Raw genomic sequence first — 211,193 nt, forward strand, 5'->3', positions numbered from 1 at the left:
GGCGAAATCTCCCACGGGTCTGTACTGCGTCAACAGTCAGAATCCAGCCTAGTCCCTCCTCCTCCCTTCAAGTACCAGCATACAAGCCAGCCTGCTGGCGATGGCGGTCGGTCGCGGATCGAGGCCGGATCCACCGCCTCCAGCGCGAGCAGGCCAAACATCGCAGGCATGAAAAAGCCCCGCGTCCACAGGACAGCGGGGCTTTTTTGTGGGCGAGGGGTGAGCCTCGCCGCAGGCCATCAGAAGCGGTAGGTCGCGCCGATGCCGAAGCCGTTGGCCGAGTTGTCGTACTTGGAGCTGTAGGACTGGCCACGGTCGTTGCTGTTGTTGATCTTGACGGTCTCTTCCTTCAGGTAGGAGTACGCGACGTCGATGGTCAGGTCGTCGGTCGGGCTCCAGCCGGCGCCGATGCTGAAGATGGTCCGGTCGCCGGTCGGGATGCGTGGCGAACGGTCGACGTTGTTGGTCGGCGACTGGTCGAAGGTCAAGCCGGTGCGCAGCACCCATTCCTTGTTCAGTTGGTACGAAGTACCGATGGCGTAGGCCCAGGTGTCGTGCCAGTTCTGCTCTTCGGTGATTTCGCCGAACTGGCCGGCCAGCAGCGGCTGCACGCCGGAGTTCTTGACGGTGATCTTCTCCAGCTGGCTCCAGCGGGTCCAGGTGGTGCCGGCGTAGACGTTCCACTGATCGTTGATCGCCTGGGTGACCGAGAGGTCGGCGGACTCAGGGGTGGTGATCTTCAGCGAAGCGTCGTACTTCTGGCTGGCGCCCAGGCCGATTGCGCCCAGCACGCCGTAGTTGACCTTGGTGTCGCCTTCGAGCTTGTAGTCGACCTTGGAGTGGTAGGTCAGGCCGACGCGGGTGCTGTCGGTGGCCTGCACCAGCACGCCGATGTTGTAGCCCAGCGCGGTGTCGTCGCCCTTGATCTTGACCTTGCCGTCCGGCGCAGCCTGGGTGATCGACAGGTTGGATTCCAGCGAGCCGTCGATGCGGTTGATGGTCGGGCCGAAACCGATCGACACCTTGTCGTTGAAGGCGTAGCTGACGGTCGGCTGCAGGGTGATGACCTTCACTTCCGACTTGCTGCCGAAGTAGCGGCCGGCGAAGCCGTTTTCGTAGTCGGTGATCAGGCCGAACGGCACGTACATGCCGAGGCCGAAGGCCCAATGCTCGTCGATCGGCTTGACGTAGTAGCCCATAGGTACGGAGGTGAAGGGCACCATGTCGCCTTTGTTGCTCCCGCTGTTCGGGCTGGAGCTGCCGTGGCTGATGTCGGTCGAGGCGTCGAGGAACGCAACGCCGCCGGTGACCTGTTCGCGCTTGATGCGCGACATGCCGGCAGGGTTGCCGTAAACGGTGCTTGCGTCGTCGGCAGAAGAAGATCGCCCGGCGTACCCAGTCCCCATCCCGCTGATGCTGTGTTCGTTGATGGCGAAGCCACTTGCGAAAAGCTGGGTGGATGCCAAGGAAACGGCAAGGCTAAGGGTGGTTTTGAGCATGACTTTTTTCATTATTAGAACTCCTGGTGATCACCGGGGCGAAAATTACCAACATTTTCGTCCGGGCGCCAGAGCCCGTATACCTTGAGTTAGAGCGGTTTTGTAGGACAATCCGACCAGATTGGCGTCGTGATGGACGATCTTCCGGAACCGGCGGGTCAGCAAGCGACTTGATTCAGCGGTGAAACACAGGCCTGCCAGGCGCAGGTGAAATCCCGCAGGCGACCCTGGGGCTGGAAGGTCTGGCGCCAGATGCGCGCCATGCCCAGCAGGTCGTCCGGGTCGGGGAGGGTAGGGTTCTGTTCTTCCACCAGCAGCCAGGCGATGGCGGTGGCATAGCGCAGGTTGACGGTCAGTTCCAGGTGCGGCCCGCTGAGGAAGGCATGCTGGCTGGCCAGGCCGCGCACCAGGCTGGCGCGTTCCGGATCCAGCGCCAGGTAATGATCCCAGAGGGCCTGGTGACGGTGCTCGGCGATCCGGTAGAGCCCGTGGCCCCGGCGGTCATGCAGGGCGGAGCCGAGGGCGGACTGGCTGGCGGCGATGCCCAGCAGCAGGGATTCGGCGGTGGCGCAGTGGCGTCCCAGGTAGATCAGCGTGGGACGGATCACGAAACGGCACAGTTCGCTTGCGGCGATACCCATAAAGCCCTCGGATCGTTGGAGTGGCGGCGGGCCTGACCGGGTGCTTGGCAGCTGTGGAACGAATCAGGCCCGCCGGAAGCGGTTCATGCCGCTTGAGTTGAAGTGTAGTGTCATATTCAGGGCGTAAAGGCCTGTTTTTACAATATTTCCGAACGGCCGTTATAACCGTTATGCCGGATCGGACTTAACCGGTTCGGCCCCATCGGGAAACATCGGGCAATAAAAAGCCCCGCGTTATCGGCGGGGCCTTGGCTTTTGCGGCGTTGCGGAGTTGCGGCCGTTCAGGCGGTCAGTGCCTGGCGGGTGCGGTCGATCACGGCCTGCAGCGGTTCGGCGCTGGAGTATTGATCGGGGTACAGACGCTCGCTGTGGCGGGCGATCCCGTGTTCGTTGACCAGGGTGAAACTGAAGCAGCCTTTGCGGGCGGCCAGGATCAGGCAGTTCATCGGTGCAAAAGCGTTGGTGAGGGTGCGAATGGCATCCTGAGTCTGGATATGAGACATGTTATGGGTGTTCCTGCATATGACACGGATCAGATCCGTGCAACGTTAAAACGTTCCAGTAACGACGACCGCCATCGGTCGAACGAAGAACCCGGCTGGAACAAGGCAGCCAGTTTGAAGCGCTATAAGGTTTGGCGCGCTCGGGCTGGCAGGTAGGTACTTAGGAGGACAGGCAACACAGCAAGGGCAGAGGTCCATGGCCCAGGGTGAAGATCCTGATCAATCTGCAGGTTGGTTCGGTCAGAGTAACGCTGTGTCGCGACACGCTTGGCCTTCGTTCGAGGCTGTGCCGGCGCAGGATTTACCTGGAAACCATCGAGGGGTCGATCCTGTTTTTTCGGTGGAGGCTTCTTTGGGAGAAGGCTGACCGCGAGGATGTGTTCGACCGGAATTGACTTTCAGCTTGGTACTAACGGCGCGGATGCTAACCGAACCGGTCGCGCAATGCAAACCGAAAGACACAAAAAAGTCCTTGCGCAGGTCAGCCAGCGCCCATTCCGGAAAGGCTCGCCCCGAAATCGCCCGCCTTCCGACCGGCGGTCGCGCAAAGGCGTCGCGCGAACGAGCGGGCCAGAGCGGTCGCGAAGGCCCGACTGCCGAAACGACCCGAAACGGCGCATCCATATAACCGCCCAACCGGTACTTGTGCACATTAGTTGCGCAGACTGTCACCGCGCTGTCACAACGATCCTGACCCCGGTGGCTGCCTGCGTCGAAAGTTTAAGTCAATGAAAAACATCGCTTTTTTTTGCTGGTGAAAAAATCGTCAGTTTGACTGCGAGCCCCGTTCCACAAGGCTTTGCGGGGGTTGGAGGGCGGTTGTCCACTGAGTTATCCACAGCTTCTGTGGATTGTCCCTAGCGCTTGCTCTAGCACGGGCGTGCCGGGATTTTTTCGGCTTTACCTGTGCGAAAAAAAGAGTAGAGTGGCGCGCCTTCCGATTCGTCCCACAGTGCTTTATGAAGTTTCGCTCAGTATCAGACGCCGTTCCTTCCCCATCTCCCCGTGTCACCGCTCCCAAGCGATTTTCCGTCCGTGTGGCCGAATGGCTGCTGGACAGCCCGCGCCTGAGCGACAGCCGCAACGCCAAGCACCTGGCCGGCCGCTTGCTCAAGCAGCCGGCGCGCGAAGGGGTGGTGGCCGCGCAGAGCCGGCTCGGCCAGTTGATGTGCCGCGAGTGCGGCAATGCCCGGGACCGTCGCATCGGCCAGGACCTGTTGCGCCAGGCTGCCCGCGCCGGGGATCGCCGCGCGCAGCGCGAGCTTGGCTTGCTCGAAGACTGAGCTGTCCAAGACCGGACGCCTTGGTTAACCTTCAGGCTTTATCTGATCGGCGGGAATGACGATGGCGATGGACGTGACCAGCCTGCTGCTGGGCCTTGCGGGCGCAGGCCTGCCGCTGCTGGCGCTGGCCTGGCGGCTGCAGCGCCGGGCCAGTATCGGTCAGGCGGATATCGCGCTGCTCGAGGAACGGTTGGCGATGGCGCAGATGGCCCAGGACGGCCTCAACGCGCAGCTCGATGCCTGCCGTGACGAAATCGTCGACCTCGGCCAGGCCAACACCGCCAAGCAGGTGGAACTGGCCGCGCTGCGCCGGGAAGTCGAACTGTTGCAGATCGACCGCGACGACGCTCGTGACGCCGCCCATGCCTGGAACCTCGAACGCGCCGGCAAGGACGCCGAGCTGCGCCGCCTGGACGCCCAGGCCGCCTCGCTGGGCGCCGAGCTGCGCGAACAGCAGGACAGCCACCAGCAACGCCTCAATGACCTGCAGGGTTCCCGCGACGAGCTGCGGGCGCAGTTCGCCGAACTGGCGGGCAAGATCTTCGATGAGCGCGAGCAGCGCTTCGCCGAAACCAGCCAGCAGCGCCTGGGCCAGCTGCTCGATCCTTTGAAGGAGCGCATCCAGTCCTTTGAGAAGCGCGTCGAGGAAAGCTATCAGGCCGAGGCCCGCGAGCGTTTCTCGCTGGCCAAGGAACTGGAGCGGCTGCAGCAGTTGAACCTGCGCCTGAGCGACGAAGCCACCAACCTGACCCGCGCCCTCAAGGGCCAGAAGACCCAGGGCAACTGGGGCGAGCTGATCCTGGAGCGGGTGCTGGAGCACGCGGGGCTGGAGAAGGGCCGCGAGTACCAGACCCAGGTCAACCTCAAGGGCCCCGACGGTGAACGGTTCCAGCCAGACGTGATCATCTACCTGCCGGGCGACAAGCAGGTGGTGGTCGACTCCAAGGTCAGCCTGACCGCCTATCAGCAGTCCGTCGCCGCCGACGATGAGGGCCTGCGCCAGGCCGCCATGAAACAGCACGTCCTGTCCCTGCGCAGCCATGTCAAAGGCCTGGCCGGCAAGGACTACAAGCGTCTGGAGGGCCTGCACAGCCTCGATTTCGTTTTGCTGTTCGTGCCGATCGAAGCGGCGTTCTCCGCTGCGTTGCAGGCCGAGCCTACGCTGTTCCAGGAGGCCTTCGACCGCAACATCGTGATCGTCAGCCCGACCACGCTGCTGGCCACCCTGCGGGTGATCGACAGCCTGTGGAAGCAGGAGCGCCAGAGCCAGAACGCCCGGGAAATCGCCGAGCGCGCCGGGTGGCTGTACGACAAGTTCGTGCTGTTCATCCAGGACCTGGACGAGGTCGGCAACCGCCTGCAGCAACTGGACAAGGCCTACAGCGCCGCGCGCAACAAACTGACCGAGGGCCGGGGCAACCTGGTCAGCCGCAGCGAACAGCTCAAGCTGCTCGGCGCCCGGGCAAGCAAGAGCCTGCCGGCGGACCTGCTGGAACGCGCCATGACCGACGCGGACGGCCTGGTCGAATTGCCGGAGTAGGCCCACAGGCCTTCGCCGCCGCCATCGCTGGCAAGCCAGCTCCCACAGGGATTAGGGGTGTGCAGGAACCCTGCGGCCACCCGCGGTCCCTTGTGGGAGCCAGCCTGCTGGCGATGGCGTCCGTACTGCCGCCACCTAACCCGGCTGACCGCTACAGCGGCAGGTACCGACTCAACAACGCCCGCAGCGCCGCCGGCTTCACCGGTTTGGCCAGGTAATCCAGTCCCGCCGCATGCACCTGCGCCACCGTCTCCGGATGGCCGTCGGCGCTGATCACCACGCCGGGCACCGGTTCGCCCAGGTTCGTGCGCAGCCACGCCATCAGGTCGGTGCCGGTGTCGCCGTGATCCAAGTGGTAATCCACCAACGCCAATTGCGGGCGGATGCCCTCGCGCAGCAGCGCTGCGCACTCATCGCGGTTGCGCGCCGTCCACACCTGGCAGCCCCAGCGGGTCAGCAGGCTGTTCATGCCGATCAGGATGCTGTCCTCGTTGTCGATGCACAGCACCTGCGCGCCGCCGAGCGGCTTGCCGTTGAGCTCGGGCACGACGCCCGGTTGCGCCGCTTGCGTGCGGGCCAGCGGCACGCTGACGCTGAACACGCTGCCGCGTCCAGGCCAGGAGCGCACGCGCAGCGTGTGGCCGAGCACCCGGCACAGGCCGTCGGCGATCGCCAGGCCCAGGCCCAGGCCCTTTTCGGCGCGGGTCTGGTGGCTGTCGAGGCGCTTGAATTCCTCGAAGATCACTTGCTGCTTGTCCAGCGGAATGCCCGGCCCGCGGTCCCACACCTCCAGGCATACTTCGTCCGCCTGGCGGCGCACGCCCAGCAGCACCGGGCCCTTGGCGTAGCGGAAAGCGTTGGTGAGGAAGTTCTGCAGGATCCGCCGCAGCAGCTTGCTGTCGCTGTCGATGCGCAGGCGGCTGCCGCGCACGCGGAAATTCAGGCCTTGTTCCTGGGCCAGCGCCTTGAACTCGGCGCCGAGGGTGTCGAACAGTTCGTTGACCGCAAACGGCTTGCGGTCCGGATTGATCTTGCCGTTCTCCAGGCGGGAAATGTCCAGCAGGTCGCTGATCAGGTCCTCGGCCGAGCGCAAGGAGCTGTCCAGGTGCTGCACCAGTTTCTGCGCCTCCGGGCTCAGGCCGTCGTCCTGGTGGGAGAGGGCGGCGGAGAACAGCCGTGCGGCGTTCAGCGGCTGCATCAGGTCGTGGCTGACGGCGGCCAGGAAACGGGTTTTCGACTGGTTGGCCGCCTCGGCGGTGCCCTTGGCTTCGGTCAGCGCCACGTTGAGCTGCGACAGCTCCTGGGTGCGCTCGCTGACCCGCTGCTCCAGCCATTCGTTGGATTTGGTCAGGGACTGTTCGGCTTCGCGGAACGCGGTGATGTCGGTGAAACTCATCACGAACCCGCCACCGGGCATCGGGTTGCCGATCAGTTCGATCACCCGGCCGTTGGGGAACAGGCGCTCGGAGGTGTGGGCGCGGCCCTGGCGCATCCAGTGCAGGCGCCGGGCGACGTGGACTTCCGCCTCGCCTGGGCCGCACAGGCCGCGCTCGGCGTTGTAGCGGATGATGTCGGCGATCGGCCGGCCGACGCTGATCAGCCCGTCCGGGTAGTTGAACAGTTCAAGGTAGCGACGGTTCCAGGCCACCAGTTTCAGGGACTGGTCGACCACGCTGATGCCCTGGGTGATGTTCTCGATGGCGCCTTGCAGCAGCGCACGGTTGAACTGCAGGACTTCAGAGGCTTCGTCGGCGATACGCACGACGTCCTCCAACTGCATCTCCCGGCCTTCGATGGCCGCCTTCACCACCGCCCGGGTCGATGAGGCGCCCAGCACACCGGCCAGCAGGCGCTCGGTGTGGGCGATCCATTCGCCGTCGGCGTTCTGGTTCGGGTTGAAGCCCTTGCCCTGGCGATAGGCGAAACGGATGAAGCTCTGCCGCGCCCGCTCTTCGCCGACGAACCGCGCCGCCAGTTTCAAGAGGTCGTCGATCTGCACCGCCAGCATCGAGCGGGCGCTCTGCCGTGCGCTGATTTCCTGGCCGATGAAGCGTCCGGCCTGCCAGTGTTCCGACACCCGCGTGCGGGACAGCACCGAGACCCAGGCGAACAGGGTGAAGTTGCCCGCCAGCGACAGCACCACGCCTTGGGTGAGCGGGGTGATCGGCAGGTTCAGCGGGTTGCTGGCCAGCCATGCAAGGCCCGGAAAGCTGTCCAGCGACCAGCCCAGGCTGCGGGCGGCGATGGGCAGGATCAAGGTGTAGAACCACAGGAATGTGCCGGCGGCGAGGCCGGCGAACACGCCGCGGCGGTTGGCCTGCTTCCAGTACAGCGCGCCGAGCATGGCCGGGGCCAGTTGGGTGACGGCGGCGAAGGCGATCTGGCCGATGGTGGCCAGGCTCGCGGTGGAGCCGAGCAAGCGGTAGCTGACGTAGGCCAGCAGCAGGATCGCCACGATGCTGACCCGCCGCACCGACAGCATCCATTGGCGGAACACTTCGAACGGCCGCTCGGCGTTATTGCGGCGCAGCAGCCAGGGCAGCAGCATGTCGTTGGAGACCATGGTCGACAGCGCGACGCTGGCGACGATCACCATGCCGGTGGCCGCCGACGCGCCGCCGATGAACGCCAGCAGCGCCAGCGCCGGGTGCGCCTCGGCCAGCGGAAGGCTGATGACGAACGAGTCGGGAATGACCGAGTTCGGCAGCATCATCTGACCGGCCAGGGCGATCGGCACCACAAACAGCGCCGCCAGGGCGAGGTAGGCGGGAAACACCCATTTGGCCAGGCGCAGGTCCTGCGGGTCGATGTTCTCCACCACCGTGACGTGGAACTGCCGGGGCAGGCAGATGATCGCCATCATCGCCACGCCGGTCTGCACCACCATCGACGGCCAGTTGATGGTTTCCTTCCAGTATTCCTCCAGGCGCGGGGCGAGCATGGCCTGGTTGAACAGGTCGTCGAAGCCGTCGTACAGGCCGAACGTGACGAACGCGCCCACCGCCAGGAACGCGAACAGCTTGACCAGCGACTCGAACGCGATCGCCAGCACCATGCCGCGGTGGTGCTCGGTGGCGTCGAGGTTGCGCGTGCCGAACACGATGGTGAACAGCGCCAGCACCAGCGACACGATCAGCGCGGTGTCCTGGGCGCGGGTGCCCATGGCGTCGGCACCGGCGCCGATCAGCAGGTTGACGCCCAGCACGATGCCTTTGAGTTGCAGGGCGATGTAGGGGAGGACGCCGACCAGACAGATCAGCGCCACGACCACCGCCAGGGATTGGGATTTGCCGTAGCGGGCGGCGATGAAGTCGGCGATGGAGGTGATGTTCTCCTGTTTGCTGATCATCACCATTTTTTGCAGCACCCACGGGGCGCCCAGCAACAGCAGGATCGGCCCCAGGTAGATCGGCAGGAACGACCACAGCTGTTCGGCGGCCTGGCCGACCGCGCCGAAGAACGTCCAGCTGGTGCAATAGACCGCCAGCGACAGGCTGTACACCCAGGCCCGCATCCGCGGCGGCAGCGGCGCGCTGCGGCGGTCGCCGTAGAACGCGATGGCGAACATGATGGCCATATAGGCCAGGGCGACGATGGCAATCAGCCCGGTGGACAACGACATGAGCACTCCCGACAGAACACGCCCGGACCTGTGCCCGGTCAGACAGTCTGGCACGAGTGCCGCGGTTAGTCAGTGTCGACCAAGGTCGTGGCGCGGCGGGGTGTCGCAGGCGGGGAACCGGGCGGTTCTGCGGTGAGCGCATCGACACGTGCGCGCCGCATTTCAATGTGGGAGCGAGCCTGCTCGCGATGGCGGCGGCCCATCCGGCATCGATGTGTCAGGCAGGCCGTCATCGCCGGCAGGCTGGCTCCCACAGATTCTGCGGTGTCAGTCCTGGCGCAGCGCGATGTCGATCAGCCGGTGCAGTGCTTCCACTTCCAGCGGCTGGGCCGCGAACAGGATGCGGAACACCGTCGGCGACACCACCAGGTTGATCAGGTGATCCACCGAGGGCGGCGAGTCGTCCGGATAGCGGTCGACGATGGTCTGCAACTGGTCGGCGATGATCGCGATGCAGAACCCCGGCGTGGCGCTGGCCTGCACGTCGCGCATGACGTTGCGCCCCGGCTCGGAGCTCATCTCGTCCAGATACTGCTCGGCCCACGCGCGGAGGTCGCCGCGCAGGCTGCCGGTGTCCAGCGGATCGCTTTCGGGGCGCAGGCGGGCGAGGGCGACGTCGGCCAGCAGGGCCGCCAGGTCGCCCCAGCGCCGGTAGATGGTGGAGGGCGTGACCCCGGCCCGCGCAGCGATCTGCGGGACGGTCACGGTGGAGCGCTCCTGTTCCTGGAGGAGCGCGCGCACGGCGCAGTGGATCGATTCCTGCACCCGGGCGCTTCGGCCGCCGGGGCGGCTGCTTTCTTTGATAGGCATGGCGGCGACCTTAACACAAAGAATTTGCTTTAAGCGAAAACCGGGCGCACACTCCGCAAAAGCAAAAAATTAGCTTTTAAGGAGCGTGCCCATGACCAGCCCTGTTTCGAACCGTTCCAGCCTGTGGTTTCTGGCGATCACCCTGCTCAGTTTTCTCGCCGCTTCCACGGCGCCGACGCCGCTGTACCACCTGTACCAGGATCACCTGCACTTCTCGGCGGCGGTGCTGACCCTGATCTTCGGCGTTTACGCCTTGAGCCTGCTGGCGGCGCTGCTGACCGTCGGCTCGCTGTCGGACCACCTGGGGCGCAAACCGGTGATCTTCGCCGCCGCCGTGCTCAACGCCCTGGCGATGCTGGCGTTCATCTATGCCGACAGCGTGGCCTGGCTGATCGGTGCGCGGGTCTTGCAAGGCTTCGCCACGGGCATGGCCACGGCGGTGTTGAGCGCCACGTTGCTGGACACCGACCGCGTGCAGGGGCCGCTGATCAACAGCGTGGCGCCGTTGCTGGGCATGGCGGCAGGCGCCATGGGCTGCGGCGTGCTGGTGGAGTTCGCCCCGGCGCCGTTGCAGCTGACCTACTGGCTGCTGCTGGCGCTGTTTGTGTTGCAGGCCGCGTACGTCTGGCGCCTGCCTGAGAGCGTCACCCCGCAGGCCGGGGCCTGGGCTTCGTTGCGGCCGACCCTGCATGTGCCGGTCCAGGCCCGGTCGACCTTGTGGCGGGTGCTGCCGCTGAACACCGCCACCTGGGCGCTGGGCGGCTTCTACGCCTCCTTGGCCCCGTCGCTGGTGCGCACGGCGACCGGTTCCACCTCCAACCTGATCGGCGGGGCAACCGTGGCCGCGTTGACCGTGACCGGCGCCCTGATGATCTTCACCCTGCGCAACCGGCCCGCAGGCCGGGCGCTGCAGCTGGGCGCCAGCCTGTTGCCGAGCGGTGTGGTGCTGATGCTGCTGGGGGTGCACAGCGCCAGCCTGTCGCTGTTCTTCTTCGGTACGTTGGTGGCCGGCTGCGGATTCGGCGCAGGTTTCCTCGGCGCAGTGCGCAGCCTGGTGCCGCTGGCGTTGCCCCACGAGCGGGCCGGGCTGATGTCGTCCTTTTATGTGCTCAGCTATTTGGCGTTCTGCCTGCCGGCGCTGTTGGCGGGGCACTTCACCCGCAGCCTGGGCCTGCTGGCCACCACCGACGGTTACGGCGCGGTGCTGATCGTGCTGGCGGTGGGCGCGCTGCTGGTCAGCTTCCGTCCCCAGGCGGTGAAGGCGTGCGGCGTTCCATAAGCGCGGCGGATTCGGTTAGCCTTGGCCGGCCACTTCTCTCACGGAACGACCCATGAAGATCATCCGCAGCAAGGCGTTCACCGCCGAACGCGCCTGGGGCGCCCTGGACATCGCCAGCATGAACGGCATCACCACGCGCCTGCACTGGACGGATCAGCCCTACAAATGGCACGTCAACGATGGCGAGGAAGTGTTCGTGGTGCTCGATGGCCGCGTGCAGATGCGCTACCGCGAACAGGGCCAGGAGCAGCAGGTGCTGCTGGAGGCGGGCGACATTTTCTACGCCTCGGTCGGCACCGAGCATGTCGCCCATCCTCAGGGCGAAGCGCGGATTCTGGTGATCGAAACGGAAGGCAGCGTCTGATTGCTTATCTGTATAACAGATAAAAGATAGAGAAATTACCCGTTATATAGATATTCGATCCGGATCTATCATGGTTCCAACCTCACCAGAGGACAGGAGTTCATGATGACTTGCCCCAACACCGCCAAACCCGGCATCAAACCCTTCAGCCACCTGCAGCACCCGCGTGAGGCGATCCGCCAGTTCACCCCGAACTGGTTCGCCGCCACCATGGGCACCGGCGTGCTCGCCCTGGCGCTGGCGCAACTGCCGGTGTCCGTTCCCGGCCTGCACGCCGTGGCCGAAGGGCTGTGGCTGTTCAACATCCTGTTGTTCACCTTGTTTACCGTTGCCTACGCCGCGCGCTGGGTGCTGTTCTTCGACGAGGCACGGCGGATCTTCGGGCACTCCACGGTTTCGATGTTCTTCGGCACGATTCCCATGGGGCTGGCGACGATCATCAACGGTTTCCTGGCGTTCGGCCTGCCGCGCTGGGGCGAGGGGGTGATCCACCTGGCCGAGGCGCTGTGGTGGCTGGACGTGGCGATGTCGCTGGCCTGCGGTGTGCTGATCCCGTACATGATGTTCACCCGCCAGGAACACAGTATCGATCAGATGACCGCCGTCTGGCTGCTGCCGGTGGTGGCGGCGGAAGTGGCGGCGGCCAGCGGCGGCCTGCTCGCGCCGCATCTGGCCGACGCCCACGCGCAACTGGTGGTGCTGGCGACGAGCTACGTGCTGTGGGCGTTTTCCCTGCCGGTGGCGTTCAGCATCCTCACCATCCTGCTGCTGCGCATGGCTTTGCACAAACTGCCCCACGAAAGCATGGCGGCGTCGAGCTGGCTCGCCCTCGGTCCGATCGGCACCGGCGCTTTGGGCATGCTGCTGTTGGGCGGCGATGCGCCGGCGATCTTCGCCGCCAACGGCCTGCCGGGCGTCGGCGAGGTCGCCTCGGGGCTGGGCTTGGTGGCCGGCATCACCCTATGGGGCTTCGGCCTGTGGTGGATGCTGATGGCGCTGCTGATCACCGTGCGTTACCTGCGCGACGGCATCCCGTTCAACCTCGGCTGGTGGGGTTTCACCTTCCCGCTGGGTGTGTACTCGCTGGCGACCCTGAAACTGGCCGGCACGCTGCACCTGGGCTTTTTCAGCGTGGCGGGCTGCCTGCTGGTGGCGCTGCTGGCGGTGATGTGGCTGATCGTCGGCAAACGCACCCTGCAGGGCGCCTGGCGCGGCGAGCTGTTCGTGTCGCCCTGCATTGCAGGTTTGAAGAAATGACCGGCAAAGTTTAGGTAAGGTGTGGCCTGGATCGCGGTTCGAGACTCCAATAACCGTATCCAGGCCGTTCTCTACCTACTCCCTACAAAAAAACAGGTCACACGGAAGATGAGTCACCCCTCACAGTTCAACCTGCTGCGAACCCGGCGCTTCCTGCCGTTCTTCATCACCCAGTCGTTGGGGGCCTTCAACGACAACGTGTTCAAGCAATCGCTGATCCTGGCGATCCTCTATCGGCTCACCATCGAAGGCGACCGCTCGATCTGGGTCAACCTGTGCGCGCTGCTGTTCATCCTGCCGTTTTTCCTGTTTTCGGCGCTGGCCGGGCAGTTCGGGGAGAAGTTCGCCAAGGATTCGCTGATCCGTCTGATCAAACTCGCGGAAATCGCCATCATGGCTGTGGGATCGGTCGGCTTCCTGTTCGATCACCTGTCGCTGATGCTGGTGGCGCTGTTTGCCATGGGCACCCACTCGGCGCTGTTCGGGCCGGTGAAGTACTCGATCCTGCCCCAGGCCCTGCACGAGGACGAGCTGGTGGGCGGCAACGGCCTGGTGGAGATGGGCACGTTCCTGGCGATCCTGGCCGGCACCATCGGCGCCGGGATCATGATGTCGTCGGCGCACTATGCGCCGGTGGTGTCGGCCGCGATCGTCGGCATCGCCGTGCTGGGCTATCTGGCCAGCCGCAGCATCCCCAGGGCGGCGGCCGCCGACCCGCAGCTGCGCCTGAACTGGAACATCTTCAGCCAGTCCTGGGCCACCCTCAAGCTGGGGCTGGGCCAGACGCCGGCGGTGTCGCGCTCCATCGTCGGCAACTCGTGGTTCTGGTTCGTCGGGGCGATCTACCTGACGCAGATCCCGGCCTACGCCAAGGAGTGGATGCACGGCGACGAAACCGTGGTGACCCTGATCCTCACGGTGTTCTCGGTCGGCATCGCCGTCGGTTCGATGCTGTGCGAGCGGCTTTCCGGGCGCAAGGTCGAGATCGGCCTGGTGCCGTTCGGCTCGTTCGGGCTGACCGTGTTCGGCCTGCTGCTGTGGTGGCACTCCGGCGGGATCCCGGACAGCGCGAGCGGGCACAGCTGGACCCAAGTGCTCGGCTTCGGCCACGCCTGGGCCGTGCTGATCGACATCCTCGGCCTCGGCATCTTCGGCGGTTTCTACATCGTGCCGCTGTACGCACTGATCCAGTCGCGCACCGCCGAGAACGAGCGGGCGCGAGTGATCGCCGCCAACAACATCCTCAATGCGCTGTTCATGGTGATTTCGGCCATCGTGTCCATCGTCCTGCTGAGCCTGGTGAAACTGTCGATCCCGCAGCTGTTTCTGGCGGTGTCGCTGCTGAACATCGGCGTCAACGCCTACATCTTCAAGATCGTGCCCGAGTTCAGCATGCGTTTCATGATCTGGCTGCTCAGCCACTCCATGTACCGCGTCGAGCACCGCAACCTTGAAGCGATCCCCGATGAAGGCGCGGCGCTGCTGGTGTGCAACCACGTGTCGTTCGTCGATGCCTTGCTGATCGGAGGCGCGGTGCGTCGGCCGATTCGCTTCGTCATGTACTACAAGATCTACAACCTGCCGGTGCTGAACTTCATCTTCCGCACGGCGGGGGCGATTCCCATCGCCGGCCGCCAGGAAGACATCCAGATCTACGAAAAGGCCTTCACCCGCATCGCCCGGTATCTGAAGGACGGTGAGCTGGTGTGCATCTTCCCGGAAGGCAAGCTGACGGCGGACGGCGAAATCAACGAGTTCAAGGGCGGGCTGACGCGGATTCTCGAAGAGACGCCGGTGCCGGTGATCCCGATGGCGTTGCAGGGGCTGTGGGGGAGTTTCTTCAGCCGGGATCCGGACAAAGGGTTCTTCCACCGTTTGTGGTCGCGGGTGACGCTGGTGGCGGGGGCGCCGGTGGCCGTGGAGGCGGCGCAGCCGGCGCAGTTGCAGGCGTTGGTCGGGGAGTTGCGCGGGACGGTCAGGAAGTGACGCCCGCGCCCGTCATGCGCCGGGAAGGGGCCAGTGCTTTAAGCGCTGGCCTTGAGCCCGATCAGCCCGGCCACGATCAGCGCAACGCTGATCAGGCGCACCAAGGCCATCGACTCGCCGAACAGGATGATGCCCGCGATCACCGTGCCCACGGCGCCGACCCCGGTCCAGATCGCATAGGCCGTGCCCAGCGGCAGTTCCTTCATCGCAAGGCCGAGCAGGCCCAGGCTGATGGCCATGGCGGCGACGGTGAGGGCGGTGGGGAGCGGGCGGCTGAAGCCGTCGGTGTACTTCAGGCCGACGGCCCAGCCGACCTCGAACAGGCCGGCGAAAAACAGAATGATCCAGGACATGCGGGACCTCCATCGATTGACGGGGTCGTCCCCAGAATGATGACTCGTGCGAGCCGCAGGGTCGTCCCTGCGTTGGGCGCTATAGTGCCCAGCATCGACGGGGGGATCAAGTTCGCGCTCAGTCGGGCTGCTGAACGAGTGTCTCGCGCCCGTCCTTCTCGTCCATCCGCCGGAACCAGGTGGCCAGCAGCGCCCCGGAAATGTTGTGCCACACACTGAACAACGCGCTCGGCACCGCCGCCAGCGGCGAGAAGTGCGCGCTGGCCAGGGCGGCGCCGAGGCCGGAGTTCTGCATGCCGACCTCCAGCGCCAGCGATTTGCGCTGGGCCAGCGGCAGGTTGAACAGGCGCCCGGTGAAGTAGCCCAGCAGGTAACCGAAGCTGTTGTGCAGCATCACCACCGCCATGATCAGCAGGCCGGATTCGGCGATCTTCGCCTGGCTGGCGGCCACCACCGCGGCCACGATGACCACGATGCTCACCACCGACACCAGCGGCAGCACCTCCACCGCATGACGGACCTTGTTGCCCAGCAGGCGTTGGGCAACCACGCCCAGCACAATCGGCAGCAGCACCACCTGCAGGATCGACCAGAACAGCTCCATGAACGACACCGGCAGCCAGGCCGACGCCAGCAGCCAGATCAGGGCCGGGGTCAGCAGCGGGGCGAGGAGGGTGGTCACGGCGGCGATGGCCACCGACAGCGCCAGGTCGCCGCGGGCCAGCCAGGTCATCACGTTGGAGGCCGTGCCGCTCGGGCAGCAGCCCACCAGGATCACGCCGACGGCGATTTCCGGCGGCAGGCGGAACACCTGGCACAGCAGCCACGCCATGCCTGGCATGATCACGAAATGCGCCACCACGCCCAGCGCCACCCGCCACGGATGACGGGCGACGGCGGCGAAGTCGTCGAGCTTGAGGGTCAGGCCCATGCCGAACATCACCAGGCCCAGCAGCGGCACGATCGCGCCCTTGAGGCCCAGGAACCAGGCCGGCTGCAGGAAGGCGAGCACCGCGAAAGCCAGTACCCAGTAGGCGAAGGTGTTGCCGACGAAACGACTCAGTGCTGCCAGTGCGCGCATGGCCTGATCCTTATTGTTTATGTGCACCACAAAACGACTGCAGGAGCGAGCCTGCTCGCGATGGCGGACGTTCAGTCAACCCTTTCGTTGAATGTCGATCGCCGATCGCGAGCAGGCTCGCTCCTACAGGTTGTACATCGTCCGGCCTCAGATGCCCTGCGGCGTCTCTTCACCGCCCAACGCCTCGACCAGCGCCGGCAGGAAGTCGCCGAAGGTCAGCATCATCAGGGTGAAGCTGGCGTCCAGTTGGCCCAGGGCCTCGTCGCCGCCGTCCTGTTCCGCCTGATCCTGCAGCAGGTCTTCGAACTTCAGGCGCTTGACGGTCATCTTGTCGTCGAGCATGAACGACAGCTTGTCCTGCCAGGCCAGCGACAGTTGGGTGACCACCTTGCCGGTGCTCAGGTGCAGCTGGATCTCTTCGCTGGTCAGGTCCTGACGCTTGCAGCGCACGATGCCGCCGTCTTCGTGGGTGTCGCGCAGTTCGCATTCGTCGAGGACGAAGAAGTCCGGGGCGGCCTCTTGGGTGGTGACCCATTGGGTCATCACGGCGGTCGGTGCGGTTTTCACGGTCAGCGGGCGGACCGGCAGGGTGCCCAGCACTTCACGCAGGGTGGACAGCAGGTCTTCGGCGCGTTTCGGGCTGGCGGAATTGACCAGGATCAGGCCTTGCTTCGGCGCGATGGCGGCGAAGGTCGACGAGCGGCGGATGAAGGCGCGCGGCAGGAACGCCTGGATGATCTCGTCCTTGATCTGGTCGCGTTCCTTCTTATAGACCTTGCGCATCTGCGCCGCTTCGATCTCTTCGACCTTCTCCTTCACTGCGTCGCGCACGACGCTGCCCGGCAGGATGCGTTCTTCCTTGCGGGCGGCGACCAGCATGAAATCACCGCTGACGTGCACCAGCGGCGCATCCTCGCCCTTGCCGAACGGTGCGACGAAACCGTAGGTGGTCAACTCCTGGCTTGCACATGGACGCGCCAGTTTGGTGGCCAGTGCGGTTTCCAGCGCCTCGGCATCGACAGGCAGGTCTTGGGTCAGGCGATAGATAAGCAGGTTCTTGAACCACATGGGGTGAATCTCTCCTTTATACAAAGGAGGGCATTATTGTCTTCGCCGTGCCATAGGCCAACCCTTCTCTAAGCCTTTGGAAGGCCTGAAAAAATTAATTGAAAAAGTGCTTGCCAGAGGTTGGGTCGCTCCGTAGAATGCGCGCCACACCGAAGCGAAGGGTGATTAGCTCAGCTGGGAGAGCGTCTGCCTTACAAGCAGAATGTCGGCGGTTCGATCCCGTCATCACCCACCATTCGTTTCAAGTGTTTAGCGCAGCGGTAGTTCAGTCGGTTAGAATACCGGCCTGTCACGCCGGGGGTCGCGGGTTCGAGTCCCGTCCGCTGCGCCATATTCGGTAACCTGGAACACTGAACGCCAGGTCACCACGGAAAACCCGCTGAGGCGGGTTTTTTTCTGTCTCAAGTTTGTACGTTGTTCCTCGGGTTGCATCGTTTCACGGGTTTTCAGGTTTTTTTGAAAAAAACTTCAATTAAATCAACACTTTACGAAAACTTGTGGCATAATGCGCCCCGTAACGAAGCAAGGGTGATTAGCTCAGCTGGGAGAGCGTCTGCCTTACAAGCAGAATGTCGGCGGTTCGATCCCGTCATCACCCACCATTCGTTTCAAGCGTTTCGCGCAGCGGTAGTTCAGTCGGTTAGAATACCGGCCTGTCACGCCGGGGGTCGCGGGTTCGAGTCCCGTCCGCTGCGCCATATTCGGTAGCCTGGAACACTGAACGCCAGGTCACCACACGGAAAGCCCGCCTAGTGCGGGCTTTTTGCTGTCTGCGATTTACCTTTTTGCACATCCACTGTGGCGAGGGAACTCGCCACAGTGCGTTTCATTGGCTGGCGTTGCGGCTGTGCCGGTAGTCGCTCACCGCCTCATACACCGCCTTGCGCAAACGGTTGATCCCGCCGATCGGCCGATGGGCCTCGATGCCGAACCACGGGTTGAAGGACAGGTTGTCGCATTGCAGGTTCTGCGCCGGGGTGTCGAAATCCTGGGGCGGCAGGGTAATGCGCGCCACGGTCTCGAACGGTGCATCCTGCTCGCGCCATTCGATGCTGGTGTCCTCGATGGGCATGAACGCCCGGGCGTCCTGGCGCTGGATCTGCAGCGCGAAGCAGGCGGGCACGCGATCCGTCGACAACTGCTGGTTCAACGCGCTGCGCAGGAAGTTCGGCAGGTCCCGGTTCTGCTTGGGCAAGGTGTAGGCGGGGCAGTTGTCCGGATCCGGCGTTACCCGGAACTTGGCGTTGGTGTCCCCGAACCGGTACGGCGACACCGAAAAGTACGTCGTGCGCGTCGGGCTTTCCGGCGGCGCAGACAGCGTCGCCAGGGCGATGAACAAATGACGGACCTGCCAGTTACGCGGATCCCAGCCCGGAAAGAACGCCATGACCCGCTTGCCGTCCGCCTGCGCCGCCACGTTCTGACGGTATTCGGCGACATCGCTGACAAAGAAGTTCGGGTGGCTGAACATCACGAAATCCTGTTCATGCAGATCCCGGCGGTCGTCCAGCAACTGCTTGCCCGGCACATCGTGCAGCTTGATCGCCATGCCCCGGGCGTCGCGGATGCTGTCGAACTGCGGGTAGGCGTTGCCGTTGGACAGGCGCACCGTCGCCTGCCAGACCTTGCCCGGCTCACTGAATACGCCGCGGCGCAGGTTCTCGGCCAGATCCGGCAACACCTGCACCTGCGCCTTCACGCAGCCGTGGGCCTTGGCGTGGGCATCACGCAGATACCGGGTGCTTTCCCGGTGCTGATCGACGATGCGCACGGCGGTCTGGATGACGTCCTGGGTCATGGCCGCTTCACCCGGCGGAATCTGTTCCAGCGCCGAGACCGGGCCACGGTGCTGCCAGGCGAACCAGGCGGTGGCCAAGGCCCAGCCAATCAGGCCGAGCGCCAGCAAGAGCAGCAGGGTCTTGCCCAGGATCCGCCCCAGCCACAGCCAGAGGCGCGCCAGCGCGGACGGTTTTTTGTCGGTCTTGAAGATCATGGCAGTTGCGCCTCCAGCGGGCCGCCCAGCACTTTCAGGTATTCCAGCAGGGCCCAGCGTTCCTCGGGCTGGAGCAGCCGGCCGATCACGCCGTTGCCCCGTTCGCCGGCGCGGAATTCGTGGCCGCTGTTGTGGTTGCCGGTGATTCGGGTGTCGAACAGGAAGCCGTTGGTAAAGGCCTCGGTGCGGTAGCCCAGATGCCGCGGGTCGTACTCGAACGTGCCTTTGTAGAAGGTGGTGGCGCGTTCGTCCTGCGGCGACAGCAGTTGAAAGAGGCTGGGCACCGAGCCGTTGTGCAGGAACGGCGGCGTGGCCCAGACGCCGGCCAGCGGGCGGGCCTTGTAGGCGACTTTCTCGCGTACGCCGATAGGCAGGCCGAAACCGTCGAGTTGCGGTTTTTCGGCCGGGGTGACGCCGGCCTCGCGATAGGCACGGTTTTCCACGAAGGCCGTCACGTAGGCCAACCCCTTGGCCACCGACAGCCGGCTCAAGTCCAGCGGCTCGGTGGGATCGGGGTGCAGTTTTACGTCCATCTTGGCCAGTTCCGCCGGATCCCATTGCAGGGCGGTCAGATCGAAGCGGTGGTTGGCGATGTTGGTGGCGGCGCCGGGATCGGTGCCGATGACCTCCACCGGCAGCATGGGCAGGTGCTGCACCCAGCGTCCGCCTTCCTGGGTCTGGCGCGGCACGTGGCAGCCTGCGCAGTTTTCGGCGAACAGGGCCCGGCCCTTGGCGGCCAGCGGCTTGTCGACGGCACCCAGCAGATCTTCGGGCCAGGTCGGCGGCTGCAGCTTCTGCAGCGTCTGTTCGATCGTGTGCAGGTCGCGCACGCGGACGCTGGAGGGGTAGCGCGCGTCGCCTTGCAGCGGCTGGCCGTCGGCATCGAAGAAGTTCAGCGTGGCGCCGACGCCCAGCGCCTCACCGACGTTGCGTGCCATCGGCTGCTGCGCCGAGCCGTTCCACTGCACCCAGTCGAACGTCCACATGTCCCACAGTTGCGGGTAATCGACGGGAGCGTCGGCCACGCGGTAGTTGTCGGGCGTGATGGCATCGCCGAAGGTGGCGTTGGCGATCCGGCCGAACGCATCGGTACGGCCCGGGCCTTCTTCGGTGGGGTAGAGGCCGCGGTGGGTGTCGTTCCAGGCGACGCTGAGGAAGGTGTCCAGCGATTGCTTGAAATCCTTTCTCAGCTGCCCGTGGCGGCTGTCGTAGTCGTCGCCCAGCACGGTGCGGGCGAAGCGTTCGAATTTCCACGGGTTGTAATAGGTGGACGCCAGACTTGCCACCAGCGCCTGTCCGAAACTGCCGCCACGCAATGTAGGAACGCTGGAAGGCAGCACGTGTTGGGCGGATCCGCCGTCGATGCGCACGGCCTGGCCGTTGAAGCGCAGCTCGCCGGTGTGGCAGGCGGAGCAGGTGATGTCGAGGTATTGCTCGGAACTGCCGGGGTTCTGGTGCCGGGCAAAGCCCACGGGCAGGTTGCCGGGGTTCTGCGGCGTGGCCTTCTGCTGGGGATCCACCAGGAAACCGAAACGCGCCAGGTATTCCGGTGACGCGAAGCGCTGCTGGGAGAACGGCAGTTCCAGCGCCTGGAACCACGTGTAGCGCAGGCCTTTGACTTGCGTGCCTTGGGGCGTGAAGTAATAGGCCTGGCGTTCTTCCTCCGTCCACTGCTTCAGGTAATGCACTTGCTGCACGGGGGTGTAGAAGGGCAGTTTCGGGTTGGCGACGTAGTACAGCACTAACGCGAGGGCAAGGGCTGCCAGCACGGCGATCAGGATCAACAGTCGGTAAAAGAGGCGCAAGATGTACATCCTTGTCGAATTGTTGCGTTGTTATGCCTGAGCCGGGCAGGGTGGGGCAAGTGGCCATTACGACAAGCATTGTGAGAAGCGTCGGCAGTGATCGTCAGGCCAAGATGACAGAAGCTTCATCCCGCTCTGGATCAAATGCGTTTTAATCCCTGAACTTATCGCAGGTTTCCTGCTCTCATGCCGGTAGCCATTGGTCGTGGCGGCCTGATAAGCTCGCGGCTTTACTCGATTGCCCATTCGGCGCATGAACAAGGAAATAGCATGAAACAGCATCGGTTGGCGGCGGCGGTTGCCCTGGTTAGCCTGGTACTCGCAGGTTGCGATTCGCAGACCAGCGTGGAGCTGAAAACCCCGGCGCAAAAAGCTTCCTACGGCATCGGCCTGAACATGGGCAAGAGCCTTGCCCAGGAAGGCATGGATGACCTGGACTCCAAAGCGGTGGCCCAAGGCATCGAAGACGCCGTCGGCAAGAAAGAACAGAAGCTGAAAGACGAAGAACTGGTCGAAGCCTTCGCGGCGCTGCAGAAGCGTGCCGAAGAGCGCATGGCCAAGATGAGCGAAGAGTCGGCGGCCGCCGGCAAGAAATTCCTCGAAGAGAACGGCAAGAAGGCCGGCGTGGTCACCACCGCATCCGGTCTGCAGTACGAAGTGGTCAAGAAGGCCGACGGCCCGCAGCCTAAGCCGACCGACGTGGTGACCGTTCACTACACCGGCAAGCTGACCAACGGCACCGTGTTCGACAGCTCCGTGGAGCGCGGCAGCCCGATCGACCTGCCGGTCAGCGGCGTGATCCCGGGTTGGGTCGAAGGCCTGCAACTGATGCACGTCGGCGAGAAGTACAAGCTGTACATCCCGAGCGACCTGGCCTACGGCGCGCAGAGCCCGAGCCCGGCGATCCCGGCCAACTCGGTGCTGGTGTTCGACCTGGAACTGCTGGCCATCAAGGATCCGGCCAAAGAAGACGCCGCTGCCAAGTAAGCAGCGTCGGTTTCGCCCACAACGCCTCGCTCATGCGGGGCGTTGTTGCATCTGGACGGCGGCAAGCGTAAACAGAACGAACCCCTGCCGGTGCCGGCAGTCCCAGACATTGAGCCACCGGCGGTAACTGTCCTGGCTCGCCAAGTCAATGAAATATTGGGGTTTTTTAGGTGAGTAAAAAACGCCCGATCTGAGCGCAGCCCTTGTGAAACGGGGCTCTCAGCGTCGAAATGCAGCTCTGTTCACAAGGTTATCCACAATTTGTGTGGATAACATTTCAACGGGAAAAATCAGATGAAAACGCCGTGGAACTTCGCCCGATTCCTGCCCCTGGCCGGACGCCTGCTCGCCCGCGGGCGTTTGCCGACGTTGCTGTTCGCCGTGGCCAGCAAGGGTGCCGCCCAAGGCGACCGGCTGGGCAAGCTCAAGGATGACCTGCGCCTGCTTCAGGCGTTGTGCCTGGCGTGGTGGCGCGGCGAATACCGGGCGATCAGTCCCAAGGCGATCGTATCGGTGGTGGCCGGGCTGATGTACTTCCTCAGTCCTGTCGACGCCATCCCTGACTTCATTCCGGTGTTCGGCATGCTGGATGACATCGCTGTGCTCGCCTGGCTGATGAAGACCCTCGGTGACGAACTCGATGCGTTCCGCCGGTGGCGCAACCAACAGGCTCCGGAGAAGCTTCGTGTGGTCGAGCGCCTGCCCGATACCCCCGAGCAGCTTCAGCTTCAAGGCCCGAAAAAAAAATGATCGGCGACGGTCGCTCATTCAGATAGATGCCCCCCACGACCTTGGCCGCTGTTAGGATTACACTTCAAGGGAAAAGTGCTGACTCGCTAAGTGGTGTAGTCCTACGGGGTAGTCATGGATATTCAGATCATTACACGCGAAGGCGAGCCCGAGTATGCGGTTCTGCCATGGGCTCAGTATCAGGCTCTACTGAAAGCAGCAGGCATCAACGAAACACCGTCGCGGCCGGCACCGGCGCCGGTCGCGGCCACCCCGGACCCGATTCTTCCAGGTCTGGACCAATTACGCAGTTTGCGCGAAGGGAAGGGCATCGCCATCGAGGCGCTCGCCCGCACGGTAGGCATCAGCCCGTCTTACCTGGCCATGATCGAAAACGGCGAGCGTCAGCCCGACGCCGCGATTCGCCGCAGCCTGGCCTGGGAACTGACGGTGCCAGGGTGGAGGGAACAATCGTGAGCGTACGCATCAGCCGTCAACATTGGGACGGATTGCTGGGGGAGCTGGATCAGGCGCGCAGGCAGCGCCACCTTTTGACCTATCGGGCCTTGCTCGAACGACTGCAACTGCCCACGCCGGCGATGCAGACGCTGACTGCGGCACTGGAGCACCTCGCCGCCCTGGACGCCAAGGCCGAACAACCGTTGCGCAGTTCGCTGGTGATCAGCCAGGGCGCCAGCCGCCTGCCGCGCACCGGTTTCTTTGAATGCGTCGAGCGGCTGGGGCGTTTCTCCGGGCCGTCCGACGGCGTTGCCGCCGCTTCCTGGCACGCCTCCGAAGTGGTGCGGGTGTTCGAGTACGAATACCCCGAATCGGCGGAGGCCTGAGTGTTTCTCAAGTTCAAGGCGCACGCCGGTTACTGGCTGGCGCGCAGGTTGTTCCACTGGTCATGGTTCGTCCGCCAGCCCCGAGGCTGGCATTGGCTCGAAGGGCAGTTCGCCCGGATGGCGAATCTGGGCGATGTCGGCGCGCAGAGCTTCTACGGGCACATCCTGACGTTTCGCGGCGTGGGGCTGGGGGCGCGTGAAGAGGGCGTGCGGTTGCTGCGCCTGGCCGCATTGGCCGGTGACGGCAAGGCGGCCTACCAGGTCGGGGCCATCAGCCTGGCCGGCACGCCGTCCAAGGCGCCGGATCCGGCGGAGGCCGAGCGCTGGTGGGGGATCGCCGCCAAGGCCGGGCATCCGTTGGCGGAGGTCAAGCTCAAGGAACTGGCGGCGCGCGGACGATCCGAGTGACAGGCCTGTCTCAACGAATGAGCGGGGCGTGAGGGCAACCTCCCGCCCCGTTTTTTGCGCCTGTCGTTCGAGCCTGCCCGCACCCACAGGAGACGGTCTCAGCGTTGCCCCATCAGCAACGCCGGCCCTGCGTCAGGCACGGCCCCGCAGTCGATGACGTGCACGCTGTAGCCCGGCACATTCTTGGCGTGGTGCTTGGCCTGCGACGCCATTTCCGCGAGCTGGCTGGCGTCCAGTTGCCCGCACGCCTCGGGGTGCAGGTGCACCACGCCGATGGACAGCGACAGCAGCGGGAATTCCTGGCGCACCCCCTGACGGTTCGGTGCGGTGAAGCAGCCGGCGTCGAGGTGTTCGGGGCGGTAGAAGCGCCGGCACTGGCTCTGGAAGTCGTCGAGCAACTGGTTGAGGCGCTTGCGCCAGTCTTCAGGTCCCAGCACCAGCAGGAAGTCGTCGCCGCCGATGTGGCCGACGAAGTCGCGGGTGGGGTCGACGCGCTCGTTCAGGCATTGGGCCAGGCACAGCAGCACTTCGTCGCCCCGGCCGTAGCCGTAGATGTCGTTGAAGGGCTTGAAGCTGTCGATGTCGACGTAACAGATGATCGACTCGCGGCCCTGCTGCAGCAGGCGGGTCAGGCACTGCTGGATCGGCACGTTGCCGGGCAGCAGGGTCAGGGGGTTGGCGTAGCGGGCCTGCTGGATCTTCAGCTCGGTGATCAGCTTGAGCACGTCGATCACCCGGCCCAGGCCCAGGTAGCTGCCGTTGAGGGTGATGATGAAATCCTCTTCGATGCGTTGCCGGGCGCGGCTGGTGATCAGGCGGCTGACCTGCTGCAGCGACTGGTTCATTTCCACGGCCAGGAAATCTTCGCTCATCAGGCGGCTGATCGGCTTGCGGGCGAACAGGTCGGTGGCGAACGGCTTGAGCAGCGCATCGGACAAGGAATGCCGGTGGACGATGCCGCAGGGCTGGTCCTGGGCGTCGAGCACCGCCAGCGAATTGAGGTTGGCCTGGCGGCGGAAGGCTTCCAGCACGTTGGCGGTCGGGGTGTCGCGGTTGACCGCCGGCTGGTCGTTGAGCAGGGCGCTGAGGTCGCTGCCTTCGTCGTTCAGGGCGACGGCGCTGCTGTCGTGCTTGGGCATCAGGGCCCGGGCGTCCCGGGGCGGATGTTCCTGGGGACGGCCCAGCAGGTAGCCCTGCACCAGGTCGATGCCCATCTCCGTGAGCACGGCGAGCTCTTCCGGCAGTTCGATGCCCTCGGCGATCACCTGGGCCCTGGAGGCCTTGGCGATCTGCAGGATCGAGCCGACGAACTCGCGCTTGAGCGCATCCTGATGGATGCCGTCGATGAAGTGGCGGTCGATCTTCACGTAGTCCGGACGCAGCTCGGACCAGAGCCGCAGGCTCGAATAGCCGGCGCCGAGGTCGTCCAGCGCAATCGAGAAGCCCATGGCCCGGTAGTGGTGCAGCGCCGTTTGCAGCAACTGGAAGTCGTCGGTCGGCGTCTGCTCGGTCAGTTCGATCACCACTTGGCTGGGCGGGATGCCGAAGTCCTGAAGCAGTTGCAGCGTGCGCCCCGGTTGATGCGCGGCCTCAAGCAGCGACTCCGGCGAGACGTTGAGGAACAGCTTGCCCGGCAGCCGCTGTTCGTTGAAGCGCCGGCAAGCGCTTTGCCGGCAGGCGATCTCCAGTTCGCTCAGGCGGCCGGCCTGGCGGGCCACGGCGAACAGGGCGATGGGGGAGTGCAGCGGGCTGTTGGACGGGCCCCGGGTGAGGGCCTCGTAGCCGAGGATGCGCCGTTGCGAGAGGCAGATGATCGGCTGGAACAGGCTGTGCAAACCGCTTTGAGTCAGGATCGAGCTCAAGGCACTCAGCTGTTCGGTCGTGGTCATGGCATTCTCGGGCGATAAAAAAAGGACTGGGAGCGCTCTTGTTCAAGAGTCGCTCCCAGTCCTTTATTGCACGACAGAATGATGACTGTTTGATGACGATCCGGGGATCGTCACCATTAAATTGCCATCACCTTACTTCTTGGCGACCTGGTTGCTCAGCTTCAGGTAATCCAGCAGCACCCGCCCGGTCTCGCTCAGGTAGGCGTCGTCTTCCGGCTTGACCTTGTCCGGCTCGGCGGCGGCCAGGGCGTCGTCGTCTTCTTTCTTCAGTTCCTTGAGCGGTTCTTCGCCCTTGGCCTTGCGGCGGATGTTTTCCATCGCCAGCTGCTTGGCGTCGATGTCGGCGTGCTGGGCGCGGCGGTCGGCTTCGTTGAGGCTGACGGTCTTCTCTTCCAGCAGCTTCTGCGCCAGGGCCAGCTTGTCGCGGATGAACACGAACTCCGCATCCTTGGCGGTGCGGGTGTCATGCTCGGACTTGAGCTGCGCCAGGAACGGCTTGAACGGATCCACCGCCGGCTTGATCGCCGCGCGGATGGTGTCCCACGGCATGGCTTCCGGCAGGGCGCTTTCGCCGATTTCCTTGGTGTCGATCAGCGACGGGTAGTCGATGTCCGGCAGTACGCCCTGGTGCTGGGTGCTCTGGCCGGAGACGCGGTAGAACTTGGCCAGGGTCAGTTTCAGCTCGCCGTGGTTCAGCGGCTGGATGGTCTGCACGGTGCCTTTGCCGAAGGTCTGGCCGCCGATGATCAGCGCACGGTGGTAGTCCTGCATGGCGCCGGCGAAGATCTCCGAGGCCGACGCGGACAGGCGGTTGACCAGCAGCGCCATCGGCCCTTTGTAGAAGGCGCCCGGGTTTTCGTCTTCGAGCACGTCGACACGGCCGTCGGCGTTGCGCACAAGCACGGTCGGGCCCTTGTCGATGAACAGGCTGGTCAGCTCGGTGGCTTCCTGCAGGGAGCCGCCGCCGTTGTTGCGCAGGTCGATGACCACGCCGTCGACTTTCTCTTTCTGCAGTTCGGTCAGCAGTTTCTTGACGTCGCGGGTGGTGCTCTTGTAGTCCGGGTCGCCGGCGCGGAATGCCTTGAAGTCGAGGTAGAAGGCCGGGATCTCGATCACGCCGAGCTTGTAGTCCTTGCCGTCCTGTTTCAGGCTGAGCACGGACTTCTTCACGGCCTGGTCTTCGAGCTTCACCGCTTCGCGGGTGATCGGCACGATCTTGCTGGTCTGGTCGTTAGGCGCATTGCTGGCCGGAATCACTTCCAGGCGCACCACGGTGCCTTTCGGGCCGCGGATCAGCTTGACCACTTCGTCCAGGCGCCAGCCGACCACGTCGACCATTTCCTTGTTGCCCTGGGCGACGCCGATGATCTTGTCCGCCGGGGCGACCTGCTTGGTCTTGTCGGCAGGGCCGGCCGGCACCAGGCGCACGACTTTCACCTGGTCGTTGTCGCTCTGCAGCACGGCGCCGATGCCCTCCAGGGACAGGCTCATGTTGATGTCGAAGTTTTCCGCGTTGTCCGGCGACAGGTAGTTGGTGTGCGGATCGTAAGACATCGCGAAGGTGTTGATGTACGCCTGGAAGATGTCTTCCGGGCGGGTCTGGTCCAGGCGCGCCAGCTGGTTCTTGTAGCGCTTGGTCAGGGTTTCCTGGATCTGCTTGGGCTCTTTGCCGGCGATCTTCATCCGCAGCACTTCGTCCTTGACGCGCTTGCGCCACAGGTCGTCGAGCTCGGCGGTGGATTTGAGCCAAGGCGCATCCTTGCGGTCGATCAGCAAGGTTTCCTTGGTGGTGAAGTCCATCTTGTCGACGCCCTTGCCCAGTTCGCCGAGGGCGAAGTCCAGGCGCGCCTTCACGCGGTCCAGGTAGCGCTTGTAGATGGTGAACCCGGCGTTGAGGTCGCCGCTCTTGAGGAAGTCGTCGAACTGGGTCTTCCACTTGTCGAATTCGGCGATGTCGCTGGCCATGAAGTAGCTGCGCGACGGATCCAGCAGCTTGATGTAGCTGTCGTAGATGATCACCGAACGGGCGTCGTCCAGCGGCGGCTTGCTGTAGTGGTGGCGCTTGAGCAGTTCGACGACGTTCAGGCTGGCGATCACTTCGTCACGGTCGGGCTGCAGCTTGTCCCAGCTGTTGGCTGCGAATGAGCTGCCCGAGACCGGCAACAGACCGATACCGATGATGAGGGCGAGGGCGGAGCTGGGGAGCAGATGCTTCATGCTGATTCGACGCGGGGACAATTGATAACGCATATTAGGCCGTCTTTGAAGTCGCCGGTACCTCTGCGCTCTGCCCGAACACAATCGTTCAGTGTTCGTTCAGACCCAGGGCCGGTCGCATAATGCAAAAAGCCCGGCGCTACAGCTTCGGGCTCAGTCCAGACTCACTATGGAGGCAGTGTGAAGGCATTGCAAGGCGTTGACGGTCAAGTGGCATGGGTAGATGAGCCGAGTCCTTCGTGCGATGCGGGGCAAGTGCGCATCCGGGTGGCGGCGGCGGGGCTCAACCGCGCCGATCTGTTGCAGAAAGCCGGGCTCTATCCGCCGCCGCCGGGGGTGAGCCAGGCGCTCGGCCTTGAGTGTTCGGGGGTGATCAGCGAAGTCGGCGCGGGGTCGTCCTGGCAGGTCGGCGACCGGGTGTGCGCGCTGCTGGCCGGCGGCGGGATGGCCGAAGAAGTGGTCGTCGACGGGCGGCACGTGCTGGCGGTGCCGGAGGGCCTGTCGCTGGCCGAAGCCGCCGCGCTGCCCGAGGTCTACGCCACTGTCTGGCTGAACGTGTTCCGGCTGGCGGCGCTCAAGCCGGGCGAGAAGGTCTTGCTGCATGCCGGCGCCAGCGGCATCGGTTCGGCCGCCATCCAGCTGTGCAAGGCGTTCGGCAACCCGTGCTGGGTCAGCGTCGGCTCGGCCGAGCGCCTGGCCTACTGTGAAGCGCTGGGGGCCCAGGGCGGCGCGGTGCGCACCGATGACCTGGAGAGCCTGCGGGACTTCGGCCCGTTCGATGTGATCCTGGATCCGGTGGGCGGCCATTACTCGGCGCTGAACCTCAAGCTGCTGGCGCAGGATGGCCGCTGGGTGCTGATCGGCCTGATGGGCGGGCGCGAGGCGAAGCTGGATCTGGCCCAGGTGCTGAGCAAGCGCGTGCAGTTGCTGGGCTCGACCCTGCGCAGCCGCGACGACGGGTTCAAGGCCGATCTGTTCGCCGACCTGAACCAGCATGTCTGGCCGCTCTTCGCCGAAGGACGGTTGAGCCCGCAGTTGGCGAAGACGTTCGCGGCCAAGGACGCCGAAGCGGCGTTTGCGGAGCTGGCGAGCAACACGGTGGCGGGGAAGGTGGTGCTGCTGATCGACGAAAGCCTGGCCTGACGGCCCGCACATTCTGTGGGAGCGGCGGTGCGGACCGACGCTCCCGCAGGAGGCGGTCAGGTCCAGAGGTGGATCGGCCAGCCGGCCTGTTCGGCGTGTTCGCGCAGCACCGGATCCGGGTTCACGATGTGCGGGTAGTCCACCTTCAGCAGCAGCGGCAGGTCGTTGCGCGAGTCGGAATAGAAGCTTGCGCCCTCCAGGTTCTCTTCTTCGGCGTCCAGCCACTCCAGCAGACGGGTGATCTTGCCTTCGCGGTAGGTCAGGATGCCGGTGGTCTGGCCGCTGTACACGCCATGGGCGACCTCCAGCTCGATGCCGAGGATTTCGTCGATGCCCAGGCGTTCGGCGATCGGCTTGACCAGGTGCGTGCCCGAGGCCGAGATCACCAGGATCCGGTCGCCAGCCTTGCGGTGGGCGGCGATGGCCTTGGTCGCATCGCTGAAGATGATCGGTTCGATGAAGTCTTCCACCCACGGTTCGACCAGGTGTTCCACCTCCGCCGGGGTGCGGCCGATCAGCGGCTCAAGGCTGAACGCCATGTAGTCCTCCATGCGCAGCTTGCCATGGCTGTAGGCGTCCATCAGTTCGTTGTTCCTGCGCATGAACGACTCGGGATCGACCCAGCCCAGTCGTCCCATCTGCTCGCTCCAGAGGGAGGCGCAGTCGCCGTGGATCAGGGTTTCGTCCAGATCAAAAATTGCCAGGGCCATCAGTGCGGTTCTCTCTTCAACGTCAGCAAAGTCATCAGGCTACCTCACGCAGGGCCGTCGGATCGATGGAAAGCTTGAGGCGGCGGCCGTCGGGGTGCAGATCCGCCGCCGAACGGTTGAGCACGTCCACCACCAGTTCCACGCCCCGGGCCTCGACCCGGTAGCGGATCACGTTGCCCAGCAGGCTGTGGCTGCGGATCTGCGCGTCGGGCTCGCCGTCCACGCGCAGTTCGATGGCTTCCGGGCGGATGGCGATGCGGTGGTGGACCGGGCGCTGCAGCAGCTTCGAGGCGCTGTCGGCGTCCAGCAGGTTGTAGTTGCCGATGAAGCCGGCGGCGAACACGTCCACCGGGGCGGTGTACAGGGTTTCGGCATCGCCGCTCTGTACGATCTTTCCCTGGTTCATCAGGAAAATCCGGTCGGACATGGTCAGCGCTTCTTCCTGGTCGTGGGTGACGAAGATCGTGGTCAGGCCGAGTTCGCGCTGGATCTGCCGGATCTGCTCGCGCAGGTGCTTGCGGATCCGCGCATCGAGGGCTGACAGCGGTTCGTCCAGCAACAGCAGGCGGGGCCGGGTGACCAGGGAGCGGGCGAGGGCCACGCGCTGGCACTGGCCGCCGGACAACTGATGGGGATAGCGGCCGGCGAAGTCATTGAGCTCCACCAGCTTCAGCGCTTCGGCCACGCGCTTGTGGCTGTCGTCGGCGTTGACCTTCTGCATGCGCAGGCCGAACGCCACGTTCTGCTCCACGGTCATGTTGGGGAACAGCGCGTAGCTCTGGAACACCATGCCGATCCCGCGCTTCTGCGGGCTCAGCGGCACGATGTCGACGCCGTCGAGCAGGATCTTGCCGCCGTCCACCGGCGTCAGGCCGGCGATGCAGCGCAGCAGGGTGGACTTGCCGCAGCCGGACGGGCCGAGCAGGGTGACGAACTCGCCCTTGTTGATTTCGCAGTTGATGTCGCTGAACACCGTGGTGCCCGCGTAGTGCTTCTGCAGATGTTGGACGCTGACATAGCTCATTGGCTTTTGTCCTTGTTCAAGATGTTGGCGACCCAGGTCAGGACCAGCACGAAAAAGAAGTAGGAGATCACCAGCGCACTGGTGAAGTGGCCGCTGCTGTTGCGCATGTTGTTCAGGTACACCTGCAGGGTTTCGTAGCGGGTGCCGACCAGGATGTTGGCGAACACGAACTCGCCGAACAGGAACGAGAACGACAGCAGCAACGCCACCATCAAGCCCTTGCGCAGGTTCGGCAGCACCACCAGGAACGCCGCCTGCCAGGTGCTGGCGCCGAGCAGTTGGGCGGCGTCCATCAGGTCGCGCAGGTTGATCGCCTGCAGGTTGTTGGTGATCGCCCGGTACATGAACGGCAGCGCCACGGTGAAGTAGCAGCCGATCAGGATCCACGGCGTGCCGACCATCGCCAGCGGCCCGGAGCCGTAGAGCTGCAGCAGCCCCACCGACGACACCACCGGCGGCACCGCGAAGGGCAGCAGGATCAGGATGTTCATCAGCGCGTCGAGCTTGGGGAAGTGGTAGTGCACCACGAACAGCAGCGGCAGGATCAGCACCACCGACAGCGCCAGCGCGCCCACGCACACCAGCAGCGACTGGCCGAAGGCGTGCAGGAAGCGCGGATCGCTCCACAGCTGGATGTACCACTTGAAGGTGAAGCCGCTGGGCAGCACGGTGGCCGACCAACTGCTGGCGATCGAGTAGACCAGCGTGCCCGCCAGCGGCAGCAGCAGAATGGCGAACAGCAGGCAGACCACGACGCGGTGGTAGAGGCCGGCCGGGCCGGATTCAGCGCGAGACATGGTAGCTCCTCTTGAGCAGCAGTTGATGCACGACGGTCACCAGGGTCATCAGGACGACCAGCACCACGGCCAGGGCGCTGGCCAGGTTCGGGTCGAGCGAGATGTCGCCGGAGACCATCGCCGCGATGCGGATCGGCAGCACGTTGAAGTTGCCGGTGGTCAGCGCGTAGACCGTGGCATAGGCGCCCAGGGCGTTGGCCAGCAGGATCACGAAGGTGCCCAGCAGCGCCGGGGTCAGCACCGGCAGGCCGATGTGGCGCCAGAACTGCCAGCCGCTGGCGCCGAGCAGCGCGGCGGACTCGCGCCAGTCTTCGCGCAGCGCATCGAAGGCCGGATAGAGCAGCAGCACGCCGAGGGGGATCTGGAAGTAGGTGTAGAGGATGATCAGTCCGGTCTTGGAGTACAGGTTGAAGTCCTGGATGAGCCCGGCCTGCTTCAGCATGATCGTGAAGCTGCCGTTGAAGCCCAGCAGGATGATGAACGCGAAGGCCAGGGGCACGCCGGCGAAGTTGCTGGTCATGTTGGCGAAGGCGTTGACGAAGTTGCGCAGTTTGCTGTCGACCCGGCGCAGCGAGTACGCGCCCAGCACCGCAATGAGGATGCCGAACACGCTCGACCAGAAACTGATCTCCAGGCTGTACTGGATCGCCTGCAGGTAGAACTTGGAGCTGAAGATCCTGGTGAAGTTGGCCAGGCCCCAGCCGGACTCCTCCGATTGCAGGCTGTTGATCATCACCCAGGCCAGCGGTGCGATCTCGAACACCATGAAGAACAGGGCGAAAGGCACCAGGCACAGGGCGGCCAGCCATTTGCTGCGGGTCATCGGATTCACTTGAGCAGCTCCCGGCAGACGGGTTTGTCGTGGGGCACACCGAGCAGTTCGCAGACGGTGCCGCACAGGTCGGTCTGCTTCGGCCGGGCGCCCGGATCCAGGCTGAAGGCGTCGCCCAGCACGAACAGCGGCACCCGGCGCTCCTCCGGCAGCAGGCCGTTGTGCGAGCGGTCGTTGTTCATGCCGTGGTCGGCGGTCACCAGCACCTGGTAGCCGGCGTCGAGCCAGCCTTGCAGGTAGTCGGCGAGGATGATGTCGGCGCTGCGGGCGCTGTTGCGGTACTGGGGCGAGTCGAGGCCGTGCTTGTGGCCGGCGTCGTCGATGTTCATCGGATGGATCAGCAGAAAGTTCGGGCGGTGGCGCAGGCGCAGGTGCTCGGCGTCGGCGAACAGGTGCGAGTCCGGGTAGTGGTCGTTCCAGTAGAAGTGGCCGTGCTGGATCGGCAGGGCCGGGTCGTCGGTGTGACGGTCGCGCGCCGCCACGAACGGTGAGCGGTTGTACAGCTCGCTGACCCAGTGGTAGGCCGCCGCAGCGGTGGTCAGGCCGGCGTCCCTGGCGTAGTGGTAGATGCTGCGCTGGTTGGACAGGCGCGAGACGTTGTTGTGGACGATGCCGCTGTCGATCGGCGGCACGCCGGTGAGGATGCATTCGTACAGCGGTCGGGACAGGGCCGGAAGCTCGCACTCCAGTTGATGGAGCGCGGCGCGTCCTGCGCCGACATAAGCTTGCAGATGCCCCATGGCGTGACGGGCGACCTCGTGGCTGAGGCCGTCGAGCACGACAAGGATGACGTTGTGCTTCATAGGGGCAGAAACTCCGCGAAACAATAAGAACGGGAAACTCGAAATCGATACGGATCCTGTGGGAGCGAGCAAGCCCGCTCCCACAGGGTTTTGTGCCAGACCCAGTGGGGATCTATCGGCTTACTTCATCTCGACGATGACTTCTTCGTTCCACTTCTGCGGCAGGGCCTTGGAGGTCTTCTCCCACGCATCGGCGTCCTTGATCGGGGTGACCTTCTTGTACTGCTCGTTCGGCAGCAGCTTGGCCTTCACGTCTTCCGGCAGGGTCAGGTGCTCGGCGCGGATCGGACGGGCGTTGCCGCGGGCCAGGTTGATCTGGCCGGCGTCGCTGAAGATGTATTCGCGGGTCAGCTTGGCCGCGTTCGGGTTCTTCGCGTACTTGTTGATGATGGTGGTGTAGCCGGAGATCACCGAGCCGTCGGACGGGATCAGCACCACGAAGTCATCCGGGTTGGCCATCTTGGCCTTGTAGCTCAGGCCGTTGAAGTCCCAGACCACGCCGACTTCCACTTCACCCTTCTCGATGGTGGAGATGGTCGGGTTGGACATCGACAGGCGACCCTGCTTGGCGATGTCGGCGAACAGCAGCAGCGCCGGCTGCAGGTTCTTCTCGTCGCCGCCGTTGGCCAGCGCGGCGGCCAGCACGCCGTTGGCGGCTTGCGCGGCGGTGCTCACGTCACCGATGGAGACCTTGTACTTGCCGCCCTTGAGGTCGGCCCATTTGGTCGGCACTTCGGAGCCGTGCAGCAGCTTCTTGTTGACGATGAAGGCGATGGTGCCGGTGTAGGCCAGCGCCCAGTTGCCGTCCTTGTCCTTGGCCCAGGCAGGCACCTGCTCCCAGGTGCTCGGCTTGTACGGCTGCACCACGCCTTGCTTGACCGCGATCGGGCCGAAGGCCGCGCCGACGTCGCCGATGTCGGCGGTGGCGTTGTCTTTCTCGGCGGCGAACTTGGCGATTTCCTGGGCCGAGCTCATGTCGGTGTCGACGTGCTTGAGGCCGTAGTTCTTGGCCAGGTCTTCCCAGGTGCCTTTCCAGTTGGCCCAGTCGTCGGGCATGCCCACGCTGTTGACGGCGCCTTCCGCTTTCGCAGCGGCTTCCAGGGTTTTCAGGTCGTCGGCCGCCATGGCGGCGGTGCACATTGCAATGGTCGAGCCTAACAGTGATGCCAGGAAAAACTGTTTCATTCCGAAGCTCCTTGGGTCGTGTTCAACGCTGCGATTGCGGTGTGTGTTGGTCTAGGTCAGCAATACCTGAGCCAATCTAAGGGGGCTGGATGACACTTTGATGTCGGCGACCGTCCGGCGGCGTTTTTTTCTGCGGGCCGTCGCAGGCTGCCCGATAAGCGTAGACCATGGCCGAAGCCCGGCCCGCAAGGGACTTGGCCGATGTATTGCAGGCTGTGAGCGTGACCGTCGGGCGGTTTTGTCATCTCCCGGTCATCTGCGCTGCCTAGGCTTTGTGTTCAGTGATGAGCCGGTTTTGCAGCGCGGTTCTGCCCCGAAACAGTGCTGGTCTAGTCCAGATAGGTAACGTTGATGCGCGATGAGGCAACAAAAGCGGTGACAGCCATTTGCCTGATCCTTCAGGAGCAGATGAACCACGGCCTGCTGGCGCCCGGCAGCAAGCTGCCGGCCGAGCGCAAGCTCAGCGAGCTGTTCGGCACCACCCGGATCACGGTGCGCGAGGCGTTGCTGCAGCTGGAGGCCCAAGGGCAGATCTACCGCGAGGAGCGCCGTGGCTGGTTCGTGTCACCGCCGCGCCTGGCGTACAACCTGATGCAGCGCAGCCACTTTCACGCGATGGTCAGCGCCCAGGGGCGGGTGCCGTCGACCGAGGTGATTTCGGCGCGGCTGCAGCCGGCGTCGGCGGCGGTGTGCGCCTGGTTGCAGTTGCCGGCGCTGTCGAGCGTGATCCAGATCTGCCGGTCGCGGCGCATCGACGGGCGGCTGGTGCTGTATGTGGAGCACTACCTGAACCCGCAGTATTTCCCGGGCATCCTGGACTGCGACCTGAACCAGTCGATCACCGAGCTGTACGCGCGCAACTACGACCTGCACTACGGCCGGGTGCGGTTCGAGATCGTGCCGACCTCGCTGTCGGTGGATGCCGCGGCGGCGCTGCGGGTGTCGGTGGGCAGTCCGGGCTTGCGGATCGCCCGGGTCAACTACGATCAGCACGAGCGGCTGATCGACTGCGACCTGGAGTTCTGGCGGCATGACGCGATCCATGTCGGCGTCGATGTGTTCTGAGCTGTTGGCTGGCCGTGACTGGATCGGTGCGCCTGCCGACGTCATCGACAGCAGGCTGGCTCACACAGGGATTCGGGGGGAGTGCGGGGAGTGAGCCTGCTTGCGATGACGGTCACTCCGGTTTCGGCTCTCCACCGCCGGCCGTCACCACCTGCACGCTCATGCGCGGCGTCGCCAGGTCCAGCCCGGCTTCGTCCAGGTGGCGCTTGAGCGACAGGTTGAACGCCCGCGAAACCTCCCACTGCTTGATCGGCGCGGTCTTGAAGCGCGCCCGCAGGATCGCGTTGCCGGACTCGAAACTCTCCACTCCCTGAAACTCCAGCGGCGACCAGATGTTGCGGCGCTGCAGGGGATCGGTGCGCATCTTCTGGCCGACCTCGCGCATCAGCTTCATCGCCTCGTCGATGTCCATGTTGTACGGCACCGCGACCCGGAAGATCGCGTAGCCGAACTCACGGGAGTAGTTCTTGATGCTCTTGATTTCGCTGAACGGGATGGTGTGCACGATGCCGTCGATGTCCCGCAGGCGCACGGTGCGGATGGTCAGCCCTTCGACGGTGCCCAGGTGGCCGCCGACGTCCACGTAGTCGTCGATGGCCAGCGAATCTTCGATGATGATGAACAGCCCGGTGATCAGGTCCGCCACCAGCGACTGCGCACCGAAGCCGATGGCCAGGCCGATCACGCCCGCACCGGCCAGCAGCGGCGTGACGTTCATGCCCATGTTGGCCAGGGCGACGATCAGGGCCACGATGAAGATCGCCACGAACAGCACGTTGCGGATCAGCGGCATCATCGTCTGCGCCCGGGTGTTGGCCAGGCCCTTGCGCGAGCGGGTGAGGGCGTGGTGCACGGCGGTGTCGCTGAGGATCCAGATCAGCCAGGCGAAGATCAGGGTGCCGATCAGGCTGAACAGCTTGACGCTGACGTCGTGGCCTTCGCCTTCGGTGAAGCCGATCAGCGACTTGCCCCACACCCGCAGGCCCAACTCGATGAACGCCAGCCATACCGCCAGGTGGGCGAGGGTGTAGAAAAAGGCTTTGAGGCGTTCGGAATAGAACGCGTGGCGCTTCGGCCCGCGCTGCGGCTTGAGCGCATGGCGACGCACCAGACCGTTGATGACCATGCACAGCACCAGCAGCACGGTGCAGATCAGCGACTGGCGCAACGCGGTGCTGGTGTCGCCGGCGGAAATGAACGTGGCGAACAGCGAAATGCCGACCAGCACCAGCGCCGGGACGTACCAGAACGTGCCCAGGATCTCGATGGTGTCGCTGAGGGCGCGGCGGGTCAGGCGGCGGGACAGCGGCTGGTTGCGGATCAGATGGGCGATGGGCCGCCGGAAGCGCAGGATGAACAGCGCGGTGAACAGGGCGGCGAGTACGTTGGCGACCGTGGCGGCGGTGTGCGCCAGGTGCACGCCGAGGCTGGCGATCAGGCGCGGATCGTTCAGGGCCTCGCCGAACGCGGCGAAGCTGCCGATCAGCCACAGCGGGCGGAACGCCTGGTGCCGCAGGATGTACAGCGCGCGGTGGCGGTGCGGCCCGTCGAGCAGGGAAAAGGCGATCACGCAGATCGCCGAGAAACAGGTGCCCACCACCAAGGCATAGGCCAGCACCATCGCCAGGCTCTTGCCCAGCGACGACGGCAGGGCGTAACTCATGTAGACGGTCATCACCAGCGCGATCATCCATGGCCCGAGCTTGCGCAGGGCGAAGCGCAGCATGTCGAGGGCCTTGGGGTGTTGCGGCAGTTCCTCGGTGAGGCCGAAGCGCAGGCGCACCCGGTGCCCGAGCCAGATCAGCGCGGCGGCGAGCAGGCTCCAGACCGCGAGGATCACGGCGAAGGCGAAGACGATCGGCACCCACTCGCTGGCGGGCACCATCAGGGCGGCCAGTTCGTCCTGGGCCTGGTCGAATTCGGCGAGCCAGCGGCTGAGCGGGCTGTCGGCGCCGGAAAACTGCTTTTCGAAGTTGGCCAGGGTGCCGCCGATCAGGCCCAGCACGCCTTCTTCCGGGGTGGCCTGGGCCTTTTGGGTGGCGTCGCGCAGTTTCTTCAGATCCGCCAGCAGGCGGGCGCGCTGCTGATCGTTCTCCAGCGACTTGATGACCTCGTCCAGCGACTGGCCCAGCGGTTCCTGGGCTTCGGGCTGGGCCTTGTTCGCGCCGTTGAGGATGCCCGGCAGGCCGACCGCCTCGGCCGGCGCCAGCGGCATCAGGGAAATCAGGCAGACGAGAAACAGGCAGGGCAGGGTGAAGAGACGGGCGAACACGGGGCAGTCAACCTCGCAAGGGGCGGATCGGGCGAGTGTACGAGCCCGCCGGAGCCAATGCGAGCGCAGCACGGCTCATTCGTTGAGTTTGGCCAGGATCTTGTAGACCACGGTGGCCAGGATCATCAGCATGCCGACCCACATGGCGAACACGCCGGCGTTCTTGTCGCGGAAGTTGAAGCCGATGGCGAGCAGGATCATGCCCGACAGGATCGGAATGAGCATGGCGTGGAACGATGACATCGAGATCATGGCGACTGCCTTGTCGAAGGGGATGGTTCAAGTCTAGGTGGGATTTTGCCCGGTGGGGGTGATGCGGGTCAGAACCGGGCCGCTCCGGACGGGGGCGGCGTCTGTTCGATAGCCATCGCCAGCAGGCTGGCTCCCACACTGGAACGCATTGCCCATGTGGGAGCCCGTCTGCCGGCGATGTTCTCGCAGGGTTACGGCAGTTCGCGGCTGGCGTAGAACGCGCTCAGCACCTTGACCAGGTGCGCCAGGTCATGGCTGCCGCACAGTTCGCGGATCGAGTGCATGGCGAACGTCGGCAGGCCGATGTCGACGGTGCGCACGCCCAGGTGGCTGGCGGTGATCGGGCCGATGGTCGAGCCGCAGCCCATGTCGCTGCGCACCACGAAGCTTTGCACCGGCACTTCTTCGGCCATGCACAGGTGGCGGAAGAACCCGGCGGTTTCGCTGTTGGTGGCGTAGCGCTGGTTGTTGTTGACCTTGATCACCGGGCCGGCGTTGAGTTTCGGACCGTGGTTGCCGTCGTGCTTCTCGGCGTAGTTGGGGTGCACGCCGTGGGCGTTGTCGGCCGAGACCAGCAGGGATTTCTGGATGGTGCGCACGAACTCGTCGCCTTCGGGCAGCAGGCGGCGCAGGGTCTGCTCCAGCATCGGGCCGTCGGCGCCGCAGGCCGAGCAGGAGCCGACCTCTTCGTGGTCGTTGCACACCAGCACGCAGGTCTCTTCGGTGTCGGCGTTGAGCAGGGCCTGCAGGCCGGCGTAGCACGACAGCAGGTTGTCCAGGCGGGCGCCGGCGATGAAGTCGCCGTGCAGGCCGATGACGGCGGCGCTCTGGGTGTCGTAGAAGCTCAGCTCGTAGTCGAGCACCACATCGGCGTTGAGGCCGTGCTCGCGGGCCAACTGGTCGGTGAGCACGGCGCGGAAGTCCACGCGCTCGTCGCCGGCGAACTGCGCCAGCACCGGCGGCAGCTCGGTCTGTGCGTTGATCGCCCAGCCCTGGTTGGCTTCGCGGTTGAGGTGGATCGCAAGGTTGGGGATGATCGCGATCGGTGCCTTGAAGTCGATCAGTTGGCTTTCGACCTTGCCGTCGCGGCGGAAGGTGACGCGGCCGGCCAGCGACAGGTCGCGGTCGAACCATGGCGCCAGCAGCGCGCCGCCGTAGACTTCGACGCCCAGTTGCCAGAAGCCCTGGCGCTGCAGTTCCGGTTGCGGCTTGACCCGCAGGCACGGGCTGTCGGTGTGGGCGCCGACCAGGCGGATACCGTCGTGGAGCGGCGAGTGGCGGCCCATCTTGACGGCGATGATCGAGGAGTCGTTACGGGTGACGTAGTAACGGCCGTTGGCTTCGGTGTGCCACGGCTCGCGCTCGTCGAGGCGCACATAACCGGCGGCCTCCAGGCGTTGGGCAAGGCTGGCGGTGGCGTGGAACGGGGTAGGTGAGGCCTTGAGGAAGTCGATCAGGCCTTGGTTCAACTCTTCGCGCATAGGAGGCTCCAGACAGCGATGGGCGGGAGTTTAACCCATCGGTCCGAGGCTGGGGACATGCGGGCGCTACTGTCTTGGTCCGGTCTTGCGGTGCCTGGGCCGGCGCCATCGCCAGCAGGCTGGCTCCCACAGAAGGGCGGCCGGCAGGAGGGTGTTGCCGGGGCCGGCCCTTTCGCGGGCAAGCCCGCTCCCACAGTGGTCTTCGGTGATCTGCGATAACTGTGGGGAGCTGGCCTGCCGGCGATGGCGTCAGCCAAGGCGTCGCGGAGCCGGAGAGGTGCCTCAGCGGGCCGCCGACACCCGTTTCTTCAGGTAGCTCATGATGATCTTTTCGTCTTCGGGCTTGTCCGGACGCGGCAGTTGCTGCGGCCAGCGGGGATGGTCCAGCAGCTTTTTCCGGCGGCTTTCGTCCCAGCGCAGGATCTCCCGCGAGGCGCATTCCCACCACTCATGGCGGCAAGCGGTGTAGTACGGATGGTCCGGCGCGGCGCTGCCGTACAAAAGGTCGCGGCCGACCTTGCGCAGGGTGCCGCTCTGGTTGCGCAGTTTCCATTTGATCTTCAGGCGCTGCCAGGCCGACGGGAACGGCTTGGCCCGCGGCACGTCGGTGCACAGGTCCACCAGGCGCTGGCTGAACGCTTCGCCGTGCTGGGAGAAGAAGTACGCCTGCATCGCATGGAAGAAACGCTTCTCCGCGAAGTAGTGGTAGATGTGCTTGCGCGCCTCCACCACCGGACGCTTGCGCATGGCGTACGACAAGGCGATCTGCTCGATGGTGTGGATCTCGAAGCCGCCGGCGGTCCATTCGTCGATCAGGCGGATCGACTCCTCGAACAGCGCCGAGTCGCTGTCGGTGACCCCGCACAGGCCGCTGTTGTAGAGCTTGAAGCCGTTGTCGGGCGTCACGCCGTGGGCAACGAGGTCGCGGGCGAGCTTGAGGTAGTCCTGGCGCTGGTGCACGTCTTTCCAGTCGTACTCGAAGCGGTCCATCACCGATTGGCCGGGGGTGATGTGCTGGAACAGCCGGTTGGGGTCGCTGGTGAACAGCGTGTCGGTGTCGACGAACAGGGTCTTCTGCGCCAGTTGCAGGCCGGCGGCGATCGCACAGGCCTTGCGCCGGTGGTGGTAGCCGTGGCTGCCTTGCCAGCGGGTCAGGGTCTGTTCGTCCAGCAGAATGGTGTCCACCGGCCAGCCGGCGTAGTCCTGCGGCCGGTCGGTGAGGATCCGGATCGCCGGGCGCTTGCCGTTCTTGGCCTGGGACAGGGCGGTGAGGATGCTGAACTTGGCTTCGCGCCGGTACACATCCTGGTTGCCGTAGATCAGGTAAAGCAGCTGGTGACGGGTTTTCTTGACGGGTGTTGCCAGGGAATCGATACCGCTCATCCGGAACAAAAATCCTTGTCTCAATACAGGCGACTGCCCCTCTGGGCAGTGCTCAGAACGGCGCCGGGCACTCGAAGCGCAAGCGTTCGCCGGACTGGGGGTGGGTGAAGCTGAGCATGCTGGCGTGAAGGCACAGGCGCGGCCAGGCCGCCAGGGCCTGCGGATGGGCATAGAGCCCGTCGCCCAGCAGCGGATGCCCGATGGACAGCATGTGCACGCGCAACTGGTGCGAACGGCCGGTGATCGGCGTCAGCTCGACGCGGCACCAGTCGCCGCAACGCTCCAGCACGCGCCAGAAGGTCAGGGCGTGCTTGCCGAACTCGTGGTCCACGACGTGGCGCGGCTTGGTCGGCGGGTCGTAGCGCAGGGGCAGGTCGATGCTGCCGCTGTCCAGTTCCGGTTGGCCCCAGCACAAGGCGGTGTAGGCCTTTTCGGTTTCCCGGTCGTGGAACTGGCGCGACAGTTCGCGGTGGGTGTCGGGGTCGCGGGCCAGCAGGATGATGCCGGACGTTTCCCAATCCAGCCGATGGACGATTCGCGCTTCCGGGTAGCCGTTTTCCTGCAGGCGGGTGATCAGGCAATCCTTGTTGTCCTCGGCCCGGCCGGGCACCGAGAGCAGCAGGGTGGGCTTGTCGACCACCAGAATGGCGGCGTCCTGATGGATGATGCGGATGTTGGACAGCGGCATTAAAACAGTCTCGTGACAAATGCCGACGGCGGCTTCAGGCCGTTCCATCGCTGGAAGGGCCTGAAGCCGCCGTCGTTCCCGCCAGGCCGGATCAGCGGTCTGGCAGGGTGATGTTGAGTTCCAGGATCGAGCAGCTGCCCTGGCTTTCCAGCGCCACGTGCACGTCGTCGTTGCCGATGTTGACGTACTTGCGGATCACTTCCACCAGTTCCTTCTGCAGGGACGGCAGGTAGTCGGGGGTGCTGCGCTGGCCGCGTTCATGCGCCACGATGATCTGTAGACGCTCTTTCGCTACCGAGGCGGTGCTGGGCTTCTTGTTGGCACGAAAGAAGTCAAAAAGGTTCATTACCTACCTCCAAACAGACGCTCGAAGAATCCCTTCTTCTCGACATTGAGGAACCGGTGTTCTTTTTCCTTGCCCAGCAGACGGTCGACGGTGTCGCTGTAGGCCTGGCCGGCATCGCTCTGGTCGTCGAGGATGACCGGGACGCCCTGGTTGGAGGCCTTGAGCACGGCCTGGGATTCCGGAATGACGCCCAGCAGGCGGACGGCGAGGATTTCCTTGACGTCTTCGACGCCGAGCATTTCGCCCTTCTCGACACGCTCCGGGTGGTAGCGGGTGATCAGCAGGTGTTCCTGGATCGGCTCTTCGCCTTTTTCGGCGCGGCGCGACTTGCTGGCCAGCAGGCCCAGCATGCGGTCGGAGTCGCGCACCGAGGAAACCTCAGGGTTGGTCACGACGATCGCTTCGTCAGCGAAGTACATGGCCAGGTGCGCGCCTTTCTCGATGCCCGCCGGGGAGTCGCAGACCACGAAGTCGAATTGGTCCTTGAGTTCCATCAGGACCTTTTCCACGCCTTCCTGGGTCAGCGCGTCCTTGTCACGGGTCTGGCTGGCGGCCAGCACGTACAGGTTCTCCAGGCGCTTGTCCTTGATCAGGGCTTGCTGCAGGTTGGCTTCGCCGTTGACCACGTTGACGAAGTCGTACACCACGCGACGCTCGCAACCCATGATCAGGTCGAGGTTACGCAGGCCCACGTCGAAGTCGACGATGACTGTTTTGTGCCCGCGCAGTGCGAGGCCGGTACCGATAGCGGCGCTGGTGGTGGTCTTACCCACACCACCCTTGCCGGATGTAACCACGAGAATCTTGGCCAAGGTGTTTCACCCCTAAGGAAGAAGGACTGTTCAGCCCCTGAAAAACATCTCTTGAAAACTAATGCAGTCGGACAGCCTTGGCTGGAATTCGGCTTTTGGCCTTTTTCCTACTTCGTTTGAGCCGTTTTCGCTATGTTTCAGAGATGCTTGGAAAATGCGGCAGTATCCGTTAAAGCCGAATGATGTTCAACACGTCGCCCGACAGGCTGACCTGCACGCCGGCGCCCCACAGCGGGTCGCGGCGCAAATCTTCGGAAACCTTGTAATGGCCTGCGATGGAGATCAGTTCAGCGCTCAATTGCTGACAGAAAATCCTCGCCTTGGTGTCGCCCTTGACGCCGGCCAGCGCACGTCCGCGCATCGGGCCGTATACATGGATGTTGCCGTCGGCCAGAAGTTCCGCCCCGGGGCTGACCGAGGAGACCACCACCAGATCGCCGCCCTGGGCGTAGATCTGCTGGCCACCACGTACTGGCGAGGTGATGACGCGGGTCGGCTTGACGGTCGGTTCCGGCGCCTTTTCCGGTTGTTTCTTCACCTCGGGCTCAGGTGCCTCCAGCGGCCGCTCGCGGGCGCCGGACGGCGGCAGCACCGGGATGTCGATGGCGATGGCGGCGGCGATGTCCTCGATGCGGCTGGCGCGGATCGCCAGGGTGCGCAGGCCGTGCTGGCGGCACACGCGCATCAGTCCCGGCAGGTCGACCGCGCCTTCGCCCGGCGGCAGTTTGTCCAGGGCCAGGACCAGCGGCGCGTTGCTGAAGAAGTTCGGGGCCTGGGCCACTTTGGCCGCCAGTTGCCGGTCGAGGCTGTCGAGGTCGTTGCGGGACAGCTCCAGCACGGTGATGGCCAGCATGCTGCCCTTCAACTGGAACACGGGATCCTGGTCTAGCGGTTCGGTTTGGCTCATGTCGGGATACAACGGCTTGTCACTAAAAGTGCCGAGACTTATAACGAGAACGCCGGCCAGCCGCAAGCCGGGTCGAACGATGTAGAATGCGCGGCCACTGCATTGACGGAAGCTTTAATGGAACGCCCGCGTTTTCGAACCGCCTTTCTTTCCCCGCGCTTCTGGCCGCTCTGGTGCGGCTTGGGGCTCTTGTGGCTGATCGTGCAGCTGCCGTACCCCGCCTTGCTGGCCATCGGTCGGTTTCTCGGTGCCGTGATGTATCGCCTGGCCGGCGACCGGCGGCGCATCGCCAAGCGCAACCTGGAACTGTGCTTCCCGGAGAAGTCCGCCGCCGAGCGCAAGCGCCTGCTCAAGGAGAACTTCGCCTCCACCGGCATCGCCTTCTTTGAAATGGCGATGAGCTGGTGGTGGTCGCGCCAGCGCCTGGCCAAGCTGGCCCATGTCGAGGGGCTGGAGCACCTGCAGAAGGCCCAGCGCGAGGGCAAGGGCGTGATCCTGATGGCCGCGCACTTCACCACGCTTGAGATCGGCGCGGCGCTGCTCGGCCAGCAGCACACCATCGACGGCATGTACCGCGAGCACAAGAACGCGCTGTTCGATTTCGTCCAGCGTCGCGGCCGCGAACGGCACAACCTCGATTCGCTGGCGGTGGAACGCGACGACGTGCGCGGCATGCTCAAGCTGCTGCGTTCGGGCCGGGCGATCTGGTATGCGCCGGACCAGGACTACGGCGCCAAGCAAAGCATTTTCGTGCCGCTGTTCGGCATTCAGGCGGCGACCGTTACCGCCACCACCAAATTCGCCCGGCTGGGCAAGGCGCTGGTGGTGCCGTTCACCCAGGAACGCTTGGCCGACGGCAGCGGCTACCGGCTGGTGATCCACGCCCCGCTGGAGGATTTCCCCGGCGAGACCGAAGAGGCCGACTGCATCCGCATCAACCAGTGGGTCGAAGGCGTGCTGCGCGATTGCCCCGAGCAATACCTGTGGGCCCACCGGCGCTTCAAGAGCCGTCCGCCGGGCGAGCCGAAGCTGTACGCCAAGCGCGGTTGATGTTCCCTTTCCCTTAAGGCACCACGGAGCGTTGCGATGAGCCCAGCTGAACCGGTCACAGGTTTGATTCTTTCCGGCGGCGGGGCTCGGGCGGCCTATCAGGTCGGGGTGCTGGCAGCCATCGCCGAATTGCTGCCGCCGGGGGCGGACAACCCGTTCCCGGTGATCGTCGGCACGTCCGCCGGGGCGATCAACGCGGTCAGCCTGGCCAGCGGCGCCACGGATTTTCGCGCCGCCGTCGAGCGTCTCACCCAGTTCTGGCAAGGGTTCCGCAGCCACCGGGTGCTGCGCAGCGACTGGCCGGGGGTGATCCGCCAGGCCGCCCGGTTCGTGTTCCACAGCCTGCTGGGCCTGGGCCGGCGGGTGCCGGTGGCGTTGCTCAACAGTTCGCCGCTGCGCTCGCTGCTGCACGACAAGCTGCACATGCCCGGCATCGCCGAGTCCATCGCCCGCAAACAGCTGCATGCGGTAGCGGTGACGGCGTTCGGCTACGAGTCCGGCCAGGCCGTCACGTTCTATCAGGGCGGCGGCGCCATCGATGCGTGGCTGCGTCACCGGCGCATCGGCGTGCCGACCCAACTGTCGGTGGATCATCTGCTGGCCAGTTCGGCGATCCCGCTGCTGTTCGCCCCGGTGAAGATCGGCGCCGAGTTCTTCGGCGACGGCGCGGTGCGGCAGTCGGCGCCGATCAGCCCGGCGCTGCACCTGGGGGCGAGCCGGGTGCTGGTGGTGGGCGTGAGCGGCAACCCGCGCGGCGTCGATCCGCAGCAGCCGCTGGAACGCACCTACACCGGCCAGCAGCCGACGCTGGCGCAGATCGGCGGGCACATGCTCAACAGCACGTTCATCGACAGCCTGGAAAGCGACATCGAACTGCTCCAGCGCCTGAACCAGTTCAGCCATCTGCTGCCCGACGGCACGCCGACCCGGGCGTTGGGCGCGGCGCCGGTGGAGGTGCTGGTGATTTCGCCCAGCCAGCCGATCGACGAAATCGCGGCGCGGCACCGTCAGGAGCTGCCGGCGGCGTTGCGGGTGTTCCTGCGCGGGCCGGGCGCGACCAAGACCAGCGGGGCGGGGGTGCTGAGCTATCTGTTGTTCGAGGCGGGGTACTGCAGCGAGCTGATCGACCTGGGGCGGCGCGATGCGTTGGCCAAGCGCGATGAGCTGTGCCGGTTCCTGGGGATCGGCGAGGCGGTGGTGCCGGCCTGAGGCGTTCTCGGATGCAGGGTTGAACCCAAACCCTGTGGGAGCTGGCTTGCCAGCGATGACAGTGTGTCAGGCGGTGAAGCTGTCAGCTGTGCCAGCCTCATCGCCAGCAGGCTGGCTCCCACAGGTGATCCGGGTTGAATGCAGATTCTGTTGTCTCTGCAATGCCCTGTGGGAGCGAGCTTGCTCGCGATGGCGTCCGCAAGGACGCCGCTTAGGCCTGAATCAGAAGTGGAACTTCACCAGGAAGCTGGTCACGTTCTGATTGGTGGTGAACGCACGGGTGTCGTCGATCCCGTACTTGTCTTTCCAGTAGTCGTACTCGACGCCCACGTACAGCTGCTTCTCGCCGAAGCTCAGCGCCTTGCCCAGGTCGTACTTGATCTGCGGGTTGAAGTGCAGGTTGGCGTGGTAGTCGCCCTTGGAATTGGAGTCGTTGTCGACCACCCAGTCCATGAAGCCGTCGATCAGCACGTCCGACTTGCCGACCGGAATGGTGTAGGACCAGACCGGGGTGATCTGCCAGACGTTGTCACCGGCGCGCGGGCCTTCGGTGTGGCGCTGGTAGAAGTTCAGCTGGAAGTAGTCGAAGCCTGGGATCGCCAGGTCGAAGCCCGGGCCGATCAGGTAGGACTCGACGTCGCCTTCACCGAACTCGTAGGTCATCGCCAGCAGTACGTCCTTGACCGGGCCGAACTCGATCTTCTGGTCGAGGATCTTGCCCAGCGACAGGCGCGGGCTGAACTCGCCGTAGTAGGTGTTGTTGCCGACGCCGCCATCCGGCTTGCCGTTGTAGAAGATCTTGTCGATGAACAGGAAGTTGTCCCCGTACTTCCACGCATCGGCGTGCTCGAAGGTGACGGTCTGCTGAATGGCCGGGTTGACCTTGAAGTCTTTGCCGTACAGGTAGGTCAGGCTGTTGTTCTGCCATTGCAGCAGGTCGCCGGCCATGGCCTGGCCGCCGGCCAGCAAGGATCCCGCGAGCATCAGGCTGGTGCAGGTGCGTTTCATTCGGTTGCTCCCAAAGTAGGTGTTCCACGTTATTTTTCTAAGGTCGGCGCTCTGGTGTGGCGCCTTTTCTCGTTACTGCGAAAATCGTCCGTCCGGTCAGCTCCGCCGCTTGTGGCAGGTGCGTTCAGCAAGAGCTGCGCCAAGGCTTTCGGAAAGCAAAAAAACGCCCGTCCGGCTGCTGAAAAACAGTCGGATGAACGTGTTTTCGGAATGCCTCGGCACTGACCGCGGCCTGGATAAGTTGGCTTTTCGGTCAGGAATTAAATTCGGGCTTTTTTTTAGACCGAATTCAGGAGGCCGCGGAGAATACTGACTCGACGGCCAGGCCTCAAGTGCCCCGCAACAGAGCACCGACGACAGGTAAGGGGCGCGGTTGCGGGCCATCTCAGAAGTGCACCTTCACCAGCAGGCTGGCGGTGTTCTGGTTGGTGTCGAAACTGTGGCTGCTTTCGACGCCGTACTTGTTCTTCCAGTAGCTGTACTCGGTGCCCACGTACAGTTGCTTTTCGCGCCAGCCGAGGGCCTTGCCCAGGTCGTACTTGATCTGCGGGTTGATGTGCAGGTTGGCGTGGTAGGTGCCGCGCGCGTTCTCGTCGTTGTCCACCACCCAGTCGAGGTAGCCGTCGATCAGCACGTCGGAGTTGCCCACGGGAATGCTGTACGACCAGCCCGGCGTGATCTGCCAGACGCCGTCGCCGGGGCGCGGGCCTTCGGTCTGGCGGCGGTAGAAGTTGAGGGTGAAATAGTTGAAGCCCGGCACCTTGAGGTCGAAGCCGGGGCCGATCAGGTAGGCCTCGCTGTCGCCTTCGCCGTATTCGTAGGTCATCGCCAGCAGCACGTCCTTGACCGGGCCGAATTCGATCCGCTTGTCGAAGATCTTGCCGAACGACAGGCGCGGGCTGAATTCGCCGTAGAACGCGTGAGGGCCTTTGTTGCGGTCTTCCTGGCCGTTGTAGAAGATCTTGTCGACGAACAGGAAGTTGTCGCCGTACTTCCATTTGTCGGCGTGCTCGAACGTCACCGTCTGCTGGATCGACGGGTTGATCGCGAAGTTCTTGCCGTACAGGTAGCTCAGGCTGTTGGTCTGCCACAGCAGCAGGTCGCCGGCCATGGCCTGGGTGGCGGCCATCAGGCCACCGCTCAACAGCAATCCGGATTGCGTGCGAATCATCTGGTGCTCCCTCTTGTTATTGTTTTTCAGGCGCAGGGTTGCCCATCCCCTGTAGGCGCGAGCCTGCTCGCGAAGAGGGCGTGTCAGTCGCCGTCACTGTTGAATGACACACCGCTATCGCGAGCAGGCTCGCTCCCACAAGGGAGCTTCGTGTTGCCGTCAATGCGGGTGAGCGTGGCAGTCGTTGATCGTTGCGCGTTCGGCGCCGCCGAGGATGTTGAACAGCAGGTTCAGCACCAGGGCGCTGAGGGTGGCCATGGCGATGCCGCTGTGGGTGATCGGGCTCATCCACACCGGCAGGTGGGCGAAGAACTCCGGACGCACCACCGGGATCAGGCCCATGCCGATGCTCACCGCCACCAGCAGTTGGTTGCGCCGGTCGCCGATGTCGGCCTCCTGCAGGATCTTGATCCCGGTGGCCGCCACCATGCCGAACATCGCGATGGCCGCGCCGCCCAGCACCGCCGGCGGAATCGACGCCACCAGGAACGCTGCCTTGGGCAACAGGCTCAGCACGATCAGCAGGCCGCCGGCGACGATGGTCACCGAGCGGCAGCGCACGCCGGTCATCTGCACCAGGCCGATGTTCTGGGCGAACGAGGAATGGGTGAACGTGTTGAAGAAACCGGCGAAGAACGAGGCGGCGGCGTCGCACATCAGGCCGCGCCGCAGCCGGCGCGGGCAGACGTCTTCGCCGGTGATCTTGCCCAGCGCCAGGAACATGCCGGTGGACTCGACGAAGATGATCACCACCACCAGGCACATGGACAGGATCGGCGCCAGCTCGAACTTCGGCAGACCGAAATGCAGCGGGGTGACGAACTGCACCCAGGGCGCATTGGCCATGCCGCTCAGGTCGACCATGCCGAGGGCGCCGCAGAGCACATACCCCAGGCACATGCCGATCAGCACGGAGATGTTGACCCAGAAGCCGCGCATGAAGCGGTGGATCAGCAAAATGGTGGCCAGCACCAGGGCGGCGATGGCCAGGTAGACGGGGGAGCCGAACTGCGCGGCGGCGGCACCGCCGCCGGCCCAGTTCACGGCCACGGGGAACAGCGAAAGGCCGATCGAGGTGATGACCGTGCCGGTCACCAGCGGCGGGAAGAAGCGCACGACCTTGGACATGAACGGCGCGATGAGCATGCCGAAGAACCCGGCGGCGATGGTCGCGCCGAAGATCCCCTGCAGGCCGATGCCGGGCATGCCGGCCATGGCGACCATGCTGCCGACGGCGGCGAAGCTGGCGCCCATCATCACCGGCATGCGGATGCCCATCGGGCCGATGCCCAGGGACTGGACGATGGTGGCGATGCCGGCGACCAGCAGGTCGGCGTTGATCAGGAAGGCGATTTCCTCGCGACTCAGGCCTGCGGCCTGTCCGATGATCAGCGGAACCGCGATGGCGCCGCCGTACATCAGCAGAACATGTTGCAGACCGACCAGGATCAGTTGCAAAAGGGGCAAACGCTGAATGGCGGGTGCGTCGGGGATGCGCGCTTTGGACAGCTCGGACATGCAACACCTCGGATCTTTTTATTCTTGTGATTGAACAGCGGTGGTGGTGCGCACCGCTGTCATTTGCATCAGGCTGACCGCGTTGCGGTCAATCGCGAGCAGGCTCGCTCCTACAGGTTTTGTATGACCTGTGTAGGAGCGAGCCTGCTCGCGATGCTTTTACTGCTTAGTTGGTCTGCGCTCCCTGGGCGATCCATGCACCGATCAGGTCACGTTCCTGCTGGGTCATCTGGGTGATGTTGCCCAGCGGCATGATCTGCGTGGTGATGGCCTGGGCCTGGATCCGCGCCGCGTTCTGGCGGATCTGCTCGGGGGTGTCGAACATCACGCCGGCAGGGGCTGCGCTGAACAGCGGGCTGGTCGGCTTGGCCGAGTGGCAGACCGCGCAACGTTCCTGGATCACGCTGTGCACCTTGTCGAACGCAGGGCCTGCGCTGGACGCCTGGGCCGGTGCGGCGGCAGGGGCTGCGGGTGCGGCCGGCTGCGCGGCCTCGGCCGGTTTGGCGCCGCCGCCCAACGCCGTTTCCGGCAGGGGCTGGTACTCGATCTTCGCCGGAGCCTTGGCCACGTCCGGGGCGGTCGGGGCGGTGGCGGGGCCGGTCACGTAGGCCAGGCTGATCATGCCCACCGCTGCCACCGGCAAGGTCCAGGCGAACTTGTGGCTGTCGTGGCGGGTGTTGAAGTAGTGGCGCACCAGCACCGCCAGCACCGCGATCCCGGCCAGGATCAGCCAGTTGTACTGGCTGCCGTAGGTGCTCGGGAAGTGGTTGCTGATCATGATGAACAGCACCGGCAGGGTGAAGTAGTTGTTGTGGCGCGAGCGCAGCAGGCCTTTGGCCGGCAGGGCCGGATCCGGCGTGCGGTTCTCGGCGATCGCGGCCACCAGGGCGCGCTGGGCCGGCATGATGATGCGGAACACGTTGCCGACCATGATGGTGCCGATGATCGCGCCGACGTGCAGGTACGCGCCGCGGCCGCTGAACACTTTGCTGAAGCCGTAGGCCGCGCCGATGATCAGCACGAACAGGATGAAGCCGAGCAGGGCGGGTTTCTTGCCCAGCGGCGAATCGCACAGGAAGTCGTAGATGAACCAGCCTGCGATCAGCGCGCCGACGCCGATGGCCACGCCTTCAGGGCCGCTCAGGCCGCTGCCGGGCGCCACGAGGTAGAGCACGGGGTTGGAGTAGAACACCACGCACAGCAGCGCGATCCCCGACATCCAGGTGAAGTAGGCTTCCCACTTGAACCAGTGCAGGTTCTCCGGCATCGACGGCGGGGCCAGCTTGTACTTTTCCAGGTGATAGATGCCGCCGCCGTGGATCGCCCACAGATCGCCCGCAAGACCGGTTTTCGGGTTGACGCGGTTGAGGTTGTTCTCCAGCCAGACGAAGTAGAACGACGCGCCGATCCAGGCCACGCCGGTGATCATGTGAACCCAGCGCACGCTCAGGTTCAGCCATTCCAACAGATGTGCTTCCACAGTCGTTACCTCTCGCCCGTCACGCTTGTCGTCGCGTGATCGGACCTTCTCTTATTGGTGGGGGGCGAGGATCAGACGCTCATCCTCTTTGAAGAAATGCTCATCGCAGTTGTTGCCTGAGCCACTGCGATCAACCACCAGGAAGTCATCCCGCTTTTCGATCGTCAGCACCGGGTGGTGCCAGACGCCGCGATGGTAATTGATGCCCTGCCTGCCGTTGGTGACGAAGGCGCGGACCAAGCCTGATACAGGTGCATCGCCAAGTGGCGCGACCACGATCAGAAAGGGGTTGCCGAGCAGCGGAATGAAAGCCTGGCTGCCCAGCGGATGGCGTTCCAGCATGCTCACGGTCAGCGGCATGTCCAGCGCGTCGGCGCGGAAGATGCTGATGATCGCGTTGTCCTCTGGCGTGGCGGTCTCGACCGTGGCCAGTTTGTGAAAGCGCATGGTCGAACCGTTGTTGATCATGAAGTGATCGCTGCCGTCGGTTTCGATGACGTCACCGAAAGGGGCGAAGGCTTCTTTGGTCAGCGGTTCAATCGTCAGTGTGCGCATGCTGTTCTTCTTATCCAAGATTCTGTGTTGTTAGAACTGTCGCCATCGTCGGAACGCCGCCCGGGGCAAGCCCGCTCCCACAGTGAGCTGTGGCGTTCACAAGACCTGTGGGAGCTGGCTTGCCAGCGATGGGGTTCAGCCTTGTTTAGCGACCTTGCCGAACAGGCGCAGACGGCTCACGCCACCGTCCGGGAACACGTTCAGGCGGATGTGGGTGATCGGGCCCAGTGCCTTGATCTGCTCGACGAAGGTGTGTTCGGCGTGCATCTCCAGCTTCTGGCTCGGCAACAGTTCACGCCAGAACAGCGACTGGGTCTCGATCTGGCTGTCGGTGCCGCCCTTCACGAAGGCGCCCTGGATCGAGCAGCTGTCGGGGTAGTTGCCCTTGAAGTGCAGGGTGTCGACGACGATCTTCTCGATCTCGCCCGGATGGCCCAGGGCGACGATGACCCAGTCGTTGCCTGGCGTGCGGCGGCGTGCGGTTTCCCAGCCGTCGCCCATGTTGATGCCGCGGCCCGGGTTGAGGATGTTGCTCATGCGGCCGAAGTGTTCGTCGGAGCAGGCGAGGGCGCGACCGCCGTTGAGGGCGGCGGCCAGGTCCACTTGCTCGTTGTCGCCGACGGCGGACCAGTCACGGAACGGAATGCCGTACACGCGCAGACGGGCCACGCCGCCGTCCGGGTAGATGTTGAAGCGCAGGTGGCTGAACGCCTGGTCGTTGCTGATTTCATGGTAGTGGTGGCTGTTGCCTTGCAGCTCGACGGCCGACAGCACTTCGGTCCACTGGGTGTTCTCGTCCGGCTCGCCGGAGGCCAGGAAGCAGGCTTCCAGGGAGGCCGACGGCGGGAAGTTGCCGGTGAAGAATGAGGTGTCGATGTCCACGCCCTTGATCGAGCCCGGCACGCCCAGGCGGATCACTGCGCTGTCGTAGCCTTCGAAGCGCTTGCGGCGGGATTCCCAGCCGTCCATCCACTTGCCGTTGTCATCGAACACGCCCTCCTTCCAGACGGCCGGGGTCGGTTGGAACAGACGGTTGGCGTCTGCGAACCAGTCATCGGTGACCGAGATGATCTTGGTGCCCAGGCGGGCATCAGCCAGGTTGACGAACTTCTCGAAAGGTACGGCGTAAGCTTTCATTCTTCTTGTCTGCCTTTAAATATGTGGCTGGGGATGCTTGCGGGGCCCTGGGAAACACAAGCGTTCTAGAGGTTTCTCGGGCCAGGCTCGCTCAAAGAGTCAGTAAACGGAACAGGGCGATCTTGTTGATCTCCGCCAGCGCGCACTTGAACTCGGTGTCCACCGGGTTGTGGATGCGCGTTTCGAACGCCGCGAGGATCTGATGCCGGTTGCTCCCCTTTACCGCCATGATGAAGGGAAACTTGAACTTGGCCTTGTAGGCGTCGTTCAGCTCGGTGAAGCGCTGGAACTCTTCGGCCGTGCATTGGTGGATACCGGCGCCGGCTTGTTCGTTGGTGCTGGCTTCGGTCAGTTGGCCCTGGACGGCGGCTTTGCCGGCCAGGTCCGGGTGGGCGTTGATCAGGGCAAGCTGGCTTGCGTGATCGGCGCTCAACAGGATATCGCTCATGCGCTGGTGCAGGGTCTCGATCTCGTCGAGCGAAGCGTCCTGGCCCAGGTCGAAGGCCTTTTCGGCCACCCATGGCGAATGTTCGTAGATGTCGGCGAAGGCCTTGACGAAGGCGTCGCGGCCCAGGGCCGACGGCTTGACGGTCTGGAAGGTACTCATTTGGCGGCCCCTTGGTACGGGTGGGTCGCGTGCCAGTGGCGTGCGATGTCGACGCGGCGGCTGAACCACACCTGCTCATGGCTCTTGGCGTATTCGAGGAAGCGCTTGAGTGAGGCCAGGCGCGCCGGACGGCCCACCAGGCGGCAGTGCAGGCCGATCGAGAGCATCTTCGGCGCCTCGGCGCCTTCGGCGTAGAGCACGTCGAACGCGTCCTTGAGGTATTCGAAGAAGTCGTCGCCCTTGTTGAAGCCCTGCACCTGGGTGAAGCGCATGTCGTTGGTGTCGAGGGTGTATGGGATCACCAGGTGCGGCTTGCCGGTCGGGTTGTTCGGTTCCCAGTAGGGCAGGTCGTCGTCGTAGGTGTCGCTGTCGTAGAGGAAACCGCCTTCTTCCATCACCAGCCGGCGGGTGTTCGGGCCGGTGCGGCCGGTGTACCAGCCCAGCGGGCGTTCGCCGGTAATTTCGGTGAGGATGCGGATCGCTTCGAGCATGTGCTCGCGCTCCTGGGCCTCGTCCATGTACTGGTAGTCGATCCAGCGGTAGCCGTGGCTGCAGATCTCGTGGCCGGCCTGGGCCATCGCGCGGATCACGTCCGGGTGGCGCTGGGCGGCCATGGCGACGGCGAACACGGTCAGGGGAATGTCGAATGCCTTGAACAGTTTCAGGATCCGCCACACGCCGGCGCGGCTGCCATACTCGTAAAGGGATTCCATGCTCATGTTGCGCACGCCCTGCAGAGGCTGCGCCGCGACCATCTCGGAAAGGAAGGCTTCGGATTCCTTGTCGCCGTGCAGGACGTTGCGCTCGCCGCCTTCTTCGTAGTTGAGCACGAAGGACAGGGCGATCCGGGCATTGCCCGGCCAGTGTGGGTGAGGAGGGTTACTGCCGTAACCGATCAGGTCGCGTGGATAGTCAGCGCTCACTGCAGTCTTCCTTCTTATTCGTTGACAGGTGGTGTGGCGCCCTGGCGTGAGGTGGCAGGCTGGCGTCACAGCGATGGGCTGATTGTATACAACTTTATTCTCAGTTTGTAAGCCTGAATTTTCGCATTTTTCGCCGGCCGTCATCTTTTCCTGATAAAGGCGTGAGCCTGCAAGAAATCTGCCTGACCGGTCAGCTAATGGATCAGGGGTTCAATGAAAGCAGGGATTGCCGGCGAATCGGCGGCAAATCGGCGGATGGCGGGGGTGGACGGAAAAATGTCGTTTTTATTGTGTACAATTTTTCTTAGAAGTGTCTTAATCAGTCGCTCGCCGCAGCTTTTCGGGCTCCGAATCGGTGCGGCCTCCTTTCAACTGACTTCGGGAGGCGCGAGGCCTGACTGCTTCCGGCAGGCAGGCGCGCAGAATCAATGGGACGTTTGACGACACACGTTTTGGACGCTGCACACGGTTGCCCGGGCAGCTCGATCAAGGTCGAGCTGTACCGCGTTGAGGGTTCGCACCTGGAATTGGTCGCCAGTGCGCTCACCAACAGCGACGGCCGGGTCGATGCGCCGCTGCTGCAGGGCGATGACTACCGCACCGGGGTCTATCAGGTGCAGTTCCATGCCGGCGACTACTACCGCGCCCGTGGCGTCCAGCTGCCGGAGCCGGCGTTTCTGGACGTGGTGGTGCTGCGCTTCGGCATCTCTGCCGAGCAAGACCATTACCACGTGCCGCTGCTGATCTCGCCGTACAGCTATTCCACCTATCGGGGCAGCTGACCCCCAAGCAACTGCCCCCGCCGGGAAGCGACTGCGCATATAGCTTCTTTGGTCTTTCGCCCGCTCACACTGCGGGCTTTTTTTTGCCTGCAGAAAAGTTGTGCCTGTGCTGATGCCATCGCTGGCAAGCCAGCTCCCACAGTGTCCAGGTCGTGCGCAATAAATCTGAACACCCCGAGCCTGTGGGAGCTGGCTTGCCAGCGATGCTTTTACCGGCTAAGCAGAGACGCCGCCCCTGCGCCGCTGAACAGCCCGGCGCTGACCCGGTTGAACCAGCTCTGGCCCTTGCCGCTGCGCAGGTAACGCGCCGCGCCGTGGGCCCCGAGGCCGTAGGCCAGCTTGCAGCACAGGTCGAGCACCACCCAGGTCGCGATCATGATCAGCAGCTGCGGCAGGAACGGCTGCTGGGCGCTGAGGAACTGCGGCAGGAAGGCGGCGAAGAACAGGATGTCCTTGGGGTTGCTGGCGCCCAGCACGAAAGCGCGCCCGAACAGCGTGCGAAAGCGCGGAACCGGCGCGGCCTGGGGCACTTCGGCGCCGACCGACGGCAGGCGCGATTGCTGCCAGCTCTGCCATGCGAGGTAGAACAGGTACAGCGCACCGACGATCTTCAAGGCGCTGAACAGTTGCTCCGAGGCCAGCAGCAACGCGCCGAGCCCCAGCGCCGAGGCGCTGAGCAGGCAGATCGAGGCGATCACGCCACCGAGAAACGCCGGGTAAGAGCGGCGCAGCCCATAGTTCAGGCTGTTGCTGATCATGAGCAGCGACAGCGGCCCGGGAATGAGGATCACCACCAATGCAGCGCCGCTGAACAGCAACCAGGTTTCCAGACTCATCACTTTCCTCCATTTGCGCAAAAGCCTCACCCGAAGGGGTGAGGCCGGTTCGTAGCCAGATCCGCGTGACGCTTACAAGAAGATGAACTTGGCGATGAAGATCGCGCAGAGCACCCACAGACTGACGGAAATTTCCTTGTACTTGCCGGTGCCGGCCTTCAGCGCCACGTAGGTGATGAAGCCCAGCGCGATGCCGTCGGCCACCGAGAAGGTCAGCGGCATCATGATCGCGGTGACGATCGCCGGAATGCTGTCGGTCGCCTCGTCCCATTCGATGTGGGCCATGCCGCCCATCATCAGCATCGCGACATAGATCAGCGCGCCGGCGGTGGCGTAGGCGGGAATCATGCCGGCCAGCGGGGCGAAGAACATGGCGGCAATAAATAGCACACCCACGGTGACGGCGGTAAGACCGGTCCGACCGCCAGCGGCCACGCCGGCGGCGCTTTCCACGTAACTGGTGACCGGCGGTACGCCGACTACGGCACCGAACACGCTGGAGGCGCTGTCGGCTTTCATGGCGCGGGACAGGTTTTCGATGCGCCCGTCAGCCCCCACCAGGTTGGCCCGCTGGGCAACGCCCATCAGGGTGCCGGCGGTGTCGAACATGTGCACGAACAGGAAAGCGAGCACGACGCTGATCATGCTGACGTTGAACACGCCGGCCACGTTCATGGCCATCCAGGTCGGGGCCAGGCTCGGCGGGGCCGACAGGATCCCTTCGTAGTGCACCAGGCCCAGGCCCCAGCCGGCGAGGGTCACGGTGATGATGCTGATGAGGATCGCGCCGAACACCTTGTGGTAGCTGAGGATCGCGATCATCAGGAAGCACAGGGCGGCGAGCAGCGGGCCCGGCTCGCGCAGGGAGCCGAGCTTGATCAGGGTGGCCGGGCTGTCGACCACGATGCCGGCGGTCTTCAGGCCGATCAGCCCCAGGAACAGGCCGACGCCGGCGCCCATCGCAAAGCGCAGGCTGACCGGAATGCTGTTGAGCAGCCATTCGCGGATGCGCGAGAAGGTCAGGATCATGAACAGCACGCCGGAGACGAACACCGCACCGAGCGCGGTCTCCCAGTTGTAGCCCATGGTGCCGACCACGGTGTAGGTGAAGAACGCATTGAGGCCCATCCCCGGCGCCAGGCCCACCGGCCAGTTGGCGTACAGGCCCATCAGCAGGCAGCCCAGCGCCGCCGCGATGCAGGTGGCGACGAACGCCGCACCGTGGTCGATGCCGGCGTCGGCCATGATGTTCGGGTTGACGAAAATGATGTAGGCCATGGTGATGAAGGTTGTCAGACCGGCAATCAGCTCGGTCTTCACCGTGGTGCCGTGCAAGCTGAGTTTGAAGATGCGCTCCAACAGGCCGTTGCGTAACGGCGGCGAGAGATCCAGCGTCGATGCTTCGGATTTGCGGCTTTCCACAGCGGTACTCCTCAAGAGTTTTATTGTTATTTCCAGGGCCGGACCCAGGAGGGGTGGCAGCGGCCCTTTGAGGCTTACGCGAATTTGTTGACCGTTAGGTCAGGAACTCGCACGCAGTGGATTATGCTTTTGTATACAAATAAAGCAAATAATGTTTTTGGCTTTGTCGACGAAAGATCTGGCGATAGGGCTATATCGCCATTGCCGAGCCTGCGGGCGCTGCCGACATCTTTGTTGTCTGGCCCACCGTCATCGCCGGCAGGCCGGCTCCCACAGGTATCCCAGCCGTGTGCAAGATGCAGGTACACCATAAAACTGTGGGCGCTGGGGTGCGAGGATTCGACTGGCCAGCGATGGGGCCGGTCGGATCAGTCGGGATGAGCCTGACTGTTCCCCAATGCCAGGTTCACCGCCAGCCAGCCGTTCACCGCTGCCTCTCCGGCTTCGCCGAACACCCGCTCCAGCAGTTTCACTTGCTCGCGCCGCAGCGCCTGTTCGAACTTCGCGCCTTCGGCCGTGAGTTCCAGCAGGCGCTTACGCTTGTCGGTCTGCGACGCCACGCTGTCCACCAGGTGCATTTCCTGCAACTGCCGCAGCGGCATGTTCAGCGCCTGCTTGCTGACGCCGAGCAAGGCCAGCAGCTCCTTGACGCTCAGGTTGGGGTAGCGGGCGATGAAAAACACGATGCGCTGATGCACCCGGGACAGACCCCGCCGTTCAAGCATTTCGTCAGCCTTGGCGGTGAACGCCTGATAGCCGAAGAAAAACGCTTCCATGGCCTGTTGCTGGCTGACGGGGCTTTTAAGGTCAATCATGTTGACGTACTCGCTCGGACTGTCGTAGTTTCGGTCAAGCAGTTTGACTCAACTCCCTCAACCCTCGCCAGCGGTGATTCCATGGCTTTTTCCGAACGTGTCTCGCGCCTCAAAAGTTCTCTGATCCGTGAAATCCTCGCCGCCGCCCAACGGCCGGAAGTGATGTCGTTCGCCGGTGGCCTGCCGGCCGAAGCCATGCTGCCGAACGTCGAATGGAGCGACATGCCGGTGACCCTCGGCCAATACGGCATGAGCGAAGGCGAACCGGCCTTGCGCGAAAGGCTCGCGGCCGAGGCGAGGGCGCTGGGCCTGCCGTGCGCGGCGAGCCAGGTGCTGGTGGTCAGCGGCTCGCAGCAGACCCTCGATCTGGCGGCCAAGCTGTACATCGACAAGGGCACGCCAATCCTGCTCGAAGCACCGACCTACCTGGCGGCGCTGCAGATTTTCCAGCTGTTCGGCGCTGACTGCCTGACCGTTCCGCTGGAGGCGGACGGCCCGGATCTTGGGCAACTGCGTCAGCGCCTTGAACGGCATCGTCCGGCGTTCGTCTACTTGATCCCGACCTTCCAGAACCCGTCGGCCGTGCGTTACAGCGAAGCCAAGCGCGAAGCCGTCGCTGCGCTGCTGGACGAATTCGGCGTCACGCTGATCGAGGACGAGCCCTACCGCGAGCTGACCTTTGACGGCGGCAGCGCCCGGCCGATCGCCGGACGCTTGAAGAAATCCAGCTGGATCTACACCGGCACGGTGTCCAAGACGCTGCTGCCGGGCTTGCGCGTCGGTTACCTGATCGCGAGTCCCGACCTGTTTCCCCACCTGCTCAAGCTCAAGCAGTCGGCGGACCTGCACACCAACCGCATCGGCCAGTGGCAAGCCCTGCAATGGATCGGCAGCGAGCACTACCGGGCGCACCTGGCCCGGTTGCGCGATTTCTACCGTGAGCGCCGCGACGCGTTCCAGTCGGCGCTGGAGAGGCACTTTTCAGACCTGGCGGACTGGAACGCGCCCCAGGGCGGGCTGTTTTTCTGGCTGACCCTCAAGCGACCGCTGGACACCCGCACCTTGCTCGACGCTGCGCTGGCCGATGACGTGGCGTTCATGCCGGGGGAACCGTTCTTTCCGGAGCCAGAGCGCAACCTCGGTCATTTGCGGCTGAACTTCAGCCACATCGATCCGCAGCGGCTGGATGAAGGGATCAAGCGATTGGCGGCGGTGGTTCGGCGGGCGCAGGCGGACGAGGCGGCCTGAAAACGAACAAACCGGCTCAGGGGCCGGTTTGTTTTTTCTGGAACATGTGGCGATCCGGCAGGCCTCATCGCCAGCCTGCTGGCGATGGCCAAACCGCGGTCAGGCTGCGGCAAACCGCTTGTCCAGATATTCGATGATCACCTTGGACTCATACATCCAGGTGGTCTGGCCGTTCTCTTCGATGCGCAGGCACGGCACCTTGATCTTGCCGCCCTGTTCCAGCAGGGCCTGGCGGTGCTGCTCGTCGTTCTTCGCATCGCGCAGGGCCACCGGCACGTTCAGGCGGCGCAGGGTGCGGCGGGTCTTCACGCAGAACGGGCAGGCGTGGAACTGGTACAGGGTCAGCTCTTTGGCGGCGGCATCCACCTGGGCCTGGGCGGCGGCGGGGCGCTGTTTCTTGCTTGGGCGGGTCAGGAAGTCGATGAAGATGATCAGTTGGCCGAGGCCGACACGAAGCGCTTTGACGAACACGTTACAAGCCTCACAGGGACATTGGAGAAGGCGCGCAGCTTACCCGATTTTTCGCGCACGAAAAAAAACCGGCGATCAACGCCGGTTTTCCTGAATCGCGGATCACTTGATCAGGCTGAGGAACTCGCTGCGGGTCGCCGCGTTCTCGCGGAACTCACCCAGCATCACCGAGGTGATCATCGACGAATTCTGCTTCTCCACACCGCGCATCATCATGCACATGTGCTTGGCCTCGATCACCACCGCCACGCCCAGGGCGCCAGTGACTTGCTGCACCGCGTCGGCGATCTGGCGGCTGAGGTTCTCCTGGATCTGCAGGCGGCGGGCGTACATGTCGACGATCCGCGCCACCTTGGACAGGCCCAGCACCTTGCCGCTCGGGATGTAGGCGACGTGGGCCTTGCCGATGAACGGCAGCAGGTGGTGTTCGCACAACGAGTACAGCTCGATGTCCTTGACCAGCACCATTTCGCTGTTGTCGGAGCTGAACAGGGCACCGTTGGTGACCTCTTCGAGCGTCTGTTGGTAACCGCGGCAGAGGTACTGCATGGCCTTGGCTGCACGTTTTGGGGTGTCGAGCAGGCCCTCGCGGGACACGTCTTCGCCCAGTTGGCCGAGGATCGCGGTGTAGTTCTGTTCCAGTGTCACAGAGGCTGATTCCATAAGGGTTTCAGTGGGGTACTGTTTCTGTCCGTACCGATTGTGTGCCGCTCAAGCCACTGTCGGGCCGTCCGGGTCTCCTCGACCAGGGCTCAGGTCAAAGGCTACGTCTGGACGTGACCGGGCTGAGTGGCGATAAACGCAGGGTTCATACCCGCCATGCGGCACATGGTAGCGTAAGTGGGTGGGCGTTTGTATGGCCGACGGGCGTGAATCCCCAATTCGATTGGCTGCGCCGGGCGGTGTCCGACGTTCAGGCCACCCTGCGTAGGGGGCGGAAGCCTTGACCGACCGAAGGTGCTCTTTCTGGGTGAAGGCGGCTGGCGGTGCGCGGGTGAAAGGTTTGGAATGCCGTGTGCAGCCGCAGGAACCGGAACGTCAGGCCCTGCGGCCGCAGGTCGGTCAGCCGATCTGGACGATAGGCCCGGGAGACGTCTTGCTCGGATCCAATTTGATTGGGCCGAAGGTGAGCGACACCATGCTCACGCTGTTGGAGAACGAAGCGGTGCCGTGGCCGTTGTTCGCCATGGTCGCCCAACGGATGCGCGAGTACCCGATCGTGGAAGGCGTACTGGTGACCTTGTTCCCGTTACTGACCGGTCCGCACACGAACTCCATGGTCTGTTGACCCTCCAGAAGGTCCATGTTCCACCACCGGACGTTTGCGATGACGTTGGTTGCATCCAATACGTCGTTGAGAACGACGCTGAACGTCGCCGAAACAATGTCGAAGCCCGTTTCATTCACCAGAACCGGGGCGACAGATAGAACAGAGCCTGAGAGGGGAGGGTAGATTTCCTGGCTGTTCTGGTTGAACTGCAGGGTGCCGGGCAGATCCAGCGTGAGGGAAATGCCGTTCTGTTTGAAGATGGTGAAGGTCTTGACCTGTCCTTGATATTTTTCCGACGCTTGTTCCTTGAGTGCTTGTGACATTTTAATTTCCTTTTTTTATTTGCCTTGAAGTTCGGTAGTTGAACTTCTCCCTGTTGCGCGCATCCGGCCTTGGAAACGCGCTCGGCAATTTTTGTAGGACAATTCCACTCTGTCAATGTTTGCCATGGTCTTTTTGTTTAAGGTTAGTTGCTGCGGTTTTATATTTCGAAGTTAACTAAAAAAGTGTGTCTCTTTAACTATTGGCTATTTGTGGAATGGAGCGGAAGGGCCTTTCGCGCAGGCCAGGTGGATAGAGGGCACCCGTGGATGTGCCTTTGGCAATGTGTAGGTGCGAAACATATATCGCGATTGGCTATATATAAGAAGTGGGTTTGGCGAGAGAGGTGTTTGCGTTTAATGCCACCGACAGATCAATACATTGATGGTCAAAGTATTGACTGGTGCGCAGACAGGAAAGGTAAAAGACTGAGTGTCCTACAGATAATGAAGTTTGCGCAGACGTGTTTGGCGTGCAGAAGAGCCAAGAGTTGCGCAGCAATGGATGAAAGGGCGTTCGCCGCACTTCCTTGGCAATCGTCTGTTTCGAAATGGACGGGGCGGCGGCTTGCACCGCTCCCGCCGCATCGGCCGGACGACGCTATTCGTCGCGGCCTTCCATCATGGTGCGTTTGAGCATCACGTACACCGAGCCTGCGCCGCCGTGCCGGGGCTGGCACGAGGTGAAGCCGAGCACCTGCGGATGCTGGCGCAGCCAGGTGTTGACGTGGCTCTTGATCATCGGCCGCTTGCCGTCCAGCCGCACGGCCTTGCCGTGGGTGACGCGCACGCAGCGGATCTCGAGCTTCGTGGCTTCGGCCAGGAACGCCCACAGGGTCTCCCGGGCCTTTTCGACAGTCATGCCATGCAGGTCGAGGCTGCCCTCGAACGGGATCTGGCCGGCCTTGAGCTTGCGCACCTGGCTTTCCTGGACGCCGTCGCGGGCCCACATCAGCTCGTCTTCCGGGCCGACGTCGATCACGAACTGATCCGACAGACCGTCGACGGTGGTGGCATCGGTGCGCACGGTCGCGGACTGGCGCAGCTTGGCGATCTGTGCACGGTCGGCCTTGGGTTTGCCGGTGTCGGCGCGGTCGTGCTTGATCGGCTTGACGCCTTGGATCGCACTTTTGAACAGGGAAAAATCGTCGTCTTGCATGTCAGCCTCCGCGAAGGGCGGCCAGTTTACCCAAGTCGACGCAAAACGGCCCGGCAAAAAGCCGGGCCGTGGGGTCAGTCGTGTTTTTTCATCAGGTGCGGGGACATGTTCAGTTCCCGCGATTGCCGGGCACGGCGTCGGCAGCGGCGCCACAGGGCCACGCCGAAGTACAGGAACAGCAGACCGAGCGCCAGGACGATCGCCGAAGCGGCGGGCGTGGCGTTCAGGTCGCCGAGCGCCGGCGGGCGCCCCAGCAGGCTGGCGGCCCCGGCCATCGCCAGCAGCACCCCGAACGTCGCCAGGATGGCGGCGAACGCAGCGCCGAACCGAAAACGCCAGTTGCGTTGGCCCTTGGGCCGCAAGCGGCGTGCGTCAAATCCATCGGATAACTTCATTCCGACCTTCCTCAATGGTATCGGCCCTTCGACCGGGAGTTGACCGGGTTGTTCCTGAGGCTAGGGTAATTGAAGCGAATGCGAGGCTTTTGCGGATGAGCGGCGCGGCGGGCCGCTCACCGAAGGGGTTTTCAGATCAGGTCCTGGGTCAGCGCGAGGGTGGCGAAGTTGTCGGCCATGATCGCCATTTCCGCCTCCTGCACCTGTTCGGCGCTGAGCACGCGGCCCTTGAACGGCAGGTCGCGGGTGGCGCAGGCGTCTTCGACCAGGGTGCAGCGGAAGCCCAGGTTCTTCGCCGCGCGCACGGTGGTGCTGACGCTGGAGTGGCTCATGAAGCCGCAGACGATCAGATCCAGCGAACCGAGGGTCTGCAGGCGATCGTAGAGTTCGGTGCCGTGGAAGGCGCTCGGCAGCAGTTTGCCGATGATGGTCTCATCGCCCTGGGGTTCCAGGCCGGGGATGAACTCGCCGCGTTCGCCCTGCGGGTCGAACAGGCCGCCGACGGTGCCGAGGTGGCGCACATGCACGATCGGACGACCGGCCGCACGGGCGGCGGCGACCAGTTGCTTGATGTTCGCGACAGCCGCGTCCATGCCGCTCAGGGCCAGCGGGCCGCTGAGGTATTCCTTCTGGGCATCGATGATGACCACGGTGGCATGGCTCAACGTGGCCGCTGCGTAACCGCGGCCGCTGAGTTGAAACATCGTTTTTGGAACGGACATTCTGGGGCTCCTTGGGAGGGGGCTTTTGCGACATTGTCCTCTGGCTGAGCGGTTCTGTGAATCGCTACCATCGTAGGCACCGTCGTTACTGGGCTGCAGCCTTGTCAAGTGACACGTTCTGTTCAATAGCTGGCGTGAAAAATAGAAAAGTCCTACCGATGAGCCAGAGTTTTTCCTGCGTCGTCGTGGCGCGTTTTGGCTGGTAGAATCGCCAGTCGTTTTTTCTGGAGTTCTGCCCCGTGATCACTTCCCGACTTCGTACCCTGCGTGACCATATCCGTTGGGCCGTCAGCCGCTTCCATGGGGAGGATCTGTTTTTCGGCCATGGCACCGACAACGCCTGGGACGAAGCCCGGCAACTGGTGTTGGGTGCGCTGCACCTGCCGTGGGAAATCGCCGACAGCTACCTCGACTGCGCACTTGAAGACGATGAGCTGGTCCATCTTCAGCATCTGCTCAAGCGCCGCATCGTCGAGCGCATCCCGACCGCCTACCTGCTGGGCGAGGCCTGGTTCTGCGGGCTGTCGTTCATCGTCGATTCCCGGGTGCTGATCCCGCGTTCGCCGATCGGCGAGCTGATCGAAAACCGCTTCGCACCATGGATCGGCAACGCGCCTGCGCGGATCCTCGACCTGTGCACCGGTTCCGGCTGCATCGGCATCGCCTGCGCCTACGAGTTCCAGGACGCCGAAGTGGTGCTGGCGGATCTGTCGTTCGAGGCGTTGGAGGTGGCGAACCGGAACATCGAGCGCCATGGCGTCGAAGAGCGCGTGTACACGGTGCAGGGCGACGGCTTCGACGGTCTGCCGGGGCAACGCTTCGACCTGATCGTGTCGAATCCGCCCTACGTCGACGCGGAAGATTTCGCTGACATGCCGGACGAGTACCAGCACGAACCGGAACTGGGCCTGGCCTGCGGTGACGACGGCCTGAATCTGGTGCGGCGGATGCTCGCCGAGGCGGCGGACCATCTGACCGAGAAAGGCTTGCTGATCGTCGAGGTGGGCAACAGCCAGGTGCACGTCGAGGCGCTGTACCCGGAAGTCGATTTCGCCTGGCTGGAGTTCGAGCGCGGCGGGCACGGTGTGTTCATGCTCACCGCCGAACAGTGCCGCGCCCATCAGGCGCTGTTCGCTTCGCGCGTCTGACCTGACGGCGCAGCGTGTGGCGGGGGCGTGAGTGCCCTCGCCACGACACCTGTCAGCGGTGGGTGGCGATCCAGATCAGCAGGCCGGCCTGGAACACCGCGAACGCCACCAGGCACGTGATGGTGAAGCGCAGCCCGGCGTCTTCGCGCTTGAACTTGCTGACCTTTTCTTCCTGTTTCTTCAGTTTGACTTCCTGCTCGGCCAGGTTCTGCTCGGCCTGCTGCAGCATCTGCGCGGCCTCCAGAATCTCGACGATCTGCAGCTTTTCCGTGTTCCAGTCGCCGCGCAGGTCGCCGACCTCGACGTCCTTGACGCTGCCCTTGAGGTGCTGGGCGTCGGCGTAGGCCACCTCAAAGCCGTGTCCGCGCAGGAAATGGTCGCGGCGCAGGCGGGTGTCTTCGTTCAGCGCGTCCTTGTTGTTCAGGTCGGTGCCGTCGACGGTGTAGCCGGGCCAGCGCTTTTTCGCCCACGTAATGCCCTGGGCGGCCATGAAGCGGCCGATGCCGCGGTTCACCGGCTCGATCTGCAGGCCGGTGTCCGGGCCGAAATGCACGCGTTTGGCCGTGTGGTCGACCCACACGTCCAGATGGTTCTGTTCCTTGCGCACGCGCTGGCCGGGCAGCTTGATGGCCATGCGCATCAGGCTCTTGTCCTTGCCGTGGCGTTCGGCGTAACCGAACTCGACAAAGCGCAGCGGCCTTGCGCCGGTGTTACGGTCGGTCTGCTGGGGGGCCAGGCGGAGCATCTTGTGGTGCTCGACGTGGACATCCGCCCATGGCAGCTCGACCGCTGGCGGTGCGTCTTTTTCAGCGGTGGTGTCGGGTGAAGTCTGGGTTTCAGTCATAACGGCGAGATCCTGTCCAAGCGCTGCTTGCCGCCAGCCGATACGCGGGCGACAAACGCTTATCGGCCGTTTTTCCGAGGACTGGAGGGCAAACGCCGCTTAATCAGGTGCGAAGCCCGTCAATGAATTCGAGCAGCCGCGCGCCGAGCTCGGCCGCCAGCGGCAGATTCGGGTCCTTGTAGGAGGCCAATTGCCGCTTCACGTCGTTGGGAACGATGCGCAGCACATGGTTCATGCCTTCGATCAGCGCCAGTTGCGCATCCGGTTTGGCGGCCTTGAGCAGACGGGCGTCATCGACCTGCACCTGGATGTCGTGGCTGCCCTGGACGATCAGCGCCGGCATCTTCAGCGCCGCGAAGGCCGCCGCCGGATCCTGGCGGAACAGGGAAATCAGGTAGGGCTGCACGCTCGGCCGGAAAATCACCTGCAACGGCGCCGGCACGCGGTCGTCGGTGTGACCGGCCTTGAGGCTGTCGAGCAGTTCGTTGCTGCGCAGCATCAAGGCCGGCGGCAGGCTGCGGGCCAGTTGCTGGCGCAGCACCTGATCGATGGGGCGGGCGCTGCCGGACAGGGAAATCACCGCCGCCGCATCGACTTTCGGCGCAGCGAGGCTGGCGATCAGCGCGCCTTCACTGTGGCCGAGCAGGATCAACGGGCCGAAGCGCGGGTCAGCCTTGAGCTGGCGGCCCCAGGCCACGGCATCTGAAACGTAGGCCTCCACGGTCAGGTTGCGCTCGTCCGGCGTGGCCGCCAGGCTCGCGGCCACGCCGCGCTTGTCGAACCGGACGCTGGCGACATTGTGCTTGGCCAGCACCCACGCCAGCCGCTTGAGGCTGTCGTTGCGCCCGCCGTCGGGGTTGTTTCCGTCACGGTCCGTAGGCCCCGAGCCAGAAAGGATCAAGACGACAGGCACAGGCTTGTCGGACTTTGGCAGCAACAGCGAGCCGAAAAGTTCGCCGCTGTCGGTGGTCAAAGTGACCGGGCGTTGCAGGACGGTCGCCTGGGCAAAGCCGGTCAGAAGGGTCAGGCTCAAGATCAAAACTCGCAGCATCATCACGCCATCATTTGCAAAGGTGCCGGTTGGACTCGGCATCACCCGTAAGGTTCGAGGATGAACTAGTCGGTTAGCCTGCGTATACTGGCGCGCATCACGAATTTGGGTTCGATTTCACGGAGCGTCCTGCATGTCCGGCAATACCTACGGCAAGCTGTTCACTGTCACCACCGCAGGCGAGAGCCATGGACCGGCGTTGGTCGCCATTGTCGACGGCTGCCCGCCGGGCCTGGAGATCTCCCTGGACGACCTGCAGCGCGACCTCGACCGGCGCAAGCCGGGCACCAGCCGCCACACCACCCAGCGCCAGGAGGCCGACGAGGTCGAGATCCTGTCCGGCGTGTTCGAGGGCCGCACCACCGGTTGCGCCATCGGCCTGCTGATCCGCAACACCGACCAGAAGTCCAAGGACTACTCGGCGATCAAGGACCTGTTCCGCCCGGCCCACGCCGACTACACCTACCACCACAAGTACGGCGAGCGCGACTACCGCGGCGGCGGCCGCAGCTCGGCGCGGGAAACCGCGATGCGCGTGGCCGCTGGCGCCATCGCCAAGAAGTACCTGGCCAGCCAGGGCATCGTCGTGCGCGGCTACATGAGCCAGCTCGGCCCGATCGAAATCCCGTTCAAGACCTGGGACTCGGTGGAGCAGAACGCCTTCTTCAGCCCGGATCCGGACAAGGTGCCTGAGCTGGAGGCCTACATGGACCAGCTGCGTCGCGACCAGGATTCGGTCGGCGCCAAGATCACCGTCGTGGCCGAAGGCGTGATGCCGGGCCTGGGCGAGCCGATCTTCGACCGCCTCGACGCCGAACTGGCCCACGCGCTGATGAGCATCAACGCGGTGAAGGGTGTGGAGATCGGCGCCGGGTTCGCCTGCGTGGCCCAGCGCGGCACCGAGCACCGCGACGAGCTGACCCCGGAAGGCTTCCTGAGCAACAACGCCGGCGGCATCCTGGGCGGCATCTCCTCCGGCCAGCCGATCGTGGCGCACCTGGCGCTCAAGCCGACGTCCAGCATCACCACGCCGGGCCGCTCCATCGACATCCACGGCAACCCGGTGGACGTGATCACCAAGGGCCGCCACGACCCGTGCGTCGGCATCCGAGCCACGCCGATCGCCGAGGCGATGATGGCCATCGTGCTGATGGACCACCTGCTGCGCCACCGCGGGCAGAACGCCGACGTGAAGGTGAGCACCCCGGTGCTGGGCCAGCTCTGATGGGCCGCCTGACAGCCGCCGTGGCCTGACGGCATGGCGGCGCTCCCGTACTGGCGGCTGTCCAGTTTCTATCTGTTCTATTTCGCCTTGCTCGGCTCGACGGCGCCGTTCCTGGCGCTGTACTTCGATCATCTGGGGTTCAGCGCCGCACGCATCGGCGAGCTGGTGGCGATCCCGATGCTGATGCGTTGCGTGGCGCCGAACCTCTGGGGCTGGCTGGGCGACCACACCGGCAGGCGCCTGGCCATCGTGCGCTTCGGCGCGGTGTGCACGCTGCTGACGTTCTCGCTGATCTTCGTCAGCAAGAGCTACGCGTGGCTGGCGATGGTCATGGCGCTGCACGCGTTCTTCTGGCACGCGGTGCTGCCGCAGTTCGAGGTCATCACCCTGGCGCACCTGCAAGGCCAGACCTCCCGCTACAGCCAGATCCGCCTGTGGGGCTCCATCGGCTTCATCATCACCGTGGTCGCGCTGGGCCGGCTGTTCGAATGGCTGAGCCTGGACATCTATCCGGCGGCGCTGGTGCTGATCATGGCGGGCATCGTCCTCAGCAGCCTGTGGGTGCCGAACGCGCAGCCCGCCCAGGGCGACCGGCCGACGGGGGAGGGCTTTCTCAAGCAATTGCGCCGCCCCGGCGTGCTGGCGTTCTACGCGTGCGTGGCGCTGATGCAGATGAGCCACGGGCCGTACTACACGTTCCTGACCCTGCACCTGGAACGCCTGGGCTACAGCCGCGGCGTGATCGGCATGCTGTGGGCGCTGGGCGTGGTCGCCGAGGTGCTGATGTTCATGGCCATGAGCCGGATCCTGGCGCGCTTCTCCCTGCGTCGGGTGCTGATGGCCAGTTTCCTGCTGGCGGCGCTGCGCTGGCTGCTCTTGGGTTCGTTCGCCGAATTCCTCGGGGCGCTGCTGTTCGCCCAGGTGCTGCACGCGGCCACGTTCGGCAGCTTTCACGCCGCTGCCATCCAATTCGTGCAACGTAGCTTCGGCGCCCGCCAGCAAGGCCAGGGCCAGGCGCTGTACGCGGCGCTGGCCGGCACCGGCGGCGCGCTCGGCGCGCTGTACGCCGGGTACAGCTGGAACGCCCTCGGCGCGACATTGACCTTTAGTATCGCAAGCCTCGCAGCGTTCGCCGCTGCCGTTATCATTGCCACTCGCATGCAAGAGGACAGGCCATGAGCCTTACCCGTGAACAGCTCGCCCAGCAGATCATCGACGCCGGGCGCTTCCTTTATGGCCGCGGCTGGTCGCCGGCCACCAGCAGCAACTACTCGGTGCGCCTGTCGCCGAGCGAGGCGTTGCTGACCGTGTCCGGCAAGCACAAGGGTCAACTGGGCCAGGACGACGTGCTCGCCACCGACCTTTCCGGCAATAGCCTGGAGCCGGGCAAGAAACCGTCCGCCGAAACCTTGCTGCACACCCAGCTCTACACCTGGCGCCCCGAAGTCGGCGCGGTGCTGCACACCCATTCGGTCAACGCCACGGTGCTGTCGCGCCTGACGCCGGGCGACTTCATCGATTTCGAAGACTACGAACTGCAGAAGGCCTTCAGCGGCGTTTCGACCCACGAGTCCCGGGTGCGGGTGCCGATCTTCGATAACGACCAGGACATTGCACGCCTGGCCGCCAAGGTGCAGCCTTGGCTGGACGCCCACCCCGACTGCGTCGGGTATCTGATCCGCGGCCACGGCCTCTACACCTGGGGCGCGCAGATGAGCGACGCGCTGCGCCAGATCGAGGCCTTCGAATTCCTGTTTGAATGCGAGCTCAAGACCCGCAGCGTATTGAACCGTTAACGGCAGACGCCGACGTCGCCGACCGCCTGATGCAGCGCTGCGCCCACCGGTGTCCACAAGCCGGACGGCGTGGCCGAAACCGAGGAATTGCCCCATGAGCAGCCTGTCCGTCTACCACGTTTCCAGCCCTGAGATTCCGAACAAGGTGCTGACCCATTTCGAAGACATCGCCGCGACTCTGGCCGAGCAGGGCGTGCGCTTCGACCGCTGGCAGGCCGCCACGAAGATCGAGCCCGGCGCCAGCCAGGACGAAGTCATCGGCGCCTACCGCGAGCAGATCGACAAACTGATGACCGAACGCGGTTACATCACCGTCGATGTGGTCAGCCTCAACAGCGACCACCCGCAGAAGGCCGAACTGCGCGCCAAGTTCCTTGACGAGCACCGCCACGGCGAGGACGAAGTGCGTTTCTTCGTCGCCGGCCGAGGCTTGTTCACCCTGCACATCGACGACTACGTGTACGCGGTGCTGTGCGAAAAGAACGACCTGATCTCGGTGCCCGCCGGCACCAAACACTGGTTCGACATGGGCGAGCACCCGCATTTCGTCGCGATCCGCCTGTTCAACAACCCCGAAGGCTGGGTCGCCAACTTCACCGGCGAAGACATCGCCGGCCGCTTCCCGCGCCTGGAGGACTGAGCCGATGTCGATCAAAGTCATCCTCACCGACATCGAAGGCACCACCAGCGCGGTGAGCTTCGTGTTCGACGTGCTGTTCCCGTATGCGGCCGAACATTTGCCGGATTTCGTCCGGCGCAACGCCGCACGGGCGGACGTCGCCGAACAGCTCGACGCCGTGCGCCGTGACAGCGGCGAGCCGCAGGCCGATGTCGAGCGCGCCATCGCGATCCTGCTGGGCTGGATCGCCGAAGACCGCAAGGCCACGCCGCTCAAGGCGTTGCAGGGCATGGTCTGGGAGCAGGGCTATCAGGCCGGGCAACTGAAGGGCCATGTCTATCCGGATGCCGTCGAGGCGCTCAAGCGCTGGCATCAGGCGGGCCATCAACTGTTCGTTTATTCCTCCGGCTCGATCCAGGCGCAGAAACTGATCTTCGGCTGCTCGGAGGCGGGGGATCTGACGCCGCTGTTCGACGGCTACTTCGACACCACGTCGGGGCCCAAGCGTGAAGAACAGTCCTACCGCAACATTCAACAGGCCATTGGCGCCCGGCCGGAGCAGATCCTGTTCCTGTCGGACATCGTCCAGGAACTCGATGCCGCCCAGGCCGCCGGCCTCAAGACCTGCGGCCTGGCCCGCGACGGCGGCGAACTGGAAGGGCACGTGACCGTCGACAGCTTCACCGGCATCGAACCGGAAGCGTTCTGACCTTTAGTTAGTCCGCGCAAAAGCAAACAGGCCGTGAAGCGAACCTTCACGGCCTGTTTGCTTTTGCGGTCGGGTTACAGCGAGTGATACGTCGGCAGGGCAAAGCGCTGCTGGCTCTGCAGCATGGAGATCTGCGGAAGTTCGCTGGCCTGTTCGGCCAGGTCGCGGCGGATCGCGCTGATCGCCCACGACAGTTGGTCGCCGTTGTGCAGTTGCTGATACGTGAGCGCCCGTTTGAACACTTTGCCTTCACCATCGCGCAGCGTCAGCAGGATGCCGCCGTCGGGGCGTGCCTGGGTGGTGACGTTGTACTGGGAGAACAGGGAGGAGAATTTTTCTTGGATCAGGCTCATGTCGTTCAGCTCCGTATGCACATGAATGGCAAGCATGCACAGAGGGTTGCAGCGATTGTGCCAGCATTTCTTTTTTGTAAAATTACTTATAAATCAATAACTTAAAAAATCTCTGTGATTCGGTTGTCGTGCAATCTGCATGAATGGCCATCGTGCATCCTGCATTTTGCGGGATCGCGACCGATGGGAAGGAACCTTTGCGCCGCCACCGTGATCGCGTCCCGGCCGGGGCGGACGACGGATACAAAACATTGCAAAAACCGCGTGTACAGCCCGAGAAGCGCTGACGTATTTTCGGTCTCGGCCCTCGCTGCCCAAGCGCCGGTCGCCGCACAGGATTGCCCGACAATAAAAAAGCCGGCCTGCACGCCAAGGCCGAACGGGAGCTGCCATGAGTCACGCGCCAAGCGACACGATCACCTGGAGCATGATGCTCCGCAAACTGCCGGCCATCGCCAAAGCCCTCCCGCGGGTGGTGAAGGGCATGAAGGCGGCCAACGTCAAGGATCCGACCCAGACGTGTGGCTTGGGCTGGACGTTCGAGCAAGCGGCCCTGCGCAACCCCGACGGCCCCGCGCTGCTGTGCGGCGACGTCGTGCTCAGTTATGCCCAGACCAACCGCTGGGCCAACCGCATCGCCCACTACCTGATCGGGCAGGGCATCGGCAAGGGCGACGTGGTGGCGGTGTTCATCGAGAACCGTCCGGAGCTGCTGGTGACCATTCTGGCGCTGGCCAAGGTGGGCGCCGTCAGCGCGCTGCTCAACACCTCCCAGACCCGCGACACGCTGATCCACAGCGTGAACCTGGTGGCGCCGGTGGCGATCGTCGTCGGCGCGGAACTGTTGCCGGCCTATGCGGCGGTGCGCGAACAGGTGTCGATCCCTGCGCCGCGCACCTGGTTCGTGGCCGACCAGGACACCTCCCGCCATCCGGGCATCGCGCCCGACGGCTACGTCAACCTCATCAGCGCCAGCGCCGATGCCTGCAGCGACAACCCGGCCAGCAGCCGCGACATCCATTTCGACGACCCGTGCTTCTATATCTACACCTCCGGCACCACCGGCCTGCCCAAGGCCGGGGTGTTCAAGCACGGCCGCTGGATGCGCAGCTCGGCCAGCTTCGGCATGATCGCCCTGAACATGGGCCCCGACGACGTCGTCTACTGCACCTTGCCGCTGTACCACGCCACCGGCCTGTGCGTGTGCTGGGGGTCGGCGGTCAACGGCGCCTCGGGCTTCGCCATCCGCCGCAAGTTCAGCGCCAGCCAGTTCTGGGGGGACGTGCGCCGCTACCGGGCGACCACCATCGGCTACGTCGGCGAGCTGTGCCGCTATCTGGTGGACCAGCCGGCCAGCGCCGACGACGGCCGCCACGAGGTGCGCAAGATGATCGGCAACGGTCTGCGCCCAGGTGCCTGGGCCGAGTTCAAGACTCGGTTCGCGGTGGAGCACATCTGCGAACTGTACGCGGCGAGCGACGGCAACATCGGCTTCAGCAACATCCTCAATTTCGACAACACCATCGGGTTCTCGCTGATGGCCTGGGAGCTGGTCGCCTACGATCACGACAGCGGCCAGCCGGTGCGCGGCGGCGACGGCTTCATGCGCAAGGTCGGCAAGGGCGAGCAGGGCCTGCTGCTGGCGCGGATCGACGACAAGGCGCCGCTGGACGGCTACACCGACCCGCAGAAGACCGCCAAGGTGGTGCTGCAGGATGTGTTCGCCCGCGGCGACCGCTTCTTCAACACCGGCGACCTGCTGCGCAACATCGGTTTCGGCCATGCGCAGTTCGTCGACCGGCTCGGCGACACCTACCGCTGGAAGGGCGAGAACGTCTCGACCACCGAGGTGGAGAACCTGCTGCTGCAGCACCCGAACATTTCCGAGGCGGTGGCCTACGGCGTGGAGATCCCCAACACCAACGGCCGTGCCGGCATGGCGGCGATCACCCCGGCCGAATCGCTGGCCACCCTGGATTTCGCCGAACTGCTGGCCTTCGCCCGCCAGCGCATGCCGGCCTATGCGGTGCCGCTGTTCTTGCGGGTGAAGGTGAAGATGGAAACCACCGGCACGTTCAAGTACCAGAAGACCCGCCTCAAGAGCGAGGGCTTCGACCCGGGCCTGACGGGGGACGATCCGGTGTACGCGTGGCTGCCCGGCAGCCAGACGTATGTGCAGGTCAGCGGGCAGGTATTGGCCGACATCGGCGCCGGGAAATACCGTTATTGAGTTTGGCTATTGGCTGGCTTGGAAAAAAGAGGGTGACAGCTATCGTTCGGCTCGGGAAACTGTCGCCATTCCGATCGACCGAAAGTGGAGTTTCCCATGTCCGACCAAAACCGCCAGATGACCCCGGAAGAGGCCGCCGCCTTCACCGAGCAGGTGTTCAACAAGGCCCGCGAGGGCGACGCGGTGATGCTCGACCGGCTGATCGGCGCGGGGCTGCCGGTGAACCTGCGCAACGGCAAGGGCGACACGCTGCTGATGCTGGCCAGCTATTACGGGCACCTGGACGCGGTGCAGGTGCTGCTCAAGCACAAGGCCGACCCGGAGCAACGTAACGGCAACGGTCAGAGCCCGATCGCCGGCGCGGCGTTCAAGGGTGACCTGGCGGTGGTCAAGGCCTTGGTCGACGGCGGCGCCGACATCGACGGCGCCTCGTTCGACGGCCGTACGGCGCTGATGATGGCGGCCATGTTCAACCGGGTGGAAATCGTCGAGTACCTGATCGGCAAGGGCGCCGACCCGAAAGCCAAGGACGCCAACGGCGTCACCGCCCTCGACGCGGCCCGCACCATGGGCGCGGCCGACACCACGGCGCTGCTGGAAAAGCTTCTGGGCTGAAACCGGCCTCAGGTCGGAACCGGGCCTGTGGCGCAGGCGAGAATGCGCTATCCTGCGCGCCCTCGAAAAACCTTCGCCACAGGATCCGCCCCCCATGAAAGCCGCACTCGCCGAACTCATCAGCAAAATCAGCTCCGGCTGCATGGCCGAGGACGAAATCCTGAAGGTCGCCGATGAAGCGGCGCAGGCCTACGCCGATGCTGACGCCTTCCTGGCCGCCAACACCGACATCAACTACGACGACACCTTCCCGATCCCCCTGGGCGAGTGGGTGGTGGTCGGCAGCCTGCCGGACACCGTGCTGTTCCAGGCCGACACCTATGCGGACCTGTTCGCGCAGATCGTCGCGTCGTTCGGCCCCGGCGTGGAATTCAACCTCAAGCCCAAGCAACTGGCCAAGACCGAAGCCCTGACCGCGCTCAACCGCATCCAGATCCAGATGAGCAGCCTGAACAAGGAAAACGGCGGCTACACGCTGATGAACTTCAGCCAGCTGCTCGATGACGAGCTGCAAGTGGTGCTGGTGTACGGCAACGACGTGCCGCGGGTGCTGGAACTGTGCGCCGAAACCGGCATCGCCGCCGCGCCGGCGCTGGAGGCCCTGAAGGTCGCGGTGCACGTCTGAGGCAATAAAAAGGAACCCCGGCCGGCGCCGTCTATCCTAAGGGTGCATGCCACCACTTCGGAGCGACGCCATGGGTTCCACGTTCAACGGCCTGGTCGGGCTGATCATCCTTGCCCTGGACATCTGGGCGATCATCAATGTGCTGAAAAGCGGCGCCGAGACCGGGATGAAGATCCTCTGGGTGCTGCTGATCATCCTCCTGCCGGTGCTGGGCCTGATCATCTGGGCGATCGCGGGCCCCAGGGGCAATGTGCGGCTTTGACCCGAACCTGCGGGAGCGTTTGACTGATCCGGCCCTCAGGTGCCTGGGCGGACGCCATCGCCAGCCGGGGCGCCTCCCGGCCGGATCGATGCCGTCTCTCGCGCAAGGATCGCGCCCGGCCGATGAACCGGGGTTCGACCTGTCATCTTGCGCAACGTAGAATGCGCGCCTTTCCCGGGCAGTCGTCACTGCGACCGTCGCCCCAGCATTCACCGGAGCACGTCCCATGAGCACCACCAAGACCAGCGAGTACCTGGAAACCCTCTACGAAGGCTACGGCCAGCGTTTTCGCATGGAAAAAATGCTGCACGAAGTGCGCACCGAACATCAGCACCTGGTGATCTTCCAGAACCCGCGCATGGGCCGGGTGATGGCGCTGGACGGCGTGATCCAGACCACCGAGGCGGATGAGTTCATCTACCACGAGATGCTCACCCACGTGCCGATCCTCGCCCACGGCACCGCCAAGCGCGTGCTGATCATCGGCGGCGGCGACGGCGGCATGCTGCGCGAAGTGACCAAGCACGCCAGCGTCGAGCACATCACCATGGTCGAGATCGACGGCACCGTGGTTGACATGTGCAAGGAATTTTTGCCGAACCACTCCAAGGGCGCCTACGATGACCCGCGCCTGAACCTGGTGATCGACGACGGCATGCGTTTCGTCGCCACCACCACCGAGAAGTTCGACGTGATCATTTCCGACTCCACCGACCCGATCGGCCCGGGCGAGGTGCTGTTCTCGGAAAACTTCTACCAGGCCTGCCACCGTTGCCTGAACGAGGGCGGCATCCTCGTGACCCAGAACGGCACGCCGTTCATGCAGATCGACGAAGTGAAGACCACCGCCGGCCGCCTGCGCAGCCTGTTCCCGGACTGGCACTTCTATCAGGCGGCCGTGCCGACCTACATCGGCGGCTCGATGACCTTCGCCTGGGGTTCGACCGACCCGGCCTACCGCAAGCTGAGCCGCGAGACCCTGCAGCAGCGCTTCATCGGCAGCGGCATCGTCACCCGCTACTACAACCCGGAAATCCACATCGGCGCCTTCGCCCTGCCGCAATACGTGCTGCAGGCGGTGAACAAGCCGGCCAACGACTGAGCCTGTGCGCAAGCGGCGGGCCGCACCGCCGCTTGCGCATGCCAGACCGCCCTCCGAACCTGTAGGAGCCAGCCTGCTGGCGATGGCGCCCGCCAAGGCGCCGCCTACCGGCCCCCGCATGAAAGGTTTTTCATCTGCGTCGGCGACAATCCTCGGGAACGATCAAATCGGCTAAAAGTCGAGATAGGTGTAGGCCCATTTGCGGGCTTGACCGAGGAGGCTCCGATGTCAAAGTGGAAAGTCACTTTCGTGGATGATCATGGCGAAACCGTCGACGAAGTCTTCGAGTGCGAGGAGTGCCCGAGCCACGAGCACGCCGCCCGTCTCATCAAGGAACGATTCCTTCCCGTGGCCGCCGAGCTGGATCTGAACGATCTGGAGGGGCGCACCGCCGATGCCGGCGTCAAGAGCCTCAAGGCTCAGCACAGCATCGAAATCCGCAGCATCACCCTAGTCTGAATCTTTCTGACAGCTGACCGCCAGGCCTTGGCAGCGGGTCTGTCATGGGGCTAATCTGCAGGCGAGATCAGCGAACGGATCGCTAAGGTCTGGTCTTGTCAGCTCCATGCTTGTTTCCCGTGGGCAACCCGGTTGCCGCAACGCTTGAGTGCAGGGAATACGGAAAGTCTATCCATCTGTCAGAGGGGGACGTTTCATGAGCACAGCCTATCAAGAAGACATCAGCAGCAACGTGCTGCGCCGCATGAAAGAAGGCGGTTTCGATTTCTCCAGGATCCATCCCATCGAGTTCTACGCCATTTTCCCGAACGAGGAGCGGGCGCGCAGGGCGGCAGGTCATTTTCGCGGTGAATCCTTCAATGCCCAGGTCAGCGTGCGCGACGACGGCGCGTGGTACCTGGAACTGAGCAAGGTCATGCACGCGACCTACGGTGGCATCGGCGATTTCGAGCAGCGTTTCTCCGCCGTGGTGGAGCCGTTGGGCGGCGTCATCGAAGGCTGGGGTGTGAAGCACGAGCTGCGCAACCGGCGGCGCCTGCACTGATCTTTCGCAACAGCGTCGGGCAACGGCTGACCTTCGGGTCGGCCGTTGTCGTTTCCGGGGCCCGGAAACGCCGTGGCAAAACCCTGAAACAAGAATCCGAGGCAAAAAAAAGCCACCGTCGAAGGTGGCTCAAAGGGAAGACCGGAAGGAGAGGGAACCGGTCAGGGTTACGGCTGGGCGGGCTGCGGTCGCGGCCATCGATCGGTTGGGCTGCACACTTGGCGGGGGAACTCGTGCAGCGGATGCGCGGATTATCCGCAGCCGCTGCCGGGCAGTGAAATCAACTCTGACTATGCTGGTGATAGGCGACGGCGTTGCGTCGCCATGGAGCGGGGGCGATCGGGTAGGGGCGTTTGTCGCACAGCAATGGTGCGGTGTTCGCGGCGCGATTATCCAACCGATTGAAATCAAAGCGTTTCTGCCGATGGCACGGGCCTTGCGAAGGTTCGGATGTCCGGAGCGACAAGGAGTACGGCATGAACCGCACCAGTTTTGACGAGATGTACGATGCCGGCGGCCAGGTCCGCCCGCATTACCGGGAATTCGCCCGCTGGCTGGCCGAGACGCCCGACGAACTGCTGGCCCAGCGGCGACGCGAGGCCGATCTGCTGTTCCACCGTGCCGGCATCACCTTCACCCTCTACGGGGACGAGCAGGGCACCGAGCGCCTGATCCCCTTCGACACCATTCCGCGCAGCATCCCCGCCAGCGAATGGCGGACCGTCGAGCGCGGCTGCATCCAGCGGGTCAAGGCGCTGAACCTGTTCCTCGCCGACCTCTACCACGGCCAGCGCATCATCAAGGCCGGGATCATTCCCGCCGAGCAGGTGCTGGCCAACGAACAGTACCAGTTGGCGATGCAGGGGCTGGATCTGCACCGCGACATCTATTCGCACATCTCCGGCGTCGACCTGGTGCGCGACGGCGACGGCACCTACTACGTGCTGGAGGACAACCTGCGCACCCCCAGCGGCGTGAGCTACATGCTCGAAGACCGCAAGATGATGATGCGCCTGTTCCCCGAACTGTTCGCCGCGCAGCGCATCGCCCCCATCGACCATTACCCGAACCTGCTGCTCGACACGCTCAAGAGCTCCAGCCCCCTGGACGACCCGAGCGTAGTGGTACTGACGCCGGGGCGGTTCAACAGCGCGTTTTTCGAGCATGCGTTCCTCGCCCGGGAAATGGGCGTCGAGCTGGTGGAGGGCGCGGATCTTTTCGTGCGCGACGACAAGGTCTACATGCGCACCACCGACGGCCCGAAGGCCGTGGACGTGATCTACCGCCGTCTCGACGACGCCTTCCTCGACCCGCTGGCGTTCCGCCCGGACTCGATGCTGGGCGTGCCGGGGCTGCTGTCGTCGTACCGCTCCGGCAACGTGGTGCTCGCCAATGCGATCGGCACCGGCGTGGCCGACGACAAGTCGGTGTATCCGTACGTCACTGAAATGATCCGCTTCTACCTCGACGAGGAGCCGATCCTCAAGAACGTGCCGACGTGGCAATGCCGCAATCCGTCGGAACTGTCCCACGTGCTGGCCCATCTGCCGGATCTGGTGGTCAAGGAGACCCAGGGCTCCGGCGGCTACGGCATGCTGGTGGGGCCGGCGGCGACGGGCGCGGAGATCGACGCGTTCCGCGAGCGGATCAAGGCCAGGCCGCATGCATACATCGCGCAGCCGACGCTGTCGCTGTCGACTTGTCCGACCTTTGTCGAGAACGGCATCGCGCCGCGCCACATCGACCTGCGCCCGTTCGTGCTGTCCGGCCGGGAAACCCGGGTGGTGCCCGGTGGCCTGACCCGTGTCGCCTTGCGTGAAGGCTCCCTGGTGGTGAATTCCTCCCAGGGCGGCGGCACCAAGGACACCTGGGTGGTCGAGGATTGAAGGAAACCTGCCATGTTAAGTAGAACTGCCTCGGATCTGTACTGGATGTCGCGTTACCTGGAGCGTGCGGAAAACCTCGCGCGGATGCTCGACGTCAGCTATTCGCTGTCGCTGATGCCGCAGGACGGCCGCGGCGACGGCCTGCACGAACTCGCCATGCCGCTGATGATCACCGGCACCCTGGACGACTACCTGGAGCGCCACGGCGAGCTGCACGCCGAGCGGCTGCTGCACTTCTTCGCCCTCGATGCGGCCAACCCGGCCAGCATCTACAGCTGCCTCGGCGCGGCCCGGGCCAGCGCCCATGCGGTGCGCGGGCGGATCACCGCCGACATGTGGGAAAACATCAACGCCACGTGGCTTGAGATCCGCGGGATCGCCGACCAGGGCCTGAGCCGCTACGGCATGAGCCGGTTCTGCGAATGGATCAAGGAGCGCTCGCACCTGTTCCGCGGCGCCTCCTACGGCACCATCATGCGCAACGACGCGTTCCGCTTCATCCGCCTGGGCACGTTCATCGAACGGGCGGACAACACCCTGCGCCTGCTCGACGCCCGCTACGAGATGGCCGGCGACCAGGCCGAAGCGGTCAGCGACGGCACCGCGCACGCCTATTACCAGTGGAGCGCGCTGCTGCGGGCCTTGTCGTCGTTCGAGGCCTACACCGAAATCTACCGCGATGCGCCCGGCGCCCGGCATGTCGCCGAGCTTTTGCTGTTGCGCGCCGACGTGCCGCGTTCGCTGCGGGCCTGCACCGAGGAGATCGACCAGATCCTCGCCCAGTTGCCGGGGGCCAACGGCCGGCCTGCGCAACGGCTGGCGGCGGAAATGGACGCGCGCCTGCGCTACACCGGCATCCACGAAATCCTCGAGGAGGGCCTGCACGCCTGGCTCACCGAATTCATCCCGCTGGTGCGCCAGTTGGGCAACGCCATTCACAGTTCCTACCTGGAGGCCGCATGAGACTTTCCGTCAGCCACGAGACCACCTATCACTACGACGATCAGGTGCGGGCGAGCATTCAGTACCTGCGCCTGACCCCGCACGACAGCGAGCGCCAGCAAGTGCTGAACTGGCAACTGAACCTGCCGCGCCCGGTGCGCGCGCAGCTCGACCCGTTCGGCAACATCCTGCATGTGCTGACCCTCGACGAACCCCACGAAGCGATCGTCATCGGCGCCCGGGGGGTAGTGGACATCGACGAACGGCGCGAGGCGGAACACGAGAGCCAGTCGGCGCTGCCGTTCCTGCGCTTCACCCGCCTGACCGAGGCCGACGAAGCGTTGCGCGCATTCGCCGGCCAAGCCTGCAAGCAGCGCCGCGACCGCACCGCGCTGATCGACCTGATGCACGGCCTGAACCAGCACATGGCCTACCTGCCGGGCTCGACCGAAGTCGACACCTGCGCCGCCGAGGCGTTCGCGGCACGGACCGGCGTCTGTCAGGACCACACCCACGCGTTTCTCGCCTGCGCGCGCAGCCTGGGGGTGCCGGCGCGTTATGTGTCGGGTTACCTGTACAGCGAGGACTGCGAGCACCTGGCCAGCCACGCCTGGGCCGAGGCCTGGCTGGATGACGCCTGGTACAGCTTCGACGTGACCAACCGGCTGGCCCGTCCGGAGCGTCACCTGAAGCTGGCGGTGGGCCTGGACTACCTCGACGCCTGCCCGGTGCGCGGCATGCGCCGGGGCGGCGGGCACGAACAGATGCACGCCAAGGTGGTGGTGGCGCCGACGCCGGTGATCTCCGTCCAGCAACAGTGATGAGGCCCCTGTAGGAGCGAGCCTGCTCGCGAAGGCGGATCGGCCACCTTTGCAGTGGCTGACGGATCGCTTCGCGAGCAGGCTCGCTCCTACAGGGATGGTGTGGTCTCAGGGCTTAACTTTGCGTCCGGCCATGTGCTTGAGGTAGCCCACCAGGTTCTGCAGCTCCGCGTCCGGCAGCACCTGGGCGGAGAAACCCGGCATCTTCGCCTGCGGCCATTGGCGCAGGCTCTGCGGGTCGCGAATGTAGCGCTTGAGGAAGTCCGCACCGAAGTACTCGGTCGGGTTGTACGGAATGTTCAGGTCCGGCCCGAACTGCGCATCCCCGGCACCGTTAAGGCGGTGGCAGGCCAGGCAGTTCTTCTGGAACAGCGCGAAGCCCTTGTTCACCGGGTCATCGGCCTTCAGCGCGGGATCCGGCAGCAGGGCGGGGAAGCGCTCGGCCACCGGCGCCATGCGCTTGATGCTGGCGACTTCGAACGGCCACTGCTCGGGGCTGATGTGGCCGGCCTCGGGGTCGGTCCAAACCAGATAGAACGGCCCGGCGCTGGGCTTGCCTTCCGACAGTGGCGGCCACGGCTGCGCCGGATCCTCGATGGCCAGCCAGGCCCGTGCGCCTTGGGTCTGGAGCAACGGCGCGGCGGCCAGTTCCGCGGCGAAGCCGTCCAGCGCCACCGCTTGCAGGTGGTCGCCCGGCTGGATGCCCGTCAACAGAGCAGCCACCGGCACGGCGCGGTAGGTCATGTCGCGCTTGTAGGAAACATCGTTCTTGATCGTGAGGGTCTGCACCTGAGGATGCTTGAGCAGTTCCTCGGTCTGCCAGGTGCGGCCGTTCGCGCCCAGCTCCAGGTTCAGCTGTGCGGCGTAGAGGGGTGTGCTCAGCAGCAGGGCCCCGAACAGTGTGAGCGCTTTCAAATGATCGCCGTCCATGTCGTGGAAGTGCGCAAAGAGTGGCACAGCCACGCTGGCCCGGATAGCGGGCCAGTCACAGGATAAGTGGCGATGAGCGAAACCTGCCGCTTGAGTCAGCCGAGCACCTTGGTCAGGTTGGGCAGAATCAACAACAGCGTCGTGGCAAAAAGAATGAGCCCCGCTTGACGAACTTTCGGTTGTTTGAACATGGCTTGACCGCCTTTTTTGTTATTTCCTGAGGCTTGCCTGATCTCCATGACGGCAAGCGTTGCACTTCCTGTAACGAACGGGTGCCTCGGCAAAACCCGACGACAACGACGTACTTGTTCACATTAGGGCCCGCGTCACGCTTGGCTTAGATCCATTTCGTATGGAATTGCTGCCAGTCGCGATAAAAACGGCATGAGGCCCATTGCCAGCTTCTTTGCCGCCCTTTTGCTAGACAGCTCGGTGGCCTGAACCGGTTAACCTGGCCGGGGATGACCGTCCGTCTGAGCGTGCGCGTCAACGCCATTGAGCGCTGCGGTCATTGAATCCGGGGCGGCGCGAGCCAACAGTGAGCGCACGAAATTCACTCACCGCACAGGTTCGAGACGTCATGACCCAAGCTTTGATTTTCGACGCGTTACGCACGCCCCGCGGCAAGGGCAAGGCCGATGGATCGCTGCACAGCGTCAAGCCGGTGAACCTGGTGGCCGGGCTGCTCACCGCACTGCAGCAGCGCACGGCGCTGGACACCAGCCAGGTCGATGACGTGGTGCTCGGTTGCGTCACGCCCATCGGCGATCAAGGCTCGGACATCGCCAAGACCGCCGTGCAGGTGGCCGACTGGGACATCAGTGTGGCGGGCGTGCAGATCAACCGCTTCTGCGCCTCGGGCCTGGAGGCGGTGAACCTCGGGGCCATGAAGGTGCGCTCGGGGTTCGAAGAGTTGGTGGTGGTCGGCGGCGTCGAATCCATGTCGCGGGTGCCGATGGGCAGCGACGGCGGTGCCTGGGCACTGGATCCGCAGACCAACCTGCACAGCCATTTCACGCCGCAGGGCGTGGGCGCCGACCTGATCGCCACCCTTGAGGGGTTCAGCCGCCAGGACGTCGACGCCTACGCTTTGCATTCGCAGCAAAAGGCCGCGCGGGCGCGGGCCGACGGATCGTTCAGCAAATCCCTGGTGCCGGTGCAGGACCAGAACGGCATCGTCCTGCTGGATCACGATGAATTCATCCGCGCCGAGTCCACCCTCGAAGGCCTGGGCAAGCTCAAGCCGAGCTTCGAAATGATCGGCCAGATGGGCTTCGACGCGACGGCGCTGCGGGTCTACAGCCATGTCGAGCGGATCAACCATGTGCACACGCCGGGCAACAGCTCCGGCATCGTCGATGGCGCGGCGCTGATGCTGATCGGCTCCGAAGCCCGCGGCAAGGCGCTGGGCCTCACGCCCCGGGCGCGGATCGTCGCCACGGCGGTCACCAGCACCGACCCGACCATCATGCTCACCGGCCCCGCGCCGGCCACCCGCAAGGCGCTGGCCAAGGCCGGGCTGCGGGTCGAGGACATCGACCTGTTCGAAGTCAACGAAGCCTTCGCTTCCGTGGTGCTGAAGTTCATCAAGGACATGGCCGTCGACCCGGACAAGGTCAACGTCAACGGCGGCTCCATCGCCATGGGCCATCCGTTGGGCGCCACCGGCTGCGCGATCCTCGGCACCCTGCTCGATGAACTGGAAGCCCGGCGCCTGCGCTATGGCCTGGCGACGCTGTGCGTCGGCGGCGGCATGGGCATCGCCACCATCATCGAACGCCTCTGAGCCCGGACTTCAAGGAATCCACCCCCCATGAACCAAGCCATCCGTTACGAACTGGGCCAGGACAACATCGTCACCCTGACCATCGACATGCCGGGCCAGAGCGCCAACACCATGAACGCGGTGTACCGCGAGGCCATGGCCGATTGCGTCGCCCGCCTGGCGGCGGAAAAGGACACGATCGCCGGCGTCATCGTCACCTCCGCCAAGAAGACCTTCTTCGCCGGCGGCGACCTCAACGAGCTGATCAAAGTCGGCAAGCCCGAAGCCCGGGCCTTCTACGACATGGTGCTGACCCTCAAGGGCCAGTTGCGCACCCTGGAGACCCTCGGCAAACCGGTGGTCGCCGCCATCAACGGCGCGGCGCTGGGGGGCGGCTGGGAAATCTGCCTGGCCTGCCATCACCGGGTGGCGCTGGACGACGCGTCGGTGCAGCTCGGTCTGCCCGAAGTGACCTTGGGCCTGTTGCCGGGCGGCGGCGGGGTGGTGCGCATGGTGCGCATGCTCGGCCTGGAAAAGGCGCTGCCATATCTGCTTGAAGGCAAGAAAGTCCGCCCGCAGCAAGCCTTGCAGGCCGGCCTGGTCGACGAACTGGCGGCCGACCGCGACGAACTGCTGGCCAAGTCCCGGGCCTGGATCCTGGCCAACCCGAACGCGGTGCAGCGTTGGGACGTGAAGGGCTACCAGATCCCCGGCGGCACGCCGTCGAACCCGAAGGTCGCGCAGATGCTGGCCATCGCCCCGTCGATCCTGCGCGCGAAAACCCAAGGCACCTTGCCTGCCCCGGAGAAGATCCTCTGCGCGGCGGTGGAAGGCGCGCAGGTGGATTTCGACACGGCGCACCTGATCGAGACCCGCTACTTCACCGAACTGACCACCGGCCAGGTCGCGAAGAACCTGATCGGCACGTTCTGGTTCCAGCTCAACGAAATCAATGCCGGCGGCTCGCGGCCGCAGGGTCATGCGCCTTACGTGACACGCCGGGTGGGCGTGCTCGGGGCCGGGATGATGGGGGCGGGGATCGCCTACGTCAGCGCGGCGGCTGGCATCGAGGTGGTGCTCAAGGACGTGAACCTGGCCGCCGCCGAGAAGGGCAAGGCCCATTCGGCGGCGTTGCTGGACAAGAAAGTCGCCCGTGGCCACATGAGCGCCGAGCAGCGCGATACGGTGCTGGCGCGGATCCGTCCCACCGAAAGCGATGCTGACCTTGCCGGCTGCGACCTGATCATCGAGGCGGTGTTCGAGGATCGGGAGCTCAAGGCCAAGGTATCGGCGGCCGCGCAACAGGTGGTCGGCGCCGACGCGGTGATCGCGTCCAACACCTCGACCCTGCCGATCACCGGCCTGGCGACGGCGGTGCCGGATCCGGGCAAGTTCATCGGGCTGCATTTCTTCAGCCCTGTGGACAAGATGCCGCTGGTGGAGATCATCAAGGGCGCGCAAACCCGCGACGAGACCCTGGCCCGTGGTTTCGACTTCGTCCTGCAGATCAAGAAGACCCCGATTGTCGTCAACGACAGCCGTGGCTTCTTCACCTCGCGGGTGTTCGGCACGTTCACCAACGAAGGCATCGCCATGCTCGGCGAAGGCGTCAGCGCGCCGATGATCGAGACCGAAGCGCGCAAGGCCGGGATGCCGGTGGGGCCGCTGGCGATCTCCGACGAAGTTTCCCTCAGCCTGATGAGCCATATCCGTCTGCAAACGGCCAAAGACCTGCAAGCGGAAGGGAAACCGCTGATTGAGCACCCGGCGTTCGCCGTGATTGACTTGCTGCTCAACGAATTCAAGCGGCCGGGCAAGGCCGCGGGAGGCGGTTTCTATGACTATCCGGCCGGCGGCCAGAAACACCTCTGGCCCGAGCTCAAGACCCGTTTCGAAAGGCCAGACGGGCAGATTCCGCCGAAGGACGTACGTGATCGCCTGCTGTTCGTGCAGGCCCTGGAAACCGTCCGTTGCGTGGAGGAGGGCGTGTTGATGTCCACGGCCGACGCCAACGTCGGCTCGGTCTTCGGCATCGGTTTCGCGGCGTGGACGGGCGGTGCCTTGCAGTTCATCAACCAGTACGGCGTGCAGGACTTCGTCGCCCGCGCGCAATACCTGGCCGAACAGTACGGCGAGCGTTTCGCGCCACCGGCCCTGCTGCTCGAAAAGGCGGCGAAGGGGGAACTGTTCTGACGGTGTCCTGACGGGGATCGGGCGCATTTCGGGGCTTGCCTTGCCGGGTGGTTTCAAGGCAGGCTCTGGGGTGTGCATTATTCCCATCACGTGTCAGGAATTTTTTATGTCGCTACGCATCTGCATTCTGGAAACCGACATCCTGCGTCCGGAACTGGTCGATCAGTATCAGGGTTACGGGCAGATGTTCCAGCGCCTGTTCTCGCAGCAGCCGATCGCCGCTGAGTTCACCGTCTACAACGTGATGCAGGGCGATTATCCGAGCGATGACCTGACCTTCGATGCTTACCTGGTCACCGGCAGCAAAGCCGATTCGTTCGGCACCGACCCGTGGATCCAGACCCTCAAGCAATACCTGCTGACCCGCTACGAGCGCGGCGACAAGCTGCTGGGCGTGTGCTTCGGCCATCAGTTGCTGGCGCTGCTGCTGGGCGGCAAGAGCGAGCGCGCCACCCAAGGCTGGGGCGTCGGCATCCACAACTACAAGATGGCCGCCAAGGCCCCGTGGATGAACCCGGTGCGTGAAGAGCTGACGCTTTTGATCAGCCACCAGGACCAGGTCACTGCACTGCCGGAGAACGCCACGGTGATCGCCTCCAGCGATTTCTGCCCGTTCGCGGCGTACCACATCAACGATCAGGTGCTGTGCTTCCAGGGCCATCCGGAATTCATTCACGACTATTCGCGTGCGCTGCTGGACCTGCGCCAGGAAGCCCTGGGCGAACAGGTCTACAGCAAAGGCGTGGCCAGCCTTGAGCATCAGCACCATGGCACCACGGTGGCGGAGTGGATGATGCGTTTCGTGGCACACAAACCGGCAACCGCCTGACCCGCGCCTGTAGCGAGGGAGTTTGCGTCCACCGGGCCGCGAAGCGGCCCCAGCCCTGGGTTCCCCTACAGCCACCCCGACTTCTTGAAGCTCGCCCACAGCCCCACGCAGCCCACGGTGATGAACCCCAGCACGCCGAAATAGCCGTAGTGCCAACTCAGCTCAGGCATGTTCTGGAAGTTCATCCCGTAGATCCCGGCCACCGCCGTGGGGAACGCCAGGATCGCCGCCCACGCGGCGAACTTGCGCTGCACCACGCTCTGGCGTGACGCCTCCAGCAACACACCGATCTCGATGGTCTGGCTGGCGATGTCCGCCAGGGTCGTCAGATCCTCCATCTGCCGCGTCACGTGGATCTGCACATCCCGGAAGTAGGGGCGCATGTTCTTGTCGATGAACGGGAAGCTCAGCTTCTGCAGTTCCTCGCCGATCTCCACCATGGGCGCCGCATAACGCCGCAGGCGCAGGACGTCCCGGCGCAGGCCGTGAAGCTTCTGGATGTCATGTTCGTTCAAGGCGCTGCACAGCACGTTGCGCTCCAGCTCGTCGATTTCGGCATGGATCGCTTCGCCCACCGGCTGATAGTTCTCGATCACGAAATCCAGGATTGCATACAGTACGAAATCTTCCCCGTGCTCAAGCAGCAGCGGACGCGCCTCACAACGTTGGCGGACGTGGGCGTAGGACGCCGAGTGGCCGTTGCGGGCGGTGATGATGTAGCCCTTGCCGGCGAAGATATGGGTTTCGATGAATTGCAGGATGCCGTGCTGGCGCACCGGCGAGTAGGTGACGATGAACAGCGCGTCGCCGAAGGTTTCCAGCTTCGGCCGGCTGTGCTTTTCCAGGGCGTCTTCGATGGCCAGTTCGTGCAGGTTGAACTGGCGTTGCAGGTTGGCCAGCTCCTGGGCGTTCGGCTCTTCCAGGCCGATCCAAACGAAGTGCCCGGTTTTCGCGGCCCAGGCCGCGCCTTCGTCGAGGGTGATGTTGGTGACTTTCTTACCGGCACTGTAAACCGCAGCAGCGACAACTCGACCCATGGTGGTGATTCACTTCTTCTTGGCAGATGACAGGGGTTTCAGGCTTCAGCTTAGCCGTGTGGCTGCTTCAGAGTGCGTGCAATCTGCATCGTTCACCGGCAAAAGAAAACCCGCACGGGGCGGGTTTCATCTTCAGGCGGCCTGCAGCTGCCGATCCATGGCATCGATGCATTCGCGCATCTGCTCCTGGCACTGGGCCATGAGCCGAGGCATGTCGTCCATCGTCAGTCCTGCTGTAGGAATCGCCGGCAACGAACGGATGAGCACGTTGCCGCTGCGCCAGCGGTTCAGGCGCATATGGTTGATGTAGTTGCTGACGCACACCGGAACGATCGGCACGCCGGCGGCGATCGCCATCTGGAACGCGCCTTTCTTGAACGGCAGCAGTTCCTTGCCCAGGTTGCGGGTGCCTTCCGGAAACACCCAGATCGAGGTGTCCTCATGCTGCAGGGTATGGGTGGTGGTCAGCATCGACTTGCGCGCCTTGTGTGCGTTCCCACGGTCGATCAACACGTTGCCGGCCAGCCAGAACAGCTGGCCGAACAGCGGCACCCACTTCAGGCTCTTCTTGCCGATGCACACGGTGCGGTAAGGCACCACGTTGCCGAACACGAACAGGTCGTAGTTGGACTGATGGTTGGCGATGATCACGCAACTGGCAGGCTTGTTCATCAACCCGCTGACCTCGGCCTTGATTTTCAGCCGCAGGATGCACATGGCCGGCAGCGCATAGAGGCGGGCACACAGACGGCTGTTGTCCGGATTGAACGGACGGCACAGGCCGAGGATCACACCCAGCACACCGGCAAGAATAAAGTGCAGCCCCATCAACAACATACGTAACGCAAACAGCATTTTCACGCCCACCGGGACAAAAAGGTGGCGCAGTGTACGGATGTGCACTGTTTTCGGCAATTGCCGCTCAAGTGTCCGGAGATGGGCGATGTTTAAGCGCATGTTTCCGACTCGGTGGTCAGATGCGACCTAGAGCGTTGTCGGAGGATTCAAATGCCCGCGTAAGAAAAAGCCCGACACGACGGCCGGGCTCTCGGTTTGCTGCGCGATGGCAGGGGCAGGGGGTTATCCCAGATGCTCCTGATCCTGAATGATCGCGTTGTCCAGGGTTTCCAGCAGGGCCTTGCGCACCTTGAGCTTGGTGTTCTTGTGCGCGGTCATGTTGATCTTCTTCAACTGACGTGCAGCGGCGAGGGCGGCGCCCTGCAGTTCTTCGGCCGACACCACCTTATCCAGGAAGCCGGCGTCCACGGCGGATTGCGGATCGAACATCTCACCGTTGATCACCGAACGGTGGAAAGCCGAGCGGCGCAGGCGGTCACGGGCCAGCTCGATGCCGGCGTGGTGCATGGTCATGCCGATCTGCACTTCGTTCAAACCGATGCTGAACGGGCCGTCGACGCCGATGCGGTAGTCGGCGGACAACAGAATGAACGCCCCTTTGGCGACCGCATGGCCCGGGCAGGCCACGATCACCGGGAACGGGTGCGACAGCAGGCGACGGGCCAGGGTCGAACCGGCGGTCACCAGCGACACCGCCTCTTTAGGGCCGGCCGTCATTACCTTGAGGTCATAGCCGCCCGACAGGATGCCCGGCTGACCGGTGATGATCACCACGGCGCGATCGGTCACGGCCCGGTCCAGCGCTGCGTTGAACGCGGCGATCACGTCCGGGGAAATGGCATTGACCTTGCCGTTGCTCAGGGTCAGGGTCGCGATGCCGTCTTCGAGGTGATAGGCAACCAGGTCGCTCATGACGCTATTCCTTATAAGAAAGTTGAGGCAGACGTTACCCAGCGATGCAGGTCAGGTAAAGCACTGTGACTGACCCGCCGGTCACCGCATTCCGTTTGCCGATCCCTATGGAAGGCATTCCCGGTGCCGAAGATGGCCTGGCGCCGACCGGAGAATGGCCGGTTTGCCATGGGCCGGAACCCGCAGAAAAGGGTAAATGCCTTAACCGCATGAAAATTCTGAAAAAAACCTTTGCCATCGGAAAAGCTTTCGACTACATTAGCGCGCCTCGACAGACGCAACGCGAATGACGAGATACGGTGAAGTGTCCGAGTGGCTTAAGGAGCACGCCTGGAAAGTGTGTATACAGGAAACTGTATCGAGAGTTCGAATCTCTCCTTCACCGCCAAATTCGATGTAGACAAAACCCCTGGTTTCGAAAGGAACCAGGGGTTTTTGCGTTTAGGCGCCTCAATATGCATCCCGGCGCATTTGTATCGAAACCGTGACGCAATGGGCACGCTCAATCGTCGAGATCGATTGATTAATTGAATTGGGTAGTTAAACTTGCCGACCGGTGGCTCTGCACGTGACAAGGATGTATCGGAGTCGAGTTGAGTAGTCACGCTGAGGTCCGATGCGTTGGAATCTTTATTTGCAGTTGTCGCTACAACGGGATACTTGCTTCTGGTGGATCTGCACACCAGAAAAGTCACTCCGATCGAGAACGAACGCCCTGAATACTATGGTGTGTCATGGTTTCCGGGCGGCAAGGATCTCGTGTTGTCCCACTCGGGGCTGGATAATCTCACGCTGACCGACATTCAGGGGTATGCGAACTCCGAAGTCGGCTATCTTTCCCACGGCGCCCACTCCACCCAGCCGTTCCTGTCACAACCCCACCAGATTCTTTGCGCTTCCGATGGCCGGGTCGTCTGCACCAATACCGGCAGGAACGCCATCTCGGTCATCGACCTGAACAAGCCCGGGCACTTCCAGGAGAAGCGACTGACCAGCGTCCGTTGGGATCGGTTGTCGCTCAAGGAAATCACTGGCGATCACCTCAATTCCGTCTTCGAAAAAGACGGACGTCTCTATGTGATTGCCCACGGGCACCATAACGGTTCGGTGCTGGCCGTTCTGACCTATCCCGAACTGGAAGTGGTCAGCCTTGATCCCGTGGAGCAGCGAACGGGGCTGCACAACATATGGGTGTCGGACGAAGGCCAGAAGATCGCCTGCCACAGTTCCATCGGCTCCTTGGTCGATCTGGATTCCAATGAGGTCATCTGGCAGGCGGGCAGCCCGATCTACGCCCGGGGGCTGGCGGTGTCTTCCGATGTGATGCTCGTGGGCGAAAGCCAGATGACGGGGCGCGAATCGCGCCGCAGTTCCATGAGCGGCCTATGGGTGCTGGAGCGCAGCACGCTCAAACCGCTGGACTACCTCTCCCTGGGGCCCTACGGCGCGGTCAACGAAGTCAGGTTGCTGAACGTCAAAGACTTCGCGCACCACGGTCACGTCTTTTCGTCGGTCTCCGAACTGCTCGAAAAAGACCTGTACACCCGCCATTCGCAAGAGCGCCTGGACAGTTTCCATCGTCACCGCAAGATTCAGGATGCCTGGAAGGATTGGGAACTTGTGTTCGGTGCTCCGAACGCTCTCGAGTCGGGCGAAAGAGAGGCGAAGCCCGGTCAGTTGTGCTTGCTGAAACAACGTGAGGTCGCAGACGCTGCCGAACGTCGGATGTCCTTCAGTTATTCGATGGATCAGTCTTCTTCGGATGCGCATGTGGCGGTGGTCACCTATAAGGGCACCGGTGACGACACCGATATGAACGCTCTGCTGATTCAGCCTTCGAGCGCCACCGAAGCGCGTCTGGTGCTGTGGACCCAAGATGGAACGCAATGGGCGCCGGAGCCGGACATCGCGGTGCCGGGGCTTCCGCTCAGCGGAGACCTGAACGTGGTGGCCAATGCCCGTGGACTTGAGATTTACCTGAACACGAAACTGCTGCTCAGCATCGAGGCGGACAGACTGCCTTACCTGAGCGGTTCCCTGGGCGTGCGCTGGATCGGTTCGACCATCAGTCGTTCCGCTGAGTGAGGCTATCTTGTAGACGGGCTCAGACTCTTCTCGAGATGAGGAAACGGTATGAATAGAACAACAACGGATGCCATCGAAAATCTAGTGCTGCATCCGACCCGTGTGACACCGGCCGATCGTGAGCGACTTTTCTCGCAGCGACCGCTGACCCTTTGGTTCACGGGCTTGAGTGGTGCAGGCAAGTCGACATTGGCCTTTGCCCTGGAAAAACTGTTGGTCGACAGCGGCAGGCCGGCGTTTGTGCTGGATGGCGACAACGTCCGCCATGGATTGTGCAAGGGGTTGGGCTTTTCCACCGAGGATCGGTCGGAAAACATTCGTCGCATCGCAGAAGTGGCGCGTTTGATGAACGAGGCAGGATTGATCGCCATCGTTGCCTGCATTTCTCCCTGCCGGCTGCAGAGGGAACAGGCCCGAGAGATCATCGGCAACGAGCGATTCCTGGAAATCTATCTGAATACCCCGTTGAGCGTCTGCGAAGGCCTCGACCCGAAGGGGCTGTACCGTAAGGCCAGGGCAGGGCTGATCCCTGACTTCACAGGCGTCAGCGCGACCTATGAAGCGCCTGAGGCGCCGGCGTTGATGCTGGATGCCAGCGAGAAGTCCATTTCCGTGTGCCTGAGCGAGATCCTGGACAAGGTCGAAGGCTGGGGCGCTATGTCTTCCCCTCGCTGAGGGCGACAGGCCGTGAGTGATGGGCGACCCTGGGTCGCCCATTTTTTTGCCTGTTTCCATTGTGATGGCGCGCTCGCCTACAATCACCGCTTTCGTACTGACGCAAGGATCGCCTACATGATCATCACGACCACTCAAACGATCGAGGGGCGGCAAGTCGTGACCTATCTCGATATCGTCAGCGCCGAATCGGTGCAGGGCGTCAACGTGATCCGGGACATGTTCGCAGGCATGCGCGATTTTTTTGGCGGACGCTCGCAGACACTGGAGAGGGCCTTGAAAGAAGCGCGGATCCAGGCGACGGATGAAATCAAGGAAAGGGCGCGCGCGTTGCAGGCCGATGCGGTGATCGGACTGGACTTCGAAATCAGCATGCCGGCCGGCAAGGGCGGGATGGTCGTGGTGTTCGCCACCGGAACCGCGGTGAAATTGCGCTGATTCCAGGTGCGGTGATTTTTCTCAGGGGGCGCCCAGGCGCTGTTTAACCGGTGTAGGCCATTCGTCGGCTCCAGGCAATCTGAACCACGAGTCCAGTAATGACCGGCTAGTCTCAAAAGCCTTGGGGTCGTTATTTTTCAGGCAAAAGGCTTGCCGGTATCGACCCCGTTTTTGATAAGGGGCGATGAGATGACTGATCCGTATATCGAAGACGATGGTGCCGAGTTTCCGTTCAACAATTGCGTGCGTTGCGGCCAGACCGAGTATCAGGCTGGCTTTGGCGAAGATCCGGTGCAGACCGGCAAGATCAAGTCGATTGCACCCAAGGGGCCGAAAACGAAGTTTTTGCCCAAGGTGACGACACGTTCCAGGAAGTAAACCGCCGTAGCGAAACCCCGTCGATGAGCGGGGTTTTTTGACTGAGGTTGATTGTTTAAATGTCCTACAGGGTATGGCGATACGCCTGACAGTTTTCACAAACTTTTCACAGCTGCCGACGTAGGGTGAAGCCATCCGTTAGAAAGCAAGTCTCCAGCCCGTCTCCCCAGCGGGCTTTTTTTTGTCCGGCGTAAAACCTTTTCCAGAATGGTTGTCCAATCGGCGCGAAGTCCGCCTTGTCGTCGGATTTTGTCTGGACTTTAACGCCGCGTCGGCATTCAATCTCCGCCCTTTCGTCATCCCTAATTGTTGAGGTTTTCGTCATGCGTTTAACACTGCCTGCTCTGGTTCTGGGGCTTCTGGTCGCTCAAGGTGCAATGGCCGGCGACGGCACCGCCGCACTGGGTGGCGGCCTGGGTGGCGCGCTGGGTAATGTGGTCGGCCAGAAAATGGGCGGCAGCACAGGTGCCGCGATCGGCGCCGGCGTTGCGGGCGCTGCCGGCAGCGCCATGGCGGCAGGCAAGGGCAGCCGCACCAAGGCGGCCATCGGCGGCGGCATCGGCGCCGCTGGCGGTTCAGTGATCGGCAACAGCCTCGGCGGCAAGAACGGCGCGACCATCGGCGCCGGCCTCGGCGGTGCCGCCGGTGGCGCAGTGGGCAGCAACCTGTCCAAGCACAAGCGTCACTGATCGCGACTGCAGATCAAAAGGCCCGGCTCGATGCCGGGCTTTTTTGTGCCTGAACGTTTTGCCCGAACATGCCTCCAACGTCATACGGCCCGTCATTCGATCACTATCGGGCGAACCGTCCCGTTTCGGGAACTGTGAGGTGTGTATGCGCTTGACATTATCCGCACTGGTTTTGGGGTTGTTGGTGGCTCAGGGCGCCATGGCGGCGGGCGACGGCTCGGCAGCGGTGGGGGGCGGTCTGGGCGGTGTGCTGGGCAACGTGGTCGGCGGCCAGCTCGGCGGCAGCACCGGAGCGGCGGTAGGTGCCGGCGTCGGTGGAGCAGCCGGTAGCGCTGTCGGTGCACGCAAAGGCAATCGTACCGAAGCGGCCATCGGCGGCGGCTTGGGCTCGGCCGGCGGTTCGGTGATCGGCAACAGCCTCGGAGGCTCGACCGGATCCGCCATCGGCGCCGGCCTGGGCGGCGCAGCAGGTGGCGCCGTGGGCAGCAGCCTGGGTGACGACGGCGGCAAATCCCACTCAGGCGGTGGCCATAAGCACAAACACAAAAACCGGCACCGGTGACCCTGTGCCGCGTCAGCGAAAACCCGGCGAGATGCCGGGTTTTTTGCTTCTGCAGGGCCGCGGGAGGAACATGGGGTTGCAGAGGCCTTCGAATTTCATGCGTGACTGAACAGGGTGAGGTGTGCCGTGGATACCGACCGAGATGACCGTGAAGGGCAGGAGCCTGAGGAACTGCCGCTCATCAATGACCCGGGGAATGAGGATCCGGGGTCATTGATGGATGATGTGTTGGTGCCGCTTTGGGAGGAGGATGATGCGGTGGATGTTGACTATGACGAGTATGAAGATGATCAGTGAAAGTTATTTTTGTAATGCAAGTTTTGGGAGGTGCTTTAGGGCATTTTAATGAAAGCCATTAAAGCACTGTGTTTTTTATGGTTGGCGGTTTATTTTATTGTAGATGTTGAGTTTTTTTTCTAGGTGATTTAGCCAATCTTTACCGGATTCCCATTCGTTCCAGTAGCAGTAGTAGCAACTTAGTTCTCTTAATAGGTAGTTTCTAAGGGATTTTTCATCGTCGTCCCACTCTAGGAGGCTCTGCAAATCACCTATTACCAGAGCTATCGTTTCGTTGTTGGAGTCTGCTATGAACGCATCTATGACCTTTTCCGCGGTATCGTGCTCCTCTAGCCAGTCTTGGTGGAAGTATGCACCAAAAAAATCGTATAGCTCAGAGAACTTTATGCTCATGGCTTGATGGTTCCTGAAACTTGCTCAAGATGTGCTCCAGCCAACCCTTAGCTGAAGGCCATGCATAGGGATAGTAGTAAGCGCATCCTGTATGGTTAAACAAAAAAATCTTCCAGTTCCCCTTCGATTCTAAAAAGGCGAAGGATTGTCAGTAACTCTTTACTAACTTTCTGCTTAGTTTCTTTGGTTGAGTGTTTGAGAAACTGTTGGATCGCTTCGTCCTCGGTTTTGTGATCATGCTTCCAATCTTCATGAAAGTATCCTCCAAGTAGTTGAAGGAGAGCAGGGAATTTTGTCTTCATTAAGTTGGATGTTCTGTAGGTGTTTGGAGGGGCGTTTTTATGTAAGTTGAAATTGGAGTGGGTCAAGAGTGAAAGTGTTTCCATAAGCTAGAATGGGGTCTGTCTGGATGGGTGTGTTTTGATAATGGAATAGCGTGGTTCAGTGTTTGTTAATAGGTTTGTAGGAGTTGGTTTTTGGGGTCGTGTCCAAGAGAGATGAGCCAATTCTTGTAGTGCTCTTGTTGCTCTGATAGGTTGCGACAAATGTTTTTGTCATCGAAGTCGAATATGTTCACAGTGTCCTCAAAGGTTGCCACTGTTCCAAATGTTAACTCATACGCGATAACCCCTCCGCTCATTTGAGAACTCATTCGCGACGGAAAGACGTTAAGTTTTGCTCCTTTGCACAGAAACTCAATGTCAGGATGATCGCGTCGAGCTTCCGCTAAGCATAGAAAAAGATCGTCTCCAACGTACTTTTTTCTAGATCCATTGCTTCTAATGAAAGTGAGAGATTCTCTTCGACATATTTTGAATATGGCTTTCTCAGTGATGCCTGCAACTTTTAAAGCTATGTTGATTTTTTGCATGGTGTTTTATGGTTGTTCATTAGTTAGCCACTTGTAGTAAAACTCGCGCTGCACTATGGGTTCGTTTGTGAGGTCTTTATCTTCGTAATCAAATATGAAAACTAGATTGTCCAAGCTTGGCTCTTTACCTAATGACAGTTCATATGCGTTTAAGCCAAGAGACATCTGTGAGGACATGCTTGATGGGTGGACATTGATTTTTGAACCTTTGCAAAGGAACTGAATATGTTTGTTGTCGCTGCGTAGTTTCCCAAAGCATTTGTAGAAATCGCTGCCTTTATAGGTTTTTTCTTTTTGTTGTTTTTGTTTTAATGTTATCGAGATGTTTTCATCGTTGCAGATTAATTCGGCGCTTTGCTTTTTGTTGTCTGAGATGATGGTGATTTCTGTTCTGCTGATCATTTGTTTATTTTTTTTTGAGAGGGTGTTGATGTCAAGCAAATAAGTTTATTGTCACGCCTTTCGCTAAGGTGGATCTCTAAAGCCTATTACCAAGTGGTGCGATCCTCTGCAGCCGCTTTCTCTAAATCTGATGCCCAAACAATTTGGGCAAGGTTGTAAATTTCCTGAAAAAAGCGCGAGCTGACTCTAGTCCATACCATTCTTCGCGTGGCCAGGAGGCAGCTTCATCTTCATTAATTTCAAAGACTGTTCTGAAGTTGTAATCCTTAATGTCAAGTTTTTTCCGTAGGTTGTGAATTAGCATAAATTTGTGTCTGTAAGACAGGTAGCTCATGTTTAGGCTGTATTTTGTTATTAGTATCTCTCTGTCTGATTCGTCATTTGGGTTGTAAATTTCCAGCTCTTGGCCAAGTGTTTCTTCTCTGTCGTAGATGTCAAAGACACCAATGAACCACATTAGGCTGGGTTCGAATATTTCGTTAAGGAAAGGATCTCTAAGTTTCATCTTTTCTCATATGGCACCTTCAAAGGGGCTATCAATTTTTGCTATGCCTTTAGCCTCAGTACTGACGCTTTACCGCTCCTAGCGGCTACCAGTGTAAAGGCAGGATGTGTGAACGGCTTATCTAGCCGTTAGGGCTAAGTGACTTTATCCAAAGTAAATAGTGCTCCTGCTGTATTTTTATGTCGTTTGTTAAGTCTTTTTCTTCGTAGTCAAAAATTCTAACTATGTCATCCTCTTCAGTTGGAAGTCCTATTTTCAGCTCGTAGGCTACTAGTCCTGATGACATCTGTGATGTCATTCGGGAAGGGTGGACATTTATTCTGGCTCCTTTGCATAGGAAGATGATGTCTGGGAAGTATGCTCTAATGGTTCCGAAGCATACGTATAGATCGTCTCCGGTGCAGGTCTTTGATGAGCCATCAGACATTGTAAATATTAGAGTTCTGCTTCTTCGATCAAATTTTATCTGTGCGGTTTCCTTTTTGTTATTTTTGATAATGTGAATTTCAATTTCTTTCATGGCTTTCTCCTGTGTGGGTTTGGAATTGAGAAACCTTTGTAGCTGCCGTCCTCATAGACGGGCGTAGCTCCCACAATGTCTCTATTGTCTATGCCGCCGGGGAAGGCTACTTCTCGCTCTCGTCTATGCGGAGACATAATTCCTAGCTCTTTATTTACATCTATCCCCTGGATGTTCTTTAGAACGTAAACGTATCCCTCATCGGCCCCATGGCCAGTTGCAAATTTTTTTGCTTGTTTTTTTGATTTTGAGCTGCTTACGAACCAGCTGGGAGGGCTTTTATTGTCCAGTGCATGTAAATACAAGTCTGTACTTGTACCCCATGGTTCAAATCCGGCTTCGAAAATTTCCCATGGTTCTCGCTCATCTCCACGATAAAGATAGTAGTTTTCTTGTTTGGGAGCCGGAGTCTCAGGGATGCCTTCATCTACTCTAGAGTCACCCACCCCATCCGGCACCGCACAACCCGGCCCATTTGGCGTCGGGCAGTTGGAGCTCAACCCCAATGGATCAACCCACCCCGTCGGATTCGGCACGTACCGGTATTGGTTCAACCCGCCCGCCAGCTTCACCGGATCCGGCGTCAGGTAGCGGCCTGTTTCCGGGTCGTAGTAGCGGTGTCGGTTGTAGTGCAGTCCGCTTTCCGCGTCGAAGTACTGCCCTTGGAAGCGCAGCGGTTGGTCGAGGCGTTCGTCGGGGCTTTGGCTCAGGCGGGTGGTTTTGCCGTAGGCGTCGTATTTCGCCGACCAGACGATTTCGCCGCTGTAGTCGGTGAGTTCCTGCGGGGTGCCGAGGTGGTCGAGTTGGTAGTAGAACGGGCAGGCCCTTTTCGGGCCGGGGCCGTCGAGCAGCGCCAGCGGGCGGAAGCTGCCGGGCTCATAGACGTAGCTGCGGTGGTGCGCCGGGCCGCTTTCGGCGACGAGGGTGTCGCCCTGCCAGAAGAACTCGGTGGTCTGGCCGTCGACGGTCTTGGCGATGCGCCGGCCGAAGGCGTCGTAGCGGTAGCTGGCGGTTTGGCCGTCGGGACGGGTGAGGCCGATCAGGCGGTGTTGGCTGTCGTAGCGGTACAGCGTGACGAGCGGCAGTCCCTGGCCGTGACGCTCGCGGATCAGGTTGCCGAACGCATCGTAGTCGTAGAGCCGGTCGCCGTCGCTGAGCAGGCGGTTGCCCTTGATGCTCGCGGGGCCGGGCCGGTTCTGCATCAGCAGGTTGCCGGCCGGATCGTGGGCGTAGCGCTCCGGCGCCTCGTCCCGGGAGTGGCGCACGCGGATCAGCCGGTCGAGGGCGTCGTACTGGTAGCTGCGTTGGCCGTGGCGCGTGTCGGCGATGTGGTCGAGGTTGCCGTTGGCGCTGTAGGCGTAGTCGCGCCGGTACAGCGGATGGTGCTGTTGGCCGATGGCATGGGCCTTCAGCCGGCCCTGTTCGTCGTAGACGTATTCGCTCAGGAGCAGGCCTTGCTGGCGCTGCTGTTCGCGACCTGAGCGATAGACATGGCGGGTCAGGGGAGCCCCGTTGAGGTCGATCCCCTCCAGCGCGCCGCCTTTGGCATGGCGGTAATCGAGCTTGCTGTTGTCCGGCAGGCGCATGCGCGTGAGCCGGCCGCAGGCGTCGTAGGCGTAGCGCAGCGTGCCCCAGCCCTGGTGCTCGACGGTCAGGCGATCCTGGGTGTCGTATTCGAACGCCAGCGGATGATCCTGGCTGTCGTCCACCCCGACCAGCCGGCCGAGCAGGTCGTAGCGGTAGCTGATCTCCACCCCGTCGGGCAGCGTCTTGCGCAGAAGGCGCCCGGCCGTATCCCGCCGGTAGAGGGTGACGAGCGTTGAGCCGTCGTCGCCGAACTCGGTCTTCTCCAGCAGATGACCGTTGCGGTCGTAGGCGTAACCGGTGCGTCGGCCGTCGAAGCCGGTCTCCTGGCGGATCAGCCCGGTGGGCGTGTAGTCCAGCGAATACGTTTCGCCGGACTCGTTCTCGATCTCCGTCAGCAGCAGTTGCGCATGGTCGTACCGGTACTGCACCCGTGTGCCGTCGGGATTGATCCGGCGGCTGACCCGGTGCAGGTCGTCGTCATACTCGTAGCGGGTGATGCGGCCCAGTTCGTCGCGTTCGGCGGTGACCTGGCCGTAGGCGCTGTAGCTGTAGTCGCGGCTTGCGCCGCCGGGGTGCGTGACCTGCACCAACCTGCCCACCGGATCCCATTGTCGGCGGGTGACGGCGCCATGCTCGTTCCGGGCGCTGACCTGCCGCCCCAGGGCATCGTAGGCGTACTGCCGCACGCCGCCGTCGGGCAGGGCCTCCTCCAGCAATTGGCCGAGGTCGTTCCAGGTGAAGGTGTGGCGGCCATTGTCCGGATAGCGAACCGACAGCAGGCGGCCTTGCGGGTCGTAATGGCAGTGGGTGACCTGGCCGTCAGGATCGACTGCCTCGGTAACGTCGCCCTGGGCGTTGCGCCGGTAAGTCCAGACCGCCTCGCCCCGGCGTCGCCTGTGCAGGAAACCGTCGCGGTACTCGTAGGAGGTCGGGGCATCCTGGGGCGGAATCAGCGCCACCAACCGTCCGGCGTCGTCGTAGCGATACTCGGTGACGGCACCCAGCGCATCCTGCTCGGCGGTCAGGCGGCCGGCCCCGTCGTAGGTCATGAGTCGTTCGCCGCCGTCCGCCGCGACCTGGCGCACCAGCCGCGCGCGTTCGTCGTGGACGTAGGCTTCCTCGCGGCCATCGGCGTAGCGCACCGTCACCTGGCCTGCGTCGTCCCAGACGTAGCGGGTGTCCATTTGCGCGAACGAGGCCCAGTGGCGCACGCAGCGCGCCGCCTTGCCGACGCGCTCCCAGGCCCAATAGAAGCTGGCGCCGCCGGCCAACTGACGCTGGAGGATGACGTGGGCGTCGTCGTAGTCGTAGCGTTCGCTTTCGCCGGCGGCGTTGGTGGCTTCGGTGAGGCGGTGGCGGGCGTCGTAGCGGTAGCTGGCGAGGGTCTGTCCGGTGTGCCAGGCGTCGTCGCGGAACACCTGGTATTCGAGGGCCGTCACGTGCCGGCGCTCGTAGCGCAGCAGCAGGGAGCGTCCGGCGCCGTTGTCGAGGCGCCGGATCCGACCTGACGTGTCGCGCTGCACGCTCAGCCGGTTGCCGTAGGCATCGCTGATGGCGGTCAGGCACCCGTCCCGGAAGTGGTGGAACCGCACCGTTTCGCCCGCTGGCGCGACGATCAGTTCCTCCGGGTCTTCGCCGAGGTAGATCGCCGCCCGCGACAGGCTGTTGTGGATCGCCGGGCGCTTGCGGTCCGGCAGGGGAAAGCGGGTGCGTCGGTTTTCGTCGTCGATCCAGACGACCCCGTCGCCGTCGGGCTCCAGCCGGTGGGCCAGCGAATGACTCCAGCCGAACCCGAGGCCCAGGTCGATCTCGGCGGCGCTGTTGCGGTAGAGCCGGGTGAACGCAAACGGCAGCAGGCCGTCGAGGGTACCGTCGGTGAGGGTAAGCAGTTCTTCGCCGGTGACCATCGACACCGGGCAGCCGTTGGTGCAGGTGCGGGCGGCGCAGTCGGCGCTGTCGCCATTGGGGTTCTTTGCCTGGTCCGGGGCGTCGTGGTGGGGTTCGTGCCGCTCCAGCAGCGTCATGTCCCGGGATTTGCCACGGGCCACCGCGGCCGGATTGGGCACCCTCAAGACCAGCGGGCCGGCCGTGCGGATTTCCAGTGGAACGGCAGGCGTCGGCTTCAGCGGCGCCGGTCGCGCGTTGACCATCAAAGGTTTCAGTGCGTTCGCGTGCCGGGCCAGACCGGGAGCCGCCGCCTGTTCGGACAGCCGCAAGGCCGCAGCCGCCAGCCATTGCCGGGCCCGGGGCGACTTGACCTTGTCCAGCACCTTGTCGCTCAACCGCAAGGGCAGGCCCACGCCGCCGGAGATGCTCGTCAGCAGGAAACCGACCAGCAGTTCGGCCCGAACCTCCGCCACCACTTCGGCCAGGCACTGCGGCGGCAGCATCTTCAGCCAACTGGTGAAGGCGGCGAGATGGATGAACAGCAAAGGCTCATCGCCGAGCACCAGCAAACCGTTGGCGATGGCCTCGGAGGAAGCCTTCAGCAAAGCCTCCAGTTCGACCTCGGTCAGGTACTGCAGCAGTTTTTCGCTGTTGGCCTGCAGGTCGGCGAGCAGGCCGAACACCTGCTTGATGTCGTCCCAGACGCTTTGCAGCGCGCGCTCGAAGCCACGCCAGTCCGCCCGTTGCAGCTGGCCGTAGCGTTCACGGAAGCCGGCGTCGGAAAACTCCGTCCACAAGGGCTGGAACCCCGTCCATTCCTCACGCAGCCAGGCTTCCAGGCCGTTGACGACGTCCTGATAGGAGGCATGCAGCGCCTTGACATGGTCGGAGGAAACATCGGGAAAGAAGGTGATGCGATAACGCTGGCCCCGTTCGCAGTCGTCGACTTCCAGAATGCCGCTCGGACCGATGGTGCGGTGCAGCGGCTCGCCGTATGTCAGGACTCCGCCCTTTTCGGCCAGCACCGGTTCCAGCATGACCGGCGTGTCGCCGATCGGCACGAAGCGTGCGGCTTCGAACAGATGGACCAGGGTCAGCGGCCCGGTGGCCGGGCACATGACCACCGAGGAGCTGACGGGTTGGGTGGGGCTGACCGGCGCGCTGAGGCGCACGTCGTTGCCGACCTTGAACACCTGCCCGACATCCAGCGCGGTGCCGTCCCAGAACTGCTCGGCCCAGCTGTCGTAGTCGTTGAGGCACAGGCGGAACTCGGCGATCAGCGATTCGAAGTCGGGACGGTCGGGGTTCAGGGCGGCGACCACCAGCAGGCCGATGCTGTTGTTCAAGGCCAGGAGGCGGTCGGATGGAAGCATGGGCAGTCACTCGCGCAGATCAATGGATAGGCGCGGAACTTTGCTGGGGATCGAAAAGTAAATAAGCCGGGAAAGGAGGCAATGCTTGTAGGGCAATTCCTTAAATGTTCCGGGTGCCCGCAGACCGGCGGCGAGTTTGCCCGTTGCCCAATCCGCGCGGCTCTCGTTATGCTGCTGAACCCTTTAATCAGATCCGAGCAGCGGCCCGTTCGAGCCGCCTGGGATGTCTTTGATAACGGATCCTGTGATGAATGCACCGATGAAGGCGTTCGGCCCGGTCAAGGCCGTGATTTTCGATATGGACGGTTTGCTGCTGGACACCGAGGGCATCTACACCGAGGTCACGTCCATCATCGCCGGGCGGTACGGGCGGACCTTCGACTGGAGCGTCAAGCAGAACATCATCGGCCGCGGGGCGGAGGATCTGGCGCGGTATGTGGTCGAGGCGCTTGACCTGCCGATCACCGCCGAGGAATTCCTGGTCATCCGCGAGCCGCTGATGCGCGAGCGTTTCCCGACCGCCCAGGCCATGCCCGGCGCCGAGGAGCTGATCCGCCACCTCAAGGCGCACGATGTGCCGATCGCGGTGGGCACCAGTTCCTCGCGCCAGTCGTTCGGCCAGAAAACCACCCTGCACCGTGACTGGTTCGCGCTGTTCGATTTCATCGTCACCGCCGACGACCCGGAAGTCGGTGCGGCCAAACCTGCGCCGGACATTTTCCTCACCGCCGCCCGACGCCTGGGCGTGGCGCCCGAGGATTGCCTGGTGTTCGAGGACTCGCCGTTCGGCGTGACGGCGGCGAAGGCGGCCGGCATGACGGCCATCGCGATTCCCGACGCGGCCATGGCCGATGAGAAGTACGCCCATGCCGACGGGATTCTCCGTTCGTTGAAAGCGTTCACTCCGGGCGCCTGCGGTTTGCCGGCGCTGGACTGGGCCTGACCGGCCCGTAAAGCCCGGGCACGAAAAAACGCCGCCCCTCCTGGCCAGGAGGGGCGGCGTTTTTCGTTCTGGGCGGAAGAGGGCGGATCAGGCGCCGAAACCGCCGTCGATGGTCAGGCTGGCCCCGGTGATGTAACCGGCTTCGGGGCCTGCGAGGTAGGCGACGAAACTGGCGATCTCATCGGCGGTGCCGTAACGGCCGACGGCCATCAGCGGGATCAGGCTGTCTGCGAAGTCGCCGTGGGCCGGGTTCATGTCGGTGTCGACCGGGCCCGGCTGCACGTTGTTGACGGTGATGCCGCGGGGGCCAAGATCCCGTGCCAGGCCTTTGGTCAGGCCCACCAGCGCGGATTTGCTCATGGCGTACACACCGCCGCCGGCGAAGGGCATGCGGTCGGCGTTGGTGCTGCCGATGTTGATGACGCGGGCGCCTTCGCCCATGTGCCGGGCCGCTTCCTGGGTGGCGATGAACACGCTGCGCACGTTGATGGCCAGGGTCTGGTCGAAGTCTTCCAGTTTGAAGTCTTCCAGCGGGGCGACCGCGAGGACGCCGGCGTTGTTGACCAGGATGTCGAGGCGGCCAAAGGTTTCGACGGTGGCGCTCACCGCGTGGCGGATGGCATCGGCGTCGGCGCTGTCGGCCTTGATCGCCAGGGCTTTGCCGCCGGTGGCGGTGATGCTGTTCTGCAGTTCCTCGGCCTTGGCGGCGGAGCTGACGTAGGTGAAGGCCACGGCGGCGCCTTCGGCGGCCAGGCGTTTGACGATGGCGGCGCCGATGCCACGGGATCCGCCTTGAATCAGAGCGACTTTGCCGCTGAGGGTTTGAGTGGTCATGTTCGATCTCCGGAAAATTCAAGGCGGGATGCCTTGTTGTTGGAGCCGAGTATCGGCTTCGGGCCCAGAGCAGGGTAGACCATGGTTGCTATAGTCTGTGTAAACCAAAAGTTTATAGTGATGCCCATGGAAACCTTCAGCAGTATCGAATGCTTTGTCCGCAGCGCCGAGGTCGGCAGCTTCGCCGAGGCTGCCCGGCGCCTGAGCCTGACGCCGGCGGCGGTCGGCAAGAGTGTGGCGAAACTGGAAGCGCGCCTGGGGGTACGGCTGTTCCAGCGCAGCACCCGCAGTCTGACGCTGACCGAGGCGGGGCAGCTGTTCCTGAGTGAAGTCAGCGCCAGCCTCACCACCATCCAGAACGCCGTCGCCAACCTGGCCAGCGCCGGCGGGCAGCCGGCCGGCACGCTGAAGGTCAGCATGGGCACGGTGTTCGGGCGGCTGTACATCGTGCCGTTGCTGGGGGAGTTCCTGCGGCGGTTTCCGGCGATCAGTCCGGACTGGCATTTCGATAACCGCCAGGTCGATCTGATCGGACAGGGGTTCGATGCGGCGATCGGCGGCGGCTTCGAGCTGCCGCAAGGTGTGGTCGTCCGCCGGTTGACCCCGGCGCACCGGGTGCTGGTGGCGGCGGAGGACTATCTGGACAGGCGCGCCATGATCCAAGGGCCGGAGGATCTGACGGACCACGACGGGATCCTGATCCGCTCGCCGCAGACCGGCCGGGTGCGCTCCTGGCAACTGACCCACCGCAACCGTCAGCACAGCCCGTTGACCCTCAAGGCATGCATGACCATGAGCGATTCCGAAGCGGCCTGCGCCACGGCGGTGCAGGGGTTGGGAATCGCCTTGGTGAGCATGCCGTTCGCCGTGCCTTACCTTGAGGCCGGCACGTTGCGGCGGGTACTGCCGGACTGGTACGTCGACGACGGCAACATCTCCATCTATTACGCCGAGCACAGGCTGCTGCCGGGCAAGACCCGGGCGTTCGTCGATTTCATCATCGAGCAGTTCGCCGGGCAGGGGCTGGCGCAGCGGTTCAGTGCGGTCTGAGTCTGGTTCGGAGGCGAGGCGCGGCCGATCGCCAGCAGGCTGGCTCCCACAGTGGTTCCCGACGGCCCGCAAGATTTCTGCCCATCACAAAACCTGTAGGAGCTTGCCTGCAAGCGATGAGGCCGGCACATCCAGCATCACCAGTGCCTGACCCACCGCCATCGCCAGCTGCTGGTTCCCACAGGGTGAGAGGCGATTCGAATGCGGGAGCCCGCCTGCCGGCGATGAACGATGACGCGGCCTAGCGGCCGAACCGCCCGCCCCAGCCGATGATGGTCTTCGGCCGCGGCGTCGCATAGGTGCGCACCTTGGACGTCGACAGCCCCAGCCGCACCAGCGATTCGGCGACTGTCACCGCGGCGGTCACGCCGTCCACCACCGGCACGCCGGTGCGCTGGCGGATCTGTTCGTCGAGCCCGGCCATGCCGCCGCAGCCCAGGCAGATGACTTCGGCCTTGTCCTGGGTCACCGCCAGCTCGGACTGGCGGACAATGGCCTCCACTGCGCGCTGCGGCTCGTGCTCCAGCTCCAGCACCGCCAGGCCGCTGGCTCGCACCGAGGCGCAACGGTCCCACAGGCCCGACAGCTTGAGCCGGTCTTCGATCAGCGGCACGGTGCGGTCCAGGGTGGTGACCACCGAATAGGCGTGGCCCAGGTACATCGCGGTGCTGGCGGCGGCGTCGGTGATGTCCACCACCGGCACGTTGAGCAGCTCCTGCAGGCCTTCGCGGCCGTGCTCGCCGTAGCCGGCCTGGATCACGGCGTCGAACGGTTGGTCGTAGGCCATCACCCGGTCCATCACGGCGAGGGCGGCCAGGTAGCTTTCGAAATTGCCTTCGACCGAGTCGGCGCCGAAGTACGGGGTCAGGCCGACGATTTCGGTGCCGGGGGCCGCGACCGCCTGGGCGGAACGGGCGATGGCCTGGGTGATGGATTCGGTGGTGTTGACGTTGACCACGAGAATGCGCATGGAAAGTCCTTATTGCGGTGGGTGCTGCGGCCCGTCGGCGGGCCGCCGGAAGGTTCAGTGGCTGACGTTGTCGACGGCGATGGCCTCGCCGCTGACGTCGGCGTAGTGCGACTGGCGCTGGGCGATGATCAGGTAGAGCAGTGCGGCGATGCCGGCGCCGGTCAGCCAGGAGAACGGCGAAACGCTGTGGAAGCCCGGCACCAGCGCCAGGACGATGGCGATCAGCGCCGCAGGAATGAACGCCGCCACGGCGCGCAGATTGACCCCGCGGCTGTAGTAATAGGCGCCGGCAGGGTGTTCGCTGTAGAGCTGCGGCACGTGGATCCGGCCTTTGCGGATCAGCCAGTAGTCGACCATGATCACCCCGTACAGCGGACCGAGCAGGGCGCCCAGGCCCGACAGGAAATACACGATCACCAACGGGCTGTTGTAGAGGTTCCACGGCAGGATCAGCACGGCGAGGGTGGCGCTGATCAGGCCGGCGCGGCGGAAGGTCAGGTATTTCGGTGCCAGGTTGCTGAGCACGAAGGCCGGGGCGACGAAGTTGGCCATGATGTTCACCGCTACGGTGACGATCAGGAACGCCAGGCAGCCGAGCACCAGAAAGAAGGTGTTCGGGATCGAGGCGATGATTTCGGTCGGGCTTTCGATGATCTTCCCGTTGATCTGGAACTGCGCGCCGCACAGCAGCACGGTGATGCCGGCGAACACCAGGATGTTCACCGGCAGCCCCCAGAAATTGCCGATCTTGATGGTCTTGCGGCACGGCGAGGAACGGGCGAAGTCACAGAAGTTGAGGATCAGCGTGCCGTAGATCGCCAGCCACAGCGCGCCGCCGGCGAAGATGTTGCGCCACATCTCGGCGCCGGTCAGCGGTTCGCGGATCGACCAGGCGATGGTCGCGTCGGCCTGGGTGTACATCCACGCGGCGAGGCAGGCGACGGTCAGCAGGATGACCGGGCCGGCGAAGGCTTCGTAGCGCCGCACCATTTCCATGCCGTAGGCCAGGATCGTCAGTTGCACCAGCCAGATCGCCACGAAACACACCCAGCCCAGGCTCGACAGGCCGAGGATCGAGTTGTGGTCGTAGTCGGCGAAGCCCGGATGGATCGCCGTGAGCAGCACGCGGAACACCACCGAGGCGAGGTAGGTCTGGATGCCGAACCAGGCGATGGCGATCACCGCCCGGATCAGGGCCGGAATCTGCGCTCCGTGGATGCCGAAGCTGATCCGGCTGATGACCGGGAACGGCACGCCGGTCTTCTGCCCCATATAGCCGGACAGGTTCATGAAGAAGTACACCAGCGTCGCGCCGATGCCCAGCGACAGCAGGATCTGCCAGCCGCCCAGGCCCATGGCGTACAGGCCGATGGCGAACGAGTAGTTGGCGATGTTGTGCACATCGTTGGTCCACAGGGCGAAGATGCTGTAGCGGCCCCAGCGCCGGCCTTCGGCCTTGGTCGGCGCGAGGTCGCGGTTGTGCAGGCGCGGGCTCAGTTGCAGCGGTTCAGCGGCATCGTCGCCGGTCACGGTTCGGTCGGGGGAAGCGGCGGGCAGATTCAGCGCGATGTTGTTGGAGAGACTTGTACGCATTCCGGCAGGCTCCTGATGTCCGGGCCGCGATGACTGTGCATGAGCGTTGGGGCTCGACAAATCTTCGTCGCGGCCAGTGAGGCATCACTGGTGATGGGGCGTCTGCAGCCTGTACGGGATAGGGCGCTTCAGGCGTGCGGATCGAAAGTGTGTGTATGTCTTGAATAGTTTTGTATACAAAACATGCATGCACTTAAGCCAGATGCGTGCCAGTCGGCGATCTATGGAAAGCGTCGCTCATTTCGAAAAGTTATCGATATCCGATAAGTGTCTGAATTGGAGGCGATATAAATTGACCGGTTGAACAGGTATTTATTTTTCGCCGCGGATTTCGAGGAGGAATGAGAGTAGGGCGGGGGAGCGTCGGGTGTAACTTTTCAGGGCGCGGAAACGAAAAGTGCACACATAAATGGCACGGATGGTGACATTCATGTGTACACATTTTTGAGACGGGTGAAATCTGTGTAGGAGCTTGCCTGCAAGCGATGAGGCCGGCACTGCCGACATCTATGTTGCGTGACGTAGCGTTATCGCCAGCCTGCTGGCGAAGGGCGTTACGCCTTGCTGATGATGTTCCCCGCGTGCAGCCCGCATTCCTTCTGGGTCGCTTCCTCCCACCACCAGCGGCCTTCGCGCTCGTGCTGGTTCGGCAGCACGGGGCGGGTGCAGGGCTCGCAGCCGATGCTGATGAAGCCGCGCTCGTGCAGGCTGTTGTAAGGCAGTTCCAGCATGCGGATGTAGCCCCAGATCTCTTCGCTGGTCATCTGCGCCAGCGGGTTGAACTTGTACAGGGTGCGCTCCGGTGTGGAGAACGCCGAGTCGATCTCCATGACCGCCACCGCGCTGCGGGTGCCGGGGCTCTGGTCGCGGCGCTGGCCGGTGGCCCAGGCCTTGACGTCGGACAGCTTGCGCCGCAGCGGCTCGATCTTGCGGATGCCGCAGCATTCGCCATGGCCGTCCTTGTAGAAGCTGAACAGGCCCTTTTCCTTCACGAACGGTTCCAGTTTCGTGTGGTCCGGCGAGACGATGTCGATGTCGATCTTGTAGAAGTCGCGCACCTGATCGATGAAGCGGTAGGTTTCCGGGTGCAGGCGGCCGGTGTCGAGGCTGAACACCTTGACGTTCTTGTTCAGCTTCCAGGCCATGTCCACCAGCACCACGTCCTCGGCGCCGCTGAAGGATATCCACAGGTCGTCGCCGAACTCGGCGAAGGCGAGCTTCAGGATGTCCTGCGGGGATTTGCTGGCATAGGTCGTGGCGAGTTCCACGATGTCGAACGTTGCACTCATCAGGGCGGCTTCCTACAGGTCGGTGGCGCTGGGCGCTCTATGTGGCGCCGATGGTAACAAAAAGCGCGGCCCGCCGGGGCGCCCTCTGCGTTGCGCGGCCGGGGGCGAGCGGCTAGAGTTCGGGCTCGCTCGGCCCGATAAACATTAAAAAACGGAGTGTCGTTGTGGAAATTGCCTGTCTTGATCTTGAAGGGGTGCTGGTGCCGGAAATCTGGATCGCCTTCGCCGAAAAAACCGGAATCGAATCGCTCAAGGCCACCACCCGGGACATTCCCGACTACGACGTGCTGATGAAACAGCGCCTGCGGATCCTCGACGAGCACGGCCTCAAGCTTTCGGACATCCAGGAAGTGATCGCCACCCTCAAGCCGCTGGACGGCGCGGCGGAATTCGTCGACTGGCTGCGCGAGCGCTTCCAGGTGGTGATCCTGTCGGACACCTTCTATGAGTTTTCCCAGCCGCTGATGCGTCAGCTGGGCTTTCCGACCTTGCTCTGCCACCGTCTGGTCACCGATGACAGCGGGCGGGTGACCGGCTACCAACTGCGTCAGAAAGATCCCAAGCGTCAGTCGGTCCTGTCCTTCAAGAGTTTGTATTACCGGGTGATCGCCGCCGGCGATTCCTACAACGACACCAGCATGCTGGGCGAGGCGGACGCCGGGATCCTGTTCCACGCGCCGGACAACGTGATCCGTGAGTTCCCGCAGTTCCCGGCGGTGCACAGCTTTGCCGAACTGAAGCAGGAGTTCCTCAAGGCGTCGAACCGGGACTTGAGCCTGTAAGGCTTGTTGTGGCGAGGGCCCCAGGGCCCTCGCCACACCGCTCAGAGGTTCTGCAAGGTCTCGAGCAGGACCTTCACCTTGGTGATCGATTCCTGGTATTCCGCCTGCCAGTCCGAGTCGGCGACGATCCCACCCCCGCCCCAGCAGCACACCTGCCCGTCCTTGACCAACAGGCTGCGGATGGCGATGGAGCTGTCCATCTCGCCGCGCACGTCCAGATACAGCAACGAGCCGCAGTACAGGCCGCGCCGGGTCGGCTCCAGTTCGTCGATGATCTGCATCGAGCGGATCTTCGGCGCGCCGGTGATCGAACCGCCGGGGAAGCTGCCGGCGATCAGGTCCAGCGCGTCGCGGCCGTCCGCCAGTTCGCCGGTCACGCTGCTGACCAGGTGATGCACGTTCGGATAGCTTTCCAGGCTGAACAGCTCCGGCACCCGCACCGACCCGGTGCGGCAGGTGCGGCCCAGGTCGTTGCGCAGCAGGTCGACGATCATCAGGTTTTCCGCGCGATCCTTGGGGCTGGCCAGCAGTTCGGCGGCGTTGGCGGCATCTTCGGCCGCCGTTGCGCCGCGGGGGCGGGTGCCCTTGATCGGCCGGGTCTCCACCTGGCGCCGGCTGACCTTGACGAAACGCTCCGGCGACAGGCTCAGCACCGCGCCGCCGTCGGGCAGGCGCTGGAAGCCGGAAAACGGCGTCGGGCAGGCTGCGCGCAACGCCTTGTACGCCAGCCATGGATCGCCTTCGCACGGGGCGCGGAAGCGCTGGGCGAAGTTGACCTGATAGCAGTCGCCGGCCTGAATGTACTGTTGGATGCGCTCGAAGGCCTGACGGTAGTCATCGGCCGAGAGGTCGGCCGCCATCGGCGACTTCAGGCCAAAAGGCGCGTCTGCCGCGTTCGCGGGCCGGCTGAACAGCTCGATCAGGCGCTGCCTTTCGTTGTCGTTCACTGACGGATGGAACACCAGCTGACTGGTGGCCGCCAGGTGATCGCTGATCAGGGCCCAGTCGTACAGGCCGAAGCGTGCGTCGGGCAATTGCAGGTCATCCAGGGCCTGGCTCGGCAGGTTCTCCAGGTGCCGGCCGAAGTCGTAGCTCAGGTAGCCGATCAGGCCGCCGGCGAACGGCAGTTCGCTGCCGTCGGGCAGTGCGGCGTCGCCCAGGCGCGCCAGTTGGCTGCGCAGGCGTTGCAAGAAGCGCTCGCCGCTTTCGTCCGGCAACACCGCCAGTTGCTCCAGCGGCCAGGCGCTGAGCAGGTCGAAGCGGCCGCGGTCGGCGCTCGGGCGGCCGCTGTCGAGCAGCACGGCGCCGGGGGCGTGACGGACAGCCGCGAAGTAGTCGGCGGGATCGGCGCGGTAGGGCAGCGGGTGTACGGAACAAGTCGGCATGGGCGGGGCAAATCGGCCATCGAGGCGGGGTGGGGATTGTAGTCCCCTCAGGGGTTCGCTCCTAGAGGGGATGTCGGGGATTGGCAGATCGGGGGCCGTTCCACAGGGCGCGCCAATGCACATGAGCCCTGTGGGAGCGAGCCTGCTCGAAGGTCGCGACGCGGCGCCGGATCAGCCCTCGATCGTCGGGATGTGCCCGAACATTTCCTGGGTGAACGCCACGCGCTCCGCCGCCGTCTCGGTGATGCCCCGGGCCTTGAGCTGCTCCAGGTGCGCCTCGACCGCATGGGTGCGCGACGTCAGCCCGCAGTCGTTGGCGATCTGGATGTTCAGCCCCGGCCGGGCGTTGAGTTCGAGGATCAGCGGGCCCTTGTCCTGGTCCAGCACCATGTCCACGCCGATGTAGCCCAGGCCGCACAGTTCGTAGCAGCCGGCGGCCAGCTTCATGAAGCCGTCCCAGTAGGGCAGCTGCACGCCGTCCACCGCGTTGGTGGTGTCCGGGTGCTTGCTGATGAAGTTGTTCAGCCAGGTGCCGCGCAGGGTCAGGCCGGTGGCCAGGTCGACGCCGACGCCGATGGCGCCCTGGTGCAGGTTGGCCTTGCCGTTGGACTGGCGGGTCGGCAGGCGCAGCATGGCCATCACCGGGTAGCCCATCAGCACGATGATGCGGATGTCCGGCACGCCTTCGTAGCTGATGCTGCGGAAGATCTGGTCCGGGGTCACCCGGTACTCGATCAGCGCCCGGTCGCGGTGCCCGCCCAGGGAATACAGGCCGGTGAGGATGCTTGAGATGTGGTGCTCGATCTCCTCGTGGCTGATGATCTTGCCCGACACCGTGCGGTAGCGGCCCTCGAAGCGGTCGGCGACCACGATGATGCCGTCGCCGCCGGCGCCCTGGGCCGGCTTGATCACGAAATCGTTGCGCCCGCCGATGATCTCGCCGAGCTTGTCGATTTCCTTCTCGGTGGAGATCACGCCATACAGTTCCGGCACATGGATGCCGGCCTGGAGCGCGCGCTCCTTGGTGATGATCTTGTCGTCGACGATCGGGTACAGGCTGCGCTTGTTGTACTTGAGCACGTAGTCCGCGTTGCGCCGGTTGATGCCCATGATGCCGCGGGCTTCCAGGGCCTTCCAGGTCTTCCAGAAACCGAACATCAGACGTCAGCCTTCTTCAGGAAAGCCTTGAAGCGCACCAGTTCGGTCAGGCGGTAGCCGCGGTAGCGACCCATGGCCAGCATGAAGCCCACCAGGATCAGCAGCACCGCCGGGAAGGTGAACACGAAGTACACCAGCTCCGGCACGGTCATGATCAGGTGCGCCAGGGACGCGGCGAACAGCGTGCCGATGGCCACTTTCATCGCATGGCTGGCGCCGCGCTCTTCCCAGGTGATCGACAGGCGTTCGATGGTCATGGTCAGGATCACCATCGGGAACAGCGCCACCGACAGCCCGCGCTCAAGCCCCAGCTTGTGGCTGAACAGGCTGATGGCGGCGATCAGCACGACCACGAAGGTCAGCACCACCGACAGGCGCGGCAGCATCTGCAGCTTCAGGTGTTCCAGGTACGAGCGCAGCGAAAGGCCCAGCGCCGTGATCACGGTGAACAGCAAGATGCCGAAGCCCAGTTGCGTCTCGCGAAAGGCCAGGGCGATCAGCACCGGGGTGAACGTGCCCAGGGTCTGCAGGCCGATCAGGTTGCGCAGGATGAGGATCACCAGCACGCCGATCGGGATCATCACCATGATCATGAAGGTCTGCTGGGTCTGCAGCGGCAGGCCGTACAGCGAGTATTCGAGGAAGTTGGCGTCGGTGTTCTCGTCGGTCAGCTTGGCCAGGCGGATGGCGTTCATTTCGCTGTTGTTCAGGCTGAAGGTCACGTTGGCCTTCTTGCCGCCGTCGACGGTGATCAGGTTTTCGTCGCCGATCCACCACAGCAGACGGTCGGTCGGCAGGCCCTGTTCGCCGGTTTCCGGGTTGAAGTACAGCCAGTCGGTGCCGTTGAAGCTGCGCAGCCACAGTTCAGGCATCTGCGGCTGGTCGGCCACCAGGCGGATGGTGTGCACCTTTTCCACCGGCACGTGGGCGATGGACAGCAGCAGCTCGACGATCTTGGCCTTGTGCGCGGTGGACGGATCGCCCGCCAGCAGCAGTTTCACGTTGTCGTCGTTGACGTTGTTGACCCGCTTGATCGCCTCGCCGATGAAGGTCTCGACGTCGGCCGAGTGCTGGCGGATCGGCGCGAGCAGGGCTTCGGCGGCGATCTTTTCGGGGCCTTCGATGGCCATGCTGTCGCGGAAGGTCGGGCCTTTGACCTTGGATTTCTCGGCGGTGTAGCGCTTGGTCAGCACCAGGCGGTAGTAGAGGGTCTGGTTGCCCTTGGCCCGGCGCGCCGACCAGGTGACCTTGCGGTTGCCGTCGATGCGGTTGACCGCCACCCCGTAGTTGTTGGAGATGAAGCTCTCGTTGAGGCTGACGTAGTCGCGGCTCAGGGGCGGCACGAACATCTGGATCTTGACCGGGTCCTTGGTGCTGGCGACGAACTCGACCTTGGCGTCGATGTTCCACAGGTCGTCGGTGGCGTCTTCGGTGACCGGGATGCCGAGCACGAAAATCTGATAGGCCGTGACCGAGACGCCCAGCAGCACGAGGACGGCGATCAGGATTTTCAGGTGGAAGGTAAGAGAACGCATTGAAATTACTCGGCGGTATGAGCGGCGATGGCGCAGGCAGGCTTGCCGGCAGCGTATTTAAGACTGGGGTCGACCAGCGCATCGAAGCGCTTGAGCGCTTCGGAGCCGATCAGAAGCGGGTATTGGAACGCACTGCGGTCGGTCAGGTTCACTTCGATGCTGCGCATCGCCGCGCCCATGCAGATGTCGAGCTCGATCACCGGGCGGGCGGTGTACTGCTTGCCCTCTTCGGGGTCGTAGTCGCCGGCGCGGCGCTTGATCTTGCTGACCCGGGCCAGCGGCCGCTCGATCGGGTGCGAATGCGCCTTGTCGATGGCCAGGTAGAAGCGCACCCACGACTCACCGTTGCGCTTGAAGCGCTTGATGTCGCGGGCGCTCAGCGAGGCGGTCTTGGCGCCGGTGTCGAGCTTGGCCGCGACTTCCAGGTTGATGCCGTCCAGCGCCGCGTACTCGTTGAGGCCGTACACGGTCTTCTCCCCGGCGGCGGCAAGGGCGGGCAAGCAGAACAGCGCGAAGAATGTGGGGAAGGGCTTGAGTCTCATAAATCCTGGCGAGCAGCGTTCCGTTCTCGGTTCAGGGCCACGGCATCAGGAGGTCCTGTCTGCCCGTGTGCCTTCGTGTGCCTATCAGCTTTTTATGACAAGCCGTGCAAATGACCCGCAAATGCGGGCGGCATTCTAGCACGACGCATTTATGGCGCCAGCGCCGGGGGCGGTCTATAACCCATGGGGTTGGAATCGCGGGTTATTAGACGATTGTCGACAATATCTATTTATCCTTTGACTGATGCGGGCTAATTGGCTAGTTTTTGCCGCATTGGAATTCAAGGTGTCGACAATATGCTGGATCAACTCGATCCTCCGGTCGCCAGCGGCGACGATTCGGAAACGCTCTCGGAAAACGTCTTCCGGCGCATCCAGGCCGCCATCGTCAAGGGGGAGATCGCCCCGGGCAGCAAGATCTCCGAACCTGAGCTGGCGCGCACCTACGGCATCAGCCGCGGCCCGCTGCGCGAGGCCATTCATCGCCTGGAAGGCCAGCGCCTGCTGGTGCGGGTGCCGCACGTCGGGGCGCGGGTGGTGTCGCTGAGCCACGCCGAACTGCTGGAGCTCTACGAGATCCGCGAATCCCTCGAAGGCATGGCCTGCCGCCTGGCGGCCGAACGCATGAGCAGCGAAGAAATCGACGAGCTGCGCCAGGTGCTGGAGACCCACGAGCGCGACGCGGCGTTCCAGGCCGGGCTCGGCTACTACCAGCAGGAAGGCGATTTCGACTTCCATTACCGGATCATCCAGGGCAGCGGCAACCGCACCCTGACCCAGATGCTCTGCGGCGAGCTCTACCAATTGGTGCGCATGTACCGCATCCAGTTCTCCACCACGCCCAACCGTCCGCGCCAGGCCTTTGCCGAACACCACCGGATCCTCGACGCCATCGCCGACCGTGACGGCGAACTGGCCGAACTTCTGATGCGCCGCCACATCGGCGCCTCCAAACGCAACATCGCCCGTCACTACCAGGACGGCGCCAACCCGACAGCCACTGAACGAGGTGAGTCATGAGTTCCAACCAGAACACTCCAGGCCAGCGTTTTCGCGACGCGGTCGCCAGCGAGCATCCGCTGCAAGTGGTCGGCGCGATCAACGCCAACCATGCGCTGCTGGCCAAGCGCGCCGGCTTCAAGGCGATCTACCTGTCCGGCGGCGGGGTGGCCGCCGGCTCCCTCGGCGTGCCGGACCTGGGCATCACCGGCCTGGATGACGTGCTGACCGACGTGCGCCGCATCACCGACGTCTGCGACCTGCCGCTGCTGGTGGACGTGGACACCGGCTTCGGCGCCTCGGCGTTCAACGTCGCGCGCACCGTCAAGTCGATGATCAAGTTCGGCGCCGCCGCCATCCACATCGAAGACCAGGTCGGCGCCAAGCGCTGCGGCCACCGTCCGAACAAAGAGATCGTCACCCAGCAGGAGATGGTCGACCGCATCAAGGCCGCCGTCGATGCCCGCACCGACGACAGCTTCGTGATCATGGCCCGCACCGACGCCTTGGCCGTCGAAGGCCTGGAGTCCGCCCTGGACCGCGCTGCGGCGTGCATCGAGGCCGGCGCCGACATGATCTTCCCGGAAGCCATCACCGAACTTGAGATGTACAAACTGTTCGCCAGCCGCGTGAAGGCGCCGATCCTGGCCAACATCACCGAATTCGGCTCGACGCCGCTCTACACCACCGAGCAACTGGCCGGCGCCGACGTGTCGTTGGTGCTGTACCCGCTGTCGGCGTTCCGCGCCATGAACAAGGCGGCCGAAAACGTCTACACGGCGATCCGCCGCGACGGCACCCAGCAGAACGTCATCGACACCATGCAGACGCGCATGGAGCTCTATGACCGCATCGACTACCACACCTTCGAGCAGAAGCTCGATGCGCTGTTCGCGCAGAAGAAAGGCTGAACCAGATCCTGTGGGGCGGGCAGGCCCGCTCCCGCAAGTTTCCCAAACAAATTCAAGAAGATTGGAGACAGCAATGGCCGAAGCAAAAGTACTCAGCGGCGCCGGGCTCCGGGGCCAGGTCGCCGGGCAGACCGCCCTGTCCACCGTGGGCCAGGCCGGTGCCGGCCTGACCTACCGCGGCTACGACGTGCGCGAACTGGCGGCGGATGCGCAATTCGAAGAGGTGGCGTACCTGCTGCTCTACGGAGAACTGCCGACCCAGGCCCAGCTCGCCGCCTACCAAGGCAAGCTGAGCAAGCTGCGCGACCTGCCGCAGGCGCTCAAGGAAGTGTTGGAGCGCATTCCCGCCGACGCCCACCCGATGGACGTGATGCGCACCGGTTGCTCGTTCCTGGGCAACATCGAGCCGGAGAAGGACTTTTCCGAGCAGCGCGACAAGACCGACCGCCTGCTGGCCGCGTTCCCGGCGATCATGTGCTACTGGTACCGCTACAGCCACGACGGCAAACGCATCGATTGCGTCAGCGACGAGCCGTCCATCGGCGGCCACTTCCTGCACCTGCTGCACGGCAAGAAGCCGAGCGAGCTGCACGTCAAGGTGATGAACGTCTCGCTGATCCTCTACGCCGAGCACGAGTTCAACGCCTCGACCTTCACCGCCCGCGTGTGCGCCTCGACCCTGTCGGACCTGTATTCCTGCGTGACGGCGGCCATCGGCTCCCTGCGCGGCCCGCTGCACGGCGGCGCCAACGAAGCGGCGATGGAAATGATCGAGCGTTTCTCGTCGCCGGAAGAGGCGATCAAAGGCACCCTCGGCATGCTCGAGCGCAAGGACAAGATCATGGGCTTCGGCCACGCGATCTATAAGGACAGCGACCCGCGCAACGAGGTGATCAAGGGCTGGTCGAAGAAGCTCGCCGACGAAGTGGGCGACAAGGTGCTGTTCCCGGTCTCCGAGGCCATCGACAAGACCATGTGGGAGCAGAAGAAGCTGTTCCCCAACGCCGACTTCTACCATGCATCGGCGTATCACTTCATGGGCATCCCGACCAAGCTGTTCACCCCGATTTTCGTCTGCTCGCGCCTGACCGGCTGGGCGGCGCACGTGTTCGAGCAGCGGGCCAACAACCGCATCATCCGTCCGAGCGCCGAGTACACCGGCGTCGAGCAGCGCAAGTTCGTGCCAATCGAACGTCGCTGAATGGTGGAGGCCAGGCACCGATACCGACGTTCACCGAAGTCCTTGTGGGAGCTGGCTTGCCAGCGATGACGGAGTCATATCCAGCATCGATGGCGGCTGACCCGCCGCAATCGCTGGCAAGCCAGCTCCCACAGGGTTCGTGTGAATTTCGAGGTTGATGCCAGGCCTCGCCCTTTGAAACTACCGTGCCCCGAGTCCTGACCGATGAACACACAATTTCGTAAACCGCTCCCCGGCACCGCCCTGGACTACTTCGATGCCCGCGCCGCGGTCGAGGCGATCCAGCCCGGCAGCTTCGACACCCTGCCGTACACCTCGCGGGTGCTGGCGGAAAACCTGGTGCGCCGCTGCGACCCGGCCACGCTCACCGATTCGCTCAAGCAACTGATCGAGCGTAAGCGCGACCTCGACTTCCCGTGGTTCCCGGCCCGGGTGGTGTGCCACGACATCCTCGGCCAGACCGCGCTGGTGGACCTGGCCGGCCTGCGCGACGCGATCGCCCGGCAGGGCGGCGACCCGGCGCAGGTCAACCCGGTGGTGCCGACCCAACTGATCGTCGACCACTCGCTGGCGGTGGAGGCGGGCGGGTTCGATGCGCAGGCGTTCGAGAAGAACCGCGCCATCGAGGACCGTCGCAACGAGGACCGTTTCCATTTCATCAACTGGACCAAGAAAGCGTTCAAGAACGTCGACGTGATCCCGCCGGGCAACGGCATCATGCACCAGATCAACCTGGAGAAAATGTCCCCGGTGATTCAGGTGCGCCCCGATGAAAACGGAAAGCGCGTGGCGTTCCCCGACACCTGCGTGGGCACCGACAGCCACACCCCGCACGTCGATGCGCTGGGCGTGATCGCCATCGGCGTCGGCGGCCTTGAGGCCGAAAGCGTGATGCTCGGCCGCGCCTCGTGGATGCGCCTGCCGGAAAGCGTCGGCGTCGAACTGACCGGCAAGCTGCAGCCGGGCATCACCGCCACCGACATGGTGCTGGCGCTGACCGAATACCTGCGCAAGCAGAAGGTCGTCGGCGCGTGGCTGGAGTTCTTCGGCGAGGGCGCCTCGGCCCTGACCCTGGGCGACCGCGCGACCATCTCCAACATGGCCCCGGAATACGGCGCCACGGCGGCGATGTTCTACATCGACCGGCAGACCATCGACTACCTCAAGCTCACCGGCCGCGACGACGAGCAGGTGCAGTTGGTCGAGAACTACGCCCGCACCACCGGCCTGTGGGCCGACAGCCTCACAGGCGCGCAGTACGAGCGCAGCCTGAGCTTCGACCTGTCCTCGGTGGTGCGCAACATGGCCGGCCCGAGCAACCCCCACGCCCGCGTGGCGGTGGCGGATCTGGCCGCCAAGGGCATCTCCGGACAGTGGGACGACGTGCCGGGGCAAATGCCCGACGGCGCGGTGATCATCGCCGCCATCACCAGTTGCACCAACACCAGCAACCCGCGCAACGTGATCGCCGCCGGCCTGCTGGCGCGCAACGCCAACAAGCTGGGGCTGACCCGCAAGCCGTGGGTCAAGTCGTCGCTGGCGCCGGGCTCCAAGACCGTGGCGCTGTACCTGGACGAAGCGGGGCTGGGCAAGGAGCTGGAGCAGCTCGGCTTCGGCGTCGTGGCGTTCGCCTGCACCACCTGCAACGGCATGTCCGGCGCGCTGGATCCGGTGATCCAGCGGGAAATCATCGACCGTGACCTGTACGCCACCGCCGTGCTCTCGGGCAACCGCAACTTCGACGGGCGGATCCACCCGTACGCCAAGCAGGCGTTCCTTGCTTCGCCGCCGCTGGTGGTCGCCTACGCCATCGCCGGCACCATCCGTTTCGACATCGAGAAAGACGTGCTGGGCGTGGCCGACGGCAAGGAAATCCGCCTGAAGGACATCTGGCCGAGCGACGAAGAGATCGAAGCGGTGGTCAAGGCGGCGGTGAAGCCTGAGCAGTTCCGCCAGGTCTACATCCCGATGTTCGCGATCCACGAAGACACCGGCCCCAAGGTCGCGCCGCTGTACGACTGGCGCGAGATGAGCACCTACATCCGCCGTCCGCCGTACTGGGAAGGCGCGCTGGCCGGGGCCCGTCCGCTCAAGGGCATGCGCCCGCTGGCGGTGCTGCCGGACAACATCACCACCGACCACCTGTCGCCGTCCAACGCGATCATGCTCGACAGCGCCGCCGGCGAATACCTGGCGAAAATGGGCCTGCCGGAGGAAGACTTCAACTCCTACGCGACCCACCGCGGCGACCACCTCACCGCCCAGCGCGCGACCTTCGCCAATCCGAAACTGTTCAACGAAATGGTGCAGGAGAACGGCAAGGTCAAGCAGGGCTCGCTGGCCCGGGTGGAGCCGGAAGGCAAGGTGATGCGCATGTGGGAAGCCATCGAGACCTACATGGACCGCAAGCAGCCGCTGATCATCATCGCCGGCGCCGACTACGGCCAGGGTTCGTCCCGTGACTGGGCGGCCAAGGGCGTGCGGCTGGCCGGGGTCGAGGCGATCGTCGCCGAAGGCTTCGAGCGCATCCACCGCACCAACCTCGTGGGCATGGGCGTGCTGCCGCTGGAGTTCAAGCCGGGCACCGACCGCAAGACCCTGGGCATCGACGGCAGCGAGACCTACGACGTGATCGGCGACCGCACGCCGCGCGCCGACCTGACGCTGGTGATCCACCGCAAGAACGGCGAACGCGTCGAGGTGCCGGTGACCTGCCGCCTCGACACCGCCGAAGAAGTGTCGATCTACGAGGCCGGCGGCGTGCTGCAGCGCTTTGCCCAGGACTTCCTCGAAGAGTCGGCGGCCGCCGTCTAATCCACGCTGTGCCGGCGCAGGCCTCAAGGTCCGCGCCGGCGATTAAGGAGCACCATGGCTCACGCACCACAGATCAAGATCCCCGCCACCTACATGCGCGGCGGCACCAGCAAGGGCGTGTTCTTCAGCCTGCAGGACCTGCCCGAAGCGGCGCAGGTGCCGGGCCCGGCCCGCGATGCGTTGCTGCTGCGGGTGATCGGCAGCCCCGACCCTTACGAGAAACAGATCGACGGCATGGGCGGCGCCACGTCCAGCACCAGCAAGACCGTGATCCTGTCCAAGAGCATCAAGGCCGACCACGACGTCGACTACCTGTTCGGCCAGGTCGCCATCGACAAGCCGTTCGTGGACTGGAGCGGCAACTGCGGCAACCTCTCGGCGGCGGTCGGTTCGTTCGCCGTCAGCAACGGCCTGGTCGACCCCGACCGCATTCCCCGCAACGGCGTGGCGGTGGTGCGGGTGTGGCAGGCCAACATCGGCAAGACCATCATCGCCCACGTGCCGATCACCAACGGCGAAGTCCAGGAGACCGGTGACTTCGAGCTCGACGGCGTGACCTTTCCGGCGGCCGAAGTGCAGCTGGAATTCATGGATCCGGCGGCGGAAGAAGAGGGCGGCGGCGGTTCGATGTTCCCCACCGGCAACCTGGTCGACGACCTGGAAGTGCCCGGCGTCGGCACCTTCAAGGCGACGATGATCAACGCCGGCATTCCGACGATCTTCGTCAACGCCGAGGACATCGGCTACAAGGGCACCGAGCTGCAAGGCGCGATCAACGGCGACCCGAAGGCGCTGGCGATGTTCGAGACCATCCGCGCACACGGCGCGCTGCGCATGGGCCTGATTTCCCGTCTGGAAGAGGCGGCCCAGCGCCAGCACACGCCGAAGGTGGCGTTCGTCGCGCGGCCTGCGGATTACCTGGCGTCCAGCGGCAAGGCGGTGGCCGCCGAGGATGTCGACCTGCTGGTGCGCGCCCTGTCCATGGGCAAGCTGCACCACGCGATGATGGGCACGGCGGCGGTGGCCATCGGCACGGCGGCGGCGATCTCCGGGACGCTGGTGAACCTGGCGGCCGGCGGCACCGAGCGCAATTCCGTGCGCTTCGGCCATCCGTCCGGGACGCTGCGGGTCGGCGCCGAGGCGAGCCTGGAGAACGGCGAGTGGGTCGTGAAGAAAGCCATCATGAGCCGCAGCGCGCGGGTGCTGATGGAAGGTTTCGTCCGGGTGCCCGGCGACGCTTTCTGACCTGACCGGAACACGGTGTGGGAGCCTGTCGCGCGGTGCTTTCGCTGGCGTCATCGCCAGCAGGCTGGCTCCCACCTTGTTTTGCGGCGACCGCAGATTCTGTGTTCAACAGGAACCCTGTGGGAGCCAGCCTGCTGGCGATAGCGTCAGCCCAGACGCCACAGCAAAATCGATACAGTCGCATTTCCACAATAAGAACGCGTTAGCCCTGAACCGAGGTCCCCTCAACGAACCACTTCACGGAGTGAATCGACCATGAGCGCCAACGTCGACCAGAACAACCGCCCCGACTACGACCGTGTCCTGCAGGACATCGCCGACTACGTCCTCACCTTCAAGACCGAATCCGCCGAAGCCCTCGACACAGCCCGCCACTGCCTGATGGACACCCTGGGCTGTGGCCTGCTGGCCTTGCGCTTTCCGGAGTGCACCAAGCATCTGGGCCCGCTCGTGGAGGGCACCGTCGTGCCGTTCGGTGCGCGGGTGCCGGGCACGCCGTACCGGCTCGATCCGGTGAAGGCCGCGTGGGACATCGGCTGCGCCGTGCGCTGGCTGGACTACAACGACACCTGGTTGGCCGCCGAGTGGGGGCATCCGTCCGACAACCTCGGCGCGATTTTGGCGGTGGCCGATCACCTGTCGCAGCAGCGCGTGGCCCGGGGCGAGGCGCCGCTGGACATGCGTGCGGTGCTCGAAGCGATGATCATGGCCCATGAGATCCAGGGCGTGATCGCCCTGGAAAACTCGTTCAACCGCGTAGGGCTCGATCACGTCATCCTGGTGAAAGTCGCCTCCACCGCCGTCAGCGCCAAACTGATGGGCGCCAACCGCGAGCAATTGCTGTCGGCGCTGTCCCATGCCTTCGCCGACGGCCAGGCGCTGCGCACGTACCGCCATGCGCCGAACGCCGGCTCGCGCAAGTCTTGGGCGGCGGGGGACGCGTCGAGCCGGGGCGTCAGGCTGGCCGACATCGCGATGCGCGGCGAGATGGGCATCCCCGGCGTGCTGAGCGCCCGGCAGTGGGGCTTCTACGACGTGTCGTTCAGCCACACCAACAGCGATCTGGCGCTCAAGCCTGAAGACCGGCGCTCCTTCAGCCTCTCACGGCCGTTCGGCAGTTATGTGATGGAGAACGTGCTGTTCAAGGTCAGCTTCCCCGCCGAGTTCCATGCGCAGACCGCCTGCGAAGCCGCCGTGGCCCTGCATCCGCAGGTGCGCGACCGTCTGCGCGAGATCGACCGGATCGTCATCACCACCCACGAATCGGCGATCCGCATCATTTCCAAGGCCGGCCCTTTGGCCAATGCCGCCGACCGCGACCATTGCCTGCAATACATGACCGCCGTGCCGCTGGCGTTCGGCGACCTGGTGGCCGAGCACTACGAGGACGGCTTCCACGCGGCGCATCCGATCATCGATGAGCTGCGAGACAAGATGATCATCGTCGAGGATCCGCGCTTCACCCGCGAGTACCTGGAGGCGGACAAGCGTTCCATCGCCAATGCGGTGCAAGTGTTCTTCAAGGACGGCACCCACACCGACAATGTACGGGTGGAGTACCCGATCGGCCACCGCCGGCGCCGGGCCGAGGGGATTCCCCTGCTGGAGGACAAGTTCAGGGCCAACCTGGCGACGCGTTTTGGCGGGCAGCGGTGCGGGGAGATTGTGGCGTTGTGCAGGGATCAGGCGCGGCTGGAGGGGACGGCGGTGAACCGGTTTGTCGATCTGTTCGTCATCTGAGCGACTGCGTCATCGTTCAATCGCGAGCGGGCTCGCTCCCACATGTCGTGCGTGGCACAGAAACTGTGGGAGCGAGCCTGCTCGCGATGGCGCCGGTGCGGGCGCCGCAGTACTACTTGAAGCGCCGCTCGACGCCTTTCTCCACCAGGATCTTGGCCGAGATCTCTTCCACCGAGAAATGCGTGGAGTTGATGTGCGGGATGTTCTCGCGGCGGAACAGGTTCTCCACTTCGCGCACTTCGAACTCGCACTGGGCGTAGCTCGAATAGCGGCTGTTGGGCTTGCGTTCGTTGCGGATCGCGGTGAGGCGGTCCGGGTCGATGGTCAGGCCGAACAGCTTGTGCTGGTGGGCGCGCAGGGCGGCCGGCAACTGCAGGCGCTCCATGTCGTCTTCGGTCAGCGGATAGTTGGCGGCGCGGATGCCGAACTGCATGGCCATGTACAGACACGTCGGCGTCTTGCCGCAGCGCGACACGCCCACTAGGATCAGGTCCGCCTTGTCGTAATAATGCGTGCGGGCGCCGTCGTCGTTGTCCAGGGCGAAGTTCACCGCCTCGATGCGCTCCATGTAGTTGGAGTTGTGGCCGATGGAGTGGGACTTGCCGACGGTGTAGGAGGAATGCTCGGTCAGTTCCTGTTCGAGCGGCGCCAGGAAGGTCGAGAAGATGTCGATCATGAAACCATTGGACGTGGCCAGGATCTCACGGATGTCCTGGTTGACGATGGTGTCGAAGATGATCGGCCGCAGGCCGTCCGCTTCGGCGGCCTTGTTGATTTGCTGTACCATGGCCCGCGCCTTTTCGACGGTGTCGATGTAGGGCCGCGTGAGTTTGCTGAAGGTAATGTTCTCGAACTGCGCCAGAAGGCTTTGACCCAGGGTTTCGGCGGTGATGCCGGTGCCATCGGAGATGAAGAAAGCGGATCGTTTCATGTGCACCCTGGACCTTAAGTGAGTGTCCTGCGTCATTCGCCACACAGGACGCTTGATTCTTGGATATGATAGGCGCGGTTTGCCGGCCGCCATCGGCCCGCATTCTCACTTATTTTCCAGGTCCAGGCCATACAGCCGGCCGACGCTCCCCCGAGCCGCCGGTTTCTGAGCTTTTCCAACACAGTTAGTGGAGAGATCACCTTGGTAGAGTACGTAGTTTCCCTCGATAAGCTCGGCAAACACGATGTTGAGCATGTGGGGGGCAAGAACGCATCCCTGGGCGAGATGATCAGCAACCTGGCAGGCGCCGGCGTTTCCGTTCCCGGCGGCTTCGCCACCACCGCCCAGGCCTATCGCGATTTCCTGGAACTGAGCGGTCTGAACGACCGGATCCACGAAGCCCTCGACGCGCTCGACGTCGACGACGTCAATGCGCTGGCCAAGACCGGCGCCCAGATCCGCCAATGGATCATGGAAGCCGAATTCCCCGAAAAGCTGAACGCCGAAATCCGCACCGCGTTCGCCGCGTTGTCGGCCGGCAACCCTGACGTGGCCGTGGCCGTGCGTTCCTCCGCCACCGCCGAAGACCTGCCGGACGCTTCCTTCGCCGGCCAGCAGGAAACCTTCCTGAACATCCGTGGCGTGGACAACGTGATCCGCGCCGCCAAAGAGGTGTTCGCTTCGCTGTTCAACGACCGTGCGATCTCCTACCGCGTGCACCAGGGCTTCGACCACAAACTGGTCGCCCTGTCGGCCGGCGTGCAGCGCATGGTGCGTTCGGAGACCGGCACCGCCGGCGTGATGTTCACCCTCGACACCGAATCCGGTTTCCGTGACGTGGTGTTCATCACCGGCGCCTACGGCCTGGGCGAAACCGTCGTGCAGGGCGCGGTGAACCCGGACGAGTTCTACGTCCACAAGGGCACGCTCTCGGCCGGCCGTCCGGCGATCCTGCGCCGCAACCTGGGCAGCAAGGCGATCAAGATGATCTACGGCGACGAGGCCAAGGCCGGTCGTTCGGTCAAGACCGTCGATGTCGACAAGGCCGACCGCGCGCGTTTCTGCCTGACCGACGCCGAAGTCAGCGAACTGGCCAAGCAGGCGATGATCATCGAGAAGCACTACGGCTGCCCGATGGACATCGAGTGGGCCAAGGACGGTGACGACGGCAAGCTGTACATCGTGCAGGCCCGTCCGGAAACCGTGAAGAGCCGCACCCAGGCCAACGTCATGGAACGTTACCTGCTCAAGGAAACCGGCACCGTGCTGGTGGAAGGCCGCGCCATCGGCCAGCGCATCGGCGCCGGCAAGGTGCGGATCATCAAGGACGTGTCCGAGATGGACAAGGTTCAGGTCGGCGACGTGCTGGTCTCCGACATGACCGACCCGGACTGGGAACCGGTCATGAAGCGCGCCAGCGCCATCGTCACCAACCGTGGCGGCCGTACCTGCCACGCGGCGATCATCGCCCGTGAGCTGGGCATTCCGGCGGTGGTGGGCTGCGGCAACGCCACCCAGCTGCTCAAGGACGGCCAGGGCGTGACCGTGTCCTGCGCCGAAGGCGACACCGGCTACATCTTCGAAGGCGAGCTGGGCTTCGACGTCAAGAAGAACTCCGTGGACGCCATGCCGGAGCTGCCGTTCAAGATCATGATGAACGTCGGCAACCCGGACCGCGCCTTCGACTTCGCGCAGCTGCCGAACGCCGGCGTGGGCCTGGCCCGCCTGGAGTTCATCATCAACCGCATGATCGGCGTGCACCCCAAGGCGCTGCTGAACTACGACGGCCTGCCGCAGGACATCAAGGAAAGCGTCGACAAGCGCATCGCCGGCTACAGCGACCCGGTCGGCTTCTACGTCGAGAAACTGGTCGAGGGCATCAGCACCCTGGCCGCGGCGTTCTACCCGAAGAAGGTCATCGTGCGTCTGTCGGACTTCAAGTCCAACGAATACGCCAACCTGATCGGCGGCAAGCTGTACGAGCCGGAAGAAGAGAACCCGATGCTGGGCTTCCGCGGCGCCTCGCGCTACATCAGCGAATCGTTCCGCGACTGCTTCGAGCTCGAGTGCCGTGCGCTCAAGCGTGTGCGCAACGAGATGGGCCTGACCAACGTCGAGATCATGGTGCCGTTCGTGCGCACCCTGGGCGAAGCCTCTCAAGTCGTCGAGCTGTTGGCCGAAAACGGTCTGGCCCGCGGCGACAACGGCCTGCGCGTGATCATGATGTGCGAGCTGCCGTCCAACGCCATCCTGGCCGAAGAGTTCCTCGAATTCTTCGACGGCTTCTCGATCGGTTCCAACGACCTGACCCAGCTCACCCTGGGCCTGGACCGGGACTCGGGCATCATCGCCCACCTGTTCGACGAGCGTAACCCGGCGGTCAAGAAGCTGCTGGCCAACGCCATTGCCGCATGCAACAAGGCCGGCAAGTACATCGGCATCTGCGGTCAGGGCCCGTCGGACCACCCGGACCTGGCCAAGTGGCTGATGGAGCAGGGCATCGAAAGCGTGTCGCTGAACCCGGACACCGTGCTGGAAACCTGGTTCTTCCTCGCCGAAGGCCAGGCTTGATAACGATGTGAACGGACCGCTCCCTCCGGGGGGCGGTCTTACAGTGATTGAAACAGGGCGAGCGCCTTCGGATGCCGCCCTTTTTTGTGCAAGAGCATTATGCAAAGCAGCAGCAACCTGTTTCCCGTCGCCCTGATCAGCGCCGAGCGGCGCGGCGATCTGAGCGAAGACATCTATCGGCTGAAACCGGGCAACAGCCCGGACTCGACCGTCGAACTGGCCGTCACCCGCCTGGGCATGGCCGACGAACCGGCCGCGCGCGGCGTGCCGGTGATCCTGCTGCACGGCAGCTTTTCCAACCGGCGGTTCTGGTTCTCCCCCAAGGGCCTGGGGCTGGGCGCCCACCTGACGCGCCTGGGCTTCGACGTGTGGATCCCGGAGATGCGCGGCCATGGCCTGTCCCGGCGCAACGAGGAGTACCGCCGTAACCGCGTCGCCGACTACGCCCGCTACGACCTGCCGGCCATCGCTGCGTTCGTGCGTGAGCAGAGCGGGCAGGTCCCGCACTGGATCGGCCATTCCCTGGGCGGCATCACCTTGGCGGCGGCGCTGGGCGGCGAGTACCTCGGCGAACCGGCGGTGGCGTCGGCGGCGTTCTTCGGCACCCAGGTCAGCCGCACCTATTGGCCGCTGAAGATTCCGCCGGTGGAGTGGAGCGGGCGTTTCATCCTCAAGCGCTTTGCCCAGCTGTCCGGCTCGCGGCTCAAGCGCGGCCCGGAGGACGAGCCGATCGGCCTGGCCCTGGAAAGCATGCGCTGGTACGGCCTGTTCGGGCGTTTCGGCGACAAGGACAAGGACTGGTGGGCCGGCCTTGCCGACGTGAAGGTGCCGGTGTTGGCGGTGAGCGCGGCGGGGGACCATCAAGATCCGGCGTGGGCCTGCCGCAAGCTGTACGAGCAGATCGGTTCCGAAACCAAGCAATTCATCAATCTGGGGCGCGAGCAGGGCTTCAGCGAGAATTTCGGCCATGTCGAGATGCTGGTGAGCAAAGCCGCGCAGGCCGACGTGTGGCCGTTGGTGGCGCGTTGGCTGGCGGATCAGCAGACGCCGTTGCTGGGCGAGAAACCGGATCTGGCTGCGGCGGTATGAGCGCAAGGCTCTGACAAGGGCATTTCGTTCAGGGCCGCTTGCGGCTAAGATATGACGCATTGCGTGGTTCTGGTCACAAATGGTGACTGTTTAGCTATTACGTTTCAGCGTTTGTTCAGGTTCGGTCGGCGACCATGGCGCAAGCCAAGGTAAACGGCGGCCACCGGAACTCGTTTCAACAGCATGCGGCATCCCTGATCGTTTTCCTCTTTACAGGAGTTTTTCGATGATCCATTACCTCACCCCTGACCTGTGCGACGCCTACCCGGAGCTGGTGCAAGTGCTGGAGCCGATGTTCAGCAATTTCGGCGGCCGCGATTCGTTCGGCGGCGAAATCGTGACCATCAAGTGCTTCGAAGACAACTCGCTGGTCAAGGAGCAGGTCGAGCTCAAGGGCAACGGCAAGGTGCTGGTGGTCGATGGCGGCGGTTCCCTGCGCCGCGCGCTGCTGGGCGACATGCTGGCCGAGAAGGCGTCGAAGAACGGTTGGGAAGGGCTGGTGATCTACGGCTGCATCCGTGACGTCGACGTCATCGCCCAGACCGACCTGGGTGTCCAGGCGCTCGCCAGCCACCCGATGAAGACCGACAAGCGCGGCATCGGCGACCTCAACGTTGCGGTGACCTTCGCCGGCGTCACGTTCCATCCGGGCCAGTACATCTATGCGGACAACAACGGCGTGATCATCTCGCCGAGCCCGCTGAAGATGCCGGAATAAGTCGCCGTACGCACAGGGGTGAGGATGTTCGAGGAAGACAACGCGCAGTGGGGGCTGGTGCATGCCCTGGTGCTGGACGGCAAGGGCGGTGCGCGTTCGATAGCCCGGACGGACCTGGACGACCTGCAGCTGCAGGCCCATGAAAGCCTATGGCTGCACTGGGACCGCAGCCATCCGCAGACCCAGACCTGGCTGCGCAAGTCCAGCGGACTCAACGAATTCGCCTGCGACCTGCTGCTGGAAGAGAACACCCGGCCCCGCCTGCTGCCGCTGGCGGATTCCGAATTGCTGCTGTTCCTGCGCGGGGTCAACCTCAACCCGGGGGCCGAACCCGAGGACATGGTGTCGGTGCGCATCTTCGCGTCGGCCCAGCGGGTGATCTCCCTGCGCCTGCGTCCGTTGCGCGCCACCGATGAACTGCTGGCGCAGTTGGCGGAAGGCAAGGGGCCGAAAACGTCTTCCGAGCTCATCCTCTACCTGGCGCAGTACCTCACCAACAAGGTGCAGGATCTGGTCACCTGCCTCTCGGAAATGGTCGATGACGAGGAAGAAAAGCTGGATGCCGACGAACGGTATACCCCCGAGCATGGCGCCAATCTGCACATCCGTCGACGCGCGGCGGGACTGAAGCGTTTTCTGGCCCCGCAGCGGGATATTTTCGGACAGTTGTCCCGGATAAGGCTGCCATGGTTCGTCGATGACGACGGCGATTACTGGAACGAACTGAACAACAGCCTGACCCGCTATCTCGAAGAGCTCGAATTGACCCGAGAGCGCGTGGGGCTTGTGCTGGAGGCCGAAGACCGGCGCCTGAGCGTGCGGATGAACCGCACCATGTACCGCTTCGGCATCATCACCGGGATCTTCCTGCCGATGAGTTTCCTCACCGGCCTGTTGGGGATCAACGTCGGCGGGATTCCGTTCTCCACCAGCCCCTACGGCTTCCTGATCGCCTGCCTGACCGTGGTCGCCGTGGCGCTCGGGCAGTGGTGGCTGTTCCGCCGTTTGCGCTGGGTGTGAACATGGCGCATGTGACCCGACCAAATTTGCCCGCGTCTTTCACAGACATCACGAGAGGTGCGTATGCACGATCCGTTTGAACAGTCTTTGCGCGACATGCTCAACGCCTCGCCGTCCAGCCGTGACGACGACGCCTGCCTTGGCCGCGTGCTCAAAACCGCCAACCGCCAGGTCGGCGCCGGCGACCTGTTCAGCCTGCTGGGCCGCTGGCTGCCCGCGCTGATGATCGCCCTGAACAACGGCTCGGCCCATGTCGCGCCGGTCTCCCGTCTTCGTAAACCCACCGCCCGCACCGCTGATAAGGCTGATTGAATATGGAACTTGACCTCTGGACCCAGAGCCTCGTCACTGCAATGACTGCGTTGTGGACAAAAGTCGCCAACTTCATCCCGAACCTGTTCGGCGCGCTGGTCGTGCTGCTGCTCGGTTTCGTAGTGGCCAAGCTGCTGGACACCTTGCTGTCCAAATTGCTGGCCAAACTGGGCCTGGATCGCCTGATGGCCGGCACCGGCCTGACCAAGCTGATGTCCCGCGCGGGGCTGCAAGTGCCGATCTCTACCCTGATCGGCAAGATCGTGTATTGGTTCGTCCTGCTGATTTTCCTGGTTTCTGCGGCAGAATCCCTTGGCCTTGAGCGGGTTTCGGCTACGCTGGACATGCTGGCGCTGTATGTGCCGAAGGTGTTCGGTGCAGCGCTGGTGCTGCTCGTCGGCGTCCTCTTGGCCCAACTGGCCAACGGATTGGTGCGCGGGGCGGCGGAAGGCGTCGGTCTGGACTACGCTTCAGGACTTGGGCGCATCGCACAGGGGCTGGTGATCATCATCAGCATCTCGGTCGCGATCAGCCAGCTTGAGGTCAAGACCGACCTGCTGAACCATGTGATCGTCATCGTATTGATTACCGTTGGTCTGGCGGTTGCGCTGGCCATGGGCCTGGGAAGCCGGGAAATCGCCGGTCAGATCCTGGCGGGCATCTATGTGCGTGAGTTGTATCAGGTAGGGCAACAAGTGCGTGTTGGCGAGGTCGAAGGGCAGATCGAGGAGATCGGCACGGTTAAAACCACATTGCTGACCGATGAGGGTGAGCTAGTCTCTCTCTCCAATCGGATCCTTTTGGAGCAGCATGTGAGTAGCCGCTAACCCGGCAAACCCTGCTAATGTATGCCGCCGCAAAATGCCAGCCGTCGCTGGCGGCGGTGGACATTGACCTGACTGTCGGCCCGACCTGTTTTGAATAAAGCCCAAACGCTATCCACGCGCTACGACCCCCGCGAGCTCTCTGACGAGGAGTTGGTCGCGCGCTCGCACACCGAGCTGTTTCACGTGACGCGCGCGTATGAAGAACTGATGCGGCGTTACCAGCGGACATTATTTAACGTTTGTGCGCGGTATCTCGGGAACGATCGCGACGCAGACGATGTCTGTCAGGAAGTGATGCTCAAGGTGCTGTACGGCCTGAAGAATTTCGAGGGCAAGTCGAAGTTCAAGACATGGCTATACAGCATCACCTACAACGAATGCATCACGCAGTATCGCAAGGAACGGCGAAAGCGTCGCTTGATGGACGCACTGAGTCTTGACCCCCTCGAAGAAGCGTCGGAAGAGAAGGCGCCGAAACCCGAGGAGAAGGGTGGACTGGATCGCTGGCTGGTGTATGTGAACCCGATCGACCGTGAAATCCTGGTGCTACGATTTGTCGCAGAGCTGGAGTTTCAGGAGATCGCAGACATCATGCACATGGGCCTGAGCGCGACCAAAATGCGGTACAAGCGCGCTCTTGATAAATTGCGTGAGAAATTTGCAGGCATTGCTGAAACTTAGTTCGGCGCAAATATCTCTTACGTGTAGGCAAGTTCTGATAGACTTGCCGCCGAGTTGTCCCCCGGTTTGCGGGACTGCTTCACAATCACCAGATGGGGATTTAACGGATGAAACTGAAAAACACCTTGGGCTTGGCCATTGGTTCTTTGATTGCCGCCACTTCGTTCGGCGCTCTGGCACAAGGCCAAGGCGCAGTTGAAATCGAAGGCTTCGCAAAGAAAGAGCAATTCGACAGCGCTCGTGACTACAAGAACAACGGCAACCTGTTCGGCGGTTCCGTTGGTTACTTCCTGACCGACGACGTTGAGCTGCGTCTGGCCTACGACGAAGTGCACAACGTGCGTTCCGACGACGGTCGTAACATCAAGGGCGCAAACACCGCCCTGGACGCTCTGTACCACTTCAACAACCCGGGCGACATGCTGCGTCCGTACGTATCGGCTGGCTTCTCCGACCAGAGCATCGGTCAGAACGGCACCGGCGGTCGTGACCGCTCCACCTTCGCCAACGTTGGCGGCGGCGCCAAGCTGTACTTCACTGACAACTTCTACGCCCGTGCCGGCGTTGAAGCTCAGTACAACATCGACAAAGGCGACACCGAGTGGGCTCCAAGCATCGGTATCGGCGTGAACTTCGGTGGCGGCTCCAAGCCAGCAGCCGCTCCGGTTCCAGCTCCTGCTGAAGTCTGCTCCGACAGCGACAACGACGGCGTTTGCGACAACGTCGACAAGTGCCCGGACACCCCAGCCAACGTAACCGTTGACGCTGATGGCTGCCCAGCAGTTGCTGAAGTCGTACGTGTTGAGCTGGACGTGAAGTTCGACTTCGACAAGTCGGTTGTTAAGCCAAACAGCTACGGCGACATCAAGAACCTGGCTGACTTCATGAAGCAGTACCCTTCGACCACCACCACCGTTGAAGGTCACACTGACTCCGTAGGTCCAGACGCTTACAACCAAAAACTGTCCGAGCGTCGTGCAAACGCCGTTAAGCAAGTTCTGGTTAACCAGTACGGCGTTGGCGCTAACCGCGTTCAGTCCGTTGGCTACGGCGAATCCCGCCCAGTGGCTGACAACAAAACCGAAGCTGGCCGCGCCGTTAACCGTCGCGTAGAAGCTCAGGTTGAAGCCCAAGCTAAGTAATTAGCTCGCCGCTTTGAGAAAAGCCCGGCTCAGGCCGGGCTTTTCTTTGCCTGCGATTTGCTGAGGCGGGGCGCCTCAGGCCGACTGATGCGCCGCCGCTGCCGGCGAACCGCGTTCCCACACGAGTTGGGCCGAATGGCCGGCCACCGCGCCAATCACCAGGATCGCAGGGCTTTTCAGCCCGAACGCCCGGGCCGCTTCCTCCATGGCCGCCAGATCGCTGCGGCATTCCCGCTGCTGCGCCAAGGAGGCGTTCTCGATCATGGCCACCGGCGTATCCGCCGCCATACCGCCTGCCAGCAGCTGTTCCCGAATCTCGCCGAGTTTGGCCACCCCCATGTAGATCACCAGGGTCGTCCCGCCCTGCGCCAGAGCCTGCCAGTTCAGTCGGCTGTCGTCCTGGGTGTGCGCCGTGACCAACGTCACGCCCCGCGCCACGCCGCGCAGCGTCAGCGGTATGTCGCAGCGCGTCGCCCCGGCCAGCCCGGCGGTGATGCCATTGACCAGTTCCACCTCGACGCCGCGCTCACGCAGCCACTGCGCCTCCTCGCCGCCGCGCCCGAATATGCACGGATCGCCGCCCTTGAGCCGCACCGTGCATTTGCCTTGGCGGGCGTAGCGCAGCATCAGCCGGTGGATGAAGGCCTGGGGCGTGGAACGGCAACCGCCGCGCTTGCCCACGGCGATGACCCGCGCGGCGGGGCAATGCTCCAGCACCGCCGGATTGACCAGGTCGTCGATCAGCACAACGGCCGCTTCACGCAGGGCGCGGACGGCCTTGAGGGTCAGCAGTTCCGGGTCGCCGGGGCCGGCACCCACCAGCCAGACTTTTGCGTTCATGGTGTTTTCCTCATCAGATGACCGCGACCGGCTGGCTGCGGGAAGCCAGCAGGCGCTTGATTTCAGGGACGCAGGAGCCGCATTGCGTGCCGCAGCCCAGCTCTTTTTTCAACCCCGGCAGATCCAGCCCTTGATCGATGCCGGCGCAGACCGCGCTGTGGCTGACGTTCTTGCAGTTGCACAGGGTCTTGTCTTGCGTGGCGTGCGCCGGGGCGCTGCCCGGCGGCGCGCTCATCGGCGCCAGCAGCCAACGGCGCAGCTGTTCGTCCGTGCGGCCCTCCAACCACAGCCCCTGTAGCCAATGCTGAGCGAGCGTCTCGCCGGCCAGGCGGATCGCGGTGATCCGGCCGTGTTCGATGCGCACCCGTTTGCCGATGGCGCGGCGCGGGTCGTCATAGGCCAGCACGGGGCCCTCGATCAGGGCCAGGCACACGTCGATTTCACGCAGCAAGCGTGGATCCGGTGCGCCGGAACTGGCGGCACGGATCAGCAATGCCGGACGTTCGCGTCCGATCAAGCTGAAACTTGCGTAGGAAAATGCCTCACAAAGGGAGCGCAGCGCATCGAAATGTCGCTGTACATCGCCTTCGATGAGTGCGAACAGTTGCCACGGCAGTTCCACCGGTTCCAGGCGTACGCCGCTGTGCTTGAGTTCCGGCTGCTTGGACAGGGGATCGAAGGCGGGCAGGGTCAGGCTGTTAACGCCGCCCTTGAGGAAACGGTCGCCCCAGTGCATCGGCAGAAAGGCCTGGCCGGGCCGCACGCTGTCGTCGCTCTCGACGGCGACGATCACCGCACCCCGGCGGCTTTTCAGGTTGACCAGGCTCCCCGGTTGCAGGCGGTGCCGACGCAGTTCGTCCGGGTGCAGGCTCAGAACGGCCTCGCCGACATGGCCGAACAGCTGCGCAGCGGTGCCGGTGCGGCTCATGCCGTGCCATTGGTCACGCAGGCGCCCGGTGATCAGGGTCAGGGGGAAGCGTGCGTCGCGCTGTTCCTTGGCGGCGCGGTACGGGTCGGCCACGAACTGCGCCCGGCCGCTGGCGGTAGGAAAAATGCCGTCTTCGTACAGTCGGGGTGTGCCCTGGCGGGCGTCGGTGGGGAAGGGCCATTGCTGCGGGCCGATCCGGTCGATCAACGCGTGGCTGATGCCGGACAGATCCAGGTCGCGGCCACGGGTCAGTTGTTTGTATTCGTCGAACAGCTGGGCCGGCTGCTCGAAGGCAAACAGGCTCGGTTGCCGGGGGCGCAGACGTTTCTCCAGGCGTTGTGCGAAATCCACGGTGATCGCCCAGTCCGGACGCGCTTCGCCGGGTGCGGAAATGGCTTTGCGCACGTGGGAAATCCGCCGCTCGGAGTTGGTCACCGAGCCTTCCTTCTCACCCCAACTGGCCGCCGGCAGCAGCAAGTCGGCAAAGGCGGCGGTTTCCGTGGTGCGAAAGGCTTCCTGCAACACCACGAACGGACACGCCTCCAGCGCCGCCCGGACAGCTTTCTGGTCGGGCATCGACTGTGCGGGGTTGGTGCAGGCGATCCACAGCGCCTTGATCTTGCCGCTGCGCACCTGCTCGAACAGTTCGACGGCGCTCAGGCCGGGGGCGTCCGGCAGGCGCTCCACCCCCCAGTATTCGGCGACCTGGGCGCGGTGTTGCGCATTGGCCGCGTCCCGGTGGCCGGGCAGCAGGTTGGACAGGCTGCCGGTTTCCCGCCCGCCCATGGCATTCGGCTGACCGGTCAGGGAGAAAGGGCCTGCACCGGGACGGCCGATCTGCCCGGTGGCCAGGTGCAGGTTGATCAATGCGCTGTTCTTGGCGCTGCCGGCGGTGGATTGGTTCAGACCCATGCACCACAGCGACAGGAAGCTGGGCGACGTGCCGATCCATTGAGCACATTGCTGCAATTGCTCGACGCTGATGCCGCACAGTTGCGACACCATCGCCGGGGTGTAGTCGCGCACCAGGTTTTTCAGTTCGGCGAGGCCGTCGGTGTGGGCCTGGATGAAGTCCCGGTCGATCCAGTCTTCCCACACCAGCAGGTGCAAAATCCCATGGAACAAGGCGACGTCGGTACCCGGCAGGATCGCCAGATGCAGGTCCGCCAGGTCGCAGGTGTCGGTGCGCCGGGGGTCGATGACGATGACTTTCATCTGCGGGCGGCGGGATTTGGCGTCTTCCAGGCGACGAAACAGCACCGGGTGGGCGTAGGCCATGTTGCTGCCGACGATCATCACGCAATCGCTCAGCTCCAGATCCTCGTAGCTGCACGGCGGCGCGTCGGCGCCGAGGCTGCGCTTGTAGCCCACCACCGCCGACGACATGCACAGCCGCGAGTTGCTGTCGATGTTGTTGGTGCCGACCAGCGCTCGCGCCAGTTTGTTGAAGGCGTAGTAGTCCTCGGTGAGCAATTGCCCGGAGATGTAGAACGCCACGCTGTCGGGGCCGTGTTCGGCGACGGTGTCGGCGAACACGTTGGCGGCGTGTTCCAGCGCGGTGTCCCAGTCGCAGCGGCTGCGCGCCAGGCCTTTGCCCAGGCGCAGTTCCGGGTGCAGCGCCCGTGCCGCGAGGTCGCCGGTCAGGTGCAGGGTCGAGCCCTTGCTGCACAGCTTGCCGAAGTTGGCCGGATGCGCCGGATCGCCGCTGACGCCGAGGATCCGCTCGCCGTCATGCTCGATCAGCACGCCGCAGCCGACCCCGCAGTAGCAGCAGGTCGAGGCGGTCGTCTGGCGGTCCATCAGACGGCGTCCCGCAGGGCCAGCAGCACCCGGCCGTTCTCGACCCGGGCCGGATGGTGGTGGGCGCAGCCGACGTCCGGGGCCAGGGCCTCGCCGGACTCAAGGTCGATCTGCCAGTTGTGCAGCGGGCAGGCCACGCGCTTGCCGTAGATCAACCCTTGGGACAGCGGCCCGCCCTTGTGCGGGCAGCGGTCGTCGAGGGCGAACACGTCATCGTCGCTGGTGCGGAAGATCGCGATGTCGCCTTTGGGCCCGGCGATGATCCGCGAACCGAGGGCGTTGATCTCTTCCAGGGCACAGATATCGAGCCAGTTCATGCCGGCACCTCCAGGTTTTTCACGGGGATCACGTCGAATTCTTTCTTCAGCTGCGGCTGCGCCAGGCGTTCCTTCCACGGATCCTGTTCGAACGACAGGGAGAACTGCAGGCGTTCGTTCAACGCCCTGCGGCGTTCCGGATCCTCCAGCACGGCCTTCTTGATGTGCTCCATGCCGACCCGTTGCAGGTAATGCACGGTGCGTTCGAGGTAGAAGGCCTCTTCCCGGTACAGCTGCAGGAACGCGCCGTTGTATTCGCGCACTTCCTCGGCGGTCTTGAGCTTGACGAAGAACTCGGCGACTTCGGTCTTGATTCCGCCGTTGCCGCCGATGTACATCTCCCAGCCGGAATCGACGCCGATGATGCCGACGTCCTTGATCCCCGCTTCCGAACAGTTGCGCGGGCAGCCGGAGACCGCCAGCTTCACCTTGTGCGGCGACCACATGTTGAACAGGTCGTGTTCGAGGTCGATGCCCAGTTGCGTCGAGTTCTGGGTGCCGAAGCGGCAGAACTCGCTGCCGACGCAGGTCTTCACGGTGCGGATGGACTTGCCGTAGGCGTGGCCGGACGGCATGTCGAGGTCTTTCCACACCCCCGGCAGATCCTGTTTCCTGATCCCCAGCAGGTCGATGCGCTGGCCGCCGGTGACCTTGACCATCGGCACGTTGTACTTGTCGGCCACGTCGGCGATCCGGCGCAGTTCCGACGGGTTGGTCACGCCGCCCCACATCCGCGGCACCACCGAGTAGGTGCCGTCCTTCTGGATGTTGGCGTGGGCCCGCTCGTTGATCAGGCGCGACTGCGGATCGTCCTTGGCTTCGCCGGGCCAGGTGGAGATCAGGTAATAGTTGAGGGCCGGGCGGCAGGTGGCGCAGCCGTTGGGGGTGCGCCAGTTGAGGTAGCTCATGGTGCCGGCGATGGTCAGCAGGTGCTCCTGGCGGATGGCCTGGCGGATCTGGCCGTGGTTGAGGTCGCTGCAGCCGCAGATGGCCTTTTCGCTTTTCGGCTTGACGTCCGCCGCGCCGCCGACGGTGTTGATCAGGATCTGCTCCACTAGGCCGGCGCAGGAGCCACAGGAACTGGCGGCCTTGGTGTGCTTCTTCACCTCATCGACGCTGAACAGCCCGTGCTCCTGGATCGCCTTGACGATGGTGCCTTTGCACACGCCGTTGCAGCCGCAGACTTCGGCGTTGTCGGCCATGCTCATGGCTTTGTCCTGGCCTTGGTGTCCTACGTCGCCGAGGGCGTTTTCGCCGAACATCAGGTGGTCGCGGATCTCGCCGATGGCATGGTTCTCACGAATCTGCCGGAAATACCAACCGCCATCTGCCGTATCGCCGTACAGACAGGCCCCGACCAGCACGTCATCCTTGATCACCAGTTTCTTGTACACCCCGCCGATCGGGTCGGAGAGGGTGATGGTCTCGGTGCCTTCGCCGCCCATGAAGTTGCCGGCGGAAAACAGGTCGATGCCGGTGACCTTCAGTTTGGTGGACGTGACCGAACCCTGATAGCGGGCAAAACCCAGTTGCGCCAGGTGGTTGGCGCACACCTTGGCCTGTTCGAACAGCGGCGCGACCAGGCCGTAGGCGATGCCGCGGTGGCTGGCGCACTCGCCGATGGCATAGATGCGCGGATCGTAGGTCTGCAGGGTGTCGTTGACCAGGATGCCGCGGTTGCACGGGATGCCGGCCTTTTCCGCCAGTTCGGTGTTGGGGCGGATGCCGGCGGCCATCACCACCAGGTCGGCGGGGATGATGTCGCCGTTCTTGAACTGCACGGAGCCGACCCGGCCGTTGCCGGCGTCGTGCAGGGCCTGGGTCTGCTCGCACAGGCGAAAGTGCAGGCCGCGAGCCTCCAGGGCGGTCTGCAGGAGCTGGCCGCTGGTCTTGTCCAGTTGCCGTTCCAGCAGCCACTCGCCCAGGTGCACCACGGTGACGTGCATGCCGCGCAGCATCAGGCCGTTGGCGGCCTCCAGCCCCAGCAGGCCGCCGCCGATGACCACGGCGTGCTTGTGGGTCTTGGCAGTGTCGATCATCGCCTGGGTGTCGGCGATGTCGCGGTAGCCGATCACGCCCTGCAAGGTGTTGCCGGGAATCGGCAGGATGAACGGCGTGGAGCCGGTGGCGATCAGCAGGCGGTCGTATTCGGCTTCGGTGCCGTCTTCGGCGATCACCCGGCGCTTGACCCGGTCGATTTCCACCACCTTGCGGTTGAGGAGCAGTTGGATGCCGTTTTCCAGGTACCAGTCCAGGTCGTTCAGCACGATCTCTTCGAAGGTCTGCTCGCCGGCCAGCACCGGCGACAACAGGATGCGGTTGTAGTTGGTGTGCGGTTCGGCGCCGAAGACCGTGATGTCGTAGAGCTCGTCGCTCAGCTTGAGCAGTTCCTCCAGGGTGCGGACCCCGGCCATGCCATTGCCGATCATCACCAGTTTGAGTTTTTTCATCAGGTTCTCCGGGAGCGTGGGGCTTGCCTCTTGTGGGCAGTCGGGCCGTGCTCGGCAAATGTGGCGCAAACAAAAAAGGCGTCCCGTCAGTGGCCTGACGAGGACGCCTTTGTCCTGATCCCGTTCGCTCGGGAAGCGCGGCCTTCGTCGTTGAAGGCTGCGCTTTATGTGTGTTGCAAACGGTAATGCAGCGGTTGTGCCAACTGGCTGCATCCGGCGGTTTTCAAGGGGTGGGCCGTGATCGGGGTGGCGGGAGGCCCGTGGTTTCGCACTGAATCGAAGCGGGTTGCCCGCAAATGGGGCGCACGTCCGCGAAAGAAGCGCCCCGGTGTCAGCCATGGAACAACAGGAACAGCAGCGCCAGGTTGCCCAGCAACCCCACCAGCGCCAACGTCCGCCAGACCTTCAGCGGTTCCCGCTCCAGCAAAGGCCGGGGCCGGACGCTCAGGCTGCGGCGTTCGCCGTGCTCCAGCACCAGCAACCATTCTTCGGCGGTCTCGTAGCGTTGCGCGGGATCGGCCTCCACCCCGCGCGCAAGGCACTGCGCCAGCCATTCCGGCACGTCCGGCCGGTAGCGGGCGGCGCTGACCGGCACCCCGAAGCGCGGGCGCTGGAACGCTTCGACCTCGCCGAAGGGGTAATGCCCGGTGAGCAGAAAGTACAGGGTCACGCCCACCGCATAGAGATCTTGCGACGGTGCGGGCGCTTCTCCGCGAAAGGCCTCGGGGGCGATGTAGCTGGGCGTGCCCGGCAGCGTGTCGGTGCTGTCCCGCGACAGCCCCGGGCAGTGGGCAAGGCCGAAATCCAGCAGGCGCAGCTCGCCGTCGTCACCCAGCAGCAGGTTCTCCGGCTTGATGTCGCGGTGCAGGATCTGCCGCCGGTGCAGCAGGCCCACCGCACGCAGCAGGCGTTCGGCCAACTCGCGCCATTGCGCCAGCGGCAACGGTCCGTGCTGTTCGAACAGCCGGGCGAGGGTCGTCCCGGCGTATTCGCGCATCACGTAGTACAGATGCTGACGCTGGGTTGCCGCATGGACTTCGGGAAAGTGCCGCCCGGCGACCCGTTTCAGGAACCATTCCTCGGACAGCAGGGCTTGGCCTGCGTGGGAATCGTCCGTCAAGTGTGTCGGCAGGGTCTTGAGCAGCCAAGCCTGACCCTGTGGGTCGAGCACGCGGTACAGCATCGATTGCTGGCTGTGGCCGATGAGGCCTTGCACCTGCCAGCCTTCGAAGGCCTGTCCGGGTTTCAGCGGCGGCGGCAGCGGCCACTGCTGCAGATGGATCAGCGCATCGCCGATGTTCGCTTCGCCCAGTGCGTCCACCCGCACCAGCAAGGCGCTGGCGTTGTCCTGGCTGCCGGCCAGGTGGGCGGCGGCGACCAGCGTGCGGGCGGCCACGGCCAGGTCCGGCTGGTCGCGCAATGTCGCCGCAATCGCCGTGTCGCCTAGCGTGGACCACACGCCGTCGCTGAGCAGCACGAAGCACTCGCCGGCACGCAGTTCGCCGTCGAGAAAATCCAGCACCAGATGCTGATCCAGGCCCAGGGCGCGCTTGAGCACGTGCTGCATGCCCGGTTGCTCCCAGACGTGGTCCTCGGTGACCCGTTGCAAGGTGTCGGCGTGCCAGCGGTACACCCGGCAATCGCCGACGTGGGCGAGGGTGAAACGCTGGCCGCGCATGACCAGCGCGCTGACGGTGGTGAGCAGCGGCTGACCGCCGCCGTTGGCCTGCAGCCAGCGGTTCTGCGCCAGCAGCAGGCGGTCCAGGGCCTGGGCCGCGCTCCAGGTCTCCGGGGTGGCGTAGTAGTCCAGCGCCAACGCCTGCAAGGTCGAACGGGCGGCCAGGCCGCCGTCGGCGCACTGGCTGACGCCGTCGGCGATGGCGAACAGAAAGCCTTTGCTCGCCGCCAGCGCCGGGGCCGGGGTGACCAGGCGCAAGGCGTCCTGGTTCTCCGGGCGCGGGCCGGTGGCGGTGGCTTCGGCGAAACTCAGTTGCAGCGCCATGGTCGGCTCAGACCCGCGCGGCGGTCACGGCGGCCGAACCCCATGTGGTTCTCCAGCGGCGCTTGACGCCGTGCAGGCCGAACCAGGCCAGTACGCCCAGGCTCGCGAACAGCCACAGCGCCAGTTGATAACTGCCGGTGCTCTGCTTGATGGCGCCCATGCCCGCCGCCAGGGCGAAGCCGCCGATGCCGCCGGCCATGCCGATCAGCCCGGTCATCACACCGATCTCCCGGCGAAAGCGCTGCGGCACCAGTTGGAACACCGCGCCGTTGCCCGCGCCCAGGCCCAGCATGGTGCAGACGAACAGCGCCAGCGCCGCGTAGGAGTTCGGCAGGTTGAAGCCGACCACCGCGATGCAGATCGCTGCCACGGTGTACATCGCCAGCAAGGTGCGGATGCCGCCGAAGCGGTCGGCCAGCGCACCGCCCAAGGGCCGCATCAGGCTGCCGCCGAACACGCAGGCGGCGGTGTAGTAGCCGGCGGTCACCGGGTTCAGGCCGTATTGATCGTTGAAGTAGCCGGGCAGGGCGCTGGCCAGGCCGATGAAGCCGCCGAAGGTGACGCTGTAGAAAAACATGAACCACCAGCTGTCGCGATCGCCCAGCGCCTTGAAGTAGTCGGCCATGGCCTTGGCCTTCGGGCGTTCCGGCGCGTTCTTCGCCAGCCAGGCGAACACCGCGAGCGTCAGCAGCAGCGGGATCAGGGCGAAGCCGAACACGTTGTTCCAGCCGAACGAGGCGGCCAGCACCGGGGCGATCAGCGCGGCGAACACCGTGCCGGAGTTGCCGGCCCCGGCGATGCCCATCGCCTTGCCCTGGTGCTGCGGCGGATACCACTGCGAGGCCAGCGGCAGGGCCACGGCGAAGGAGGCGCCGGCCATGCCGAGGAACAGGCCCAGCAGCAACGCCTGTTCGTAGCTGTGGATGCCCAGTTTCCAGGCACCGAACAATGCGCCGATCACGATCACCTGGCCGATCAGCCCGGCGGTCTTGGGCGACAACCGGTCGGCGAGCATGCCCATCAGAAAGCGCAGCACCGCGCCGGCCAGGATCGGCGTCGCCACCATGAGGCCGCGCTGCTGAGTGGTCAGGTGCAGGTCGGCGGCGATCTGCACCGCCAGCGGGCCGAGCAGGTACCAGACCATGAAGCTCAGGTCGAAATAGAGGAAGGCCGCGAACAGGGTCGGGGCATGGCCGGATTTCCAGAAGCTTGAATTCATCGCGCACCTCAGCTGTGAATGGCTCGGGAGCCGTCGTCCCGAGAAGGGGTCATGCCAGCCGGTGGCGCGCCGCCACGGCCGCACCACCGGCCCCGGTCAGTGGGGCCAAAACGCAAAGACGCCGCTATCCGGATCGCCGCAGGGGCGAGGCAGATGAGCGACGTCTTTGTCGTAGGGTGGGGCAACCGCCGTTGGTTACCTGTGTGGAGTGCTTAGCCAGATTTGTGCCAACCGCAGGCAACCCGTAGCGGCTCGCAGGGTGGTTTCAGCCCAGCAGCTCGCTCATGGCAATGATCTGCTCCGCCACCTGGATCAGTTTCTGCTGGCGGCTCATGGCCTGGCGGCGCATCAGGGTGTAGGCGTCTTCCTCATTGCAGTCCTTCATTTTCATCAGCAGTCCTTTGGCCAGTTCGATGCGCTTGCGCTCGGCCAACTGTTGGTCGCGGGCCAGCAATTGGGCGCGCAGGGCCTGGTCGCTTTCGAAGCGGGCCATGGCCACATCGAGAATCGGCTGCAGGCGCTGTGCGTGAATGCCTTCGACGATGTAGGCACTGACCCCGGACTTGATTGCCTGGCGCATCACGCCGGGGTCGTGCTCGTCGGTGAACATCACGATCGGCCGGGGCCGGTCCCGGGTGACCAGCACCACTTGCTCCATCACATCGCGGCCCGGTGACTCGGTATCGATCAGGATCACGTCGGGGCGCACCGTTTCGACGCGTGCGGGCAGGTCGATGGTCAGGCCGGATTCGTCGATGACGTCGAAGCCGGCTTCGGTCAGCGCGGCCTTCAGGCGTCCGACTTTTTTTGCGGTGTCGTTGATCAGCAGAATGCGCAGCATGTTCGCGGTCTCCTGTCAGCGGCGGGCCAGCGACGGCGCGCTGTCGCAGAGGGCGTGCAGCCGGAAGCTGCGGGCATAGCCGGCCGGGTCGCTGCCGTCCCAGACCTTGCCGTCGATCAGTTGGCTGCTGCGCATGTCGGCGAAGCCTGCCGGTACGCCCACGGCAGCGGCGGCGTCGCGGTACAGCGCCAGTTGCTGCACCTGACGGGCGACGCCGAGGTAGTCCGGGTCGTCGCGCAGCAGACCCCAGCGACGGAACTGGGTCATGAACCACATGCCGTCGGAGAGGTACGGCAGGTTGACGGCGCCTTCGCGGTGGAAACTCAATGCATGCGGATCCTGCCAGCGGTGGCCGAGGCCGTCGGCGTAGTCGCCGAGAAAGCGCGGCTCGATGCACGAGGCCGGCGCGTCCAGGTAGGGCGGCGCGCTCAGGAGTTGCGCGGTGCTGCGCCGGTTTTCCGTACTGGCCTCGATGAAGCGGCTGGCTTCCAACACGGCCATCACCAGGGCCCGGGCGGTGTTGGGGTATTGCTCGACGAACGCTTGGGTGCAGCCCAGCACTTTCTCGGGGTGATCGGGCCACAGGGCCTGGGTGGTCGCCATCGTGAAGCCGAGGTCCTGCTGCACGGCTGCGGCGGCCCAAGGCTCGCCGGCACAGAAGCCGTCGATGCGCCCGGCCTGCAGGTGGGCGACCATCTGCGGCGGCGGCACCACCACGCTGTCGACGTCCCGCAACGGGTGAATGCCCTGGCTCGCCAGCCAGTAATAGAGCCACAGGGCGTGGGTGCCGGTGGGGAAGGTCTGGGCGAAGGTCAGTTTTGCCCGGGATTGGTGCACATGGGCCACCAGCGCTTCAGGAGCGGTCACCCCCAGGCGTTGCAGACCGTGGGACAGGTTCAGGCTCTGGCCGTTCTGGTTCAGGCCCATCAGTACCGCCATGTCGGTGGGCGCCACGCCGCCGATGCCCAGGTGCACGGCATAGATCAGGCCGTACAGGCTGTGGGCGGCGTCCAGTTCGCCGCTGACCAGCCTGTCGCGCAGGTTGGCCCAGGAGCTCTGGCGCTTGAGGTTCAGGGTCAGGCCATAGGGCTGGGCGAAGCCCTGGGTGGCGGCGACCACCACCGAGGCGCAGTCGCTCAGGGCCATGAAGCCGAGGTCGATCGCGTTCTTTTCCGGAGCGTCGCTGCCGTTGACCCAGGCCAAGGGCCCGGCGGAGGGTTCATTCATCGCAAGCACCTGCCAAAGCGGCTTCAAAAAAAACGTCGCCCCCGGCCTTGTCCGCGCACTGCCGGGTGACGACGCCCTTGTCTTTGCCCGCCGGCCGACGTTGGCTCGCGGGCGGATGGAATGGTGGGTGCAAGGCATATGCCAGCGCGGGCCGATTTGCGCGTGCGCCTCGCGCGCCAGGCGGATGCCCGGCTATAATCGCCGCCTCTTTTCGCCGCCCGAGTCATCGCCGACCATGTACACCCTGGCCCGTCAGCTGTTGTTCAAACTTTCCCCGGAAACCTCCCACGATCTGTCGCTGGACCTGATCGGCGCGGGCGGGCGTTTGGGCCTCAACGGCTTGCTGTGCAAGGCCCCGGCGCAGGTGCCGGTGAATGTCATGGGCCTGGACTTCCCCAACCCGGTGGGCCTGGCGGCCGGCCTGGACAAGAACGGCGCGGCCATCGACGGTTTCTCGCAGCTGGGCTTCGGCTTCGTCGAGATCGGCACCGTCACCCCGCGCGCGCAGCCGGGCAACCCCAAGCCCCGGCTGTTCCGCCTGCCGGAGGCCGAGGCGATCATCAACCGCATGGGCTTCAACAACCTCGGCGTGGACAACCTGCTGGCGCGGGTCGCGGCGGCCAAGTACAAGGGCGTGCTGGGGATCAACATCGGCAAGAACTTCGACACCCCGGTCGAGCGCGCGGTGGACGACTACCTGATCTGCCTGGAGAAGGTCTACGCCCACGCCAGTTACGTCACGGTCAACGTCAGTTCGCCGAACACCCCGGGCCTGCGCAGCCTGCAGTTCGGCGATTCGCTCAAGCAATTGCTGGCGGATCTGGCGACGCGCCGCGCCGAACTGGCCCTGCAGCACGGCAAGCATGTGCCGCTGGCGATCAAGATCGCGCCGGACATGAGCGATGAGGAAACCGCCCAGGTGGCGCAGGCGCTGATCGAGACCGGGATGGACGCGGTGATCGCCACCAACACCACCCTGAGCCGCGCGGGCGTCGAAGGCATGGAGCACGGCGACGAGGCGGGCGGCCTCTCCGGCGCCCCGGTCCGCGACAAGAGCACCCACACCGTCAAGGTGCTGGCTGCCGAGCTGGGCGGGCGTCTGCCGATCATTGCGGCCGGCGGCATCACTGAAGGCAAGCACGCGGCGGAGAAGATCACCGCGGGCGCGAGCCTGGTGCAGATCTATTCCGGCTTCATCTACAAAGGCCCGGCGCTGATCCGCGAGTCCGTGGACGCGATCGCCGCCCTGCGCTGAAGCCTAGGACGCCATCGCCGGCGGGCTGGCTCCCACAGGGATTTTTGGCGACCGCCGGATTCTGTAGGAGCCAGCCTGCTGGCGATGGCATCGGCGGGAGCGCTGCCGGGATACGGTCAGGCATAAAAAAGGGCTCCTCGAAGGAGCCCCTGGGCCGTAGCCCGCCGTCCGGGAAGGACGTGCGTGGTTAAATCGTTGCGAATTCAGATTGTCGTGTCGGAATTAGTGCCCTGTGTCAGCCGACGGCGTGAAGTTCGTTGAGTCTGTGGATTCCCGCAGTGCCGGTCATACCGTCCCAGTTGTCGCCGCGTCCTTCCCGCCAGCCGTTGATCCAGGCTTGGCGTACCGACGGTAGAGTAAATGGGCAAAGCTCACGGGATTTGCCACCAACGCCATATTGATATCCGCGCAAAAATGCTCTTTCCAACGGATCACGCTTAAGTCTTCTCATAGGGTGTTTCCCTCACTTGTTGACTGTTTGTGTCGCGTCGACCCCCATCGGGGTCAGGCAGAAAAACTCTGCCGTTGGCGGCTCGCTGCCGGCGTGGCGAGCCAAGGTGTTGACGCCGTTGCGACGTCAACCTGGAGTCAGTTCTAACCAATGAGTCACATCGAGGGAATGACCGTTTTGTCATAAGGACGTAACGAAAAGCGTGCTATGGCGATAAGTAACAGCGTATTTTTCCAATGTTTATTGGCTAAACCCCGGTATGATCGGCGCTGCGTCGGATGATGGGGTTAATCCATTAGTGAGAATGACCCACGCTTGCAGTCAGGTACTATTCGACGAAGGGTTGCTTTGAGTCATTTTGTTGCATCAACTTTTTTATCTGTCCCGGCATCTAAGCTCTTTTGACCCGAGCAGCGGGGGATGGAACGGCACACCTTCGTGCCACGCGGGCGCTCTTGCAGAAAAGCGCCTGATTGAAAACCGGGTCGGCGATGCGTTGCCGGCCCACACAGCCAAAGGCTCTGGAAATACCATGTCCGATCGTTTCGAACTCTTCCTCACCTGCCCAAAAGGCCTTGAAGGCCTGCTCATCGAGGAAGCCGTCGGGCTTGGCCTTGAAGAGGCCCGCGAACACACCTCCGCGGTGCGTGGCATGGCCACCATGGAAACCGCCTACCGCCTGTGCCTCTGGTCGCGCCTGGCCAACCGCGTGCTGCTGGTGCTCAAACGCTTTTCGATGAAGAACGCCGACGACCTGTACGACGGCGTGCACGACATCGACTGGCAGGATCACATGCTCAGCGACGGCACCCTGGCCGTCGAGTTCAGCGGCCACGGCTCGGGCATCGACAACACCCATTTCGGCGCCCTGAAAGTCAAGGACGCCATCGTCGACAAGCTGCGCACGCCGCAGGGCGACCGTCCTTCCATCGACAAGCTGAACCCGGACCTGCGCATCCACCTGCGCCTGGACCGCGGCGAAGCGATCCTGTCCCTCGACCTTTCCGGCCACAGCCTGCACCAGCGCGGCTACCGTCTGCAGCAGGGCGCGGCGCCGCTCAAGGAAAACCTGGCGGCCGCGGTGCTGATCCGCGCCGGCTGGCCGCGCATCGCCGCCGAGGGCGGCGCGCTGGCCGACCCGATGTGCGGCGTCGGCACGTTCCTGGTCGAGGCCGGGATGATCGCCGCGGACATGGCGCCCAACCTGCGCCGCGAGCACTGGGGCTTCACCCACTGGCTGGGCCATGTGCCGGCGCTGTGGCGCAAGCTCCATGACGAAGCCCAGGAACGCGCCGCCGCCGGCCTGGCCAAGCCGCCGCTGTGGATCCGCGGCTACGAGGCCGATCCGCGGCTGATCCAGCCGGGCCGCAACAACGTCGAGCGCGCCGGCCTGAGCGAGTGGATCAAGATCTACCAGGGCGAAGTGGCGACCTTCGAGCCGCGCCCGGATCAGAACCAGAAAGGCCTGGTGATCTGCAACCCGCCGTACGGCGAGCGTCTGGGCGACGAAGCCAGCCTGCTGTACCTCTACCAGAACCTTGGCGAGCGTCTGCGCCAGGCCTGCCTGAACTGGGAGGCGGCGGTGTTCACCGGCGCGCCGGACCTGGGCAAGCGCATGGGCATCCGCAGCCACAAGCAATATTCCTTCTGGAACGGTGCGCTGCCGTGCAAGCTGCTGCTGATCAAGGTGCGCCCTGACCAGTTCGTCACCGGCGAGCGCCGCACCCCGGAGCAGCGCCAGGCCGAGCGCGAGCAGGCGGCCTACGACCAACTGCCGGACGCGCCGCAGGAACGCCAGTTCAACAAGAACGGCAACCCGATCAAGCCGGCGCCGGCCCCGGCGGTCGAGCAGCCGCGCCTGAGCGAAGGCGGGCAGATGTTCGCCAACCGCCTGCAGAAGAACCTCAAGGCGCTGGGCAAGTGGGTCAAGCGCGAGGGCATCGATTGCTACCGGGTCTACGATGCGGACATGCCGGAATACGCCATGGCCATCGACCTGTACCAGGACTGGGTGCACGTCCAGGAATACGCCGCGCCGAAATCGGTCGATCCGGAAAAGGCCTCGGTGCGCATGTTCGACGCCCTGGCGGCCATTCCCCAGGCGCTGAACATCGACAAGAGCCGCGTGGTGGTCAAGCGCCGCGAGCGTCAGAGCGGCACCAAGCAGTACGAACGCCAGAGCGCCCAGGGCAAGTTCAATGAAGTGACCGAGGGCGGCGTGAAGCTGCTGGTCAACCTCACCGACTACCTCGACACCGGGCTGTTCCTCGACCACCGTCCGATCCGCATGCGCATCCAGAAGGAGGCCGCCGGCAAGCGGTTCCTCAACCTGTTCTGCTACACCGCGACCGCCAGCGTGCACGCGGCCAAGGGCGGGGCGCGCAGCACCACCAGCGTCGACCTGTCCAAGACCTACCTCGACTGGGCGCGGCGCAACCTGTCGCTCAACGGGTTCTCCGACAAGAACCGCCTGGAGCAGGGCGACGTGATGGCGTGGCTGGAGAACAGCCGTGACGAGTACGACCTGATCTTCATCGACCCGCCGACCTTCTCCAACTCCAAGCGCATGGAAGGGGTGTTCGACGTGCAGCGCGACCAGGTGCAACTGATCGACCTGGCCATGGCCCGCCTGGCGCCGGGGGGCGTGCTGTACTTCTCCAACAACTTCCGCAAGTTCCAGCTGGAGGACAACCTGGCCGAGCGGTATGCGGTCGAGGAGATCACCGCCAGCACCATCGATCCGGATTTCGCCCGTAACGGCAAAATCCACCGCGCCTGGAAAATCACGGCCCGTTGACGCCCGGCCTGATTGGATCCACAGAGCCTTGATTTTTAAAGGCTCCTGGATCCGATCAGTGCTAGCCAAATTAGTGGCTAATAGCTATAACTCAACTCACGGCCAATGAGGGTTTCCAAGGAAACACTGGCGTAGTGAGTGGCCTCTATGTCGTTGCACCCCGTGCGCCCAAAGATCCTGGGTTTCATCAGCGAAGAAGTCTCGGCCTGGCTGGTCGCGCTGCTGGTTCTGCTCGCCGGTGCGATTCTCACGGGGTTGCTGGCCTGGGCCACCGTCAATCAGTTCCACAACCAGTTGCGCCAGCGCTTTCAGTTGCTGGCCAGCGAACGCTACAGCCGCATCGAAGAACGCTTTCAGGACCAGGAGCAGCGCCTGGACGGCCTGCGCCGGTTCTTCACCAATTCCGATTCCGTGTCCCGCGCCGAATTCGACGGCTATGCCAAGCCGCTTCTGCTGCGCACCCAAGCCTATTCCTACGCGCCCCGGGTGAGCCGTGCGCAACGTCCGGCGCTGGAGCAAGCGGTGCGCGACGAGGGCCTGCCGACGTTCACGTTCCGTGAGCTTAACGCCGACGGTCAATTGCAGGTGGCCGGGGATCGCGACGTCTATGTGCCGGTGCTCTACACGCAGACCCAAAGCCGCCTGCCCACGCCGCTGGGCTACGACCTGCTGGCCCAGCCGCTGCGCCGCACCACCCTGGAGCGCGCCGACCGCAGCGGGCGCATGGCGGTGTCGCAGCCGCTGCACCTGGTGGGCATCGAGCCGGCCTATGCCCGGGGCGTGCTGCTGCTGGCGCCGGTCATCCGCGCGGGGGCGGCGGATCGCCAGCCGCAGGGGTACGTGATGGCGGTGATCAGCATGCGCCAGTTGCTGGCGGACGGCTTGCCGGCCGAAGACCATGACTTCCTGACGGTGCGCATCCTCGACCTGTCCACCGACGACCAGCATGAGGTGCTGTACGAATCCTCCAACAAACCGGGGGACAGCGATCTGTCGTCCACCCAGTTGCTGCGCTTGGCCGACCACGACTACCAGGTGGACATCCAGCCCAGCGCCGCCTTCATGCAGGCCAACCATTCCTCGGTGAGCAGCCAGATCGTCCTGGGGATTTTGCTCAGCGTGCTGTTGAGCGCCTTGCTGTACGTGCTGGTCAGCCAGCGTCAGCGCGCCCTGCGCATGGTTGAGCAGCGGACTCAGGAACTGCACGCCAGCGAGCGGGAACTGCGCGGCACCCACGGCCAGTTGCGCGGCGTGCTCAACGCGGCGACCCAGGTGGCGATCATCGCCACCGACCTGCGCGGGGTGATCAACACCTTCAACCCCGGCGCCGAACAGATGCTCGGCTACCGCAGCAGCGAAGTCATCGGCCACATGACCCTGGAGAACCTGCACTTTCCCCGGGAACTGAGCGCACGGGCCGCGGAGTTGAGCGCCCGCTACGGCAAGACCATCCCGGCCTGCCAGGCGATGCTGGTGGAGGGCGGCGAGGTCGGCGGCCACGAGGCCCGGGAGTGGACGCTGGTGCGCAAGGACGGCAGCCACATCCCGGTGAACATGCTGGCCACGCCGGTGCTCGACGAGCAGGGGCTGTGGGTCGGGCATCTGGCGATCTGCATCGACATCACCGAACGCAAGCGCGTGCACGAAGCCCTGGCGGCGCGGGACGTGCTGCTCAAGAAGCTCAGCGCCCACGTTCCCGGCGGCATCTATCAGTTCAAGATGGAGTTCGACGGCCGCTTCAGCGTGATCTACGCCAGCGACGGGATCCGCGAGATCTACGAACTGGAGCCGGACGTGCTGCTGCTCAACGCCGAGGCGATCTTCACCCGCATCCACCCCCAGGACACCACGCGCGTGCGCTCATCGATCCGCGCCTCGGCCGACAACCTCAGCCCGTGGCGCGAGGAATACCGCGTGCAATTGCCCGAGCGCGGCCTGCGCTGGGTGCGCGGCGAAGCGACCCCGGAAGAGCTGCCGGGCGGCGGGGTGCTGTGGCACGGCTACATTTCCGACATTTCCGACCTCAAGCGGGTGGAAGAGGAACTGCGCGCCCTGTCGGTGACCGACGCCCTGACCGGCATCCACAACCGGCGCTACTTCCAGGAGCGGCTGACCACTGAGATGGCCCGGGTCGAGCGGGGCGGCGGGGAGCTGTCGGTGATCATGCTCGACATCGACCATTTCAAGCGGATCAACGACCAGTACGGGCATGCGGTGGGCGACAGGGTCCTGCAGGCCGTGTGCGAGCGCATCGGCCATCGCCTGCGGCGCACCGACGTGTTCTGCCGTCTGGGCGGCGAGGAGTTCATGGTGCTGTGCCCGGACATCGACGGCGACCACGCCTACATGCTGGCGGTGGAGCTGTGGCAGGGCCTGCGCAGTGCGCCGGTGGACGTGGTCGGCACGGTGACCGCCAGTTTCGGCATCGCCAGCTGGCGTCCGGGAGAGGGCGCCGACGCCTTGCTGCTGCGGGCAGACTCCGGGGTGTATGCGGCGAAGCAGGGCGGCCGCGACCGGGTCGAGCGGCAGACGAACTGAGCACCGATCCCTGATAGGCGCGAGCCTGCTCGCGATGGCGTCACCCGTCCACCGCTGGCACACGGCTGTGCGGCGACCACGGATTCTGGCGTCGCCGATGTCCCGGTGGGAGCCAGCCCGCTGGCGATGGCGTCAGCCAAGGCGCCGCCCGGCAGGCGCCCCCACAGAGAAAACGCTTAAAGAACCGACGCGGTCTGCGGCGCCTTCGGCTGGCGGTACAGGTCCAGCAGCACCTGGTCGAGCACCGACGAGGCGCCGAACGGGGCCTTGTCGTTGAGGATCGCCACCACCGCCCAGGTGTTGCCGTTGTTGTCGCGGCTGAAGCCGGCGATCGCCCGCACGGTGTTCAGAGTGCCGGTCTTGATGTGGGCCTCGCCGCGCATCGCGGTGTTCTTCAGGCGCTTGCGCATGGTGCCGTCGGTGCCGACGATCGGCATCGAGCTGATGTACTCGGCGGCATACGGGCTGTGCCACGCGGCCTGCAGCATGCTGGCCATCTCACGGGCGCTGACGCGCTCGGCGCGGGACAGGCCGGAGCCGTTCTCCATCACCAGGTGCGGCGCGGTGATGCCTTTCTTCGCCAGCCACTGGCGCACCACGCGCTGGGCCGCCTTGGCGTCGTCGCCGTCGGCCTCGTTGCGAAAGCGCTGGCCCAGGCTCAGGAACAACTGCTGGGCCATGGTGTTGTTGCTGTACTTGTTGATGTCGCGGATGACTTCCGCCAGGTCCGGCGAGAAGGCACGGGCCAGCACCTTGGCGTTGCCCGGCGTCGCACCCTGGCGGTCCTTGCCCTGGATGCTGCCGCCCAGTTCCTTCCAGATCGCCCGCACGGCGCCGGCGGTGTAGGTGGCGTGGTCGAGCAGCGACAGGTAGGTCTGCGAGCTGCAGCCTTCGCCCAACTGGCCGCCGACGGTCACGGTCACGCTGCCGTCGGCCTGAGGCACCGGGTTGTAGCGCACGCCGCCGGTGCATTGCTTGGAATTGAGCGCCTTGACCTGGTTGTCGATGCGGATGCTGGCGATCGGCGGCTCCACGGACACCAGCACCCGGCCGTCGTCATTGCGGGCCACGAAGCGCAGGGCCTTGAGGTTGACCAGCAGGGCGTCCGGCTTGACCAGGAACGGTTTGTTCTCGTCGTTGCCGTCGTCGTTGAATTCCGGTAACTGCGGCTGGACGAAGAAGTTGCGGTCCAGCACCAGGTCGCCGGTGATCTGGGTCACGCCGTTGGCGCGCAGGTCGCGCATCAGCAGCCAGAGCTTCTCCATGTTCAGCTTCGGATCGCCGCCGCCCTTGAGGTAGAGGTTGCCGTTGAGGATGCCGCCGCTCAGGTCGCCGTCGGTGTAGAACTCGGTTTTCCACTGGTGGTTGGGGCCGAGCATTTCCAGGGCCGCGTAGGTGGTCACCAGTTTCATGGTCGAGGCCGGGTTGACCGAAACGTCGGCGTTGTACACGGTCGGGGTGCCGGGGCCTTCCAGCGGCACCATCACCAGCGACAGCGCGCTGGGCGGCAGCTTGCTGGCCTTGAGGGCCTTTTCGACGTTGGGGGTCAGGGACGTGTTGATGGCGGCGGCGGAAACGGGCAGGGCCAAGGGCAGGAGAAGGCTGGCCAACAGCAGGGGACGCAACGATTTGATCATGTGAAAAAAAACCCTACAGCCGAGGGGAAAAAAGAAGGAGGCATGGATGAAAAGGCCCCCGATGGTCATGAAAGTGTCGGCATTATGCCCCAAGGTGTAACAGCTTGTGCCTTTCGCAGGCGGGCCATTTCATGATTTTTTTTACAGGTGGCCGTGTGCTCGCGCCAGAGAGTCGGGCAATCGGCGCCTTAAACTGCTAAAGTGCCGCCGGTATTTACTCAAGAGGATTGTTCCAATGGCGACTAACCGTTCCCGGCGTCTGCGCAAAAAACTGTGCGTCGATGAATTTCAAGAGCTGGGATGCGAGCTGAACCTGGAGTTCAAAGAAGACCTGTCCGAAGAGGCCATTGATGCGTTCCTCGACGCTTTCCTCAAGGAAGGCATGGAAGCCAACGGTCTGGGCTACGTCGGCGGCGACGACTACGGTCTGATCTGCTCGATCAAGCGCGGTTCGGTCAGCGAAGAGCAGCGCGCCAAGGTTGAAGCCTGGCTGAAGGCCCGCTCGGAACTGACCAGCGTCGAAGTCAGCCCGCTGCTGGACGTGTGGTACCCGGAAAAGCCGATCAATCAGGCTTGATTCCATGAAAGACGGCGACCTGAGGGTCGCCGTTTTTTTATGCCCGTTCTTTCGCGCTCACGCCTTGCGGCCGTTGAGGATCAGCAGGGTCAGCACGCCGGCGACGATGCCCCAGAAGGCCGAACCGATGGAAAACAGCGTCAGCCCCGATGCCGTGACCATGAAGGTGATCAGCGCCGCTTCCCGTTCCTTGACCTCGCTCATGGCGATGCTCAGGCCGTTGATGATCGAGCCGAACAGCGCCAGCGCGGCGATCGACAGCACCAGTTCCTTGGGCAGCGCGGCGAACAGCGCCGCCAGCGTGGCGCCGAACACCCCGGCGATGCCGTAGAACACCCCGCACCACACCGCGGCGGTGTAGCGCTTGTTGCGGTCTTCATGGGCGTGGGGGCCGGTGCAGATCGCTGCGCTGATGGCCGCCAGGTTGATGCCGTGGGAGCCGAACGGCGCCAGCAGCAGCGACGCCACCCCGGTGGCGGTGATGAGCGGCGAGGCCGGCACGTTGTAGCCGTCGGCGCGCAGCACGGCGACGCCGGGCATGTTCTGCGAGGTCATGGCCACCACGAACAGCGGGATGCCGATGCTGATGGTGGCGGCGAGGGAGAAGTGCGGGGTGGTCCAGACCGGCGTCGCCACTTCCAGGCGGAAACCGCTGAAATCGAGCAGGCCCAGGACTCCCGACAGCGCGGTGCCCACCAGCAGCGCGGCCAGCACCGCATAGCGCGGCGACAGGCGCTTGACCGCCAGATAGGTGAAGAACATCCCCAGCACCAGCCCGGTGCGGTGCTGCGCGGCGACGAAGATTTCGCTGCCGATCTTGAACAGGATCCCCGCCAGCAGCGCCGCCGCCAGCGATGCCGGGATCTTTTTCACCAGCCGCTCGAAGCTGCCGGTCAGGCCGCAGACCGTCACCAGCGCGGCGCAGGTGATGTAGGCGCCGATGGCCTCGCCGTAGCTGACGCCGCCCAGGCTTGTGATCAGCAGCGCCGCGCCCGGCGTGGACCAGGCGATGGTGATCGGTGTGCGGTAGCGCAGGGACAGGCCGATGGAGCACACCGCCATGCCGATGGAAATCGCCCAGATCCACGAGGAGATCTGCCCGCTGGTCAGGCCCGCCGCTTGCCCGGCCTGGAACATCAGCACCAGCGAGCTGGTGTAGCCGGTCATCATCGCGATGAACCCGGCGACGATGGCCGAAGGGGAGGTGTCGGCCAGCGGGCGCAGCCGGGCGTGGGTGACGTCGTTCATGACGGCGGTGTTCCTTGTACTGATGAAGAGGCCCGCCATCGCCGGCAGGCTGGCGCCCACGGGGGACGGGGACAGGGGCGGGCGGCGGATTCTGCGAACAAGCCTAAACTCAAACGTAACGAAGCGTTGCGATACAGCCGAAGCCGCAAACAGCCGTACAGTCGTGTTGCCACCTTCCATTGTGTACAATCGCGCTGTTTTTTACGCGATACTTGCCAGCGACCCACTGCGCCGTATTACAGTTTCCGCTAATCCGCCGCCGTTCTCCCGACCCGAGTGCCCATGAACGATCAGTTGCAACCCCTCAAGAAACAACCGCGAGCAGGCAAAGCCGGCCGCAGCGGAACCCAGGACGACATCGTCTATGCGCATATCTTCGAGGCCATCCTCGAACAGCGCCTGGCGCCCGGCACCAAGTTGAGCGAAGAAGCGCTGGGGGAAATCTTCGGGGTCAGCCGCACCATCATCCGCCGCGCGCTGTCGCGCCTGGCCCATGAAGGCGTGGTGCTGTTGCGGCCGAACCGTGGCGCGGTGGTGGCCAGCCCGAGCGTCGAAGAGGCGCGGCAAGTGTTCCTGGCCCGTCGCCTGGTGGAGCGGGCGATCACCGAGCTCGCCGTGCAGCACGCGACCGCCGAGCAGATCGCCGAATTGCGCCAGATGGTCAACGACGAACGCGACAGCTTCTCCCGCGGCGACCGCGGCGCCGGCATCCGGCTGTCGGGCGAGTTCCACCTGAAACTGGCCGAAGCGGCGAAGAACGCGCCGTTGATCAGCTTCCAGCGCAGCCTGGTCTCGCAGACCTCGCTGATCATCGCCCAGTACGAAAGCGGCAACCGTTCCCACTGTTCCTACGACGAACACACCCAACTGATCGACGCCATCGAAAAGCGCGACGGCGAGCTGGCGGTGAACCTGATGATGCACCACATGGATCACATCGACAGCAAGCTCAACCTCGATGAGGAAAGCGCGTCGGACGACCTGCACGCGGTGTTCTCGCACCTGTTGCAGACCAAGAAGCCGGGGCGTCCTGCGGCCAAGCTCTGAGCCGCAAGCATCCTCAGCCCGCTGCGGTGCCCTGACTGACGCCATCGCCAGCAGGCTGGCTCCCACGGTGTCATGCAGTGGCGACAGATTCTGCAAACACCCCAACTCCTGTGGGGTCCAGCCTGCTGGCGATGGCGGCACGCACAAGCCCTGTGGGAGCCAGCCTGCTGGCGATGGCTGCATGCACAATCCTGTGGGAGCTGGCTTGCCAGCGATGAGGCCCTGACCGGCAACAAAAATCCCCCGGACCGAAAAGGCCCGGGGGATTTTTCATGCCTCAACGACTCAGCGCTGATGCACCAGCGCACCGGCGGCGTAGGTCTGCGCCACAGTGCGGTCATCCCCCAGCGTCATCAGCACGAACAGCGTCTCGGCGATGTTGTTCGCCTGCTTCAGGCGATAGCCCAGCAGCGGCGTGGCGTTGTAGTCCAGCACCAGGAAGTCGGCGTCGGTGCCCGGCTGCAGGTTGCCGATCTTGTCTTCCAGGCGCAGCGCCCGGGCACCGCCGAGGGTGGCCAGGTACAGCGACTTGAACGGGCTCAGGCGGGCGCCTTGCAGCTGCATCACCTTGTAGGCTTCGTTCAGGGTCTGCAGCAGCGAGAAACTGGTGCCGCCGCCCACGTCCGTGCCCAGGCCGACGTTGAGCTTGTGCTTCTCGGCCATCGGCAGGTTGAACAGGCCGCTGCCGAGGAAGAAGTTCGAGGTCGGGCAGAACGAAATCGCCGAGCCGGTCTCCGCCAGCCGCGCGCATTCCTCGTCGCACAGGTGCACGCCGTGGGCGAACACCGAGCGCTCGCCGAGCAGCCGGTAGTGGTCGTAGACGTCCAGGTAGCCCTTGCGCTCCGGGAACAGTGCCTTGACCCACTCGATTTCCTTGAGGTTTTCGCTGATGTGGGTCTGCATGTACAGATCCGGGTATTCGGTGAGCAACTGGCCGGCGAGGGTGAGCTGTTCCGGAGTGCTGGTGGGGGCGAAGCGCGGGGTGACCGCGTAGTGCAGGCGGCCCTTGCCGTGCCAGCGCTCGATCAGCGCCTTGCTGTCCAGGTAGCTGGATTCGGCGGTGTCGGTCAGGTAGTCCGGCGCGTTGCGATCCATCATCACCTTGCCGGCGATCATGCGCAGGTCCAGCTTCTCGGCGGCCTCGAAGAATGAGTTCACCGACTGCGGGTGCACGCTGCCGAACACCAGCGCGGTGGTGGTGCCGTTACGCAGCAGTTCCTTGATGAAGATGTCGGCCACCTCGTCGGCGTGGGCCTTGTCGCCGAACTGGCTTTCGCATGGGAAGGTGTAGGTGTTCAGCCAGTCCAGCAGTTGCTCGCCGTAGGCGCCGACCATGCCGGTCTGCGGCAGGTGGATGTGGGTGTCGATGAAGCCCGGGGTGATCAGCGCGTCCTGGTAGTGGGTGATCTCGATGTCCGCCGCCAGGGTCGGCAGCAGTTCGCTGGCGTGGCCCAGGGCGCTGATCTTGCCGTCGTCGACCACCAGCAGGCCGTCCTCGAAGTATTCGTAGGAGGCTTCGATGCCGACCTCGGCGGGGTCGGCGATGCTGTGCAGGATGGCGGCGCGGTAGGCTTTGCGGGTCAAAGGCATGACGGTTCTCAATTTGAGGCTTTAAGGTGGGCGGCCTGGCTGCGGCGGGAAACCGGCAGCAGCTTGGCGATCGGTTCGGCGCCGGCGGTGTGCTGGCCGAAGTTGGCGTTGTAGGTGGCGATGATCTCGCCGGCGATGGAGATGGCGATTTCCGCAGGCAGCTTGCCTTTGACTTCGCCGATGCCCATCGGGCAGCGCATGCGTTGCACGACGCCGGCGTCGAAGCCGCGGTCACGCAGGCGGTGTTCGAACTTGGCGCGCTTGGTCTTGGAGCCGATCAGGCCGAAGTAGGCGAAGTCGTTGCGCTTGAGGATCGCGGCGGTGAGCTCCAGGTCCAGCTGATGGTTGTGGGTCATGACGATGCAGTAGCTGCCGGCGGGCAGGTCGTCGATTTCATCCACAGGCTCTTCGGCGACGATCTTGCGCACGCCGTGGGGGATCTGTCCGGGGAATTCCTCTTCCCGCGAATCGATCCAGCGCACCCGGCACGGCAGGCCGGCGAGCAGCGGCACCAGCGCCCGGCCGACATGGCCGGCGCCGAACACGGCGACCTGCGCCTGCACCTGGCCCATCGGCTCGAACAGCAGCACGGTGGCGCCGCCGCAGCACTGGCCGAGGCTGGCGCCGAGGCTGAAGCGCTCCAGGTGGGTGTCCTGCCGGCCGCTGGCGAGCATGTCGCGGGCGATCTGCATGGCCTTGTATTCCAGGTGCCCGCCGCCGATGGTGTCGAACGCCTGACGGGCGCTGACGACCATTTTCGAGCCGGCGTTGCGCGGCGTCGAGCCGAGCTCTTCGATGATGGTCACCAGCACGCAGGGCTCGCCCTGGTTCTGCAGGTCGGCGAGGGCGTCGATCCAGTTGTACATGTTCACCTCGACATCGTCGTTGTCTGTTCGGGCCTTATCGCTGGCAAGCCAGCTCCCACAGTGTTTGGTGGTGCTCACAGAATCCGAAATCTATTCGGACCTGTCGGAGCTGGCTCCACAGTGTTTGGTGGTGCTCACAGAATCCGGAATCTATCCGGACCTGTCGGAGCTGGCTCCACAGTGTTTGGTGGTGCTCACAGAGTCCGGAATCTATCCGGACCTGTCGGAGCTGGCTCCCACAGTGTTTTGTGGTGTCCACAGAAACCGGATTCCACCCGGATCCTGTGGGAGCTGGCTTGCCAGCGATCGGCGCGCCTCGGTCTCAGAGCGGAGCCAGCTCGGTTTCGGCCTCGACCGCTTTCGCGACCTTCAGCCGGCGCATCTGCTCGCAGCCCCACAGCACCCGCTCCGGCGTCGCCGGGGCGTCGATCTTGGGCTGGTGCCTGTAGTCGCCGAGGCTCGCCACGGCATCCTTGATCGCGCACCAGGCCGCGATGCCGAGCATGAACGGCGGCTCGCCCACGGCCTTGGAATGGAACACGGTGTCTTCCGGGTTCTTGCGGTTCTCCACCAGCTTCACCCGCAGGTCCACTGGCATGTCCGCCACGGCCGGGATCTTGTAGCTGGCCGGGCCGTTGGTCATCAGCTTGCCCTTGTTGTTCCACACCAGCTCTTCGGTGGTCAGCCAACCCATGCCCTGGACGAAGCCGCCCTCGACCTGGCCGATGTCGATGGCCGGGTTCAGCGAGGCGCCGACGTCGTGGAGGATGTCGGTGCGCAGCATCTTGTACTCGCCGGTCAGGGTGTCGACGATCACCTCGCAGCACGCCGCGCCGAAGGCGAAGTAGTAGAACGGCCGGCCGCGGGCCTGGCTGCGGTCGTAGTAGATCTTCGGGGTCTTGTAGAACCCGGTGCTCGACAGCGACACCTGATTGAAATACGCCTGCTGGATCAGCGCCTCGAAGGTCAGGATGTGATCGCGGATGCGCACATGGCCGTTGTGGAACACCACGTCCTCTTCGCTGACCTTGTACTGGCGGGCGGCGAATTCGATCAGGCGTTTCTTGATGGTCTCGGCAGCGTTCTGCGCGGCCTTGCCGTTGAGGTCGGCGCCGCTGGAGGCGGCGGTCGGCGAGGTGTTCGGCACCTTGTCGGTGTTGGTCGCGGTGATCTGCACCCGGTCGATCTCGACCTGGAACACTTCGGCCACCACCTGGGCGACTTTGGTGTTCAGGCCCTGGCCCATTTCCGTGCCGCCGTGGTTCAGGTGGATGCTGCCGTCGGTGTAGACGTGCACCAAGGCCCCGGCCTGGTTGAGAAAACTGGCGGTGAAGGAAATGCCGAACTTCACCGGGGTCAGCGCCAGGCCTTTCTTCAGGATCGGGCTGTTGGCGTTGTAGCGGCGGATCGCTTCGCGGCGCTCGGCGTACTGGCTGCTCTCTTCCAGCTCGGCGGTCATTTCCTCGAGCATGTTGTGCTCGACCGTCTGGTAGTAGTGGGTGACGTTGCGCTCGGTCTTGCCGTAGTAGTTGGCTTTGCGCACCGCCAGCGGATCGAGGTTCAGGTGGCGGGCGATGGCGTCCATCACCTCTTCGATGGCGACCATCCCCTGCGGGCCGCCGAAGCCGCGGTAGGCGGTGTTCGAGGCGGTGTTGGTCTTGCAGCGGTGACCGTTGATGGTTGCGTCGCCCAGGTAGTACGAGTTGTCGGAGTGGAACATCGCCCGGTCGACGATGGACGCCGACAGATCCGGTGAGCAGCCGCAGTTGCCGGCCAGTTCCATGGCGATGCCGTGCAGGCGCCCGGTGCTGTCGAAGCCGACGTCGTACTCGACGTAGAAGGGGTGGCGCTTGCCGGTCATCAGCATGTCCTCGACCCGCGGCAGGCGCATCTTGGTCGGCTGGCCGGTGAGGTGCGCGACCACCGCGCACAGGCACGCGGGGCTGGCGGCCTGGGTTTCCTTGCCGCCGAAGCCGCCGCCCATGCGGCGCATGTCGACCACCACCTTGTTCATCGACACGTCCAGCACTTCGGCCACCAGCTTCTGCACTTCGGTCGGGTTCTGCGTGGAGCAGTAGACGATCATGCCGCCGTCTTCGGTGGGCATCACCGAGGAAATCTGCGTCTCCAGGTAGAAATGCTCCTGGCCGCCGATGTGCAAGGTGCCCTGGATGCGGTGTTCGGCGGTGGCCAGCGCGTTGGCCGAGTCGCCGCGTTGGTGGGTGTGGCTGTCCAGGACGAAATGGCGTTTGCGCAGGGCTTCGACCACGTCCAGCACCGGCTCCAGGTCTTCGTATTCGACGATCGCCGCCATGGCGGCCTTGCGAGCGGTCTCAAGGTCCCGGGCGGCCACGGCCAGCACCGGCTGACCGACGAACTGCACGTCATCGATGGCCAGCAGCGGGTCGCCCGGCAGCAGCGGGCCGATGTCCTTCAGGCCCGGCACGTCCTCGTGGGTGATGGCGATGCGCACGCCTTCGAAGGCGTAGCAGGGGCTGGTGTCGATGCGCAGGATCTTCGCGTGGGCGCGGTCCGACAGCCGCGCGTAGACGTGCAGCTGGTTGGGGAATTCCAGGCGGTCGTCGATGTACTGCGCTTCACCGGACACATGCTTGGCGGCGCTGTCGTGCTTGACGCTGCGGCCGACACCGGTGGTCAGGTCCTGGGCGAACAGTTGCGCCAGCTCGGCCTGGGACTTCTCTGCGGCGTGATGGTTAGACATAAGCGGTCACCCGGGTCTCGATGTGCGGTGTTTGCAGTTCGATGAAGTACTTGCGCAGCAGGTTCTGCGCGCTGAGCAGGCGGTATTCCTTGCTGGCGCGGAAGTCCGAGAGCGGCGTGAAGTCATCGGCCAGGGCGGCGCAGGCGCGTTCGATCACGGCGTTGCCGAACGGCTGGCCCAAAAGGACGGCTTCGCAGTGGGCGGCGCGTTTGGGGATCGCGGCCATGCCGCCGAAGGCGACGCGGGCGTCGGCGATCACGCCGTTGTCGATGCGCAGGTTGAACGCGGCGCAGACGGCGGAGATGTCATCGTCCAGGCGCTTGGACACCTTGTACGCACGGAAAAGCTGCTCGGCGCTGGCGCGGGGCACGATGATCTTCTCGATGAACTCGCTTTCCTGGCGGGCGGTCACCCGGTAATCGATGAAGTAATCCTCCAGGGCCAGGGTGCGCCGGGTGTCGCCCTTGCACAGCACGATCTGCGCGCCGAGGGCGATCAGCAGGGGCGGGGAGTCGCCGATCGGCGAGGCGTTGCCGATGTTGCCGCCCAGGGTGCCCTGGTTGCGGATCTGCAGGGAGGCGAAGCGGTGCAGCAGTTCGCCGAAGTCCGGGTATTCGGCGTTCAGGGCGTCGTAGCAGTCGGAGAGGGCGGCGGCCGCGCCGATCTCCAGGCGGTCGTCGAAGCGCTCGATGCGCTTCATTTCGGCGACATTGCCCACGTAGATCATCACCGGCAGCGGCCGGTGGAACTGGGTGACCTCCAGCGCCAGGTCAGTGCCGCCGGCCAGCAGGCGGGCCTGTGGATAAGCGTCGTAGAGGTCGGCCAGGTCGGCGACGGTCAGCGGCACCAGGCAACGCTTGTCGCCGCTGTTGAGTTCGCCGATGTCGGTGGGGGCGATGGCCTTGAGGCGGGCGATGGTCTCGGCTTCGCGGGCGTCGAACTGGTCCGCCTGCTTGCCGCAGCACGACTGCTCGGCGGCGGCCAGGATCGGCCGGTAGCCGGTGCAGCGGCAGAGGTTGCCGGCCAGCGCTTCGTGGGCCTTGTGGGTGTCCGGCGCGTCGCTGTTCTTTTGCAGGGCGAACAGCGACATCACGAAACCGGGGGTGCAGAAGCCGCACTGCGAACCGTGGCACTCGACCATGGCCTTCTGCACGCTGTGCAGTTCGCCCTTGTGCTTGAGGTCTTCGACGCTGATCAACTGCTTGCCGTGCAGGGACGAAACGAACGTCAGGCACGAGTTGAGGCTGCGGTAGCGGATGCGTTCGCGGCCATCGTCATCCGTCTGCAGTTCGCCGACCACCACGGTGCACGCGCCGCAGTCGCCGCTGGCGCAGCCTTCTTTGGTGCCGGTCTTGCCCACGTGTTCGCGCAGGTAGTTGAGCACCGTCAGGTTCGGGTCCAGGGCGTGCTCGCTTCGGAGTTCCTGGTTGAGTAAAAACTGGATCACGGATGGCCTCGCAGACTCATTATTGTTGTTGACCGATGGGAACCGAATTTAGCAGGTCTGACTTTTCGGTCAATGGTTTTCTGACTTAAAGGTCAGGAAAACTGCTTTTGTCGATCGGCAACGTGTCTCTTCAGTATTGACCCTTGCCGGGATACCCGCTTTTTTGCGGGATTCGTGCCAAAAACCGCCGAGTGGGCACTCCGCCACACCCCCTCAATTGCGCTACACTGCGCCGCTTGTGCAGATCGAAGAGTTTGAAGGACAACCATGACGTTCAAGGCGCCGGACAGCCTCGCCGAGCAAATCGCTCACCACCTCGCCGAACGGATCATCCGCGGCGAAATGAAGCCGGGAGAGCGCATCCAGGAACAGAAGGTCACGCAGGCGCTCAACGTCAGCCGCGGTTCGGTCCGCGAAGCCTTGCTGATCCTCGAACGCCGCCACCTGATCGCGATCCTGCCGCGCCGCGGCGCCCACGTGACCGAGCTGACCGCGCACAAGGTGCGCAGCCTGTGCACGCTGATGAGCGAGCTGTACATCCTGCTCGGCAACTCGGTGGCCAACGGCTGGCAGGTGCAGGCCGACATGGCGCCGTTCGTGCAGATCCAGCAGCGCCTGGCCGCCAGCTACGCGCGCCAGGACATCCGCTCCTTCGTCGACGACAGCTTCAGCGTGATGCGCGCCGCCTACCCGTTCGCCGACAACCCGTACCTGCAGGAAACCGTCGAGAACCTGCAGCCGGCCATGAGCCGCGCCTACTTCCTGGCGCTGGAGCAGCGCAAGGCCGAGATGAGCGAGTTCCTCGAACTGTTCGAACGCCTGCTGGCCGCGGTGCTCGCCCGTGACCTGCCGCAGATCCGCATCGTGCTGACGGCGTACGCCCAGCGCAGCTGCGATCTGGTGGTGTCTGCCCTGACGGCGGCCTGACCTTGCGGCTCAAGTGCATCAAACTGGCGGGGTTCAAGTCCTTCGTCGACCCGACCACGGTCAACTTCCCCAGCAACATGGCGGCGGTGGTCGGGCCGAACGGCTGCGGCAAGTCGAACATCATCGACGCCGTGCGCTGGGTCATGGGCGAGAGCTCGGCCAAGAACCTGCGCGGCGAGTCGATGACCGACGTCATCTTCAACGGTTCGACCAGCCGCAAGCCGGTGAGCCAGGCCAGCATCGAACTGGTGTTCGACAACGCCGACGGCACGCTGGTCGGCGAGTACGCGGCCTACGCCGAGATCTCGATCCGCCGCAAAGTCACCCGCGACAGCCAGAACAGCTATTACCTCAACGGCGCCAAGTGCCGCCGCAAGGACATCACCGACATTTTCCTCGGCACCGGCCTCGGCCCGCGCAGCTACTCGATCATCGAGCAGGGGATGATCTCCAAGCTGATCGAGGCCAAGCCGGAAGACCTGCGCAACTTCATCGAAGAGGCGGCGGGGATCTCCAAGTACAAGGAGCGCCGGCGCGAGACGGAAAACCGCATCCGCCGCACCCACGAGAACCTCGCCCGCCTGACCGACCTGCGCGAAGAGCTCGAGCGCCAGCTCGAACGCCTGCACCGCCAGGCCCAGTCCGCCGAGAAGTATCAGGAATACAAGGCCGAAGAGCGTCAGCTCAAGGCGCAACTGTCGGCCCTGCGCTGGCAGGACCTGAACGATCAGGTCGGCCAGCGCGAATCGGTGATCGGCAGCCAGGAAGTCAGCTTCGAGGCGCTGGTCGCCGAGCAGCGCAACGCCGATGCGGCCATCGAACGCCTGCGCGACGGTCACCATGACCTGTCCGAGCGCTTCAATCTGGTGCAGGGGCGCTTCTATTCGGTCGGCGGCGACATCGCCCGGGTCGAGCAGAGCATCCAGCACGGCCAGCAGCGCCTGCGCCAGTTGCAGGACGACCTGAAAGAGGCCGAGCGCGCAAGGCTTGAAACCGAATCGCACCTGGGCCACGACCGCACGCTGCTGCTGACCCTGGCCGAAGAGCTGGACATGCTCACCCCCGAGCAGGAAGTCACCAGCGCCGCCGCCGAGGAATCCGCCGCGGCCCTGGAAGAAGCCGAGCTGACCATGCACGGCTGGCAGGAGCAGTGGGACACCTTCAACCTGGCGTCCGCCGAGCCCCGGCGTCAGGCCGAGGTGCAGCAGGCGCGGATCCAGCAGCTCGAAACCAGCCTGGAACGTCTGGCCGACCGTCAGAAGCGTCTTGGCGAGGAGCGGGCGCTGCTGTCGGCCGATCCGGAAGACGCGGCGATCATGGAATTGAGCGAGCAGCTCGCCGAATCCGAAGCGACCCTCGAGGATCTGCAGACCAGCGAAGAGGCGCAGGTCGAGAAGCTCGAACAGCTGCGCCAGGACCTGCAACAGGCGTTGACCGCCCAGCAGCAGGCCCAGGGCGACCTGCAACGGCTCAACGGCCGTCTGGCGTCGCTGGAGGCCTTGCAGCAGGCGGCGCTCGATCCGGGCACCGGCACCGCCGAGTGGCTGCGCGAGCACCACTTGGCCGAGCGTCCGCGTCTGGCCGAAGGGCTGAAGGTGGAAGCCGGTTGGGAGCTGGCGGTGGAAACCGTGCTTGGCGCCGACCTGCAAGCGGTGCTGGTGGATGATTTCGCCGGTTTGGACCTGTCCGGGTTCGAGCAGGGCGACCTGCGGCTGCTCACCCTGGCCGGCGACGGCGCGCGGATGCCGGGCAGCCTGCTGGACAAGGTCGAGGCGCAGGCCGATCTGTCGCCGTGGCTGGGCCAGGTCAAGCCGGTGGACAGCCTGGAGCAGGCCCTGGCCCTGCGCGCTCAGTTGGGCGCCGGGCAAAGCGCGATCAGCCGCGACGGCTACTGGGTCGGTCGGCATTTCCTGCGGGTGCGCCGTGCCAGCGAGGCCGAAAGTGGCGTGTTGGCGCGGGGGCAGGAAATCGACAACCTGCAGCTCGAACGCGAAGAGCGCGAAGCCACGGTCGAGGCCATGGAAACCCGCCTGCAGAACCTGCGTGCGCAACAGCGCCAGCAGGAGAACGGCCGTGAGCACCTGCGCCGGCTGCTGCAGGACGAGGCCCGTCAGCAAGGCGAGCTCAAGGCTCAGCTATCCGCCGGCAAGGCCAAGATCGAACAATTGACCCTGCGCCGCACCCGCCTGGACGAAGAGCTGATCGAGCTCGACGAGCAGCGGGCGCTGGAGCACGAACACATCGGCGAATCGCGGATGCAGCTGCAGGACGCCCTCGATGCCATGGCCCTGGACACCGAGCAGCGCGAACTGCTGCTGGCCCAGCGCGACAGCCTGCGCGAGCGGCTCGACCGGGTGCGCCAGGAGGCCCGCCAGCACAAGGATCACGCCCATCAACTGGCGGTGCGCCTGGGGTCGTTGCGCGCCCAGCATGATTCCACCCGGCAGGCGCTGGAGCGCCTGGAGATGCAGGCCGAGCGCCTCACGGAAAAGCGTGAGCAGCTGAACCTGAACCTGGAGGAGGGCGAGGCGCCGCTGGAGGAGCTGCGCCTCAAGCTGGAAGAGTTGCTCGAAAAGCGCATGAGCGTCGACGAAGAGCTCAAGACCGCCCAGATCGCCCTGGAAGACGCCGACCGCGAACTGCGCGACGCGGAAAAGCGCCGCACCCAGGCCGAGCAGCAATCGCACCTGATCCGCGGCCAGCTCGAACAGCAGCGCATGGAATGGCAAGCCCTGACCGTGCGCCGCACGGCCCTGCAGGACCAACTGCTGGCCGACGGCTACGACCTGCACGGCGTGCTCAATACCCTGAGCGCCGAAGCCAACGAGAAGGACGCCGAAGAGGAACTGGAACGCATCGCCGCGCGCATTCAGCGCCTGGGTGCGATCAACCTCGCGGCGATCGACGAATATCAGCAACAATCCGAGCGTAAACGTTATCTGGATGCCCAGGACGCCGATCTGGTGGAAGCGCTGGAGACCCTGGAAAACGTCATCCGCAAGATCGACAAGGAGACCCGCAACCGCTTCAAGGATACCTTTGATCAGATCAACGGCGGTTTGCAGGCCCTTTTCCCGAAAGTTTTCGGTGGCGGCAGCGCGTATTTGGAACTGACGGGCGAAGATCTACTCGATACAGGGGTGACGATCATGGCGCGGCCGCCAGGAAAGAAGAACAGCACCATCCATTTGCTCTCCGGCGGCGAAAAGGCCCTGACCGCGTTGGCACTGGTCTTTGCGATCTTCAAGTTGAATCCGGCGCCGTTCTGCATGCTCGATGAAGTTGACGCGCCACTGGATGACGCTAACGTTGGACGCTACGCACGATTGGTCAAAGAGATGTCGCAGACGGTGCAGTTCATCTATATCACCCACAACAAGATCGCCATGGAAATGGCCGATCAGCTGATGGGGGTGACGATGCACGAGCCCGGTTGCTCGCGGTTGGTGGCGGTGGATGTCGAGGAGGCGATGGCGATGGTGGATGCCTGAGCCGGTGGGTTGTCGGAAAGGTGTTTTCGGTCTGTAGGACTTCATAACCGGTTCCGACTTGCTGGCCAATCGACATAAACGCGCAAGCCAATGTGACAGACGGTGTAAAGTTGCCTTTGGTCGTGCTAGTTTAATGTCAATTTTTCGTATACGTGGGCAAAACGCCTGTCAGAACATAGAGTTGGCGCCACGTTTTAAAGCGGTTTGCACAATGTAAACCCCTTATTTTTCAGCATTTTTCATAGAGGCACGGGATTACATGGAAATCGGTCTGCGCGAGTGGCTGATCGTCATCGGCATCATTGTGATAGCCGGTATTCTTTTCGATGGCTGGCGCCGCATGCGCGGCGGCAAGGGAAAACTGAAATTCCGTCTTGACCGCAATCTGTCCAACCTGCCGGACGAGGACAGCAATGCCGAGTTGCTGGGCCCGGCCCGCGTGCTGGAAACCCACAAGGAACCGCAGCTGGACGAGCATGATTTGCCGTCGGTGAGCATGCCCGCCCGTGAGCCGCGCGAGCCGCGTGAGTCCGGCTCCAAGCGCAGCAAGCGCGGCAGCAACAGCCCGGCCCAGGGCGACCTCGACCTGGACGTGGACGCCGGCCCGAGCTTCAGCAGCCGTGACGACGACTTCATCGCCGACACCAAGCCGTCGCCGGCGGTGGGCGACAAGGATCAGCCGCAGGCCGAGGAAGTGCTGGTGATCAGCGTGATCTGCCGCGACCCGGCCGGCTTCAAGGGCCCTGCGCTGTTGCAGAACATCCTGGAAAGCGGCCTGCGCTTCGGCGAGATGGACATCTTCCACCGCCACGAAAGCATGGCCGGCAACGGCGAAGTGCTGTTCTCCATGGCCAACGCGGTCAAGCCGGGCATCTTCGATCTGGACGACATCGACCATTTCAGCACCCCGGCCGTGAGCTTCTTCCTCGGCCTGCCGGGCCCGCGTCATCCGAAACAGGCCTTCGACGTGATGGTGGCCGCCGCCCGCAAGCTGTCCCAGGAACTGAACGGCGAGCTCAAAGACGACCAGCGCAGCGTCCTGACCGCGCAGACCATCGAGCACTACCGTCAGCGCATCGTCGAGTTCGAACGTCGCGCCCTGACCCAGAAACGTTGATCCAAAAGGTTGCCCTGCGATGCACCGGGCAATCGGCAAAACAGATTGAGCAGCTTCGGCTGCTCTTTTGCTTTATGAGAGAACACCCATGACTGCCGTCGAAACCCGCATTCTAGAGCTGCGCGCCGAGCTCGATCAGCACAACTACCGTTACCACGTCCTCGACGAGCCGAGCATTCCGGACGCCGAGTACGACCGGCTGTTCCACGAGCTCAAGGCCCTGGAAGCGGCCCACCCGGAACTGGTCACCCGCGACTCGCCGACCCAGCGCGTCGGCAGCGTGGCGCTGACGGCATTCACCCAGGTGCGCCATGAAGTGCCGATGCTCAGCCTCGGCAACGCCTTCGAAGAGACCGACATGCGCGAGTTCGACCGACGGGTGACCGAAGGCCTGGACCTGCCGGCCGGCGACCTGTTCGGCGGCGGTGCGGCGGTGGAGTACAGCTGCGAGCCGAAGCTCGACGGCCTGGCCGTCAGCCTGCTGTACCAGGACGGCCTGCTGGTGCGCGGCGCCACCCGTGGCGACGGCACCACCGGCGAAGACATCAGCGTCAACGTGCGCACCGTGCGCAACATCCCGCTGAAGCTGCACGGCAGCGGCTGGCCGGCGACCCTGGAAGTGCGCGGCGAAGTGTTCATGTCCAAGGCCGGTTTCGAGCGCCTCAACGAGTCTCAGCTGGAGAGCGGCGGCAAGACCTTCGCCAACCCGCGCAACGCCGCCGCCGGCAGCCTGCGTCAGCTCGACTCGAAGATCACCGCCAACCGCCCGCTGGAATTCTGCTGCTACGGCATCGGCCAGGTGTCCCACGACATCGCCGACACCCACATCGGCAATCTCAAGCAGCTCCAGGCCTGGGGCATGCCGATCAGCCACGAGCTGAAACTGGCCAAGGGCATCGACCAGTGCCTGGACTACTACCGCGACATCGGCGAGCGGCGCAACGGGCTGGCCTACGAGATCGACGGCGTGGTGTTCAAGGTCAACAGCATCGCCGACCAGCGCGAGCTGGGTTTCCGCGCACGGGAGCCGCGCTGGGCCATCGCACACAAGTTTCCGGCCATGGAAGAGCTCACCGAACTGCTCGACGTGGAATTCCAGGTCGGCCGCACCGGCGCCGTCACGCCGGTGGCGCGCCTCAAACCGGTCAAGGTCGCCGGCGTCACCGTGGCCAACGCCACGCTGCACAACATGGACGAAGTGGCGCGCCTGGGCCTGATGATCGGCGACACCGTGATCATCCGCCGCGCCGGCGACGTGATCCCGCAGGTGGTGCAGGTCGTCGCCGAGCGCCGGCCCCACGATGCGCGTCCGGTGCAGATCCCCGAGAACTGTCCGGTCTGCGGCTCCCATGTCGAGCGCACGCAACTGGTCAAGCGCAGCAAGGGCCGCGAAACCGTCAGCGAGGGCGCGGTGTACCGCTGCGTCGGCCGTCTGGCCTGCGGGGCGCAGCTCAAGCAGGCGATCATCCACTTCGTGTCCCGTCGGGCCATGGACATCGAAGGGCTGGGCGACAAGAGCGTCGAGCAGTTGGTGGATGAAGGGCTGGTGAATTCGCCGGCCGATCTTTACGCGCTCAAGTTCGACGACATCGTCGATCTGGAAGGCTTCGCCGAGGTGTCGAGCAACAAGCTGCTGGCCGCCATCGACGACAGCAAGAAGCCGGGGCTGGCGCGCTTCATCTATGCGCTCGGCATCCCTGACGTCGGCGAGGAGACGGCCAAGGTGCTGGCGCGTTCGCTGGGTTCCCTTGAGCGCGTGCAGCAGGCCTTGCCGCAGGTGCTGACCTACCTGCCGGACATCGGCCTGGAGGTGGCGCACGAAATCCACAGCTTCTTCGAAGACGACCACAACCGTCAGGTGATCGGCGAACTGCTGGGCCATGGCCTGCAGATTCAGGATCAAGGCGAGCTGGGGGCGGAATTCGCCGCCAGCACCACGCTGGGCGGTTTGCTCGACAAACTGCACATTCCGTCGGTCGGCCCGGGCGGAGCGCAGAAGCTGGCGGACAAGTTCGGTTCGCTCGAAGGGGTGATGAACGCCGACTGGCTGGACATGCGTCAGGCATTGCCGGAAAAGCAGGCCAATTCGGTTCGCGAGTTCTTCGCGTTGCCGGAGCACCGCCGGTTGGCCGAGTCCGCCGAGCGGCAATTGCGCGATTTCGGCATGCACTGGCAGAGCGAAAAGAAAGTCGTCGAAGGCCTGCCGCTGGCCGGTCAGACCTGGGTGCTGACCGGCACGCTGGAGCTGATGAGCCGCGACATCGCCAAGGAAAAGCTCGAAAGCCTCGGCGCCAAGGTGGCCGGTTCCGTGTCGGCCAAGACCCACTGCGTGGTCGCCGGCCCCGGCGCAGGCTCGAAGCTGGCCAAGGCCAATGAGCTGGGGCTCAAGGTGCTGGACGAAGAGGCGTTCGTGGCGTTCCTGAAGGGGCACGGTATCGCTGTTTGATCGAATGCCCTGCGGGAACGGTCAAGGCGCCGCAATGATCTAGTCTTGGCTAACCCCAGGGAGAGATCGCCATGTATCGCTTTTTCGAGCAGCTCGGTTCCCGCCTCATCGCGCCGTTCGCGGGCGAACCTTCGCGCAGCAGCAAAGTCTGGCCGTGCCGTTGCGGCCAGTCGCTGTTCTTCCGCAACAGCCAATGTCTGGCCTGCAATGCGGTGCTCGGCTACCAGCCGGGCCGGGCGCTGCTGACCTCGCTGCAGCCGGGGCCGGAGCAGGGCACCTGGACGCTGGATGCGGCCCCGGACGCCGGCCTGTTCCGCCGCTGCGCCAACCTCGACACGCCCGCCGCCTGCAACTGGCTGCTGCCGGCCATCGGCGATGATGTCCTTTGCGCTGCCTGCCGGCTCAACCGCACCGTTCCGGACTTGTCCGATGCGCAGAACCCCGAGCGCTGGCGCAAGGTGGAGATCGCCAAACGACGGCTGGTGGCGCAACTGATCAGCCTCGGCCTGCCGGTGATCCCCAAGACCGTGGATGAGGACACCGGCCTGGCCTTCGACTTCATCGGCATCGACCGCGAGGGCAACGCGCCCGTCACCGGCCATGCCAACGGCCTGATCACCCTCGACATCAAAGAAGCCGACGACGCCCACCGCGAGCAGGTGCGGGCGGCGATGCACGAACCCTACCGCACGCTGCTCGGGCACTTCCGTCATGAGGTCGGGCACTATTACTGGGATCGGCTGATCGCCGACGGGCCCTGGCTGGGGGCGTTCCGCAACCTGTTCGGCGACGAGCGGGCCAGCTACGCCGAAGCATTGGAGCGGCACTATCGGGAAGGCGCCCCGGCGGACTGGCAGCAGAGCCACGTCAGCGCCTACGCCACCATGCACCCTTGGGAAGACTGGGCGGAAACCTGGGCGCACTACCTGCACATGATGGACGCCGTCGACACCGCGCTGGGCTTCGGCATGAGTGCGCGGGAGGTGGAGCTGGACTATCCGCCGTTCCCGGCCAGCGTGCTGTATGACCCGGAGCATCCCGAGGGGCCGGCGTTCCTTTCGTTCGTCAACGCCTGGATCGAGCTGGCGGGGATGCTCAACGAACTGTCGCGCAGCATGGGCCAACCGGATTTCTATCCCTTCGCGCTGCCGGCGGCGGTCATCGCCAAGCTGCATTTCATCCACCTGGTGACCCAGCAGGCGGGCGGCAGGGCGGACGAAGTGCTTCAGGCGCAATAGCAAGTGCTTGAACCTCTTCATGTTTTTATTCTGCAACCAGCGGTTGTAACTTCGCCTCAGATAGGTACAATGGCGCGGCTCGCCGACAGGTGAGCGTCGTTATGGTGACCCTATCGGTCCCCCCGCAACGATTACCCGTGAACCTGGTCAGAGCCGGAAGGCAGCAGCCACAGCGGGAACATTGTGTGCCGGGGTGTGGCTGGTAGGGTTGCCACCTTAACGAACACCGAACGCGTCAACACCGAACTGCATGGGTTTCGCCCACTGCGGTTTTTTTGTGTCTGCGATTTGCCTGTTTGGCCTCGATCCTTTGCGCAGGCGGGCCTGCCCGCGGTGGCGCCATCGTGGCGTTAATATTTCCAATCAGGTTCCCGTGCCTGCGTCGAGGACGGGGGTGGCATACTCCAGCACCTGTCATCGAGAAAGTGGAGCGGACGAAATGGATGACTTGATCCGAGAACGGATCCGCGACTGGCAGTTCAGGCGCCTGGAGATCAAGGAGCGGATGCAGTCGCACCCCGAGGAGACCCTGGAGCTGGCGCAGGTGCTGGACCTGATGGATGAAGAGCATGCCGCGATCCTCAGCGGCGCGGCCGGCCATGACGCGGACGCCGGCGTCGCAGCCGACGAGGCGCCGCAGGTCGGTTCGCCGCAGCCGGCTGCCGGTGCGTTCAGCCTGCAACTGCATGTCGCTGCGCACAGCGGCGAGGACTTGAGCCGCCTGCTCGACCTGGCCGTCCACGAGCTGCAGAAGCGCATCCAGGCCAACGAGGCACCGGGAGGCTGCCCCGGCAACATGTCGGGCACCCTCGGCGACTATCGTTTCGAGCTTCACCTCAACGACGGGGTCGCCGATGAATGACCCTGTGACCCGTTTTCTGCCGGCGACGAGGGCGTATGCACCCGGAACACGTTGATCTGTCCAGCCCCGTGTACTTGCCGGTCACCGATGACACCTGCACAGGGCTGCTGCAGGCGGACGGCGCCACCCTGCTCGGCACCCTGACGGATCCGGAGCTGGCGGCGGTGCTGGTCATCCAGAACCTGGCGCAAGCGGCGCAGCAGGCGCTGACCGCCAGTGCGGCGGAAGCGGTGCTGACCAGGCTGATCGCCTGGTCCGTCGAGGCGCGGCCCGGTGGCGGGGCGGGCTTGCTGTCGGAGGCGCAACGGCTGTTCGACCCGCGCAAGCTGTACTTCGGCCTGAACGTCATCAAAGGCTTGGGACTGCGCCTCCTGCCGGCCGACGAGGTGGCGGCGAAGCGTTACCTGCTGCCCGACGGCCAATGGGATACCGGGTTCAAGATCCGCCATTTCACCGCCAACAATCCGTTCAGCCAGCAGATGGTGACGCCCCGGCACCGCGAGCGCTGGCTGAGCCCTGCGCAAGACAAGCTGATTCGAACCTTCCGCGCCAACCTGGACGAAGACCTGCACGTGCAGGGCTACGCCGGCATCGGCAAAAGCCACGTGCTGGGCGCCCTGATGGAGTGCCTGCGGCCGGGCGCCACGCTGGTGCTGGCGCGCACCGCCGAAAAGCTGGCGACCCTGCGCGAGCGGGCTGGCCAGGGGCGGATGGGCAGCGCGTGCGCCACCTTCGAGGGGTTTGCGCGCAACCTGTTGCACGAGCCGGTTTCCCGATCGGCGGGTAAGCGCTCGGCAGGGCCGGGCCGGCAAGCGCTGTGCGAAGCGTTGAACATCCTCGGTTTTCAGGCTCGTGACGTTCAGGCGACTCTGGATCTTTGCCTCAAGGTGGTTGAAACCTACTGCGGCTCACGGGACCGCAGCCTGTCGAGCAGGCATTTCCCCGTGTTCAGGACGCCGTTGACCGGTCTGGAGGCCAACGTGCTGCTCGAGTATTCGAGTCGGCTGTGGGGCTATCTGCAGGCCGATCCGGCGTGGGCCGGCCAGACCGGCTTCGAGGCGCTGCTGCTGATCAAGCGGGCGAGCCTCGCAGGCTGCCGGGTGCCCGACCGTTACACGCATGTGCTGATCGACGAAAGCCAGGACGTTCCAGCCTCCCTGCTGCAGATGCTGGAGCGGGGCCGGCAGGTGCTGATCACTTTGGGGGATGAGTACCAGCACGCCAGCCGCGACATCGTCAAAAGAAAGCGTGAAGTGCGCCGCAGTGACATCAACTGCTCCGTGCGTTCTGGCCGCAGCGTCGAGCGCCTGGTCAACCCGTTGATCTTGCTGCACTCGCAAAAGAGCAAGGTGCCCTTTGAAGGCGCCCGCGACGCCGATGTCGGCATCGAGCATTACCCGCAAGGCTTTGTGCCGCCTGAAGGCTGCGTAGTGTTGACGGCCTCCCGCTGGGACACCATGAAGTGGGCCCTGGAGCTGCTCGACGCCAACTGCCCGTTCAGCTTTGCGGACGCGGCGGCGCAGGCGGGCTTCATGACGTCGGCCATCGAGCTGTTCAGGTCGGAGCGCTACGGCGGCGGATTGCGCGAAGGCGCGCTGCATCCGGCGTTCAGCGATCTGCCCGACTGGCGGCAGGTGCGTGAGGCCAACCGGTTCGACGGGTCGTTCCTGTGGGTCGAGGCCAGACTGGAAAAGGGCCTGACGGTAGCCGACCTGAACCGCATTCACCTGATGGCCGGCGTCCCGGGCAAGCGCTGCCTGCTGATGCGGGCGGAGGAGGCGGGTGGCATGGAGTTCGACCGGGTTCTGCTGACGCCCGAGCTGCTCACCACCGAGCCATTCAGGGACGCCAACGAATTCGACCACCGGATCTGCGCGGTGTACATCGCCGTGTCCCGCGCCAGGCAGCAGCTTTACCTGCCGTTCGATGCCGTCGAATGGGTCGAGTACCACAAGGACCGGCCGTTCCGGGAACGGCAGGGTTACTGACCGGGATCGCCACAAGGCCCCTGTGGGAGCCTGTTGGCGATGGCGGTGGGTCAGGCGCCGGGGATGTCGGCCGTGATGGCCCAATCGCTGGCAAGCCAGCTCCCACAGGTTTTTGTGGCGTACCTAGATCCTGCAAACACCCGGGATACCTGCGGGAGTCAGCCTGCTGGCGATGGCGGCGGGGCAGGCACTGGTGATGCCGGATGTGCCGGCCTCATCGCTTGCAGGCAAGCTCCTACAGGTTTTGCGGTGGCCGCTGATCTGGCTTTCATAGGGTCATTTGGAGCTTTCGGGCGTGCCGGTGTAGAGCCGGATGATGTCATCGATCTCCCCCGACATTTTCATCCTCAGCAGCGTGCGCAGGATCCGCTGCGCCGGCACCTGCGGATCGTTCCTCACGTAGCAGCCGACATGCTGCTCCTGCAGCACCGCCACCCCTTGCAGTTGCTGCCCCGGCAGCAGGCGTTGGTTGAACCAGTCCAGGGTCCATTGATTGCTCACGGCGTAGCGGTAGCGCCCGGCGATGAGCTTCTCCAGCACCTGTTCCTGGTTGCGTGCGTCTTCGCGTTGCAGGCGGCCGCTGTCGAACAGCGGTTGCAGGGTGGGGTAGGCGTAACCCAGCACCGTGCCGACGGGTTGGTGCGCAAGGTCAGCGGGGTCGATGCCGGCGGGCGGGCCCTGAAGGCTGATCAGCAGGTCGCGCTGGAACAGCAGCGGCACGCTCCAGAGGTAGTCGCCGGACTGGTTGGGCAGCCAGGACTGCGCGGCATAGCAGCGCACGTCGACCTCGCCGTGCTCCATGGCGTTCTGCACCCGGGTGCGGGGCAGCACATGAAATTGCGCCGGCACGCCGACCTGGGTCGCGAGGCTGAGCATCATGTCGTACAGGATGCCCTGGGTCGGGCGGCCGCGTTCGAACTGCACCATCGGCATCGCCCAGCTGTCGGCGACGACGAAGCGCAGCGGCGCGTCCGACGCCGCCACATTCAGGCTGATCCCCAGCATTGTCCCCAAGGCCCACCGCATAAACGCTCCGGCAATTCCCGATCCCGAACCGATAAACGCCTCTGAGCATGCAGCTTAGCCAGATTAGGCGAGGACACCGGATGCAATTTTGCCCTTGCTCCGCTAGCATTAGCCGCTTCTGCTTCCTTTGCCGCGACGGTTTTCGATGAGTTATCAGGTTCTTGCACGTAAATGGCGTCCGCGCTCGTTCCGCGAAATGGTCGGCCAGACCCATGTGCTCAAGGCTCTGATCAATGCCTTGGACAGCCAGCGGCTGCACCACGCCTACCTGTTCACCGGCACCCGCGGGGTCGGCAAGACCACCATTGCGCGGATCATCGCCAAATGCCTGAACTGTGAGACAGGCATCACTTCCAGCCCCTGCGGCGAGTGTTCGGTGTGCCGCGAGATCGACGAAGGCCGTTTCGTCGACCTGATCGAGATCGACGCCGCGAGCCGCACCAAGGTCGAAGACACCCGCGAGCTGCTCGACAACGTGCAGTACGCCCCGAGCCGCGGACGCTTCAAGGTCTACCTGATCGACGAAGTGCACATGCTCTCCAGCCACTCGTTCAACGCGTTGCTCAAGACGCTCGAAGAGCCGCCGCCCTACGTCAAGTTCATCCTGGCGACCACCGATCCGCAGAAACTTCCGGCAACGATTCTGTCGCGCTGCCTGCAGTTCTCCCTGAAGAACATGACCCCGGAGCGGGTGGTCGAGCACCTGACCCACGTGCTCGGCGCCGAAAACGTGCCGTTCGAGGACGACGCCCTGTGGCTGCTGGGCCGCGCGGCGGACGGCTCGATGCGCGACGCCATGAGCCTGACCGACCAGGCCATCGCGTTCGGTGAAGGCAAGGTGCTGGCCGCCGATGTGCGGGCGATGCTCGGCACCCTGGATCACGGCCAGGTCTACGACGTGCTGCATGCGTTGATCGAAGGCGATGCCAAGGCCTTGCTCGAAGCCGTGCGCCATCTGGCCGAGCAAGGGCCTGACTGGAACGGCGTGCTCTCGGAGATGCTCAACGTGCTGCACCGCGTGGCCATCGCCCAGGCGCTGCCGGACGGCGTCGACAACGGCCACGGCGACCGTGACCGCGTGCTGGCGCTGGCACAGGCGCTGCCTGCCGAAGACGTGCAGTTCTATTACCAGATGGGCCTGATCGGCCGCCGCGACCTGCCGCTGGCGCCGGATCCGCGCGGCGGCTTCGAGATGGTGCTGTTGCGGATGCTGGCCTTCCGGCCCGCCGACGCGACGGACGCCCCGAGGCAAACGCTAAAGCCGGTGGGGATCAGCCAGGCCACAGTTGATTCCGCGAACGCAGTGGCTGCCGCGCCGAAGGCTGCTTCGGTGGCGGCGGTTGCTCCCGATCCTGAGCCGGCCCCCGCGCCGGCGGCCGTTGCGCCGGTGCCCGCACCTGCGCCTGCCCCGGAACCGGCCCCGGAGCCTGTCCAGGCCGCTCCAGCAGCGGAGCCCGAGCCGGAACCCGTCGCCGAGCCCGAGCCGGTCGTCGACCTGCCGTGGAACGATCCGGTGGACGCGGTTCCGGTGCAGCAGCCGGCCGTCGAGCCGGTGCTGGACACCGTCGCCGAGCAGCCGGACCTGCCGCCGGTGCTGTCGCCGACCCCGGACAGCGTGGTGCCGGACGCGCCGGAGTGGGCCTCGGCGGCGATTCCCGAGCCGTCCATGGCCGATGTCGATGCCGCGACCCCCGGCATGGACGCCGACGACGAACCGCCGCTGGACGAGGACTACATCGAGCCGGACATGGATTCGGCCTACAGTTACCTCGATGACCTGGCCAGCGAACACGCCGCCGAACCTGCGCCGGAGCCCGAGCCTGAACCTGCTGCGGCGCCGGCCACCGGCCTGGCCCTGCAATGGCTGGAGCTGTTCCCGAAACTGCCGGTCTCCGGCATGACCGGCAGCATCGCCGCCAACTGCACGCTGATCGCGGTCGACGGCGACCATTGGCTGCTGCACCTGGATCCGGCCCACAGCGCGCTGTTCAACGCCACCCAGCAACGCCGGCTCAACGATGCGCTGAACCAGTACCACGGGCGCACGCTGAGCCTGTCCATCGAGCTGATCAAGCCTGAGCAGGAAACGCCGGCCCAGGCCGCGTCCCGCCGACGCGCCGACCGTCAGCGCGAGGCGGAGGAGTCGATCCACGGCGATCCGTTCATCCAGCAGATGGTGCAGCAGTTCGGCGCGGTCGTGCGGCACGATACTATTGAACCTGTCGATGCCCTGGTCGCCCAGGGCTAACCAATGAAGGCGCCGGGCCGCGAACGCCGGGCGCCGTTTTGATCCAAGTACTTTTTGAGGTGATTCCCATGATGAAAGGTGGCATGGCCGGCCTGATGAAGCAGGCGCAGCAGATGCAGGAAAAAATGGCCAAGATGCAGGAAGAGCTGGCCAACGCCGAAGTCACCGGCAAGGCGGGCGGCGACATGGTGAGCGTGGTCATGACCGGCCGTCACGACCTCAAGCGCGTCAGCATCGACCCGAGCCTGCTGCCGGGCCTGGACGATGACGACCGCGAAGTGATCGAAGACCTGGTGGCCGCCGCCGTCAACGACGCCGTGCGCAAGATCGAAGCCAACAGCCAGGAGAAAATGGGCAGCATGACCGCCGGCATGCAACTGCCGCCGGGCATGAAACTGCCGTTCTGATCGGCTTCGCGCATCGCACGCAACACGAAAATGCCAGGCGTTTGCCTGGCATTTTTGCAGGTGCCGCCTTCAAGAGGCGTCCCGGGCCCGTAGGGCCGGACAATTGACGCTGTCCGGAGGCGCGGGTATAAACCGCGTCTCGTTGTTTTGTCGGACTTTTCCCCATGAGCTTCAGCCCTTTGATTCGCCAACTGATCGACGCCCTGCGAACCTTGCCGGGAGTGGGTCAGAAAACTGCCCAGCGCATGGCGTTGCAGTTGCTCGAACGCGACCGCAGCGGCGGTACGCGTCTGGCCCAGGCGCTGAGCCAGGCCATGGAGGGGGTCGGGCATTGCCGCCAGTGCCGCACGCTGACCGAAGACGACCTGTGCCCGCAATGCGCTGATCCGCGCCGCGACGACACGCTGCTGTGCGTGGTGGAAGGGCCGATGGATGTCTACGCGGTCGAGCAGACCGGGTTCCGCGGGCGCTACTTCGTGCTCAAGGGGCACCTGTCGCCGCTGGACGGCCTGGGTCCTGAGGCCATCGGCATTCCCCAGCTGATGGCGCGCATCGAAGAGGCGGGCACCTTCACCGAAGTCATTCTCGCCACCAACCCGACGGTGGAAGGCGAGGCCACGGCGCACTACATCGCCCAACTGCTGCACAACAAAGGCCTGGTCGCCTCGCGCATCGCCCATGGCGTACCGCTGGGCGGCGAGCTGGAGCTGGTGGACGGCGGGACGCTGGCCCACTCGTTCGCCGGGCGCAAGCCGATTTCCCTCTGAAGGTCGGCTGCCGGTTTCGGCCCCATCGCCAGCAGGCTGGCTCCCACACTATTTCAATGTGGGAGCCAGCCTGCTGGCGATAGAATCCCCTCGATCCCCTCGATCCCCCTGATACCCACACAATCCTGTTGAAAACCAAGCAAGCGCTCGGTTAACGTCGGCGAACCTTTCCGTGGAGTTCGCCGATGCCCGCCTTCCAGGAATACTTCGACCCCAGCCACCAGATGATCCGCGACAGCGTCAGACGTTTCGTCGAGCGCGAGATCCTGCCTGACATCGATGCGTGGGAAGAAGCCGAAAGCTTCCCCCGTGAGCTGTACCTGAAGGCCGGCGCCGCCGGCATCCTCGGCATCGGCTATCCAGAGGCGCTGGGCGGCAGCCACGAAGGCGACCTGTTCGCCAAGGTCGCCGCCAGCGAAGAATTGATGCGCTGCGGCTCCGGCGGCCTGGTGGCGGGCCTCGGCTCGCTGGACATCGGTTTGCCGCCGATCCTCAAGTGGGCCAGGCCCCACGTGCGTGACCGCGTGGTGCCGGCGGTGCTGCGCGGCGAGAAAATCTGTGCCTTGGCCGTCACCGAGCCCGGCGGCGGATCCGACGTCGCCAACCTGCAGACCCGTGCCGTGCGCGACGGGGACGTCTACCGGGTCAGCGGCAGCAAGACCTTCATCACCAGCGGCGTGCGCGCGGACGTCTACACCGTCGCGGTGCGCACCGGCGCGCCCGGGTTCGGCGGCATCAGCCTGCTGATGATCGAGAAGGGCACGCCGGGGTTCACCGTGGGCCGGCAACTGAAGAAGATGGGCTGGTGGGCGTCGGATACGGCCGAGTTGTTCTTCGACGATTGCCCCGTGCCGGCGGGCAACCTGATCGGGGCCGAAAACATGGGCTTCGCCTGCATCATGGGCAACTTCCAGAGCGAGCGCCTGGCCCTGGCGCTGATGGCCAACATGACCTCGCAGATGGCCCTGGAGGACAGCCTGGCCTGGGCCCGGGAGCGTGAGGCGTTCGGCAAGCCCATCGGCAAGTTCCAGGTGATCCGGCACAAGCTGGCCGAAATGGCCACGGCGCTGGAGGTGTCGCGGGAGTTCACTTACCGGCAGGCGGCGAAGATGGCGGCGGGGCAGAGCGTGATCAAGGAGATCTCCATGGCCAAGAACTTCGCCACGGACACCTCGGAGCGCATCACCACCGAAGCCGTGCAGATCCTCGGCGGCCTGGGCTACATGCGCGAGAGCCGGGTGGAGCGGCTGTACCGGGACAACCGGATCCTGTCCATCGGCGGCGGGACGCGGGAAGTGATGAACGAGATCATCGGCAAGCAGATGGGGCTTTGAGGCTGCGGTGCTGCAACAAGGGGGGAACACGATCCCCCCCTGTGGGAGCCAGCCTGCTGGCGCTGACGGCCGAAAAGGCGCCGCTTACTTGTCGGTCAGGGCGAACCGGGTCAGGCAGAACGTAGGAATCCCCATGTCCTGCAGACGCTGGGAACCGCCCAGTTCCGGCAGGTCGATGATCGCGGCCGCCTCGTGCACCCGGGCGCCCATGCGGCGGATCAGGTTGGCGGCTGCGATCAGGGTGCCGCCGGTGGCGATCAGGTCATCGAACATCACCACCGAATCGCCTTCGCACAGGCTGTCGGCATGCACTTCCAGGAAGGCTTCGCCGTACTCGGTCGCGTAACCCTCGGCCAGCACGTCGGCCGGCAGCTTGCCCTGTTTGCGGAACAGCACCAGCGGCTTGTTCAGCTGGTAGGCCAGCACCGAACCGATCAGGAACCCGCGCGCGTCCATTGCCCCGATGTGGGTGAAGTCGGCTTCCACGTAGCGGTGGGCGAAACTGTCCATCACCTGGCGCAGGGCGGTCGGGGACTGGAACAGCGGGGTGATGTCGCGAAAGATCACGCCCGGTTTCGGAAAGTCGATCACAGGGCGGATCAGGGATTTGATGTCGAAGGAATCGAAGGGCATCGTCGAGGTGTCCTGGCAGGGCTGCAAACGGCGCAGTATACCCGCGGCTGAAACGGTTCGCTCGGCCGCGGGTCGAGATCAGCCTTCGATGGAGCCGCCGGCCAGCGCGCACAGCTGGATCGGGTCGAGGATGTGGATTTCCTTGCCTTCGGCGGCGATCAGCTCGTTCTGCTGGAAGCGGGTGAAGACCCGGGACACGGTTTCCACCGCCAGGCCCAGGTAGTTGCCGATCTCGTTGCGCGACATGCTCAGGCGGAACTGGTTGGCCGAGAAGCCGCGGGCGCGGAAGCGGGCGGACAGGTTGACCAGGAACGTGGCGATGCGCTCGTCGGCGGTCTTCTTCGACAGCAGCAGCATCATCTGCTGGTCGTCGCGGATCTCGCGGCTCATCACCCGCATCAGTTGGCGGCGCAGCTGCGGCAGTTGCAGGGCCAGTTCGTCGAGGCGCTCGAACGGGATCTCGCAGACCGACGTGGTCTCCAGGGCCTGGGCGGACACCGGGTGCTTCTCGGTGTCCATGCCGGACAGGCCGACCAGTTCGCTGGGCAGATGGAAGCCGGTCAGTTGCTCCTCGCCGGTGTCGCTCAGGCTGAAGGTCTTGAGGGCGCCGGAGCGTACTGCAAAGACGGAATCGAACACGTCGCCCTGGCGGAACAGGAACTCGCCCTTTTTCAGCGGACGGCCGCGTTTGACGATTTCGTCCAGCGCATCCATGTCTTCCAGATTCAGAGAAAGTGGCAGGCAGAGAGGGGCCAGGCTGCAGTCCTTGCAATGGGCCTGGTTGTGAGCGCGCAGTTTAACTGGCTCGGACATTTCTTTGATCCTTGTGGGAAAACACACATAAGGCGTAAGGGTAACTCAGCACAGGACATTCAGGCCAGTCTGTGGCGAGACGGCCCCAGGGATGTAAAGCCCACGGGGCTGTGGCCGATAACCTGCTATCAGAAGGCATGCAAGGAACCGTTCCGATGGCCGCCATTGGCACGTTGAACCCCGGCAGCAGCGGTGTTGTGCCGTTGCCGGAAGGTGTTAGAGACTCCGCCGGCGCCGAGCCGGAAACCGTATCGGCGCTGTCGGCAACCCCGACCTTGGTCGAGAGCGTCAAAGTGTCGCTGTCCGGCGAGGCCTTGGAGAAGTCCGCCGGTTTCGGCGGCGACAACCATGACATCGAAGGCAGCGACTTGCCGGAGAACGTCCAGCAGTTGCTCAAGATGATCCGCAAGTTTCGGCAGCAGATCACCGAGAAGAACGCGCGCATCAACGCCGTGATGGCCGACAAGACCCTCTCCAACGAAGAGCGGACGGCCAAGATCGCCGCACTCAAGAGCGCCATCTCCGCCCTCAACACTGGCCTGATCACGGCCAACCTGTCCCTCGCCAAGGTTGTGGATCAATCGGGCCTGACCTCGGAGCAGAACATGAAGACCGCCTCGCTGCTGACGAAGGACTAGATCACCCGGGAAAAGCGCTGGCGGTTCTGCTGCTCAAGGTAGGCGTCGAACACCATGCACACCGAGCGCACCAGCAAGCGTCCTGCAGGCAGTACGTTGATCCGTTCGCTGTCCAACTCGATCAGGCCGTCCCGGGCCATGTCCTGCAGTTGCGGCCAGAGCGCGCCGAAGTAGCCTTGGAAGTCGATGTTGAAGGCGCGTTCGATGTCGGCGAAGTCCAGGCTGAAATTGCAGATCAACTGCTGGATCACCGCCCGGCGCAGGCGGTCGTCGGCGTTGCAGACCAGGCCGCGGCTGGTGGCCAGCTGGGCCCCGGCCAGGGTGTTCTGGTACTGGTTCAGGTCGCTGCTGTTCTGGCAGTACAGATCGCCCACCTGGCTGATCGCCGACACGCCAAGGCCGATCAGGTCGCAATGGCCGTGGGTGGTGTAGCCCTGAAAGTTGCGTTGCAGGGTCGACTCTTCCTGGGCCACCGCCAGTTCGTCGTCGGGCAGGGCGAAATGGTCCATGCCGATGTAGCGGTAACCGGCGGCGGTCAGTTGCTCGATGCTGCGTTGCAGCATCTCCAGCTTCTGCGCCGGGCTCGGCAGCTCGTTGCCGTTGATCCGCCGCTGCGGCATGAAGCGTTCCGGCAGGTGCGCGTAGTTGAACACCGAGAGCCGGTCCGGTTGCAGGTGGATGACTTCCTCGACGGTGCGGGCGAAGTTGTCCGGGGTCTGCTTCGGCAGGCCGTAGATCAGGTCGATGTTGATCGAGCGAAATTGCAGGGTGCGTGCCGCATCGATCACCGCACGGGTTTCCTCCAGGCTCTGCAGGCGGTTGACCGCCCGCTGCACGGCGGGGTCGAGGTCCTGCAACCCGATGCTGACCCGGTTGAAGCCCAGTTCGCGCAGAAGGCCCATGGTCGACCAGTCGGCTTCGCGGGGATCGATCTCGATGCCGTAGTCGCCGGAATCGTCGTCCAGCAGGTTGAAGTGCTTGCGCAGGTGCGCCATCAGTTGGCGCAGCTCGTCATGGCTGAGGAAGGTCGGGGTGCCGCCGCCGAAGTGCAGCTGCTCGACCTTCTGCGCAGGATCCAGGTGGCAGGCGATCAGCTGGATTTCCTGCTCCAGGCGTTGCAGGTAGGGCAGCGCGCGGCCGCGGTCCTTGGTGATGACTTTGTTGCAGGCGCAGTAGTAGCAGATGTTCGCGCAGAACGGCACGTGCACATACAGCGACAACGGGCGCAGGGCCTTGCGGCTGTCGCGCAGGGCGTGGAACAGGTCGAAGGTGCCGACCTGGCTGTTGAATTGCACGGCCGTCGGGTACGAGGTGTAGCGCGGCCCCGCCAGGTCGTAGCGGCGGATCAAATCGGTGTCCCAACGAATGGCGTCGAGCATGCGGGCATTCCCCCGGATAGGCTGGCAGTGTCGGCGAGTCTAGGGGAGACGGCGAGGGGGCATCTTGATTTGCATCAAGGCCGGTCGGCGGGCCGGCCTGGAACCTGTGGCGAGGGGGCAAGCCCCTTGCCACTCAGTGGCCCATCAGCCAATGCTGATGCGGTCCGGGCAGGGTCCACAGGCCGAACAGCAGCACCAGCACACCGCCCGCCACACGTACGCTGCGCTGGCGCAGCAGCGCCGTGACCCGCTCGGCGGCCAGCCCGGTGGCCAGCAGCACGGGCCAGGTGCCGAGCCCGAAGGCGAGCATCAGCAGCGCGCTGTCCAGCGCATTGCCTTGGCTAGCCGACCACAGCAGGGTGCTGTAGACCAGCCCGCAGGGCAGCCAGCCCCACAGCGCCCCGAGCAGCAGGGCGCGGGGCAGGCTCGACACCGGCAGCAACCGGTTGGCCACAGGCTGGATATGGCGCCACAGCCCGCGGCCGAGGCTTTCGATGCGGGTCAGGCCGCTCCACCACCCGGCCAGGTACAGCCCCATGGCGATCAGCAGCAGCCCGGCCAGCACCCGCATGAACAGCGCGGCGGGGCTGTTGGCCACGGCCCAGCCCGCGAGGCCGATCAGCAGGCCGGCGGCGGCGTAGCTCAGGATGCGCCCCAGGTTATAGGCCAGCAGCAGGCGAAAGCGCCGGCTGCGTTGTTCCTTGGGGATCGCCAGGGTCAAGGCGCCCATCAGGCCGCCGCACATCCCCAGGCAATGCCCGCCGCCCAACAGGCCGAGGATCAGCGCAGACACCAGCAGCGGCGCAAGCTCAAGCATGGGGCGGCGCCTTGTCGTCCGGCGGGGTCGCCTTGGCTTCGTCCACCGCGGCGGTGTGGTTCGGGTCCTGGTCGTCGAACAGGATGCTGTGGGCCGGGCCGTCGAGGTCGTCGTACTGGCCGCTGTCCACCGCCCAGAAGAAGATGTACACGGCGATGGCCACGATCAGCAGCGCGGCCGGGATCATTACGTAAAGAGCTGGCATCTGTACTCCATGCCCGCGCGGCTCAGGCCGGCAGCGGGCGGGTTTCTGACGTGGCGTGGACGGCCGGCGCGCCCGGCAGGCGGGTCAGGCGCAGGGCGTTGAGCACCACGGTCAGCGAACTGATCGACATGCCGACCGCCGCCCACACCGGGGTGATCCAGCCGAGGGCGGCGAACGGCAACATGAGGCCATTGTACAGCGCGGCCCACAGCAGGTTCTCGATGATCACCCGGCGTGTGCGGCGGGCCAGGGTGAAGGCCTGCACCAAGGCGTCCAGACGGTTGGAGAGCAGCACCGCGTCGGCGCTGGTCTTGGCCAAGTCCGTGGCCGAGCCCATGGCCACGCTGATGTCGGCGGCGGCCAGCACCGGCACGTCGTTGACCCCGTCGCCGAGCATCAGCACCTTGCGGCCTTCCTTGTGCAACTGCTGCAGCACCTGCAGCTTGTCGTCCGGGCGCAGGCCGCCGCGGGCCTCGTCGATGCCCAGCTCGGCGGCGACGCCGGCGACCATCGGCGAACTGTCGCCGGACAGCAGCAGCGTGCGCCAGCCCCGCGCCTTGCACGCGGCCAGCAAGGCCGGCGCATCGGCGCGCAGGCGGTCGTCGAGGACAAACCAGGCCAGCGGGCCTTGGGTGTCGCCCAGCAGCAGCCATTGGCCGGGCTCGTCCGGCATCGGCGGCACGCCGGCGCCGCTCAGGCCGCAGACGAAACCGGCCTGGCCGATCCGCAGCCGCTGTTCGCCGACCCGGCCTTCAAGGCCCAGCCCCGGCAGGCTGTGGACTTCCTCGGCGGCCAGCGGGGCGCGGCCGAAGGCCCGGGCGATCGGGTGTTCCGAGCGGTTCTCCAGGGCAGCGGCGAGGCTCAGGCAACGGTCGCCGTCCAGCGCGCCGAGAGGACGCACCGCGCGCAGCATCAGGCGTCCCTCGGTGAGGGTGCCGGTCTTGTCGAAGATCACCGTGTCGATCTGGTTGAGGCCTTCGAGCACATGGCCGCGGGTCAGCAGCAGGCCGAGCTTGTGCAGGGTGCCGGTGGCGGCGGTGAGCGCGGTCGGCGTGGCCAGGGACAGCGCGCAGGGGCAGGTGGCGACGAGCATCGCCAGCACGATCCAGAAGGCCCGCGACGCGTCCAGTTCCCACCACAGCAAGCCGATGGCGGCTGCGGCGATCAACGACAGCAGCAGGAACCATTGGGCGGCGCGGTCGGCGATTTCCGCCAGCCGGGGCTTTTCGGCCTGGGCGCGGTCGAGCAGGCGGACGATGGCCGACAGCCGGGTGTCCTGGCCCAGGGCCTGCACCTGCACGGTCAGCGCGCCTTCGACATTGAGGGTGCCGGCGGTGACCGCGTCGCCCACGCTGCGCGCCTGCGGCAGGTATTCGCCGGTCAGCAGCGACTCGTCGACGCTGGAGCGGCCGTCCAGGATCCTGCCGTCCGCCGGCAGGACTGCGCCGGGCGGCACCAGCACATGGTCGCCCAGGCACAGTTCGCTGAGCAGGATGCGCTCGCTCTGCCCGGCGGCGTCGAGCCGCAGGCACGAGGCCGGCAGCAGGTTCACCAGCTGCGCGGTGGCGGCGGCGGTGCGTTCCCGGGCGCGGCGCTCCAGGTAGCGTCCGGCGAGCAGGAACAGGGCGAACATGCCCACCGCATCGAAATACAGTTCGCCGACCCCGGTGATCGAGGTCCAGATCCCGGCGACGTAGGCCGCGCCGATGGCCAGCGACACCGAGACGTCCATGGTCAGGTGGCGGGTGCGCAGGTCGCGCATGGCGCCCTTGAAGAACGGCGCGCAGCTGTAGAACACGATGGGCGTGGTGAGGAACAGCGCGACCCAGCGCAGGATGGTGTGCAGTTCGGGGCTGAGGTCGATGTTGAACTCCGGCCAGGTGGCCATCGTCGCCATCATCGCCTGGAACCACAGCAGGCCGGCGACGCCGAGCTGACGCAGGGCCCGGCGGTTTTCGCCGGCCAACTGCTCGCTGGCGCGATCGGGCTGGTACGGGTGCGCGGCGTAACCGATCTGGCGCAGTTCGGCGAGGATCCGGCTCAGCGGCAGTTGCGCATCGGCCCAGCGAACATGCAGGCGATGGTTGGACAGGTTCAGGCGTGCCTCGGCCACGGCCGGCAGCGTGCGCAGGTGTTTCTCGATCAGCCAGCCGCAGGCGGCGCAACTGATGCCTTCCATCAGCAGCGTGGTTTCGGCCAGCTCGCCTTCGTGGCGCACGAACGGTTGCTGCACGTCGGCGCGGTCGTACAGCGCCAGTTCGTCCACCAGTTGCACCGGCAGCGCTTCGGGGTTGGCCGAGGCTTCGCTGCGGTGCCGGTAGTAGCTGTCCAGGCCGCCGGCGACGATGGCTTCGGCCACGGCCTGGCAGCCGGGGCAGCAGAACTCGCGGGGCTCCCCGAGCACGACGGCGGTGAAGCGGCTGCCGGGCGGGACGGGCAGGGCGCAGTGGTAGCAGGGGAGTGGGGTGGTCATCAGGTGGAGTCTTTCATGTCCGGGAGGGCCTCATCGCGAGCAGGCCCGCTCCCACAGGTTCTGTGAACGCCGCAGATCCGGTGTGGGAGCGGGGCTGCCCGCGAATGCACTTCGTGCAGCCTTTTACTTGTCCAGGTCTTCCGCGCCTTGCAGCGGCTCGTCGCCCAGCAGCAGGTCCTTGTCGTGGCTGACCAGCTCTTCTTCGAACATGCGCCAGACGTGGTCGTCCTGGCTGCCGAGCAGTTCGACGAACCGGCGTCCTTCGATCTTGTCCGCCAGTTGGCCGATGTAGCGGCCGTTCTCGGCCTCGCTGCGGGTCAGGACGATCTTGCGGTCCTTTTCCGGTTGGGTCGGCGAGATCAGGTTCAGCTCCAGGGTCTTGGGTTGGCTGTTGCCGCTCAGGCGCAGGTCGACCTCGCCGGTGACGCCGTCCAGGTGCACGCTGGCGCGCAGGTTCAGGGTCTGGGCCAGCAGTTCGCGGTCCAGCGAACGGTTGATGCCTTTGCCGGCCTCGTAGTAGTTGTCGTTGACCAGGTTGTCCGGGTGATTCACCGCAATGGTCACCATGGACAGGGTCAGGGTCACCGAGCAGGCCAGGATCCCGATGATGATCCAGGGCCAGAGGTGCTTGTACCATGGGTTTGCGGCAGTGGCTGCGGGCATGTTCACTTCTCTCAACGGTTTTGTGGGCCGATGAATCGGCTCTTGGCTTCAACGTGGACGCTGTCGTCATCGGCGTCCTTGAGGATGAATTTCACCTCGTTGGTGCTCGACGGCAGTTGCTCCGGTGCGCTCGACAGCTCGACCGGCATGCTGAAGATTTCGCCGGCAGGCACCTTGATCTCGCGCTTGCCCTGCAGGCGCAGATCCGGTAAGCCGGCCGCCTCCAGCACGTAGGTGTGGTCGCGCTGGTCCTTGTTCATGATCTTCAGGCTGTAGACGTTCTCGATCCGGCCTTCGGCGTTCTCGCGGTACAGCACGCGGTCCTTGCTGACGTCGAACCCGACCAGCGAGCGCATCAAGAACGCGGTCACCAGCAGGCTGATCATGGCCAGCAGCACCACGGCGTAGCCGATCAGGCGCGGACGCAGCTTGTGGGTCTTCTGTCCGGACAGGTTGTGCTCGGTGGTGTAGCTGATCAGGCCGCGCGGATAGTCCATCTTGTCCATGATGCTGTCGCAGGCGTCGATGCACGCGGCGCAGCCGATGCATTCGATCTGCAGGCCGTCGCGGATGTCGATGCCGGTCGGGCAGACCTGGACGCACATGGTGCAGTCGATGCAGTCGCCCAGGCCCTGGGCCTTGTAGTCCGTGCCTTTCTTGCGCGGGCCGCGGGTTTCGCCCCGGCGCGGGTCGTAGGAGACGATCAGGGTGTCCTTGTCGAACATCACGCTCTGGAAGCGGGCGTACGGGCACATGTAGATGCACACCTGCTCGCGCAGCCAGCCGGCGTTGCCGTAGGTGGCGAGGGTGAAGAACCCCACCCAGAAGTACGACCAGCCGTCGGCCTGGCCGGTGAAGAACTCGAACACCAGTTCGCGGATCGGCGAGAAGTAGCCGACGAAGGTCATGCCGGTGACGAAGCCGATCAGCAGCCACAGCGAATGCTTGGCGAACTTGCGCAGGAACTTGTTGGCGCTCATGGGCGCCTTGTCCAGTTTGATGCGCTGGTTGCGGTCGCCTTCGGTGACCTTCTCGCACCACATGAAGATCCACGTCCACACGCTTTGCGGGCAGGTGTAGCCGCACCAGACGCGGCCGGCGTACACGGTGATGAAGAACAGGCCGAACGCGGCGATGATCAGCATGCCCGACAGCAGGATGAAGTCCTGGGGCCAGAAGGTCGCGCCGAAGATGAAGAACTTGCGCTCCGGCAGGTTCCACCACACGGCCTGATGGCCGCCCCAGTCGAGCCAGACCGTGCCGAAGTACAGCAGGAACAGCACGGTGCCGCCCATCATCCGCAGGTTGCGGAACAGGCCGGTGAAGGCGCGGGTGTAGATCTTTTCTCGTGAGGCGTAAAGGTCGACGCTGGTGCTTGCGTTCTTGTTGGGGGGCGTGACGTCGTGTACCGGAATCTGGTTGCTCATCATTGCATCCCACGGCAGTGGAAAAATGCCTCGGTCGATGCGTGCCGACCGGGGTCAGAAAGGGGTGTTGCAGTGGCGCAATGATACGCCTGTCGCTCTGGCTCAAGGGTGCGACCTTTGGTCGCGTTGGGGAAAAATCTTGAATGGTGTAGCGAATGCAGCAAAGCATGATGCAGGTCAATTGACTATAGACGATTACGTCTGTCGACCTGGCGGTTGCCGGTGGAGCGCAGCACAGGTGCCGCGCTCCGTTGATCCCTGGAGTGATCAAGGAAGGTGACCGCCTCCCAGGCTGTCGAGCCCGCTGTTGCGGGGTTTCTTGCGGGGAGGCTTTCGGGGTTCGTCACTGTGTGCCCGGAAGGAAAGGGCGCCGAACTCCACCTTCGCCTCGATCAGGGGCGCAGGCCCTGGGTTCGGGATGTCGGTGTCTGCCATTGAGGGTGTCTTGCGTCGGGTCATCGAGTTGCTTCCTTGCAGCTTGATTGGTGGGTGTCGAATGTGGGTGCCGGCCCGCCATACGGGGACGGAAACTATCGTCTTAGCCGGTTCGGGCCCAATCAATTTGGGTTGCGAAATGTAAGGGGATTGCAGGCTGGCGAGCGCGCCACCCAGCGGTGACGGCCGCCTGGAACGAAAAAGCCCCGCCAGGGATCTGGCGGGGCTTTTTGTTGCAGCATGCGTCGGGATTACTCGGCCTGAGTTTCCGGCGCCTTTTCACCGTGGGAGAGGCTGTAGACGTAGGCGGCCAGCAGGTGCACCTTGTCGTTGCCTTGCAGCTGTTCCTGGGCAGGCATCTGGCCCTGGCGGCCGTAGCGGATGGTCTGCTGCAGCTGGGCGAAGCTCGAACCGTAGATGAACGCAGCCGGGTGGGTCAGGTTGGGCGCGCCCATGGCAGGGGTGCCTTTGCCTTCCGGACCGTGGCAGGCCACGCAGTTGGCGGCGAACAGCTTCTGGCCGTTGGCCGGGTCGGCCTTGGTGCCTTCAGGCAGCTTGCGCCCGTCGAGGTTGGTCAGCACGAACGCGGCCACGTCGGCCACGCCTTGCTCGCCGATCACGTCGGCCCAGGCCGGCATCACCGCGTGGCGACCGCCCATGATGGTGGTCTTGATGGTTTCCGGCTCGCCGCCCCAGCGCCAGTCGGCGTCGGTCAGGTTCGGGAAGCCGTAGGCGCCCTTGGCGTCGGAGCCGTGGCAGACCGAGCAGTTGGAGGCGAACAGGCGGCCGCCCATCTTCAGGGCCTGGGGATCCTTGGCCACTTCTTCGATCGGCATGGCGGCGAACTTGGCGAAGATCGGACCGAACTTGGCGTCCGAACGGGCCATTTCCTTCTCCCATTCGTGCACGCCGGTCCAGCCGGTCTGGCCGTTGGCGAACGCGGTCTGCTTCTCGGTGTCGAGGTAGTTGTAGCCCGGCAGCAGGCCTTTCCAGTTGCCCAGGCCCGGGTACAGCACCAGGTAGCCCAGGGCGAAGACGATGGTGCCCACGAACAGCATGAACCACCATTTGGGCAGGGGGTTGTCGTACTCTTCGATCCCGTCGAAAGAGTGGCCGACGGTCTCGTCGGTCTGCTCGGCGCGCTGGCCCTTGCGGGTCGACAGCAACAGCCAGGTCAGGGAAAAGATCGTACCGAGACTGAGGACTGTGACGTACAGACTCCAGAATGTAGTCATTCTTTGTTACTCCTAGAAGCTTGCTCGACGTGCTTGATGGCTTCGGGATCATCCGCAAAAGGCAGCAAGGTCGCGTCTTCGAACTCTGACTTGCGCTTGGGGCTGAACACCCACAGCGCCAGACCGATGAAAGCCACCATTACGACAACGGTGCCCAGGCCGCGAATCATCCCGATATCCATGAAGAATCACCGTTTGCTTTTGATGATGGTGCCCAGGCCTTGCAGATAGGCCACCAGCGCGTCCATTTCGGTCTTGCCTTTTACGGCATCCTTCGCACCGGCGATGTCTTCGTCGGTGTAAGGGACGCCGAGCGAGCGCAGGACCTCCATTTTCTTGGCAGTGTCTTTGCCGTCGAGCTTGTTTTCCACGAGGAACGGGTAAGCCGGCATCTTCGACTCGGGGACGACGTTGCGCGGGTTGTACAGGTGCGCACGCTGCCAGTCGTCGGAGTAGCGGCCGCCGACGCGGGCCAGGTCCGGGCCGGTGCGCTTGGAGCCCCACAGGAACGGGTGGTCCCAGACGCTTTCGCCGGCGACGGAGTAGTGGCCGTAACGTTCGGTTTCGGCGCGGAACGGACGGATCATCTGCGAGTGGCAGCCGACGCATCCGTTGGCGATGTAGACGTCGCGGCCTTCCAGTTCAAGGGCGGTGCGCGGCTTCATGCCTTCGACCGGCTTGTTGGTGACATCCTGGAAAAACAGCGGGACGATCTGGGTCAGGCCGCCGACGCTGACGGCGATGACCATGAAGAAGGCCAGCAGGCCAATGTTCTTCTCAACGGCTTCATGCTTCATCAGTGAGCTCCAACGACAGCGATCTTGGCGGCGGCTTCGGCTTCAGCCGGGTTCGAGGCGCGCACGGTGCGCCATACGTTGTACGCCATCAGCAGCATGCCGCTGGCGAAGAACGCACCGCCCAGGGCGCGGACGATGAAGCCCGGATGGCTGGCCTGCAGCGCTTCGACGAACGAGTAGGTGAGGGTGCCGTCGTCGTTGATCGCACGCCACATCAGGCCTTGGGTGATGCCGTTGACCCACATCGAGGCGATGTACAGCACGGTGCCGATGGTGGCGAGCCAGAAGTGCGCGTTGATCAGGCCGGTGCTGTGCATCTGCGCGCGGCCGAACAGTTTCGGGATCATGTGGTAGATCGCGCCGATGGAGATCATCGCCACCCAGCCGAGGGCGCCGGCGTGCACGTGGCCGATGGTCCAGTCGGTGTAGTGGGAGAGCGAGTTGACGGTCTTGATGGCCATCATCGGGCCTTCGAAGGTCGACATGCCGTAGAACGCCAGGGAGACCACGAGGAAGCGCAGGATCGGGTCGGTGCGCAGCTTATGCCAGGCGCCCGACAGGGTCATCATGCCGTTGATCATGCCGCCCCAGCTCGGGGCCAGCAGGATGATCGACATCGCCATGCCCAGCGATTGTGCCCAATCCGGCAGCGCGGTGTAGTGCAGGTGGTGGGGACCTGCCCAGATATACAGGGTGATCAGGGCCCAGAAGTGCACGATGGACAGGCGATAGGAGTAGATCGGACGCTCGGCCTGCTTCGGCACGAAGTAGTACATCATCCCCAGGAAGCCGGTGGTCAGGAAGAAGCCCACGGCGTTGTGGCCGTACCACCACTGGATCATCGCGTCGGTCGCGCCGGAGTAGGCGGAGTAGGACTTGAACAGGCTGACCGGCAGCGACATGTGGTTGACGATGTGCAGCATCGCGGTCACGACGATGAATGCGCCGTAGAACCAGTTGCCCACGTAGATGTGCTTGGTCTTGCGCTTGGTGATGGTGCCGAAGAACACCAGACCGTAGGTGACCCAGACAATGGCCAGCAGAATGGCCAGCGGCCACTCCAGTTCAGCGTATTCCTTGGTGGTGGTGAAACCCATCGGCAAGGTAAGGATCGCGCCGACGATCACCGCTTGCCAGCCCCAGAAGGTGAAGGCCGCGAGGCTGTCGGAAATCAGTCGCGTCTGGCAGGTTCGCTGCACGACATAGTAGGAAGTGGCAAACAGTGCACATCCGCCGAAGGCAAAAATCACCAGGTTTGTGTGCAACGGGCGAAGGCGTCCAAAGCTCGTCCATGGCAGACCGAAGTTCAGTTCCGGCCAGACCAGTTGCGAGGCGATGAAGACACCGAGCCCCATGCCAAGGATCCCCCAGACCACCGTCATGATGGCGAACTGGCGGACTACCTTATAGTTATAAGCAGTCGGACTGATTGCTGTGCTCATTCTAAGGTTCCACGGTTTGGGTGTTTTATTAGGATTGAAATCGGCCGCAAGTATGGAGAAAGCAGGGGGTCAATGCAACGCGCCATGACCTGGGTCAATGCTTTCCAACGCTGATTCTGCGGCCTTTCCATGTTCCGCGTAGGGACAAAATCACCCTCGGGAAAAATGTCCCGGCGGAGCGGAAAAGTGATCGGTCCAGAGCACCTGTAACGGGGTGTGTTCAAAAGCCCGGTTCGGGCGACGGACGGCATTCGGCACGACAGCCGGTATTCACCGGCGCTTGCGGCCATCCCGTCAGCCGATTCGTCGAACACATCCGTTGGGGTCGACCTGGAACCGGCACGGACCGGTCCGCATCGAGCAAGCGTAGTCGTGAATCCGGGGATTCGAAAGGCAGGCGCCAGACAGGGTGCGACAATGGGTCGCAAAGGGGAAGGGAACTGCCGCATCCGGACGGAGGCGGCAGTGGAGGGGCAGGGACTACTCTTTTTTGCCTTCGGCTTGCAGGTTATCTGTATTCAGTTTGTGTGACAGGCTGTACACATAAGCGGCCACTAACTGCACTTTATCGTTGCCGAGCAGTTCGCTCTGTGCCGGCATGTGGCCCTGGCGGCCATGGCGGATGGTCTGCTCCAGTTGGGTCAGGCCGGTGCCGTAGATGAAACCGGCCGGGTGCGTCAGGTTCGGCGCGCCCATGGCTTCGGTGCCCTGGCCGTTGGCCCCGTGGCAGGCGACACAGGTGGTGCTGAACGCTTGCTGCCCGGCCTGCAGGTCGGCCTTGCTGTCCGCCGGCAGCGGCAGGCCGGCCAGGCTATGGCGCACGTACGCAGCGACGTTCTTCACGCCGGCCTCGCCCAGCACTTCGCCCCAGGCCGGCATCGCCGCCATCCGCCCGCCCATGATGGTGGCCTTGATGGTGTCGGCGGTGCCGCCCCAGCGCCAGTCGCTGTCGGTCAGGTTGGGGAAGCCGAAAGCGCCCTTGGCGTCGGAGCCGTGGCACACCGAGCAGTTGGAGGCGAACAGGCGGCCGCCCATCTTCAGCGCCTGGGGATCCTTCGCCACTTCTTCCACCGGCATCGCCGCGAACTTGGCGAAGATCGGCCCGAACTTGGCGTCGGCCTTGGCCATTTCCTTTTCCCACTCATGCTCGCCGGTCCAGCCGTTCTCGTAGCCGGGCAGGATGCCTTTCCAGTTGCCCAGGCCCGGATACAGGATCAGGTAGCCCACGGAAAACACCAGGGTGCCGGCGAACAGCATGAACCACCACTGCGGCAGCGGGTTGTCATACTCCTCGATGCCGTCGAAGCTGTGGCCCATGGTCTGGTCGACGCTGCCTTTGGTCTCGCCCCGGCGGGTGCCGACCAGCAGCCAGGTCAGGCCGATCAGGCTGCCGATGGTCAGTACGCAGATCCACGTACTCCAGAAGGTGGTCATGGCCGGGTACTCCTTGTTGGTGCAGATTCTTGGGGGGTGTCGGGTTGCGGCTCGTCGGCGAACGGCAGCAGGCGCGCTTCGGCGAATTCCGGCTGGCGCTTGCCGTTGAACACCCACAGGGTCAGGCCGACGAAGGCCACGAACACGACAACGGTGCCCAGGCCGCGGATCAGCCCTGTGCTCATTTCAATGACCATGGCTCACCTCTTGCTCTTGATCGCAGTGCCGAGCACTTGCAGGTAGGAGACGAGGGCGTCCATTTCGGTCTTGCCCTTGAGGCTGGCCACCGCGCCGCCGATGTCGTCGTCGGTGTACGGCACGCCGAGGGTGCGCATGGCCTTGAGCTTGGTTTCGGTGTGGCTGCTGTCGACCGCCTGGGTCACCAGCCACGGGTAGGCCGGCATCTTCGACTCCGGCACCACGTTGCGCGGGTTGTACAGGTGCGCGCGGTGCCAGTCGTCGGAGTAGCGGCCGCCGACGCGGGCCAGGTCCGGGCCGGTGCGCTTGGAGCCCCACAGGAACGGGTGGTCCCACACGCTTTCGCCGGCCACCGAGTAGTGGCCGTAGCGTTCGGTCTCGGCGCGGAACGGACGAACCATCTGCGAGTGGCAGCCCACGCACCCTTCGCGGATGTAGATGTCGCGGCCTTCCAGCTGCAGCGCGGTGTAGGGCTTCATGCCTTCGACCGGCTTGTTGGTCACGTCCTGGAAGAACAGCGGGACGATCTGGGTCAGGCCGCCGATGCTCACGGCGAACACCATCAGCAGCATCAGGAGGCCGACGTTCTTTTCAATCGTTTCGTGTTTCATGGCGGACTCCTCAGGCCATCTGCGCGGCGGCAACGACGTCTGCAGGCTGCGAGGCCCGCACGGTGCGCCAGGTGTTGTAAGCCATCAGCAGCATGCCGCTGAGGAAGATCGCGCCGCCGACCAGCCGCACGACGAAGCCTGGGTGGCTGGCCACCAGGGTCTCGACGAAGGAGTAGGTCAGGGTGCCGTCCTCGTTCACCGCACGCCACATCAGGCCCTGGGCGATGCCGTTGACCCACATCGAGGCGATGTACAGCACGGTGCCGATGGTGGCGAGCCAGAAGTGCGCGTTGATCAGGCCGATGCTGTGCATCTGCTCCTTGCCGAAGACTTTCGGGATCATGTGGTACAGCGCGCCGATGGAGATCATCGCCACCCAGCCGAGGGCGCCGGCGTGCACGTGGCCGATGGTCCAGTCGGTGTAGTGGGAGAGGGCGTTGACGGTCTTGATGGCCATCATCGGGCCTTCGAAGGTCGACATGCCGTAGAACGCCAGGGAGACCACGAGGAAGCGCAGGATCGGGTCGCTGCGCAGCTTATGCCAGGCGCCCGAGAGGGTCATCATGCCGTTGATCATGCCGCCCCAGCTCGGGGCCAGCAGCACCAGCGACATCACCATGCCCAGCGACTGCGCCCAGTCCGGCAGCGCGGTGTAGTGCAGGTGGTGGGGGCCTGCCCAGATGTACAGGGTGATCAGCGCCCAGAAGTGCACGATCGACAGGCGATACGAGTACACCGGACGTTCGGCCTGTTTCGGCACGAAGTAGTACATCATCCCCAGGAAGCCCGCGGTGAGGAAGAAGCCCACGGCGTTGTGGCCGTACCACCATTGCACCATGGCGTCGGTGGCGCCGGCGTACACCGAATAGGACTTGGTCAGGCTCACCGGCAACTCAAGGTTGTTGACGATGTGCAGGATCGCCACGGTGATGATGAAGCCGCCGAAGAACCAGTTGCCCACATAGATGTGCTTGGTGTTGCGCTTCATCACCGTGCCGAAGAACACGATGGCGTAGGCGACCCAGACGATGGTGATCAGGATGTCGATCGGCCATTCCAGCTCGGCGTATTCCTTGGAGCTGGTGTAGCCCAGCGGCAGGCTGATGGCCGCCAGCAGGATCACCAGTTGCCAGCCCCAGAAGCAGAACGCGGCGATCTTCGGCGCGAACAGTTGGGTCTGGCAGGTGCGCTGGACCGAGTAGAACGAACTGGCGAACAAGGCACAGCCGCCGAACGCGAAGATCACCGCGTTGGTGTGCAGCGGGCGCAGGCGGCCGAAGCTGGTCCACGGCAGGTTGAAGTTGAGTTCGGGCCAGACCAATTGGGCCGCGAGAAAAACCCCGAGGCCCATGCCGACGATGCCCCACACCACCGTCATAATGGCGAATTGGCGGACCACCTTGTAGTTGTAGGCGGTACTGATAGAAGTGTTCATGGTTCCCCATCCACGGTTCAGCCGAAGAGCACGCGCGTGCAGAAAAGCCGCGCGCCCTTCGCCTGGAGTTATAGGCAGACTAAAAGCGAGGCAAGCATGGACAAACAGCACAAGGCCAGTATTGACGGGGATCAATGGGCGCAGTGCGTGCGGGATCATGGATGGCTGTGGGACGCGGCTGCGGGCGAGGCTCACGCGACGTTGATCCTCGCCCATGGCGCCGGCGCGCCGATGGACAGCGACTGGATGACCGACATGGCCCGGCGCCTCGCCGCGCATGGCGTCAACGTGCTGCGTTTCGAATTCCCCTACATGGCCCAGCGCCGCGTCGACGGCGGCAAACGCCCGCCGAACCCGGCGGCAAAACTGCTGGAATGCTGGCGCGGGGTGTACGCCGACGTGCGACGACATGTCGCCGGCCCGCTGGCCATCGGCGGCAAGTCCATGGGCGGGCGCATGGCCAGCTTGCTGGCCGATGAGCTGGGCGCGGATGCGCTGGTGTGCCTGGGGTATCCGTTCTATGCGGCGGGCAAGCCGGAGAAGCCGCGGGTCGAGCATCTGACGTCTTTGCAGACACGGACGTTGATTGTTCAGGGTGAGCGCGATGCGCTTGGCAATCGCGAGGCGGTCGAAGGGTATGCGTTATCACCGGCCATCGAAGTGATGTGGCTGGCGGCGGGGGATCATGATTTGAAGCCGCTCAAGGTTTCGGGATTTACCCATGAACAGCATTTGGCCAGTGCTGCGCAGAGGGTTGCCGAATGTCTGCGGTGAAGCTTGCGTAACAACGGGGGAGATCGCCAGCAGACTGACACCCACCGAAGAAGGCATTGGGGTGGTCTGCATGCTGGCGAATACGGGCTCACTGAGTCTCAGTGGCCTTTTGGGCAGGAAGCTGATTTGTCAGCCCGGAATTTGCTTGATAGTGAAGGTGCCCGAGGGAGCCATGCGATAGAGGGGTTCTTTGAATTCTGCTTCGAACGTTCCTTTGACGATGCCTGTCTTGAAGTCGTACTCGATGATGTTCAAAGTTGCGGTCTCGGCAGTCACCGTTTGCAGGCCTTCGAAACCGGGCGCCGCCTCGAACCAGTGTCCGTGGCTGAATGACAAGCCGTCCTTCAGGTGATAAACACCGACAAGTTTCTCATTGCCTTCGAAGGGCAGACTCATGGAGAACCCATAGTAGTCGTGGTTGTCCAGTGTTCCCAGTGAGCCGCCGATGTGCCAGTGGATCACCCCTTGGTAGTTGGACCTCGTAAACAAGGTATATTTGGCGGAAACTTTATGATTGTCACCGAACTGCCAGTCGAAACTGTTGCCGGCATCAATGTGTTGATCACCTTTTTTTGGAAGCCAGATTGTTTGTGCACTCATGATCGGTACCTGCTATTGCAACGTGGAAGTTAAGGTTCAACCGACTGCGTAACGGTTTCTCTTGATATCCCTGATGCAGATAAACGTCTACTGTCATATCTGACAGGTGCACCCGCGCAAGGCTCTGGATCAGGAGCCTGATGGCGATGGCAGGTGTAGGTTGTCCGTTGGGAGGGCCTCATCGCGAGCAGGCTCGCTCCTGCATTCGATCCGCATTGATCACAGAAGACGGGCACGACGACGGTGCCAGCAAGTCTTCTCCGTGGGGCATTCTGATGGTTGCAATCCATCAATTTTAAAAAAACGGATCAAAGACAATGCCCGAAACTCTTAGGCTGACAAGTCTTCAAAGTCTGGAAACACCATCCTGCCAATGATCCAGGGTTCAACGATTTCACAATGCACGGTGCGCAAAAATGCCCCCCCACTCGCTTCGGTTATGGGCATCCGGGCCGGTGATTGTCAGTAGCAAATACTCATCCCGAAAGGCGTCATAGGCATAAATCAGCCAAAAGTCATTGTCAGCATCATCAACGAATACTGTTCGGTAATACTGACGATTGGTCGTTGGCCACCGAGCTTGGATTCTCTGTGTGCTGGCAAGGTGGATATGGTACATATCGCTCAGATCGAGTCGTTCATCTCGCCCGAAAATAGCAGGTAATTCATCGCAGATTTTGTAGTTGTAGAAGTAAGTAGCAAAACTTTGCCAATTATTGATTTGTTCAAAAAGTGCGGAAATCTTGATGGCTGGCATTCAGGCCTACTTTGTAATCGGTAGCCTGCCAGTGATCACAAATTTATCGAATGCTTTCTGCCCATCACGTGCGGCTTGCCGAACATCAAGGAATGTCAGTTCTTCACGAACTTCCTTTTTATGGGGCTTGTCGGTTTTTCGTGTGGTGGCCATTGGAGCCTCCGAAGGATGTGGATTCATGCTGACCAGCTTATGTGAATAAGTTTTGACCAGCAAACGATAGAACGGGGTCTTAAGGAGCACCAGCCGGCGCATTCTCTCGTGCCTGTAGGCAGTGTCTGCATTGTCAGTGAGATCTTCGCTGACGGAAAAGGCCTCATCGCGAGCAGGCTCGCTCCTACAGTGGATTTGTGTACGACGCATATCCCCTGTAGGAGCGAGCCTGCTCGCGATGGCGATTCACCCGTCAGCCTTGATTCCAGATTGGCAATAAAAAACCCGGAAGCGTTCGCTGTCCGGGTTTTCTTGTTGCCAGTCCAATCAGCGGTTGAACCGCTCCACCAACGAGTACTGCGTGTTGGCCGTCTTCGTCAGCTCTTCACTCAGCAGCGCCGAGTTGTGCGCCTGTTCCGAGGTCTGGTCCGCCAGTTCCGAGATGTTGCTGATGTTGCGGCTGATTTCTTCAGCCACGGCACTTTGCTCTTCGGTCGCGGCGGCGATCTGGGTGGTCATGTCGGTGATGTTGGCCACCGCTTCGCTGATGCCCACCAGGGCCTGGTCCGCTTCCAGCACCCTTGCCACGCCTTCTTCGGCCTGGCGGTGCCCGGCTTCCATGGTCTGTACGGCGCTGGTGGCGGTCTGTTGCAGCTTGGCGATCAGGGCGTGGATCTGCCCGGTGGATTCGCTGGTGCGCTGCGCCAGTTGACGGACCTCGTCGGCCACCACGGCGAAGCCGCGGCCCATCTCGCCGGCGCGGGCCGCTTCGATGGCTGCGTTGAGCGCCAGCAGGTTGGTCTGGTCGGCGATGCCTTTGATCACGTCTACCACGCCGCCGATCTCGTCGCTGTCCCGGGCCAGTTGGGTCACGGTCAGGCCGGTTTCGCCCACCACCACCGACAGGCGCTGGATGGCTTCGCGGGTTTCGCCGGCGATGTCGCGGCCGCGGCCGGTCAGGCGATTGGCTTCCTGGGTGGCGTCGGCGGTACGCTGCACGTGGCTGGCCACTTCCTGGGTGGTGGCGGCCATCTGGTTGACGGCGGTGGCGACCTGTTCGGTCTCCACGCGCTGGCGTTCCAGGCCGCTGGAGCTGTTGTGCGCCAGGGCGTCGGACTGCTTGGCCTGATCGGTCAGGTGCTCGGCGGTGTCCTGCAGGCGGGTCAGGCAGGTCTTCAGGCGCGCTTCCTGGCTGAGGATCGACATCTCCAGGCGCGCCTGGGCGCCGCGGCTGTCGGTGTACATCTGCGCGATCAGCGGGTCGGAGGTGGTCTGCTCGGCCAGGCGCAGCAGGCGCTTGAGGCCGCGCTGCTGCCATTGCAGGCCCATCAGGCCCAGCGGCACCGAGAGGCCGGCGGCGAGGGCGAAGCCCCACTGGGAGTTGAGCGTGGCGCCGATCATGAAGCTCAGCTGGCTGACCAGGATGAACGGCAGCCAGTCCTGGAGCACCGGCAGCCATTTGTCCGCTTTGGGAATCGCCGACTTGCCCTGGTTGATGCGTTGGTAGAGCGCTTCGGCACGGCGGATCTGCTCGGCGGTGGGTTTGACCCGCACCGACTCGTAGCCGACCACCTGACTGCCTTCGAACACCGGTGTCACATAGGCGTTGACCCAATAGTGGTCACCGGTCTTGCAGCGGTTCTTGACAATGCCCATCCATGGCAAGCCTTGTTTCAGTGTGCCCCACATGTGCGAAAACACCGCGGCCGGGACGTCGGGGTGACGGACCAGGTTGTGCGGCGCACGGATCAGTTCCTCGCGCGAGAACCCGCTGATTTCGACGAAAGCGTCGTTGCAGTAGGTGATCACGCCCTTGGCGTCGGTTGTGGAGATCAACCGTTGCTGAGCCGGGAAAGTCCGTTCGCGCTGTGTAATGGGCTGGTTATTACGCATGGTTTTTCAATCCGCAAGGCTTTGAAAGGTTGTCGGCGGGCTTGGCCGTTTATTGAAGTTTTTTTTCATTAATCAGTACGGCGTCGCAAAACGGGGCTTGCCTCACCCGGCGAGCATCGGGTAGGTGAACAGTCCGAAATGCAGCAGGTTCAGCGCAAAATGCGTGGAGATCGCCGCGCCCAGGCCGCCGAAACGGTAGGCCAGACCATAGCCGACCCCCGCCAGGCTCGCCAGCAGCACCCACGTCCAGCCGGCGCCGATGTGCGCCAGGCCGAACAGCAGCGACGCCAGCAGCAGCGCGAGGTTGTCGCCGTAGGGCACGGACTTGAAGCGCTGGCTCAGGCCGCCCTGTATATAGCCGCGAAACAGCGCTTCCTCCACCAGCGTCACCAGCAGCAGGTTGTTCAGCACCCACAGCCAGGCCTGGTCCGGCCACTTCGGCGCCCAGGCGATGATGCCGAGCGCCAGCGCGCCGCCCAGAGCCAGCACCACGGTCAGCACCAAGGCCAGCGCGGCGGCGTACACTTGCAGGCGCAGCGGCCTGCGCGCGACGATCCACGGGCAGGCCAGCAGCAGCCAGAAGCCGATCAGGGGTTTGTCCAGGTTCAGGTACATCGAGAACGGCACGGCGTCGTCGGTGAAGCGTTGCGGCTCGATGGCCCGACCGTTGTGAAAGCCCGGCAGCCAGTGCAGGGCCAACGCCAGCGCCAGCACGACAAACAGCCCGTGGCCGAGGTAACGGGCCACCGGCAGGTGCTGCTGGCGGACGGCGAAACCGGCGGCCAGCAACAGGCCCACGGAAATGAGCGCCAGCCAACCGAGGGCGCCGACGCTCAGCGCCCATCCGTAACCGAGGCCGAGAAGGCCGAGATAGAGCCATGGCAAGGCAGGCATGGGAAGTCCTTGTGCGCAGAATGTGGGGTTGCTTTCTACACGGCAAGGCACGGGGGGACAAGTGAAGATGCGCAGAGTCCCGGTATGCAGGTTGTACCTCTGGGACAGGGATTGCCCGCGTGGGTGGCATGTCAGCATCCATGTTGGAGGCTGACAGACCGTCATCGCGGGCAAGCCCGCTCCCACAGGGTTTTGCGGTGCCTCCTCACTTTGCATTCAATCGAGAACTCTGTGGGAGCTGGCTTGCCAGCGATGGCGGCAGTCCAGGCGCCGCAGGGCAGAAGCAAGACAGTTGCTCCCACAGGGTTTTGCGGTGGCCGCAGATTTTTCAGTCAAACGGGATAACTGCGGGAGCCAGCCTGCTGGCGATGGCGTCCGCCAAGGCGCCGCAGGGCTGGGGCAGATAATGAATCCTGGTGGTTCAGCGCAAGCCAAGCTTCGCTGCAGCGCGTTCGGTGATTTCCCGCCGCTTGCTCAGCGACGGAGCGGCGAGCCGCACGGCTTCTTCGACAATGTGGCCGGGCGCATGCTCCGGGCTGCCCGAATCGAACGGCGGCGCCGGCGCGTATTCCAGCTGCAGCTGCACTCGCTGCGCCGTGTCGGCGCCCACCAGCTCAGCCGCCAGCACCAGCGCAAAATCGATCCCGGCCGTGATGCCGCCACCGGTGAACAGGTTGCCGTCGCGCACCACGCGATCCTTTACCGGGATCGCCCCCAGCGTTTCCAGCAGGTCGTGATAGGCCCAATGGGTGGTCGCCCGTTTGCCCTTGAGCAGGCCGGCCGCCCCGAGCACCAGGGAGCCGGTGCACACCGAGGTCACGTACCGGGCCTGAGCGGCCTGCCGCTTGAGGAAACCCAATGTCTGATCGTCCTCCATCAACGGCCCGACGCCTGCGCCGCCGGGCACACACAGCACATCGAGCACCGGGCAGTCGTCGAAGGTCACGGTCGGCTTGAGCACCAGGCCGGTGCTGGCGGTGACCGGAATCAGATCCTTCCACACCAGGTGCACCTGTACGCCCGGCAGCGAGGCCAGCACATCGTAGGGGCCGGTCAGGTCCAGTTGCTGCACCTGGGGAAACAACAGAAAGCCGATCTGCACGGTCATGGCGTTTTACTCCTGTAGTGGGGGTGGACGGCTTCACTGTAGGCGCGTAGCGTTTGGCGCATACGCCAATCAACCCACGAATCTCGCCAAATGCCCAAATCCATCCATGTCCTCGCGTTCGCCGATGTCCAGGTGCTCGATGTCACAGGTCCCTTGCAGGTGTTCGCCTCGGCCAACGACATCTTCCGTCGGCGCGGCCAGCCGCTGCCCTATGCGCCGTCGGTGGTCGCTAGCGGCGGCGGGGCGGTGAATTCGTCGGCCGGTCTGGCGCTGCTGGCCGAGCCGTTGCCGCAGGCGCCCAGCGACACGTTGATCATCGCCGGCGGCTGGGGCATCTACGCGGCCGCCGACCATGCGCCGCTGGTGGACTGGGTGCGCGTGCACGCCGCCACGTGCCGGCGCGTGGCGTCGGTGTGCACCGGCGCCTTCCTGCTGGCCGCCAGCGGCTGGCTGGACGGACGCCGGGTGGTCACCCATTGGACGCGCTGCGAGCAACTGGCCCGCCAGCACCCCAAGCTTCGGGTCGAAGCCAATCCGATCTTCATCAACGACGGCCCGGTCTGGACCTCGGCGGGCGTCACCGCCGGCATCGACCTGGCGCTGGCCATGGTGGAGGAGGATCTGGGCCGCGACATCGCCCTGGAGGTCGCCCGCCATCTGGTGGTGTTCCTCAAGCGGCCCGGCGGGCAGTCGCAGTTCAGCGTGATGCTGTCGCTGCAGAACCAGTCGCTGCACCGGCAAGGCAACCGGTTCGACAACCTGCATGTGTGGATCACCGAAAACCTCACCCGTGACCTGGGCATCGCCGCCCTGGCCGAGCAGGCCGGCATGAGCGAGCGCAGCTTCGTGCGCCACTACCGCGCCGACACCGGCCAGACCCCGGCCCGGGCCATCGAGCAAATCCGCGTCGAAACCGCCCGGCGGCTGCTGAGCGACACTGGACTTGCGGTCAAGCGGATCGCCGCCAACTGCGGCTTCGGCAGCGAAGAGACCCTGCGCCGCAGTTTCCTGAGGGCCATGGGGGTGACGCCGCAGGCGTACCGGGAGCGGTTTTCGGTGGGGTTGGCGCAGGCTTGATGACAGCAGGCGTCCCGCTCACACTGCCGTGCTCATGCTGGAGGGAGTGGCGGTCATGACATTGGGTGTTTCTTATTCCATCCATCAGCAACCTGTGGTGCTGGGGGATCTGTTGTTGTCGGGTGACGAACGGGAGCACGACGTGTTCGTCCCGTCGGTGGGCAACGTCGAGGAAGTGTTCTGCAAGGGGGCGGGCTATTCGATCACGGGCATGACCCAGAAAGTCATCGTGATCAGCAAGGACATGGCGATCACTTGGGCGGGCAACGAAGTGGCGGCCAGGCTGGCCATCGCAGAACTCAGGGCGCTGGCCGCCAAGGGGCTTGATCCGGATCGGGTTCAAGCATTGCTCGATGGATTGCCCGCGGTACTGATGACGCTGGACCTGGAATTGACGGGTTGGTACGTTTACGAGAACTGCGGTTATCCCATCGAGTTCAGGTCGAGCGAAGGCCACTCCTGCGACTGTGATCACCTACGTCTGGTCGGCAACGGCGCGCCGCTGTTCCAGGCGCTGCTGGACGGCCATCAATGGGTCACGGGCGCGAACCGTGGCATGGACGCCGAAGGGGGAAAGTGCCTGAGCACCACCTACGCGTTTGCCGGCATGCTGCTGGAGTTGGAACTGAAGAAAAGCCCCACCTCATTGTTGAATTTCTTCGGTGGAGGTTATGAAGTGGCGCTGTTCGACGAGGGTAGCTTTCGCAAGCTGGATGATGTGACCCACGTCTACTGGAATGTTCAGGTGTCCGAAAAGGGTGTCGGAATCACCCAGCCCTTTCATATCCGCAAGCAGTTCTACCGCGACGCAAACCTGATGATCATGCCTGTGCGGTTCGTGCGGGACGGGGCGAAGACGGGCATCGTCCATCAGGAACTGTATGTGGTTCAGGAACCGGGAGGCACGCTCAAGCGTGAGGACGTGAGCGTCGACGATCTGCCTTCGCTCAACTCGCGGCACACCTGCCATTACTTCATTCAAGGCGAGGCTGCGCAGGTCTTCACGCGGGTGCAGTACCGCGAACGTCCGGAAGACAATGACTTGACGATCAAGGAGACCGCAACGGGGCTGCAATTGAAGATCCGCAAGCGCTTCTTCAACGAGATCGGCGCAATCCTACAAAGCGACCCCCGCTGGCATCCCGAAACCTGAACCTCAGGCGCGCAACAGATCCCGCAATGCCCTGAGCGTCTCCTGCGGCGCCTCTTCGGGAATGTTGTGCCCCACGCCCGCCAGCACCCGGCGCTCGTAGGGGCCGGTGAAGCGGTCGGCGTCTTCGTCTTCCTCCGGCGCGGGGCCGACGCCGTCGTCGGCGCCACACAGGGAAACGGTCGGCACGCTGATCGCCGGCTGTTGCTCCAGGGCCTTTTCCATCCACTCCAGCGCGGGGTCACCCGGTGCGTACATGAAGCGGTGACGGTAGGAGTGGATCACGACCTCGACGAAGTCCGGATTGTCGAAGGCCGGGGCGGTCAGGGGATAGCGCTCGGCATTGCGGGCCCAGGTGGGCGACCACAGGCGCCAGAGCAGTTCGCACAGCGCCCGCCGGTTCTGCGTCAGGCCTTCGACGCCGCGGGGTGTGTGGAAATAGTATTGATACCAGTACAGGTGCTCGGTGGCCGGATCCAGCGGCCGGACGGAGGCCGGAATGTTCTGCAGGTTGTAGCCGTCGCCGGTGACCAGCCCGCGCACCCGCTCGGGAAACAGCGCCGCCACGATGCACGCGGCCCGGCCGCCCCAGTCGTAGCCGCACAGCGTCGCCCGGTCGATACCCAGCGCATCCATCAGATCCAGCAGGTCCTGGGCCAGCGCCGCCTGTTGGCCGGAGCGCAATGTGTCCGCACGGTTGAACCGGGTCGGGCCGTAGCCGCGCAGGTATGGCACGATCACCCGGCAGCCCTCGGCGGCGAGGGCCGGGGCGACCTCGTCGTAGGCGCGGGGGGAGTAGGGGAAGCCGTGGAGGAGAATCACCGCAGGGCCGTCGCTCGGGCCGTGCTGCTCATAGGCGATGGTCAGGGTGGGCGTTGTGCTGAACAGGATCGCGTCACGGCTCATGCGGCACTCCTCGTTGTCAGGCCTCTTCCGCCACCTGATTGAAATACTTGCTCCGGTCCGGCGTGAACGTCACCACCATGCGGGTGCGTGAGCAGGTCAGCGCCCGTTCCTCACCCAGGTCGATGTCCAGAGGCTCGCCGCGCAGGCCCTGCCATTCGGCCAGGTATTTGAGGGAGCCGTACTTTTCGTTCTTCTTCAGGCTGCGGCTGACCCCGCCTTTCCAGCCCAGCACCGGCAGTTCGTCGGCCAGGCAGCGTTTGGCCAGATCGGGAAAGCGCACGGCGCGCTGGCGGCCGATCTCCCAGCATTTGATCAGGCCTTTGTCGTGGGCTTCCCACAACTGGCTGCGGGTCAGGCCCGTGCGAAGGGGAACGTCGATCTGACGGTGGATGCGCTGGCTCATTCTGGTTCCTTGAAATCGGGTTTTATTGGACAGCTCCGCTGTGCCCGTTGCGGTGGATGGTAGGGGCGGGCGACACGGCTGGCAACAAGGTATTTCAGGGTGTAAGTGCAAGTTACGGGGGGAGGCATTGCGCGACTTTTGTTGAACATTTGTAGGCCTTCACTTGTGCGCTTATGGCGAGGGCGCTGGCTCCCGCTCGACCGCGAAATAGCCGCAGATCAGGGCCCTGCGCTGTTCCAGTAAAAATCCGGTGGCACAAAGAGGGGGCCGCTTCGCCCACCTGCCGGAGCCAGAGTCTTCGCCGCAGAGGGGGTGAAATGTTTAATTGTTGTAGGAATTCATTCCGCTAACCGGGATTGATGCGGGAGATGTCTGACAGTCTCTGGCGAAAAACGATGACGCCTTACGGTTGCCAACAGTTCTTCGCCCCGCTCAGTTTGCGGTCGAGGAAGCACGCCGCGCTGATCAGCGCCAGGTGCGTCAGGGCCTGGGGCGTGTTGCCCAGGTGGCGGCCGCGGCTGTCGAACTCTTCGGCGTACAGGCCCAGCGGATTGGCGTAGCGCAGCAACTGTTCGAACTCCAGGTGGGCCTTGTCCACTCGGCCTGCGCGGGCCAGGCATTCGACGTACCAGAACGAGCAGGCGGCGAACGCGCCTTCGGTGCCGGGCAGGCCGTCGATGCCGGTGTCGTCGTTGCGGTAGCGGTAGACCATGCCGTCGCGCACCAGGTGCCGTTCGATGGCGTCCAGGGTCGAGAGCCAGCGCGGATCCTTGGCGCTGACGAAGCGCACCAGGGGCATCAGCAGCATCGAGCCGTCGAGGGCGGTGCCGCCCAGGTACTGCACGAAATGGCCGCGCTCTTCGTTCCAGAAGTTGTCCCAGATGTCGCTGTGGATCGCCTGGCGCGTTTGGTCCCAGCGGGCGAACGGCGCCGGCAGCGAACGCTTCGAGGCCAGGCGGATGGCCCGGTCCAGCGCCACCCAGCCCATCAGCCGCGAGTGCAGGAAGTGATGCTGCTCACCGCGCATTTCCCAGATGCCCACGTCTTCGTTCTGCCAGGTCTCACAGACCTGATCGACCACTTCCTGCACGTGCTTCCAGCCCTCGTGGGAAATGGCGTCGCCGTACTTGTTGACCAGGTACACCGCGTCCATCAGTTCGCCGAAGATGTCCAGCTGGATCTGTTCATAGGCCTGGTTGCCGATGCGCACCGGCCGGGCCCCGCCGTGGCCGGACAAATGGGTGAGTTCGGTCTCCGGCAGTTCCTGACGCCCGTCGACGGCGTACAGGATGTTGAGTTTCATCGGCTGGCCCCGGCAGTCGCTGACCCGGCCGCGCAGCCAGCGCATGTAGTCGTTGGCCTCGTCGACGAAGCCCAGGCGCATGAAGGCGTACACGGTGAAGGAGGCGTCGCGGATCCAGGTGTAGCGGTAGTCCCAGTTGCGTGTGCCGGCGGGCGTTTCCGGCAGGCCGAACGTGGCGGCGGCGAGGATCGCGCCGTGCTCGCGGGAGGTCAGCAGTTTCATCGCCAGGGCCGAGCGGTTGACCATTTCCCGCCAGCGTCCGCGGTAGGTGGACTGGCGGAGCCAGTCGCGCCAGAACTTCAGCGTGCGCTCCAGGTAGAGGTCGCCGTGGTCTTCGCCCAGGCGCGGGTCGTCGCCGGCGCCGAGCATGAAGGCGGCGCGCTGATCCTGCTTGAGGGTGAATTCGGCGACGGCGGCCTGCGCCTCGATGCGCATCGGCTGATCCGAGGTCAGGCGCAGGGTCGGCTGGCCGTCGGCGCTGAAGGTCACGTCCTGTTTGTCCACTTGGGCGCGGGTGGCGGCGCGGCCATAGTCGTGGCGCACCGCGCAGCGCAACCGGAACGTCGCCTGGCCGCTGACCACCCGCACCCGGCGCATCAGCAGCGGCAAGGTGTCGCTGCGGTCGCCGACCGGCAGCAGGTCGGTGATCTCGACCACGGCGCGCTCACTGAGCCAGCGCGTCTGCAGGACGTTGGTGTCCGGCAGGTAGATCTGTTCCCGGCGTGCCTCGGGCAGGTCCGGCGCCAGCTGGAAGATCCCCGCGTCGGGGGTGTCCAGCAGCGAGCAGAAGATCGACGGGCTGTCGAACTCGGGCCAGCAGAAGAAATCCACGCTGCCCTGGTCGTTGACCAGCGCGGCGCTGCGCATGTCGCCGATGATGCCGTGGGCATCGATGGCGCTCTGGCGTTCCGGTTGATGCTCGGCCATGGCGTGGGGGCTCCGGGGCAGGGGATGTATTCAGCTGACCGGAGCGTGGCGGTCAGAGTTCATCCCCGAACATGAAAACCCAGACCGCTCCAGAGCCGTTCGCGGCCGCTGTGGCGGTGCCGGTCGAGGCTGCCCGCCCCCCCAGCGTTTGACCGCTCTCAGGTGGCGGGCCGGCAGCGGGCCGTTTCGGCCCAGCGTGCGACGGTGTCGACGCCGAACGTCTCGACGATGCGTCGCAGCCAAACGGTGAAACGCTGCGGATCCGCTTGCAGTTGCTGCGTCAGCGTCTCCAGCGTCAGCCATTGCCAGTCCTGGGCCTCTTCGGGATTGGCCTGCGGGTCGGCCGTGCCGAGCCCGATCAGGATGTGGTCGTATTCATGTTCGATGAGCTGATCGGTCACCTGTTCGCGATAGAGCATCGCGGTGACTTCTTGCAGTTCGCAGTCGAGCCCCATCTCCTCCCGGAGGCGCCGTCGGGCGGCCGCCGAGGTGCGTTCGCCCGGCCGGGGATGGCCGCAGCAGGTGTTGGTCCACAGGCCGGCGGAATGGTATTTGCCGGCCGCGCGCCGCTGCAGCAGCAAGCGCCCGTGCAGGTCGAAAATGAAGATGGAAAAGGCGCGGTGGCGCAGGCCTTGGCGGTGCACCTGCATCTTGGGCGCGCTGCCCGTGGGGCGGTCTTGGGGGGAGACCAGGATCAGCATCTCTTCCATGGCTTTGGCTCGCATGAAGGCCTTCGCGGCTGGGCGTGACGGCTGACCCGACTGGCGGGTGAACAACAGGCGCGGGTGATCGGTACCGTTGAAAAAATAGCCCGACGCCACCGGTTTCGCCAAACGGCCCGACGGACGCGGGCTTCACACTCCACCAACAAATCGGCGCTTTTGCGCCCACGGGCCTTTGTGGCAAGTTGCAGGCCCCTGACGAGACCGCACCCGATGGCCAACCCTTACCGCGAACTGTTCAACGCCCCCGGCGCCCGCAATTTTGTGATCGCCGGGATGATCGCGCGCATGCCGATCTCCATGACCGGCATCGGCGTGATCACCATGCTGTCCCAGCTCAAGGGCGGCTACAGCCTGGCCGGTGGGGTGGCGGCGACGTTCGCGCTCGCCACGGCGTTTTGTGCGCCGCAGGTGTCGCGGCTGGTGGACCGGTTCGGCCAGGGCCGGGTGCTGCCGGTGTCGGCGCTGATCGGCGGCGGGGCGCTGCTGATGTTGCTGCTGTGCACCCGCTTGCAGATGCCGTACTGGACGCTGTTCGTCTGCGCCGCGTTGGCCGGCTGCATGCCGAGCATGTCGGCGATGGTGCGGGCGCGCTGGACCGAGATCTACCGCGGCCAGCCGCAGTTGCAGACCGCCTATGCGCTGGAGTCGGTGCTCGACGAGGTCTGCTTCATCGTCGGCCCGCCGCTGTCGGTGGGCCTGTGCGTGGCGGTGTTCCCCGAGGCCGGGCCGCTGGCGGCGCTGCTGATGCTGGCGGTGGGCGTCACCGCGTTCGTGGCCCAGCGCGGCACCGAGCCGCCGGTGCATCCTCATGAAGAACACCATCGGGGCTCGATCATCCGTTCGCCGGACATCCGCCTGCTGTTGCTGCTGATGGTCGCCATGGGCGTCATCGTCGGCGTGGTGGATGTGGTCAGCGTGGCCTTCGCCCAGCAGCAGGGCCAGCCGGCGGCGGCGAGCATCGTGCTGTCGGTGTACGCCATCGGCTCGTGCCTGGCCGGCATCGCGTTCGGGGCGATGCGCTCGCGGCTGCCGCTGCCGCAACTGTTCATGTACGGCGGGATAGCGACGGCAGTGACCACGCTGCCGCTGTTGCTGGCGGGCAACATCGTCGGGCTGTCGGTGGCGGTGTTCATCGCCGGGCTGTTCTTCTCGCCGACCCTGATCGTCGCCATGGCGCTGGTCGAGCGCATCGTGCCGCCGGCCAAGCTCACCGAAGGGCTGACCTGGCTGGTCACGGGCCTGAGCATCGGCGTGGCGGTGGGCGCGGCCGGTTCCGGCGCGCTGGTGGATGCCTTCGGCGCCCGCAGCGGGTTCTGGCTGGCGATCGCGGCGGGGGCGGTGGTGCTGGGTTCTGCGATCCAGAGCTACCGACACCTCAAGTAACGCCCGATCTTCTGTGGAAGTCGCTGTCCGGCGGTGCCCATACTGACGTCATCGCTGGCAAGCCAGCTCCCACAGGTTAGCCTGCACGACACAGATCCGATGTGGGAGATTCTATGGTTGAGGCAAAGCCCTCAGCCTGCTTTTGGTTCATATTCGCTTTGCCCTTTGAGCAGGGCGAATACGATCCGGGCCAGTTTGC

The 211,193-nt window shown here is 64.2% G+C and carries 189 protein-coding genes, 5 tRNA genes and 1 other RNA gene; 88 read left to right on the forward strand and 107 right to left on the reverse strand.

Annotated elements, in window-relative coordinates:
- Positions 1–239: 239 nt before the first annotated feature.
- From CAG41_RS15490 to CAG41_RS15500, 3 genes are all read right to left on the reverse strand, one after another.
- Entirely contained in the window at positions 240–1,511 is a 1,272-nt protein-coding gene (locus CAG41_RS15490; RefSeq protein ID WP_085577710.1) for an OmpP1/FadL family transporter, read from the reverse strand.
- Between the two features lie 146 nt (positions 1,512–1,657).
- The gene (locus tag CAG41_RS15495; protein ID WP_085577709.1) at positions 1,658–2,140 is read right to left on the reverse strand and encodes a hypothetical protein; all 483 of its coding nucleotides are present in this window, start codon (positions 2,138–2,140) and stop codon (positions 1,658–1,660) included.
- Between the two features lie 281 nt (positions 2,141–2,421).
- Complete coding sequence (locus tag CAG41_RS15500) at positions 2,422–2,643, reverse strand: hypothetical protein (RefSeq protein ID WP_085577708.1); 222 nt, start codon at positions 2,641–2,643, stop codon at positions 2,422–2,424.
- 959 nt (positions 2,644–3,602) lie between these two features.
- On the opposite strand from CAG41_RS15500, the gene CAG41_RS15510 reads away from it, so the two are divergent.
- On the forward strand, positions 3,603–3,926 hold the full coding sequence (locus CAG41_RS15510; RefSeq protein WP_085577707.1) for a hypothetical protein: 324 nt from the start codon (positions 3,603–3,605) through the stop codon (positions 3,924–3,926).
- 175 nt (positions 3,927–4,101) lie between these two features.
- On the forward strand, positions 4,102–5,466 hold the full coding sequence (gene rmuC, locus CAG41_RS15515; protein ID WP_170930046.1) for a DNA recombination protein RmuC: 1,365 nt from the start codon (positions 4,102–4,104) through the stop codon (positions 5,464–5,466).
- 151 nt (positions 5,467–5,617) lie between these two features.
- On the opposite strand, the gene CAG41_RS15520 is transcribed toward rmuC, so the two are convergent.
- On the reverse strand, positions 5,618–9,088 hold the full coding sequence (locus CAG41_RS15520; protein WP_085577705.1) for a hybrid sensor histidine kinase/response regulator: 3,471 nt from the start codon (positions 9,086–9,088) through the stop codon (positions 5,618–5,620).
- Between the two features lie 267 nt (positions 9,089–9,355).
- On the reverse strand, positions 9,356–9,898 hold the full coding sequence (locus tag CAG41_RS15525; protein ID WP_085577704.1) for a TetR/AcrR family transcriptional regulator: 543 nt from the start codon (positions 9,896–9,898) through the stop codon (positions 9,356–9,358).
- Between the two features lie 91 nt (positions 9,899–9,989).
- Here CAG41_RS15525 and CAG41_RS15530 point away from each other — a divergent pair, with 91 nt between their 5' ends.
- The 4 genes from CAG41_RS15530 (at position 9,990) to CAG41_RS15545 (ending at position 14,784) form a co-directional block, all read left to right on the forward strand.
- Positions 9,990–11,177 carry an MFS transporter gene (locus CAG41_RS15530; RefSeq protein ID WP_085577703.1) on the forward strand — a complete coding sequence of 396 codons (1,188 nt, stop codon included), beginning with the start codon at positions 9,990–9,992 and terminating at the stop codon, positions 11,175–11,177.
- Positions 11,178–11,229: 52 nt separating this feature from the next.
- Positions 11,230–11,541 (forward strand): cupin domain-containing protein, encoded by a 312-nt coding sequence (locus CAG41_RS15535; protein WP_085577702.1) that lies wholly within the window; start codon positions 11,230–11,232, stop codon positions 11,539–11,541.
- Positions 11,542–11,646: 105 nt separating this feature from the next.
- A complete protein-coding gene (locus CAG41_RS15540; protein WP_085577701.1) occupies positions 11,647–12,798 on the forward strand; it encodes a TDT family transporter in 1,152 nt (383 codons plus the stop codon).
- Positions 12,799–12,906: 108 nt separating this feature from the next.
- A complete protein-coding gene (locus CAG41_RS15545; protein ID WP_085577700.1) occupies positions 12,907–14,784 on the forward strand; it encodes an MFS transporter in 1,878 nt (625 codons plus the stop codon).
- A gap of 38 nt (positions 14,785–14,822) precedes the next feature.
- On the opposite strand, the gene sugE is transcribed toward CAG41_RS15545, so the two are convergent.
- From sugE to rdgC, 3 genes are all read right to left on the reverse strand, one after another.
- Positions 14,823–15,137 (reverse strand): quaternary ammonium compound efflux SMR transporter SugE, encoded by a 315-nt coding sequence (gene sugE / locus CAG41_RS15550; protein WP_085577699.1) that lies wholly within the window; start codon positions 15,135–15,137, stop codon positions 14,823–14,825.
- 118 nt (positions 15,138–15,255) lie between these two features.
- Positions 15,256–16,218 (reverse strand): bile acid:sodium symporter family protein, encoded by a 963-nt coding sequence (locus tag CAG41_RS15555; RefSeq protein WP_085577698.1) that lies wholly within the window; start codon positions 16,216–16,218, stop codon positions 15,256–15,258.
- A 147-nt stretch (positions 16,219–16,365) separates the two neighbouring features.
- Positions 16,366–17,286: a recombination-associated protein RdgC gene (rdgC, locus tag CAG41_RS15560; RefSeq protein ID WP_085631205.1), complete on the reverse strand. Its 921-nt coding sequence runs from the start codon at positions 17,284–17,286 to the stop codon at positions 16,366–16,368.
- Between the two features lie 159 nt (positions 17,287–17,445).
- Here rdgC and CAG41_RS15565 point away from each other — a divergent pair.
- The 4 genes from CAG41_RS15565 to CAG41_RS15580 all read left to right on the forward strand — a co-directional run bounded on the left by CAG41_RS15565 (position 17,446) and on the right by CAG41_RS15580 (position 17,984).
- A tRNA-Val gene (locus tag CAG41_RS15565) sits at positions 17,446–17,521 on the forward strand.
- Positions 17,522–17,540: 19 nt separating this feature from the next.
- A tRNA-Asp gene (locus CAG41_RS15570) sits at positions 17,541–17,617 on the forward strand.
- A 195-nt stretch (positions 17,618–17,812) separates the two neighbouring features.
- Positions 17,813–17,888: transfer RNA gene (locus CAG41_RS15575), tRNA-Val, on the forward strand.
- Positions 17,889–17,907: 19 nt separating this feature from the next.
- A tRNA-Asp gene (locus CAG41_RS15580) sits at positions 17,908–17,984 on the forward strand.
- A 128-nt stretch (positions 17,985–18,112) separates the two neighbouring features.
- Here the strand turns inward: CAG41_RS15580 and CAG41_RS15585 are convergent.
- Together CAG41_RS15585 and CAG41_RS15590 are read right to left on the reverse strand one after the other, a co-directional pair.
- The gene (locus CAG41_RS15585) at positions 18,113–19,279 is read right to left on the reverse strand and encodes a catalase family protein (RefSeq protein WP_085707172.1); all 1,167 of its coding nucleotides are present in this window, start codon (positions 19,277–19,279) and stop codon (positions 18,113–18,115) included.
- On the reverse strand, positions 19,276–21,084 hold the full coding sequence (locus tag CAG41_RS15590) for a di-heme-cytochrome C peroxidase (protein WP_085577695.1): 1,809 nt from the start codon (positions 21,082–21,084) through the stop codon (positions 19,276–19,278). The genes CAG41_RS15585 and CAG41_RS15590 overlap by 4 nt, the downstream gene beginning before the upstream one ends.
- Before the next feature lie 270 nt (positions 21,085–21,354).
- On the opposite strand from CAG41_RS15590, the gene CAG41_RS15595 reads away from it, so the two are divergent.
- From CAG41_RS15595 to CAG41_RS15615, 5 genes are all read left to right on the forward strand, one after another.
- The gene (locus CAG41_RS15595; RefSeq protein ID WP_085577694.1) at positions 21,355–22,071 is read left to right on the forward strand and encodes an FKBP-type peptidyl-prolyl cis-trans isomerase; all 717 of its coding nucleotides are present in this window, start codon (positions 21,355–21,357) and stop codon (positions 22,069–22,071) included.
- Between the two features lie 294 nt (positions 22,072–22,365).
- On the forward strand, positions 22,366–22,821 hold the full coding sequence (locus tag CAG41_RS15600) for a YkvA family protein (RefSeq protein ID WP_085694584.1): 456 nt from the start codon (positions 22,366–22,368) through the stop codon (positions 22,819–22,821).
- A 114-nt stretch (positions 22,822–22,935) separates the two neighbouring features.
- Complete coding sequence (locus CAG41_RS15605) at positions 22,936–23,277, forward strand: helix-turn-helix domain-containing protein (protein ID WP_085577692.1); 342 nt, start codon at positions 22,936–22,938, stop codon at positions 23,275–23,277.
- Positions 23,274–23,645 (forward strand): hypothetical protein, encoded by a 372-nt coding sequence (locus tag CAG41_RS15610; RefSeq protein WP_003223109.1) that lies wholly within the window; start codon positions 23,274–23,276, stop codon positions 23,643–23,645. The genes CAG41_RS15605 and CAG41_RS15610 overlap by 4 nt, the downstream gene beginning before the upstream one ends.
- Positions 23,646–24,053 (forward strand): sel1 repeat family protein, encoded by a 408-nt coding sequence (locus CAG41_RS15615; RefSeq protein ID WP_085577691.1) that lies wholly within the window; start codon positions 23,646–23,648, stop codon positions 24,051–24,053. It begins immediately after the preceding gene.
- A gap of 98 nt (positions 24,054–24,151) precedes the next feature.
- On the opposite strand, the gene CAG41_RS15620 is transcribed toward CAG41_RS15615, so the two are convergent.
- Positions 24,152–25,942 carry a bifunctional diguanylate cyclase/phosphodiesterase gene (locus CAG41_RS15620; RefSeq protein ID WP_085656319.1) on the reverse strand — a complete coding sequence of 597 codons (1,791 nt, stop codon included), beginning with the start codon at positions 25,940–25,942 and terminating at the stop codon, positions 24,152–24,154.
- A 132-nt stretch (positions 25,943–26,074) separates the two neighbouring features.
- Positions 26,075–28,159 carry a carboxy terminal-processing peptidase gene (locus CAG41_RS15625; protein ID WP_170929972.1) on the reverse strand — a complete coding sequence of 695 codons (2,085 nt, stop codon included), beginning with the start codon at positions 28,157–28,159 and terminating at the stop codon, positions 26,075–26,077.
- A gap of 180 nt (positions 28,160–28,339) precedes the next feature.
- On the opposite strand from CAG41_RS15625, the gene CAG41_RS15630 reads away from it, so the two are divergent.
- A complete protein-coding gene (locus CAG41_RS15630) occupies positions 28,340–29,302 on the forward strand; it encodes a zinc-binding dehydrogenase (RefSeq protein ID WP_085707173.1) in 963 nt (320 codons plus the stop codon).
- A gap of 56 nt (positions 29,303–29,358) precedes the next feature.
- On the opposite strand, the gene CAG41_RS15635 is transcribed toward CAG41_RS15630, so the two are convergent.
- The 6 genes from CAG41_RS15635 to CAG41_RS15660 form a co-directional block, all read right to left on the reverse strand.
- On the reverse strand, positions 29,359–30,012 hold the full coding sequence (locus CAG41_RS15635; protein WP_085577687.1) for an HAD family phosphatase: 654 nt from the start codon (positions 30,010–30,012) through the stop codon (positions 29,359–29,361).
- Between the two features lie 34 nt (positions 30,013–30,046).
- Positions 30,047–31,036: an ABC transporter ATP-binding protein gene (locus CAG41_RS15640; RefSeq protein WP_085694580.1), complete on the reverse strand. Its 990-nt coding sequence runs from the start codon at positions 31,034–31,036 to the stop codon at positions 30,047–30,049.
- The gene (locus CAG41_RS15645) at positions 31,033–31,833 is read right to left on the reverse strand and encodes an ABC transporter permease (protein ID WP_085577685.1); all 801 of its coding nucleotides are present in this window, start codon (positions 31,831–31,833) and stop codon (positions 31,033–31,035) included. The genes CAG41_RS15640 and CAG41_RS15645 overlap by 4 nt, the downstream gene beginning before the upstream one ends.
- Complete coding sequence (locus CAG41_RS15650) at positions 31,820–32,656, reverse strand: ABC transporter permease subunit (RefSeq protein ID WP_170929971.1); 837 nt, start codon at positions 32,654–32,656, stop codon at positions 31,820–31,822. The genes CAG41_RS15645 and CAG41_RS15650 overlap by 14 nt, the downstream gene beginning before the upstream one ends.
- Before the next feature lie 5 nt (positions 32,657–32,661).
- Positions 32,662–33,468 carry an alkaline phosphatase family protein gene (locus CAG41_RS15655; RefSeq protein ID WP_085577683.1) on the reverse strand — a complete coding sequence of 269 codons (807 nt, stop codon included), beginning with the start codon at positions 33,466–33,468 and terminating at the stop codon, positions 32,662–32,664.
- Positions 33,469–33,588: 120 nt separating this feature from the next.
- Positions 33,589–34,653, reverse strand: coding sequence for an ABC transporter substrate-binding protein (locus CAG41_RS15660; protein ID WP_085577682.1), 1,065 nt, complete (start codon positions 34,651–34,653; stop codon positions 33,589–33,591).
- 351 nt (positions 34,654–35,004) lie between these two features.
- On the opposite strand from CAG41_RS15660, the gene CAG41_RS15665 reads away from it, so the two are divergent.
- Positions 35,005–35,718, forward strand: coding sequence for a UTRA domain-containing protein (locus CAG41_RS15665; RefSeq protein WP_085577681.1), 714 nt, complete (start codon positions 35,005–35,007; stop codon positions 35,716–35,718).
- A 112-nt stretch (positions 35,719–35,830) separates the two neighbouring features.
- Here CAG41_RS15665 and CAG41_RS15670 read toward each other — a convergent pair whose 3' ends face one another.
- From CAG41_RS15670 to minC, 8 genes are all read right to left on the reverse strand, one after another.
- Positions 35,831–37,990 (reverse strand): mechanosensitive ion channel family protein, encoded by a 2,160-nt coding sequence (locus tag CAG41_RS15670; protein WP_085577680.1) that lies wholly within the window; start codon positions 37,988–37,990, stop codon positions 35,831–35,833.
- A gap of 75 nt (positions 37,991–38,065) precedes the next feature.
- On the reverse strand, positions 38,066–38,242 hold the full coding sequence (locus CAG41_RS28605) for a hypothetical protein (protein WP_007965354.1): 177 nt from the start codon (positions 38,240–38,242) through the stop codon (positions 38,066–38,068).
- Between the two features lie 191 nt (positions 38,243–38,433).
- Positions 38,434–39,723 (reverse strand): M18 family aminopeptidase, encoded by a 1,290-nt coding sequence (locus tag CAG41_RS15675; protein WP_085707174.1) that lies wholly within the window; start codon positions 39,721–39,723, stop codon positions 38,434–38,436.
- A gap of 282 nt (positions 39,724–40,005) precedes the next feature.
- Positions 40,006–41,106, reverse strand: coding sequence for a hypothetical protein (locus tag CAG41_RS15680; protein WP_085577678.1), 1,101 nt, complete (start codon positions 41,104–41,106; stop codon positions 40,006–40,008).
- 52 nt (positions 41,107–41,158) lie between these two features.
- Positions 41,159–41,794 carry an RluA family pseudouridine synthase gene (locus tag CAG41_RS15685; RefSeq protein WP_085577677.1) on the reverse strand — a complete coding sequence of 212 codons (636 nt, stop codon included), beginning with the start codon at positions 41,792–41,794 and terminating at the stop codon, positions 41,159–41,161.
- Between the two features lie 91 nt (positions 41,795–41,885).
- The gene (gene minE, locus CAG41_RS15690) at positions 41,886–42,140 is read right to left on the reverse strand and encodes a cell division topological specificity factor MinE (RefSeq protein ID WP_007960071.1); all 255 of its coding nucleotides are present in this window, start codon (positions 42,138–42,140) and stop codon (positions 41,886–41,888) included.
- On the reverse strand, positions 42,140–42,952 hold the full coding sequence (gene minD / locus CAG41_RS15695; RefSeq protein ID WP_085577676.1) for a septum site-determining protein MinD: 813 nt from the start codon (positions 42,950–42,952) through the stop codon (positions 42,140–42,142). The genes minE and minD overlap by 1 nt, the downstream gene beginning before the upstream one ends.
- Positions 42,953–43,121: 169 nt before the next feature.
- Positions 43,122–43,859: a septum site-determining protein MinC gene (gene minC / locus CAG41_RS15700; protein WP_085577885.1), complete on the reverse strand. Its 738-nt coding sequence runs from the start codon at positions 43,857–43,859 to the stop codon at positions 43,122–43,124.
- Between the two features lie 117 nt (positions 43,860–43,976).
- Between minC and CAG41_RS15705 the strand changes: the two genes are divergently transcribed.
- Complete coding sequence (locus CAG41_RS15705) at positions 43,977–44,909, forward strand: lipid A biosynthesis lauroyl acyltransferase (RefSeq protein ID WP_085577675.1); 933 nt, start codon at positions 43,977–43,979, stop codon at positions 44,907–44,909.
- Positions 44,910–44,945: 36 nt separating this feature from the next.
- The gene (locus CAG41_RS15710) at positions 44,946–46,118 is read left to right on the forward strand and encodes a patatin-like phospholipase family protein (RefSeq protein WP_085577674.1); all 1,173 of its coding nucleotides are present in this window, start codon (positions 44,946–44,948) and stop codon (positions 46,116–46,118) included.
- Between the two features lie 222 nt (positions 46,119–46,340).
- On the opposite strand, the gene CAG41_RS15715 is transcribed toward CAG41_RS15710, so the two are convergent.
- From CAG41_RS15715 to puuE, 8 genes are all read right to left on the reverse strand, one after another.
- Positions 46,341–47,126 (reverse strand): outer membrane protein OmpK, encoded by a 786-nt coding sequence (locus CAG41_RS15715; RefSeq protein WP_085577673.1) that lies wholly within the window; start codon positions 47,124–47,126, stop codon positions 46,341–46,343.
- Between the two features lie 385 nt (positions 47,127–47,511).
- Positions 47,512–48,297: an outer membrane protein OmpK gene (locus tag CAG41_RS15720; protein ID WP_085707175.1), complete on the reverse strand. Its 786-nt coding sequence runs from the start codon at positions 48,295–48,297 to the stop codon at positions 47,512–47,514.
- Between the two features lie 159 nt (positions 48,298–48,456).
- On the reverse strand, positions 48,457–49,815 hold the full coding sequence (locus CAG41_RS15725) for a nucleobase:cation symporter-2 family protein (RefSeq protein ID WP_085577671.1): 1,359 nt from the start codon (positions 49,813–49,815) through the stop codon (positions 48,457–48,459).
- Positions 49,816–49,981: 166 nt separating this feature from the next.
- Positions 49,982–51,295, reverse strand: coding sequence for a urate hydroxylase PuuD (locus CAG41_RS15730; RefSeq protein ID WP_085656318.1), 1,314 nt, complete (start codon positions 51,293–51,295; stop codon positions 49,982–49,984).
- 51 nt (positions 51,296–51,346) lie between these two features.
- Complete coding sequence (locus CAG41_RS15735; protein WP_085577669.1) at positions 51,347–51,850, reverse strand: ureidoglycolate lyase; 504 nt, start codon at positions 51,848–51,850, stop codon at positions 51,347–51,349.
- A 135-nt stretch (positions 51,851–51,985) separates the two neighbouring features.
- Entirely contained in the window at positions 51,986–52,987 is a 1,002-nt protein-coding gene (gene alc, locus CAG41_RS15740) for an allantoicase (RefSeq protein ID WP_085577668.1), read from the reverse strand.
- 91 nt (positions 52,988–53,078) lie between these two features.
- Positions 53,079–53,594: a 2-oxo-4-hydroxy-4-carboxy-5-ureidoimidazoline decarboxylase gene (gene uraD / locus CAG41_RS15745; RefSeq protein WP_085577667.1), complete on the reverse strand. Its 516-nt coding sequence runs from the start codon at positions 53,592–53,594 to the stop codon at positions 53,079–53,081.
- Positions 53,591–54,517 (reverse strand): allantoinase PuuE, encoded by a 927-nt coding sequence (gene puuE, locus CAG41_RS15750; RefSeq protein WP_085577666.1) that lies wholly within the window; start codon positions 54,515–54,517, stop codon positions 53,591–53,593. The genes uraD and puuE overlap by 4 nt, the downstream gene beginning before the upstream one ends.
- A 428-nt stretch (positions 54,518–54,945) precedes the next feature.
- Here puuE and uraH point away from each other — a divergent pair, with 428 nt between their 5' ends.
- A complete protein-coding gene (gene uraH, locus CAG41_RS15755; protein WP_011333195.1) occupies positions 54,946–55,299 on the forward strand; it encodes a hydroxyisourate hydrolase in 354 nt (117 codons plus the stop codon).
- Between the two features lie 209 nt (positions 55,300–55,508).
- On the opposite strand, the gene CAG41_RS15760 is transcribed toward uraH, so the two are convergent.
- From CAG41_RS15760 to CAG41_RS15770, 3 genes are all read right to left on the reverse strand, one after another.
- Positions 55,509–56,135 (reverse strand): LysE family translocator, encoded by a 627-nt coding sequence (locus CAG41_RS15760; protein WP_085577665.1) that lies wholly within the window; start codon positions 56,133–56,135, stop codon positions 55,509–55,511.
- A gap of 72 nt (positions 56,136–56,207) precedes the next feature.
- Positions 56,208–57,557 carry an NCS2 family permease gene (locus tag CAG41_RS15765; protein WP_085577664.1) on the reverse strand — a complete coding sequence of 450 codons (1,350 nt, stop codon included), beginning with the start codon at positions 57,555–57,557 and terminating at the stop codon, positions 56,208–56,210.
- 368 nt (positions 57,558–57,925) lie between these two features.
- Positions 57,926–58,372 (reverse strand): MarR family winged helix-turn-helix transcriptional regulator, encoded by a 447-nt coding sequence (locus CAG41_RS15770; RefSeq protein ID WP_085577663.1) that lies wholly within the window; start codon positions 58,370–58,372, stop codon positions 57,926–57,928.
- A gap of 81 nt (positions 58,373–58,453) precedes the next feature.
- On the opposite strand from CAG41_RS15770, the gene CAG41_RS15775 reads away from it, so the two are divergent.
- Positions 58,454–59,620: a PLP-dependent aminotransferase family protein gene (locus tag CAG41_RS15775; protein WP_085577662.1), complete on the forward strand. Its 1,167-nt coding sequence runs from the start codon at positions 58,454–58,456 to the stop codon at positions 59,618–59,620.
- A gap of 99 nt (positions 59,621–59,719) precedes the next feature.
- Here CAG41_RS15775 and CAG41_RS15780 read toward each other — a convergent pair whose 3' ends face one another.
- From CAG41_RS15780 to CAG41_RS15810, 6 genes are all read right to left on the reverse strand, one after another.
- Complete coding sequence (locus CAG41_RS15780) at positions 59,720–60,091, reverse strand: glutathione S-transferase N-terminal domain-containing protein (protein WP_085577661.1); 372 nt, start codon at positions 60,089–60,091, stop codon at positions 59,720–59,722.
- 102 nt (positions 60,092–60,193) lie between these two features.
- Complete coding sequence (gene folE, locus CAG41_RS15785) at positions 60,194–60,739, reverse strand: GTP cyclohydrolase I FolE (protein WP_218189694.1); 546 nt, start codon at positions 60,737–60,739, stop codon at positions 60,194–60,196.
- Between the two features lie 414 nt (positions 60,740–61,153).
- Entirely contained in the window at positions 61,154–61,684 is a 531-nt protein-coding gene (locus tag CAG41_RS15795) for a hypothetical protein (protein ID WP_085656316.1), read from the reverse strand.
- A gap of 598 nt (positions 61,685–62,282) precedes the next feature.
- On the reverse strand, positions 62,283–62,840 hold the full coding sequence (locus CAG41_RS15800) for a Smr/MutS family protein (RefSeq protein ID WP_085577658.1): 558 nt from the start codon (positions 62,838–62,840) through the stop codon (positions 62,283–62,285).
- 74 nt (positions 62,841–62,914) lie between these two features.
- On the reverse strand, positions 62,915–63,235 hold the full coding sequence (locus CAG41_RS15805; protein WP_085577657.1) for a hypothetical protein: 321 nt from the start codon (positions 63,233–63,235) through the stop codon (positions 62,915–62,917).
- A 131-nt stretch (positions 63,236–63,366) separates the two neighbouring features.
- On the reverse strand, positions 63,367–63,957 hold the full coding sequence (locus tag CAG41_RS15810) for a cysteine hydrolase family protein (protein WP_085577656.1): 591 nt from the start codon (positions 63,955–63,957) through the stop codon (positions 63,367–63,369).
- Positions 63,958–64,196: 239 nt separating this feature from the next.
- On the opposite strand from CAG41_RS15810, the gene prmB reads away from it, so the two are divergent.
- Positions 64,197–65,105 carry a 50S ribosomal protein L3 N(5)-glutamine methyltransferase gene (prmB, locus tag CAG41_RS15815; RefSeq protein ID WP_085631228.1) on the forward strand — a complete coding sequence of 303 codons (909 nt, stop codon included), beginning with the start codon at positions 64,197–64,199 and terminating at the stop codon, positions 65,103–65,105.
- A 52-nt stretch (positions 65,106–65,157) separates the two neighbouring features.
- Here prmB and CAG41_RS15820 read toward each other — a convergent pair whose 3' ends face one another.
- The gene (locus CAG41_RS15820; RefSeq protein WP_085577654.1) at positions 65,158–65,949 is read right to left on the reverse strand and encodes a hypothetical protein; all 792 of its coding nucleotides are present in this window, start codon (positions 65,947–65,949) and stop codon (positions 65,158–65,160) included.
- Between the two features lie 103 nt (positions 65,950–66,052).
- Positions 66,053–67,003 (reverse strand): alpha/beta hydrolase, encoded by a 951-nt coding sequence (locus CAG41_RS15825; protein WP_085577653.1) that lies wholly within the window; start codon positions 67,001–67,003, stop codon positions 66,053–66,055.
- Between the two features lie 130 nt (positions 67,004–67,133).
- Between CAG41_RS15825 and aroC the strand changes: the two genes are divergently transcribed.
- The 5 genes from aroC (at position 67,134) to mtnC (ending at position 71,349) form a co-directional block, all read left to right on the forward strand.
- Positions 67,134–68,225, forward strand: coding sequence for a chorismate synthase (gene aroC, locus CAG41_RS15830; RefSeq protein ID WP_085577652.1), 1,092 nt, complete (start codon positions 67,134–67,136; stop codon positions 68,223–68,225).
- Between the two features lie 33 nt (positions 68,226–68,258).
- Positions 68,259–69,404: an MFS transporter gene (locus CAG41_RS15835; protein ID WP_085577651.1), complete on the forward strand. Its 1,146-nt coding sequence runs from the start codon at positions 68,259–68,261 to the stop codon at positions 69,402–69,404.
- The gene (locus CAG41_RS15840) at positions 69,401–70,021 is read left to right on the forward strand and encodes a methylthioribulose 1-phosphate dehydratase (RefSeq protein ID WP_085577650.1); all 621 of its coding nucleotides are present in this window, start codon (positions 69,401–69,403) and stop codon (positions 70,019–70,021) included. Before CAG41_RS15835 ends, CAG41_RS15840 begins: the two co-directional genes overlap by 4 nt.
- 94 nt (positions 70,022–70,115) lie before the next feature.
- A complete protein-coding gene (locus tag CAG41_RS15845; RefSeq protein WP_085638259.1) occupies positions 70,116–70,661 on the forward strand; it encodes an acireductone dioxygenase in 546 nt (181 codons plus the stop codon).
- 4 nt (positions 70,662–70,665) lie between these two features.
- On the forward strand, positions 70,666–71,349 hold the full coding sequence (gene mtnC, locus CAG41_RS15850) for an acireductone synthase (RefSeq protein WP_085577648.1): 684 nt from the start codon (positions 70,666–70,668) through the stop codon (positions 71,347–71,349).
- Positions 71,350–71,423: 74 nt separating this feature from the next.
- Here the strand turns inward: mtnC and CAG41_RS15855 are convergent, their stop codons facing one another.
- Positions 71,424–71,702, reverse strand: a complete 279-nt coding sequence (locus CAG41_RS15855) for a DUF3509 domain-containing protein (RefSeq protein ID WP_085577884.1) — start codon at positions 71,700–71,702, stop codon at positions 71,424–71,426.
- Positions 71,703–72,093: 391 nt separating this feature from the next.
- Between CAG41_RS15855 and CAG41_RS15860 the strand changes: the two genes are divergently transcribed.
- From CAG41_RS15860 to CAG41_RS15905, 10 genes are all read left to right on the forward strand, one after another.
- Positions 72,094–73,932, forward strand: coding sequence for a long-chain-acyl-CoA synthetase (locus CAG41_RS15860; RefSeq protein WP_085577647.1), 1,839 nt, complete (start codon positions 72,094–72,096; stop codon positions 73,930–73,932).
- 96 nt (positions 73,933–74,028) lie between these two features.
- Positions 74,029–74,547, forward strand: a complete 519-nt coding sequence (locus tag CAG41_RS15865; protein WP_085577646.1) for an ankyrin repeat domain-containing protein — start codon at positions 74,029–74,031, stop codon at positions 74,545–74,547.
- Positions 74,548–74,641: 94 nt separating this feature from the next.
- The gene (locus tag CAG41_RS15870; RefSeq protein ID WP_085577645.1) at positions 74,642–75,172 is read left to right on the forward strand and encodes a hypothetical protein; all 531 of its coding nucleotides are present in this window, start codon (positions 74,642–74,644) and stop codon (positions 75,170–75,172) included.
- A gap of 70 nt (positions 75,173–75,242) precedes the next feature.
- On the forward strand, positions 75,243–75,434 hold the full coding sequence (locus CAG41_RS15875; protein WP_011062611.1) for a PLDc N-terminal domain-containing protein: 192 nt from the start codon (positions 75,243–75,245) through the stop codon (positions 75,432–75,434).
- A gap of 226 nt (positions 75,435–75,660) precedes the next feature.
- Positions 75,661–76,536: a polyamine aminopropyltransferase gene (gene speE / locus CAG41_RS15880; RefSeq protein ID WP_085577644.1), complete on the forward strand. Its 876-nt coding sequence runs from the start codon at positions 75,661–75,663 to the stop codon at positions 76,534–76,536.
- A 225-nt stretch (positions 76,537–76,761) separates the two neighbouring features.
- The gene (locus CAG41_RS15885) at positions 76,762–76,995 is read left to right on the forward strand and encodes a hypothetical protein (protein ID WP_085577643.1); all 234 of its coding nucleotides are present in this window, start codon (positions 76,762–76,764) and stop codon (positions 76,993–76,995) included.
- A 196-nt stretch (positions 76,996–77,191) separates the two neighbouring features.
- Positions 77,192–77,539, forward strand: a complete 348-nt coding sequence (locus CAG41_RS15890; protein WP_085577642.1) for a ribonuclease E inhibitor RraB — start codon at positions 77,192–77,194, stop codon at positions 77,537–77,539.
- Between the two features lie 476 nt (positions 77,540–78,015).
- Entirely contained in the window at positions 78,016–79,425 is a 1,410-nt protein-coding gene (locus tag CAG41_RS15895; RefSeq protein WP_085577641.1) for a circularly permuted type 2 ATP-grasp protein, read from the forward strand.
- Between the two features lie 12 nt (positions 79,426–79,437).
- The gene (locus CAG41_RS15900) at positions 79,438–80,388 is read left to right on the forward strand and encodes an alpha-E domain-containing protein (protein ID WP_085577640.1); all 951 of its coding nucleotides are present in this window, start codon (positions 79,438–79,440) and stop codon (positions 80,386–80,388) included.
- Complete coding sequence (locus CAG41_RS15905) at positions 80,385–81,188, forward strand: transglutaminase family protein (protein ID WP_085707176.1); 804 nt, start codon at positions 80,385–80,387, stop codon at positions 81,186–81,188. The genes CAG41_RS15900 and CAG41_RS15905 overlap by 4 nt, the downstream gene beginning before the upstream one ends.
- Before the next feature lie 108 nt (positions 81,189–81,296).
- On the opposite strand, the gene CAG41_RS15910 is transcribed toward CAG41_RS15905, so the two are convergent.
- Together CAG41_RS15910 and CAG41_RS28610 are read right to left on the reverse strand one after the other, a co-directional pair.
- Complete coding sequence (locus tag CAG41_RS15910) at positions 81,297–82,118, reverse strand: cytochrome c (protein WP_085694570.1); 822 nt, start codon at positions 82,116–82,118, stop codon at positions 81,297–81,299.
- Positions 82,119–82,213: 95 nt separating this feature from the next.
- On the reverse strand, positions 82,214–82,357 hold the full coding sequence (locus tag CAG41_RS28610; protein WP_170929964.1) for a hypothetical protein: 144 nt from the start codon (positions 82,355–82,357) through the stop codon (positions 82,214–82,216).
- A 341-nt stretch (positions 82,358–82,698) separates the two neighbouring features.
- On the opposite strand from CAG41_RS28610, the gene CAG41_RS15915 reads away from it, so the two are divergent.
- The 3 genes from CAG41_RS15915 (at position 82,699) to CAG41_RS15925 (ending at position 86,905) form a co-directional block, all read left to right on the forward strand.
- A complete protein-coding gene (locus tag CAG41_RS15915) occupies positions 82,699–83,904 on the forward strand; it encodes an acetyl-CoA C-acetyltransferase (RefSeq protein WP_085577637.1) in 1,206 nt (401 codons plus the stop codon).
- 27 nt (positions 83,905–83,931) lie between these two features.
- Positions 83,932–86,076 (forward strand): 3-hydroxyacyl-CoA dehydrogenase NAD-binding domain-containing protein, encoded by a 2,145-nt coding sequence (locus CAG41_RS15920; RefSeq protein ID WP_085707177.1) that lies wholly within the window; start codon positions 83,932–83,934, stop codon positions 86,074–86,076.
- 106 nt (positions 86,077–86,182) lie between these two features.
- Positions 86,183–86,905, forward strand: coding sequence for an amidotransferase (locus tag CAG41_RS15925; RefSeq protein ID WP_085577635.1), 723 nt, complete (start codon positions 86,183–86,185; stop codon positions 86,903–86,905).
- A gap of 65 nt (positions 86,906–86,970) precedes the next feature.
- Here the strand turns inward: CAG41_RS15925 and CAG41_RS15930 are convergent, their stop codons facing one another.
- From CAG41_RS15930 to CAG41_RS15940, 3 genes are all read right to left on the reverse strand, one after another.
- Positions 86,971–87,942 carry a magnesium and cobalt transport protein CorA gene (locus tag CAG41_RS15930; RefSeq protein WP_085577634.1) on the reverse strand — a complete coding sequence of 324 codons (972 nt, stop codon included), beginning with the start codon at positions 87,940–87,942 and terminating at the stop codon, positions 86,971–86,973.
- Between the two features lie 132 nt (positions 87,943–88,074).
- Positions 88,075–88,797: a 1-acylglycerol-3-phosphate O-acyltransferase gene (locus CAG41_RS15935; RefSeq protein WP_085577633.1), complete on the reverse strand. Its 723-nt coding sequence runs from the start codon at positions 88,795–88,797 to the stop codon at positions 88,075–88,077.
- Positions 88,798–89,022: 225 nt separating this feature from the next.
- On the reverse strand, positions 89,023–89,712 hold the full coding sequence (locus tag CAG41_RS15940) for a crotonase/enoyl-CoA hydratase family protein (RefSeq protein WP_085577632.1): 690 nt from the start codon (positions 89,710–89,712) through the stop codon (positions 89,023–89,025).
- Between the two features lie 65 nt (positions 89,713–89,777).
- On the opposite strand from CAG41_RS15940, the gene CAG41_RS28340 reads away from it, so the two are divergent.
- The 9 genes from CAG41_RS28340 (at position 89,778) to CAG41_RS28615 (ending at position 94,836) form a co-directional block, all read left to right on the forward strand.
- The gene (locus CAG41_RS28340) at positions 89,778–90,002 is read left to right on the forward strand and encodes a hypothetical protein (RefSeq protein ID WP_139831322.1); all 225 of its coding nucleotides are present in this window, start codon (positions 89,778–89,780) and stop codon (positions 90,000–90,002) included.
- An 8-nt stretch (positions 90,003–90,010) separates the two neighbouring features.
- A tRNA-Ser gene (locus CAG41_RS15945) sits at positions 90,011–90,100 on the forward strand.
- A gap of 281 nt (positions 90,101–90,381) precedes the next feature.
- Entirely contained in the window at positions 90,382–91,797 is a 1,416-nt protein-coding gene (locus tag CAG41_RS15950; protein WP_139831321.1) for a hypothetical protein, read from the forward strand.
- Between the two features lie 48 nt (positions 91,798–91,845).
- Positions 91,846–92,472, forward strand: coding sequence for an adenylyl-sulfate kinase (cysC, locus tag CAG41_RS15955; protein WP_085577630.1), 627 nt, complete (start codon positions 91,846–91,848; stop codon positions 92,470–92,472).
- A gap of 117 nt (positions 92,473–92,589) precedes the next feature.
- A complete protein-coding gene (locus tag CAG41_RS15960; protein WP_085577629.1) occupies positions 92,590–92,910 on the forward strand; it encodes a YbjQ family protein in 321 nt (106 codons plus the stop codon).
- Positions 92,911–93,099: 189 nt separating this feature from the next.
- Positions 93,100–93,288 carry a hypothetical protein gene (locus CAG41_RS15965; protein WP_085577628.1) on the forward strand — a complete coding sequence of 63 codons (189 nt, stop codon included), beginning with the start codon at positions 93,100–93,102 and terminating at the stop codon, positions 93,286–93,288.
- Between the two features lie 323 nt (positions 93,289–93,611).
- Complete coding sequence (locus CAG41_RS15970; RefSeq protein WP_085577627.1) at positions 93,612–93,977, forward strand: glycine zipper domain-containing protein; 366 nt, start codon at positions 93,612–93,614, stop codon at positions 93,975–93,977.
- 145 nt (positions 93,978–94,122) lie between these two features.
- Positions 94,123–94,539: a glycine zipper domain-containing protein gene (locus CAG41_RS15975; protein WP_085577626.1), complete on the forward strand. Its 417-nt coding sequence runs from the start codon at positions 94,123–94,125 to the stop codon at positions 94,537–94,539.
- A gap of 126 nt (positions 94,540–94,665) precedes the next feature.
- Positions 94,666–94,836, forward strand: a complete 171-nt coding sequence (locus CAG41_RS28615) for a hypothetical protein (protein ID WP_170929970.1) — start codon at positions 94,666–94,668, stop codon at positions 94,834–94,836.
- Between the two features lie 75 nt (positions 94,837–94,911).
- Here the strand turns inward: CAG41_RS28615 and CAG41_RS15980 are convergent, their stop codons facing one another.
- The 5 genes from CAG41_RS15980 to CAG41_RS29185 form a co-directional block, all read right to left on the reverse strand.
- Complete coding sequence (locus CAG41_RS15980) at positions 94,912–95,229, reverse strand: contact-dependent growth inhibition system immunity protein (protein ID WP_085631322.1); 318 nt, start codon at positions 95,227–95,229, stop codon at positions 94,912–94,914.
- Positions 95,230–95,324: 95 nt separating this feature from the next.
- Entirely contained in the window at positions 95,325–95,615 is a 291-nt protein-coding gene (locus CAG41_RS29180; protein WP_368665195.1) for a contact-dependent growth inhibition system immunity protein, read from the reverse strand.
- A 491-nt stretch (positions 95,616–96,106) separates the two neighbouring features.
- Positions 96,107–96,502 (reverse strand): hypothetical protein, encoded by a 396-nt coding sequence (locus CAG41_RS15990; RefSeq protein ID WP_085707179.1) that lies wholly within the window; start codon positions 96,500–96,502, stop codon positions 96,107–96,109.
- A 626-nt stretch (positions 96,503–97,128) separates the two neighbouring features.
- Positions 97,129–97,527, reverse strand: coding sequence for a hypothetical protein (locus CAG41_RS16000; protein WP_085707180.1), 399 nt, complete (start codon positions 97,525–97,527; stop codon positions 97,129–97,131).
- Positions 97,524–102,374 (reverse strand): RHS repeat-associated core domain-containing protein, encoded by a 4,851-nt coding sequence (locus tag CAG41_RS29185; protein ID WP_085707181.1) that lies wholly within the window; start codon positions 102,372–102,374, stop codon positions 97,524–97,526. Before CAG41_RS29185 ends, CAG41_RS16000 begins: the two co-directional genes overlap by 4 nt.
- 247 nt (positions 102,375–102,621) lie before the next feature.
- On the opposite strand from CAG41_RS29185, the gene CAG41_RS16010 reads away from it, so the two are divergent.
- Positions 102,622–103,317 carry an HAD-IA family hydrolase gene (locus tag CAG41_RS16010; protein WP_085577623.1) on the forward strand — a complete coding sequence of 232 codons (696 nt, stop codon included), beginning with the start codon at positions 102,622–102,624 and terminating at the stop codon, positions 103,315–103,317.
- Positions 103,318–103,404: 87 nt separating this feature from the next.
- Here CAG41_RS16010 and CAG41_RS16015 read toward each other — a convergent pair whose 3' ends face one another.
- Positions 103,405–104,151: a 3-oxoacyl-ACP reductase family protein gene (locus CAG41_RS16015; protein ID WP_085577622.1), complete on the reverse strand. Its 747-nt coding sequence runs from the start codon at positions 104,149–104,151 to the stop codon at positions 103,405–103,407.
- Between the two features lie 126 nt (positions 104,152–104,277).
- Between CAG41_RS16015 and CAG41_RS16020 the strand changes: the two genes are divergently transcribed.
- Positions 104,278–105,201 carry a LysR family transcriptional regulator gene (locus tag CAG41_RS16020; RefSeq protein WP_085707182.1) on the forward strand — a complete coding sequence of 308 codons (924 nt, stop codon included), beginning with the start codon at positions 104,278–104,280 and terminating at the stop codon, positions 105,199–105,201.
- 241 nt (positions 105,202–105,442) lie between these two features.
- Here CAG41_RS16020 and CAG41_RS16025 read toward each other — a convergent pair whose 3' ends face one another.
- The 3 genes from CAG41_RS16025 to CAG41_RS16035 all read right to left on the reverse strand — a co-directional run bounded on the left by CAG41_RS16025 (position 105,443) and on the right by CAG41_RS16035 (position 109,053).
- On the reverse strand, positions 105,443–106,171 hold the full coding sequence (locus tag CAG41_RS16025) for an aspartate/glutamate racemase family protein (protein ID WP_085707183.1): 729 nt from the start codon (positions 106,169–106,171) through the stop codon (positions 105,443–105,445).
- A gap of 54 nt (positions 106,172–106,225) precedes the next feature.
- On the reverse strand, positions 106,226–107,764 hold the full coding sequence (locus CAG41_RS16030) for an NCS1 family nucleobase:cation symporter-1 (protein ID WP_085707184.1): 1,539 nt from the start codon (positions 107,762–107,764) through the stop codon (positions 106,226–106,228).
- 554 nt (positions 107,765–108,318) lie between these two features.
- A complete protein-coding gene (locus tag CAG41_RS16035; RefSeq protein ID WP_085577618.1) occupies positions 108,319–109,053 on the reverse strand; it encodes a phosphoadenylyl-sulfate reductase in 735 nt (244 codons plus the stop codon).
- 164 nt (positions 109,054–109,217) lie between these two features.
- On the opposite strand from CAG41_RS16035, the gene thrH reads away from it, so the two are divergent.
- Complete coding sequence (thrH, locus tag CAG41_RS16040) at positions 109,218–109,835, forward strand: bifunctional phosphoserine phosphatase/homoserine phosphotransferase ThrH (RefSeq protein WP_085631336.1); 618 nt, start codon at positions 109,218–109,220, stop codon at positions 109,833–109,835.
- A 41-nt stretch (positions 109,836–109,876) separates the two neighbouring features.
- On the opposite strand, the gene pabB is transcribed toward thrH, so the two are convergent.
- The 4 genes from pabB to CAG41_RS16060 all read right to left on the reverse strand — a co-directional run bounded on the left by pabB (position 109,877) and on the right by CAG41_RS16060 (position 114,455).
- A complete protein-coding gene (pabB, locus tag CAG41_RS16045; RefSeq protein ID WP_085631338.1) occupies positions 109,877–111,220 on the reverse strand; it encodes an aminodeoxychorismate synthase component I in 1,344 nt (447 codons plus the stop codon).
- Positions 111,221–111,391: 171 nt separating this feature from the next.
- Positions 111,392–112,378, reverse strand: a complete 987-nt coding sequence (locus CAG41_RS16050) for an alpha-L-glutamate ligase-like protein (RefSeq protein ID WP_085656305.1) — start codon at positions 112,376–112,378, stop codon at positions 111,392–111,394.
- Positions 112,378–113,913 (reverse strand): inactive transglutaminase family protein, encoded by a 1,536-nt coding sequence (locus CAG41_RS16055; RefSeq protein WP_085707185.1) that lies wholly within the window; start codon positions 113,911–113,913, stop codon positions 112,378–112,380. Before CAG41_RS16055 ends, CAG41_RS16050 begins: the two co-directional genes overlap by 1 nt.
- 5 nt (positions 113,914–113,918) lie before the next feature.
- Complete coding sequence (locus CAG41_RS16060; RefSeq protein WP_085577613.1) at positions 113,919–114,455, reverse strand: ATP-dependent zinc protease; 537 nt, start codon at positions 114,453–114,455, stop codon at positions 113,919–113,921.
- A 297-nt stretch (positions 114,456–114,752) separates the two neighbouring features.
- On the opposite strand from CAG41_RS16060, the gene CAG41_RS16065 reads away from it, so the two are divergent.
- From CAG41_RS16065 to prpD, 6 genes are all read left to right on the forward strand, one after another.
- Positions 114,753–115,475: a GntR family transcriptional regulator gene (locus CAG41_RS16065; protein WP_085631342.1), complete on the forward strand. Its 723-nt coding sequence runs from the start codon at positions 114,753–114,755 to the stop codon at positions 115,473–115,475.
- Positions 115,472–116,365, forward strand: a complete 894-nt coding sequence (prpB, locus tag CAG41_RS16070) for a methylisocitrate lyase (RefSeq protein WP_085577611.1) — start codon at positions 115,472–115,474, stop codon at positions 116,363–116,365. Before CAG41_RS16065 ends, prpB begins: the two co-directional genes overlap by 4 nt.
- A gap of 73 nt (positions 116,366–116,438) precedes the next feature.
- Positions 116,439–117,566 carry a 2-methylcitrate synthase gene (prpC, locus tag CAG41_RS16075; RefSeq protein WP_085577610.1) on the forward strand — a complete coding sequence of 376 codons (1,128 nt, stop codon included), beginning with the start codon at positions 116,439–116,441 and terminating at the stop codon, positions 117,564–117,566.
- Positions 117,567–117,770: 204 nt separating this feature from the next.
- Positions 117,771–120,380, forward strand: a complete 2,610-nt coding sequence (gene acnD / locus CAG41_RS16080) for a Fe/S-dependent 2-methylisocitrate dehydratase AcnD (protein ID WP_085707186.1) — start codon at positions 117,771–117,773, stop codon at positions 120,378–120,380.
- Between the two features lie 54 nt (positions 120,381–120,434).
- Complete coding sequence (prpF, locus tag CAG41_RS16085) at positions 120,435–121,625, forward strand: 2-methylaconitate cis-trans isomerase PrpF (protein WP_085631346.1); 1,191 nt, start codon at positions 120,435–120,437, stop codon at positions 121,623–121,625.
- A 255-nt stretch (positions 121,626–121,880) separates the two neighbouring features.
- The gene (prpD, locus tag CAG41_RS16090) at positions 121,881–123,365 is read left to right on the forward strand and encodes a 2-methylcitrate dehydratase (protein WP_085707187.1); all 1,485 of its coding nucleotides are present in this window, start codon (positions 121,881–121,883) and stop codon (positions 123,363–123,365) included.
- Between the two features lie 112 nt (positions 123,366–123,477).
- Here prpD and CAG41_RS16095 read toward each other — a convergent pair whose 3' ends face one another.
- Entirely contained in the window at positions 123,478–124,296 is an 819-nt protein-coding gene (locus tag CAG41_RS16095; RefSeq protein WP_085577606.1) for a pyruvate, water dikinase regulatory protein, read from the reverse strand.
- 201 nt (positions 124,297–124,497) lie between these two features.
- Here CAG41_RS16095 and ppsA point away from each other — a divergent pair, with 201 nt between their 5' ends.
- From ppsA to CAG41_RS16135, 8 genes are all read left to right on the forward strand, one after another.
- A complete protein-coding gene (gene ppsA, locus CAG41_RS16100; protein WP_085577605.1) occupies positions 124,498–126,867 on the forward strand; it encodes a phosphoenolpyruvate synthase in 2,370 nt (789 codons plus the stop codon).
- Positions 126,868–126,966: 99 nt separating this feature from the next.
- Positions 126,967–127,956 carry an alpha/beta fold hydrolase gene (locus CAG41_RS16105; RefSeq protein WP_085707188.1) on the forward strand — a complete coding sequence of 330 codons (990 nt, stop codon included), beginning with the start codon at positions 126,967–126,969 and terminating at the stop codon, positions 127,954–127,956.
- Positions 127,957–128,185: 229 nt separating this feature from the next.
- Positions 128,186–128,674, forward strand: a complete 489-nt coding sequence (gene rraA, locus CAG41_RS16110; protein WP_170929976.1) for a ribonuclease E activity regulator RraA — start codon at positions 128,186–128,188, stop codon at positions 128,672–128,674.
- Positions 128,675–128,698: 24 nt separating this feature from the next.
- Positions 128,699–129,694, forward strand: a complete 996-nt coding sequence (locus CAG41_RS16115; RefSeq protein WP_085577602.1) for a zinc transporter ZntB — start codon at positions 128,699–128,701, stop codon at positions 129,692–129,694.
- Between the two features lie 63 nt (positions 129,695–129,757).
- Positions 129,758–130,006, forward strand: a complete 249-nt coding sequence (locus tag CAG41_RS16120) for a hypothetical protein (RefSeq protein ID WP_007951986.1) — start codon at positions 129,758–129,760, stop codon at positions 130,004–130,006.
- 2 nt (positions 130,007–130,008) lie between these two features.
- Entirely contained in the window at positions 130,009–130,833 is an 825-nt protein-coding gene (locus tag CAG41_RS16125) for a mechanosensitive ion channel domain-containing protein (RefSeq protein WP_085577601.1), read from the forward strand.
- A 90-nt stretch (positions 130,834–130,923) separates the two neighbouring features.
- A complete protein-coding gene (gene sigX, locus CAG41_RS16130; RefSeq protein ID WP_011333251.1) occupies positions 130,924–131,514 on the forward strand; it encodes an RNA polymerase sigma factor SigX in 591 nt (196 codons plus the stop codon).
- 107 nt (positions 131,515–131,621) lie between these two features.
- On the forward strand, positions 131,622–132,656 hold the full coding sequence (locus CAG41_RS16135) for an OmpA family protein (RefSeq protein ID WP_085577600.1): 1,035 nt from the start codon (positions 131,622–131,624) through the stop codon (positions 132,654–132,656).
- Positions 132,657–132,731: 75 nt separating this feature from the next.
- Here CAG41_RS16135 and cobA read toward each other — a convergent pair whose 3' ends face one another.
- From cobA to CAG41_RS16175, 8 genes are all read right to left on the reverse strand, one after another.
- Entirely contained in the window at positions 132,732–133,496 is a 765-nt protein-coding gene (cobA, locus tag CAG41_RS16140) for a uroporphyrinogen-III C-methyltransferase (RefSeq protein WP_085577599.1), read from the reverse strand.
- 13 nt (positions 133,497–133,509) lie between these two features.
- Complete coding sequence (locus CAG41_RS16145) at positions 133,510–136,224, reverse strand: nitrate reductase (protein WP_085707189.1); 2,715 nt, start codon at positions 136,222–136,224, stop codon at positions 133,510–133,512.
- On the reverse strand, positions 136,224–136,541 hold the full coding sequence (gene nirD / locus CAG41_RS16150) for a nitrite reductase small subunit NirD (RefSeq protein WP_085577597.1): 318 nt from the start codon (positions 136,539–136,541) through the stop codon (positions 136,224–136,226). The genes CAG41_RS16145 and nirD overlap by 1 nt, the downstream gene beginning before the upstream one ends.
- Complete coding sequence (gene nirB / locus CAG41_RS16155; RefSeq protein ID WP_085707190.1) at positions 136,538–138,991, reverse strand: nitrite reductase large subunit NirB; 2,454 nt, start codon at positions 138,989–138,991, stop codon at positions 136,538–136,540. Before nirB ends, nirD begins: the two co-directional genes overlap by 4 nt.
- Before the next feature lie 331 nt (positions 138,992–139,322).
- Entirely contained in the window at positions 139,323–140,993 is a 1,671-nt protein-coding gene (locus CAG41_RS16160; protein WP_085631355.1) for a bifunctional protein-serine/threonine kinase/phosphatase, read from the reverse strand.
- 7 nt (positions 140,994–141,000) lie between these two features.
- On the reverse strand, positions 141,001–142,212 hold the full coding sequence (locus CAG41_RS16165) for a NarK/NasA family nitrate transporter (RefSeq protein WP_085577594.1): 1,212 nt from the start codon (positions 142,210–142,212) through the stop codon (positions 141,001–141,003).
- Positions 142,213–142,477: 265 nt separating this feature from the next.
- Complete coding sequence (locus CAG41_RS16170; protein WP_085577593.1) at positions 142,478–143,053, reverse strand: ANTAR domain-containing response regulator; 576 nt, start codon at positions 143,051–143,053, stop codon at positions 142,478–142,480.
- 15 nt (positions 143,054–143,068) lie between these two features.
- Positions 143,069–144,280 carry a CmpA/NrtA family ABC transporter substrate-binding protein gene (locus CAG41_RS16175; RefSeq protein ID WP_085656301.1) on the reverse strand — a complete coding sequence of 404 codons (1,212 nt, stop codon included), beginning with the start codon at positions 144,278–144,280 and terminating at the stop codon, positions 143,069–143,071.
- A gap of 235 nt (positions 144,281–144,515) precedes the next feature.
- Between CAG41_RS16175 and CAG41_RS16180 the strand changes: the two genes are divergently transcribed.
- The gene (locus CAG41_RS16180) at positions 144,516–145,535 is read left to right on the forward strand and encodes a quinone-dependent dihydroorotate dehydrogenase (RefSeq protein WP_085631359.1); all 1,020 of its coding nucleotides are present in this window, start codon (positions 144,516–144,518) and stop codon (positions 145,533–145,535) included.
- A 235-nt stretch (positions 145,536–145,770) separates the two neighbouring features.
- Here the strand turns inward: CAG41_RS16180 and rmf are convergent, their stop codons facing one another.
- On the reverse strand, positions 145,771–145,986 hold the full coding sequence (gene rmf / locus CAG41_RS16185) for a ribosome modulation factor (RefSeq protein ID WP_003223300.1): 216 nt from the start codon (positions 145,984–145,986) through the stop codon (positions 145,771–145,773).
- A gap of 532 nt (positions 145,987–146,518) precedes the next feature.
- Between rmf and rlmKL the strand changes: the two genes are divergently transcribed.
- Positions 146,519–148,783, forward strand: coding sequence for a bifunctional 23S rRNA (guanine(2069)-N(7))-methyltransferase RlmK/23S rRNA (guanine(2445)-N(2))-methyltransferase RlmL (gene rlmKL, locus CAG41_RS16190; protein ID WP_085577590.1), 2,265 nt, complete (start codon positions 146,519–146,521; stop codon positions 148,781–148,783).
- 147 nt (positions 148,784–148,930) lie between these two features.
- Positions 148,931–151,321, forward strand: coding sequence for a diguanylate cyclase (locus CAG41_RS16195; RefSeq protein WP_085577589.1), 2,391 nt, complete (start codon positions 148,931–148,933; stop codon positions 151,319–151,321).
- A gap of 176 nt (positions 151,322–151,497) precedes the next feature.
- Here the strand turns inward: CAG41_RS16195 and dacB are convergent, their stop codons facing one another.
- Positions 151,498–152,958, reverse strand: a complete 1,461-nt coding sequence (dacB, locus tag CAG41_RS16200; protein ID WP_085577588.1) for a D-alanyl-D-alanine carboxypeptidase/D-alanyl-D-alanine-endopeptidase — start codon at positions 152,956–152,958, stop codon at positions 151,498–151,500.
- A 235-nt stretch (positions 152,959–153,193) separates the two neighbouring features.
- On the opposite strand from dacB, the gene CAG41_RS16205 reads away from it, so the two are divergent.
- Positions 153,194–153,535, forward strand: coding sequence for a YggL family protein (locus CAG41_RS16205; RefSeq protein WP_085577587.1), 342 nt, complete (start codon positions 153,194–153,196; stop codon positions 153,533–153,535).
- A 57-nt stretch (positions 153,536–153,592) separates the two neighbouring features.
- On the opposite strand, the gene CAG41_RS16210 is transcribed toward CAG41_RS16205, so the two are convergent.
- On the reverse strand, positions 153,593–154,783 hold the full coding sequence (locus CAG41_RS16210; protein ID WP_085707191.1) for a benzoate/H(+) symporter BenE family transporter: 1,191 nt from the start codon (positions 154,781–154,783) through the stop codon (positions 153,593–153,595).
- A gap of 282 nt (positions 154,784–155,065) precedes the next feature.
- Between CAG41_RS16210 and CAG41_RS16215 the strand changes: the two genes are divergently transcribed.
- Positions 155,066–155,830 carry a GntR family transcriptional regulator gene (locus tag CAG41_RS16215; RefSeq protein ID WP_085577585.1) on the forward strand — a complete coding sequence of 255 codons (765 nt, stop codon included), beginning with the start codon at positions 155,066–155,068 and terminating at the stop codon, positions 155,828–155,830.
- A 285-nt stretch (positions 155,831–156,115) separates the two neighbouring features.
- On the opposite strand, the gene guaD is transcribed toward CAG41_RS16215, so the two are convergent.
- From guaD to xdhA, 4 genes are all read right to left on the reverse strand, one after another.
- Positions 156,116–157,420, reverse strand: coding sequence for a guanine deaminase (gene guaD / locus CAG41_RS16220; RefSeq protein ID WP_085577584.1), 1,305 nt, complete (start codon positions 157,418–157,420; stop codon positions 156,116–156,118).
- Positions 157,421–157,428: 8 nt separating this feature from the next.
- On the reverse strand, positions 157,429–158,286 hold the full coding sequence (gene xdhC / locus CAG41_RS16225) for a xanthine dehydrogenase accessory protein XdhC (RefSeq protein ID WP_085577583.1): 858 nt from the start codon (positions 158,284–158,286) through the stop codon (positions 157,429–157,431).
- Positions 158,287–158,608: 322 nt separating this feature from the next.
- Positions 158,609–161,008, reverse strand: coding sequence for a xanthine dehydrogenase molybdopterin binding subunit (gene xdhB / locus CAG41_RS16230; RefSeq protein WP_085577582.1), 2,400 nt, complete (start codon positions 161,006–161,008; stop codon positions 158,609–158,611).
- Positions 161,001–162,455 carry a xanthine dehydrogenase small subunit gene (gene xdhA / locus CAG41_RS16235; RefSeq protein ID WP_085707192.1) on the reverse strand — a complete coding sequence of 485 codons (1,455 nt, stop codon included), beginning with the start codon at positions 162,453–162,455 and terminating at the stop codon, positions 161,001–161,003. The genes xdhB and xdhA overlap by 8 nt, the downstream gene beginning before the upstream one ends.
- A 267-nt stretch (positions 162,456–162,722) precedes the next feature.
- Between xdhA and CAG41_RS16240 the strand changes: the two genes are divergently transcribed.
- The 8 genes from CAG41_RS16240 to CAG41_RS16275 all read left to right on the forward strand — a co-directional run bounded on the left by CAG41_RS16240 (position 162,723) and on the right by CAG41_RS16275 (position 174,524).
- Positions 162,723–163,382 carry a GntR family transcriptional regulator gene (locus CAG41_RS16240; RefSeq protein WP_085577580.1) on the forward strand — a complete coding sequence of 220 codons (660 nt, stop codon included), beginning with the start codon at positions 162,723–162,725 and terminating at the stop codon, positions 163,380–163,382.
- 2 nt (positions 163,383–163,384) lie between these two features.
- Complete coding sequence (smc, locus tag CAG41_RS16245) at positions 163,385–166,873, forward strand: chromosome segregation protein SMC (protein ID WP_085638194.1); 3,489 nt, start codon at positions 163,385–163,387, stop codon at positions 166,871–166,873.
- 259 nt (positions 166,874–167,132) lie between these two features.
- On the forward strand, positions 167,133–167,990 hold the full coding sequence (zipA, locus tag CAG41_RS16250; RefSeq protein WP_085577578.1) for a cell division protein ZipA: 858 nt from the start codon (positions 167,133–167,135) through the stop codon (positions 167,988–167,990).
- An 88-nt stretch (positions 167,991–168,078) separates the two neighbouring features.
- Positions 168,079–170,436: an NAD-dependent DNA ligase LigA gene (gene ligA, locus CAG41_RS16255; protein ID WP_085656298.1), complete on the forward strand. Its 2,358-nt coding sequence runs from the start codon at positions 168,079–168,081 to the stop codon at positions 170,434–170,436.
- A gap of 71 nt (positions 170,437–170,507) precedes the next feature.
- Positions 170,508–171,674: a putative zinc-binding metallopeptidase gene (locus CAG41_RS16260; RefSeq protein WP_085577576.1), complete on the forward strand. Its 1,167-nt coding sequence runs from the start codon at positions 170,508–170,510 to the stop codon at positions 171,672–171,674.
- Positions 171,675–171,785: 111 nt separating this feature from the next.
- An RNA gene (gene ffs / locus CAG41_RS16265) (signal recognition particle sRNA small type) lies at positions 171,786–171,882 on the forward strand.
- Positions 171,883–172,113: 231 nt separating this feature from the next.
- On the forward strand, positions 172,114–172,536 hold the full coding sequence (locus CAG41_RS16270; RefSeq protein WP_085707193.1) for a hypothetical protein: 423 nt from the start codon (positions 172,114–172,116) through the stop codon (positions 172,534–172,536).
- A 35-nt stretch (positions 172,537–172,571) separates the two neighbouring features.
- On the forward strand, positions 172,572–174,524 hold the full coding sequence (locus tag CAG41_RS16275; protein WP_085707194.1) for a hypothetical protein: 1,953 nt from the start codon (positions 172,572–172,574) through the stop codon (positions 174,522–174,524).
- A 276-nt stretch (positions 174,525–174,800) separates the two neighbouring features.
- Here CAG41_RS16275 and CAG41_RS16280 read toward each other — a convergent pair whose 3' ends face one another.
- Positions 174,801–175,550, reverse strand: a complete 750-nt coding sequence (locus CAG41_RS16280; protein WP_085707195.1) for an ABC transporter substrate-binding protein — start codon at positions 175,548–175,550, stop codon at positions 174,801–174,803.
- 145 nt (positions 175,551–175,695) lie between these two features.
- Between CAG41_RS16280 and dnaX the strand changes: the two genes are divergently transcribed.
- From dnaX to CAG41_RS16300, 4 genes are all read left to right on the forward strand, one after another.
- Positions 175,696–177,798: a DNA polymerase III subunit gamma/tau gene (dnaX, locus tag CAG41_RS16285; protein WP_085707196.1), complete on the forward strand. Its 2,103-nt coding sequence runs from the start codon at positions 175,696–175,698 to the stop codon at positions 177,796–177,798.
- Between the two features lie 68 nt (positions 177,799–177,866).
- Entirely contained in the window at positions 177,867–178,205 is a 339-nt protein-coding gene (locus tag CAG41_RS16290) for a YbaB/EbfC family nucleoid-associated protein (protein WP_085577571.1), read from the forward strand.
- Positions 178,206–178,369: 164 nt separating this feature from the next.
- Entirely contained in the window at positions 178,370–178,972 is a 603-nt protein-coding gene (recR, locus tag CAG41_RS16295; RefSeq protein WP_085577570.1) for a recombination mediator RecR, read from the forward strand.
- Between the two features lie 185 nt (positions 178,973–179,157).
- Entirely contained in the window at positions 179,158–180,306 is a 1,149-nt protein-coding gene (locus CAG41_RS16300) for an acyl-CoA dehydrogenase family protein (protein ID WP_085631373.1), read from the forward strand.
- 84 nt (positions 180,307–180,390) lie between these two features.
- Here CAG41_RS16300 and CAG41_RS16305 read toward each other — a convergent pair whose 3' ends face one another.
- Positions 180,391–180,939, reverse strand: a complete 549-nt coding sequence (locus tag CAG41_RS16305) for an adenine phosphoribosyltransferase (RefSeq protein WP_085577568.1) — start codon at positions 180,937–180,939, stop codon at positions 180,391–180,393.
- Positions 180,940–181,017: 78 nt separating this feature from the next.
- Positions 181,018–181,752, reverse strand: coding sequence for a fumarate/nitrate reduction transcriptional regulator Fnr (gene fnr / locus CAG41_RS16310; protein WP_085577567.1), 735 nt, complete (start codon positions 181,750–181,752; stop codon positions 181,018–181,020).
- A 155-nt stretch (positions 181,753–181,907) separates the two neighbouring features.
- On the opposite strand from fnr, the gene CAG41_RS16315 reads away from it, so the two are divergent.
- Positions 181,908–182,390 (forward strand): hypothetical protein, encoded by a 483-nt coding sequence (locus CAG41_RS16315; protein WP_085577566.1) that lies wholly within the window; start codon positions 181,908–181,910, stop codon positions 182,388–182,390.
- Here CAG41_RS16315 and hemN read toward each other — a convergent pair.
- The 14 genes from hemN to ccoN (CAG41_RS16385) form a co-directional block, all read right to left on the reverse strand.
- Complete coding sequence (hemN, locus tag CAG41_RS16320) at positions 182,387–183,769, reverse strand: oxygen-independent coproporphyrinogen III oxidase (RefSeq protein WP_085577565.1); 1,383 nt, start codon at positions 183,767–183,769, stop codon at positions 182,387–182,389. The two genes, CAG41_RS16315 and hemN, sit on opposite strands and share 4 nt — an antisense overlap.
- A 133-nt stretch (positions 183,770–183,902) precedes the next feature.
- Positions 183,903–184,586 carry a sulfite exporter TauE/SafE family protein gene (locus CAG41_RS16325; RefSeq protein WP_085631375.1) on the reverse strand — a complete coding sequence of 228 codons (684 nt, stop codon included), beginning with the start codon at positions 184,584–184,586 and terminating at the stop codon, positions 183,903–183,905.
- Positions 184,579–184,791, reverse strand: coding sequence for a cbb3-type cytochrome oxidase assembly protein CcoS (gene ccoS / locus CAG41_RS16330; RefSeq protein ID WP_085631377.1), 213 nt, complete (start codon positions 184,789–184,791; stop codon positions 184,579–184,581). Before ccoS ends, CAG41_RS16325 begins: the two co-directional genes overlap by 8 nt.
- Before the next feature lie 22 nt (positions 184,792–184,813).
- Positions 184,814–187,264, reverse strand: coding sequence for a heavy metal translocating P-type ATPase (locus tag CAG41_RS16335; RefSeq protein ID WP_085577562.1), 2,451 nt, complete (start codon positions 187,262–187,264; stop codon positions 184,814–184,816).
- Between the two features lie 123 nt (positions 187,265–187,387).
- Entirely contained in the window at positions 187,388–187,927 is a 540-nt protein-coding gene (locus tag CAG41_RS16340) for a FixH family protein (protein WP_085577883.1), read from the reverse strand.
- Positions 187,928–187,938: 11 nt separating this feature from the next.
- Positions 187,939–189,354, reverse strand: coding sequence for a cytochrome c oxidase accessory protein CcoG (gene ccoG / locus CAG41_RS16345; RefSeq protein ID WP_085707205.1), 1,416 nt, complete (start codon positions 189,352–189,354; stop codon positions 187,939–187,941).
- A 686-nt stretch (positions 189,355–190,040) separates the two neighbouring features.
- A complete protein-coding gene (gene ccoP, locus CAG41_RS16350; RefSeq protein ID WP_085577561.1) occupies positions 190,041–191,024 on the reverse strand; it encodes a cytochrome-c oxidase, cbb3-type subunit III in 984 nt (327 codons plus the stop codon).
- Complete coding sequence (locus tag CAG41_RS16355; protein WP_003175465.1) at positions 191,021–191,206, reverse strand: CcoQ/FixQ family Cbb3-type cytochrome c oxidase assembly chaperone; 186 nt, start codon at positions 191,204–191,206, stop codon at positions 191,021–191,023. Before CAG41_RS16355 ends, ccoP (CAG41_RS16350) begins: the two co-directional genes overlap by 4 nt.
- 6 nt (positions 191,207–191,212) lie before the next feature.
- Positions 191,213–191,821: a cytochrome-c oxidase, cbb3-type subunit II gene (gene ccoO / locus CAG41_RS16360; RefSeq protein WP_085577560.1), complete on the reverse strand. Its 609-nt coding sequence runs from the start codon at positions 191,819–191,821 to the stop codon at positions 191,213–191,215.
- Complete coding sequence (gene ccoN / locus CAG41_RS16365) at positions 191,821–193,263, reverse strand: cytochrome-c oxidase, cbb3-type subunit I (protein ID WP_085707197.1); 1,443 nt, start codon at positions 193,261–193,263, stop codon at positions 191,821–191,823. The genes ccoO (CAG41_RS16360) and ccoN (CAG41_RS16365) overlap by 1 nt, the downstream gene beginning before the upstream one ends.
- A gap of 480 nt (positions 193,264–193,743) precedes the next feature.
- Entirely contained in the window at positions 193,744–194,697 is a 954-nt protein-coding gene (gene ccoP, locus CAG41_RS16370; RefSeq protein WP_085656291.1) for a cytochrome-c oxidase, cbb3-type subunit III, read from the reverse strand.
- Entirely contained in the window at positions 194,694–194,894 is a 201-nt protein-coding gene (locus CAG41_RS16375; protein WP_085577557.1) for a cbb3-type cytochrome c oxidase subunit 3, read from the reverse strand. The genes ccoP (CAG41_RS16370) and CAG41_RS16375 overlap by 4 nt, the downstream gene beginning before the upstream one ends.
- Before the next feature lie 3 nt (positions 194,895–194,897).
- Positions 194,898–195,506 (reverse strand): cytochrome-c oxidase, cbb3-type subunit II, encoded by a 609-nt coding sequence (ccoO, locus tag CAG41_RS16380; RefSeq protein ID WP_085577556.1) that lies wholly within the window; start codon positions 195,504–195,506, stop codon positions 194,898–194,900.
- A 10-nt stretch (positions 195,507–195,516) separates the two neighbouring features.
- A complete protein-coding gene (ccoN, locus tag CAG41_RS16385; protein WP_085577555.1) occupies positions 195,517–196,941 on the reverse strand; it encodes a cytochrome-c oxidase, cbb3-type subunit I in 1,425 nt (474 codons plus the stop codon).
- Positions 196,942–197,037: 96 nt separating this feature from the next.
- On the opposite strand from ccoN (CAG41_RS16385), the gene CAG41_RS16390 reads away from it, so the two are divergent.
- The gene (locus CAG41_RS16390) at positions 197,038–197,715 is read left to right on the forward strand and encodes an alpha/beta family hydrolase (protein WP_085707198.1); all 678 of its coding nucleotides are present in this window, start codon (positions 197,038–197,040) and stop codon (positions 197,713–197,715) included.
- A 129-nt stretch (positions 197,716–197,844) separates the two neighbouring features.
- On the opposite strand, the gene CAG41_RS16395 is transcribed toward CAG41_RS16390, so the two are convergent.
- The 6 genes from CAG41_RS16395 to inhA form a co-directional block, all read right to left on the reverse strand.
- Positions 197,845–198,315, reverse strand: coding sequence for a hypothetical protein (locus tag CAG41_RS16395; protein ID WP_085707199.1), 471 nt, complete (start codon positions 198,313–198,315; stop codon positions 197,845–197,847).
- Between the two features lie 394 nt (positions 198,316–198,709).
- Complete coding sequence (locus CAG41_RS16400; RefSeq protein WP_256582596.1) at positions 198,710–199,072, reverse strand: type II toxin-antitoxin system YafO family toxin; 363 nt, start codon at positions 199,070–199,072, stop codon at positions 198,710–198,712.
- Between the two features lie 6 nt (positions 199,073–199,078).
- On the reverse strand, positions 199,079–199,327 hold the full coding sequence (locus tag CAG41_RS28345) for a hypothetical protein (protein WP_139834974.1): 249 nt from the start codon (positions 199,325–199,327) through the stop codon (positions 199,079–199,081).
- Positions 199,328–199,552: 225 nt separating this feature from the next.
- The gene (locus tag CAG41_RS16405; RefSeq protein WP_085577551.1) at positions 199,553–201,118 is read right to left on the reverse strand and encodes a PAS domain-containing methyl-accepting chemotaxis protein; all 1,566 of its coding nucleotides are present in this window, start codon (positions 201,116–201,118) and stop codon (positions 199,553–199,555) included.
- 102 nt (positions 201,119–201,220) lie between these two features.
- Positions 201,221–202,012, reverse strand: a complete 792-nt coding sequence (locus CAG41_RS16410; protein ID WP_085707200.1) for a CPBP family intramembrane glutamic endopeptidase — start codon at positions 202,010–202,012, stop codon at positions 201,221–201,223.
- Positions 202,013–202,433: 421 nt separating this feature from the next.
- On the reverse strand, positions 202,434–203,120 hold the full coding sequence (gene inhA / locus CAG41_RS16415) for an isonitrile hydratase (protein ID WP_085707201.1): 687 nt from the start codon (positions 203,118–203,120) through the stop codon (positions 202,434–202,436).
- Between the two features lie 90 nt (positions 203,121–203,210).
- Between inhA and CAG41_RS16420 the strand changes: the two genes are divergently transcribed.
- The gene (locus CAG41_RS16420; RefSeq protein WP_085631391.1) at positions 203,211–204,197 is read left to right on the forward strand and encodes a GlxA family transcriptional regulator; all 987 of its coding nucleotides are present in this window, start codon (positions 203,211–203,213) and stop codon (positions 204,195–204,197) included.
- A 55-nt stretch (positions 204,198–204,252) separates the two neighbouring features.
- Entirely contained in the window at positions 204,253–205,350 is a 1,098-nt protein-coding gene (locus CAG41_RS16425) for a hypothetical protein (protein WP_139834975.1), read from the forward strand.
- Between the two features lie 3 nt (positions 205,351–205,353).
- Here the strand turns inward: CAG41_RS16425 and CAG41_RS16430 are convergent, their stop codons facing one another.
- The 4 genes from CAG41_RS16430 to idi form a co-directional block, all read right to left on the reverse strand.
- Positions 205,354–206,253: an alpha/beta fold hydrolase gene (locus tag CAG41_RS16430; RefSeq protein ID WP_085694453.1), complete on the reverse strand. Its 900-nt coding sequence runs from the start codon at positions 206,251–206,253 to the stop codon at positions 205,354–205,356.
- Between the two features lie 16 nt (positions 206,254–206,269).
- Entirely contained in the window at positions 206,270–206,656 is a 387-nt protein-coding gene (locus CAG41_RS16435) for a hypothetical protein (RefSeq protein WP_085577545.1), read from the reverse strand.
- Between the two features lie 403 nt (positions 206,657–207,059).
- Complete coding sequence (locus CAG41_RS16440) at positions 207,060–208,886, reverse strand: glycoside hydrolase family 15 protein (protein ID WP_085707203.1); 1,827 nt, start codon at positions 208,884–208,886, stop codon at positions 207,060–207,062.
- 158 nt (positions 208,887–209,044) lie between these two features.
- Entirely contained in the window at positions 209,045–209,611 is a 567-nt protein-coding gene (gene idi / locus CAG41_RS16445; RefSeq protein ID WP_256576728.1) for an isopentenyl-diphosphate Delta-isomerase, read from the reverse strand.
- Positions 209,612–209,821: 210 nt separating this feature from the next.
- On the opposite strand from idi, the gene CAG41_RS16450 reads away from it, so the two are divergent.
- A complete protein-coding gene (locus CAG41_RS16450) occupies positions 209,822–210,994 on the forward strand; it encodes an MFS transporter (RefSeq protein WP_085707204.1) in 1,173 nt (390 codons plus the stop codon).
- Positions 210,995–211,193: the final 199 nt, after the last annotated feature.

Origin of the sequence: Pseudomonas sp. B35(2017), assembly GCF_002113645.1 — a bacterium.
In the GTDB taxonomy this organism is placed as follows: Bacteria; Pseudomonadota; Gammaproteobacteria; order Pseudomonadales; family Pseudomonadaceae; genus Aquipseudomonas; species Aquipseudomonas ekonensis.

Coding starts and splice junctions, on each gene's coding strand:
- ccoO (WP_085577556.1), bottom strand. CDS start 195,506: ATGAAACACGAAACGATTGAAAAGAACGTCGGCCTCCTGATGCTGCTG.
- CAG41_RS16390 (WP_085707198.1), top strand. CDS start 197,038: ATGGACAAACAGCACAAGGCCAGTATTGACGGGGATCAATGGGCGCAG.
- CAG41_RS15595 (WP_085577694.1), top strand. CDS start 21,355: ATGAAACAGCATCGGTTGGCGGCGGCGGTTGCCCTGGTTAGCCTGGTA.
- CAG41_RS15825 (WP_085577653.1), bottom strand. CDS start 67,003: ATGATGCTGCGAGTTTTGATCTTGAGCCTGACCCTTCTGACCGGCTTT.
- CAG41_RS15800 (WP_085577658.1), bottom strand. CDS start 62,840: ATGCAAGACGACGATTTTTCCCTGTTCAAAAGTGCGATCCAAGGCGTC.
- prpC (WP_085577610.1), top strand. CDS start 116,439: ATGGCCGAAGCAAAAGTACTCAGCGGCGCCGGGCTCCGGGGCCAGGTC.
- CAG41_RS16280 (WP_085707195.1), bottom strand. CDS start 175,550: ATGCGGTGGGCCTTGGGGACAATGCTGGGGATCAGCCTGAATGTGGCG.
- CAG41_RS15510 (WP_085577707.1), top strand. CDS start 3,603: ATGAAGTTTCGCTCAGTATCAGACGCCGTTCCTTCCCCATCTCCCCGT.
- CAG41_RS15650 (WP_170929971.1), bottom strand. CDS start 32,656: ATGACCCGCAGCAAATGGCTGGCCGCCCTGTGCCTGGTGCCTTTCGCC.
- xdhB (WP_085577582.1), bottom strand. CDS start 161,008: ATGTCTAACCATCACGCCGCAGAGAAGTCCCAGGCCGAGCTGGCGCAA.
- alc (WP_085577668.1), bottom strand. CDS start 52,987: ATGAAAGCTTACGCCGTACCTTTCGAGAAGTTCGTCAACCTGGCTGAT.
- sugE (WP_085577699.1), bottom strand. CDS start 15,137: ATGTCCTGGATCATTCTGTTTTTCGCCGGCCTGTTCGAGGTCGGCTGG.
- CAG41_RS15525 (WP_085577704.1), bottom strand. CDS start 9,898: ATGCCTATCAAAGAAAGCAGCCGCCCCGGCGGCCGAAGCGCCCGGGTG.
- uraH (WP_011333195.1), top strand. CDS start 54,946: ATGGGACGTTTGACGACACACGTTTTGGACGCTGCACACGGTTGCCCG.
- speE (WP_085577644.1), top strand. CDS start 75,661: ATGAGCACCACCAAGACCAGCGAGTACCTGGAAACCCTCTACGAAGGC.
- CAG41_RS15635 (WP_085577687.1), bottom strand. CDS start 30,012: ATGGCCCTGGCAATTTTTGATCTGGACGAAACCCTGATCCACGGCGAC.
- CAG41_RS15900 (WP_085577640.1), top strand. CDS start 79,438: ATGTTAAGTAGAACTGCCTCGGATCTGTACTGGATGTCGCGTTACCTG.
- CAG41_RS15935 (WP_085577633.1), bottom strand. CDS start 88,797: ATGCTGTTTGCGTTACGTATGTTGTTGATGGGGCTGCACTTTATTCTT.
- CAG41_RS16010 (WP_085577623.1), top strand. CDS start 102,622: ATGAATGCACCGATGAAGGCGTTCGGCCCGGTCAAGGCCGTGATTTTC.
- idi (WP_256576728.1), bottom strand. CDS start 209,611: ATGCGAGCCAAAGCCATGGAAGAGATGCTGATCCTGGTCTCCCCCCAA.
- CAG41_RS15625 (WP_170929972.1), bottom strand. CDS start 28,159: ATGAAGCATCTGCTCCCCAGCTCCGCCCTCGCCCTCATCATCGGTATC.
- CAG41_RS15820 (WP_085577654.1), bottom strand. CDS start 65,949: ATGACTGAAACCCAGACTTCACCCGACACCACCGCTGAAAAAGACGCA.
- CAG41_RS15645 (WP_085577685.1), bottom strand. CDS start 31,833: ATGTCTCGCGCTGAATCCGGCCCGGCCGGCCTCTACCACCGCGTCGTG.
- CAG41_RS29180 (WP_368665195.1), bottom strand. CDS start 95,615: ATGGAAACACTTTCACTCTTGACCCACTCCAATTTCAACTTACATAAA.
- minE (WP_007960071.1), bottom strand. CDS start 42,140: ATGAACCTTTTTGACTTCTTTCGTGCCAACAAGAAGCCCAGCACCGCC.
- CAG41_RS16440 (WP_085707203.1), bottom strand. CDS start 208,886: ATGGCCGAGCATCAACCGGAACGCCAGAGCGCCATCGATGCCCACGGC.
- CAG41_RS16215 (WP_085577585.1), top strand. CDS start 155,066: ATGAACGATCAGTTGCAACCCCTCAAGAAACAACCGCGAGCAGGCAAA.
- CAG41_RS15605 (WP_085577692.1), top strand. CDS start 22,936: ATGGATATTCAGATCATTACACGCGAAGGCGAGCCCGAGTATGCGGTT.
- CAG41_RS16315 (WP_085577566.1), top strand. CDS start 181,908: ATGGCCGCCATTGGCACGTTGAACCCCGGCAGCAGCGGTGTTGTGCCG.
- rdgC (WP_085631205.1), bottom strand. CDS start 17,286: ATGTGGTTCAAGAACCTGCTTATCTATCGCCTGACCCAAGACCTGCCT.
- CAG41_RS16165 (WP_085577594.1), bottom strand. CDS start 142,212: ATGAATTCAAGCTTCTGGAAATCCGGCCATGCCCCGACCCTGTTCGCG.
- CAG41_RS15655 (WP_085577683.1), bottom strand. CDS start 33,468: ATGAAGCACAACGTCATCCTTGTCGTGCTCGACGGCCTCAGCCACGAG.
- minC (WP_085577885.1), bottom strand. CDS start 43,859: ATGAGCCAAACCGAACCGCTAGACCAGGATCCCGTGTTCCAGTTGAAG.
- CAG41_RS15980 (WP_085631322.1), bottom strand. CDS start 95,229: ATGAGCATAAAGTTCTCTGAGCTATACGATTTTTTTGGTGCATACTTC.
- CAG41_RS15920 (WP_085707177.1), top strand. CDS start 83,932: ATGAACCAAGCCATCCGTTACGAACTGGGCCAGGACAACATCGTCACC.
- CAG41_RS16000 (WP_085707180.1), bottom strand. CDS start 97,527: ATGAAAGAAATTGAAATTCACATTATCAAAAATAACAAAAAGGAAACC.
- aroC (WP_085577652.1), top strand. CDS start 67,134: ATGTCCGGCAATACCTACGGCAAGCTGTTCACTGTCACCACCGCAGGC.
- CAG41_RS15495 (WP_085577709.1), bottom strand. CDS start 2,140: ATGGGTATCGCCGCAAGCGAACTGTGCCGTTTCGTGATCCGTCCCACG.
- pabB (WP_085631338.1), bottom strand. CDS start 111,220: ATGCCGACTTGTTCCGTACACCCGCTGCCCTACCGCGCCGATCCCGCC.
- CAG41_RS15975 (WP_085577626.1), top strand. CDS start 94,123: ATGCGCTTGACATTATCCGCACTGGTTTTGGGGTTGTTGGTGGCTCAG.
- CAG41_RS16420 (WP_085631391.1), top strand. CDS start 203,211: ATGCCCAAATCCATCCATGTCCTCGCGTTCGCCGATGTCCAGGTGCTC.
- CAG41_RS15845 (WP_085638259.1), top strand. CDS start 70,116: ATGAGCAGCCTGTCCGTCTACCACGTTTCCAGCCCTGAGATTCCGAAC.
- uraD (WP_085577667.1), bottom strand. CDS start 53,594: ATGAGTACCTTCCAGACCGTCAAGCCGTCGGCCCTGGGCCGCGACGCC.
- cobA (WP_085577599.1), bottom strand. CDS start 133,496: ATGAACGCAAAAGTCTGGCTGGTGGGTGCCGGCCCCGGCGACCCGGAA.
- CAG41_RS16425 (WP_139834975.1), top strand. CDS start 204,253: ATGACATTGGGTGTTTCTTATTCCATCCATCAGCAACCTGTGGTGCTG.
- CAG41_RS16050 (WP_085656305.1), bottom strand. CDS start 112,378: ATGTTCGGTTTCTGGAAGACCTGGAAGGCCCTGGAAGCCCGCGGCATC.
- CAG41_RS15775 (WP_085577662.1), top strand. CDS start 58,454: ATGGCTTTTTCCGAACGTGTCTCGCGCCTCAAAAGTTCTCTGATCCGT.
- CAG41_RS15990 (WP_085707179.1), bottom strand. CDS start 96,502: ATGATCAGCAGAACAGAAATCACCATCATCTCAGACAACAAAAAGCAA.
- CAG41_RS15865 (WP_085577646.1), top strand. CDS start 74,029: ATGTCCGACCAAAACCGCCAGATGACCCCGGAAGAGGCCGCCGCCTTC.
- CAG41_RS16305 (WP_085577568.1), bottom strand. CDS start 180,939: ATGCCCTTCGATTCCTTCGACATCAAATCCCTGATCCGCCCTGTGATC.
- ccoN (WP_085707197.1), bottom strand. CDS start 193,263: ATGAGCACAGCAATCAGTCCGACTGCTTATAACTATAAGGTAGTCCGC.
- CAG41_RS16410 (WP_085707200.1), bottom strand. CDS start 202,012: ATGCCTGCCTTGCCATGGCTCTATCTCGGCCTTCTCGGCCTCGGTTAC.
- CAG41_RS16055 (WP_085707185.1), bottom strand. CDS start 113,913: ATGCGTTCTCTTACCTTCCACCTGAAAATCCTGATCGCCGTCCTCGTG.
- CAG41_RS16060 (WP_085577613.1), bottom strand. CDS start 114,455: ATGAGACTCAAGCCCTTCCCCACATTCTTCGCGCTGTTCTGCTTGCCC.
- nirD (WP_085577597.1), bottom strand. CDS start 136,541: ATGAACTGGCTCGATATCTGTGCCCTGGAAGAGATCAACGCCCTCGGT.
- CAG41_RS15540 (WP_085577701.1), top strand. CDS start 11,647: ATGACTTGCCCCAACACCGCCAAACCCGGCATCAAACCCTTCAGCCAC.
- CAG41_RS15640 (WP_085694580.1), bottom strand. CDS start 31,036: ATGAGCTATGTCAGCGTCCAACATCTGCAGAAGCACTACGCGGGCACC.
- ccoP (WP_085577561.1), bottom strand. CDS start 191,024: ATGACTACATTCTGGAGTCTGTACGTCACAGTCCTCAGTCTCGGTACG.
- CAG41_RS15725 (WP_085577671.1), bottom strand. CDS start 49,815: ATGTCCGAGCTGTCCAAAGCGCGCATCCCCGACGCACCCGCCATTCAG.
- CAG41_RS15555 (WP_085577698.1), bottom strand. CDS start 16,218: ATGCGCGCACTGGCAGCACTGAGTCGTTTCGTCGGCAACACCTTCGCC.
- CAG41_RS15905 (WP_085707176.1), top strand. CDS start 80,385: ATGAGACTTTCCGTCAGCCACGAGACCACCTATCACTACGACGATCAG.
- CAG41_RS16400 (WP_256582596.1), bottom strand. CDS start 199,072: ATGCCAGCCATCAAGATTTCCGCACTTTTTGAACAAATCAATAATTGG.
- CAG41_RS16160 (WP_085631355.1), bottom strand. CDS start 140,993: ATGGCGCTGCAACTGAGTTTCGCCGAAGCCACCGCCACCGGCCCGCGC.
- hemN (WP_085577565.1), bottom strand. CDS start 183,769: ATGCTCGACGCCATTCGTTGGGACACCGATTTGATCCGCCGCTACGAC.
- CAG41_RS16205 (WP_085577587.1), top strand. CDS start 153,194: ATGGCGACTAACCGTTCCCGGCGTCTGCGCAAAAAACTGTGCGTCGAT.
- CAG41_RS15940 (WP_085577632.1), bottom strand. CDS start 89,712: ATGAGCGACCTGGTTGCCTATCACCTCGAAGACGGCATCGCGACCCTG.
- CAG41_RS15895 (WP_085577641.1), top strand. CDS start 78,016: ATGAACCGCACCAGTTTTGACGAGATGTACGATGCCGGCGGCCAGGTC.
- CAG41_RS15585 (WP_085707172.1), bottom strand. CDS start 19,279: ATGATCTTCAAGACCGACAAAAAACCGTCCGCGCTGGCGCGCCTCTGG.
- CAG41_RS16405 (WP_085577551.1), bottom strand. CDS start 201,118: ATGCGTAATAACCAGCCCATTACACAGCGCGAACGGACTTTCCCGGCT.
- mtnC (WP_085577648.1), top strand. CDS start 70,666: ATGTCGATCAAAGTCATCCTCACCGACATCGAAGGCACCACCAGCGCG.
- CAG41_RS15835 (WP_085577651.1), top strand. CDS start 68,259: ATGGCGGCGCTCCCGTACTGGCGGCTGTCCAGTTTCTATCTGTTCTAT.
- CAG41_RS16300 (WP_085631373.1), top strand. CDS start 179,158: ATGCCCGCCTTCCAGGAATACTTCGACCCCAGCCACCAGATGATCCGC.
- CAG41_RS15805 (WP_085577657.1), bottom strand. CDS start 63,235: ATGAAGTTATCCGATGGATTTGACGCACGCCGCTTGCGGCCCAAGGGC.
- CAG41_RS15910 (WP_085694570.1), bottom strand. CDS start 82,118: ATGGACGGCGATCATTTGAAAGCGCTCACACTGTTCGGGGCCCTGCTG.
- CAG41_RS28605 (WP_007965354.1), bottom strand. CDS start 38,242: ATGATCTCGATGTCATCGTTCCACGCCATGCTCATTCCGATCCTGTCG.
- CAG41_RS16125 (WP_085577601.1), top strand. CDS start 130,009: ATGGAACTTGACCTCTGGACCCAGAGCCTCGTCACTGCAATGACTGCG.
- ccoN (WP_085577555.1), bottom strand. CDS start 196,941: ATGAACACTTCTATCAGTACCGCCTACAACTACAAGGTGGTCCGCCAA.
- rmf (WP_003223300.1), bottom strand. CDS start 145,986: ATGAGAAGACTTAAGCGTGATCCGTTGGAAAGAGCATTTTTGCGCGGA.
- acnD (WP_085707186.1), top strand. CDS start 117,771: ATGAACACACAATTTCGTAAACCGCTCCCCGGCACCGCCCTGGACTAC.
- ccoP (WP_085656291.1), bottom strand. CDS start 194,697: ATGACCACCTTCTGGAGTACGTGGATCTGCGTACTGACCATCGGCAGC.
- CAG41_RS16325 (WP_085631375.1), bottom strand. CDS start 184,586: ATGCTTGAGCTTGCGCCGCTGCTGGTGTCTGCGCTGATCCTCGGCCTG.
- CAG41_RS15735 (WP_085577669.1), bottom strand. CDS start 51,850: ATGCGCACACTGACGATTGAACCGCTGACCAAAGAAGCCTTCGCCCCT.
- CAG41_RS16035 (WP_085577618.1), bottom strand. CDS start 109,053: ATGAGTGCAACGTTCGACATCGTGGAACTCGCCACGACCTATGCCAGC.
- CAG41_RS15710 (WP_085577674.1), top strand. CDS start 44,946: ATGAGCCCAGCTGAACCGGTCACAGGTTTGATTCTTTCCGGCGGCGGG.
- CAG41_RS16020 (WP_085707182.1), top strand. CDS start 104,278: ATGGAAACCTTCAGCAGTATCGAATGCTTTGTCCGCAGCGCCGAGGTC.
- CAG41_RS16195 (WP_085577589.1), top strand. CDS start 148,931: ATGTCGTTGCACCCCGTGCGCCCAAAGATCCTGGGTTTCATCAGCGAA.
- CAG41_RS15680 (WP_085577678.1), bottom strand. CDS start 41,106: ATGAGCGGTATCGATTCCCTGGCAACACCCGTCAAGAAAACCCGTCAC.
- CAG41_RS15870 (WP_085577645.1), top strand. CDS start 74,642: ATGAAAGCCGCACTCGCCGAACTCATCAGCAAAATCAGCTCCGGCTGC.
- guaD (WP_085577584.1), bottom strand. CDS start 157,420: ATGCCTTTGACCCGCAAAGCCTACCGCGCCGCCATCCTGCACAGCATC.
- CAG41_RS15930 (WP_085577634.1), bottom strand. CDS start 87,942: ATGGGTCGAGTTGTCGCTGCTGCGGTTTACAGTGCCGGTAAGAAAGTC.
- dacB (WP_085577588.1), bottom strand. CDS start 152,958: ATGATCAAATCGTTGCGTCCCCTGCTGTTGGCCAGCCTTCTCCTGCCC.
- CAG41_RS16115 (WP_085577602.1), top strand. CDS start 128,699: ATGTTCGAGGAAGACAACGCGCAGTGGGGGCTGGTGCATGCCCTGGTG.
- CAG41_RS15890 (WP_085577642.1), top strand. CDS start 77,192: ATGAGCACAGCCTATCAAGAAGACATCAGCAGCAACGTGCTGCGCCGC.
- CAG41_RS15795 (WP_085656316.1), bottom strand. CDS start 61,684: ATGTCACAAGCACTCAAGGAACAAGCGTCGGAAAAATATCAAGGACAG.
- CAG41_RS15705 (WP_085577675.1), top strand. CDS start 43,977: ATGGAACGCCCGCGTTTTCGAACCGCCTTTCTTTCCCCGCGCTTCTGG.
- xdhC (WP_085577583.1), bottom strand. CDS start 158,286: ATGTACAACTGGATCGACGCCCTCGCCGACCTGCAGAACCAGGGCGAG.
- recR (WP_085577570.1), top strand. CDS start 178,370: ATGAGCTTCAGCCCTTTGATTCGCCAACTGATCGACGCCCTGCGAACC.
- prpD (WP_085707187.1), top strand. CDS start 121,881: ATGAGCGCCAACGTCGACCAGAACAACCGCCCCGACTACGACCGTGTC.
- CAG41_RS15810 (WP_085577656.1), bottom strand. CDS start 63,957: ATGTCCGTTCCAAAAACGATGTTTCAACTCAGCGGCCGCGGTTACGCA.
- CAG41_RS16260 (WP_085577576.1), top strand. CDS start 170,508: ATGTATCGCTTTTTCGAGCAGCTCGGTTCCCGCCTCATCGCGCCGTTC.
- CAG41_RS15760 (WP_085577665.1), bottom strand. CDS start 56,135: ATGAGTCTGGAAACCTGGTTGCTGTTCAGCGGCGCTGCATTGGTGGTG.
- CAG41_RS16450 (WP_085707204.1), top strand. CDS start 209,822: ATGGCCAACCCTTACCGCGAACTGTTCAACGCCCCCGGCGCCCGCAAT.
- CAG41_RS16210 (WP_085707191.1), bottom strand. CDS start 154,783: ATGAACGACGTCACCCACGCCCGGCTGCGCCCGCTGGCCGACACCTCC.
- ccoG (WP_085707205.1), bottom strand. CDS start 189,354: ATGAGCAACCAGATTCCGGTACACGACGTCACGCCCCCCAACAAGAAC.
- CAG41_RS16340 (WP_085577883.1), bottom strand. CDS start 187,927: ATGCCCGCAGCCACTGCCGCAAACCCATGGTACAAGCACCTCTGGCCC.
- CAG41_RS15770 (WP_085577663.1), bottom strand. CDS start 58,372: ATGATTGACCTTAAAAGCCCCGTCAGCCAGCAACAGGCCATGGAAGCG.
- CAG41_RS16120 (WP_007951986.1), top strand. CDS start 129,758: ATGCACGATCCGTTTGAACAGTCTTTGCGCGACATGCTCAACGCCTCG.
- CAG41_RS29185 (WP_085707181.1), bottom strand. CDS start 102,374: ATGCTTCCATCCGACCGCCTCCTGGCCTTGAACAACAGCATCGGCCTG.
- CAG41_RS15620 (WP_085656319.1), bottom strand. CDS start 25,942: ATGACCACGACCGAACAGCTGAGTGCCTTGAGCTCGATCCTGACTCAA.
- CAG41_RS16135 (WP_085577600.1), top strand. CDS start 131,622: ATGAAACTGAAAAACACCTTGGGCTTGGCCATTGGTTCTTTGATTGCC.
- CAG41_RS15965 (WP_085577628.1), top strand. CDS start 93,100: ATGACTGATCCGTATATCGAAGACGATGGTGCCGAGTTTCCGTTCAAC.
- CAG41_RS28345 (WP_139834974.1), bottom strand. CDS start 199,327: ATGCGCCGGCTGGTGCTCCTTAAGACCCCGTTCTATCGTTTGCTGGTC.
- CAG41_RS15675 (WP_085707174.1), bottom strand. CDS start 39,723: ATGCGCGAAGAGTTGAACCAAGGCCTGATCGACTTCCTCAAGGCCTCA.
- CAG41_RS15860 (WP_085577647.1), top strand. CDS start 72,094: ATGAGTCACGCGCCAAGCGACACGATCACCTGGAGCATGATGCTCCGC.
- ccoO (WP_085577560.1), bottom strand. CDS start 191,821: ATGAAGCATGAAGCCGTTGAGAAGAACATTGGCCTGCTGGCCTTCTTC.
- CAG41_RS16025 (WP_085707183.1), bottom strand. CDS start 106,171: ATGCGCATTCTCGTGGTCAACGTCAACACCACCGAATCCATCACCCAG.
- CAG41_RS15855 (WP_085577884.1), bottom strand. CDS start 71,702: ATGAGCCTGATCCAAGAAAAATTCTCCTCCCTGTTCTCCCAGTACAAC.
- CAG41_RS15665 (WP_085577681.1), top strand. CDS start 35,005: ATGCGCGATGAGGCAACAAAAGCGGTGACAGCCATTTGCCTGATCCTT.
- CAG41_RS15840 (WP_085577650.1), top strand. CDS start 69,401: ATGAGCCTTACCCGTGAACAGCTCGCCCAGCAGATCATCGACGCCGGG.
- CAG41_RS16105 (WP_085707188.1), top strand. CDS start 126,967: ATGCAAAGCAGCAGCAACCTGTTTCCCGTCGCCCTGATCAGCGCCGAG.
- rlmKL (WP_085577590.1), top strand. CDS start 146,519: ATGTCCGATCGTTTCGAACTCTTCCTCACCTGCCCAAAAGGCCTTGAA.
- CAG41_RS15490 (WP_085577710.1), bottom strand. CDS start 1,511: ATGAAAAAAGTCATGCTCAAAACCACCCTTAGCCTTGCCGTTTCCTTG.
- CAG41_RS16180 (WP_085631359.1), top strand. CDS start 144,516: ATGTACACCCTGGCCCGTCAGCTGTTGTTCAAACTTTCCCCGGAAACC.
- CAG41_RS16015 (WP_085577622.1), bottom strand. CDS start 104,151: ATGACCACTCAAACCCTCAGCGGCAAAGTCGCTCTGATTCAAGGCGGA.
- CAG41_RS15600 (WP_085694584.1), top strand. CDS start 22,366: ATGAAAACGCCGTGGAACTTCGCCCGATTCCTGCCCCTGGCCGGACGC.
- CAG41_RS15685 (WP_085577677.1), bottom strand. CDS start 41,794: ATGCCGCTGTCCAACATCCGCATCATCCATCAGGACGCCGCCATTCTG.
- CAG41_RS15660 (WP_085577682.1), bottom strand. CDS start 34,653: ATGAAACAGTTTTTCCTGGCATCACTGTTAGGCTCGACCATTGCAATG.
- ligA (WP_085656298.1), top strand. CDS start 168,079: ATGACTGCCGTCGAAACCCGCATTCTAGAGCTGCGCGCCGAGCTCGAT.
- CAG41_RS16375 (WP_085577557.1), bottom strand. CDS start 194,894: ATGGTCATTGAAATGAGCACAGGGCTGATCCGCGGCCTGGGCACCGTT.
- CAG41_RS16095 (WP_085577606.1), bottom strand. CDS start 124,296: ATGAAACGATCCGCTTTCTTCATCTCCGATGGCACCGGCATCACCGCC.
- CAG41_RS16170 (WP_085577593.1), bottom strand. CDS start 143,053: ATGCTGCGCATTCTGCTGATCAACGACACCGCAAAAAAAGTCGGACGC.
- CAG41_RS16145 (WP_085707189.1), bottom strand. CDS start 136,224: ATGGACCGCCAGACGACCGCCTCGACCTGCTGCTACTGCGGGGTCGGC.
- CAG41_RS16290 (WP_085577571.1), top strand. CDS start 177,867: ATGATGAAAGGTGGCATGGCCGGCCTGATGAAGCAGGCGCAGCAGATG.
- zipA (WP_085577578.1), top strand. CDS start 167,133: ATGGAAATCGGTCTGCGCGAGTGGCTGATCGTCATCGGCATCATTGTG.
- CAG41_RS15530 (WP_085577703.1), top strand. CDS start 9,990: ATGACCAGCCCTGTTTCGAACCGTTCCAGCCTGTGGTTTCTGGCGATC.
- CAG41_RS15915 (WP_085577637.1), top strand. CDS start 82,699: ATGACCCAAGCTTTGATTTTCGACGCGTTACGCACGCCCCGCGGCAAG.
- CAG41_RS16435 (WP_085577545.1), bottom strand. CDS start 206,656: ATGAGCCAGCGCATCCACCGTCAGATCGACGTTCCCCTTCGCACGGGC.
- CAG41_RS16275 (WP_085707194.1), top strand. CDS start 172,572: ATGCACCCGGAACACGTTGATCTGTCCAGCCCCGTGTACTTGCCGGTC.
- CAG41_RS16355 (WP_003175465.1), bottom strand. CDS start 191,206: ATGGATATCGGGATGATTCGCGGCCTGGGCACCGTTGTCGTAATGGTG.
- CAG41_RS15875 (WP_011062611.1), top strand. CDS start 75,243: ATGGGTTCCACGTTCAACGGCCTGGTCGGGCTGATCATCCTTGCCCTG.
- CAG41_RS16240 (WP_085577580.1), top strand. CDS start 162,723: ATGACGTTCAAGGCGCCGGACAGCCTCGCCGAGCAAATCGCTCACCAC.
- CAG41_RS15720 (WP_085707175.1), bottom strand. CDS start 48,297: ATGATTCGCACGCAATCCGGATTGCTGTTGAGCGGTGGCCTGATGGCC.
- CAG41_RS16030 (WP_085707184.1), bottom strand. CDS start 107,764: ATGCGTACAAGTCTCTCCAACAACATCGCGCTGAATCTGCCCGCCGCT.
- prpF (WP_085631346.1), top strand. CDS start 120,435: ATGGCTCACGCACCACAGATCAAGATCCCCGCCACCTACATGCGCGGC.
- cysC (WP_085577630.1), top strand. CDS start 91,846: ATGAATAGAACAACAACGGATGCCATCGAAAATCTAGTGCTGCATCCG.
- CAG41_RS15545 (WP_085577700.1), top strand. CDS start 12,907: ATGAGTCACCCCTCACAGTTCAACCTGCTGCGAACCCGGCGCTTCCTG.
- CAG41_RS15520 (WP_085577705.1), bottom strand. CDS start 9,088: ATGTCGTTGTCCACCGGGCTGATTGCCATCGTCGCCCTGGCCTATATG.
- prpB (WP_085577611.1), top strand. CDS start 115,472: ATGAGTTCCAACCAGAACACTCCAGGCCAGCGTTTTCGCGACGCGGTC.
- ccoS (WP_085631377.1), bottom strand. CDS start 184,791: ATGCCAGCTCTTTACGTAATGATCCCGGCCGCGCTGCTGATCGTGGCC.
- CAG41_RS15715 (WP_085577673.1), bottom strand. CDS start 47,126: ATGAAACGCACCTGCACCAGCCTGATGCTCGCGGGATCCTTGCTGGCC.
- CAG41_RS16065 (WP_085631342.1), top strand. CDS start 114,753: ATGCTGGATCAACTCGATCCTCCGGTCGCCAGCGGCGACGATTCGGAA.
- CAG41_RS16175 (WP_085656301.1), bottom strand. CDS start 144,280: ATGAATGAACCCTCCGCCGGGCCCTTGGCCTGGGTCAACGGCAGCGAC.
- CAG41_RS28610 (WP_170929964.1), bottom strand. CDS start 82,357: ATGGAGATCAGGCAAGCCTCAGGAAATAACAAAAAAGGCGGTCAAGCC.
- inhA (WP_085707201.1), bottom strand. CDS start 203,120: ATGACCGTGCAGATCGGCTTTCTGTTGTTTCCCCAGGTGCAGCAACTG.
- CAG41_RS15925 (WP_085577635.1), top strand. CDS start 86,183: ATGTCGCTACGCATCTGCATTCTGGAAACCGACATCCTGCGTCCGGAA.
- CAG41_RS16335 (WP_085577562.1), bottom strand. CDS start 187,264: ATGACCACCCCACTCCCCTGCTACCACTGCGCCCTGCCCGTCCCGCCC.
- nirB (WP_085707190.1), bottom strand. CDS start 138,991: ATGAAAAAACTCAAACTGGTGATGATCGGCAATGGCATGGCCGGGGTC.
- CAG41_RS15885 (WP_085577643.1), top strand. CDS start 76,762: ATGTCAAAGTGGAAAGTCACTTTCGTGGATGATCATGGCGAAACCGTC.
- CAG41_RS15500 (WP_085577708.1), bottom strand. CDS start 2,643: ATGTCTCATATCCAGACTCAGGATGCCATTCGCACCCTCACCAACGCT.
- CAG41_RS16270 (WP_085707193.1), top strand. CDS start 172,114: ATGGATGACTTGATCCGAGAACGGATCCGCGACTGGCAGTTCAGGCGC.
- CAG41_RS15960 (WP_085577629.1), top strand. CDS start 92,590: ATGATCATCACGACCACTCAAACGATCGAGGGGCGGCAAGTCGTGACC.
- CAG41_RS15970 (WP_085577627.1), top strand. CDS start 93,612: ATGCGTTTAACACTGCCTGCTCTGGTTCTGGGGCTTCTGGTCGCTCAA.
- CAG41_RS15535 (WP_085577702.1), top strand. CDS start 11,230: ATGAAGATCATCCGCAGCAAGGCGTTCACCGCCGAACGCGCCTGGGGC.
- CAG41_RS16430 (WP_085694453.1), bottom strand. CDS start 206,253: ATGAGCCGTGACGCGATCCTGTTCAGCACAACGCCCACCCTGACCATC.
- CAG41_RS16395 (WP_085707199.1), bottom strand. CDS start 198,315: ATGAGTGCACAAACAATCTGGCTTCCAAAAAAAGGTGATCAACACATT.
- fnr (WP_085577567.1), bottom strand. CDS start 181,752: ATGTCCGAGCCAGTTAAACTGCGCGCTCACAACCAGGCCCATTGCAAG.
- dnaX (WP_085707196.1), top strand. CDS start 175,696: ATGAGTTATCAGGTTCTTGCACGTAAATGGCGTCCGCGCTCGTTCCGC.